Origin of the sequence: Flavobacterium aureirubrum (genome assembly GCF_038739835.1) — a bacterium.
Taxonomy (GTDB): Bacteria; Bacteroidota; Bacteroidia; order Flavobacteriales; family Flavobacteriaceae; genus Flavobacterium; species Flavobacterium aureirubrum.
Genome location: NZ_JBCGDO010000001.1, coordinates 1 through 230,686 on the forward strand (window position 1 = coordinate 1; position 230,686 = coordinate 230,686).

196 protein-coding genes, 3 tRNA genes and 1 pseudogene are annotated in these 230,686 nt (G+C 33.4%); 83 read left to right on the forward strand and 117 right to left on the reverse strand.

The annotated features are described in order from the left end of the window. Window positions 1-312: 312 nt before the first annotated feature. The 9 genes from WFZ85_RS00005 to WFZ85_RS00045 all read right to left on the reverse strand — a co-directional run bounded on the left by WFZ85_RS00005 (window position 313) and on the right by WFZ85_RS00045 (window position 11,079). Window positions 313-1,341: an FISUMP domain-containing protein gene (locus WFZ85_RS00005; protein WP_342694235.1), complete on the reverse strand. Its 1,029-nt coding sequence runs from the start codon at window positions 1,339-1,341 to the stop codon at window positions 313-315. Between the two features lie 105 nt (window positions 1,342-1,446). Beyond that, entirely contained in the window at window positions 1,447-1,677 is a 231-nt protein-coding gene (locus WFZ85_RS00010) for a hypothetical protein (protein ID WP_342694236.1), read from the reverse strand. A gap of 23 nt (window positions 1,678-1,700) precedes the next feature. After that, window positions 1,701-2,192 carry an arabinofuranosidase catalytic domain-containing protein gene (locus WFZ85_RS00015; RefSeq protein ID WP_342694237.1) on the reverse strand — a complete coding sequence of 164 codons (492 nt, stop codon included), beginning with the start codon at window positions 2,190-2,192 and terminating at the stop codon, window positions 1,701-1,703. Between the two features lie 331 nt (window positions 2,193-2,523). Then, window positions 2,524-4,359 (reverse strand): M61 family metallopeptidase, encoded by a 1,836-nt coding sequence (locus tag WFZ85_RS00020; protein WP_342694238.1) that lies wholly within the window; start codon window positions 4,357-4,359, stop codon window positions 2,524-2,526. Window positions 4,360-4,556: 197 nt separating this feature from the next. Continuing rightward, window positions 4,557-4,970: a hypothetical protein gene (locus tag WFZ85_RS00025; protein WP_342694239.1), complete on the reverse strand. Its 414-nt coding sequence runs from the start codon at window positions 4,968-4,970 to the stop codon at window positions 4,557-4,559. 19 nt (window positions 4,971-4,989) lie between these two features. Next, window positions 4,990-7,350, reverse strand: a complete 2,361-nt coding sequence (locus WFZ85_RS00030) for an alpha/beta fold hydrolase (RefSeq protein WP_342694240.1) — start codon at window positions 7,348-7,350, stop codon at window positions 4,990-4,992. Window positions 7,351-7,396: 46 nt separating this feature from the next. Beyond that, the gene (locus WFZ85_RS00035; RefSeq protein ID WP_342694241.1) at window positions 7,397-8,254 is read right to left on the reverse strand and encodes a helix-turn-helix domain-containing protein; all 858 of its coding nucleotides are present in this window, start codon (window positions 8,252-8,254) and stop codon (window positions 7,397-7,399) included. Window positions 8,255-8,653: 399 nt separating this feature from the next. Continuing rightward, window positions 8,654-10,216: an ABC transporter permease gene (locus tag WFZ85_RS00040; RefSeq protein ID WP_342694242.1), complete on the reverse strand. Its 1,563-nt coding sequence runs from the start codon at window positions 10,214-10,216 to the stop codon at window positions 8,654-8,656. Next, the gene (locus WFZ85_RS00045; RefSeq protein WP_342694243.1) at window positions 10,213-11,079 is read right to left on the reverse strand and encodes an ABC transporter ATP-binding protein; all 867 of its coding nucleotides are present in this window, start codon (window positions 11,077-11,079) and stop codon (window positions 10,213-10,215) included. The genes WFZ85_RS00040 and WFZ85_RS00045 overlap by 4 nt, the downstream gene beginning before the upstream one ends. 277 nt (window positions 11,080-11,356) lie before the next feature. Between WFZ85_RS00045 and WFZ85_RS00050 the strand changes: the two genes are divergently transcribed. The 4 genes from WFZ85_RS00050 (at window position 11,357) to WFZ85_RS00065 (ending at window position 16,473) form a co-directional block, all read left to right on the forward strand. Beyond that, window positions 11,357-13,486 carry a tetratricopeptide repeat-containing sensor histidine kinase gene (locus WFZ85_RS00050; RefSeq protein WP_342694244.1) on the forward strand — a complete coding sequence of 710 codons (2,130 nt, stop codon included), beginning with the start codon at window positions 11,357-11,359 and terminating at the stop codon, window positions 13,484-13,486. A gap of 16 nt (window positions 13,487-13,502) precedes the next feature. After that, the gene (locus WFZ85_RS00055; RefSeq protein WP_287782704.1) at window positions 13,503-14,150 is read left to right on the forward strand and encodes a response regulator transcription factor; all 648 of its coding nucleotides are present in this window, start codon (window positions 13,503-13,505) and stop codon (window positions 14,148-14,150) included. Between the two features lie 150 nt (window positions 14,151-14,300). After that, the gene (locus tag WFZ85_RS00060; protein WP_342694245.1) at window positions 14,301-15,137 is read left to right on the forward strand and encodes a GEVED domain-containing protein; all 837 of its coding nucleotides are present in this window, start codon (window positions 14,301-14,303) and stop codon (window positions 15,135-15,137) included. A gap of 67 nt (window positions 15,138-15,204) precedes the next feature. Then, window positions 15,205-16,473 (forward strand): T9SS type A sorting domain-containing protein, encoded by a 1,269-nt coding sequence (locus WFZ85_RS00065; RefSeq protein ID WP_342694246.1) that lies wholly within the window; start codon window positions 15,205-15,207, stop codon window positions 16,471-16,473. Here WFZ85_RS00065 and WFZ85_RS00070 read toward each other — a convergent pair. From WFZ85_RS00070 to WFZ85_RS00120, 11 genes and pseudogenes are all read right to left on the reverse strand, one after another. Continuing rightward, window positions 16,470-17,123 (reverse strand): RteC domain-containing protein, encoded by a 654-nt coding sequence (locus tag WFZ85_RS00070; RefSeq protein WP_342694247.1) that lies wholly within the window; start codon window positions 17,121-17,123, stop codon window positions 16,470-16,472. The genes WFZ85_RS00065 and WFZ85_RS00070 overlap by 4 nt on opposite strands. A gap of 280 nt (window positions 17,124-17,403) precedes the next feature. Further along, window positions 17,404-17,568 carry a hypothetical protein gene (locus WFZ85_RS00075; protein WP_342694248.1) on the reverse strand — a complete coding sequence of 55 codons (165 nt, stop codon included), beginning with the start codon at window positions 17,566-17,568 and terminating at the stop codon, window positions 17,404-17,406. A 94-nt stretch (window positions 17,569-17,662) separates the two neighbouring features. After that, entirely contained in the window at window positions 17,663-18,991 is a 1,329-nt protein-coding gene (locus tag WFZ85_RS00080) for a cytochrome c (protein WP_342694249.1), read from the reverse strand. A gap of 6 nt (window positions 18,992-18,997) precedes the next feature. Next, window positions 18,998-20,485: a c-type cytochrome gene (locus WFZ85_RS00085; RefSeq protein ID WP_342694250.1), complete on the reverse strand. Its 1,488-nt coding sequence runs from the start codon at window positions 20,483-20,485 to the stop codon at window positions 18,998-19,000. Between the two features lie 160 nt (window positions 20,486-20,645). Beyond that, on the reverse strand, window positions 20,646-22,307 hold the full coding sequence (locus tag WFZ85_RS00090) for a GEVED domain-containing protein (protein WP_342694251.1): 1,662 nt from the start codon (window positions 22,305-22,307) through the stop codon (window positions 20,646-20,648). A 207-nt stretch (window positions 22,308-22,514) separates the two neighbouring features. Continuing rightward, window positions 22,515-22,793 (reverse strand): YHS domain-containing protein, encoded by a 279-nt coding sequence (locus WFZ85_RS00095; RefSeq protein ID WP_342694252.1) that lies wholly within the window; start codon window positions 22,791-22,793, stop codon window positions 22,515-22,517. A 450-nt stretch (window positions 22,794-23,243) separates the two neighbouring features. Beyond that, window positions 23,244-23,900 (reverse strand): annotated as a pseudogene (locus WFZ85_RS00100) (superoxide dismutase); the annotation flags it as partial. Between the two features lie 22 nt (window positions 23,901-23,922). Beyond that, window positions 23,923-24,789 (reverse strand): helix-turn-helix domain-containing protein, encoded by an 867-nt coding sequence (locus tag WFZ85_RS00105; protein WP_342694253.1) that lies wholly within the window; start codon window positions 24,787-24,789, stop codon window positions 23,923-23,925. Window positions 24,790-24,825: 36 nt separating this feature from the next. Continuing rightward, window positions 24,826-25,197, reverse strand: a complete 372-nt coding sequence (locus tag WFZ85_RS00110) for a hypothetical protein (protein ID WP_342694254.1) — start codon at window positions 25,195-25,197, stop codon at window positions 24,826-24,828. A gap of 5 nt (window positions 25,198-25,202) precedes the next feature. Next, complete coding sequence (locus tag WFZ85_RS00115) at window positions 25,203-25,802, reverse strand: SCO family protein (protein WP_342694255.1); 600 nt, start codon at window positions 25,800-25,802, stop codon at window positions 25,203-25,205. A 75-nt stretch (window positions 25,803-25,877) separates the two neighbouring features. Beyond that, on the reverse strand, window positions 25,878-27,125 hold the full coding sequence (locus WFZ85_RS00120; protein ID WP_342694256.1) for a site-specific integrase: 1,248 nt from the start codon (window positions 27,123-27,125) through the stop codon (window positions 25,878-25,880). A gap of 469 nt (window positions 27,126-27,594) precedes the next feature. Between WFZ85_RS00120 and WFZ85_RS00125 the strand changes: the two genes are divergently transcribed. The 12 genes from WFZ85_RS00125 to WFZ85_RS00180 all read left to right on the forward strand — a co-directional run bounded on the left by WFZ85_RS00125 (window position 27,595) and on the right by WFZ85_RS00180 (window position 39,832). Then, entirely contained in the window at window positions 27,595-28,827 is a 1,233-nt protein-coding gene (locus WFZ85_RS00125) for a tyrosine-type recombinase/integrase (protein WP_342694257.1), read from the forward strand. A gap of 51 nt (window positions 28,828-28,878) precedes the next feature. Then, window positions 28,879-30,093, forward strand: a complete 1,215-nt coding sequence (locus tag WFZ85_RS00130) for a hypothetical protein (protein ID WP_342694258.1) — start codon at window positions 28,879-28,881, stop codon at window positions 30,091-30,093. 101 nt (window positions 30,094-30,194) lie between these two features. Continuing rightward, complete coding sequence (locus tag WFZ85_RS00135) at window positions 30,195-30,482, forward strand: helix-turn-helix domain-containing protein (RefSeq protein ID WP_342694259.1); 288 nt, start codon at window positions 30,195-30,197, stop codon at window positions 30,480-30,482. A gap of 3 nt (window positions 30,483-30,485) precedes the next feature. Then, entirely contained in the window at window positions 30,486-30,761 is a 276-nt protein-coding gene (locus tag WFZ85_RS00140; protein ID WP_342694260.1) for a helix-turn-helix domain-containing protein, read from the forward strand. Window positions 30,762-30,763: 2 nt separating this feature from the next. Further along, on the forward strand, window positions 30,764-33,022 hold the full coding sequence (locus WFZ85_RS00145) for a DUF3987 domain-containing protein (RefSeq protein ID WP_342694261.1): 2,259 nt from the start codon (window positions 30,764-30,766) through the stop codon (window positions 33,020-33,022). 56 nt (window positions 33,023-33,078) lie between these two features. Beyond that, window positions 33,079-35,109: a site-specific DNA-methyltransferase gene (locus WFZ85_RS00150; protein ID WP_342694262.1), complete on the forward strand. Its 2,031-nt coding sequence runs from the start codon at window positions 33,079-33,081 to the stop codon at window positions 35,107-35,109. Between the two features lie 6 nt (window positions 35,110-35,115). Then, window positions 35,116-37,731, forward strand: a complete 2,616-nt coding sequence (locus tag WFZ85_RS00155; RefSeq protein ID WP_342694263.1) for a DEAD/DEAH box helicase family protein — start codon at window positions 35,116-35,118, stop codon at window positions 37,729-37,731. 2 nt (window positions 37,732-37,733) lie between these two features. Beyond that, window positions 37,734-37,940 carry a hypothetical protein gene (locus WFZ85_RS00160; RefSeq protein ID WP_342694264.1) on the forward strand — a complete coding sequence of 69 codons (207 nt, stop codon included), beginning with the start codon at window positions 37,734-37,736 and terminating at the stop codon, window positions 37,938-37,940. After that, window positions 37,937-38,401, forward strand: a complete 465-nt coding sequence (locus WFZ85_RS00165; RefSeq protein ID WP_342694265.1) for a thermonuclease family protein — start codon at window positions 37,937-37,939, stop codon at window positions 38,399-38,401. The genes WFZ85_RS00160 and WFZ85_RS00165 overlap by 4 nt, the downstream gene beginning before the upstream one ends. Window positions 38,402-38,490: 89 nt before the next feature. Continuing rightward, complete coding sequence (locus WFZ85_RS00170) at window positions 38,491-38,868, forward strand: hypothetical protein (RefSeq protein WP_342694266.1); 378 nt, start codon at window positions 38,491-38,493, stop codon at window positions 38,866-38,868. A gap of 19 nt (window positions 38,869-38,887) precedes the next feature. Beyond that, the gene (locus WFZ85_RS00175) at window positions 38,888-39,355 is read left to right on the forward strand and encodes a helix-turn-helix domain-containing protein (protein WP_342694267.1); all 468 of its coding nucleotides are present in this window, start codon (window positions 38,888-38,890) and stop codon (window positions 39,353-39,355) included. Window positions 39,356-39,361: 6 nt separating this feature from the next. Continuing rightward, window positions 39,362-39,832, forward strand: coding sequence for a hypothetical protein (locus tag WFZ85_RS00180; protein ID WP_342694268.1), 471 nt, complete (start codon window positions 39,362-39,364; stop codon window positions 39,830-39,832). Window positions 39,833-41,160: 1,328 nt separating this feature from the next. On the opposite strand, the gene WFZ85_RS00185 is transcribed toward WFZ85_RS00180, so the two are convergent. Then, window positions 41,161-41,964 carry a hypothetical protein gene (locus WFZ85_RS00185; protein ID WP_125012700.1) on the reverse strand — a complete coding sequence of 268 codons (804 nt, stop codon included), beginning with the start codon at window positions 41,962-41,964 and terminating at the stop codon, window positions 41,161-41,163. 93 nt (window positions 41,965-42,057) lie between these two features. On the opposite strand from WFZ85_RS00185, the gene WFZ85_RS00190 reads away from it, so the two are divergent. Continuing rightward, the gene (locus tag WFZ85_RS00190; RefSeq protein WP_342694269.1) at window positions 42,058-42,549 is read left to right on the forward strand and encodes a thermonuclease family protein; all 492 of its coding nucleotides are present in this window, start codon (window positions 42,058-42,060) and stop codon (window positions 42,547-42,549) included. Between the two features lie 84 nt (window positions 42,550-42,633). On the opposite strand, the gene WFZ85_RS00195 is transcribed toward WFZ85_RS00190, so the two are convergent. Continuing rightward, window positions 42,634-42,718 (reverse strand) — tRNA-Ser (locus tag WFZ85_RS00195). A 484-nt stretch (window positions 42,719-43,202) separates the two neighbouring features. Here WFZ85_RS00195 and katG point away from each other — a divergent pair. Both katG and hemN read left to right on the forward strand, forming a co-directional pair. Next, complete coding sequence (gene katG, locus WFZ85_RS00200; RefSeq protein ID WP_342694270.1) at window positions 43,203-45,452, forward strand: catalase/peroxidase HPI; 2,250 nt, start codon at window positions 43,203-43,205, stop codon at window positions 45,450-45,452. 139 nt (window positions 45,453-45,591) lie between these two features. Then, window positions 45,592-46,956 (forward strand): oxygen-independent coproporphyrinogen III oxidase, encoded by a 1,365-nt coding sequence (gene hemN / locus WFZ85_RS00205; RefSeq protein ID WP_342694271.1) that lies wholly within the window; start codon window positions 45,592-45,594, stop codon window positions 46,954-46,956. 78 nt (window positions 46,957-47,034) lie between these two features. Here the strand turns inward: hemN and WFZ85_RS00210 are convergent, their stop codons facing one another. The 8 genes from WFZ85_RS00210 to ccoS form a co-directional block, all read right to left on the reverse strand. Further along, window positions 47,035-47,262: a YdcH family protein gene (locus WFZ85_RS00210; protein WP_342694272.1), complete on the reverse strand. Its 228-nt coding sequence runs from the start codon at window positions 47,260-47,262 to the stop codon at window positions 47,035-47,037. Window positions 47,263-47,344: 82 nt separating this feature from the next. Beyond that, complete coding sequence (locus tag WFZ85_RS00215) at window positions 47,345-48,046, reverse strand: sulfite exporter TauE/SafE family protein (RefSeq protein ID WP_342694273.1); 702 nt, start codon at window positions 48,044-48,046, stop codon at window positions 47,345-47,347. 73 nt (window positions 48,047-48,119) lie between these two features. Further along, a complete protein-coding gene (locus WFZ85_RS00220) occupies window positions 48,120-48,569 on the reverse strand; it encodes a FixH family protein (RefSeq protein ID WP_342694274.1) in 450 nt (149 codons plus the stop codon). Window positions 48,570-48,754: 185 nt separating this feature from the next. Then, window positions 48,755-50,173, reverse strand: coding sequence for a cytochrome c oxidase accessory protein CcoG (gene ccoG, locus WFZ85_RS00225; protein ID WP_342694275.1), 1,419 nt, complete (start codon window positions 50,171-50,173; stop codon window positions 48,755-48,757). A 21-nt stretch (window positions 50,174-50,194) separates the two neighbouring features. Then, window positions 50,195-51,118, reverse strand: a complete 924-nt coding sequence (locus tag WFZ85_RS00230; protein WP_342694276.1) for a cbb3-type cytochrome c oxidase N-terminal domain-containing protein — start codon at window positions 51,116-51,118, stop codon at window positions 50,195-50,197. 16 nt (window positions 51,119-51,134) lie between these two features. Further along, window positions 51,135-51,302, reverse strand: coding sequence for a CcoQ/FixQ family Cbb3-type cytochrome c oxidase assembly chaperone (locus WFZ85_RS00235; protein WP_342694277.1), 168 nt, complete (start codon window positions 51,300-51,302; stop codon window positions 51,135-51,137). A gap of 10 nt (window positions 51,303-51,312) precedes the next feature. Further along, window positions 51,313-53,493 (reverse strand): cytochrome-c oxidase, cbb3-type subunit I, encoded by a 2,181-nt coding sequence (gene ccoN, locus WFZ85_RS00240; RefSeq protein WP_342694278.1) that lies wholly within the window; start codon window positions 53,491-53,493, stop codon window positions 51,313-51,315. A gap of 84 nt (window positions 53,494-53,577) precedes the next feature. Further along, window positions 53,578-53,787 (reverse strand): cbb3-type cytochrome oxidase assembly protein CcoS, encoded by a 210-nt coding sequence (gene ccoS, locus WFZ85_RS00245; protein WP_342694279.1) that lies wholly within the window; start codon window positions 53,785-53,787, stop codon window positions 53,578-53,580. Between the two features lie 703 nt (window positions 53,788-54,490). Here ccoS and WFZ85_RS00250 point away from each other — a divergent pair. Beyond that, window positions 54,491-55,219, forward strand: a complete 729-nt coding sequence (locus WFZ85_RS00250) for a DUF6261 family protein (protein ID WP_342694280.1) — start codon at window positions 54,491-54,493, stop codon at window positions 55,217-55,219. Between the two features lie 47 nt (window positions 55,220-55,266). On the opposite strand, the gene WFZ85_RS00255 is transcribed toward WFZ85_RS00250, so the two are convergent. Further along, window positions 55,267-57,666 carry a heavy metal translocating P-type ATPase metal-binding domain-containing protein gene (locus WFZ85_RS00255; RefSeq protein WP_342694281.1) on the reverse strand — a complete coding sequence of 800 codons (2,400 nt, stop codon included), beginning with the start codon at window positions 57,664-57,666 and terminating at the stop codon, window positions 55,267-55,269. Between the two features lie 93 nt (window positions 57,667-57,759). Between WFZ85_RS00255 and WFZ85_RS00260 the strand changes: the two genes are divergently transcribed. Next, window positions 57,760-58,440 (forward strand): Crp/Fnr family transcriptional regulator, encoded by a 681-nt coding sequence (locus tag WFZ85_RS00260; RefSeq protein ID WP_342694282.1) that lies wholly within the window; start codon window positions 57,760-57,762, stop codon window positions 58,438-58,440. Window positions 58,441-58,445: 5 nt separating this feature from the next. Here the strand turns inward: WFZ85_RS00260 and WFZ85_RS00265 are convergent, their stop codons facing one another. Together WFZ85_RS00265 and WFZ85_RS00270 are read right to left on the reverse strand one after the other, a co-directional pair. After that, window positions 58,446-58,859, reverse strand: coding sequence for a DUF6691 family protein (locus tag WFZ85_RS00265; protein WP_342694283.1), 414 nt, complete (start codon window positions 58,857-58,859; stop codon window positions 58,446-58,448). A gap of 3 nt (window positions 58,860-58,862) precedes the next feature. Beyond that, window positions 58,863-59,420: a YeeE/YedE family protein gene (locus WFZ85_RS00270; protein WP_342694284.1), complete on the reverse strand. Its 558-nt coding sequence runs from the start codon at window positions 59,418-59,420 to the stop codon at window positions 58,863-58,865. Between the two features lie 38 nt (window positions 59,421-59,458). Between WFZ85_RS00270 and WFZ85_RS00275 the strand changes: the two genes are divergently transcribed. The 3 genes from WFZ85_RS00275 to kdsA are packed head-to-tail and all read left to right on the forward strand — an operon-like array spanning window position 59,459 to window position 61,361. Next, window positions 59,459-59,995, forward strand: a complete 537-nt coding sequence (locus tag WFZ85_RS00275) for a DUF4199 domain-containing protein (protein WP_342694285.1) — start codon at window positions 59,459-59,461, stop codon at window positions 59,993-59,995. A gap of 39 nt (window positions 59,996-60,034) precedes the next feature. Continuing rightward, window positions 60,035-60,493, forward strand: coding sequence for a 2-dehydro-3-deoxyphosphooctonate aldolase (locus tag WFZ85_RS00280; RefSeq protein ID WP_342694286.1), 459 nt, complete (start codon window positions 60,035-60,037; stop codon window positions 60,491-60,493). A 49-nt stretch (window positions 60,494-60,542) separates the two neighbouring features. Then, window positions 60,543-61,361: a 3-deoxy-8-phosphooctulonate synthase gene (gene kdsA / locus WFZ85_RS00285; protein ID WP_342694287.1), complete on the forward strand. Its 819-nt coding sequence runs from the start codon at window positions 60,543-60,545 to the stop codon at window positions 61,359-61,361. A gap of 73 nt (window positions 61,362-61,434) precedes the next feature. Here the strand turns inward: kdsA and WFZ85_RS00290 are convergent, their stop codons facing one another. Continuing rightward, window positions 61,435-61,782, reverse strand: coding sequence for a DUF1801 domain-containing protein (locus WFZ85_RS00290; RefSeq protein ID WP_342694288.1), 348 nt, complete (start codon window positions 61,780-61,782; stop codon window positions 61,435-61,437). Between the two features lie 83 nt (window positions 61,783-61,865). Between WFZ85_RS00290 and WFZ85_RS00295 the strand changes: the two genes are divergently transcribed. From WFZ85_RS00295 to creD, 7 genes are read left to right on the forward strand one after another with little or no spacing between them, the layout of a single operon-like run. After that, window positions 61,866-62,489, forward strand: a complete 624-nt coding sequence (locus tag WFZ85_RS00295) for a hypothetical protein (protein ID WP_133532893.1) — start codon at window positions 61,866-61,868, stop codon at window positions 62,487-62,489. Window positions 62,490-62,493: 4 nt separating this feature from the next. Continuing rightward, on the forward strand, window positions 62,494-63,156 hold the full coding sequence (locus tag WFZ85_RS00300) for a YiiX family permuted papain-like enzyme (RefSeq protein ID WP_342694289.1): 663 nt from the start codon (window positions 62,494-62,496) through the stop codon (window positions 63,154-63,156). A gap of 3 nt (window positions 63,157-63,159) precedes the next feature. Continuing rightward, complete coding sequence (locus WFZ85_RS00305; protein ID WP_187658294.1) at window positions 63,160-63,456, forward strand: winged helix-turn-helix domain-containing protein; 297 nt, start codon at window positions 63,160-63,162, stop codon at window positions 63,454-63,456. 53 nt (window positions 63,457-63,509) lie between these two features. Next, window positions 63,510-63,965 (forward strand): Coq4 family protein, encoded by a 456-nt coding sequence (locus WFZ85_RS00310; RefSeq protein ID WP_342694290.1) that lies wholly within the window; start codon window positions 63,510-63,512, stop codon window positions 63,963-63,965. 1 nt (window position 63,966) lies between these two features. Continuing rightward, entirely contained in the window at window positions 63,967-64,617 is a 651-nt protein-coding gene (locus tag WFZ85_RS00315) for a DUF1361 domain-containing protein (RefSeq protein WP_342694291.1), read from the forward strand. A 7-nt stretch (window positions 64,618-64,624) separates the two neighbouring features. Further along, complete coding sequence (locus WFZ85_RS00320; protein WP_342694292.1) at window positions 64,625-64,936, forward strand: hypothetical protein; 312 nt, start codon at window positions 64,625-64,627, stop codon at window positions 64,934-64,936. A 21-nt stretch (window positions 64,937-64,957) separates the two neighbouring features. Beyond that, entirely contained in the window at window positions 64,958-66,313 is a 1,356-nt protein-coding gene (gene creD, locus WFZ85_RS00325) for a cell envelope integrity protein CreD (RefSeq protein WP_342694293.1), read from the forward strand. A 170-nt stretch (window positions 66,314-66,483) separates the two neighbouring features. On the opposite strand, the gene WFZ85_RS00330 is transcribed toward creD, so the two are convergent. From WFZ85_RS00330 to WFZ85_RS00360, 7 genes are all read right to left on the reverse strand, one after another. After that, window positions 66,484-67,494, reverse strand: a complete 1,011-nt coding sequence (locus WFZ85_RS00330) for an o-succinylbenzoate synthase (protein WP_413789723.1) — start codon at window positions 67,492-67,494, stop codon at window positions 66,484-66,486. A 31-nt stretch (window positions 67,495-67,525) separates the two neighbouring features. Continuing rightward, complete coding sequence (locus tag WFZ85_RS00335) at window positions 67,526-68,722, reverse strand: tetratricopeptide repeat protein (protein WP_342694294.1); 1,197 nt, start codon at window positions 68,720-68,722, stop codon at window positions 67,526-67,528. A gap of 78 nt (window positions 68,723-68,800) precedes the next feature. Continuing rightward, the gene (locus WFZ85_RS00340) at window positions 68,801-69,478 is read right to left on the reverse strand and encodes a metal-dependent hydrolase (RefSeq protein WP_342694295.1); all 678 of its coding nucleotides are present in this window, start codon (window positions 69,476-69,478) and stop codon (window positions 68,801-68,803) included. A gap of 18 nt (window positions 69,479-69,496) precedes the next feature. After that, window positions 69,497-70,420: a 1,4-dihydroxy-2-naphthoate octaprenyltransferase gene (menA, locus tag WFZ85_RS00345; protein ID WP_342694296.1), complete on the reverse strand. Its 924-nt coding sequence runs from the start codon at window positions 70,418-70,420 to the stop codon at window positions 69,497-69,499. Window positions 70,421-70,464: 44 nt separating this feature from the next. Further along, window positions 70,465-71,961: a PH domain-containing protein gene (locus tag WFZ85_RS00350; RefSeq protein WP_342694297.1), complete on the reverse strand. Its 1,497-nt coding sequence runs from the start codon at window positions 71,959-71,961 to the stop codon at window positions 70,465-70,467. Continuing rightward, the gene (locus WFZ85_RS00355; RefSeq protein ID WP_342694298.1) at window positions 71,958-72,473 is read right to left on the reverse strand and encodes a PH domain-containing protein; all 516 of its coding nucleotides are present in this window, start codon (window positions 72,471-72,473) and stop codon (window positions 71,958-71,960) included. The genes WFZ85_RS00350 and WFZ85_RS00355 overlap by 4 nt, the downstream gene beginning before the upstream one ends. 80 nt (window positions 72,474-72,553) lie before the next feature. Continuing rightward, entirely contained in the window at window positions 72,554-73,393 is an 840-nt protein-coding gene (locus WFZ85_RS00360) for a 1,4-dihydroxy-2-naphthoyl-CoA synthase (protein ID WP_342694299.1), read from the reverse strand. A 129-nt stretch (window positions 73,394-73,522) separates the two neighbouring features. On the opposite strand from WFZ85_RS00360, the gene WFZ85_RS00365 reads away from it, so the two are divergent. The 4 genes from WFZ85_RS00365 to WFZ85_RS00380 all read left to right on the forward strand — a co-directional run bounded on the left by WFZ85_RS00365 (window position 73,523) and on the right by WFZ85_RS00380 (window position 79,052). After that, window positions 73,523-74,665: a C1 family peptidase gene (locus WFZ85_RS00365; protein ID WP_342694300.1), complete on the forward strand. Its 1,143-nt coding sequence runs from the start codon at window positions 73,523-73,525 to the stop codon at window positions 74,663-74,665. Window positions 74,666-74,874: 209 nt separating this feature from the next. Further along, complete coding sequence (lipA, locus tag WFZ85_RS00370) at window positions 74,875-75,744, forward strand: lipoyl synthase (RefSeq protein ID WP_342694301.1); 870 nt, start codon at window positions 74,875-74,877, stop codon at window positions 75,742-75,744. Window positions 75,745-75,847: 103 nt separating this feature from the next. Next, window positions 75,848-76,843, forward strand: coding sequence for a type I glyceraldehyde-3-phosphate dehydrogenase (gene gap, locus WFZ85_RS00375; RefSeq protein WP_342694302.1), 996 nt, complete (start codon window positions 75,848-75,850; stop codon window positions 76,841-76,843). Window positions 76,844-76,946: 103 nt separating this feature from the next. Beyond that, window positions 76,947-79,052 carry a tetratricopeptide repeat-containing hybrid sensor histidine kinase/response regulator gene (locus WFZ85_RS00380; RefSeq protein ID WP_342694303.1) on the forward strand — a complete coding sequence of 702 codons (2,106 nt, stop codon included), beginning with the start codon at window positions 76,947-76,949 and terminating at the stop codon, window positions 79,050-79,052. Here WFZ85_RS00380 and WFZ85_RS00385 read toward each other — a convergent pair. Both WFZ85_RS00385 and lpxK read right to left on the reverse strand, forming a co-directional pair. Continuing rightward, window positions 79,049-79,861, reverse strand: coding sequence for a purine-nucleoside phosphorylase (locus WFZ85_RS00385; RefSeq protein ID WP_342694304.1), 813 nt, complete (start codon window positions 79,859-79,861; stop codon window positions 79,049-79,051). The two genes, WFZ85_RS00380 and WFZ85_RS00385, sit on opposite strands and share 4 nt — an antisense overlap. Then, entirely contained in the window at window positions 79,833-80,852 is a 1,020-nt protein-coding gene (gene lpxK / locus WFZ85_RS00390; protein ID WP_342694305.1) for a tetraacyldisaccharide 4'-kinase, read from the reverse strand. Before lpxK ends, WFZ85_RS00385 begins: the two co-directional genes overlap by 29 nt. A 117-nt stretch (window positions 80,853-80,969) precedes the next feature. Between lpxK and WFZ85_RS00395 the strand changes: the two genes are divergently transcribed. From WFZ85_RS00395 to WFZ85_RS00435, 9 genes are all read left to right on the forward strand, one after another. After that, window positions 80,970-81,533, forward strand: a complete 564-nt coding sequence (locus WFZ85_RS00395; RefSeq protein WP_342694306.1) for a hypothetical protein — start codon at window positions 80,970-80,972, stop codon at window positions 81,531-81,533. A 44-nt stretch (window positions 81,534-81,577) separates the two neighbouring features. After that, window positions 81,578-82,672 carry a Nif3-like dinuclear metal center hexameric protein gene (locus WFZ85_RS00400; protein ID WP_342694307.1) on the forward strand — a complete coding sequence of 365 codons (1,095 nt, stop codon included), beginning with the start codon at window positions 81,578-81,580 and terminating at the stop codon, window positions 82,670-82,672. A 3-nt stretch (window positions 82,673-82,675) separates the two neighbouring features. Beyond that, window positions 82,676-83,455, forward strand: coding sequence for a zinc ribbon domain-containing protein (locus WFZ85_RS00405; protein WP_342694308.1), 780 nt, complete (start codon window positions 82,676-82,678; stop codon window positions 83,453-83,455). Between the two features lie 31 nt (window positions 83,456-83,486). Next, window positions 83,487-84,335, forward strand: coding sequence for an alpha/beta hydrolase (locus tag WFZ85_RS00410; protein ID WP_342694309.1), 849 nt, complete (start codon window positions 83,487-83,489; stop codon window positions 84,333-84,335). Between the two features lie 160 nt (window positions 84,336-84,495). After that, window positions 84,496-87,120 carry a cyanophycin synthetase gene (gene cphA / locus WFZ85_RS00415; protein WP_342694310.1) on the forward strand — a complete coding sequence of 875 codons (2,625 nt, stop codon included), beginning with the start codon at window positions 84,496-84,498 and terminating at the stop codon, window positions 87,118-87,120. 288 nt (window positions 87,121-87,408) lie between these two features. Further along, window positions 87,409-88,467 (forward strand): glycosyltransferase family 9 protein, encoded by a 1,059-nt coding sequence (locus WFZ85_RS00420; protein ID WP_342694311.1) that lies wholly within the window; start codon window positions 87,409-87,411, stop codon window positions 88,465-88,467. An 87-nt stretch (window positions 88,468-88,554) separates the two neighbouring features. Continuing rightward, window positions 88,555-89,016 carry a DinB family protein gene (locus WFZ85_RS00425; protein WP_342694312.1) on the forward strand — a complete coding sequence of 154 codons (462 nt, stop codon included), beginning with the start codon at window positions 88,555-88,557 and terminating at the stop codon, window positions 89,014-89,016. Between the two features lie 58 nt (window positions 89,017-89,074). Then, window positions 89,075-91,207 carry a S9 family peptidase gene (locus WFZ85_RS00430; protein ID WP_342694313.1) on the forward strand — a complete coding sequence of 711 codons (2,133 nt, stop codon included), beginning with the start codon at window positions 89,075-89,077 and terminating at the stop codon, window positions 91,205-91,207. Between the two features lie 165 nt (window positions 91,208-91,372). Continuing rightward, window positions 91,373-91,933 carry a hypothetical protein gene (locus tag WFZ85_RS00435; RefSeq protein ID WP_342694314.1) on the forward strand — a complete coding sequence of 187 codons (561 nt, stop codon included), beginning with the start codon at window positions 91,373-91,375 and terminating at the stop codon, window positions 91,931-91,933. Window positions 91,934-91,967: 34 nt separating this feature from the next. Here the strand turns inward: WFZ85_RS00435 and WFZ85_RS00440 are convergent, their stop codons facing one another. The 6 genes from WFZ85_RS00440 to tgt all read right to left on the reverse strand — a co-directional run bounded on the left by WFZ85_RS00440 (window position 91,968) and on the right by tgt (window position 99,232). Further along, complete coding sequence (locus WFZ85_RS00440) at window positions 91,968-93,227, reverse strand: asparagine synthetase B (RefSeq protein ID WP_342694315.1); 1,260 nt, start codon at window positions 93,225-93,227, stop codon at window positions 91,968-91,970. Between the two features lie 77 nt (window positions 93,228-93,304). Beyond that, window positions 93,305-94,852: a replicative DNA helicase gene (gene dnaB / locus WFZ85_RS00445; protein WP_342694316.1), complete on the reverse strand. Its 1,548-nt coding sequence runs from the start codon at window positions 94,850-94,852 to the stop codon at window positions 93,305-93,307. Between the two features lie 141 nt (window positions 94,853-94,993). After that, window positions 94,994-95,947 carry an acetyl-CoA carboxylase carboxyltransferase subunit alpha gene (locus WFZ85_RS00450; protein WP_342694317.1) on the reverse strand — a complete coding sequence of 318 codons (954 nt, stop codon included), beginning with the start codon at window positions 95,945-95,947 and terminating at the stop codon, window positions 94,994-94,996. 105 nt (window positions 95,948-96,052) lie between these two features. Next, window positions 96,053-96,937, reverse strand: a complete 885-nt coding sequence (locus tag WFZ85_RS00455) for a DMT family transporter (protein WP_342694318.1) — start codon at window positions 96,935-96,937, stop codon at window positions 96,053-96,055. Then, a complete protein-coding gene (locus WFZ85_RS00460; RefSeq protein ID WP_342694319.1) occupies window positions 96,924-98,009 on the reverse strand; it encodes an LptF/LptG family permease in 1,086 nt (361 codons plus the stop codon). Before WFZ85_RS00460 ends, WFZ85_RS00455 begins: the two co-directional genes overlap by 14 nt. A 92-nt stretch (window positions 98,010-98,101) precedes the next feature. Next, a complete protein-coding gene (gene tgt, locus WFZ85_RS00465; RefSeq protein WP_342694320.1) occupies window positions 98,102-99,232 on the reverse strand; it encodes a tRNA guanosine(34) transglycosylase Tgt in 1,131 nt (376 codons plus the stop codon). Window positions 99,233-99,429: 197 nt separating this feature from the next. Here tgt and WFZ85_RS00470 point away from each other — a divergent pair, with 197 nt between their 5' ends. The 5 genes from WFZ85_RS00470 to WFZ85_RS00490 all read left to right on the forward strand — a co-directional run bounded on the left by WFZ85_RS00470 (window position 99,430) and on the right by WFZ85_RS00490 (window position 107,414). Continuing rightward, complete coding sequence (locus WFZ85_RS00470) at window positions 99,430-99,819, forward strand: hypothetical protein (RefSeq protein WP_342694321.1); 390 nt, start codon at window positions 99,430-99,432, stop codon at window positions 99,817-99,819. Window positions 99,820-99,898: 79 nt separating this feature from the next. Further along, a complete protein-coding gene (locus WFZ85_RS00475) occupies window positions 99,899-104,254 on the forward strand; it encodes a CusA/CzcA family heavy metal efflux RND transporter (protein WP_342694322.1) in 4,356 nt (1,451 codons plus the stop codon). Window position 104,255: 1 nt separating this feature from the next. After that, the gene (locus tag WFZ85_RS00480; RefSeq protein ID WP_342694323.1) at window positions 104,256-105,389 is read left to right on the forward strand and encodes an efflux RND transporter periplasmic adaptor subunit; all 1,134 of its coding nucleotides are present in this window, start codon (window positions 104,256-104,258) and stop codon (window positions 105,387-105,389) included. A gap of 172 nt (window positions 105,390-105,561) precedes the next feature. Next, on the forward strand, window positions 105,562-106,407 hold the full coding sequence (locus WFZ85_RS00485) for a transketolase (protein WP_342694324.1): 846 nt from the start codon (window positions 105,562-105,564) through the stop codon (window positions 106,405-106,407). Between the two features lie 53 nt (window positions 106,408-106,460). Beyond that, window positions 106,461-107,414, forward strand: a complete 954-nt coding sequence (locus WFZ85_RS00490; protein ID WP_342694325.1) for a transketolase family protein — start codon at window positions 106,461-106,463, stop codon at window positions 107,412-107,414. A gap of 96 nt (window positions 107,415-107,510) precedes the next feature. Here the strand turns inward: WFZ85_RS00490 and WFZ85_RS00495 are convergent, their stop codons facing one another. Continuing rightward, window positions 107,511-108,533, reverse strand: a complete 1,023-nt coding sequence (locus tag WFZ85_RS00495) for an FKBP-type peptidylprolyl isomerase (protein WP_342694326.1) — start codon at window positions 108,531-108,533, stop codon at window positions 107,511-107,513. 78 nt (window positions 108,534-108,611) lie between these two features. Here WFZ85_RS00495 and WFZ85_RS00500 point away from each other — a divergent pair, with 78 nt between their 5' ends. Beyond that, window positions 108,612-108,992 carry an RNA-binding S4 domain-containing protein gene (locus WFZ85_RS00500; protein WP_342694327.1) on the forward strand — a complete coding sequence of 127 codons (381 nt, stop codon included), beginning with the start codon at window positions 108,612-108,614 and terminating at the stop codon, window positions 108,990-108,992. Between the two features lie 49 nt (window positions 108,993-109,041). On the opposite strand, the gene rfbB is transcribed toward WFZ85_RS00500, so the two are convergent. From rfbB to recR, 7 genes are all read right to left on the reverse strand, one after another. Beyond that, the gene (gene rfbB / locus WFZ85_RS00505; protein ID WP_342694328.1) at window positions 109,042-110,088 is read right to left on the reverse strand and encodes a dTDP-glucose 4,6-dehydratase; all 1,047 of its coding nucleotides are present in this window, start codon (window positions 110,086-110,088) and stop codon (window positions 109,042-109,044) included. 138 nt (window positions 110,089-110,226) lie between these two features. After that, the gene (locus WFZ85_RS00510) at window positions 110,227-111,504 is read right to left on the reverse strand and encodes a nucleotide sugar dehydrogenase (protein ID WP_342694329.1); all 1,278 of its coding nucleotides are present in this window, start codon (window positions 111,502-111,504) and stop codon (window positions 110,227-110,229) included. 88 nt (window positions 111,505-111,592) lie between these two features. Next, on the reverse strand, window positions 111,593-112,984 hold the full coding sequence (locus WFZ85_RS00515; protein ID WP_342694634.1) for a nucleotide sugar dehydrogenase: 1,392 nt from the start codon (window positions 112,982-112,984) through the stop codon (window positions 111,593-111,595). A gap of 75 nt (window positions 112,985-113,059) precedes the next feature. Beyond that, entirely contained in the window at window positions 113,060-114,040 is a 981-nt protein-coding gene (locus WFZ85_RS00520; protein WP_342694330.1) for an SDR family oxidoreductase, read from the reverse strand. Then, window positions 114,037-116,511, reverse strand: coding sequence for a polysaccharide biosynthesis tyrosine autokinase (locus tag WFZ85_RS00525; protein ID WP_342694331.1), 2,475 nt, complete (start codon window positions 116,509-116,511; stop codon window positions 114,037-114,039). The genes WFZ85_RS00520 and WFZ85_RS00525 overlap by 4 nt, the downstream gene beginning before the upstream one ends. Before the next feature lie 9 nt (window positions 116,512-116,520). Then, window positions 116,521-117,309, reverse strand: coding sequence for a polysaccharide biosynthesis/export family protein (locus tag WFZ85_RS00530; RefSeq protein WP_342694332.1), 789 nt, complete (start codon window positions 117,307-117,309; stop codon window positions 116,521-116,523). Between the two features lie 74 nt (window positions 117,310-117,383). Next, the gene (gene recR, locus WFZ85_RS00535) at window positions 117,384-118,004 is read right to left on the reverse strand and encodes a recombination mediator RecR (RefSeq protein WP_342694333.1); all 621 of its coding nucleotides are present in this window, start codon (window positions 118,002-118,004) and stop codon (window positions 117,384-117,386) included. 167 nt (window positions 118,005-118,171) lie between these two features. On the opposite strand from recR, the gene WFZ85_RS00540 reads away from it, so the two are divergent. Next, the gene (locus WFZ85_RS00540; protein WP_342694334.1) at window positions 118,172-119,668 is read left to right on the forward strand and encodes a sodium:solute symporter; all 1,497 of its coding nucleotides are present in this window, start codon (window positions 118,172-118,174) and stop codon (window positions 119,666-119,668) included. Between the two features lie 19 nt (window positions 119,669-119,687). On the opposite strand, the gene WFZ85_RS00545 is transcribed toward WFZ85_RS00540, so the two are convergent. Beyond that, window positions 119,688-120,053: a CoA-binding protein gene (locus WFZ85_RS00545; RefSeq protein WP_342694335.1), complete on the reverse strand. Its 366-nt coding sequence runs from the start codon at window positions 120,051-120,053 to the stop codon at window positions 119,688-119,690. A gap of 156 nt (window positions 120,054-120,209) precedes the next feature. Between WFZ85_RS00545 and WFZ85_RS00550 the strand changes: the two genes are divergently transcribed. Further along, window positions 120,210-120,845: a MarC family NAAT transporter gene (locus WFZ85_RS00550; protein ID WP_342694336.1), complete on the forward strand. Its 636-nt coding sequence runs from the start codon at window positions 120,210-120,212 to the stop codon at window positions 120,843-120,845. 83 nt (window positions 120,846-120,928) lie between these two features. Here WFZ85_RS00550 and ctlX read toward each other — a convergent pair whose 3' ends face one another. The 13 genes from ctlX to sucC all read right to left on the reverse strand — a co-directional run bounded on the left by ctlX (window position 120,929) and on the right by sucC (window position 139,876). Beyond that, a complete protein-coding gene (ctlX, locus tag WFZ85_RS00555) occupies window positions 120,929-121,864 on the reverse strand; it encodes a citrulline utilization hydrolase CtlX (RefSeq protein WP_342694337.1) in 936 nt (311 codons plus the stop codon). 71 nt (window positions 121,865-121,935) lie between these two features. Next, window positions 121,936-122,850 carry a dimethylarginine dimethylaminohydrolase family protein gene (locus WFZ85_RS00560; protein ID WP_342694338.1) on the reverse strand — a complete coding sequence of 305 codons (915 nt, stop codon included), beginning with the start codon at window positions 122,848-122,850 and terminating at the stop codon, window positions 121,936-121,938. A gap of 81 nt (window positions 122,851-122,931) precedes the next feature. Then, entirely contained in the window at window positions 122,932-124,899 is a 1,968-nt protein-coding gene (locus WFZ85_RS00565) for a T9SS type A sorting domain-containing protein (RefSeq protein ID WP_342694339.1), read from the reverse strand. 1 nt (window position 124,900) lies between these two features. Further along, complete coding sequence (locus WFZ85_RS00570; protein WP_342694340.1) at window positions 124,901-127,156, reverse strand: beta strand repeat-containing protein; 2,256 nt, start codon at window positions 127,154-127,156, stop codon at window positions 124,901-124,903. A 470-nt stretch (window positions 127,157-127,626) separates the two neighbouring features. After that, window positions 127,627-128,904 carry a hypothetical protein gene (locus WFZ85_RS00575; RefSeq protein WP_342694341.1) on the reverse strand — a complete coding sequence of 426 codons (1,278 nt, stop codon included), beginning with the start codon at window positions 128,902-128,904 and terminating at the stop codon, window positions 127,627-127,629. Further along, window positions 128,901-129,821: a glycosyltransferase family 2 protein gene (locus tag WFZ85_RS00580; RefSeq protein ID WP_342694342.1), complete on the reverse strand. Its 921-nt coding sequence runs from the start codon at window positions 129,819-129,821 to the stop codon at window positions 128,901-128,903. The genes WFZ85_RS00575 and WFZ85_RS00580 overlap by 4 nt, the downstream gene beginning before the upstream one ends. After that, window positions 129,818-130,474 (reverse strand): acetyltransferase, encoded by a 657-nt coding sequence (locus WFZ85_RS00585; protein WP_342694343.1) that lies wholly within the window; start codon window positions 130,472-130,474, stop codon window positions 129,818-129,820. The genes WFZ85_RS00580 and WFZ85_RS00585 overlap by 4 nt, the downstream gene beginning before the upstream one ends. Beyond that, window positions 130,468-131,544: a DegT/DnrJ/EryC1/StrS family aminotransferase gene (locus WFZ85_RS00590; protein ID WP_342694344.1), complete on the reverse strand. Its 1,077-nt coding sequence runs from the start codon at window positions 131,542-131,544 to the stop codon at window positions 130,468-130,470. Before WFZ85_RS00590 ends, WFZ85_RS00585 begins: the two co-directional genes overlap by 7 nt. A gap of 120 nt (window positions 131,545-131,664) precedes the next feature. Continuing rightward, a complete protein-coding gene (locus WFZ85_RS00595; RefSeq protein WP_342694345.1) occupies window positions 131,665-132,948 on the reverse strand; it encodes a citrate synthase in 1,284 nt (427 codons plus the stop codon). 491 nt (window positions 132,949-133,439) lie between these two features. Continuing rightward, a complete protein-coding gene (locus tag WFZ85_RS00600; RefSeq protein WP_342694346.1) occupies window positions 133,440-135,539 on the reverse strand; it encodes a DUF7619 domain-containing protein in 2,100 nt (699 codons plus the stop codon). Window positions 135,540-135,641: 102 nt separating this feature from the next. Next, window positions 135,642-136,403: a LytR/AlgR family response regulator transcription factor gene (locus tag WFZ85_RS00605; RefSeq protein ID WP_342694347.1), complete on the reverse strand. Its 762-nt coding sequence runs from the start codon at window positions 136,401-136,403 to the stop codon at window positions 135,642-135,644. Window positions 136,404-136,478: 75 nt separating this feature from the next. Continuing rightward, entirely contained in the window at window positions 136,479-138,437 is a 1,959-nt protein-coding gene (locus tag WFZ85_RS00610) for a tetratricopeptide repeat-containing sensor histidine kinase (RefSeq protein ID WP_342694348.1), read from the reverse strand. Between the two features lie 245 nt (window positions 138,438-138,682). Then, the gene (gene sucC / locus WFZ85_RS00615; RefSeq protein ID WP_342694349.1) at window positions 138,683-139,876 is read right to left on the reverse strand and encodes an ADP-forming succinate--CoA ligase subunit beta; all 1,194 of its coding nucleotides are present in this window, start codon (window positions 139,874-139,876) and stop codon (window positions 138,683-138,685) included. 289 nt (window positions 139,877-140,165) lie between these two features. On the opposite strand from sucC, the gene lysA reads away from it, so the two are divergent. Continuing rightward, window positions 140,166-141,371 carry a diaminopimelate decarboxylase gene (gene lysA / locus WFZ85_RS00620; RefSeq protein WP_342694635.1) on the forward strand — a complete coding sequence of 402 codons (1,206 nt, stop codon included), beginning with the start codon at window positions 140,166-140,168 and terminating at the stop codon, window positions 141,369-141,371. A gap of 145 nt (window positions 141,372-141,516) precedes the next feature. Here the strand turns inward: lysA and WFZ85_RS00625 are convergent, their stop codons facing one another. Both WFZ85_RS00625 and WFZ85_RS00630 read right to left on the reverse strand, forming a co-directional pair. Beyond that, on the reverse strand, window positions 141,517-142,065 hold the full coding sequence (locus WFZ85_RS00625; RefSeq protein WP_342694350.1) for a hypothetical protein: 549 nt from the start codon (window positions 142,063-142,065) through the stop codon (window positions 141,517-141,519). Window positions 142,066-142,138: 73 nt separating this feature from the next. Further along, entirely contained in the window at window positions 142,139-142,540 is a 402-nt protein-coding gene (locus tag WFZ85_RS00630) for a TerB family tellurite resistance protein (protein WP_342694351.1), read from the reverse strand. Between the two features lie 111 nt (window positions 142,541-142,651). Here WFZ85_RS00630 and WFZ85_RS00635 point away from each other — a divergent pair, with 111 nt between their 5' ends. Together WFZ85_RS00635 and WFZ85_RS00640 are read left to right on the forward strand one after the other, a co-directional pair. Further along, window positions 142,652-143,152, forward strand: coding sequence for a hypothetical protein (locus tag WFZ85_RS00635; protein WP_342694352.1), 501 nt, complete (start codon window positions 142,652-142,654; stop codon window positions 143,150-143,152). A gap of 123 nt (window positions 143,153-143,275) precedes the next feature. Next, the gene (locus WFZ85_RS00640; RefSeq protein ID WP_342694353.1) at window positions 143,276-143,701 is read left to right on the forward strand and encodes a DUF1456 family protein; all 426 of its coding nucleotides are present in this window, start codon (window positions 143,276-143,278) and stop codon (window positions 143,699-143,701) included. Window positions 143,702-143,716: 15 nt separating this feature from the next. On the opposite strand, the gene WFZ85_RS00645 is transcribed toward WFZ85_RS00640, so the two are convergent. The 3 genes from WFZ85_RS00645 to argS all read right to left on the reverse strand — a co-directional run bounded on the left by WFZ85_RS00645 (window position 143,717) and on the right by argS (window position 147,875). Further along, entirely contained in the window at window positions 143,717-144,604 is an 888-nt protein-coding gene (locus WFZ85_RS00645; protein ID WP_342694354.1) for a bifunctional 5,10-methylenetetrahydrofolate dehydrogenase/5,10-methenyltetrahydrofolate cyclohydrolase, read from the reverse strand. Window positions 144,605-144,660: 56 nt separating this feature from the next. Then, window positions 144,661-145,998 carry a signal recognition particle protein gene (gene ffh / locus WFZ85_RS00650; protein ID WP_342694355.1) on the reverse strand — a complete coding sequence of 446 codons (1,338 nt, stop codon included), beginning with the start codon at window positions 145,996-145,998 and terminating at the stop codon, window positions 144,661-144,663. 98 nt (window positions 145,999-146,096) lie between these two features. Next, entirely contained in the window at window positions 146,097-147,875 is a 1,779-nt protein-coding gene (argS, locus tag WFZ85_RS00655; protein ID WP_342694356.1) for an arginine--tRNA ligase, read from the reverse strand. A gap of 200 nt (window positions 147,876-148,075) precedes the next feature. Between argS and WFZ85_RS00660 the strand changes: the two genes are divergently transcribed. After that, window positions 148,076-152,680, forward strand: coding sequence for a choice-of-anchor L domain-containing protein (locus WFZ85_RS00660; RefSeq protein WP_342694357.1), 4,605 nt, complete (start codon window positions 148,076-148,078; stop codon window positions 152,678-152,680). Window positions 152,681-152,772: 92 nt separating this feature from the next. On the opposite strand, the gene WFZ85_RS00665 is transcribed toward WFZ85_RS00660, so the two are convergent. From WFZ85_RS00665 to WFZ85_RS00680, 4 genes are all read right to left on the reverse strand, one after another. Continuing rightward, window positions 152,773-153,168, reverse strand: a complete 396-nt coding sequence (locus WFZ85_RS00665) for a response regulator (RefSeq protein WP_342694358.1) — start codon at window positions 153,166-153,168, stop codon at window positions 152,773-152,775. 62 nt (window positions 153,169-153,230) lie between these two features. Then, window positions 153,231-154,130: a site-specific tyrosine recombinase XerD gene (gene xerD / locus WFZ85_RS00670; protein WP_342694359.1), complete on the reverse strand. Its 900-nt coding sequence runs from the start codon at window positions 154,128-154,130 to the stop codon at window positions 153,231-153,233. 56 nt (window positions 154,131-154,186) lie between these two features. Next, window positions 154,187-154,516 (reverse strand): hypothetical protein, encoded by a 330-nt coding sequence (locus WFZ85_RS00675; protein WP_342694360.1) that lies wholly within the window; start codon window positions 154,514-154,516, stop codon window positions 154,187-154,189. Window positions 154,517-154,812: 296 nt separating this feature from the next. Continuing rightward, window positions 154,813-155,421 (reverse strand): porin family protein, encoded by a 609-nt coding sequence (locus WFZ85_RS00680; RefSeq protein WP_342694361.1) that lies wholly within the window; start codon window positions 155,419-155,421, stop codon window positions 154,813-154,815. 272 nt (window positions 155,422-155,693) lie between these two features. On the opposite strand from WFZ85_RS00680, the gene aroQ reads away from it, so the two are divergent. Beyond that, a complete protein-coding gene (aroQ, locus tag WFZ85_RS00685; RefSeq protein WP_342694362.1) occupies window positions 155,694-156,107 on the forward strand; it encodes a type II 3-dehydroquinate dehydratase in 414 nt (137 codons plus the stop codon). Window positions 156,108-156,868: 761 nt separating this feature from the next. Continuing rightward, window positions 156,869-159,325 carry a DUF5686 and carboxypeptidase regulatory-like domain-containing protein gene (locus WFZ85_RS00690; protein ID WP_342694363.1) on the forward strand — a complete coding sequence of 819 codons (2,457 nt, stop codon included), beginning with the start codon at window positions 156,869-156,871 and terminating at the stop codon, window positions 159,323-159,325. A 19-nt stretch (window positions 159,326-159,344) separates the two neighbouring features. Here WFZ85_RS00690 and WFZ85_RS00695 read toward each other — a convergent pair whose 3' ends face one another. From WFZ85_RS00695 to WFZ85_RS00710, 4 genes are all read right to left on the reverse strand, one after another. Further along, window positions 159,345-160,109, reverse strand: coding sequence for a sulfite exporter TauE/SafE family protein (locus WFZ85_RS00695; protein WP_342694364.1), 765 nt, complete (start codon window positions 160,107-160,109; stop codon window positions 159,345-159,347). A gap of 90 nt (window positions 160,110-160,199) precedes the next feature. Further along, the gene (gene murA / locus WFZ85_RS00700) at window positions 160,200-161,510 is read right to left on the reverse strand and encodes a UDP-N-acetylglucosamine 1-carboxyvinyltransferase (protein ID WP_342694365.1); all 1,311 of its coding nucleotides are present in this window, start codon (window positions 161,508-161,510) and stop codon (window positions 160,200-160,202) included. Window positions 161,511-161,579: 69 nt separating this feature from the next. Next, on the reverse strand, window positions 161,580-162,290 hold the full coding sequence (locus WFZ85_RS00705; RefSeq protein ID WP_342694366.1) for a DUF4290 domain-containing protein: 711 nt from the start codon (window positions 162,288-162,290) through the stop codon (window positions 161,580-161,582). Beyond that, window positions 162,290-162,574: a DUF493 family protein gene (locus WFZ85_RS00710; RefSeq protein WP_342694367.1), complete on the reverse strand. Its 285-nt coding sequence runs from the start codon at window positions 162,572-162,574 to the stop codon at window positions 162,290-162,292. Before WFZ85_RS00710 ends, WFZ85_RS00705 begins: the two co-directional genes overlap by 1 nt. 159 nt (window positions 162,575-162,733) lie before the next feature. Here WFZ85_RS00710 and WFZ85_RS00715 point away from each other — a divergent pair, with 159 nt between their 5' ends. The 5 genes from WFZ85_RS00715 to WFZ85_RS00735 all read left to right on the forward strand — a co-directional run bounded on the left by WFZ85_RS00715 (window position 162,734) and on the right by WFZ85_RS00735 (window position 167,388). Beyond that, the gene (locus WFZ85_RS00715) at window positions 162,734-163,270 is read left to right on the forward strand and encodes an AAA family ATPase (protein ID WP_342694368.1); all 537 of its coding nucleotides are present in this window, start codon (window positions 162,734-162,736) and stop codon (window positions 163,268-163,270) included. A gap of 124 nt (window positions 163,271-163,394) precedes the next feature. Further along, on the forward strand, window positions 163,395-165,287 hold the full coding sequence (locus WFZ85_RS00720; protein ID WP_342694369.1) for a RecQ family ATP-dependent DNA helicase: 1,893 nt from the start codon (window positions 163,395-163,397) through the stop codon (window positions 165,285-165,287). A 23-nt stretch (window positions 165,288-165,310) separates the two neighbouring features. Next, a complete protein-coding gene (gene fmt / locus WFZ85_RS00725) occupies window positions 165,311-166,258 on the forward strand; it encodes a methionyl-tRNA formyltransferase (protein WP_342694370.1) in 948 nt (315 codons plus the stop codon). Between the two features lie 177 nt (window positions 166,259-166,435). Continuing rightward, window positions 166,436-166,708, forward strand: a complete 273-nt coding sequence (locus WFZ85_RS00730; RefSeq protein ID WP_342694371.1) for an HU family DNA-binding protein — start codon at window positions 166,436-166,438, stop codon at window positions 166,706-166,708. A 119-nt stretch (window positions 166,709-166,827) separates the two neighbouring features. Next, on the forward strand, window positions 166,828-167,388 hold the full coding sequence (locus WFZ85_RS00735) for a YqgE/AlgH family protein (protein WP_342694372.1): 561 nt from the start codon (window positions 166,828-166,830) through the stop codon (window positions 167,386-167,388). Here the strand turns inward: WFZ85_RS00735 and WFZ85_RS00740 are convergent. Together WFZ85_RS00740 and WFZ85_RS00745 are read right to left on the reverse strand one after the other, a co-directional pair. Then, window positions 167,375-168,214: an aminotransferase class IV gene (locus tag WFZ85_RS00740; protein ID WP_342694373.1), complete on the reverse strand. Its 840-nt coding sequence runs from the start codon at window positions 168,212-168,214 to the stop codon at window positions 167,375-167,377. The two genes, WFZ85_RS00735 and WFZ85_RS00740, sit on opposite strands and share 14 nt — an antisense overlap. Before the next feature lie 59 nt (window positions 168,215-168,273). Beyond that, window positions 168,274-168,666, reverse strand: a complete 393-nt coding sequence (locus WFZ85_RS00745; RefSeq protein ID WP_342694374.1) for an START-like domain-containing protein — start codon at window positions 168,664-168,666, stop codon at window positions 168,274-168,276. A gap of 143 nt (window positions 168,667-168,809) precedes the next feature. Between WFZ85_RS00745 and WFZ85_RS00750 the strand changes: the two genes are divergently transcribed. The 3 genes from WFZ85_RS00750 to WFZ85_RS00760 all read left to right on the forward strand — a co-directional run bounded on the left by WFZ85_RS00750 (window position 168,810) and on the right by WFZ85_RS00760 (window position 178,227). Next, a tRNA-Met gene (locus tag WFZ85_RS00750) sits at window positions 168,810-168,883 on the forward strand. A gap of 630 nt (window positions 168,884-169,513) precedes the next feature. Next, window positions 169,514-169,948: an NHL repeat-containing protein gene (locus WFZ85_RS00755; protein ID WP_342694375.1), complete on the forward strand. Its 435-nt coding sequence runs from the start codon at window positions 169,514-169,516 to the stop codon at window positions 169,946-169,948. A 77-nt stretch (window positions 169,949-170,025) separates the two neighbouring features. Further along, entirely contained in the window at window positions 170,026-178,227 is an 8,202-nt protein-coding gene (locus WFZ85_RS00760) for a BspA family leucine-rich repeat surface protein (protein WP_342694376.1), read from the forward strand. A gap of 86 nt (window positions 178,228-178,313) precedes the next feature. Here the strand turns inward: WFZ85_RS00760 and hisS are convergent, their stop codons facing one another. Then, window positions 178,314-179,675 (reverse strand): histidine--tRNA ligase, encoded by a 1,362-nt coding sequence (gene hisS, locus WFZ85_RS00765; protein WP_342694377.1) that lies wholly within the window; start codon window positions 179,673-179,675, stop codon window positions 178,314-178,316. Window positions 179,676-179,826: 151 nt separating this feature from the next. Here hisS and WFZ85_RS00770 point away from each other — a divergent pair, with 151 nt between their 5' ends. Next, window positions 179,827-181,071: an ABC transporter permease gene (locus tag WFZ85_RS00770; RefSeq protein WP_342694378.1), complete on the forward strand. Its 1,245-nt coding sequence runs from the start codon at window positions 179,827-179,829 to the stop codon at window positions 181,069-181,071. A gap of 89 nt (window positions 181,072-181,160) precedes the next feature. On the opposite strand, the gene prmC is transcribed toward WFZ85_RS00770, so the two are convergent. Together prmC and WFZ85_RS00780 are read right to left on the reverse strand one after the other, a co-directional pair. Further along, entirely contained in the window at window positions 181,161-182,057 is an 897-nt protein-coding gene (prmC, locus tag WFZ85_RS00775; RefSeq protein ID WP_342694379.1) for a peptide chain release factor N(5)-glutamine methyltransferase, read from the reverse strand. Between the two features lie 14 nt (window positions 182,058-182,071). Next, window positions 182,072-182,569, reverse strand: coding sequence for a GNAT family N-acetyltransferase (locus WFZ85_RS00780; protein ID WP_342694380.1), 498 nt, complete (start codon window positions 182,567-182,569; stop codon window positions 182,072-182,074). A gap of 28 nt (window positions 182,570-182,597) precedes the next feature. On the opposite strand from WFZ85_RS00780, the gene ribD reads away from it, so the two are divergent. Genes ribD through WFZ85_RS00795 form a run of 3 tightly spaced genes read left to right on the forward strand, consistent with a single transcriptional unit; the run spans window position 182,598 to window position 184,889 of the window. Beyond that, window positions 182,598-183,638: a bifunctional diaminohydroxyphosphoribosylaminopyrimidine deaminase/5-amino-6-(5-phosphoribosylamino)uracil reductase RibD gene (gene ribD, locus WFZ85_RS00785; protein WP_342694381.1), complete on the forward strand. Its 1,041-nt coding sequence runs from the start codon at window positions 182,598-182,600 to the stop codon at window positions 183,636-183,638. Then, window positions 183,631-184,239, forward strand: a complete 609-nt coding sequence (locus tag WFZ85_RS00790; RefSeq protein WP_342694382.1) for an HAD family hydrolase — start codon at window positions 183,631-183,633, stop codon at window positions 184,237-184,239. Before ribD ends, WFZ85_RS00790 begins: the two co-directional genes overlap by 8 nt. A 47-nt stretch (window positions 184,240-184,286) precedes the next feature. Next, window positions 184,287-184,889, forward strand: a complete 603-nt coding sequence (locus tag WFZ85_RS00795) for an IMPACT family protein (RefSeq protein WP_342694383.1) — start codon at window positions 184,287-184,289, stop codon at window positions 184,887-184,889. Here the strand turns inward: WFZ85_RS00795 and WFZ85_RS00800 are convergent. Further along, on the reverse strand, window positions 184,886-185,293 hold the full coding sequence (locus tag WFZ85_RS00800) for an acyl-CoA thioesterase (protein WP_342694384.1): 408 nt from the start codon (window positions 185,291-185,293) through the stop codon (window positions 184,886-184,888). The two genes, WFZ85_RS00795 and WFZ85_RS00800, sit on opposite strands and share 4 nt — an antisense overlap. Window positions 185,294-185,478: 185 nt before the next feature. On the opposite strand from WFZ85_RS00800, the gene dnaA reads away from it, so the two are divergent. From dnaA to WFZ85_RS00815, 3 genes are read left to right on the forward strand one after another with little or no spacing between them, the layout of a single operon-like run. Next, window positions 185,479-186,906 carry a chromosomal replication initiator protein DnaA gene (dnaA, locus tag WFZ85_RS00805; protein WP_342694385.1) on the forward strand — a complete coding sequence of 476 codons (1,428 nt, stop codon included), beginning with the start codon at window positions 185,479-185,481 and terminating at the stop codon, window positions 186,904-186,906. Window positions 186,907-186,949: 43 nt separating this feature from the next. Further along, entirely contained in the window at window positions 186,950-187,417 is a 468-nt protein-coding gene (locus WFZ85_RS00810; protein ID WP_342694386.1) for a low molecular weight protein-tyrosine-phosphatase, read from the forward strand. 43 nt (window positions 187,418-187,460) lie between these two features. Then, window positions 187,461-188,183: an SAM-dependent methyltransferase gene (locus WFZ85_RS00815; RefSeq protein WP_342694387.1), complete on the forward strand. Its 723-nt coding sequence runs from the start codon at window positions 187,461-187,463 to the stop codon at window positions 188,181-188,183. Here the strand turns inward: WFZ85_RS00815 and WFZ85_RS00820 are convergent, their stop codons facing one another. The 4 genes from WFZ85_RS00820 to WFZ85_RS00835 form a co-directional block, all read right to left on the reverse strand. After that, a complete protein-coding gene (locus WFZ85_RS00820) occupies window positions 188,184-188,819 on the reverse strand; it encodes a peptidoglycan-binding protein LysM (protein WP_342694388.1) in 636 nt (211 codons plus the stop codon). A gap of 97 nt (window positions 188,820-188,916) precedes the next feature. Further along, window positions 188,917-189,828, reverse strand: coding sequence for a DUF2279 domain-containing protein (locus tag WFZ85_RS00825; RefSeq protein WP_342694389.1), 912 nt, complete (start codon window positions 189,826-189,828; stop codon window positions 188,917-188,919). A 3-nt stretch (window positions 189,829-189,831) separates the two neighbouring features. Continuing rightward, a complete protein-coding gene (gene mltG, locus WFZ85_RS00830) occupies window positions 189,832-190,866 on the reverse strand; it encodes an endolytic transglycosylase MltG (protein WP_413789719.1) in 1,035 nt (344 codons plus the stop codon). A 19-nt stretch (window positions 190,867-190,885) separates the two neighbouring features. Then, entirely contained in the window at window positions 190,886-191,413 is a 528-nt protein-coding gene (locus tag WFZ85_RS00835) for a GNAT family N-acetyltransferase (RefSeq protein ID WP_342694390.1), read from the reverse strand. Between the two features lie 374 nt (window positions 191,414-191,787). Between WFZ85_RS00835 and WFZ85_RS00840 the strand changes: the two genes are divergently transcribed. From WFZ85_RS00840 to WFZ85_RS00855, 4 genes are all read left to right on the forward strand, one after another. Further along, complete coding sequence (locus WFZ85_RS00840; RefSeq protein WP_342694391.1) at window positions 191,788-192,078, forward strand: hypothetical protein; 291 nt, start codon at window positions 191,788-191,790, stop codon at window positions 192,076-192,078. A gap of 70 nt (window positions 192,079-192,148) precedes the next feature. Next, window positions 192,149-192,919 carry a GLPGLI family protein gene (locus WFZ85_RS00845; RefSeq protein ID WP_342694392.1) on the forward strand — a complete coding sequence of 257 codons (771 nt, stop codon included), beginning with the start codon at window positions 192,149-192,151 and terminating at the stop codon, window positions 192,917-192,919. 14 nt (window positions 192,920-192,933) lie between these two features. Then, window positions 192,934-193,704: a GLPGLI family protein gene (locus WFZ85_RS00850; protein ID WP_342694393.1), complete on the forward strand. Its 771-nt coding sequence runs from the start codon at window positions 192,934-192,936 to the stop codon at window positions 193,702-193,704. Further along, window positions 193,701-196,325 (forward strand): peptidase associated/transthyretin-like domain-containing protein, encoded by a 2,625-nt coding sequence (locus WFZ85_RS00855; RefSeq protein WP_342694394.1) that lies wholly within the window; start codon window positions 193,701-193,703, stop codon window positions 196,323-196,325. Before WFZ85_RS00850 ends, WFZ85_RS00855 begins: the two co-directional genes overlap by 4 nt. On the opposite strand, the gene WFZ85_RS00860 is transcribed toward WFZ85_RS00855, so the two are convergent. Beyond that, window positions 196,315-196,683, reverse strand: a complete 369-nt coding sequence (locus WFZ85_RS00860; protein WP_342694395.1) for a helix-turn-helix domain-containing protein — start codon at window positions 196,681-196,683, stop codon at window positions 196,315-196,317. The two genes, WFZ85_RS00855 and WFZ85_RS00860, sit on opposite strands and share 11 nt — an antisense overlap. A gap of 47 nt (window positions 196,684-196,730) precedes the next feature. After that, window positions 196,731-197,513, reverse strand: coding sequence for a diaminopimelate epimerase (gene dapF, locus WFZ85_RS00865; protein ID WP_342694637.1), 783 nt, complete (start codon window positions 197,511-197,513; stop codon window positions 196,731-196,733). 131 nt (window positions 197,514-197,644) lie between these two features. On the opposite strand from dapF, the gene WFZ85_RS00870 reads away from it, so the two are divergent. From WFZ85_RS00870 to WFZ85_RS00880, 3 genes are all read left to right on the forward strand, one after another. Next, window positions 197,645-199,036, forward strand: a complete 1,392-nt coding sequence (locus WFZ85_RS00870; RefSeq protein WP_342694396.1) for a S1C family serine protease — start codon at window positions 197,645-197,647, stop codon at window positions 199,034-199,036. A gap of 148 nt (window positions 199,037-199,184) precedes the next feature. Beyond that, window positions 199,185-200,633 carry a glyceraldehyde-3-phosphate dehydrogenase gene (locus WFZ85_RS00875; protein ID WP_342694397.1) on the forward strand — a complete coding sequence of 483 codons (1,449 nt, stop codon included), beginning with the start codon at window positions 199,185-199,187 and terminating at the stop codon, window positions 200,631-200,633. Between the two features lie 147 nt (window positions 200,634-200,780). Continuing rightward, window positions 200,781-201,140 (forward strand): hypothetical protein, encoded by a 360-nt coding sequence (locus WFZ85_RS00880; RefSeq protein ID WP_342694398.1) that lies wholly within the window; start codon window positions 200,781-200,783, stop codon window positions 201,138-201,140. A 60-nt stretch (window positions 201,141-201,200) separates the two neighbouring features. On the opposite strand, the gene WFZ85_RS00885 is transcribed toward WFZ85_RS00880, so the two are convergent. The 7 genes from WFZ85_RS00885 to WFZ85_RS00915 form a co-directional block, all read right to left on the reverse strand. Further along, entirely contained in the window at window positions 201,201-203,465 is a 2,265-nt protein-coding gene (locus WFZ85_RS00885) for an aconitate hydratase (protein ID WP_342694399.1), read from the reverse strand. Window positions 203,466-203,634: 169 nt separating this feature from the next. Continuing rightward, window positions 203,635-204,747, reverse strand: coding sequence for an acyltransferase family protein (locus WFZ85_RS00890; protein ID WP_342694400.1), 1,113 nt, complete (start codon window positions 204,745-204,747; stop codon window positions 203,635-203,637). A gap of 52 nt (window positions 204,748-204,799) precedes the next feature. Further along, window positions 204,800-205,150 (reverse strand): hypothetical protein, encoded by a 351-nt coding sequence (locus WFZ85_RS00895; protein WP_342694401.1) that lies wholly within the window; start codon window positions 205,148-205,150, stop codon window positions 204,800-204,802. A gap of 45 nt (window positions 205,151-205,195) precedes the next feature. Next, complete coding sequence (locus tag WFZ85_RS00900) at window positions 205,196-206,149, reverse strand: AAA family ATPase (RefSeq protein WP_342694402.1); 954 nt, start codon at window positions 206,147-206,149, stop codon at window positions 205,196-205,198. Window positions 206,150-206,179: 30 nt separating this feature from the next. Continuing rightward, window positions 206,180-207,589, reverse strand: coding sequence for a peptidylprolyl isomerase (locus WFZ85_RS00905; RefSeq protein ID WP_342694403.1), 1,410 nt, complete (start codon window positions 207,587-207,589; stop codon window positions 206,180-206,182). After that, window positions 207,573-208,421: a hypothetical protein gene (locus WFZ85_RS00910; RefSeq protein ID WP_342694404.1), complete on the reverse strand. Its 849-nt coding sequence runs from the start codon at window positions 208,419-208,421 to the stop codon at window positions 207,573-207,575. Before WFZ85_RS00910 ends, WFZ85_RS00905 begins: the two co-directional genes overlap by 17 nt. A 1-nt stretch (window position 208,422) precedes the next feature. Then, window positions 208,423-210,393: a peptidylprolyl isomerase gene (locus WFZ85_RS00915; protein WP_342694405.1), complete on the reverse strand. Its 1,971-nt coding sequence runs from the start codon at window positions 210,391-210,393 to the stop codon at window positions 208,423-208,425. 254 nt (window positions 210,394-210,647) lie between these two features. Here WFZ85_RS00915 and WFZ85_RS00920 point away from each other — a divergent pair, with 254 nt between their 5' ends. Together WFZ85_RS00920 and WFZ85_RS00925 are read left to right on the forward strand one after the other, a co-directional pair. Further along, window positions 210,648-212,237 (forward strand): peptide chain release factor 3, encoded by a 1,590-nt coding sequence (locus WFZ85_RS00920; protein WP_342694638.1) that lies wholly within the window; start codon window positions 210,648-210,650, stop codon window positions 212,235-212,237. Between the two features lie 76 nt (window positions 212,238-212,313). Then, window positions 212,314-212,523 (forward strand): hypothetical protein, encoded by a 210-nt coding sequence (locus tag WFZ85_RS00925; protein WP_342694406.1) that lies wholly within the window; start codon window positions 212,314-212,316, stop codon window positions 212,521-212,523. A 151-nt stretch (window positions 212,524-212,674) separates the two neighbouring features. Here WFZ85_RS00925 and WFZ85_RS00930 read toward each other — a convergent pair whose 3' ends face one another. Then, window positions 212,675-215,005, reverse strand: coding sequence for a T9SS sorting signal type C domain-containing protein (locus WFZ85_RS00930; protein ID WP_342694407.1), 2,331 nt, complete (start codon window positions 215,003-215,005; stop codon window positions 212,675-212,677). Between the two features lie 37 nt (window positions 215,006-215,042). Between WFZ85_RS00930 and WFZ85_RS00935 the strand changes: the two genes are divergently transcribed. Further along, entirely contained in the window at window positions 215,043-215,375 is a 333-nt protein-coding gene (locus WFZ85_RS00935; RefSeq protein ID WP_342694408.1) for a hypothetical protein, read from the forward strand. On the opposite strand, the gene WFZ85_RS00940 is transcribed toward WFZ85_RS00935, so the two are convergent. From WFZ85_RS00940 to tuf, 13 genes are all read right to left on the reverse strand, one after another. Then, window positions 215,372-216,235 carry a hypothetical protein gene (locus WFZ85_RS00940; RefSeq protein WP_342694409.1) on the reverse strand — a complete coding sequence of 288 codons (864 nt, stop codon included), beginning with the start codon at window positions 216,233-216,235 and terminating at the stop codon, window positions 215,372-215,374. The two genes, WFZ85_RS00935 and WFZ85_RS00940, sit on opposite strands and share 4 nt — an antisense overlap. 159 nt (window positions 216,236-216,394) lie before the next feature. Beyond that, complete coding sequence (locus WFZ85_RS00945) at window positions 216,395-216,832, reverse strand: hypothetical protein (protein WP_342694410.1); 438 nt, start codon at window positions 216,830-216,832, stop codon at window positions 216,395-216,397. A gap of 429 nt (window positions 216,833-217,261) precedes the next feature. Next, window positions 217,262-217,573 (reverse strand): DUF3467 domain-containing protein, encoded by a 312-nt coding sequence (locus WFZ85_RS00950; RefSeq protein ID WP_342694411.1) that lies wholly within the window; start codon window positions 217,571-217,573, stop codon window positions 217,262-217,264. A 176-nt stretch (window positions 217,574-217,749) separates the two neighbouring features. Continuing rightward, window positions 217,750-222,060 carry a DNA-directed RNA polymerase subunit beta' gene (rpoC, locus tag WFZ85_RS00955; protein ID WP_342694412.1) on the reverse strand — a complete coding sequence of 1,437 codons (4,311 nt, stop codon included), beginning with the start codon at window positions 222,058-222,060 and terminating at the stop codon, window positions 217,750-217,752. Between the two features lie 277 nt (window positions 222,061-222,337). Further along, window positions 222,338-226,150, reverse strand: a complete 3,813-nt coding sequence (gene rpoB / locus WFZ85_RS00960) for a DNA-directed RNA polymerase subunit beta (RefSeq protein WP_342694413.1) — start codon at window positions 226,148-226,150, stop codon at window positions 222,338-222,340. A 268-nt stretch (window positions 226,151-226,418) separates the two neighbouring features. After that, window positions 226,419-226,793, reverse strand: coding sequence for a 50S ribosomal protein L7/L12 (gene rplL, locus WFZ85_RS00965; RefSeq protein ID WP_342694414.1), 375 nt, complete (start codon window positions 226,791-226,793; stop codon window positions 226,419-226,421). A gap of 53 nt (window positions 226,794-226,846) precedes the next feature. Next, window positions 226,847-227,347, reverse strand: a complete 501-nt coding sequence (gene rplJ, locus WFZ85_RS00970; RefSeq protein ID WP_342694415.1) for a 50S ribosomal protein L10 — start codon at window positions 227,345-227,347, stop codon at window positions 226,847-226,849. 23 nt (window positions 227,348-227,370) lie between these two features. After that, a complete protein-coding gene (gene rplA, locus WFZ85_RS00975) occupies window positions 227,371-228,060 on the reverse strand; it encodes a 50S ribosomal protein L1 (protein WP_342694416.1) in 690 nt (229 codons plus the stop codon). Between the two features lie 8 nt (window positions 228,061-228,068). Further along, entirely contained in the window at window positions 228,069-228,509 is a 441-nt protein-coding gene (gene rplK / locus WFZ85_RS00980) for a 50S ribosomal protein L11 (RefSeq protein WP_342694417.1), read from the reverse strand. Between the two features lie 64 nt (window positions 228,510-228,573). After that, window positions 228,574-229,125 (reverse strand): transcription termination/antitermination protein NusG, encoded by a 552-nt coding sequence (gene nusG, locus WFZ85_RS00985; RefSeq protein WP_342694418.1) that lies wholly within the window; start codon window positions 229,123-229,125, stop codon window positions 228,574-228,576. Between the two features lie 10 nt (window positions 229,126-229,135). After that, window positions 229,136-229,333, reverse strand: coding sequence for a preprotein translocase subunit SecE (gene secE, locus WFZ85_RS00990; RefSeq protein WP_342694419.1), 198 nt, complete (start codon window positions 229,331-229,333; stop codon window positions 229,136-229,138). 18 nt (window positions 229,334-229,351) lie between these two features. Next, window positions 229,352-229,422 (reverse strand) — tRNA-Trp (locus WFZ85_RS00995). A gap of 59 nt (window positions 229,423-229,481) precedes the next feature. Next, window positions 229,482-230,669, reverse strand: coding sequence for an elongation factor Tu (gene tuf / locus WFZ85_RS01000; protein ID WP_342694420.1), 1,188 nt, complete (start codon window positions 230,667-230,669; stop codon window positions 229,482-229,484). Window positions 230,670-230,686: the final 17 nt, after the last annotated feature.

The following is a 230,686-nucleotide window of genomic DNA, read 5'->3' on the forward strand; positions in this document are numbered from 1 at the left end:
TAATCGTTGTTACCGTTTTTCCTTATCGCTCACCACCAGATTGTTTCCAAAACTCGCAGCATAAGGTGGTTTAATGGCTACTCCTGAAAGTCGCCATTGAGAGACCTACTCTCATCTGTTTTAAAGCACCAACAATCTGTTGATTGTTGTTCAAGTCACACACGTTTTGCGGCTTTGCGAAGGCGGGGCTTTCGAAGCACCATCTGTCAAGCTACGATTAATGTTTATTCGGAGCTGAAAAGTTTCTGCCACCACGAACGCCCCGCTTTTGGCAAGGTGCTGTTATGGGATGGGCTATTCCATGAATGTCAATTATCTTTTGATTATTTTAGAAGCGCTCAAACTAGATGATGGAAAACTTAGAAAATACATTCCACTTGGAAGTTCAATAATTGATACAGTCATGTCTTCTGAAAGAATTCTACCTCTGAGCAACTGTCTCCCAGTAAAGTCGCTAATAACATACTCTTTGCCTATAATCAGTTTATCTGAGTTTATTTTTATGTACTCACCGGCAGGATTTGGATAAACATTAAATGTAGGAATATGAGTTTCGTTTATATTGAGCGTATTTAAATCTGTGACGCATCGGATGCACACGCCATAACCGGAGAAGTAGGAGTTTCTCACAGCCCAGACTTGGGGATAGGTCAGTTCCAGGAAGAAGCCCATGCCAGGGCCCACCTCTGTGGATAACCAGTAACCCGCCGCTGCATCGTAGCTCAAGGAGAATTGCCCCTGAGGGTTTCGGCCGCCATTAGGAATCGCTGAGAATCCGCTGCTGTTCGTGGCGCCGAAATTGGGCGACTGGTTGTACGCCAACCCTGCGGTCTTCAGCTGGCCACCGGCTGTGTTGGGCTGATTGCCGGGCTGCTGGGCGTTCGCATTGGGGTCCAGAAAGAAGATGAGGTCATATAGGTCCGTCAAGGAGGGAACGCGCCATCCTGAAGGACATGGGTTGCGCGGGTCGCGAGCCACATGGTGGTTATAGAGCTTCCCGTAAGGGCAATCAAAGGCGGTGTCGTTCAGGTAGGAACACATGCCCGGACCGGTTAGGGCGCTCCATGCATTCGAATCGCTCACCTGGGGTATCGCGTCGCCGTTCTGGAAGCGTGTCACCTTCAGGTTCTCAGCAAACCAGACTTTGTCGTCAATAACTATAGTTTTGTATGAATTTCCGTCTATATCAGATATCTGACCATAAGTCAAAGCACTGTTATGAACATTAGCTGCACCGCAAGTATGTTCAGAAGATTGGCAAAAAGCTGTAGAGTAGTTTGCCGACACGAGAATGGTAAGCACAAAGATTGAATTTCTGGATTTTTGATTTTCGCGTTTCATATGTTGGTGTTTTTGGTTGTTTGCAAATTTAAATTATGACATAAATTTCTGAAGTTGTTTTTTTCTTCTCGTTGACTAAAGTCAATAAATAATCGGCTTTCTCTATTATTGATTGTGAATGATTGAAATTCTACCTTTCACCCCACCCATAGTTAATTTTTTATGGTTTGCGCGAATTGATTTTAAGTCTGTAAAGGGAATTGTTTCTACTTGAGTTTTGATTTTGTTTGTGTTCAGTAAATCCAACAAAACATTAATATCCTCTTTAAACCAATACGGTTGTGCAACTTTGGCGCGTTTAATGTCATAGAATTTTGCTTTTTTATGAGTGAACAAAAAAAACACAGTTTTTAATACCATCAACAAACTAAGAAGTGTGATTTTGGGTGTGATTTTCTGAACGTTTTTGACTTTGGCAGAAAAACCAGTAAATCCAGTAGTTGGAAAGAAGTATGGGTTAAAAAACTTGAACCGGTAAAATAAACAGACGGAACTCCATTTTGTCGCTCAATCACCCCAGCATTGACAATTCTGGGTTGGCTTGCCAATGTACTTTGTGTAACATGTCGGTTAAACCCGCTCTGATCATACCAAGTCTGGACAAAGCCATTGCCGGAACCCACGAAAGCCAACAACGTAGTTTCATCAAGCAAACCAGCAGGTGTAAAACCAATATTTTGTGTAGTATTATCACTGCTTCGGCGCACCAATATGGCATTACCGGCATAAGCGCTACTTAATTTCCTTAAACTATAAGCTCCTCCAGAGGAAGCCACTGATGTCATCCCAACATTGTTGAGCGTGTTTTGAGCATACAAACCAAAGTTTAATCCTGATAAAAACAGAACCAAAAATTTAACTTAAAAATCAAACCAATTGGTCTAAGAAATAGGGAGTGTTACAAAATACCTAGTAATAGTTTTTTCATAAGTTTTGGGGCTTATTATTTAAGTAAAATGCTTGTTGAATTCTTTAAATTAACAGTCATTACTTTACTAAAATATATTATATGCAAAGTTGTAATATGATTTTACAACTTACCTGACACAAATGTGTCAGTACTAAAAACCCAAAAATTAAAACCACTAGTTAATTTCACGGCAGTAATTTCTCAATCAATAAATGCACAAGTGTAGAATGAATAAATTAAATTACAGTCTTAATAACAATCGTTCCACTACACTATCCTTTTAACCAAGCGTTCTTTAGCGTTTCTTTAGTGAGATCTGTTGCTTGATAGCCTTCAATATTCTCATAATAAAGCCCTACCTTACCGGTTAATAGCTGTTCTGTTCCTTCTCGTATTATCTTTACGGTAATGGCGTCTCCATCTTTCCACTCTTTACTTTTTATTGACAATTCAGAAATAGTAGTAGTGTCGTAATTTATTCCATTAAATGCTTTTATAATATCACCAGGTCTCAAATCCAATGCTTTCATGAACGCAGTTGTTTTACTGTTAGGGTTAATCATTATTTCATTTTTACTCTGATCAAGACTTAAGCTAAACTTAGCTTCAGGTACTTTAACCGATGTTCTAGTTACCCCTACTCTAGCAAAATAATCATCATAATTAATAGATTTAGAACCTGCCACATAATTAGCTAGAAAAGTGCCAACTTCCGGAAAGGTCAACGCAGTAATTTTATCAAAAAGTTCGTCATCAGTAAACGCTCTTTTACTTCCGTATGCAACAGATAGCTTTTTCATTAAGTCTAAAATACCATTTTTACCATTACTTTTATCCCTTATAATGAGGTCTAGACACATTGCAATTAAAGCCCCTTTTTCGTACACATTTGTATACTGGTCTTTATAAGGATCCTTCAAAACATTAGTACTCATAATTGTGAAAGGCAAAGTATCATTATAGGCTTTGGCATGTTCTATTTTATCATTGAGTCTTTTGTAAAAAGCATCTTCACTAATCAAACCTTGATTAACTTGAAATAAGTTCGCAAAATATTCCGTAACTCCCTCATACAACCACAAATGTTTAGACATTTTAGGGTTATTAAAATCAAAATCTTGAATCTCTTTAGAGTGAATAGTCAAGGGAGTCACGATATGGAAAAATTCATGAGAAATCACATCCTTTAAAGTTTCCACCAGTTGTTCTCGGCCTATAACTTCTGGCATAACCACTGTAGTTGCTGTTGGATGTTCCAAGGCTCCAAAACCTCTTGCGTCCGATTTACTCATATCGCACAAGTACAACAAAATACTGTACTTTTTTGTCGTATCAAACGAGCCTAAAAATGTTTTTTGAGCGGTCATTACAGCTTTAATTTCAGGCAAGATACTTTCGGCAGTTATTGTTCCGTTGGATGCATAGACTGATAGAAGGATCTGCATTCCATTTACAGTAAAAGAACTGTAGTTGGGTTTTGAATACATTATCGGATTTTCAACAAGTTCAGCATATCTCGATGTGTAAAAAACATCTTTAGTCTTGCTATCATCGGTATCTTGCATTGATGTTGCGCCCCATAACGCCTCAGGGTGTGTGATGGTAACTTGGTAAGGTGTTGATAATAAACCAGGAAAGTATCCAACAAAACCATGCGTGTTCACCATAAAGTTTTTCCCCTCCTCAATATTAGTGCCTGCTGGAGAAAAAACATCTCCCTTTCCATGCCCTTCTCCTTTCTCAATATCGTAAGTATCGTTTACTGCATATGTAATTTTTGTGAGCTTTCTAGCATTTACTATTTTCCATGAATTAACATCGCTCTTAGTAACATTCAGTTCGTTCCCTTTAGCATCGAAAGCCCTAAACCCCTCAATAAATTGACCATAATTATCTGCTGAATAAGTACCTGGTACAATTTTTGGCAGTTGATATAGGACTACGTTTGAGGTTATTTTCGGAGGGCATACTGTAACTATAACTTTATCCTCTTTAACATTTAACAAATCAATGGCCACTTTTACATTTGAACTTGTGTTCTTTAGTTGCGCATTTACAGAACTCATAATAGAGCAAAGTAATACTAGCGAATAAATTGATCTTTTCATAATTTTTTTTTCTAAGATTAGTAGTTTATTTTTTTTACTGTAAACTTTAAAATTGACCCTTCAACACATCCACCCCAATTGCGTACCCATAGGTTTTTCCAGTGGCATCTTTGTAAATTCTGATTTTATTGCAAGCCATTCCTAAATAAACCATCGCCCAGTTTTCTATGGGCGATGGTTTTTTTGTATCTTCAAAATTAAAAACTGATGCTTGTGCTAGTCACCGTTGCACTCTTCTGATTGTGGGTAGTTTCTGTATGAAACACAATAGTTCCCTTTTCTTCATTAATAAATATTTCATCAATTGGCTCATCTCCTTTTTTTAAAATACTTATTTCATTACCATCCTTATACTTGTAAACTATTTTTATAGCGGTAATTTCATTATTCGAATTCCGTTTTATTTTGGATGTATTTAACTGAATCTCATATTGCTTTTCTAAAATTTCAGTAATTCGTTTTATTTCAACATCAGTCGAAGATTTGTTGATTGAAAAATCTGCTAACTTGGCATTAACAGTTTCTTGCTTGTTGTTGTTTTCTTTTTGTTGCGCGTTAACAGAACTCATAATCGAGCAAAGTAGTACTAGCGAATAAATTGTTTTTTTCATGATTTTTTTTTTGTAAACTTTAAAATTCTCCCTTCAATACATCAACACCGATGGCATAACCATAAACTTTTCCATTAGCATCTTTGTAAATTCTGATTTTATTGCAAGCCATTCCTAAATTGACCTTAGTCCAAGTTTTTCCACCGTCTTTGGTTTCGTAGCCTGTATTCATGGTGCCTACAAAGCCGTGGTTTTCGTCTATAAAACCAATACCAAATTCTCTTGCTCCAGCATCTTCCACTAAGTTGATTTCATTCCAAGTTTCACCGCCATCAGTTGTTTTGGCAATGCGTTGTTGTTTTACGTTGGGATCGGGATTATAGGATTGTATAGTTACATAGCCAACCTCCATTGTTGGAAAAGAGGCCTTCCAAGTACCTTCAAATGGACGATTGGATTGATACACCTTTTTCCAGGTTTTTCCGCCATCGCTGGTTTTTAAAATTAAGGCGTTGGATTTTTCCATATCTTCATCTGAGGCAGCACAAACAAATCCGTTGTTTTTATCAAACATTTTGATATCAAAGAGCATTTTACAGTCGTTGTTCATGCTAATGGATGTCCAAGTGGCACCACCATCGTGTGATACCATCATATTAGCAGGAGAACCTACACGACCTACGGCATAAATATGTATTTTATAGTCTATTTTTCCGTGATTAATGTATTGTTCTTTAACAATATCAATGGCACAAAGTCCTTTAACATAAGGTCCTTTATAGTCAACCGGCTTCCAAGTTTTGCCACCATCTCTGGTTCCATATAATGGAATGGAGTCGGTAACATTAGGAAAATAATCTGTTCCAACCGTACCCGCAAAACCAACTAAACTATCCACAAAGGCAATGGTTCTAAAAAAAGTTCCTTTTTTTTCCAATTGTTTTTCCCAGGTTTCGCCGCCATTTTTTGTGTTATAAATGCTTCCGTAACCGTTTACATACCAACCTTCTTTTTCATTAATGAAAGTGATATCGTCTTGCTTGCCGGGATAGCGTTCCGTATTCAATTTTTTCCATCCTTTTTCGGGAAGTGTCGTTACATCTTTTTTGGAAAGTACTTCATTGCTCCATTTTACTGCCGAAAGACCTACTTCTTGATTGTATTCATCAAATAATTGTTGAATCTGACCATTTGAAAATTTGTTGTATGCTTCTTGCATTGTACCCGATTTTGCGAAATAATGATCCGTTGAAGGATAAGTCATTAACGTTGCATTACCTGGGTTGAAGAAATTAACGGTATTCACAATTTGCTGATGATCTGCTTTAGAAAATGCTTCAAAATCAGATTCACCAAATTGCACCAAGACTTTTGCAGTAGTATTTTTCCAATTTTCTAAATGAGGGTAATCCTGAATTTGTCTCCAGTACTCTGCATTCCTCGAATAAATTTTTCCTTTTCCATCGTATTGCCAAGTAGTTCTTAAAATACGATCTGCTGCAGGATCTTTAGCAATATCTTCCAGCTTTTCTTTTTTTACATAGAAGCGATAATTCAAATCATACTGAGCTATTACTGATTTTTCAACTTCTATTGGATTCATTCCTGCGAGAGCGTTCTGTACTCGATACATATCAAGCTGATATTCAAACCATGATCTGGCCGTAGTACCATAAACAACAACACCTGCTACTTGATTCTTAGCACTTAATGCAGGTGCAATAATTCCCCCCATCGAATGACCAACAATAATTATTTGATTAGAATCAACATACGGTAGTGATTTTAACTTTTTTAATGCGACTTCAAAATTTTCAACTTCATCCAATAAATCACAGGACTCGCAGGGTGGTGTGTCCTTGCTGTCGCCTAATCCGCTTTTCTCAACGCGGAGTGTCACATAACCGGCATCAACATAAGCATCCACTATACGCTTATAGGGGTGGTTATTTGGCAAATCATCGATACTATTACATGTATATCCCGGAATAAACAACATAGCAGGCATTTTACTCTTATTGAAGGGCTTGTTGATAATTATACGAAGCTGTCCTGATTTGTATGAAACTTCATCATAAATCACCGTGGAGTTATCATCTTTCTCATAAGGTCGGGCAATCACTTTTCCTTTCAAATTGAGTTTCTTCTTTCCTCGTAACACGGTAAGTTGAATTTCTTTTTCTGGCTCGAAGTCCAAAAAATGAGTAATGAATTCATCTACAGACAGAAAACTCTGGCTTCCAATCTTGAGAATAAGATCATTTTCTTGAAGCCTTAAGGCAACGCTTGTACCTCTTATGACTTGTAAAACTTTACAGCCGGAATTACCATTTTCAGAAACGTATTCAATTCGAGCACCCAATAGTGGTTTGCGCTCAAGTTGCGCACTTACATTCATAGAGATAACACCCAATAAAAGCAATAAAAAATTTCGAAACATGTGATTTTTTACTGCAAAGAAAGCAGGTGTTTTTATGACTAAATTGTCAAAAGTTGCTTTTTCTAATCAATCCAGGAGTTTGTCCGAATTGCTGTTTGAATGCTTTGGAAAAAGTTGGAACATCGGCAAAGCCATAGCTTATTGCTGTGAACAAAATTTCATTTCCTCTCAATAAATCCAATTTGGCGAGCTCAAGTCGTTTCCACTTTTGATATTGATATGGAGAAATGCCAAAAGCTGCTTTAAACACTCGAATAAAATGATATTTTGAAATTCCAATCTGCGAAGTAATAACTTCCAAAGAAAAATTCTCAGTTATATGTTGATCGATAAATGATTTAGCATCTAAAACTGTTCTCACAACTTCTTTGTTAGTTATAGTCTTTTTAAAATCCAACTTATTCAAATGATCAAATACAAAACGCTGATCTGAAATGATAGATTCTGCAAGGGTATAAAACAATTCGTTCTGCTGAAATTCGTTAATACATGTTCCCATTTTAATTTTTTGACTGACTTCATTTAGTCTAGGCCCGAGAAAAGTACTCTTAATATGGTAGCGATTGACCAAGAATTGATCAGAGAGCAAAAACTCAATTAAATCCGTTTCATTCAAGTCATGAAATTCAGCAACATCAGAGATAATCTTAGCGGAAATATCTATGCAAAGACCTTCAACAGCCTGCTTTTGATTGATGCATACTATCGATGAAGTATAATCATTACCGATTATATATTCTCCTTCTTTTACAGTGAATTTCTTATTATTCGCGTAGTAAGTTTCTTCACCTGATGAAACATACTTTATTCCTAATCCGGTAAAGGGCATTTCACCTTCAATTTTCGCAATTTTCGAAAACCGAACGGCATTTCCCTCGTTGTCTTTATATATAGTTTGATTCATTTCCGAATAACCTTCATTCTATTTGTATAAGTAAACTTAAGCGACGACTAATTCTACAATATCCAATCATGATTATAAAAACAAAATTGCTGCATAATACAATTGTAGTAATAGGATACTGGCGAAGATCTTTTAAGTAATATTGAATTCTCTTTCTTTGTTGAATACAATTGGCTGTTTAATATTTCATTTATCAGATAACTTTATTAATCACAATAATAGATTGCCAAACCTATATTGTTTACAATTATAATTTAAGAATTAAGCTAGTAACATTTACCTCCAAAAATATTACACCTTGAACGTCTCAACTTGGTATATAAAATTTAACATCCTTATTAACCTTCAATATAACCTATCAGATTATTTTCAAAACCAACAGAATTAACAACTAGGTTTCTAATTTCGTTTTAACTTAACACTCCTAATCCAAAAAGATGCAATTAAAAAAAAGAGAATCAATACTATCTGAAAAAAAATATATCGTTGTTGGTTAACTGCGTGAATTATAAAACTAGTATTGAGTCCTGTCGAAACTAGTACGTAAGTTATCAGTAAAAAAGAAAAATCAAAAAAACGCTTACCTCCAAAAAATATACCTGTAAAAACACTAAAAGAAACCAATAAAATAGCTGCTAATACCACATTAATGGCCTTTAAAAACTGCATAGAAATAACCAACCTAAACAGAATTGGTAAAGCTAGTAATACAGCTAAAGAAATTGCTGCGATTATCTGTGACACCAATAACCGTTGTAATGGTTTATAAGTACAGTATATAAAAGCATCTGTTCTAAAATCCCTCTCTTTTGTACAAAGATCAGCCCACCGGTTAACCTGCAAATACCAAAAAAGCGGCAGACCTATATGCAATGCACTTTCAAGAGGTAAAATAAATAATCCTATAAAACAACCTAAATTTAGGATCCAAAATCGGATAGGACCTTTTCTAATCAACATTAGAAACTCAAGTTTAATTAAGGGTAGTATACCAAAATCAATTTCGGATTTTATCATTTTATCCCAATATATCTTTCGTGCATGCGATTCAACTCTCGAAATTTTAGTTGAATGTCGACTTACTTTTTTTGAAGAAATAAACTTTGTATCGAAGCGATGAAAAATTATTGAACTCAGTTTAATCAACAATAAAGCCAAAAAAATCCATAAAAGTCGGGAGATGTAATAGTAACAACTTAAATCTGATCCATGAAATAGAAAATACCTCACATTTGAATGTTCGTTATAATTTATACCAACCGAAATTTCAGTAGAACCCGAAGGAAGAGTCTGCGGTACCACAGAAAGAATTTCATTCACCAGGAATTTTATCCCTAATGGATCAATCCAATCAAGATAACTTTCAGTTAATAAATTAGTGACACTTATCATTGCAACAAATACCATGAAGAAAACTAAATTCATGTAGTTTGTCCTTTGACCAAATTTTACTTCAAAAAAAACGGTAAGAGCAGATAAAAAAAAGATGCTTGGAATTGTTGTAAAAATATAAGGCGCTGCAAACTGAAAAAAATCAAAAGGATACGTATCAAACCTAAACAAGGAAAGACCCAACCCCATAAAAAAAATGATTGCAACTATAAAGAAAAGTAACAAAAAATGGCTTAATGCTTTCGCCAGTAAATAGAGAAAATTAGTGACTGAAGTGCTCGCAATAATTTGCCCCACACCAGTTTCCACATCACGTCTAATGCTATTATTAATTACATAAAAACCAATAAACCACAAAAAGAAGCTGGCCAATATCGCTGTCGAATGTCCTATCCAAGCCGCATTATTCAATCCGGTAAAGTCCCCTATTCGTATAGTGGTATAATTATCTTCTGGTAATGGTACAAATTTATATGCTGCAACCACACTAACTAAAGTCAGAATCATGAAGGTATTGCTCCTGAAACGCTGTACGAAATCAGCACGTACAATACTAAAAACTTGGCTCATAAGTACGAATTTGACAAATATAGAAAAGCATCTTCAAGCGTAGGTTCACATGAAATTGCATGAGTTAAAACGGTGTCTGATACAACTCGTACAAGTACTCCCTCTCTCTTCTGTATTGTACTAATTACTAAAAACTTATCTTTAAACGACTGCAAATTATCTTTCGAAACTTCCAGTTCAAAGACCTTATTTTTTACGGTATCAATAATTTCTGACTGAAAACCCTTTTGCACTAGTAATCCATTTTTCATTATGACAACCTCATCAGCAATCATTTCAATATCAGCTAAAATGTGAGAGGAAAGAATAACAATACGTTCATCAGAAAGCTGAGAAATAAGATTCCTAAACCGAACACGCTCTACTGGATCAAGTCCAACAGTGGGTTCATCAAAAATCAAAACTTTAGGATCATTTAGTAATACTTGTGCAATTCCAAGCCTCTGCTTCATTCCGCCTGAATAAGTGCTAATAGGTCTATTAGAAACATCCATAAGATTTACGCCTTCTAAGAGTTGAACAACCTTTGTTTGTAAACCTTTACCACCGATACCCTTCAAGGCAGCTATATATTTCAAAAATTCATACCCAGTTAAGTTAGGATAAACACCAAAATCTTGTGGCAAGTAACCCAACACTTTACGCATACTGTTCGGATACTTTAAAATATCTTTGCCATTCAGTTTTATTGTTCCAGATGTTGGATTTGAAACAGTGGCAATTATACGCATGAGTGTCGATTTTCCAGCGCCATTGGATCCAAGCAAACCTACAATACCATTTTCTAATGTCATTGAAAAATCAACCAAACCAAACTTATCTTTAGCGTATTGCTTTGTTACATTACTAATTTTGAGTTGCATGAAAAAGGAGGTTAATTTAAAATCAGTTCCTGAAAATATATGCTAGCAAAAATAAAAAGTCAACTAGCAACCACATGACACAATTGTGTCACTAAAAAAACCTATTGTTCTATACATTTGGAAACAATCGAATACTAAAATAAGGTTTGCTTTGTTAGTTTAAATAACTACTTTCTGCCGGTAGAAATAAACTAAAAAATTGATATTATACTGTTTTTAAAACAATTAACTCAATTTCAAAAAAAAAGTGAATTATAAAAGACAATAGTAACTAAATATGATGTACCCAAAACAATTTTTTTTTACAGTACTTTTTTTGGCTTTTAACATACCGTCATTTTACGCACAAACCAGTAAAATAGATAGTTTAAAAGGTGTTGCTCTAAAAACGACAAGTGATACATCAATCACTAAACTCTATATCGCCATCGGTGCCGAATTTGAAAAAAGTAATACCGATTCAACGTTTGCTTACTATACAAAGGCATTAAATAAGGCAAAAAAAGAGAACTTACAATTAGAGATTGCAGATGCCGATATTGTCTTAGCTAAGTATTTTGTCATGCATTTTAATGACTACAAAAAAGCTTATGTATTTACTACTGACGCTAAAAATATTTTAGAAAAGATCTTACAAAAAGAAAAATCAAAAAAAGAAATAAAAAAAATTCAAGAAAAATTGATTAGCGTATACAGTGGATTAAGCATTTATTATTCAAATACTGGTAATAATGATATGTCAACTTTTTATACTAAAAAAGGTCTAAGGTTAGCCAAAATCATAAATAATAAAAATCTTATTGCAAGATCTTTCTACAATTTAGGCATTCAATCGCTTAATACAAACAACTACACAGCCGCATTAAATTGGTTCTTATCGTCTTTAAAGATTAAAGAAAAAATCGATAGTAAAAATCTTCATGAAGTATACATTGGCTTGGGGGATGTTTATTCTAACTTAAAAAAATATTCAAAAGCAGTAGAATATTACTCAAAAGTTTTTACGCTACCAAATACAAACTATGATGCTAATGTTAGAAGTTATATCGCCACAGGAAACATTTATCTAAAACAAAATGAAACTGCAAAAGCATTAGCGTTTTTCACAAAAGCAGAAGTGTTGGTTGAAAAATATCATTTAAAAAGGTCTCAAGTGATGCTATACAATTCATTAGGCATCTATCATCAAATAATGGGTAATAATGATTTAGCACTTCAATATTTTTTTGAATTGCTCACAATTGGAGAACAAACTCAAAAAAAAGAAGTTATTGCAATTACAAAGCTCTCTATTGCTTCCATTTATGAGAAAAAAAATAACGACAAAATGGCCATTCAATTTGCCTCAAGCGCTTCTCAATTAGCAAAAGAAATTAGCAGATTTAATACCTATTGGGCATGTGAGCAATTGCTGAGTACTTTGTATGAAAAGCAAAAACTACATCAGTTGGCACTACATCACTATAAAAAATTTATAACCACAAGAGACAGCATCGAAAATAAAATAAATACTGAAAAAATTGTTAAAGCTGAAATGAACTATGAATTTGAAAAGAAAGAATTAATTGCAAAAGCAAAACAAGACAAAGCAAGAGCCGTTGCGCTACAAGAATTAAACAAACAAAAATTAATACGAAACAGCATTGCAGGATTTTCATTATTGATAGTTATATTATCTATAATAACAGTTCTCAACTACAAAAAAAGAGCCAAAATTAGTAAAGTTCTCGCCCAAAAATCAGAAGAATTATACCAGCAAAAAGCAGTAGAACTGATCAAAAACGAACAAGTAAAATCGATGCGCAATTACATCAAAGGGGAGGAAAACGAGAGAAGTAGGATTGCCTCTGAGTTGCACGATGGCATAGGAGGTTCACTCTCTGCTATTAAACTAAAATTAAGTAAAATTGCTGAAGAAGATAAAAATGAACAAATAGAAAAAGTTATAAAAAATGTAGATATATTGTATCACGATGTGCGATCCATATCCCACAACTTGATTACTCCACAACTCAAAGATTCTATTTTTATTGAAGTTATCAATAATTTAGTCAACGACATCAAGGAGGCTACCAGCTTTGTAATTACATTAGAATATTTAGAGGAAGATAAAATAAACCTATTATCAGAAGAAATTCAAGTAACCGTTTATAGAATGATCCAAGAATTGCTTAAAAATTCTATCGCTCATTCTAATGGAACAAAAATCGAAATTAACGTAACTAAATTTGAGCATGAGTTAAATTTAGTAATTGAAGATAATGGAGCTGGATTTGACACTTCGAAAAAAAAATTAGGTATCGGATTGCGAAATCTAGAGGCTAGAACAAAAGCATTAGGAGGAAAACTTATTATAGACTCCGTTATTGGTAGAGGCTCAGCATTTAATATCACAATACCTTGTTGATTAGTAAAGAAAGAAAATGAAGAAAATAAACATTGCCATAGTAGATGATCATTCCCTTTTTTTAGAGGGGCTATCTTCAATTTTAAAGGATGTAGACAATTTCAAAATTCTAATCACTGCCTCAAGTGCAAAAGAGTTATTAAATCAACCCAATTTAGCAACTATTGATGTTTTAATTAGTGATATCAGTATGCCGGAAATGGATGGCATAGCGTTAAGCCAAATTATAAAAAAACAGTTTCCAACTATAAAAATCCTTATTGTATCGATGCACGAAGAAACTCAAATTATTAAAGCATTGATTAAAATGAAGATTGATGGCTATCTTTTTAAAAACGCTGATAAAGAATTGTTAGTTAGCGCAATAACAAGTGTTGCTCAAGGAAATCTTTTTTTTAGCGAGGCGATTAAAAATAAACTCATCTTTACAAATGAAGAGGAAGATGAGTCATCTACGAAATCCATTTTACCAAAACTATCATCTCGTGAAAAGGAAATTTTAGAGCTAATTGCAAAAGGATTAACCATCAACCAAATTGCAGATACGCTGTTTATAAGTCACCATACAGTAGTAAGTCACAAACAAAAACTTTTTTATAAGTTTAATGTAGATAAGATAACTAGTCTTGTTAAGAAAGCGCTAGATTTAGAAATCATCAATTAGAATTCTACCATCCCTTTTTTATATGATTTTTTTAAAACCCATCAAAAAGGGGATGTTTTATTTGTTAGTTAAAAAGTAATTTCGAACATGCTATTTCAACATCAGTTTGTTTGAAATAAAAAACGCAAAAAACTAACTAACAAATAAAAAATGAAAAAAAATTTACTCTTAGCATTTGGGTTCTTAACCAGCATTACAAGTTTTGCACAATCAACGAACCCTGCGCCTTATTGCGCTGCCGGCTTTAAAAATGTCGCACCCTTTAACCTCCCCGACCGACTTATATCAAATGTTAGTTTCGGTACTCTTGCTAATAATTCAGGTAATACAAGATGGCCAGGAGCTGCTTATGTTTTTTACAATAACCTTGCGATACCAAATATTGTTAAAGGAAATACTACACCATTAACTGTGAATTATAATAATAACGCTACACACAGGGTTCTAGCCTTTATAGATCTCAATAAAGACAATGATTTTAATGATGTTGGTGAAACTGTCATGGATGCAATTTTCCCATTTAACACAGGCACAACTGTCAACGTTACCATTCCCAATACAGTAACTAACGGACAAACCAGGCTAAGAGTTCTTCTATATGTAGATGACTTATATACAGGGACAAACGGACCAAATGGACCTGTTACGCCATGCACCAATGTCACCATAAATGGCACCCCTGAAGTACTAGCCGTAGGAGAAACCGAGGATTATACGATAAACATTGTTTCAAATCTATCTTTGGACGATTTCAATCAAGACCAGTTTTCAATCTATCCTAATCCTTCACAAAATGTTGTAAATATTGAGTCTAAAAATAACTTAATCATTGAATCTATTAAAATAGTAGACCTTTCTGGAAAAATTATTATTGAAAAAAATCAATATACTAACCAAGTTGACATTGAAAATTTATCAAATGGTATGTACATTGTTGAAGTTGCCTCTGAAGGTAGAATTTATAAAAAGAAGCTCATCAAAAATTAGTAAAGTAAATCTATCGCCAATAGATTAAAATGCCCCTTTATCTATGCTATAATTCAATTTAAAAAAAATGAAAAAAAATGTTTCTAATTTAATTTTAAGTGTCGCGCTTTTATTGCTTTCAATCACTCAATTGCAAAGCCAAACAAAAAGAGTGCTGTTTATTGGAAATAGTTATACCTCTGTAAATAATTTACCCCAAACGATTGCCAGTGTGGCTTCATCTGTGGGAGATAATTTAATTTTTGATAGTAATACCCCCGGAGGATATCGATTTATGGATCATGCTACCAATCCCACTACATTACAAAAAATAGGAATTGGCAATTGGGACTATGTGGTTTTACAAGAGCAAAGTCAGTATCCTTCATTTCCAGATTGGCAAGTTGAACAAGAAGTTTACCCTTATGCGCAGTCTTTGAATAACGCTATACTGAATGCAAACCCATGTACTGAAACTATATTTTACATGACTTGGGGACGAAAAAATGGAGACGCACAAAACTGTCCTATCTTACCCGACGTTTGTACCTATTTAGGAATGGATAATCTGCTAAACGCAAGATATAGAACGATGGCACAAGACAACAATGCTATTGTTTCACCTGTTGGAGCCGTCTGGAGATATATTAGACAAAACTTCCCTTCAATTGAATTATATCAAGCCGACGAAAGCCATCCCTCTGTGGCAGGAACTTACGCAGCTGCATGTGCTTTCTATACCGTAATCTATAGGAAAGACCCTACGCTTATTACATTCAATTCCACGCTTTCAGCTACGGTAGCTCAAAATATTAAAAATGCGACTAAATTAGTAGTATACAACAACCTAGCTGAATGGCGCGTTGGCACGTATGATCCAGTCCCTCAGTTTAATTTTACGATTTCGGGAGGACAAGTTACCTTTAACAACACTTCTTTAAGAGCATCATCCTATATTTGGGATTTTGGAGATAGTACCTCATCTACTGAAAGTAATCCAACCCATACGTATGCAACTTCAGGTACTTTTGCTGTAAAATTAAGAGCATCCAAATGCGGAATAGAAAAAAACTTGATCCAAAATGTAACTATCTCACAACTAAATACTGAAATTCCAGCAAACAATGACGCAAATCTGTTTATTTATCCGAATCCAACAAAAGCAACACTAAATATCCAACTGGCAAATGACCTTACAATAAACAGCCTGAAAATCTATGATATTTTTGGAAAACTAATTATTGAAGAAACTCAAAGCTTCAATCAAATAAATGTTGAAAATTTCACTACAGGTGTTTATTTAATTGAAGTAGTTTCAGATGAAAAAATCTACAAGAATAAGTTTATTAAAATTTAACGATTAAAAGCATACAAAAGCTCTATTAATGAGACTTTAGAGCCTGTCCAAGTTTGTTTCACCTTGGGATTGACTTGTGATTTTTCTTTAGGTTCTTTATTTTCTAACATTAGCAGCTTATCTTCTATATAAACTTGGATTAAATCGTGTGCCATAATCTTGGCCACTTTAAAATCATGAGATGTTGAAAATGTGTGGTCTGCTTCAAAATAAAAACTATCTAGCGTTAATTTTATATCAAATTTTCCTCTAGTGAAATATTTACTATCCAAATAATTACTTCCTGTTCTATAGTATCTATAAAAATCTAAATTGCTGTCGAAATATCGTTTTAACTTTTCAAGTTCATGATTGAGATATTTTTTTAAAATGCGTTCTCCACCATGTGGTTTTTTGGTTTCAATTTTATAAATAGCATTGTAATAGATTAATTTTGAAGTGAATTTTGGCTTTTTATTTTTAAAGAAATCAATTTCAGTTTCTTGTGATATATTTTTTTCTTTTCCGAATATTGCTCTTAATTTTTCAATTGAATTTATAATTATGTTGATAGCACTTTCACTTCTTTGTATTGGATCATCTATTTCTAAATCTGTAAAATTTAATTGTTCGTTAAGGTCTGAAAGAAGTACGTTTATTTTATTTTTCAAATTTGATATTTTCTTGATTAGATTTATGTTTTCAAACATTCTATTTAATAAAAAAGCCCTTGATGCATATAAACATTAGGGCTTTCAAACTAACCAAATTCAAAAGAAAATAAATTTGTGTGTACTTTTTAACTATTATTACTTGAAAATTTGGCGTCTTATATTAAAATGAAATAGTTTTAGAGTGTCAGCAGCATCAAACTATTTCATACAGCTAATCCGAGCACTTATAGTTGTGCTTACTCATTACGACAAGAGTTGTTTCGGATTAGATGAAATTTTAATATAAACCTTTAATAAATTGATAATCTATTTCTAACGAATTATCAATGTTGTTAAGTTCTTTACTTTTTGTTAATTTCACGCTCATATTTTTTATTTTGATTAGAAAATAAATTGAAAAAAAGACAAAACTTAAAATCATAATTACTAAAACTTGTGTCATTTAATGAAATTTTTAATTGTTAATATTTAAATAAATAACTGCTAAAAAAACTGAATAAATCGCTATTGGAATGAAGTAAAATATTTTTGACATATTAATTTATATTTAAAATGTATTCTGAAAGTTGCTCTAATTCTGTTTGAGACAATTGTGGAAAACCAGGCATTTGTGGAGCATCAGCTCGTTTTTTACTGGGTGCTTTAATCCATTTTTGTAAATCAGCTTTGTTGGATTGGTAAATGGATGCCATCTCTGTAACTGGAGGACCCACTAATTTTACATCTTTTTTATGACAAGCCGCACAATATTGATTGAAAACACCTTTTCCTAAATCCGCATCCGTCTTAGGAGTTGCGGCTTCTTGTTGTTGCAAAACCAAAGATTGTTCGCGAGCTTCTTTACTTAATTTTTGAAATTCTGCGGTGTGAGCTGCTACTAATTCTTGATGTTTTTCTAACGAATTATGTCTGTACATTTGACGACTTCCGCCATAAAAAAACAAAAAACACAAAACTGCAATGGTTATCTTTTTAAAATGTAAATCGATAAATTTTCCTTCACTAACAACTGTTTTGTAACTGTACCACAATGCATAAGCTAACAGTAGTCCAGCACCAGCCATGACTGCAATAACAGCATAACTAATTCCTTTTGAAGGTAATGTAAATAATACAATGACTCCAAAAATAATTTGTAAACTTAAACCAACTGTAGCTATGGAATAGCCTATTTTTTTGATTGTATTTCTTGTGAAATTGGTATAAATTTCCTCAATTGGATATGATTTTCTTCCATTGTACCACACAATAAAAATTCCAGTTATTGCTAGACAAGCTCCTAAAAATTCAAAATAGCGAGGAAAAACATTTGGTAACATCAGCGCACTTAAAAATCCCTTCACAGTTCCCCATTTTTCGGGAAACATCATTAAGTTAACATTTGTTAAGAAAATAAGTGGAATAAATAAAAATATTGCTACAGCAAGCCCCATTATTCCAATATGCAACTTTCTGTTATGCTCAAAAGTTGACCAAGTATATTTGTGTAAGTAAGTTAGTAAAAAAGCAATAGTGACTAAAGGAATGATCATTATCCAAGCAAATCCTGTTAGTGCATTTGCCGAATAAAAGTAAATAGTGTAAAGTGTATTGATACTCAATAAGGGTGCTACGCCCATAACAACGGCAATACTTTTATTTACCGTAATCGTTTTGGCAATTTCATGAGCAAAAACATCATACTCTTTATTTTTTAACCCTTTGATTTGAGCCCAAAGAGTAATGATGCTTCCGCCAACCATTAAGTTGATAAAAATGATATGTAATAAAAATGAAATAACAAGCAGACTTACTAAAAGCCATTCTGGCAATGGTAAATCTAACGGTAAATCTTTTGGAACTGGGGTATTAATTTGTAATAACATAGAGTATTAGTTTTTTGCTAGCTTGGTGTCATTTTCTATTTTCTTCGCTTCATTTCTTTTGGAAACTTCAACTGCATTGTTTAGCGGGTTTACTTCAACACCAGCCGTTTGAACTCCTTCTAAACTTTCACCTGTTTGTTGTATTTGTTTAAAATAAGCAACCAATGCATCAAGTTCTTGTTCGTTTCCTGCATAAGGTGGCATATATGTTCTTCCATTATGCATGTTTGGTATGTATGCCTTCATGGAACCTTCGTCTAAAGGTTGTCCAATACCATACATTCGCTCAAAAACATATACAATTGAATTTACTCCTTGCGGATTTACCGTATGACAACGGCTGCACAAATTCATAAAAACATCTTTACCAGCTTGTACTTTATTTTCTTCCGTTATTTCGGTTACAGAGGTGTACGTTGCATATTTTAGAATTCCATCTCTTTTGTATAGTGGATAATCTTCTTCTCTCAATAAATTGGAATACATATAATTTCCAATGACATAAGGTTTACGAATAAATTCTCTAACTCGCTCGAAAATCCCCAAAAACCCGAAAACAAATAAACAAGGCACAATCACGTAAGCGAAGTTTATTTTTTTAGGTTTTAATAAAGCAAACCCAGCCAAAACAACTGAAAGTGAAGCTGCACCAATGATGAAATATTTTAGTAAATTGTAATATTCAGCAAAATCTTGTGAACCAATAGCGGTAGCCATGTTCTCTTTCATTGCTGATGGCATGACATTCCAGTAGTAAATGGCTCCGATGATTACTAAAGGTATCCAAGCTAAAATCCATTGGCCAGCAAATTTGATTGCTTTTGCACGCATTTCAGTTCCTCGCTTTGCAAAAATTGTTGTAAGTAACATGCCAAAAACTCCCGCTACTAGCATAGCCGTTGGCGTTCTAAATAGTAGTTGAGGCAAATAAATAGGATTTGTAAAACCGTTAAGTAATGTTTGTTCATTATTCCAATTTCCTGGATCCATCATAAAACCAAGTATAGCAACAATTATTGCCATGGTTATCCAAGAGAAAATACTCAAATACCAACCAAAATTAATATGACGAAGTTTTGCTTGTAGAGATGTATTTGAGTTTTTCCATGTTAGAAAATATATTAATATGAGTACAACTTCAGTAACAAAAACCAACCATTCTATAAACCAAGCCCAATAAAAAACGCGAATTAAACTACCAATTGATGCAGGGCTTACTAAAGCTACAGAGAACCAAATTCCAACTCCTGTCATCGCACCTATTGTAGTGGTGATAATAAAAGCAACTTTCATTTTTTTATACACTAAGTTGTCCCATTCGAGATTTGTAATTTGATTGGCAGAAGCCATAGAAACACCTTTTTGTTCGAGCCAAGTTATATAGGGTATAAAGCCAACAGCCAAACCATGATTGATAAAAACATGTAAAATCGCTATAACTGCAATTAAAAAGCGGTCGTTTAGCCAGTCTAAATGAAACATTGGGAAATCCATAATTAATCAATTTTTATTTTACAAATTTCCGTCACTAACACTTTAAATACTAAAAACAAAAAAGCAGGATGTTTTGAAAAACGTTCCTGCTTTGTTTTAAAAAAATGCTTTGTTTGTTGCTATTTACACTTTTTAATTTCGATTTTCAACACTAAAGTTTTTATTTTTTGATTATTTTTCTTTTGCTTTTTTGATCATCAATTGAAGTGACTTCAAGAATAAAAGTACCGTTTGATAAATTAGAAATATCCACTTTATTGGAAATTGTATTTAAAACCATTTGTCCCATCATATTGTAAACAGTTACGTTTTTAATTTCTGATAAAGATTCGATGTTTATGTAATCTGAGGTTGGATTTGGATAAACTTTTATTTTTGTATCAAAAGAATTATCGTTAACACCTAAACTATTATTAACTGTAAAAATGTAATCTCTTGTTTCGCCAGAGCCAAAGGATGTACATGCATTTGAACTATTAAAAGTACTTCCATAAGCTCTTGAGCGAATTCTCATTTTTACCAAACCCGAATTTGAAGTACTTGAAACTGTAAAACTAGTTGTATTTTGAGAATTCATATTGTTTACTAGTTGTGTAAATTCAGTATCTTCAAAAATGTTGTTTTGGTTGTAATCCATCCATAAACCTATAACTGCTTCTGATGAGGTGAACGTGTAAATATCATAAGCTTGACCAGCTTCTAGTGTTGTTGTTTGTGGATAGGCATGATAATATTCTGTTGGTTCAGTATAAGTATTGTGTTCGAATGTTGTTCCGTTGATTTTGAACGTTACAAAGGAAGGTTCTAAACCACCACCAAGATTGTTATTACATACAGGTGTAAAAGGAATTTTAGTGAATTTTTGAATTCTATGATTTGCCATATCAGTTACATATAAATCTCCGTTGGCAGAAATAAAGTTTCCTCTTGGACTTCTAAATTGATTTGAAGCACTACCGTTACCATTTCCACCAGCTACTACTGTTCCTTCTGACTCTCCTTCAACCCACATGTTTATTCTTCTTCCAGTATATTCTGAAATCATCATTCTTCCATTAGGCAACATAAAAATACCATTAGGAGCTCTAAGTTGATTTGGATTTGTTCCTGAACCATTTCCGCCAGCTACTGTTGTTGCATTAATGTTGCTAGGTGCAAATTTTTGAACTCTGTTGTTAACGTAATCAGTTACATATAGATTTTCATTTGCATCGACATAAATAGTTCCATTAACTGTTGGATTTGCTAATTGATCTGCAGCACTTCCATAAGTTCCAGCAGCAACTTGTGTCCCAGATGTTTCCCCTAAAATCCATTTTATAATTCGATTATTTCCTGCATCTACAATATAAAAAGCATTGTTTCTGAAATAAAATCCTCCTGGTTTGTTGAATTGGTTTAGAGCAGCACCTTCGCCATTTCCACCAGCAACCGTTGTTCCTGAAGTTGCACCAGCATCCCATTTTTGAATTCTATTATTGAATGAATCCATTACATAAATGTTTTGGTTTTCGTCAACCCAAACGCAAGTTGGTGTATTTAGTTGATTTGCATTTGCTCCAGCACCATTACCACCAGCAACTGTAACACCCTCTGTTTCTCCACTTGTCCATTTCTGAATTCGGTGATTTTGTGTGTCGGTAATGTATAGATTGTTGTTAGTATCAACTATAACCGAGTAAGGAAAATTTAATTGATTTGTACTGCTTCCTGGGCCATTTCCACCAGCAAAGGTTATACCATTTGTATTCCAATTAAATTCGGAATATTGAGCAAAACTAATTGAGGAGATTAAGAGCGTTAGAAAATAAAGTTTTTTCATTTTGTTTGTATTTTTATTTTTTTTGCAAAATTACCTTATTAATTAGCCACGCTTGTTTTGATAATCGCTCCTTATGTATTTCTTTTCAACTTTTTTATCTAAAACAAATAAGCAGGAAGTTTAGAAAAACGTTCCTGCTTGTTCTTATATAAGTGCTTTGCTTGTTGTTATTTACACTAAATTATTTCGTTTTTCAATCCTTATATTTTACTTTTTAGCTAAATACATTTCAGGATTTTTCAAAAACTCATCTTTACACATTTTAGCACAGAAACCATAAAGTTTTCCTTTATAATGTGTGGTATCGCTAACACCGTATTTAGTAATATCCATTTTACAATAAAAATCGATTTTGTTGTCGTATTTTAATTTGTTCAGTGGATTTTTAGGATCAATTACGCTAGTAGTTTCTTTCACTACGTTGGCTTCTTTTTTGTTGCAACTGAATGCAATTACAATTAACAACATATAGATTAGTTTTTTCATATGTAAATTTTATTTGTTATTGGTGCATATATATATCGCTATTTTCATAGGTGTTTGCAAGCAAACGACTTGTTTATGGCGATTTCATATTATATTTTTTTATTAATGATGGTCTTCGTTGCTACATAATCCGATAATTTCATGAAACACATCATGTAATTTTGACAATGCTTCTGTAAGTTCCTTGTCAGATTTTTTACTTTTAACTAATTTGTCTAGTTTTTTGCTATCGGTTTCTAGTTTCTTAACAGCAGCCACAACTTCTTTTGAATTAAACTCCGCAGGAATTATCGATTTTGCTAATAACTCGGCTTTTTGAACCATTTCTCCGCTACGTTCTTTAATTGGTTGCAAGTTGCCTTCTTCACTGGGATGAAAAGTTTGCGACATTACTTTATGAAAATCTTTCAAGGCTTGCCAATCATCAAATTTTCCTTTCTTTTTGATCGTTGCTGTTTTATAATAATTACTTACTTCGTTCCAGTTAATTACATTCCAAATAGCAGTTAAATAATCGTTACGTTTGTTCTGATATTTTAAATAATAGGCATGTTCCCAAACGTCAATTCCTAAAATTGGCATTCCTTTGTTTTCGACTATATCCATCAATGGGTTGTCTTGATTTGCTGTTGTGCTAATGGCCAATTTTCCTTCTTGACCTACATACAACCAAACCCAACCCGAACCAAAACGAGAAGTGGCAGCTGCATTCACTTTTTCTTTTAATGCTTCTACACTTCCAAAAGTTTCCTTAATTGCCTTTTCTAAATCGGCAGATGGTTTTGTGTTTTTTTCTGGAGTAAGAATTGACCAAAAGAATTCGTGGTTAAAATGTCCGCCTGCATTGTTTCTTATAGCTGGACTCAATTTAGAAATATTGGCAAAAATCTCTGTAATAGTCATTTTTTCAGCATCGGTTCCAATGACTGCAGTATTTAAGTTTTTCACATAAGCTGCATGATGTTTGCTGTAATGGATTTCCATTGTTTGTGCATCAATAAATGGTTCTAAAGCATTGTAATTATATGGCAATGGCTTTTGTGTAAACTGCGCTGATACTGAAACACAGATTAATAAGAGAACGGATAAAATTTGATTTTTTTTCATTGTTTTAAATGTTAATTGTTGTTTAATAACTTGCATTTTTTCTGAATTGTTCCGGTGTTGTAAATGTTTGCTTTTTGAAAAAGGTTATAAAATAGGATACATTTTCGAAACCTAGATCGTGCGCTATTTCATTTATTGATAGATTGGTGTAATGTAAAAGCCGCTGTGCCTCTATGGTTATTCTTTTCCTAACAATATCACCTGCTGTTTTACTTGCTTCGCTTTTGCAAATCTTGTTCAGATAGTTAGGTGTTACGTGTAACTTTTCGGCATAGAACGAAGGCATTTTATGTTCTTTAAAATGTTGTTCTACTAATCTTTCAAACTCTTTTACTTTTTCGTTTTTGCTATTGTGGGTTTTTGTAATTATTTGCGGATTGTAAATGCGTTCTAGTTGAACTAATAAAATGTTCAGATAGGAACGAAGTACTTTTGTCTTGTCTTTAAGTATCGCGTTATATTCATAATCAAACAATTCAAAAAATGTTTGTAAATGTTCTTTTTGAAACGAGTTTAAAGACATAAAAGGTTTGCAACCATTCTCAAAAAATGAAAAATCATTTAGTGAGTTATTGTTGTAACGCAACGAAAAAAATGTTTCGGTAAACGAAATTATCTTACCCGTTGCTTCAGGATGTAAATTTATTTTGGAAATACAATAGGGCTGAATAATAACAACTTTAGGGCAATTAAAATAAATTTTATAATTATCAATTTCAATTTCACCATCACAAGAATCTAAAAACAAAATAGAGTAAAAATTTTGTTTGTGTGACTCTTCAACAAATGGGAATTTAGAATTAAATCCTTTTAAGGAATCATAAAAGATATCATAATTACTTTTGCTAAAATCCACCAAATCGCATATCAAGACATAACTTGACTGCATAATGGTTAGTTTTAAATTAATAATTACTAGGAATTATTAAACTAACTCGGGTGGATTATATACACAAAAAAGGAAAGAAGTATAGTGACTGATTTGATATAAACTAGCTGTCTTGTTAGCAGTAGTTATTGTGATTTTAATTAAAGTGACTAAATCATAAGTCGGAGCAATGAAAACAGTGTCCTTTTCAGTAATTGTTATGTTTTTATTATTCTCATTTTGCTCTTTATTCAACTCTTTGGTAAGAAAACATTGTCCTTTACAAGTAGGTATTTTATCAAATCTGTTGATACAAATATTTTTAGCTATATAGTCTCTGTTAATATGGAAAGAGGATATTATCCAAAAACTTTTCGTAATTTGGAAAGTAAAAATAAAAAGTAAAAAAAGGACGATTACTTTTTTCATTTCATCTATTCTGTTAATAATAACTTGATGTCGTTAATTAATCGTTTTGTTTCATCAGGATTAGTACCATCGTACACACCTCTAATATGTTTTTTCATATCAACTAGCAGAAATCCTCCACCATGAACTAATCCACCGGGTTCTTTTTCATCTGGATAAGCTGTTGTAAAATAACTTTTTGTTGCAATAGTAAAAATGCTGTCTTTGTTTCCGGTAACAAAATGCCAATTTTCATTTAAACCTAATGATGTTTTAAACTCTTTTAACCTTTTAATACTATCTCTTTCGGGATCAATTGTGTGTGATAAAAAATTAACTTTTGGATTGTTTTTATAAATTTCATAAACTTTATTGAGTTCAAAATTCATTTTTGGACAAATTGTAGGGCAAGAAAGAAAAATAAAATCGGCAACGTAGATTTTATTTTCAAAAGTATTATTGGTTATAACAGAGCTGTCTTGATCTATGAATGAAAAGTATTTAATTTTAGGGTATAAGGTATCATTACCCTTAATAATCGGATTGCCTAAAAAAGGTAATCTTTTGGGTTTTTGAGAACAACCTATAGTTATTAATAAAAATAAAAACCAAATGCTTTTTTTCATTTGGCAAATATAAGCATTTGTGTAGTTTTATGCTATTTTGTTTTAAGTTCCTTGTTTTTATTAATAGTAAATGAACTAACTTGATTTAATTTGTTCATTTACTATTGATGGCAATGAAAATTTATTTTTTAAAATCTGCATATCCTCACTAACTTTTCTATCTAATACTTTTGCATAATGTTGAGTAGTTCTAAGGTTTTTGTGTCCAAGCATTTTACTCACACTTTCAATAGGAACTCCATTTGTAAGGGTTACGGTAGTAGCAAATGTATGTCGAGCAATATGAAAGGTTAGTTCTTTTTCGATTTCGCAAACTCCGGCTATTTCTTTTAAATACGCATTCATCTTTTGGTTGGATAGGATAGGTAGTAGTTTGTCTTCATTGATACATTGTGGATGATTTTCGTATTTATCAATAATCATTTGTGTAACTGGAAGGATAGGAATTTTGGAAGCACTCTCAGTTTTCTGTCTATGTGTGAAAATCCATTTCTCACCATCGATGCCGTAGTTTATATGAGACTTTGTTAAGTTTTTGACATCGATGTAAGCCAAGCCAGTAAAGCAGCTGAAAAGGAAGATATCGCGAACTAATGATAATCTTTCTGTTTTGAAATCTTTGTTGATTATATTTTGAATTTCTTCTTCAGATAAATAAACTCTTTCAACTTCTTTAACCTTCGATTTGTAATTTGCAAATGGGTTTTTATCAAGCCAGTCATTGGCCAGACAAAGTTTGATAATTTTGTTAAAGTTTTTTAGGTATTTGACTGCTGTGTTATTAGCACAGTTTCTGACACTTCGTAACCAAAACTCGTAATCGGTTATAAAAGCATGATCAATCTTTGTAATATCGATATCGGAAATATTGTATTTCCATTGCATGAATTCAATAGTATGTTTGAGTGAAGTAGTGTAGCGTTCTAATGTTCCAGGAGCATATTCTTTGCCAACCAATTCTTTGATTTTATTATTGTGGTCTTGGAAGATAGGAACGAGCATGCGCTTGGTTTCTGATAAACCAAATAATTCATTCTTTAGATTTTCTGAATTTAAACTGATGTCTTTTTTGAAAAGTTTCTTCTCTGCTTCTAAAACTTGATTTTTTAAATAATCCAGATGACTATTGATTGTTCTAGATTCTTCTGAGGAACCTTTTACTTTGTTGCCTTCTGAAGACCATTTATCAGGATTGATGTATTTGTTGGTACTAAACTCAAATCGTTTGGCATTGACTGTAACTCTGGTATAGATTGGACAAACTCCTAAATTGTTGGCTTTTGCTCTCTTGATGTAGAAGAGAATGGATACTGATGTGTTCATTGTTGGTGACCTTAAAGTTAGTATTAAATTTATTCGATTTAACAACTACACACAAGATGTACATTTTTTGAATATGCTATTGAACACCTTGTAGGAGCGGTGCTTTCGTTGCGAGGTGTCACTTAAAATTTAATTTTTTAGTGACACCTTGAAAGACACCTAAACTTTGAGATTTAATGAATAATTTGATATAGCCCTAAAAGTAAAAACCCACTAAATTGCTGAATTTAGTGGGTTTTAGTACCGTTTGTATTTCTACTTGCGGAGAAAGAGGGACTACAACTTTCCAAACTTCCAAAAATTAAAAATTCCTATTTATATACAAAAAGTCAATAAAATCAATACTTTACAAAGTTTTTTTAAATAAAAGGTATTGGATGATATTGGATAAATTAGGATAATTTTTGACAAATGTGGACTAAATGTGGACTAGATTTTGTATCTTTATGGAACATAAAAAGGCAAAAATATGGCATCTATTTATCTACTCCTTCAGAGCAAAAAAAGTCCTGCGGTAATTTACATTCGTTTACGTGATGGACGAACACTTGACATCAAAGCTAAAACAAATTATCATATCGACCCAATCAATTGGGATGATGCAGAACAGAGACCAACAAAGAAAGCTTTAAAAGATATTGATATTGCAAACCTGGATACAGATTTGTCTACATTAAAAAACGACCTATTAAAAGAGTACAACCGAAGCAAGGGTAACAAGGTTATAGATGCTCAATGGTTAAAAGATTTTATCAATCCACCACAGGAACAAGAAAAGCATCCAGATAAATTAGTAGATTATATTGATACATTCATTGAGTTTAAAAAAGCCGATGTAAAAAGCAGCACTATTACAAAGTGCAATGTTATTAAGCATTTGCTTATGCGTTATCAAGAACACACAAAATCAGTTTTATACATTCGTGATATTGATGCTAAATTCAAAATGGACTTTGAAAAATATTGCATTAGTGTTGGTTATGCACCAAACACAACAGCAAGAAACATTCGTTTTATAAAAACATTTTGTCGCCATGCAAAAGCTAACGGAGTAGAAACACATTATCAGCTTGATAGTATTAAAGCAAAATATCATAAAGTTGAAAATATCTATTTAGATGAAAAGGAAATTGCAGAAATAGAAAAACTAAAAAGTAAGGATCTAACCGATGGTTTAGAAAATGCACGTGATTGGTTATTGATAAGTTGTTATTGTGGGCAAAGGGTTTCCGATTTTTTACGTTTTGATAAATCGATGATTAGATACGAAAAGAACAAAGCAGGAGAATTAAAGCCATTAATCGAGTTTACACAGGTTAAAACAGATAAGATAATGACAATACCGCTTCATTCAAAAATCATTGAAATAATGAAGAAATACGATGGTAATTTTCCAAGAAAAATATCAGACCAGCGTTATAATGAGCATATCAAAAAAGTATGCGAGAAAGCAAAAATCAACACTCCTACTCACGGTACATTATTCGACCATGACAAAAAAGAAAAGGTTACAAAAGATTATCCAAAACATTTGTTGGTTTCTTCTCATATCGGAAGAAGAAGCTTTGCAACTAATAATTATGGTAAAATTCCGACCTCATTTTTAATGTACATTACAGGGCATACAACAGAAGCAATGTTTTTAACTTACATCGGTAAGAGTAACAAGGATATTGCAATGGAGTTAACAAATTACTTTTAATTTTTAAAGGTTTTTCATACTTTCACATTTTTTAAATAATTACGCAAACTGATGGGTAAGTTAAGCGATAAAGAACAAGAAGTTTTAGACTTCCTGTTGGATTTTGTAAACATGGAAATTTTCAGCATTGAGCAGCAAGAAAGAGACTTGGGCAGACTTGACTATTCTCTATGTTCTGATGATGCCGAAAAACAAACTATAACTACTAAAAAGGTTCAGAAATTCAAAAAAAGACTAAGTAAATGCAATCCAATCATTGCAGGTTATCTTAACGCTTTAACAACTCCCGACCCATTAAATACTGAGTTTGAAGAATTACGAGAAATCATCACTAAAAATTTTCTATTTACTGAATACTATGAGCTTTTTGAAGAATTAGTAAACAGTGATATTAAAGATTTTGAGCGTTATCAATTTGAAAGTGTTATTGAAAGTTTAGGTTATGATTACAAGCCTTTAAAAGACTTTGTTCAAGGGGTTTGTGATGTAAATAGTTATTTCACTTATAAATCATTCCTTGATATCCCAAACGATAGCGAATTGAATTATGATAAAGTAGTTAAGAAACTTAATGATGCTTTTTTCAAATTGGAAGCTTTCATGTCAGGCACAATAAACGATTACAAGCATTTTGATTTTAATACTGCTTTTACAGAGTTGTTTTATTTCACAAGAAAATCAGAAAATTACAATTATGAAAACTGTAAACGTGTTGGGCAATATTGGGGTCTAACAGAACAAATCAGAGTTGATTATGATAAAACAAACTTTGATAATGTAAAAGCTTACAACAATAAAGCGTTTTGCCATGATTGTGATGTAATAACTTCAATAGCTTGGGACAGAATTGAAGAATTTAATTCTTTTCAAACTCCAGATGAAGTTGAAGAACAAACAAGAAAAAAATCAATCTCTGATTTAATGAAACCTACAACCAAAAGCCCGGAAGTAGTAAAAGTTGAAAGTAGAGAAACGGAAACCAAATTTCCAAGTGAAGATAATCCATATCCTAGAATTTTCACAAGTGTTGATGCTTATATAAAATTCAAAAATCTTTATGATGAATTTGAAAAGTCCAACCAAAATTTAGCGAATTATAGCTTTGTATTTCATAGGATGAAAAAAGACCATCTTATTTACAAAGACTTAAAGCAATTAGAGTTTATTGATTTCTTATCCTCTTTTGAAATACATCTAGATAGGCTTAAACCAATTAGTCAATTAGGTAATAACGATTTGAGAGAAGGCATTTATAATAGAATTTAAAAGAGCTCAAAACAACCGTGTCATAAAACACACGATTTCATTCAATCCACAACACGACCTCGTACCAACCTTTGACTTGTTAATCTTAAATATAACAAGTCATGCAAAACAATGCAATTTTACTTCAAACCCTAACTGTTGAGCAACTTCAACAGCTAATTGGTACATCCGTTAGAAACGGAATTATTGAACTTCAAAAGGAACTTCAAACAAAAGACAATTCAGAAGAATTAATGACCAGAGAAGAAACCTGCCAATTTCTAAAAATTGATAGCAGCACTTTATGGGCATGGACAAACAATGGTAAAGTCAAGGCTTATGGCATAGGTGCAAGACGTTATTACAAAAAGACTGAAATAATGGAATGTTTAACCCTATTAAAAAAGTAAGCTATGAGAAATTACGAAGAAAGAATTGAAAACATTTTAAACAGGTTAGATACACAGATAACATTTGTTGTAGCCAAAATGAAAATGAATGAAAAGTTTGATCCCGAAGATGTTTTTTTTGATAACGGTGAATTTATGAAACTAATGAATATCAGTAAAAGAACAGCACAGGAATGGAGAAACAAGAAAATTATCGAGTTCTCTCAAGTAGGTAATAAAATCTATTACAGACTTTCAGATATCCAAAAATTACTAAATGATAACTATAATACTAAGTAACAATGGAACAGATAGCAAATAGTAAACTGATGGTTAGTGTTTATCAAGAGTTCAAATACAACTTAGGCGAAAGAAATCTTTTAGAAGTATTACAAGAAATAAAATCCGATAAATATCAAAGTGAAATTAATTCTATCCGATATGCTTTACATAAAGGAGACGAAAAAACAGCCGAAGAAATCAAAAGTAATTTATTAGGTTTTACAACTTCTGGAACATTTGGAGAAAGCAGAACAAAAGCAAATATAGTAACCTATTCACAAGTAGTATGTTTAGATTTTGATGATATACCATTAACTGAAATAAACAATCTTGTAACGCTTGTAAATGGCTGTAGATACACGTTTGCATCATTTATAAGTCCAAGTAACGAAGGTTTAAAAGTATTCATTAAAGTCAATTCAAATGCAGAGCAACACACAACAGTTTACAATCAAATCGCAAATTTTTATAAAGAATTATCAGGTTATGATTTTGATGCAAAATGTAAAGACATTACCCGATTGTGTTTTGTTTCTTGTGATACAGAATTATTTATAAATGAAAATGCAGTAATTTTTGAAGTAAAGGAAGAAATTAAACCATTAAAAACAGAACCACAAAAAGAAGTCAAACACGACCTTACGACTGATGAATTATTAGATAAATGCTTAAAGTTTACGGAGCAAAAAGAACAATATTACAACGGAAATAGAAACAATTTTATTTTCTTATTCTCTTGCAATGCTAATAAGTTTGGTATTTATGAAGATGATACATTGAACTATTGTATTAATAATTTTGATTTAGAAGAAAGAGAAATAAAAGCAACGGTAAACAGCACATATAAAAACCAAAGTGCAGACTTTGCAAAGTTTGCAAAGTTTGCAAACATGCAAAGTTCCAAAACAGATAGTGTTATAAATACTGACAATAATTTTGATGATTATGAAGATTGTCTAAAAGCAACTCCAACAATTCCACAATCGGTTTACGATAACCTACCACCTATTTTGTTTGAAAGCTGTCAAGCATTCACTCAAGAAAGAGAAAGAGATGTTTTTCTAACGGGTGCTTTAGCAATTATCTCAGGTTGCTTACCTAATGTATCAGGTTTGTATAGTGGTAGTATAGTTTATCCTAGTTTGTTTTCTTTCATATTAGCTCCAGCAGCTTCTGGTAAAGGTGCATTAAAATTTGCAAAAGCATTAGCCGATAAATACCATGATAAAACATTAGCTACTTCAATTGAGGATAAAAAGAGATATGATGAAAATTTAGCAGCTTATAAAATGCTAAAGTCAAAAGGGAAACTAGAACAAGGACAAGAAATGCCACAAGCTCCAAAATTCAAAGTAGTTTATATTCCAGCAAGTATAAGTAATGCAAAAATGATGAACCATTTAGAATGGAATGAAGGGAAAGGAATTATTTGTGAAACCGAAGCAGACACTATGGGACAAGCTTTTAAAAATGATTGGGGTGCGTATTCCGATTTGTTGAGAAAATGTTTTCATCACGAAAAAGTATCAAAAAGCGTTAAAACAGATGGTGAATATATAGAGGTCAATAATCCACAACTATCGGTAGCTTTATCAGGAACACCGAAACAAGTTTTTAATGTTATTTCATCAGCTGAAGATGGTTTGTTTAGTAGATTTATTTTCTATGTGTTCAAAACAGATGCAGTTTGGTTAGACCCATCACCAAAAGGAAATCCGGTAAACTTAACAGACTATTTTATTACACAATCTAAACTAGTTTTAAAGTTGGTAGAGTTTTACGAAAGAGAAGAATTGATTTTACATTTAACTGGTGAACAATGGGATAGATTTAACCCTATTTTCAGTTCGTTTTTAGAACAAATAAACACGTTTGTTAGTGAAGATGCTTTGAGTATAGTAAAGCGTTTAGGGTTGATATTATACCGTTTTTGTATGATTTTCACAGCTATAAGAAAGTTTGCAACAAATGATTATCACAAAGAAATCTATTGTTCAGATACTGATTTTGAAACAGCATTAACGTTAACTAAAACTTACATTCAACACAGCGTAATAATGTTTACTAATCTACCAAAGCAAGGAGAACAAGGACCATTCAAATCAGGAGAAAATAAAAAGAAGTTTTTTGATGCGTTACCTAATAAATTCCAAAGAAAAGAAGCAATTGAAATCGGTAAAAAGTTTGATATTGGAGAGCGTTCAGTGGGTAACTTTCTTAAATCGTGTTTGGGTAAATACTTAACACAACCTAAAACAGGGTTTTATGAGAAAGTTTAAATAACAAAAAATTCTTATTTTATTCTTACATTTAGCCTTTTAAAATTTTTTACAAAATGCAAAACTTACAAAACGAACTTATAGACCTATTAAAACACGAAGATAATCTTGTAATAGATGGTCATTTAAATAAAAATAAAATCGTTGAATTAGCTTTAAAAGTTGAACCTCAATTAATTTCTTTGTTAATCAAAAACGATACATTTAAAAAACATTTCTTTCAAGAAGTAGAAAGTGTATTAGTATTTGACAAAATCAAGTTCCAACGTTTTGTAAACAATAAATCTTTTCTTCCAGACAGTTATACCGCTTTTAAAAACAAAATTGGTTTAATTACTAATGATGATGATTTGGATAATTTCATTTCTACTTCAAATGAAGTTGTTTTAGCATGGCCTCACAAAGACTGTGTTTTAGAGGGTGGTCAAACTAAAGAAGACCAAAAAAGAAATGAAATCTTTTGGAATGAAACTCTTGCTCCCGACAGTGTAGATAGATTATTAGATGCTAAAGTATTAACCAATTTCAAAAAGTTTGATAAAGAAGGTGAACATAAAGTAACTGAATTAAAAGGCGATGAAAATCTTATCATTAAAGGCAATAATCTTTTAGCACTTGCATCACTTGTAAAAACTCATAGAGGTAAAATTAAATTAATTTATATTGACCCACCTTACAACACAGGATCTGATAGTTTTGGTTATAATGATAAATTTAATCACTCGACTTGGTTAACATTTATGAAAAATCGCTTAGTAATTGCTAAAAAATTATTAAAAGATAATGGTGTAATTTTTATTCAATGTGATGATAACGAACAAGCATATTTAAAAGTACTCTGTGATGAGGTATTTAGTAGAAATAATTTTGTAAAAACATTACATGTTCAAATGAGTAATGTTCAAGGTGAAAAAGTAAAAGCAGCAAAAGAAGGAAGGATAGTTAAAAATGGTGAATACATCCATATTTATTCAAATAATGGGGATAATAAAATTGGTTTGCAACCTTTATATGAACTTTCATCATATGATACTCATTATTCAATATTTATAAATGATGATGATACGGAGAGTAGTTTAACTGAATTTTGTTTAAGAAACGATGAAATAAAAAAGCTATTAATATATTCAGGGATTATTAAAGATAAAGGGGGTGATACTAAATTTACAATAAACCAAATTGCAATAGCTTATGAACAATTAGATGCATTCAGAACATTTATTCATAAATATGCGTCTAAAATCGTTCGTACAGATAGAATGGTAGCAATAGATGGTATAGACAAAACGAATTTACTTACTAATAAAGTTTATTACTATAAACATAAAAACGGCAAAGAATATTTATACGGCATTGATAATAACGGAGAACTTAAACAAAGATTTAGATTGTCAGAAAAATTAAAAGATTGTGATGACTATTATAGCACTAAAGGTTTATCAACATTGAGGGGTGACTGGTGGTCTGGTTTTCATATTGACTTAGGCAACATAAATAAGGAAAGTGTAGTACATTTAGATAATGGTCAAAAACCAGAACGACTTATTGAAAATATAATAAGGCTTACAACAATAGAAGATGACATAGTTTTAGACTTTCATTTAGGTAGTGGTACTACTGCTGCTGTTGCTCACAAGACAAAACGTAAATACATTGGTTTAGAACAAATTGATAATCAAATTGAATTAATTAAAAAAAGACTTAAAGATGTTATAAAAGGTGATGATAATAATATTTCCAAAAAATATAATTGGAAAGGTGGTGGTTCATTTGTTTATGCAGAACTAATGCAATACAATCAGAAATACATTGCTTTAATTGAAGTTGCAAAAACAAAAGAGCAATTAATCAATATTTGGAACGAAATGCAGGATACAGCATTTTTATCTTATCAATTCGACAAAAAAACGTTCAATGAAAGATTAGATGCATTTAAAACAGCACCTATCGAAGACATGAAGCAATATTTAATAGAGGTTTTAGATAAAAATCAGTTGTATGTTAATTATTCTGAAATTAATGATGATACCTTTAACGTAAGTCAAGAAGATAAAGAGTTAAACAAACAATTTTATTCTAAAAAGTAAACTGATATGTCATTATTCAACCAAGTAGATACATATCAACGTTTAGATAAAAGAATTGCTTCCAAAATTGAGGATGGCGATTTAGCAGTGGTATTATCTCCAATCATAAAAAATAATTTAAGGTTTGGTTCTCGTGAATATCAAACAGAAGCTTTCACAGCATTAGACTATTATTTAAATAATTCAAAATTAAGAGCAAGACCATCACAAGTATTATTTCACATGGCTACAGGAAGTGGTAAAACGCTTGTAATGGCTGGTGCTATGTTAGAATTATACAACATGGGTTATCGCAATTTTATCTTTTTTGTAAATACAGATACTATTATCCGTAAAACAAAAGAAAATTTTCTTAATCCAAAAAGCTCTAAATACCTTTTTAAGGAAGTAATTAATATCAATGGTGTAAATGTATCAATTGATGAAGTAGATAGTTTTGAGAGTACGAATGAAGATAATATTAGTATTTTATTTTCTACTATTCAAGGTTTGCATACCAAATTAAATAATCCAAGAGAAAACAGCATTACATTTGATGATTTTGTAAATAGAAAAGTAGTTTTAATTTCAGATGAAGCTCACCATATAAACGCTTTAACAAAAAAAACACTAACAGCACAAGAAAAAGAAATATCGGTTACTTGGGAAAACACAGTTGATAGAATATTTCATTCTAATCCTGATAATATAATGATGGAGTTTACAGCCACATTAGAATTGTCACACCCAAATATTGCAGCTAAATACAATAATAAATTATTATACGATTATCCTTTAGCAAAATTCAGAGAAGATAAATACTCTAAAGAAGTTAAAACAAATCAAGTAGATTTCGAACCTATTCAAAGAGCAATTGTTGCGTCAATAATAAGTCAATATAAAAAGAAAGTATTTGCTTCAAATGGTATTTTGGCAAAACCTGTTGTGATGCTAAAATCCAAAACCACAGCAGAAAGTGCTGTAATGGAGGAAAAATTTATTGAAGCAATTAAAAATCTGAATGAAGATAAATTAAAAAACATTATAAAATTAGATAATGAAGTATTAGTAGAAGCATTAAAGTATTTTGAAAGTTTAAATATTTCATATCAAAGTTTAATAGATGAATTAAAAGAAGATTTTTCGGCTGACAAAATTATTTCTGTTAATTCTAAAAACGATACAGACGAAAAGCAAATTACTATTAATAGTTTAGAGGACATTGATAACGAATTTAGAGCTGTATTTGCAGTTGATAAATTAAATGAAGGTTGGGATGTATTAAACTTATTTGATATTGTTCGTTTATATGATACTCGTGATGCTACAGGAAACAAACCAGGTAAAACAACAGTCCAAGAAGCCCAATTAATTGGTAGAGGTGCAAGATATTTTCCTTTTAAATTAGATGAAAATCAAGATTTAGATAAAAGAAAGTATGATGATGATATAACAAATACATTAAGAATTTGTGAAACATTACATTATCATTGTTCACATAATCCAAAATATATTTCAGAATTAAACCAAGCATTAAAACAAATTGGTTTATTCCCTGATGAAAAAGTAGAAGTTGATTTATATTTAAAAGACGAATTTAAAGAAACTAATTTTTATAAAAATGGCTTTATTCTTTTAAACAAGAAAGTTTTAAATAATCCTAAAACACTATTAGAATATCAAGAGCCGGATATTGTAAAAAGATATACTTATGCACTAAGAACAAACCGTTCAGCTGTTAATACTATATTTGATGAAGCAAGTATGAAAGCCAATCGTGTTGCAGCTAATTACATGAATACACATAAGTTTAATGTTTGGGATAAAACAATTCTATTAAAAGCATTAAATAAAATACCATTTTACAGATTTAATAATTTACAAAAGTTCTTTCCATCTATTAAATCAATGCTTGATTTTGTATCTAACGATAAATATCTAGGTGGTATTAGTGTTGATGTTACAGGATTAGAAAAAGACACCAAAGAATTAACAGCTTTTCAAAAGTTAGATATTGTTGTATATGTTGCCAATAAAATAGCAGATGAAATTTCAACCAAGTTTGGTGATTACAGAGGTACAAAATCATTCTATCGAGAACCTATTAGAAAACATTTTAGAAATAAAAAACTTTCATTCTCAGTTAATACAAGTCCAACAGCGGAAACAGGTAAACCAACAATGCGTCATGATATAGATCCTAAATTCTATGTTGATTTAAATAAAGCAAATTGGTATGCTTTTAACGAAAACTATGGTTCATCAGAAGAGAAGTTTTTAGTAAAATTCTTTGAAAGTCAAATTGAAGATTTAAAACAAAAGTATTCAGACATATATCTATTAAGAAACGAACGACACTTCAAACTTTATAGATTTAGTGATGGCAAAGCAACTGAACCAGACTTTGTTTTGTTTATGACAGAAAAGCTATCGGGCGAAGAAGTAATTTACCAATTATTTATTGAACCAAAAGGAGAACAATTACTATATACAGACCAATGGAAAGAAGATTTCTTAAAAGATATAGAAAACCATGCTGTTATTGAATTGTATCAAAATCAAAGCTATAAATTAATTGGTATGCCATTTTATAACAAGGAAAATAGAGAAGATATTTTTGAAGAACGTTTAAAAAACATATAATTATGAAAGAATATATTATTAAAGAAACAACTTTTTTAGATTTATTTTCTTTAGGAAGAACTTATTTATTTGTTGATTTTTTAGATAGTTTAAAAGAAGAAATCGAAAATAATAACATTGTAATTATAGAAAAATCGGATGGTGCTGAACGTATTATTATAAAGACATTAAAAGAATTAGAGGAATATAAAAAAATATTTTCATTATGATAAGATTGATTTCGTTTTTCCTTTTTATCTCTTTAACTACATTTAGTCAAACTACTTTCACTGCAAAAATTGTTGGTATAAAAGATGGTGATACAGTTGTAGTTTTAGACAGTTTGAATAATCAAACCACATTAAGGTTAGCAGAAGTAGATTGCCCAGAGAAAAGCCAACCATTCGGCACAAAAGCAAAGCAATTTACATCAGACCAAATCTATCTTAAAACAATAAAATATGTTGTTACAGATACAGATAGATATGGCAGAAGTATAGCAATGATATACTACGATACAGACAATAAATACTTATCAGCTGAAATCATAAAAGCAGGTATGGGTTGGCATTACAAAAGATATTCAACATCAAAAGAGTTAGCTTTACTAGAAGAGAATGCTAGAAAAAATAAAATAGGTTTATGGTTAGATAACAATCCAATAAATCCTTCAGAATGGCGTAATAATTAGTTATATTATTTTGTTTTCATTAAGTTTGAATGAAAATTAACATTTTTTTTTAATAATAAATCAAAAGTTTAGTTGGAACTAAACAAATTATGTCTAAATTTGCACTTCATAAAATAGAAACAATAAAAGGTAAACAGGTTTTTTCTCAATTAGAAATAAATGGGGTTAAACAGTTGGATGCTTTTGAAAAAGATTTAGCTGATACCACTTATGAAAGTGAGTTCAAACAATTGTTAACTTTAATGGAATATGTTGCAAATAATAAAACTTTACCAGATACTAAATTTAGAGACATAACACCAAAAAAAGAAAACGTTAGAGAGTACGAATTTAAATCTAAGCATCTACGAATTTATTCAATACAACAATTTGGTGGTAAAATAATTGTGTTAGGTGGTTATAAAAAAGACCAGAAAAAAGATATAAAAGCATTTCGTTCTATAAAAAAACAATTCTTAAGTATATAATTAATTAATTTATAATCAAATGAAAAGAGAAGAGCTTTTAAAAAGTAAAGAATATTGGATTACAAAAATTCAATTGGATTTATTTGAATTGATTAATAAATACATGAAAGAAAATAATTTAAATAAAACCCAACTAGCAACAAAATTAGGTGTTTCAAAAGGTTATATCACTCAAATTCTTAATGGTAATTTTGACCACAAAATAAGTAAGCTTATTGAATTATCACTTGCTTTTGATAGAGTTCCTGTACTTGAGTACGAAAAAATAAATGATTATTTATTTGATGATTATCATGGTTTACTTGATAAGCAAAGAAAACAAATACAAATTGTTATAGATTATTCTGATTTACATCTTTTCAAAGAGGGTGATTTTAAATCTTTTTCTAGGAAACATTTTTCAGATAAAACTAGAGTAAAGGACATTTCTGCGGATATTGATTTTAAATTCAATACTCCACTTAAAATAAATAATTGTATTAATTAATTGATTATGTCTAACATAGAATTTTCACTTCGCCTTAATAAAGTTAAAATAGACGAATTTAATTTTAAAGAACCTGATGATAGCTTCATAAATGATTTTAATGAAGAATTTTTAAAAATCGGTCTTGGTCTTAAAATAACTCACAATATAGATGAAGAAATAATAGGTATTCATCTTAATATTATATACGATTATATTAATGAAGATGAATATAAAATTAAGTTAATTGAATTTAAAGGTTTATTTGAATATAAAATTAACAATTTAAAGAATATTATCTCTGATAATAACAATGGCGGTGTCAATATCCCAAATGTTATATTGGAAACTATTATAGGTCTTTCTATTTCCTCATCTAGAGGAATTATAATTGCTAAAACAGCAGGTTCATTTTTAAACAAACTTTATTTACCATTATTTAATCCTAGTGATCTAGTTAAAAACCTTTTAAAGAATGACAATTTAGAAGAAAATTAATTAATCTGTGTTATTAATAGTTTTTATTAAAAACATAATTTTTTGTTATTGTATTTGTCGTAATTAAATTTCAGTTTGATTTATTATAAATTAACTACGAATATCTTTTTTTTTCTATTTATTTACTGTTTGTTTTTTGTAAACATTTATAATAATTACCTCATTCATCTGCACAAAAATCGCTCCTAGTCCAAGTATTCCTAGCATCAATTCTTTGTTTGCTTCATTTCGTTAATAATTAATAAGAAACCAATAAAAGAAATAGGAACGCTATCGCTGACGTATTTTCACCCACCCAGTCCAACGCTCTCCCACCGCTCAAGTGGTTTTCTCCCAACGCTCTAAGCACTTGTTTTTTCCCCAGCTGTGCAAAGCATTTTTTGCCTGTTTTATTTTCCCAAACCCATCGCACATAAAACAGGCAAAAAAAGCCCTGCACTTTCCCAACGCTCGAAAAACAAGAGCTTCCCAACGCTAAAAACCACTCCCAAGCTATTTTACATAATGAAGGCAACATTATAGTTCAAAAAAAAGCGTTAATATTTTTGATGTTTTTTTTTTAGAACTATAATTTCATTATGTAAAATATCCGCTCAGCCAACGCTCCCACCCAAAAGCGGTAAAGTATTTTCATTGTTTTTTGAAGATGCCATAACGTATCACAACAATATTAGTAGTAAATAGAAAATACCCATTTCAAAAGACAAATCAGGCATCCTCAAAAATCAAATTTGCCCACAAGAGTATAGTTTTTTATTTACCAGAACATTGGTAGTAAATTGTTTTTAAGTCGTCTTGATGCTATACAATGTCGTAGAACATTTCAATAAACAAACAAACCCAAATTTAAAAAGACCAATCTAGCATCAAGCCGTCAATAAAAACAATCAGAAAAACCCATAAAGCAAATAAAAAACTATACCCTTGTTTCGCTACTGCCAACGCACTAGGTAGAGTTCAGTTGGGGAAATCTCCCATTTCCCCAAACCCCTTAGGGTGCAATTTTTTTTAAAATAATGCCAGACGTTTTTCACTCCGATTGAAATTAAGCGGTAGGCATTATTTCAAAAAAAACAGCTCAAATTTTAACCAATCCGAATGTTGATTTTTGAATGGAAAGTTTCGGGCTTCCTTGCGATTGTGGAATGGATAAAAAAACGGTTGTTCTTTTTTTTCTTAATTCGTAGATATTCCGTACTTAAATGCACCGTAACTCCTATATGAGTGCGGATTATAGATAAATTAGTGCAAAATAAAAAACCCTCTCTTTCGAAAGGGTTTACTTTGCAACATTGCAGACTTTGCAAACTTGCAAACTGATGGTCTTTTTAGAATACTTCTTGAACTTTCATTGCGTTACCTGCATTGAATAAGTAGTAATTTCCTCCAACTTCTTGATAAAACTCAATTCCAACACAACCTAAAACAGCAATATTAGTTGTTAAGGTTGGAGAACCTGGCAAAGTTGCTGTAATATCAATTAATGAAGTAACAGCATTAACAGGAGTATAAGCAGAATAGGCGATATCTGATAACTCGTTTAATGTTGGTTCAGCAGGCTCATAAGCACTTGTAGCAGGATTATAAACAAAATCCGATACAGCAGCTAAGGCATTGATAATTCTAAAATGTGTTGCTCCTGATGGAACATTTAAAAAACTCATTGGATTAAAAGCTGGTAATGATAAAGTACTTTCATTTCTATCAACTGTTGCAGTTAATGTAAATGGAGCACTAAGAATACCATTAAAAGAAATGTTCTTATTAAAATCCAATCCTCTTAAATATTGAGGTTGTTGTGAAACCAAGACAGCTCTTTGTCCTCTAGCTTCTGAACCATCTTCAATATTTATTTTTTTCATAATAGCAGTTAATCTACCTGTAAATTGGCTATCAGTCATTTGTTTCATTAAAGCTGATAAAGCAATTCTAACAGATTTTCCTGCCATTGCACATGCTGCAAACTCAGACATGTTTTCACGAGTACGGACAAAACCCGGAGCGGTTTTTACTTGCTCTCCTGTTGGTCCACCTTTTAATCCTGCATAGTAACCAGTGTTACCTTTAATTTTGAAGTGACGAACTTCTCCTAACGTCCCGACATATTTAACATGTCCTTTTTGTTGAGCCATAAGCTTAAAAAAAATAATTATGTTTTGTGAAAAATTTCATTTAAATTTACAACATAAAGCACTGATTTACAACGTATTAAATAAAGTAAAATAATGCATTTTAACGCAAAAGAAACCACGATTAAAAAAAACCTTCTGAAAATTGTAAAGTTTGTTGATGGTGATGGAATTATTTTAGAAGATATTATTTCAAAAAAGGAATTTGAAGTTAGATTTTTAGGTATTGATGCACCCGAAATAAATTATTGTAATAAGATAAAACAAGATGAAAAAGAGTTGCAAGTTCCAGCTGCACTATTAATCAAATTAGGTTATTTATCATTTAACTTTTTAAAAGATCAAGTTAATTTAGGTGATTATTGCACATTAGTACAGGAACAAAATAATTTAGTTGATAAATACGGAAGACATTTAGGCTATCTTATTTTAAATGATGGTAGAGTTTTAAACGAAATTATGATAAAAGAAGGCTATGCAAAGCCATATAACGATGTTTTCTGTGAAATGCTTCCATTGTATCAAGAATGGAATTTACAAGCTAAAAACAGCTTAAAAGGCTTGTATTCTTTGGTAAATAGATTTTAAATTGATTGTGGACTAAATGTGGGCTAGGACTAGAAATAAAAAACCCTAACTAATTGATAATCAATTGTTAGGGTTTTAATTCTGCGGAGAAAGAGGGATTCGAACCCCCGGACCTGTTACAGTCAACAGTTTTCAAGACTGCCGCAATCGACCACTCTGCCATTTCTCCATCATGTGGTAACTACTTTCGTAATGCGGTTGCAAATATAACAACCTTTTTCTTTTTGCAAAAAGTTTTAATCAAAATAATTTTATAAAATAATATCGTTAAACTATTCAATTAATAATGCGTTAGTTAACTTTTGAATATGCAAAATTATAACTGATATAATTTTATTTGACTAACAAAAAAGTTCGAAACAATAATTTATTTGCTTAATAAAACAAGTGACTTGTAATTTTTCATCACTATTTCGAACAGAACAAACTCAAAATAAAGAAAAAATGTGCTCTATGTGTTAAACTAATTAAAATCGAATGTTCAATCATAATAATAGAATATCACTTAAGTTTCTATCAAAACAAAAAGTGAAATAATACAAAGATAAGAGATGTAAACGTATTGTATAGTTTTTATCTATTAAAAATAAAAATCCATACGTAAATTAATGGTACATTAGCAAAAGTTATAAAATTTTAAAATACATAAATTTATGGATAATAATAAAGAACAAAATCCCTCACAAAGTACAACTAGTTACAATGTCAATAGTGAGGCAAAATGCCCTTTTATGGGCGGTTCATTGAAGAAAAGTGCTGGTAATGGAACCAGAAATCAAGATTGGTGGCCAAACCAATTGAAATTAAATATTTTGCGTCAAAACTCATCTTTATCCAACCCAATGGGTGAAAAATTTGATTATGCAAAAGCATTTAATAGTTTAGATTTTAATGCTTTGAAAAAAGATATTAATGAACTTATGACAAATTCTCAAGATTGGTGGCCTGCAGACTATGGTAGTTATGCTGGATTTTTCATCCGTATGGCATGGCATAGCGCAGGAACTTATCGCATCGCTGATGGTCGTGGTGGTGCTGGCGCAGGCACTTTGCGTTTTGCTCCATTAAACAGTTGGCCTGATAATGCTAATTTAGATAAAGCGCGCTTGCTACTTTGGCCAATCAAACAAAAATATGGCCAAAAAATTTCATGGGCTGATTTAATGATATTAACTGGTAATGTTGCCCTTGAAAATTCAGGATTTAAAACTTTTGGATTTGCAGGAGGAAGAGCAGATGTTTGGGAACCAGAAGAAGATATTTATTGGGGAAGCGAAGGCAAATGGTTAGATGACCAGCGCTATTCAGGTAATCGAGAATTGGAAAATCCATTGGCTGCCGTTCAAATGGGATTGATTTATGTAAATCCTGAAGGACCAAATGGTAACCCTGACCCGCTTTTGGCTGCTCACGATATTCGTGAAACTTTTGGTCGCATGGCCATGAACGATGAAGAAACTGTTGCATTAATTGCCGGCGGACATACTTTAGGAAAAACTCATGGTGCTGCAGATCCAAGCCAATATGTTGGTCCAGAACCGGCTGGCGCACCTATTGAAGAACAAGGTTTAGGCTGGAAAAACTCCTTCGGAAAAGGACATAGCGGCGACACCATTACAAGTGGTTTAGAAGGCGCATGGACTACTACACCAACAAAGTGGAGTAATAATTATTTCGAGAACTTATTCGGTTTTGAGTGGGAATTAACCAAAAGTCCAGCTGGCGCACACCAATGGAAACCAAAAGGTGACGCTGGTAAAGGAATTGTTCCTGATGCTTTCGACTCATCAAAAAGTCACACACCTATCATGTTGACAACGGATCTTTCCTTACGATTTGATCCTATTTACGAAAAAATTTCAAGACGCTTTTTAGAAAATCCAGCTGAATTTGACGATGCTTTTGCAAGAGCATGGTTTAAATTAACGCACCGCGATATGGGACCAATTACCCGTTATTTAGGTCCAGAAGTACCAAAAGAAGAATTAATTTGGCAAGATCCAATTCCAGCAGTAACTCATAAATTAATTGATGCTACTGATATTGCTAATTTAAAGACCACTATCTTAAATTCTGGTTTATCTGTTTCTCAATTAGTAGGGACGGCTTGGGCTTCGGCGTCAACTTTCCGTGGTTCAGATAAACGTGGTGGAGCTAACGGCGGAAGAATTCGTCTTGCGCCACAAAAAAACTGGGATGTAAATAATCCTTCTCAATTAAGCACTGTTTTAGCTACTTTGGAAACAATTCAAAGTGATTTTAACAGAAATTTCACTGGAGAAAAACAAGTTTCAATTGCTGATTTAATTGTTTTAGCAGGTTGTGTTGGCGTTGAAAAAGCAGCAGCAAACGCTGGACATACTATTTCTGTGCCATTCACACCTGGTAGAGGCGATGCTTCACAAGAACAAACTGATGTAGAGTCTTTTGGAGTTTTAGAACCTCAAGCTGATGGTTTTAGAAACTATGTTAAAACACGTTATACCGTTTCAGCCGAAGAAATGTTGCTAGACAGAGCGCAATTGTTAACACTTACTGCTCCCGAAATGACAGTATTATTAGGTGGAATGAGAGTATTAAATACTAATTTTGATATGTCTAGACATGGCGTTTTCACAAAACGACCAGAAACGTTAACCAATGATTTCTTCACCAATTTGTTGGACTTAAGCACAACTTGGAAAGCAACAGATGATGCTCAAGAAACTTTTGAAGGTCGTGATAGAAATACTGGCGCTTTAAAATGGACTGGAACGCGTGCTGACCTAATCTTTGGTTCCAACACTGAGTTAAGAGCGTTGGCCGAAGTATATGCATCCACTGACGGACAAGAAAAATTTGTCGCTGATTTTGTTGCTGCATGGACTAAAGTTATGAATTTAGATCGTTTTGATTTGAACTAATCAATAGTATCATTTGAAATAGTTAAAGGTGGTCTTTCGAGAGCACCTTTTTTGTTATAATTACTTTTCTCTTTTATGATAATTATCATTTTAAATTAAAACCACTACTGCTAAATTTGACTTTTTGAAAATTGTAAATATGTCAATCTCATTAGTACAAAAATATAATGTAGCTGGCCCGAGATATACCAGTTATCCTACTGTGCCTTACTGGGACGAAACTAGTTTTAGTATCTATAATTGGGAAAAATCATTTTTACAGAGTTTTCAAGAAAGCAATCAAAGCGAAGGCATCAGTTTATATATTCATCTTCCTTTTTGTGAAAGTTTATGCACTTTTTGTGGTTGCCACAAGCGTATTACCAAGCGTCATGAAGTAGAACATCCTTATATCGAGGCTTTACTTAAAGAATGGAAACTGTATTGCGCTGCATTTCCCGAAACACCGATTATCAAAGAGATACATCTTGGTGGTGGAACACCTACTTTTTTTTCTGCTGAAAATTTAGCTACTTTAATTAATGGCATTTTCAAAACAGCTAAAAAATCATCAGCATATGAGTTTAGTTTTGAAGGACATCCCAATAATACTTCGCGAACTCATTTACAAACCCTCTATAATCTTGGCTTTAGACGCGTTAGTTTTGGTGTACAAGACTATTCTGAACAAGTACAAAATGCTATTCACAGAAAGCAATCTTTCCACGATGTAGCAAAAGTTACTTTTTGGGCAAAGGAAATTGGGTATACTTCTATTTCACACGATTTGATTTTTGGTTTACCATTTCAGACTTTAGAAAATGTGATCGATACTATTGAAAAAACCAAATCGTTATCACCTGATAGAATTGCATTTTATAGCTATGCGCATGTGCCTTGGATAAAAGGTAACGGTCAACGTGGTTTTAAAGATGAAGATGTTCCGAAAGACGATAAAAAAAGACAATTATATGAAGTGGGGAAAAAATTATTAGCTCAAAAAGGATATCAAGAAATTGGGATGGATCACTTTGCGCTACAAGATGACGCACTTTTTAAGGCTTTTAAAAATGGTGAATTGCATCGTAATTTCATGGGATATACTTCTTCTAAAACGCAACTCATGATAGGTTTGGGTGTTTCTTCCATCAGCGATAGTTGGTATGGATTTGCTCAAAACGAAAAAGAACTAGAAGCCTATTACGCAAGATTAGAGCAAAACGAATTACCCGTTTTTAGAGGTCATCTATTAACGGAGGAAGATTTAATCATCCGTAAACATATACTAAATTTAATGTGTCAGTTTAGCACCTCTTGGCATCATGCTAAAAACTATTTTACTGCTTTGCCCGATGTTTTAAACCAATTGACTGAAATGGAAAAAGACGGTTTACTTGTTATAAGTGAAAATTACCTTGTTATTACTGAAAAAGGAAAACCATTTATTCGCAATATCTGTATGGCTTTTGACTTGCGTTTAAAACAAAAAGCTCCAGAAACGAAGCTTTTTTCGATGACAGTTTAACCTATCTGTTTACTTGCAAAACAAAAACGAAAGTTGCATTTTTAATGTGGCTTGTTTTGTGAATGACAGCAATCCATTTCATTTTAAATAGGCGTAAAGTTCGTCTTTCATGAAGAGTAATTTAGCTTTTAGTTCATGCACAAAATTATCGTTTGCAATTTCTGAACCCATATTGATGCGATGAATTTGATGTTCTACTTCGTGATATTCGTCAAAAAGTTTTCTAAAAGCGGCATTTGAAACTTTTAGGTCGTGAATTTTATCTTGATATTCGGGAAATTCGTGTTTTAAATCGTGTTTATCCATTTTTTATAATTGTTTATGGTTATTCAAGAGTGTTTAAAATTGTTTAAGAGCGTTTATGGTTGTTTAAAATTGTTTAAAAATTTTATTTACAATGGGCAGTTGATTGAACGAATAAATTGGTAGTACTTGGAGAAACATAGGCTATATCTAATCCCAAACCGCGCATAACGAATAGAAATCCGATAATAATCGTAACAAGAGGAATTACTTTTTGTACTTTATTTCTAAAAGGAAAAGATAGAAAATTACTAATATACACTACCGCACTCATTAAAGGAATAGTTCCCAAACCAAAGAATAACATATAAGTCATACTTAACATCACATTTTGCATGGCAATAGCCCCAAATAATGCTACATAGACCATTCCGCAGGGCAAAAAACCATTGAGCAATCCTATGGTGAAAAGCGCATCGGGACTTTTGCGTTTGAATTGACTACCCAAACTTGTTTTGACTTTTGAAATCAAATTATAAATAGGTCTTGAAAAATTATATCTAGCAAAAACTTTCTCGGGCACAATGGCTAAAACAATCATGAAAACACCTACCACTATTGAAATTTGTTGTTGCATTCCAGCTACATACAAACCTCTTCCTAACAAACCGAATACTAATCCAAGTATAACATAGGAAGTTAATCGTCCTGCATGATAAAGTAGTATTTGAACCGTTTTCTTGGCTGGATTGTTTCTGTCCACAGGCAACATCATGGCAATAGGTCCACACATGCCAATGCAGTGTAAACTAGATAGTAATCCAAAAATGAGTGCGGTGTAGAGCATTAGATTTTAGATTTTAGATATTAGATATTGGATTTTTTATTTTGATATTTAATATCTAAAATTAGATATTCTATTATTGAAAATAAATTGATTCTTTATTCAAATAGGTTTTGCCCTCATAATTCCATTCTACAGCAATATCCCATAAACCGCCAACCAGATTGTTTTTAGGTATGAGCAAATCAGGACCGGAAAGTGAAATGGGTGTATCAAAATCCAGTTTTTGGTTTGACGGTCTATAAAGGGATACAGTTCCTTTAATTTTCTTAAAATCCAAATCATTTGGAAAAGTAATCTGAATACCTTTTTCAGTATTTTTTATAGCTACTTGTACTTTTAAGTTGTTAGCATTTTTAGTATTCTGCATGTCGCTTTCAACCTTAATTTCTTTTTTATAATATTCCTCTGTTACCAATTCGTTATCATATTTACTATCCGATTGTACTTTGAAAACAAAGTATAGAATAAAGCTCATAAACAATGCGAAGGCAATCACAATGCCTGTTCCCCAATTAATTTTCATTTTTCTATTTTTTTAGTCTTATTACAAAATTGAAACACATAGATGCATAGAAAAACAAAACTTAAAAGACGCTTTGCTCAATAAAGATTAACTAGCTATGTGAAAATAAAATTTCTATGCTACCTTTAAATAGCTACAATAATGCTATGTTTCTATGTGTTTAAAATTAAATAGTTTTTCATTTTTTAATCGAAACTCCTAGGTCCAAGGAAATTAGTCGTTTCGCTATCTATTAATGTATTGTCATTATAAATTTCAAGTAGCAATTTGGTTTTATCACTTTCTAAAACGGCTTGATCAATTTCAACAAACAAAGTTCCTTCTGTTATGCCTTCTTTGGGCACTTTGAAGTACTGTTTTCCAACCATTTTTATTACTCCTTTTGGAGAAACTAATTCGATGTGTACTTTTTCAAAATCAATGGACGTCTTATTTACAATCTTGTAGGTATAAACATTACTGATTTTGTCTCCGTCATGCTGAAACAATTCTCCTGGCAATCTTAAAACTGTTGCCTCTACTTCGTTTCTAAGGAAAAGCATTCCAATAAATACACCTGTTAAAATGGCTAAAATTGCGGCATAACCTTTCATTCGGGTTGTGAATTGAAAACGTTCTTTTTTAACAATTTCATCTTCGCTGGCATACCGTATCAAACCTTTGGGCAAACCTACATGCTCCATCATCGTGTCACACTCATCGATGCAAGCCGTGCAATTGATACATTCTAACTGCGTTCCGTTGCGAATATCAATTCCCGTGGGACAAACGTTTACACACAAACCACAATCTATACAATCCCCTTTGCCTGTGGCAGCTCTGTCTTCGTTTTTGTTAAATTTAGCTCTTCCTGTTTCCTTTTCGCCACGAACATGATCATAGGCAACATTAATTGATTTATTGTCTAATAAAACACCTTGCATTCTGCCATAAGGACAAGCGATAATACAAACTTGCTCTCTAAACCAGGCATAAATAAAATAAAATACCCCAGTAAAAATTAATAAAGCAATTAGCGTACTTGTATTACTAAAAGGACCTTCTTTTATCAGCAACAATAATTTATCGCTACTAATCAGATAAGCTAAAAAAACATTGGCAATACCAAAGGAAACTAGAAAAAAGATAAACCATTTGAGCAAACGCTTTCTGATTTTTTCTGCGTTCCATTCTTGTTTGGCTAACCGAATTTGTGCTCCTCTATCGCCATCAATCCAAAACTCGATACGACGAAAAACCATTTCCATAAAAATAGTTTGTGGACAAAACCAACCACAAAAAATACGTCCGAAAGCGACTGTAAACAACGCCAATCCTACTACTCCAATAATCATGATAATCACAAACAGGTGAAAATCTTGGGGCCAAAAAGGAAAACCAAAAATGGTAAAACGACGTTCTAACACATTGAACATCATAAACTGATGATGGTTTACTTTTATAAAGGGCGCAGAAATTAAGAATAGCAATAAAAAATAACTAAGCCATTTTCTGCGTTCATATAATATTCCTTTTGGAATTTTTGGAAATACCCAAGCTCTTTTTCCCGTTGCATCAATAGTACCTATACTATCTCTAAAACTATCATCATTGAAATCGGACATGTTTTCTATTTTTTAAACCTTTTATTTCGCGGCTATTTTTGTACTATCTACGGTAGCGATTGCCGCTTCCTTCCACTCTACTGCTTCTGGTTCTGTCGGTTTTGCATCTTTTGGATTTGTGCCTTGTAATGAAAGCACATAACTCGCTACTTTTTGAATATCTGATGGTTTTATAGAGGCTTTCCATGCCACCATTCCTTTGCCGTCTCGTCCACCTTCCATGATAGTGTTGAATACATTTTTAATTCCACCACCAAGAATCCAGTGTTTATCGGTAAGATTTGGTCCTATTTGTCCACCGCCATCAGCACGATGACACGCCACACAATTGGTAGTATAAAGCGTTTTTCCTTGTGCCAAGCTAGAAGCGTCTGTTAATAACGTTACTTTTTCTTTACTCATCATATCAGGTGCTGTTTTCAGGTACTCATCGACAGCGGCTTTTGCTACTTTCATTTCGGTTTCAAATTCTTGTTTTTGGTCATAATCGCCCATGACTTCAAAACGCACTAAATAGATACCTGCAAAAATAATGGTGCCATAAAAAAGGTAAACCCACCACGGTGGAAGCACGTTGTCTAACTCCCTAATGCCATCATAATTATGATCGAGCATGACGTCTGCTTCTTGCTCAATTGCTTTGGTGCGGGTTAATTTGCTTACCATATTTTTAAAGAACTTACTTTCTGTAAATGAAATTTCTTGTGCTTCTTCTAGTTGTTTCTTTTGCTCTTCTGTCAGCAAATGATAGGTAACATTATCCACTGCGTTTGCTACGATTTCGATAGCAATCAACAAGAAAAGAAATACAAGTAAAAACAAACCTATCATTGGGAATTTGATAAAGGCAGGTTGTTCGCCTGAGTCGATAAAATATTCCATGGCGCCAAAAACAAAGGCAAAAATCACGGGTACTCTAACATATACTGGAATTAATTTTTTCATATGTATCTACTTTTAATTATTCTTTAATTGGTAATTCACTCAACTCTTTGATGGTTTCTTTTTTATAGGTATAGACCCAAACAAACAAACCCACAAAAAAAGTAAAGAAAATCAACAAGGAAATGATGGGAAAAATGGCAACGCCATCTATAGTTTCTAAATTATGTTTGATAAATTTTAGCATGACTTCCTGTTTATTTGTTTTTTACTTTGATATCTGTTCCTAATCGTTGTAGATAACCTATCAACGCTACTATTTCTCTATCTTTCATCGGCACAAAAGCTTCCCCTTTTGCCGCTGCTTTTTTCTTACTATCGTCATAGGATTTTACAAAATCGGGGTCATTATACAGGTTTTTTTCAATGGTAGCCGCTTGCTTTTCGATACTTTGTTTGGCATTGGCAATTTCGGCATCAGTATAAGGAACACCTAGCGTTTGCATGGCTTTCATTTTGGCTTCTGTATCAGAATAATCCATAGGTTTATTAGCATACAACCATTTGTAACCCGGCATGATAGAACCTGGCGAAGTGCTCTGCGGATTCCACATGTGGTTAAAATGCCAGTTGTCATTGTATTTTCCTCCTTCGCGATGCAAATCGGGTCCTGTTCTTTTTGAACCCCAAAGAAAGGGATGATCATACACATATTCTCCTGATTTTGAGTATTCGCCATAGCGCACTACTTCGGAACGGAACGGTCTAATCATTTGGGAGTGACAACCTACACAGCCTTCACGGATGTATAAATCGCGACCTTCTAATTCTAACGGTGTATAAGGTTTCACTGCTGCGATAGTAGGAATATTGGATTTCACCATAATCGTAGGTACAATTTGAATAATTCCACCTATCAATATAGCGACCGTAGCCAATAAAGTCAATTGAATAGGACGTCTTTCTAACCAAGGGTGGAATTTTTCTCCTTTCAATCTTCCGGCTGCAATTTTAGTCAATTCAGGCGCTTCAGCTAGTTCATCTTCAATTGGGCTTCCCGCTTTTACGGTTTTCACAATATTATAAATCAATACAATCAGTCCTGTTAAATATAACGTTCCTCCGATGGCTCTCATCCAATACATCGGCATGATTTGGGTCACCGTTTCGAGGAAGTTACCATATTGTAAGGTGCCATCGGGCTTAAATTGTTTCCACATAGAAGCTTGTGTAAATCCGGCCACATACATAGGTAACGAATACAAAATGATACCTAATGTTCCAATCCAAAAGTGAAAATTGGCTAATTTTTCTGAATACAATTTGGTTTTCGTCATTCGTGGTATCAACCAATAAATCATCCCGAAGATTAAAAATCCGTTCCACGCCAATGCACCCACGTGAACGTGCGCAATAATCCAATCGGTAAAGTGCGCAATCGCATTCACATTTTTTAGCGAAAGCATTGGTCCTTCAAAAGTAGCCATACCATAACCTGTAATAGCTACTACATAAAATTTCAAAACCGAGTCCGTGCGCACTTTATCCCAAACACCACGCAAGGTCAACAATCCGTTAATCATTCCACCCCAAGATGGCGCAATCAACATGATGGAGAACACTACGCCAAGATTTTGAGCCCAATCGGGTAAGGAAGAATATAATAGATGGTGTGGTCCGGCCCAAATATAAATGAAGATTAAAGACCAAAAGTGAATGATGGATAATCGATAAGAATATACCGGACGATTTGCCGCTTTTGGCACAAAATAATACATCATCCCAAGGAAAGGTGTCGTCAAGAAAAAAGCCACGGCATTATGTCCATACCACCATTGCACCAACGCATCTTGCACGCCGGCATAAACCGAATAACTTTTTAGTGCAGAAACCGGCAATTCCAAACTATTAAAAATATGCAACACAGCCACCGTAATAAACGTAGCGATATAGAACCAAATGGCTACATAAAGATGGCGTTCTCTCCTTTTTAAGATAGTTCCAATCATGTTGATACCAAAAGCCACCCAAATCAAAGCGATAGCAATATCAATTGGCCATTCCAACTCGGCATATTCTTTTGAAGTAGAATAGCCTAATGGTAACGTTATTGCCGCAGCAACGATGATCAATTGCCATCCCCAAAAGTGAAGATTACTTAAAAAATCACTGAACATTCGCGCTTTCAGTAGCCGTTGTAAAGAGTAATAGACTCCGGCGAACATCGCGTTACCTACAAAGGCAAAAATAACGGCATTGGTATGTAAAGGTCGTAAACGTCCATAACTCAAATAGGATATTCCGTCAGTTAAATTAGGAAAGAGATACAAAGTAGCTAGTAAAAGCCCTACTAACATCCCTACTAAACCGAAGACTATCGTTGCGTAGATAAATTTCTTTACAATTTTGTTGTCGTAATAAAATTGTTGCATTTCCATTTTTAATTTATTTTGGTTTCTATTTTATGTTTAAAGTTTGCTTCGCCAATCGCCCTTTGCGCTCGTGTCACGTTTTGGTGATGTCTATTTTCTATTCTCTATATTCTTTTTTCTCTTCTCGCCGCTTTCCTCTTCCCTCTCCCCGCTTTTCACCAATTCATCATCAAAAAGCATTCTTACTGATGGCGTATAGTCGTCGTCATACTGACCGGTTTTTACGGCTCGTAAAAAAGCGTATAAAAACGCAATAGCGACGATAATACTGATGGAGATTAATAAATAAATGACACTCATACCTCTAATTGTGTGAGACAAAATTAGGAGTACGCCTCGGGGTAAAATATGATATTTGTCATGGTTGCGGAAAAAGATTCTTTTTTTACCAATGAGGAATCGGCGCAAATACAAAAAAACCATACCCTGAATCCGCAGGATTCAGCTCCAAGTCAATTGATTTCTACTCGAATCCGCAGGATTCAGCTCCAAGTCAATTGATTTCTACTCGAATCCGCAGGATTCAGCTCCAAGTCAATTGACTTCTACTCGAATCCGCAGGATTCAGCTCCAAGTCAATTGATTTCTACTCGAATCCGCAGGATTCAGCTCCAAGTCAATTGACTTCTACTCGAATCCGCAGGATTCAGCCTCAAGTCAATTGATTTCTACTCGAATCCGCAGGATTCAGCTCCAAAGCAATTGATTTCTACTCGAATCCGCAGGATTCAGCCCCAAATCAATTGATTTCTACTCGAATCCGCAGGATTCAGCTCCAAAGCAATTGACTTCTACTCGAATCCGCAGGATTCAGCTCCAAGTCAATTGATTTCTACTCGAATCCGCAGGATTCAGCCCCAAGTCAATTGATTTCTACTCGAATCCGCAGGATTCCGATGAAAAGCAAGTCTATTGGCACAAAATCTTAAAAAGTAGTTAAAATACTATCTATTTTATATCCATTTTTTTACTTTTAGGTCATTAATCATAAAATTTTAACGCTATGGTACTACAAAAATGCAACCTATCAAGATTGACCTTAATAGAAGGAGGTCAAATCGTTAAATCTACTTTAAAAGATTTAGAAACCAAGGGCATCGACCTCAACACCGATGTTAATGTGAAGGGCTACGCTAGTCAGCTCGTAGCGGAATTAGTTATTTATGACAAAGGACTATTGCAGACCCAAAAAAATGATGAAACCAGAGAGATTGAGCGATTAGATAGCCTTCGCGATACGGATTTGGCCATTTACAGACGAAAGTTTAGAGCTTTTTCTTTAACCAAAAATGCGCAAGAACGCGATGCGTATACCAAATTAAACAACCTTTGGTCGGTGTATAAAAATATTACCAAGCTCAACTATGAAGCGCAGAGCAATGCGGTTGATAATTTGGTACAAGATTTACGCAGTGCCAAATATTCGTCGTTGGTTACTTTTTTAGACCTTGATGATTATGTGGAAGAAATTAAAACCAGCAACGAAGCTTTTAAAGATAAATATTCCACCCGAAGCACAGAAGAGTCAGAGGAAGAAAAAATCAACATGAAACTGGTGCGCAAAAACACCATGACGTTGTATAACAACTTAATTAACTATGTACTCACGATGGCCAAAGTAGAGCCAGCACCGGCTACTTATTACACCCCGATGTTGAGCACGATTAACACCGTTAGAAAAAACTTTGCCGACATCATTGCGCGCCGCGACGGAGGCGAAGATAATGGCTAATCAGTAGCACAAGAAACCTCCAGCGATGGAGGTTTTTTTTATGGGGTTTAGTGGTATTTTCTTCGAGCAAAAAAGTTACTCATCAGCGTCACAAAACTTACAATGGTGATGGTGCTTAAAGGCATAATAATGGCGGCAACTATCGGCAACAAATTGCCCGAAACAGCATAAGCAAGTCCTACTATATTATAGACTAACGACAATATAAAACTCATATAAATAGTAAGCATTGCGTTTTTAGAATAGGCAAGAAAAAAACTGATTTTTTCAAATTGAGACGCGTCTAAGATACCATCGCAAGCGGGCGAAAAAACATTGACATTTTCTGATATTGAAATCCCCACATTGCTTTGTGCCAACGCTCCAGCATCGTTTAAACCATCACCAATCATCATGACATTGTTACCGTGGTCTTGTAATTGTTTAATAAAATCGAGTTTTTGTTCGGGTTTTTGATTGAAAACCAAAGAGGTGTTAGCAGGTAACATTTTCTCTAAAATTTTGCGTTCGCCATCGTTATCGCCTGATAAGACAACTAAATTATAGTGCGCAGCCAATTTTTCGAATAAGGTTTCTAATCCCTTTCGATACTGATTATTAAAAACATAACTTCCTTTGTATACGCCATTTATTTCGACATGGACTTTAGTTTTCTTATGGGTATTTTCACTCAGGTGTTTCAAAAATTGAGAAGACCCGAGTTTTACTTTTCCTTCTGTGAACTCCGCTTCAATTCCTTTTCCAAGGGTTTCTTCAAAATGAATGGGTGCTATTTTTTCGTGCACCGAAATAAATTCATACAATCGTCTACTCAACGGGTGATTGGAACCACGCAACGTGTTGAACAATAATTTTAATTCAAAATCATTCAGTGCTTCGCCTTCATAGGTTATGGATGTTTTTTTATTGGTGGTGATTGTACCTGTTTTATCAAAAACAATCGTATCTACTTTTGCCAATTGCTCAATTACGAGCGCATTTTTAAGGTATAATTTTCGGTTGCCCATAATGCGAAGTACATTGCCGAGTGTGAACGGAGCGGTTAAAGCCAATGCACAAGGACAAGCCACAATAAGAATAGCGGTAAAAACATTAAACGCTGTGGCAACATCAATAAAAACCCAGTATAAAAAAGAAACTACTGAAAGTCCCAGTAAAGCCGGCGTGAAATAACGACTGATTTTATCGGTGATGGATTTATGTTGTTGTTCTACTCGTTTCTGGAAAACATCATTGCTCCACAACTGAGTCAAATAACTATTGGAAACCGAAAAAAGCACTTCAATTTCAATGACTTTCCCTAGTTGTTTTCCTCCTGCAAAAATCTTGTCGCCCGATTTCTTACTAATTGGAACGGCTTCTCCGGTAACAAAACTGTAGTCAATGGTGGCGTTTTCAGAAATCATGATACCATCAACAGGAATAAGCTCTTGATTTCTGATGAGTAATCGATCGCCTTTTTTAATGTCGTATACTTGTACTGAAACTTCCGTTCCATTGGGTAAAACTTTCGTTATTGCAATGGGAAAATAGGATTTGTAATCCCGTTCAAAGGAGAGAAAATCGTAGGTTTTTTGCTGGAATAATTTTCCTAATAACATAAAGAAAATTAATCCACACATACTATCAAAAAAACCTTGTCCGTAGTTGAAAATGATATCTACCGTACTTCGAATAAACATCACAACAATACCCAGAGCAATTGGCACTTCGATGTTCAACATGCCCTGTTTGATACTTTTCCAAGCGGCAACATAATATCCGGAAGCGGAATAAATAAAAGCAGGCAAAGACAGTGCAAAAATCAGCCATCGAAAAAAATCGCGGTATTGCTCAATCCAAAACTCATTGACTTCAAAATATTCAGGGAACGACAGCAACATAATATTGCCAAAACAAAAGAAAGCAACACCAATCTTATAAATCAAAGAACGATCGACTTTCTTCTTGCCTTCATCAAAATTATCCAAACTAATATAGGGTTCGTAGCCAATCGAACAGAGCATTTCCACAATAGATTGTAGCGATGTTTTTTGTGGATTATAGGTTATTCGCACTTTTTTTTCAGGGAAATTTACTTGTGACGCACCAATTCCCGATTGAAGCTTTTGTAAATTTTCCAAAATCCAAATACACGAACTACAGTGAATATGAGGAATATATAGTGAAACAATATGTGTTTTATCTTCATTAAATTCTAAAAGTGTATCAACAATACTTTCATTGGCTAAAAAATCAAACTTTCCTTTTATGTCTTGAGGTGTTGCACCTGGCGAAGCTTGAAAATCGTAATAACACGTTAAATCATTTTGACTAAAAATTTCGTATACCGTTTTACAACCGTTGCAACAAAACTGCTTTTCATCAAAAAAAACTTCGTCTTTCTTAATGATATCGCTACCACAATGATAGCATTGAGATGCTTTTATATCCACTAATTTGCTCATTTTACCTTGTGCAAAAGTGCTATTATGAGCTTGATTAAAAAATGATAAATATCATACTTTTACATATATTTGTAGAAATAATTTCTAACTGCTATGGGCAAGTGTGAACAATGTATCGTAAGACAATTTAGCTCTTTAAAAGTGCTAACTAAAGACGAATTGCACAAAATGGCTGATTGTAAAACATCATACACCATAAAAAAAGGTCAGCCTATTTTTGAAGAAGGAGATATAACCAATGGGATTTATTGTATAAAAGAAGGCGTATGTAAACTTTCCAAATTAAGCTCCAATGGCAAGGACCAAATTGTGAAATTAGTGAAGTCGGGCGATTTACTGGGTCAGCGTTCTGTTATCAGTGAAGAACCTGCGAACTTGAGTGCGGTTGCCTTAGAAGACATGGAAGTTTGTTTTATTCCAAAAAATGAAGTCATCCAGTTTTTTACTGAAAACAATAAATTTTCTATGGATGTGATGAAAAACATTTGTGGTGATTTAAAAGAAGCCGATGATATCATGGTAGCCATGGCTCAAAAAAGCGTTAAAGAACGATTGGCAGGAACACTAATTTATTTAGAAGAAACTTTTGGCATCGAAAAAGATGGGTTGCTTCGCTTGCAATTATCTCGCGAGGAATTAGCAGGAATGATAGGAACTGCCACCGAAAGTTGCATCAGACTGCTTTCAGAATTTAACAAAAGTGGACTGATTCAATTAATTGGTAAAAAAATAAAAATTATAGACAAAATAAAGCTAAAGCGATTAGCAGAATAACCTAATTAATGCGGCAATTTATCTTTGATAACTCCATATAAAAACGTCCCGAAAATAGCACCTAGTAAAATTAGTCCCACACCAAAAAAGCCTGCACCTAAAAGTATAAAAATTGGCCCAGGACAAGCGCCAACCATAGCCCAACCCAATCCAAAAATTATACCTCCAACCCAATACCGAGTGTTTCCTTTTTCTTTATCTTGGATGTAAAAAAGATTGCCATTGAAATCTTTCCATTTTTTTCTTTTAATAAGCTGAATGCCTATCAATCCCGTAGCAATAGCGGTCATAATAATGCCATACATATGAAAGGATTGAAACTGAAACATTTCATAAATTCGGTACCAAGAAACTGCTTCTGCCTTGGTTAAAACCACTCCAAAAACAAAACCAACGATTATATATTTAATAAATTTCATAGACTAAAATAGTAAGGGTAAAATAAAATGTGACATGATTAAACCACCAATGAAGAAACCAAGAACCGCTTTCAACGATGGTAATTGTAAATTACTCATTCCGGCGATGGCATGACCCGAAGTGCAACCACCGGCATATCGCGAACCAAATCCTATAAGAATCCCACCAATTAGTAGCATAAAAATCATCTTGGGAGAGCCAACTATTTCATTGCCAAATAAAGTATCGGGCAACAACTTTCCGTTTGGAGCGTCAATACCTATCGTGGTTAGTTGTGCTATTGTTTTAGGATTTAAAGTTACGTTTGATGCATCACTTAAAAAATGAACCGCTACAAACCCGCCAATCATTGCCCCAAAAACAACCGCTAAATTCCAGCGTTGTGATTTCCAATCCCAGTCAAAAAAAGACACTTTCCTTCCAACGCCAGTCATGGAACAGAAAGAGCGAAGATTTGACGACATCCCAAAAACTTTTCCAAAATAATTTAAAGTCAACATAACCATTCCTATCAAAAATCCGGAAATTGACCAATGCCACGTTTGTGTTAAAAATTCCATATGTTTTTTTTTGCAAAAATAGAAATATAATATAGTTAATGAACATTCATATTTATGAGAAATATGGTAATTTTGAAAATCTTTTAAAATATTCAATGAAAAACAGTACTATCGAAATAAGATGGACCATTCGATTTCTTCTTCTAGTTTTAGCATGGGCAATTGGAGAAAAATATTTTGGATTGCATGATATTTATATCAAAGATTACGCGATATATAGCAGTCTTTTTGCATTTCCTGCTATTCTATTTTACTATTTGGCTTTAAAAGATAAGAAAAAATATTTCTATAATGGTGAGATGACATTTTCGCAAGGGTTTGTATCGAGCGTTATTTTATCGTTTTTAATTGCTATTTTAATGCCGGCAGCGCAGTTTGTAATTTACAAAAGCATTTCACCTGATTTTTTTACGACAATGATAGATTACAAGGTGAAAAATAAATACCTGAGTTTAGAAACCGCCAAAACTTTCTTCAATTTAAAAACCTATATGATTGAAGGCGCTTTTGGTGCTTTGTCTAAAGGAATCGTAACTGGAACTATTATTTCCTACTTTATTGGAACCAAAAAATAATGTAGCATGGTTATTGTAAAGTGTTTAAAAAATTAAATCATGGAAAAAAAATGTAATCTTGCTCTATTTGTGCTTCTAATTTCTTTTTTTTCATCTTGTGTAAGCACACGATCCACGTTAAAAAATGTAGATGACAATGCACCAATTCCTGTGCTAACAAAGAACAATACTTTTGTAATCACAGAATATAGTAAAGACAAAAAATATGGATATGACCCAGATTATCCTGTCAATGTTTTTTATAAAAATACAAAGAGTGAAAATCTAAATGCAGAACGTTTTTTAAATGCTTTAGCTGGACCAAAAGGAGAGAAAATCACTTTTACCAAAGTGGAAAGTTGTTGTCCTTTCCCCACAAAAAGTACTGAAATGGGCGCAGGATTTTTAGATGTATATGAATTGAAATGGGAAGGCCAAAAATCACCAATTCAACTTTACCTCAATATTTACGAAAAAGGCTACTTACAAGTACCCGTTGGTCTTTCAATTAAAAAATAAAGGCTAACTAAATTATTGTTAACTTTGCGCTTCTAAAATTTCATTTACTATGAACATCAATTCTATTCCACAAATTAAAAACACTAACAGTGGAAACTTCTTTGTACTTGCTGGACCTTGCGCTATTGAAGGTGAAGAAATGGCATTGAAAATTGCAGAAAAACTGGTAACAATTACTGATAAATTACAAATACCTTACGTTTTTAAAGGATCGTTTAAAAAAGCCAATCGCTCTAGAATTGATAGTTTTTCAGGTATTGGCGATGAGAAAGCATTAAAAATTCTTCGAAAAGTTTCAGAAACATTTCATATTCCTACTGTAACTGATATTCATACTAATGAAGATGCAGATAAAGCAGCACAATTTGTTGATATCTTACAAATCCCAGCCTTTTTAGTCCGTCAAACTGATTTAGTCGTTGCAGCAGCCAATACTGGGAAAGTAGTTAACCTTAAAAAAGGGCAATTCATGAGTCCAGAAAGCATGAAACATGCCGTTCAAAAAGTATTAGATTGCAAAAACCAAAACGTAATGGTAACTGATAGGGGAACGATGTTTGGCTATCAAGATATGATTGTTGATTTTCGTGGGATTCCAACCATGCAGCAATACGCTACTACCGTTTTAGATGTAACCCATTCTTTACAACAACCCAATCAAACTGCTGGTGTAACTGGCGGAAGACCTGACATGATTGAAACGATTGCCAAAGCAGGAATTGCTGTTGGTGTGGATGGTATTTTTATTGAAACTCATTTTGACCCAGCCAATGCAAAAAGTGATGGCGCCAACATGTTACATCTTGATTATTTTGAGGGATTAATGACACGTTTAGTGGCTATTAGAAAAACAATTAACCAATTTTAATTTTTTTTTAAATCAAAATCAATACTACATAAAAATAAGAAAATCTAAATGACAAATGGTAACGATTACCAAATCATAGTTTACTAGCTTCTTTCAAAACAGAAATTAATATTTCATTATCAATTTCCTCCAAATTAGAATAGCGTAATGATTTTACCATACTTCTACCATTATCAGCAACCAAGTGTTGCTGATTTTCTTTTAATTCAAATCCTTTCATAAATGCTACATCCACAAATTGCTTTTTGTGACTAGCATTTAAATAACAAAATGGTTTTTTATCTAGGTAGAAAAAAGGAATTTTCCATTTATATTCCAAAGTCGCCTCTGGAACAACTTGCTCCACTACTGCTAGTACATGCAATAAAATATCTCGGTATTTTTCTGGTTGGTTCAGTATATAAAGGTCTTGTGGCTTCACGATGATTTTTTTCAAAAATAATCGAAAAATTAGTTGGTCAATGAAAAAATTATCATTTACTTTGTTTTTCAAAGTACTTTAAAATGGAAAACGAAAAATACCTTAAAGACATTCAAGATATCAAACAAATGATGTCGCAATCTTCTCGCTTCATTTCATTAAGTGGATTATCGGGAATATTGGCTGGAATTTATTCCCTAATTGGCGCATGGTTAGCTTATAAAACCATTTACTTTGACACTTCGACTATGGGTTCATACAGAACGTTAATCATATCCTACGAAGCAGTGGTAAAATTATTCATCATTGCAGCTTCGGTAATTGTTTTATCAATTGTAACTGGATTGATTTTGAGTTTGAAGAAAGCAAAAAAAGCAAATGAAAGTTTGTGGAACCCAACATCAAAACGATTATTAATCAATTTTTTAATTCCATTATTGACTGGAGGATTTTTCATCATTTTCCTAATTGAAAAAGAAATTTTAAGTCTCGTTGCTCCGTTAATGCTGATTTTTTATGGAATGGCTTGTCTCAATGCTAGTAAATATACTCTTGGCGATGTTCGATATTTAGGAATAACATTAATCATTTTGGGATTATTATCAACTTGGTTTTTAGGTTATGGATTATTGTTTTGGGCATTAGGTTTTGGCGTTTGTCATGTTGTGTATGGCGCGTTGATGTATTTTAAATATGATAGAAATTGATTTTATGAAAAAGAAAATTGCACTCATCGCCACATTATCGATTGCTTTTTTTGTTTTTGCAAAAGTCAATTCAAATCAAGTTGAAAAAGCTTTTTCGACAATTAATAAAAAAATCGAACAATCAGTTCAAGATGGCGATATCATTTTTCAAACATCGCAATCAAAACAATGTGAAGCAGTTCGAATTGCAACCAATTCCAAGTTTTCTCATTGTGGAATTATTTATGAAATAAAGGGTGAGAAATATGTTTTTGAAGCTGTTCAACCTGTTAAAACTACTCTTTTGAGCGAATGGATTAAACATGGTGAAGGCAATAAATATTTAGTTAAGCGACTGAAAAATAGTTCTAAAATTTTAACTCCAGAAGTTATTTCTAAAATGAAAAACTACGGAAAACAGTTTGACAAAAAAGATTATGATTTATATTTCGAATGGACAGACGATAAAATCTATTGCTCCGAATTGGTATGGAAAATCTATAAAAACGGAGCTGGAATAGAACTATGTTCGTTGGAAAAATTGAAAAGCTTTAATTTAGCAGACGAAAAAGTAAAGAAAATTTTAAAAGAACGTTATGGAAATAAAATTCCATTAGAAGAAAAGGTTGTTGCACCATCACAATTGGTAAATTCCACTTTCTTAGAAACTATTATTGACACTTATTAAAAATTGAAAAACATCATCCAAAATATCAACAAAGCCTTTGATCATCGCATACGCCTTGGCATTATGTCGGTATTGATGGTGAATGAAAGTGCCGATTTTAATATGCTCAAAGAATTACTTGGCGTAACCGATGGCAATCTTGCCAGTCATACCAAAGCATTGGAAACAGAAAATTATATTATGATTGAAAAACAATTTATTGGTAAAAAACCAAACACACGTTATATCGCCACAACCGAAGGTAAAAAAGCGTTCAAAGAACATATTGAAGCGCTTGAAAAATTATTATCAAAAAACTAACGCTATTTTTTTATTCATTTACTTTGAAATTCAAAGTACTTTTAAAATTAATTATGAGAGATTTAATCATCGAAAAAATGTATGAATGGAGTAAAAAACCCTATCAAAAGTTCTTCAAAAAGAACGAACCCTGGAACATAACTCCAAAAGAATTGATTTTGCTTCCCAACGATAGTTTGGGTTTTCACATGGGTTGTTTTTTATTGAAATACAACTTTGAAATGCAACCCAAATTGGAAGACCACGATGTCATTCATGTGTTGACCAACACTGGAGTTTCGGTTATTGAAGAAATTGGAATGCAATATTATTTGCTAGGCAACGGCAAAAAAAGCGCTTATCTGTTTATGGTAATTTTTGTTGGAACGCTTTTCTACCCTAACCGACTGAAAACGTTTTACAACTATTACAAACGCGGTCAAAAGGCACATCAATTCTACCATTTGGCTTTTGAAAAAATGCTTTACAAATCGCTGAGAGAAATTCAATTCACCTTTAACATTCGATAATATGAACTTTGCTTTAAAACTGTATCATCAAGACAAAAAAGTAAATCAAACGCTTTTTCTGTACATCATTTATTGTCTTTCATTGCTTTTGATAAGAGCCAAAATTACCCAATCAGTTTATTTATTTTTCCTGATTTGGAATCTGTTTCTTGCTTTTGTTCCCTATGTTATGAGTTCTTATTTTCAATCATTGGATGCAAAAAATAATTCCAAATTAAAACGCTATGCTTTATTGATAATTTGGCTTTTGTTTATCCCAAATTCATTTTACATCATTACCGATTTGGTGCATTTGGACAATTCTGATGGCATAATTTTTTGGTTGGATTTAATCATTATCAGTTCGTATGCTTTGATTGGATTTGGATTGGGATTGCTTTCGCTTACTCATTTTGAAAAAACACTCCAAACGATTATTTCAAAAAAATATGCTTCTATAACACTTTTTTGTATTTCGTTTTTATGCGGTTTCGGAATTTATGTTGGACGAATTCTTCGCTACAACAGTTGGGATATCATTAGCAATCCGTTCGATTTAATCGTTGACCTTTTTACTGCGGCAACTTCTAAAACGTCGTTATTCTTCTCTATTCAGTTTGGAATTTTCATCTATTTCGCCTTTTTGATTAAAAAAAATATTACTTCTAAATAATTCACTCATGGAAACATTTTCACACGAAAATCAAAAATCTGCCGGATTTTCAACCTATTTAGCGATTAGTTCTTTTGGCATTGGAACGCTTTTATTCTTATTGCATTTTGCTATTCCCGAATATGGATTGCTCTATTTTATTGGCTATTTCTATTTACTTATTGCATTTTTAGTAAATCTGCTGGTCTTTCTGAATCTACTCTTTCTGTATTTCATCAAACCCAATGAACGCGAAGATTTAACCATCAAAATGCTGATTATGTTGGCTAATTTTCCAATCGCGCTTTTATACATCTACATAGTATTTCACAAATTTTAATCAATTATAAAACTCAACATCATGGAAAATCAAGAAATTCAAAACCAAGAACCAAAAACATTCTTTCAATCGACCACTGCCAAAATGATTATGGTAGGTTTTTTGACCTTAGTATTACTTATTCCGCTATTTTTTGTTCAGGATTTAATCGCAGAACGTTCTCAACGAAAAAACGAAGTCACACGAGAAGTTTCTAATCTTTGGGGAAGCGATATTCAATTTTATGGTCCGATTCTAAAAATCCCTTACACTTCGTATGAAAATTACAATGTTACCGATACCAAAACCGGCGCAACAACCATTCAGAAGAAGGTAACAACCAATTATGCCTACTTTTTTCCTAATGAGTTGACCAATTCATCCAAAGTTATGAAAAACGAGTCGTTGAAACGAGGCATTTTTAACCCAATTGTCTTTACGGCAAATATGAATTTTAAAGGTAATTTTACGTCGCCCGATTTTGCAAAGTTGAATATTGCTCCCGAAAATATTCTCTGGGATAAAGCTTCGATTATTGTAAAAACAACCAATTTAAAAAGTATCAAAAGTGAATTGAAAGTAGAACTAAACAGTCAAAAACTTTCGTTCGAACCTCAAAACAACTACAAAAACGATTATTGTTTGCTTTCAACATCGGTTTTTGATTATAAAAATTTGGCAACCAATGACAAAATCAATTTTAATTTCAACATTGTTTACAACGGAAGTAACAGCTTGAAATTTGTTCCAATTGGAAAAGTAACGAATGTTTCTATCGACTCTGATTGGCAATCGCCAAGTTTTGAAGGGACTTTTGCTTCAAACGACACAACAAAAAGCATTTCTGCGAAAGGTTTTCACGCCGATTGGAAAGTTTTAGACATCAACAGAACGTTTTCGCAGCAATACAGCAATGTTTTACCTGATTTGGATGATTATCTCTTTGGCGTAAAATTAATTGAAACAGTGGACGAATATCAGCAAAATGAGCGCGTTTCTAAGTATGGTTTCCTTGTTATTGGTTTAACGTTCTTGATTTTCTTCCTAATCCAGTCGATTAGCAAAATCACTATCCACATTTTTCAGTATTCCATGATTGGAATTGCATTGATTATGTTTTACACGCTTTTGATTTCAATTACAGAACACAGTAGTTTCAGTTTGGCATATGGAATTTCGGGAATTGCAGTTGTGGCTTTGATTACGCTGTATTCGGTCTCCATTCTAAAAAACAAAAAATTCCCGATGTTTATTGCCACATCGCTTTCGGTTTTATACGCTTTCATTTTTGTGATTATCCAAATGGAGGATTACGCTTTGCTTGCTGGAAGTATTGGTTTGTTCTTTATTTTGGCGGCTGTGATGTATTTTTCAAGAAAAATTGATTGGAGTAAGTAGTTGTAGCACAATGTTTCACAAAGTTCTCACAGAGTTACACAAAATATTCTGTGAGACTTTTTGTTTTTAAACCATATAAGGCCTTTAAGAAAATATAAGTTTAATTCCTTTGTGAGACTTCGTGAAAAAACTTTGTGAAACTCTGTGATACAAAAATGTGCTACAAAAAATCACAAATCAACTTTCCATTCCAATTCTGGTTTGTACCAAAGTTGTCCTTTTTCAACCACAAGCGGACAATCAAAATTATTGGTATATAAACTTCCTGTTCCTAAACCTTGAGGCATTTTATTATTTAACGTAAAAGTAAATTGTGCAATCGCATTCAAACCAATGTTGCTTTCCAAAGCTGAAGTAATCCACCAACCGATATTGTATTTTTCTGCCAACGAAATCCATTCCAAAGTACCACGAAATCCACCGATGAAACTTGGCTTTAAAATGATGTATTGTGGCATGATTTTTTGCAACAAATTTTCTTTTTCAGATGCCGAAAACACGCCAATTAGTTCTTCGTCCAAAGCTATAGGTAAATTCGTATTTTTACACAACACTGACATCGTGTCAGTGTGATTTTTTTGTATAGGTTGTTCAATGCTATGCAATTTAAAACCAGTTAATTGATTTATTTTAATTAAAGCTTCATTTTCAACAAAAGCACCATTAGCATCAACACGGATTTCTATCATATTCTCATCAAAATTTTGACGAATAAAGCGCAATAATTCCAATTCTTTGTCAAATTCTATCGCTCCGATTTTCATTTTTATACAGCCAAAACCTTGCGCAATCTTCTCCTCTATTTGCTGCTTCATGAACGCTTCATTTCCCATCCAAACCAATCCATTTATTACAATAGATTTTTCTCCAGAAACAAATTCGGAAGGAAATAATTCATACGGATTTTTGCTTTTCAAAGACAAAAAAGCGGTCTCTACTCCAAACTGTATTGACGGAAACTCGATCAATTCTTGCCATAATTTTTCCTCGCCAAGACGAATATTTTCGCATATCCATTGCAGTTTTTCTTCATAATCCAATCGGTCATCTGCCGAAAGTCCGCGGAGAATTCCACACTCACCTATTCCTTTTTTGCCGTTTTCTTCTAAAATAATGAACCAAGTTTCTTTTTCCGTCATCACGCCTCGCGACGTTCCTGAAGCTTGCTTAAACATCAGCATATGCTTTTTACAAGTTGCTTTCAACATAGTTTTATTCTAAAATTCGTAAAATTTTCTTGAAATCATCATTGGGAAAACCATTTTTCTTGAAGTTATCAAAATCTTCTTTTGTGGCTTGTGTCCAGCTTTTACTGGAACTTACGTTGTTTGAACGGTATTTTTTATGAATATCTTTCGCATCGCTTACTCGATCAGAAAATAAGTAAACATGCGCCAAACGCAATTGATGCTCGATATTTGCAGTATTTATTGAAATCGCTTTCTTAATTGCCACTTCCGCTTTTATATATTGCTTTGTCATCAAGTAAAAATCGCCTTGTAAACCATAATCCAAATCTGCTGCTCTGCCTTTTTGAATGATATCGTTTTCAATTAGCGACATTCCTTTTTCATATTCTTTTGCTAATAAAAACCGTTTGGCTTCAGCGCGAATTCCATCCAAATAACCGTTCATCAAACCTGATTTCTTTAAGCTTTCATCCATTACATCACTAAACGCTTTTGCTTTTTCTGCAGGAATTATTTCTTTGTAATCATTGAAATTGTATTTTGAAGTAAAAGTTTCCATAAAATAACCTAACAATTTCTCTTTTTGTTTTATAGATTTAAAAAATTCATTTTTTTCAATTTCTAAAAGCAATTCTTTTTTAGCCGCATTTGTCCAACCATTTTTGAATTTATAATCTACCCAAGGCACAACTTCAAAAACTATTTTTTGCTTCATAATCCAATTATCACTTTCAAAAACAAACCATAAATTTTGATTGCCACTTAAACATTTTGACTTCTCCGAAAGTAATTTCGCTTCTTTGTTCACAGGTTCGTTTTGAAACACACAAGCGTTTTTTAGCACAGTTGATTTCTCATATTCCAAAGCGTCTTTTTCATTGGTAAAAACAGCATATTTACATTTATCATCACCTGAAATTGTCGAAGCTAAAAAAACCGCTCCAGCCGAACCTTGGCTAATTCCTGTTGGATCTGGGATTGCTTTCAAAACTGAAACCAAACTCGAAGAAATCTTTTGATTGTCATCTAAAATCGAAATTCGATACACGACTTCCGTTGTTCCCAATGGAAAATCGGCGGTTTTAATCATTTTCTTTTTTCCAGCACTAAGCGTAATCGTTTCGTTTGTTGTTCGAATATTATCCCAATAACCGTCTTTGGATTGTGCTAAAACGAAAGTAGAAAACAGCGCAAACAATACATTTAATCTTGTGTTCATATTATGATTTTTATTTTCACTCAAAACAATAAGAGTGCCAAAAATTTGACACTCTTTGTTTTTTATTATTTATTTGATTTACAATTCAATACTTTGTCCTATTTCAAGTAACATTAAATCCTTTCCAGCATCGAAAAATTTCTTTTTCGCTTCATTGTGATCAACCATAATAAATCCAAAAGTATCAAAATGACAACCTAAAATCTTATCACATTCTACAAAATCGGAAGCTAAAATTGCGTCTTCCACATCCATTGTAAAGCAATTTCCAATTGGAAAAACAGCCAAATCTAGTTTGGTTCGCATTGGAATTAACTTCATATCCATTGTTAATGCAGTATCGCCCGAAACGTAAATATTTTTATGTTCGCCTTCAATTACAAAACCACCAGGATTTCCACCATATGTTCCGTCAGGAAAAGCACTAGAATGGATTGCAGAAACATATTTTACTTTTCCAAAATCAAACTGCCAACTTCCACCGTGGTTCATTGGATGGTATTGAAAACCTTTGTTTCCGTAATAGGTAGCGATTTCCCAATTAGAAACAATGACTGAACTATTGTTTTGAGCAATAGCTTCAACGTCTTGAATATGATCAAAATGAGCATGTGTAATCAGAATATAATCTGCTTTTAACGAATTGATATCGATATGCGCCGCTTTTTCATTGCCTGAGATAAACGGATCGATGATGATATTTTTTCCGCTTACTTCAATCCCGATGCAAGCATGACCGTAAAATGTAATTTTCATTTTTAATTTTATTTAGGTTTAAACGTAATTAACAATTATATCTGAAATAAAAAATATTAAAGATAAGGCCAAAAGAATGGATAAAATGAAAGTGCTGATGGCTAATTTTTTTAATTCTGGATCTAAAAGTCGAGGCGTTTTATTTTTATAAACTGTTATCAAATGACTAATCATTGGAAAATAAGCTACGACAAAAATATATTGGTCGAAGTGAAAATCATTTAAAACAGCAAAAATCAGTACTAAAATCATAGCCGAAATCACCAAAAAAAAGTGGTATTTCTTCGCCCATGTTCCGCCGTTTTTAACGACAATCGTATTTTTTCCCGCTTTTCTATCGCTTTCTTCGTCGCGCATATTGTTTAAATTCAACACACCTACACTCAAAAATCCTATAGAAATAGCTGGCAATAATAGTAACCAATCCAATGTTTTTGAAAACATAAAATAAACGCCAAATGTACTTACCATTCCGAAAAATATAAACACAAAAACATCGCCATAACCACGATAACCATAAGCACCTTTTCCGACGGTGTATCGAATTGCAGAAGCAATAGCCAAAATTCCTAGTACAAGAAAGATTAAAGAAAAAACCAAGTATTTTCCTTTGAAGGCAAAATAAATCAACAGAACGGCAAATAAAAACGTAATTAAGGATGTTATCACTATTGCTCGTTTCATTTCCGCAGGCGAAATTACACCGCTTTGAATGGCGCGTTTTGGTCCAACTCTATCGTCGTTATCTGTACCTTTTACTCCATCGCCATAATCATTGGCAAAATTGGACAGAATTTGCAATCCTAAGGTCGTTAATAATGCAAAAGCTACAATATTCCAATTGAACATTCCTTGTGACATGGCATAAAAACTTCCCACAATTATTCCCGATACTGATAATGGCAATGTTCTCACTCGCGCAGCTTCAACCCAATGTTTCATTTTTTAGATTCTTTTGATTTTTTCAAATTTATTGATTAGCAATACTAATTCCAATTACTCTCGTTTTTTTCAATTTGGTACAGCCAAAGATTGACATATTGATTGATTTTGTCAAATTTCCCCAGTTGAAAACTAATATTTCCTCCTGCAGTATGTATCGTTAGTGAACCAATATTTAAGTTTTTATGCCAAAACAATTGTGACGTTGTTATGGCTTGTATTTTTTCTATTTTAATAATTTCGTTGTCAACATCCCAAGCACCGCTTTGCATGATAATGTGCTTATCATTTATGAATAAACTATTATTTTTAAATCCAAAAAACAATCCGATGAATATAAAAACAGTGTAAACTATCGCAATACTTTTGTATTCAAAGAGGGAATTCACCAACCAATTTCCTACAGTTAAATAGGCAGTTAAAGGTAATACAATTAATATAAAGATTGAAAAGAGAAGTTTACGAAAATTTGGTTTTAATTTTTCTCCTTTTTCTGGGATTTCATTAAAAATCAATTGCAGGATTTCGTCACGTTCTATCTCATTACAACCCGGAATTTCAATGGTTGATTTGTCTTTTTTGCTTTCATCATTAATCGTTTGCTTGATTTTTATTTCAAGGATTTTTAGCTTTTTCTGGAAAAAATTTCGTGTAATCTTTACAATTTGAACTTTTTCAGGCTTTAAAATCGTGCTTTGTGTGGCAATTAAACCATAAGACATAACTAACGAACCTTTTTGCTTTGCGATTTTAAAACCATAATATTTCACCAAAGTTCTAACGATATTGATGATGAAAATCAGGGTAAACAATAGTACTATTGCCAGTAAAACCGAATAAACCTCCGTATTGCTTTGAATAAAATCCTTCACTTTGCTTCCATCAACATATTCTTCGGCACCAGCTTGGTTGAGATTTTCATAAATGGTGAAGAAAAAAGTCAACAACAAACCGATACTTTTGGCATAATTGGACGTAATTCCAACTTTCAGCAAACTGATTAAGTCAATTTTTAAAAACGGTTTGTTCTCCATTTCTTTTTCAACCTCAACTAAATCATCAACAACTTCAAATCGTTCATTATCCAAAAGTTTTGATTTCAAAGCCATTGCAACTTCTTTTGAAACGGCATTAATTACCGCTTCTTTTTCTTCGCTTCCAGCAGAATCTATGTTGACTTGATACACATCGACTATTCGATGAATGATGTTTTGCTTTAAATTTACCTGTTGGATTTTATGTAGTTGTATAACTGTTTTTGTTTTGTTCAAAATGCCGTGTTGTACGATAAATTCATTTTGTTCTTCATCAATATAAAAAGTAAAAGTTCGGTATTTCAAATAAGAAAAAACTCCGAAAACTAGTAAAATCAAAATAAAAATTGTAATTCCCCAAAAAACATCTGTCGTTCTACCTCTTAGAAAAAAAATGATGATCACAATCCACATCGCTTTTAAAAATTCGAAAAGCGAATTAGCAAACAATACAAGTAAACCCGTTTTGGATTGTCTTTGAGGAGTTGAAAATTCGGATTTTATCATAGTTGCTTTTGAATTTTACCCATTAGCAATTGTTTGATATCTTCAGCTTGCTCTTTTTTAATTCCAGGAATTGATACATCACTTGAATCGCCACCAGCAGTAAAGATTTCAACTCGTGCTAAATCAAAATAACGCGAAACAAAACCTTCGTGCAAAGCAACATGTTGAACTCGATTATAGGGAATAATCATCGTATTGGTAGCTAAAATTCCGCTTCTGTAGATTACATCGTGTTCTCTGAAGGCGAAACCTCTTTTTTGAAACGAAATGCGACACAAGAAAAATGTAAAACCCAAAAACAAAACATAAACCAATCCGAAAAGCCAAGCCATGGAATGAATTTCTTCAACAAAATAGACAATTACAGCTAAAGCAATTCCAATGATTAGAAAAGTTACCGCAATATTTAATAAAATTACGTTCCAATATTTTGGTTGCAATGCATTCAATTTTACCGCTTCATATCTAGGTAAAGCAGTAATATCAATTGGTTCATTGGTAAAGTTTTCCATTTTAAATATTAGATTTTAGATATAAAATATTAAATATATTGCGCTGAACTATATTTAGTATTTAAAATTTGATATTTAAATTATGGCAACCACTTTTTATCAAAGTTTGGTTTTCTTTTTTCTAAAAACGCATCTCTTCCTTCTTTAGCTTCGTCAGTCATGTAAGCTAAACGTGTTGCTTCGCCAGCAAAAACTTGTTGTCCAACCATTCCATCATCGGTTAAATTCATAGCGAATTTTAGCATTTTGATAGATGTTGGCGATTTTGCCAAAATCTCTTGCGCCCATTCATAAGCTGTATCTTCCAACTCAGCATGCGGAATAACGGCATTTACCATTCCCATTTCAAAAGCTTCTTGAGCGGAATAATTTCGTCCTAAAAAGAAAATTTCACGTGCTTTTTTCTGTCCGACCATTTTAGCTAAATATGCCGAACCATAACCGCCATCAAAACTTGTTACATCGGCATCGGTTTGCTTGAAAATAGCGTGTTCTTCGCTGGCTAAAGTCAAATCGCACACCACATGAAGCGAATGTCCGCCGCCAACTGCCCAACCTGGAACAACGGCTAACACAGCTTTTGGCATAAAACGAATTAATCGCTGCACATCCAAAATATTTAGTCTATGGTAACCATCATCGCCAACGTAGCCTTGATGTCCACGTGCTTTTTGATCGCCACCAGAACAAAACGACCAAATTCCGTCTTTGGAACTAGGACCTTCTGCAGAAAGCAAAACTACTCCAATGGAAGTATCTTCCTGAGCATCGTGAAAAGCTTGCAGTAATTCGGCAGTAGTTTTTGGTCGAAAAGCATTGCGAACATCCGGACGATTGAAAGCAATTCTCGCTACACCATTGCATTTTTTATAGGTGATGTCTTCAAATTCTTTGGCAATTTGCCATTGTATTTTACTCATAAAGAAGAATTTAAAACAGATAACTTTATTTTTAAGTAAAGAAAATAATCTGACAGTAGATTTATATTATTTTAGCGTAAAATTAACTTTTTTTTACTGCCAAACACAAATTAACCTTTTAAAAAACTTATGAATAAATTATCAATATGTGTGGTACTTTTTGTACTCAGTTACACTGGATTTTCACAATCCTATGATTTTCAAGTTATAAAAGAAATTGAGGCCTTGCCTGTAGTTTCTCAAGATAACACAGGTTCGTGTTGGAGTTTTTCGACCATTTCTTTTTTAGAGTCTGAAATGATTAGAATAACAGGAACTAAAACCGATCTTTCTGAGATGTATATAGTTCGCAGTACTTATCTTGATAAAGCAGAAAATTACGTAATGCGCCAAGGGAAAGCACAATTTGGTGAAGGTGGATTGAGTCACGATGTCATTAATAGTGCTCGAAAATATGGCATTGTTCCTTCTCCTAGCTACATGGGAAAGTCGACGCCTGAAATGAAATATAATCATTCAAAAATGATTTCAGAACTAGACAATATTGTGAAAAAAGCGGTAACCGAAACGCCAAAAAAATATCCAAACTGGAAAGCAGATTACGTTGCTGTTTTAGATACTTATATGGGAAAATTTGATGAAAATTCAAAAATCTATGTACCAAATGTAAAGATTGATGAACAAACTACAAACGAAAAATCGTTAACGCCTAAACAATTTTTAGCTACTACTAAATTGAATCTAGACGATTATATTACGATAACGTCTTTTACAAGCGAACCAGTTTATTCGAATTTTATTCTCAATATTCCCGATAATTTTGCCAACGGCAGTATGTATAATTTACCGCTCGATGAGTTTATAGAAAATATTGACCATGCACTCGATAAAGGTTTTACTTTAGTTTTAGATACTGATGTTAGTGAAATTACTTTTTCAAGTAAAAATGGCATTGCCGTTATTCCCGAGAACGATAATGATGCTGCTACAATCTTAAAAGAAATCAAAACCGAAAAGAAAATTACTCCTGAATACCGTCAGGCTGAATTTGAAAACTACAACACGCAAGACGACCATTTGATGCATATTGTAGGTAAAGTGGTTGACCAAAAAGGTAACCACTATTACAAAGTAAAAAATTCCTACGGAATACAGTCTGGGAGAAATGGCTTTGTTTACGTCAGTGTTCCCTATGTTCGGTTGAAAGCAATTTCGGTAATGTTGCATAAAAATGGCTTAATGAAGAAAACTAAAGATGCTTTAAAACTTTAAAGATTTTATTTTTCCTTTACGGTTGACAGCTTTAATTGTTTTATTCAAAAAATATAAATGTTGGAAATTTTTGATAGTCAGGTTAAAATTGTGTATTTTTTGTAATGTAATTACTATAAAAACTCCTTTAGTTTAGTTGAAAATTAGAGTTTCTATAACTATTGTTCTACGATTTACCTTTGTATATTTGCAATGCTAAAAATTTGAAAATGGAAACTGTTTTAGATAATAATTTGCCAATAGGCAAGCCAAAATGGTTGAAGGTAAAGTTACCTATTGGACAAAAATATACTGAACTTCGTGGGCTAGTTGACAAATATAAACTCAATACCATTTGCACCTCGGGCAGTTGCCCAAACATGGGAGAATGTTGGGGAGAAGGCACAGCAACGTTTATGATTTTGGGAAATATCTGTACACGTTCTTGTGGTTTTTGCGGCGTAAAAACAGGAAGACCAGAAACGGTAGATTGGGATGAACCCGAAAAAGTAGCGCGTTCCATTAAAATTATGAAAATCAAGCACGCGGTGATTACCAGTGTTGATAGAGATGATTTGAAAGATATGGGTTCAATTATTTGGTTCGAAACCGTGCAAGCCATCAGAAGAATGAATCCCGAAACCACATTAGAAACACTTATTCCTGATTTTCAAGGCATAGAAAGACACCTCGATAGAATTGTTGAAGCCAATCCTGAAGTGGTTTCACATAATGTTGAAACAGTACGAAGATTAACACGTGAAGTGCGAATTCAAGCAAAATATGATAAAAGTTTAGCCGTTTTGAAATACTTAAAACAGCAAGGTATTAAAAGAACGAAATCGGGCATTATGCTTGGACTTGGTGAAACCGAAGAAGAAGTAATTCAAACGATGCAAGATTTACGAGACAATAATGTCGATATCGTAACTATAGGACAATATCTTCAACCTAGCAAAAAACATTTACCGGTTAAAGAATTCATTCGTCCAGAACAATTTGAAAAATACGAAAAAATTGGAAAAGAAATGGGTTTCCGTCATGTAGAAAGCGGTGCATTAGTTCGTTCTTCTTATCATGCGGCGAAGCATATTTTATAATTTGTTTAAAAGTTTATAAAAGTTTAAAGTGGTTTTCTACTCAAAGCAACCAACCTTTTAAATAATCTTAAACAAAACTGAACAATTTTAAACAATTTTAAACTTGAAACAAAAAACTCGAATTGCTATTAATGGTTTTGGTCGCATCGGTAGAAATCTATTTCGATTGTTGCTCGATAATCCCGATATTGAAGTGGTTGCGATTAATGATATTGCAGATAATCGAACAATGGCACATTTGGTGAAATATGACAGTATTCACGGCGTGCTTCCTTTTGATGTTTCCTTCAACTGTACTTCTATTATTGTAAACGGAAAATCGTATGCTTTTTTTCATGAACAAGAAATAAGCAAACTACAATGGGAGAACATCGATTTTGTGATTGAAAGCACGGGGAAATTCAAAACATTTAAAGATATTAATCAACATATTCTAGCTGGAGCCAAAAAAGTAATCCTGTCTTCACCTTCTGAAGTTTCGGAAATTAAAACGGTTGTTCTTGGTGTTAACGAAAGTATTTTAGACGGAACAGAAACTATTGTTTCTAATGCTAGTTGCACTACCAATAATGCCGCACCAATGATTAAGGTTATTAACGAACTTTGTGGTATTGAGCAAGCGTATATTACCACTGTTCATTCCTACACTACAGACCAAAGTTTACACGATCAACCACATAAAGATTTACGTCGTGCCCGAGGTGCAAGCCAATCGATCGTTCCAACAACTACTGGTGCAGCAAAAGCACTCACAAAAATATTTCCTGAAATGGAAGGCAAAATCGGTGGAAGCGGAATTCGTGTTCCTGTTCCCGATGGTTCATTAACAGATATTACTTGCTATGTCAAAAAACAAGTTTCTATTGAACAAATAAATACTGCTTTTAAAAATGCTGCTTCAACTAATTTAAAAGGAATTTTAGCATATACCGAAGATCCAATAGTTTCTGTTGACATCATTGGAAATCAAAATTCTTGCCTTTTTGATGCGCAACTCACCTCGGTAATCGATAAAATGGTTAAAGTAGTGGGTTGGTATGACAATGAAATTGGATATTCTAGCCGAATAATTGATTTAATCCGATACATTTCAAAATAATTTTATAATTTAGGCATACTGAATATCACGATAAATTATTTTGAAAAATATTATTTTTTTATTCTTCCTGTTTCCTCTTCTTGTTTTTTCACAAAAAAAACTTGTGGTTAAAACAGACAGTACTGATTATTATATTGATTTAGTCAATTTTTCAAAAAAGGAAAACGCTTACAAAGATTGTTTAAATTATTCGCAAAAAGCGATAGACTTTGCCATTTTATCCAAAAATCCAGAAAAAATAGCAAAAAGCTATGCAACACTTGGCGAGACATTTCTTGAATTAAAAAAATATGATGATGCCATTGGTGCTTTCGAAAAAAGTATTGCCAGTTATGATAAGCTACCCCAATCTACTGAGCAAGCATACTGCAACTATTATATTGGTGTTTGCTACATGCAAAAATACAATTTCAAAACCGCTGAGACCTATTTTAACAAAGCATTTAAAATTTTTGACAGCTTAAAAATTCAAAATGCTATTGACCTACTGAACCTTCAAAAAGCCATAATCTACAAACAAAAAGGAGAGATTAATTTAGCCAATTCGATTTTTCTTGATTTAGTTTCAAGACAAGATTCCATAAATCAAGAAAGTGTTCAGTCAGAAGCTTATTATCAAATAGGCATTACAGAAATTGAAAATTACAGGTATAATTTGGCTATTAATTATCTAAAAAGAGCACTAAAAGCCAATAGAAATAATCTTGACCAAAAAGCAGCAATTGTATTAGCTTTAAGCGAAGCTTATGAAAAAAGTGGTGATATCAATAACTCCTTCATATTTTTAAAAAAACATCTTCAATTAAATGATAGTATACTCTATGATATTCATACAAAAATTGGTGTAAAAGATCTAAATTCCTTTAAAAATTCTGAAACGTTAAAACAAATCGAGCAACTTGATAAAGAAAAAAAATCATATGAAAAAGAACAAAAATTTTCGAAAATAGTACTCATTTTATCTATTTCGCTTGTTATTATTTTAACTTTTTTAAGCACCATTTTATATAAAAATAATATTATTAGAAGACGTTCAAACAAGTTACTTCAAGAAAAAAACTTAGAATTACAAATTGCAAAGGAGAATGCTGAAAAAGCTTCGAAAGCTAGAGCTGATTTTCTCTCTACAGTGAGTCATGAATTAAGAACACCGCTAAACGCCATAAATGGAATTACACACTTGTTACTTGAAGACAAACCGAAAAAGAGCCAACTTAGTTACTTGAATTCGTTGAAATTTTCTGGTAATTATTTGTTGAATTTTATAAATGAAATTCTTGAAATTAATCGAATTGACTCTAACAAAATTGAAATAGAATACATTGATTTTAATCTTAAGAAATTATTGCTTGATATTAAAAGTTCGATGAATGAAATTGCCACTAGTAATCAAAATAAATTTGTACTCGACTTCGACGAAAATATTCCAGAAACGCTCAAAGGCGATACTACAAAACTTTCTCAAATATTTATCAATTTAATTAACAATGCACTAAAGTTTACTAAAAACGGACAAGTAAAAGTTATCGCAAAACTGGTAGAATCTACAAGTGAATTCTCAAAAATAAGTTTCGCAATAAAAGATACCGGTATTGGGATTCCAAAAGAGAAACAAGAATCAATTTTTGATAGTTTTTCTCAAGGTTCGATTGAGATTAATAGAAAATATGGAGGAACTGGCCTTGGACTAACTATTGTAAAAAAACTAGTTGATTTATTGGACGGTGTTATTTGCCTTGAAAGCGAAATTGGTGTTGGTACAACTTTTTATGTAGAACTTAAACTTCTTAATAGTACTGAAAAGATAGTTACAGAAAAACCGGTTTACTACAGCGACGAAATATTGATAGGAAAAAAAATATTGGTAGTCGAAGACAATAAAATTAACCAAATGGTCACTAAAAAAATGCTAGAAAAAAAAGGTATTCTCTGCGAAATTATTGAAAGTGGTGAAGCCTCTATTGAGATATTAACTAAAGAAAACGACTATGATTTAGTACTAATGGATGTTCATTTACCAGGCATAAATGGAACAGATGCGACGGTAAAAATACGTGAATTTGATCAGAAAAAACCAATCATAGCTTTGACCGCTATTTCTCTTAACGAAAATAGAGAAACGCTATTGTCATTTGGCATGAATGATGTCATAACAAAGCCATTTGACCCTGATAATCTGTATCGCGCAATCGCTACAAATTTGCTTTAGTATTGAAGTATCAACTCTTTTATTAATTTTCTAACATGAGGTTCAGCGGCATTGGCAGCTTTCAGCACTTCTTCGTGTGAAATACTCTCTAAAAATTCCTCGCTACCAATATCTGTTATAACCGAAATACCAAAAGTCTCCAAGTCCATATGACGAGCCACTATCACCTCTGGAACTGTTGACATTCCCACACAATCAGCGCCTAGAACTTTCACCATTTTATACTCATGCAGTGTTTCAAAAGTTGGTCCTTGTAACCCTAAATAAACTCCATCAAAAACTTCGATGTTTGATTCTTTAGCTATTTCTTTTGCTTTTGATATCATTTTCAAACTGTAAGGTTCACTCATATTTACAAAACGAGGTCCAAATCGTTCCTCATTTTTTCCTCTCAACGGATGTTCAGGCATCATATTAACATGATCATTGATAATTACAATTGAACCTACTTTATAACTTGGATTTACGCCACCAGAAGCATTGGAAACAATTAATTTTGAAATACCTAAATATTTCATCACTCTTACCGGAAAAGTTACTTCTTGCATCGAATAACCTTCATAATAATGAAATCGGCCTTGCATAGCAACTACTTTTTTAGTTCCAATAGTTCCAAAAACCAATGCACCTTTGTGACCTGCAACAGTAGATGTAGGGAAATTAGGGATTTCATGATAAGGTAAAGTAAATTCAATTTCTAAATCATCCGTAAAACTTCCCAATCCTGAACCAAGAATTACGCCATATTCTGGTGTGAAATCAAACTTATTGTTTATATAGTTAACGGTTTCTTGAACTTGTTCCCACATAGTCTAAAATAGTTTTGTCAAAAATGGCTTGTTGATTTACAAACTTACTTTTGATAGGTAAATAATACAATTGTTCTGCTAAAATTTCAGTCTTCAAACGTACGAAATCCTTTTCGGTTGTAATAATGATTTTATCTTTAGCTTTATTTTTTAAAGTTAAAATATCGCTTTCGCTAAAATGATGATGATCGGGGAAAACCAATAGCTCATCATTTTTTGTTCTTAAATAATTAAAAAAAGGTTCAGGTTTTGCAATTCCAGCCAATAAAATTTTACTTTTATTATTTATGTCCAAAACTTCTAACGACTGATTTTGATTATAAACACTACTGTCATAATCAATGGAACTGAAGTAAATAGGTATATTCAAGCCAATACGCTCTTTAATTTTAAGCTGTTCATCATTTGAAATGGTTGGAGAACATTTGGTTACTACAATAACATTCGCTCTTTTTGCTCTGCTTTTATTTTCGCGTAAATTTCCTGTTGGTAACAAAAAATCATCGCAATACAAATCATCATAAGAAGTCAAAAGAATATAAAATCCCGCTTTAACCCTACGATGTTGGTAAGCATCATCAAGCAAAATAACCTCGGGTTTGTCCTTTAATCGCATTAAATTTTCAATGCCATTTTTTCTATCGGCATCAACAGCCACAATAATATCCTTGAACTTACTGTAATACTGAAAAGGTTCATCACCCAAAATGTCAGCATTTGAAGTAGCATTAGCTAAAATAAATCCTTTCGACTTTCTTTTATAACCTCTACTCAATGTTGCTACTTTATAGGTAGTAGATAATAGCCGAATGAGGTACTCAATTTGAGGTGTCTTTCCAGTACCACCAACACTCAAATTTCCCACTGCAATGACAGGAATATCGAAAGAATATGACTTAAAAACACCTATATCATAAAGGTAGTTTCTTAAAGAAGTAATTAAACCATAAAGAATGGCAAAAGGGAAAAGTAATTTTCGCAACAAAATCATAGTACGAATGTAGAAAATTTGACAGCAATAGAAGAATGAATTTTATAAAATTGATAAAAAGATTTTATCTTTGAAAATATTCTATTGATAATATAGAGATATGAAAAGTTCAAGACCATGAAATTACTCTATCTTTTAGTTTGTTTTTTTATTAGCCAACTAGCAGTATACGGACAAGAGACTGAAAATGCAGCGATACTCAAAGTTATTTTTTCAAAATATTATAAAAACGAAAAAGTAATTACTAAAGGACGACTCCAACTACTCAATTTTTATTGCAATAAAGCTCCAAACAATGAAGAAGTTCTCGAAGTTATTGCAGGAAATGAAATTTTAAAAAAAAATGCCGCCGAGATTAAATCTCAACTCGTTTATGGTAATAACGAAGATTGGTCAGCAGCTTATAATTTATTATTTGATAATCAAAATCAGTACCTAAAGAGTAAAGTCAACGACTGTCTATCGCTCGAAGCATTTCAGGAAATTTCAAAAAAATACGGCGAAAACAACCAACGTCTGCTTATTGTAAACAAACCGATTTATTTTGGTAAGGCCAATTTTTGTTTGGTTAAAGTGGCATTTTACAGAAATATCGAGCACAATAGCGGCCGTTTTTTATTGTTAGAAAAAGTCAACGGCGAATGGGTTATTAAAGCATATTTGAACGAATGGGCCACGTAAACAGTTTGTAGTCGCAGTATTTAGTATTCAGCAAAAAAATAAAAATGAAAATAAAAGAAATACTAACAATCTTAGAAGAAATGGCACCTTTGGCTTATGCCGAAGATTTTGACAACGTAGGTTTACTTCTTGGAAATCAAAATGATGAAGCTAAAGGAATTTTAGTTTGCCATGATGCTTTAGAAAATGTTGTTGACGAAGCCATAACCAAAAAATGTAACTTGATTGTATGCTTCCATCCTATTATCTTTTCGGGTTTGAAAAAAATAACAGGAAAAAATTATGTGGAACGTGCCGTTTCAAAAGCCATCAAAAATGACATTGCTATTTATGCAGTTCACACCGCTTTCGACAACCACAAACATGGCGTGAATAAGATTTTCTGCGATGCTTTAGGTTTAATTAATACTAAAATACTTGTTCCAAAACAGAATTTCATTCAAAAACTGATTACTTATACTATTCCAGAAAACGTAGAGGAATTACGTAATGCATTATTTGATGCTGGTGCAGGCAAAATTGGTAATTATGAAGATTGTAGTTTTAATTCCAAAGGCATTGGAACCTATATGGGCAACGAAGACAGCAATCCAGAAATTGGCGAAAGATTCGAATTTGTAGAAAGCGAAGAACTCAAAGTAGAGGTAACCTTTGAAAAACATTTGCAAAACAAAATTTTAAAAGCATTGTTTACAAACCATGTGTACGAAGAAGTAGCCTACGAAATTTATGAATTGCAAAATTCTCATCAAAATATTGGTCTCGGTATGATAGGAGAATTAGAAAAACCAATGAACGAAAATGAGTTTCTTTCGTTTGTGAAAAACAAAATGCAATGCGGAGGAATCCGTCATAGTGCTTTACTTGGTAAACCAATAAAGAAAGTAGCCGTTCTTGGCGGTTCAGGAAGCTTTGCTATTAATAATGCAAAACAAGCTAGTGCCGATATTTTCCTAACTGCTGATTTAAAGTACCATAACTTTTATGAAGCTGAAAACCAATTGATTTTAGCCGATATTGGCCACTTTGAGAGCGAAAGATTTATAAAAAATTATATTGTTGATTTTCTTATGAAAAAAATTCCTAATTTTGCAATCATTTTTTCGGAAGAAAATACAAATCCCGTTAAGTACTTATAAAATATGGCGACTACAAAAGAACTAAGTGTTGAAGACAAATTAAGAGCGATTTATGACCTACAAATCATAGACTCTAGAATTGATGAAATCAGAAACGTTAGAGGAGAATTACCTTTAGAAGTAGAAGATTTAGAGGATGAAGTTACTGGTTTAAGCACTCGTTTAGATAAATTAAAAAGCGATTTAGTTGTTATTGAAGATCAAATTAAAACCAAGAAAAGTGCTATTGAAGATCATCAAGCTGCAATAAAAAAATATACAGCACAACAAAAAGAAGTTCGTAACAACAGAGAATTTAATTCGTTAACCAAAGAGGTGGAATTTCAAGAATTAGAAATTCAACTAGCTGAAAAGCAAATTAAAGAATTAAAAGCAAGTATAGAACACAAAAAAGAGGTTATTGCAAATTCAAAAGATAAATTAGAACAAAAAACAACACATTTAAAGCATAAAAAAGCAGAATTAAACGATATCATGGCTGAAACTCAAAAAGAGGAAAGCTTTTTGATGCAAAAATCTGCAGAATATGAAGCTTTAATCGAAGAAAGACTATTGGCTGCTTACAAGAGAATACGCTCCAGTGTTCGTAACGGTTTGGCAGTAGTATCAATCGAGCGTGGCGCATCTGCAGGGTCATTCTTTACAATTCCACCGCAGATACAAGTAGAAATTGCGGCAAGAAAGAAAATCATCACCGACGAACATTCAGGAAGGATTTTAGTTGATGCAGCATTAGCAGAAGAAGAAAGAGAAAAAATGCAACAACTATTTGCTCATCTATAAAATCTAATCCCGAGTAATTCGGGATTTTTTTATGAAAAAAATTCAATATTTTATACTCACAAAATCCATCGGATTATACCTTAATAGTATAAGCTATTTTAATCCAGAGAAAGCAAAAAGCAAAGCCTATAAACTTTTCAGTCAACCCAGAAAAGGAAAACTGAAGCAGAATCATTTACCTAAAACTTTACAGAATGCAACCAAAGAAACTTTCAAATTTCAAAACGAAAGCTTTCAAACTTATAAATGGCAAGGTGATGACAGCAGCGTTCTTTTAATTCACGGTTGGGAAAGTAACTCCTCCAGATGGAAAAAATTATTGCCATTCCTAAAATCTACTGGTAAAACAATTTTTGCAATAGATGGTCCAGCACACGGTTTAAGCGGTGGAAAAGAATTTAATGCTCCAAAATATGCGGAATATATTCATGCTGTAATGCAAAAATACCCGTCAGAAATAGTAATTGGCCATTCCATTGGCGGTGCAGCGATTGCTTACTATCTTCATAAATATAAAAATTCTGCTATTCAAAAAGTAGTTTTACTTGGTTCACCATCCGATTTTAAAATTATTAGTAACAATTTTGTTTCGCTTTTAAGTTTGAATAAAAAAATCAAATCACTATTAGAACAGTATTATCAGGAAAAATTTGATATTCCTATTGACGATTTTGCTGGACATTTATTTGCTACCTATTTTTCACAAAAAGCCTTGATTGCTCATGATGAAGATGACAAAATTGTCTCTGTGAATGAAGGCCGCAAATATGCCTCAACATGGAAAAATGCCACTTATATAGAGACCAAAGGTCACGGCCATAGTTTACATGACAACGATTTATACAAAAGTATAGTTTCTTTTATTACCGACGGCAAATAACAAATTCCCTTTAGTTCATTAGTTATTACTGTTTTGGCAAGCCAACTTGAAAACAGTAGATTTCTTGCTTTATTTTTTTTTAAAAAAAGTAAGATAACAATAAAAAATTCCTATTTTTAACAAAATCATTGCATATTACTTTTAAAACATATTACTAGAAATGAAAATAGATAAAATCCAAGCGCTTCGTGGTCCAAATATTTGGAGTGTACAACGTAAAAAATTAATCCAAATGAGACTTGATTTGGAGGAAATGGAGCAATTTCCAACCAATAAAATAGAGGGTTTCCGCGAAAGAATAGAAGCGATGTTTCCCACTATGATTGAACATCGATGTTCAGAAGGAACGCGTGGTGGTTTCTTTTCTAGAATAGAACGTGGCACTTGGATGGGACATGTTATAGAACACATTGCGTTAGAGATTCAAACCTTAGCTGGAATGGAAACTGGTTTCGGACGAACTCGCGAAACTAAAACACCTGGTGTATACAATGTAGTTTTTAGTTATACAGAAGAAAATGTCGGATTATTTGCTGCCGAAAGCGCCGTTGCTATTGCTGAAGCTTTAATTGCCGGAACAGATTACGATGTGGAAGCCGATATTCAAAAAATGCGCGAAATTCGCGAACGCGTTCGACTCGGTCCTTCTACTGGCAGTATTGTTGAAGAAGCAGTTGCAAGAGATATTCCGTGGATTAGATTGGGTACAAATTCATTAGTTCAATTAGGATATGGTATCAATCAAATGCGCTTTCAAGCCACAATAACGTGTAAAACCAGCAGTATTGCAGTAGATATTGCTTGCAACAAAGAGCAAACAAAAAAAATGCTCGATGCCGCTTCTATTCCCGTGGCAAGTGGTGGTATTTGTGTTGATGAAGAAGATTTAGACGAGGTAATCCGAAAAATAGGTTATCCAATAGTAATAAAACCATTAGATGGAAATCATGGAAAAGGCGCATCGATTAATGTAAAAAATCGTGAAGATGCGGTTTCAGGTTTGGCTTATGCCAAGAAATACAGTCATCGTGTTATTGTTGAAAAATTTATCACAGGCTACGATTTTAGAGTTTTAGTAATTGATAATAAACTAGTTGCCGCTGCAAAACGAGAACCAGCTCACATAAAAGGAGATGGCGTTCAAACTATTCAGCAATTAATTGATGAAACCAATAAAGATCCGCGTCGTGGCTATGGTCATGAAAATGTTTTAACTCAAATAGATGTTGATAGAGACACGACTGATTTATTAGAAAAATTAAATTACACGCTAGAAACTGTTCCAAAAAAGGGAGAAGTCGTTTACTTAAAATCTACGGCTAACCTTAGTACAGGCGGAACATCAATAGATGTAACTGATATGATGCATCCCGAAAATATTTTCCTTTGTGAAAGAATTTCGAGAGTAATAGGATTGGATATTTGCGGTGTAGATATTATGGCCGAAAATTTAACCCAACCATTAAAAGAAAACGGTGGTTGTATTCTTGAAGTGAATGCTGCACCAGGTTTTAGAATGCACTTGGCACCATCAGAAGGTTTGCCGCGAAACGTAGCGTCACCTGTTATAGACATGTTGTATCCTCCGGGAAAACCAAGCCGTATTCCAATAATTGCAGTAACAGGAACAAACGGGAAAACTACCACAACTCGACTTTTGGCACATATTGTTAAAAATAACGGATACAAAGTGGGTTTTACAACGTCGGACGGCATTTATGTGCAAAACCACATGATGGAAAAAGGCGATACCACAGGACCAATTTCTGCGGAATATATTTTAAAAGATCCGACCGTTGAATTTGCTGTTTTAGAAACCGCTCGAGGCGGAATTTTACGTTCAGGATTAGGTTTTAGTCGCTGTGACATAGGTATTATTACTAACATACAAGAAGATCATTTAGGAATAAGTGATATTCATAATTTAGATGATTTAGCAAGAGTTAAAAGTACAGTAGTTAAAAGTATCAAGAAAGATGGCTGGGCAATTTTAAATGCCGAAGACGAACAATGTCTAAAGATTGCCAACGAATTAAGTTGCAACGTAGCTTACTTTAGTATGGATGAAAATAATGCAAAAGTAAAGCAGTTTTCAAAAGAAGGTAAAATCGTAGCTGTTTATGAAAATGGTTTCATTACTATAAAAAAAGGCGAGTGGAAAATAAGAGTAGAACGCGCTACACATGTTCCTTTAACGATGGGAGGAAAAGCAAAATTCATGATTGCCAATGTTTTAGCAGCAACACTAGCCAGTTATTTACAAGGATTTAAAACAGATGATATTAGTTTGTCATTGCAAACCTTTATTCCAAGTGCAGCACAAACGCCAGGAAGAATGAATGTTTTTGAGTTCAAAAAATTCAAAGTTTTAATAGACTTTGCCCATAATCCATCAGGATACAAAGGTGTTGAAGAATTTTTAAGCAGTGTTGAAGCAACTAAAAAGATTGGAATTATTGCTGGAGTTGGCGATCGTCGTGACGAAGATATTAAAGAATGTGCCACAATTGCTGCTCGAATGTTTGATCACATTATCATTCGTCAAGAAAAACATTTACGCGGTAGAACCGAAGAAGAAATCATTAGTTTAATAATGGAAGGCATTGCAGAAAGTGGCCGAACAGTTACACACGAAATTATCAAGAAAGAAGTTGAGGCTATTAAACATGCAATTAATAGCGCAGAAGAAGGTACATTCATAACCGCTCTGAGTGATGTTGTGACTAACGCTATCGATATTGTACAGGAATACTTAGACAAGGAAAATGAAGATGGAAACAACTAATTGAATTAAATGCTAATAACTTAAAATTATAATCCCTTTCTGAATTAAAAAGGGATTTAATTTTTTTTAACTTTTAGTTGAAACTATTATTCAATTAAACGCAAAAAAGAAACATTTTTAAAAAAAACAACTTGAAATTACTAATTTTGAAAGCAAAAAGGTTGTTTATGATAATAAAACGAGGTATTTTTGTAAAATTGAAATGATTTTATAACGAAAGTATTTTTGCATCAAGCATAACCGCTTAATAGGTACTGCAAAAACAACCAAAAAAACTAATAAGTATCGATGGATTTTTTAAAAAATATTAACATTTTTAGAAGGAATTTAACCATAAAGATAACGCAGAATATTGGTAACTCAAAAACAGCTAAGAATAAATACAAGTCCATCGATAGAAATGCTGTAAAAAGAGTACTAATTAGCAGACCAAATCATAGACTGGGAAATATGTTATTAATCACTCCGATGGTTCAAGAAGTGAAAAACATCTTTCCAAACTGTACCATTGACTTGTTCGTTAAAGGAACTGTTGCCAATGTTGTATTTGAGAATTACGAATACGTTAACGAAGTCATTTCTTTACCTAAAAAACACTTTAAACAACTAGGTCAGTATCTTTCAAGTTGGTTTTCATTGAAAAGAAAGAAGTACGATTTGGCTGTTAATTGTATCGAATATTCATCATCGGGAAGAATTTCAACTCAACTAGCTAATGCAGAAAATAAATTTTTTGGAGCCGAATTGCATGAATCGACAATCAATAGCTCCAAAGAAGATTTACATCATATTGCTAAAAACACGATTTATGGGCTAAGAAATTACCTGTCTAAATGCAACGTACAATTTGACTCTTTTGAAATCCCAAATCTAGATATCAAATTATCTCCAGAAGAAGTAAGCCAGGGAAAAAATAGTATTGACAATCTAGTAGAGAAAAATAAAAAAACAATAGCCATATTCACGTACGCAACCGGAAATAAATGCTATTCAACTGAATGGTGGTGTACCTTTTATGAAAGTTTAAAAAATACTTTTCCTAATCACAACATTATTGAAATTTTGCCGGTCGAAAATATATCTATGATTAATTTTCAAGCGCCATCATTTTACAGCAAAGACATAAGAGAAATAGCTTCTGTAATCGCAAATACAGAATGTTTTATTGGCGCAGATAGCGGAATGATGCATCTTGCCAGCGCGTCTTTAACAAAAACAATTGGACTTTTTGCATTCACTAATATTGCAACCTACAAACCTTACGGAAATGGAAGTTTTGCGATTGACACCAATGTAAATAGTATAGAAGATTGTGTTGCAACTGTTGCAAAGTCTTTAACTGTATAGTTTTAAGCAAGTCAAAAAAAATACTACGTATCATATAAGTTCGATTAAAATAATTTCATCATGGTAACTTTTTTATAAAAATAGTCAATGTCACATTTATTAAGCCTTATTCAATTATTAGAAAAACAAATTGAAAACCACCAAGCTGAAAATTTAAATGTTTCAAAATCAAACATTAGTTGGCACATTGACCATAGTTTATTGGTAATAAACGGTATCATTAATCAATTGAAAAAATCCAATCCAGAACTGTATAGAAAGCAATTTAATTGGAAACGCTTTTACATTCAATTGCGAGGCGAAATTCCAAGAGGAAAAGGAAAAGCACCCAAAGTTGTGCAACCTACAGAAGCAACCTCAGTAGAGAAATTGATGACACAACTTGACAACGCAAAAAAAAATGTATTCGAACTCGAACACCTTTCTCTCAATAATTACTTTTCGCATCCTTACTTTGGCGATTTAAATTTAAAATCAACTATTTGGTTTTTAAAACTTCATACCAATCATCATTTAAAAATCATAAATGATATCATCAATAAAAGTTAATCTTGTTTACTACATTATTCCTTTTTAATACATTTATGGCCAACTAAATATTCATTTTATGAACAAAAAAACGATACTTATTGTTAGTTTTCTTCTAGCAATTACTACTCAAGCCCAATTAAAAAAAATTACTCTTGAAGAATCAGTGCTTCAACAAGGAAGAAAATTTGGTGCTGACAAACTAACTGGTTTTCAATGGATACCAAATACCAACAAATATGTGTATTACACTGATGCTTGGACCAAAATGGTAACTGCAACACCTACCGATGCTAAAACTTCTGAATTAACAACCTTAACGGATATTAATGCAGCATTAGGAACGAAACTGAAAAACTTCTTTGGCGTTCAATGGATTGATACTAATACAATTTTAGTTACCGAAAACGTAAAATCATACAGCTACAATCTTCTGACAAAATCTGGAAAAAGCATTGTAGAATCTCCAGAAAAAGGCGAAAACCAAACTTTTGACAGTTCGTATAAAAATCTTGCGTTTACCGAAGGAAACAATCTATTTTTTGTAAACGATAAAAAAGAAAAAATAACAGTAACTAATAATTCCGATAAAAATATCGTTTCAGGACAATCGATTTCTAGAAATGAATTTGGAATTTCGGGTGGTATATTTTGGTCGCCAAAATCATCATTTTTAGCATTTTATCAAAAAGACGAAACCGATGTTGCCGATTATCCATTGTTAGACATCAACGAAACTCCAGGAAAATTAGTCAATATAAAATACCCAATGATTGGTCAAAAATCAGAGAAACCAAAGGTTGGAATCTACAATCTAGCGACAGGAAAAACGGTTTTTATTGCCCCAAAAAACAATCCAGAAGATTATCTTACCAACTTAGCGTTCACGCCTGACGAAAAATACGTCTTGATTGCTGAGTTAAATCGTGGTCAAAACGACATGAATTTGAACCTTTATGATACTGCCACAGGAAACTTTGTGAAAACACTTTTCAACGAAAAAAACTCAAAATGGGTTGAACCAGAACATGCTGCATTTTTTCCAAATAGCAAATCGAATAACTTCGTTTGGATTTCCGAAACAGATGGATTTAACAACCTTTACTACTATTCTATCGACGGAAAATTAATCAAACAATTGACTGATAATAAATTCCCAACTCGCGAAATCATTGGAGCCAATCCTGCTGGAACTGAAATTTATTTCAAAGCAACTGGCGAAAATGGCATCAACATGTTAGCCTACAAAGTCGATTTAAAAGGAAAACAAACCCTGATTACCAAAGACGAAGGCGTTCACAACGTTGTTATTTCTGCCGATGGAAATTGGTTTTTTGACGAATATTCCAATCATTCAACACCTTCAAAGTCATTGTTGTATGACAAAAATTTAAAAGCAAAAACGCTACTAGAAAGCAAAAACAAATACGAAGGTTACGAAATCGGAACTGCCGAAATCAAAACCATCAAAGCTGCAGACGGAACAACTGATTTGTACACACGTTTAATCAAACCAAGCAATTTCGACGCTACTAAAAAATACCCAGTTTTGGTTTACGTTTATGGCGGACCACATGCACAAATGATTACCAATTCTTATTTAGATGGTGCCAATCTTTGGATGTATTGGATGGCAGAACAAGGCTATTTGGTCTTCACCGTTGACAATCGCGGTTCAGACAATCGCGGATTTGCCTTTGAAAGCGTAATCCATGCCAAACTTGGAAATAACGAAATCGACGACCAAATGAAAGGTGTAGAATACTTAAAATCGTTGCCTTATGTTGACGAAAATCGTCTAGCGGTTCACGGTTGGAGTTACGGCGGATTTATGACAACGTCGCTAATGACGAGAAAACCCGACGCTTTTAAAGTTGGTGTTGCTGGCGGACCAGTTATCGATTGGAAATGGTATGAAGTGATGTATGGCGAACGCTATATGGATACGCCAGCCGAAAACCAAAAAGGATTTGACGAAGCCAACGTAACCAATTATGCCAAAGATTTGAAAGGAAAACTGCTTTTAATTCACGGAACAAACGACGATGTTGTGGTAGAACAACATAATTTAGCGTTGGTTAAAAAGTTTGTCGAAGTAGGCAAACAAGTTGATTATTTCCCTTATCCAATGCACAAACACAACGTTACTGGAAGAGATAGAGTACATTTAATCCAAAAAGTATTGAACTACGTGATAGAAAATAATAAGTAATTTTATTTGGAGCTATTTCCTGCTCCCGAAGTTTCGGGACGTTTCAATCTATTAAAAAAATGCCGTTTTTTAAACGGCATTTTTTTAAAAAGATTTCCACTACTATCAGGGCTAGAAACTCATATATTCGATAGATTTTACAAATTATTTTAAATACAATTATTGATGAAGACAAAACACTTCTTTATACTTTTTTTAATTCATTTGTTGAATATAAATTCATATTCTCAGAAAAGCTTTATTAGTTATGACAAAGTAAAAGTTGAAGACATAACTTCAATAGAAAAAAGTTTTTATTCAAAAACATATCAATCCAAACTTGAAACTGTAGAAGGAACAGAAGATACAATTATTCGATATGGAAAACCCAAATATTACAACCGTCAAGAAAACAAATCCTATGGTAAAATTCAAGTTACATACTATTATTTAGAAAAAGACAGTCTCGTTCGAAAAATAAGTTATTTATGGATTACTCCTAAAAATACCAAATTAGAGGATTACAGTAAAAAATTTGATAAAGTTGTTGAACAAATTTCATCTGATTTAGGAAAACCAAAACCAAATCAAGGTAAACTTACCAAAATTTATGAAGAAAATTTAGGTGAAAGACATGAACGAAGAGTAACTTGGAATTATAAAGATGCCGAAATAACCCTATTAATGATTTGGTCGAGAAATCATGGTGCAAATTTAAACATCGGTGTAAATTGGAAAAACAAATAATTTTATTGTAGCATAAATTATCTCAAAAAGTATTCTAAGTCTTCTGCGGTTTCTTTCTAGCAGCAGGAAACAACACATTATTCAAAATCAAACGAAATCCTGGAGAAGTTGGATGTAAGTCTAAAACCGTTGGCTCGTCACCGACTCTGTGTTGATAATCTTCGGGATCATGACCACCATAAAAAGTGAAAAATCCCTTTCCTTTTTGTCCGTGAATATAACGTGCTTCATCATTCAATTCATTTTTACCTAAAATCAAAACATTCGATTTTATTAAATTACTATCAAACGAAGTGGTTTGTCCCATAAATCCTTTTACTAACTGGGTATGATTTTGACATAACATGGTTGGAATTACGTCCCATTTTGCAGAAAATTCCATTAAAGTAAAATAATCTTTTTCAAAAGGAATTCTTCTTTTTTCAGTCATATCAATGTCTGAAAATTCATAACGATCAGGTCTTCTTTCTAAAATAAAATCCTTAAAGGCAAAGGTTTTGGAATAATCAATTTTAGATTGATAGTTTGGTTCGCTATCGTCTCCATCAAACATTGGCTCACAAATATCAATTCCTTCGGCAGAAAGCGCAATATCAAAACTATCAGTAGCTGAACACATTGCAAACATAAAACCTCCGCCAATTACAAAATCTCTAATCTTTTTTGCAACAGCTAATTTATCTTGCGATACTTTAGTGAAACCTAATTTAGCAGCTAAAGCTTCGGCTGCTGCTTTTTGTTCAATATACCAAGGTGCGTTTCTATAAGCACCATAAAATTTACCATATTGCCCAGTAAAATCTTCGTGATGCAAATGCAACCAATCATATAAAAGTAACTGATCACTCAAAACTTCTTCATCATAAACTACTTTAAAAGGAATTTCGGCATAAGTTAAAACCATGGTTACCGCATCATCCCAAGGTTGTTTTCCTGGTGGTGAATAGACCGCGATTTTTGGAGCTTTTTCTAAAACCACCGTTTCCATATTTTGTGAAGGGCTAGAAATATCGCTCAAAATAGATTGCATTTCAGCATCGGCTAAAACTTCAAAACTAACACCTCTAATTTGACATTCTTTTCTAATTTCTTGAACATCTGGCAACAAAAAAGAACCACCACGATAATTTAATAACCAACTGGCTTTATATTGTTTGTCTAAAGCCCAATAGGCAATGCCATATGCTTTGAGATGATTTTTCTGTGTAGTTTCATCCATTGGCAATAAAATGAAATTGGCCTTGGTAGAAAAAGTAATCAGAATAAAGAAAAGTAAAAGTGATTTTTTTAACATTTCATAAAAATATATACCCAAAGATACTAGTTTTACTGTGAAGAAAAACTTAAAAAAACCTCTGTTATCATTGTTTATTAAAACGGCACATCGCTGTCGTCATCGTTACTATTGATGTTGCTGCCAAAAGCTTCATTAGGTGAAGGCAAATTTTTAGTCATAAACGGATTGTCGTCATGATTCATCTTTGAAGGCAAATCGTCAAAACCGCCACCATATTCTTCAAGGTTATCAAATTTACCTAAATTTCCAATAAATTTCAATCTAACATTTTCGAGAGAACCATTTCTGTGCTTGGCAATAATAAACTCAGCTTGACCCGCAGTGGGCGATTGTTCTTCATCGTCCCATTCATCAATTTTGTAGTATTCTGGACGATAAATAAACGAAACGATATCAGCATCTTGTTCAATAGCTCCAGACTCACGAAGGTCAGAAAGTAACGGTCTTTTACTAGAACCACGGGTTTCTACAGCACGAGACAATTGTGACAAAGCAATTACCGGAACTTCGAGTTCTTTGGCTAGTGCCTTTAAATTTCGGGATATAGTGGAAATTTCTTGCTCTCGGTTTCCAACTCCTTTTCCGTTACTTCCACCAGCGGTCATTAATTGTAAATAATCAACAATAATTAGTTTTACCCCATGTTGTGATGACAATCGTCGTGCTTTAGCTCTTAAATCAAAAATGGAAAGCGATGGAGTATCATCTATATACAACGGTGCTTTTTCTAAATCTTTTACTTTAGTGGAAAGCTGTTCCCATTCGTGCTTTTCCAGTTTTCCTGTTCTTAATTTTTCTGATGACAAACCTGTTTCTGAAGAAATTAATCGGGTTATTAATTGTACGGATGACATTTCTAAGGAAAATAATGCCACAGGATGACCAAAATCGATAGCCATATTACGAGCCATTGACAGTACAAACGCCGTTTTACCCATACCAGGACGTGCGGCAATAATTATTAAATCTGATGGTTGCCAGCCGGAAGTAATTTTATCCAATTTATCAAAACCAGTAGCAATGCCACTCATTCCCTCTTTATTGGCAATGTCTTCAATTCGCTTCTTAGCCTGAATTACAAGACTTTGCGCTGTTTCGGAGCTGCGCTTTATATTTCCCTGTGTAACTTCATAAAGTTTGGTTTCGGCTTTGTCGAGTAAATCGAAAACATCTGTAGTTTCGTCATAAGACTCTTCAATAATTTCAGATGATATTTTAATGAGGCTTCGCTGAATGTATTTCTGTAAAATAATTCTCGAGTGAAACTCGATATGTGCTGAAGAGGATATCTTTTGGGTAAGTTGAATAAGATAAAAATCGCCTCCCGCTAAATCTAGTTTTGCCGACTTTTTTAATTGTGCGGATACTGTTAATAAGTCAATAGGTTGCGAATCTGTGAATAACTGGAAAATAGCTTCAAAAATATGTTTGTGGGCTTCTTTATAAAAGGCATCGGGTTGCAAAATATCAATTACTTCGTCCAATCCTTTTTTATCTATCATCATTGCACCTAGCACAGCTTCCTCAAGGTCGAGTGCTTGTGGTGGTAGTTTCCCTTTTTCTAGACTTATTATGGTAGTTTTATCTACTTTTATTGGTTTGATATTTTTGATATTTTCCATGTAACGAAAGTAACAATTTTGAAAAAATTAACTGCATTGAGTTATTCAGGACAACTGTTTATAAGTTTGTAATTTTTGTTAACAACCATAAAAAAACCGCCTCGTTATTAGCGAGACGGATTAATAGAATTCGGTAAGAAATTACTCTTTAAATTCGCCCATCTTGCTGTATTTGTCCATTCTTTGGGCTACTAATTCTTCTGTTGATAAATCTTTCAATTCATTATAGGCTTTCATGATATACTGTTGCACCGTTTTGAAAGTTGTTTCTTTATCATAGTGTGCGCCACCAAGTGGTTCAGGGATTACATCGTCTACTAATTTCTGCTTTTTCATATCAGTAGATGTCAGTTTTAATGCATCGGCCGCTTTTTCTTTATATTCCCAACTTTTCCATAAAATAGAGGAACAAGACTCAGGCGAAATTACAGAATACCATGTATTTTCCATCATTAAAACTCGATCTCCAACACCAATTCCCAATGCACCGCCAGAAGCACCTTCGCCAACGATGACACAAATGATAGGCACTTTGAGTCGGCACATTTCAAAAATATTCCTCGCTATTGCTTCTCCTTGTCCTCTTTCCTCTGCTTCTAATCCAGGAAAAGCGCCAGGTGTATCGATTAAAGTGACAACAGGAATATTAAATTTCTCTGCCATTTTCATTAATCGAAGTGCTTTTCTGTAACCTTCAGGGCTTGCCATACCAAAGTTACGCAATTGGCGCATTTTTGTATTAATTCCCTTCTGTTGTCCTATAAGCATAAACGATTGTCCTTCAATCTTACCCAATCCACCAACCATAGCTTTATCATCTTTGAAGCATCTATCGCCAAACATTTCAAGAAAAGTGCCTTTGGTTAAGTTTGTAATATGTTCTAGAGTGTAAGGTCTATTAGGATGGCGAGACAATTGAACACGTTGCCAAGCAGTAAGATTTTTATAAATTTTTCTTTTTGTTTCCTCTAATTTTTTTTCTATTTGCTTACAGGTTGATGAGACATCTACATTAGACTCTGCACCGATTATTTGGCATTTATCGAGTTGTTCTTCTAATTCTTTAATTGGAAGTTCAAAATCTAAATATTCCATAGGTTCGTTTGTTTTATTATATCGAGTAGCAAATATAAAATTTTATATCGTGATAAAAAGCACTCATTAGGGATTAGTTTTAAACAATAAATTGAGCGAGAGCATTTAATTTATTTTGATTTTTCTACTTTTTATGACTGCGTTTAAAAGTACTGTTAACACAATTATCAATGCACCGATATAAAATTCAAAACTCATTTTTTCTTTTTCTTGAAAAACTATAACCGCTAAAATAATCCCGTAGATAGGTTCTAAATTTATTGTAAGCATTACAGTATAAGGTGATAAAAACTTCATAATAGCAGTGGATGCGATAAATGCATAAGCGGTGCAAACCGAACTTAAAATAAGTAAATAAATTAAATCATTCATTGATAGTGAGAAGAAACTAGCTGAGAAACTATTGGTAAAAAGTAAAAATAAAGTAAAAAAGATGACTCCACCGCTCAATTCATAAAACGAAATAACTGTAGCTTCATGTGTTTTAACAAATTTACTATTTATGACTGCAAACAAAGCCGAGAGAAAAGCAGAAGTCAATGCGGTGATAATTCCCCAAAAATAATTTCCTTCTACTTTAAAAATGATATACAATCCAACAATGACCAGTAACCCAAAAAAAACTTCATAAAAGATAATTTTTTTTCCATACAAAATAGGTTCTAATAAAGAGGTGAAAAAAGCACCCGTTGACAGGCAAGCTAATGTAATAGAAATATTGGAAATTTTGATTGCACTAAAAAATGTAAACCAGTGTAGCGCAATAATAAGACCCGCGAATAAAAACTGCAACGCTGTTTTTGAAGCAACTTTCAAAGATTTTTCCTTGAAAAATAAATAGGTTGCTATAAATCCAACAGCAAATAACATTCTAAACCAAACCAAGGGTAACGCATCAAGAGTAATTAAAGCTCCCAAAACAGCAGTAAATCCCCAAATAAAAACAATTAAATGAAGATGAAGATAGCTCTTAATATTATCGCTTTGCATTGCGTAAAAGGTAAATGGCTAAAATTCCAAAAACGATATTAGGTGTCCAAACCGCCAGTAATGGTGGTGCAGTAGATTTTTCACCGAGAACACCAAAAATTTTATCTAAAAAAACAAAGGCAAAAGCTAGTACGATTCCAATAGCTAAATTAGTTCCCATTCCACCGCGCCTTTTCATAGATGAAACTGAGACTGCAATAATTGTTAAAATAAAAGCAGAAACTGGAATACTATATTTTTTATACAAAACAACTAAGTACACATTAATGTTTGAGGAACCACGTGATTTTTCTTTATCGATGAATTTATGTAGATCGTGCAATGGCAAGGTCTCAGCAATATAAATAACAGGAGTTAAATCTTCTAAATCAAAGTTGAAAATAGTGTCTTTAGACTCGCCTGTTTCAATAATATCGCCAAATTCGCCTACTTTTCTTTTGGTATAATTATATAATGTATAATTTTTTTGTTTTTCATTCCATTTAATACGATTGGCGATTAATTTGTATTTCAACTTATCGTTATCAAATTTCTCCATCGAAAAGTTAAATGCCATTTTCGAAACTTCATTAAAGCTTGTTACAAAAATATACTCATCTTTACTAATTTGTCGAAATACATCGGTGTTGTCTCTCATTTGATTTTGTCCACCACCCATTAGATAAGTATATCTAAAATTCTTATAGCCTGCACTGGCTCTTGGTACTAAAAAGATACTCATCACTAAAGCGAAAACAGATACTATTGTAGCACCAAGAATATAAGGTCGCAAAAATCGAGTGAATGAAATTCCAGAACTAAGAATAGCAATTATTTCGGTGTTATTGGCCAGTTTGGAAGTAAACCAAATTACAGAAAGAAAAAGAAAAATAGGAAATAATAAATTGGCAAAATAAATAGTGAAATCTAGATAATAACTTGCTATTTTATTAAATGGCACTTTATTTTCAATCATTCTGTTTACTTTTTCAGACACGTCAATCACAATGCCTATTGGAATAAACATCAGTAACATTACAATGAACGTACCTAAATAGCGCTTAAGAATGTATTTATCTATTATTTTTAACATTGGTTCAATTTGTTTAAAAATTGTTTAATGTTGTTTAAAATAGTTTAAGTTGTTTAACCAAACTGATTAAAACATTAAACCTCTAAACCCTTTTACAATCGTTGGCTCATATTTTTTACCATCATGTCCTTCCAAACTCTGAAATCTCCCGCTAAGATATGTTTTCTTGCCTCACGAACTAACCACATGTAGAAACCCAAATTATGTATCGTAGCAATTTGCTTTCCAAGAAACTCATTGGCTGCAAATAAATGACGAAGGTAGGCTTTAGTATATTCTGTATCTACAAAAGTGTGTCCCATTTCATCAATTGGCGAAAAATCATCTTCCCACTTTTTATTTTTGATATTTATAGTACCATTGGCGGTAAACAACATGCCATTACGCGCATTTCTGGTTGGCATCACACAGTCAAACATGTCTATTCCTAAGGCTATATTTTCCAAAATGTTAATAGGTGTTCCAACTCCCATCAAGTATCGTGGTTTATCTTCGGGCAAAATAGCCGTAACGACTTCGGTCATGGCATACATTTCTTCAGCTGGTTCACCAACTGACAAACCACCAATGGCATTACCTACTTGATTAGAATTGGCAATATATTCAGCAGATTGCCGTCGTAAATCTTTATAAGTACTTCCTTGAACTATTGGAAAAAAGGCTTGTGAATAACCATATTTAAAAGGCAACTTTTCCAAATGATTAATACAACGGTCTAACCATCGATGTGTCATGTGCATTGAACGTTGAGCATAGCGGTAATCACAAGGATAAGGTGTGCATTCATCAAACGCCATGATAACATCAGCACCAATTGTTCGTTGAATTTCCATGACATTTTCAGGAGTAAAAAAATGGTACGAACCATCAATATGCGATTTAAATTTTACGCCTTCTTCTTTAATTTTCCTATTTGCAGAAAGCGAATATACCTGATAACCACCACTATCCGTCAAAATATTTCTATCCCAGTTCATAAACTTATGCAATCCACCCGCTTTTTCGAGAATTTCAGTCTGTGGACGAAGGTATAAATGATAGGTGTTTCCTAGAATAATGTCAGGGTTAATTTCATCTCTCAATTCGCGTTGATGCACACCTTTTACAGAAGCAACTGTTCCCACAGGCATAAATATTGGAGTTTCAATCACACCATGATCGGTTGTAATGCTTCCAGCACGGGCACTTGAATTGGGGTCTTTGGCTAATAAGTCAAATTTCATTCTTTATTTTTAATGGTCAGCAAAGATAAAAGATTTAGGATTTGAGAATTAGCATTTAGGATTTTATTTAACAAGTTGTGCTTTCTGCTACTATTTATAGTCAATAAAAAGTAGCACATTAAGAGCAAAAAATAAAACCAATATTAAAAATTAAACAAAAAATATGTTAACTTTGATAACAGATTTTTTACACAAAAATGGTAAAACGAAGTCTAGCAGTTGTTTTTTTATCTCTCTATTTGTTTTCCACAACTGAATTTCATGAGTTGTTGAAACTTCCCATTTTGTTTGAACATTTCGAAAGCCACAAAAAAGAAACGCCAACCATTTCTTTTTGGGAGTTTTTGTGCATTCATTATGCCCACGGTCAAGTGCAAGACGATGATCATGATAAAGACATGCAACTGCCATATAAGTCACACGATAGTTCATGCAGCAATAATTTTATTTCAATACTACCCGATCAAAAAAATACCATCGTAAAAATCATCCCGAGTACAATTAAAAAAAATACCTCAAAATTTCGTGTTGTTTTTATTACCAACTGCTTCACGAACTCTATTTGGCAACCGCCAAAATCTTGTTAGTTTTTTTATGAAAAATCCGAAACTTTACTTGAGATAAGGATTTTAAGTTTTCTAGTAAAAATAATTAACATCTATATTTATGCTTAATAAAATTATAGCGTTCTCAATCAATAATAAACTGATTGTAGGACTTATGGTAGTTGCCTTGGTGGGTTATGGCATCTATCAAACCACTAAATTACCCATAGACGCTGTGCCCGATATCACTGATAATCAAGTACAAGTCATTACAATTGCGCCTTCATTTGGTGCGACCGACATTGAAAGATTGGTCACTTTCCCTATAGAACAAGCCAATAACAATATCTCGGGATTAAAAGAAATTAGAAGTTTTTCCCGATTTGGATTATCGCTAGTTACTATTGTTTTTGACGATGAAACAGATATTTATTGGGCAAGACAACAAGTTGCTGAACGTTTGCAAAAAGTACAGACTGAAATTCCACAAGGTATTGGTGTTCCTGAACTTGGACCTGTTTCTACTGGATTGGGAGAAATTTACCAATATGTAGTACGTCCCAAAAAAGGCTATGAAAAAAAATATGACGAAACCGAACTAAGAACCATTCAAGACTGGATTGTAAGAAGGCAATTACTTGGTGTAAAAGGTGTTGCAGAGGTAAGTAGTTTTGGTGGTAAATTAAAACAATATGAAATTGCTGTAAATCCCAATAAATTACAATCCTATGGATTAACGATTAGTGATGTATTTACTTCCGTTGAAAAAAACAACCAAAATACAGGCGGTTCTTATATCGAAAAAGGGGCAACTTCATTATTTATAAGAAGTGAAGGTCTAATTGGTACGGTAGACGATATTGAAAACATTGCTATAAAATCTACACCATCGGGAACACCATTATTTATAAGAGATGTAGCCGAAGTAAAATTAGGATTTGCCACCAGATATGGTGCGATGACTTATAATGATGAAGGTGAAGTTGCTGGCGCTGTGGTTATGATGCTGAAAGGTGCCAACAGTAGCGATGTGATAAAAAATGTGAAAGAACGTATTGCTCAAATTCAAAAAACATTACCCGACGGCGTAGTTATTGAACCCTTTTTAGACCGAACGAAAATGGTGAATAATGCTATTGGAACGGTTGAAAAAAACTTATTAGAAGGCGCGTTAATTGTAATTTTTGTATTAGTGCTTTTTCTTGGGAATTTAAGAGCCGGATTAATTGTTGCTTCCGTAATCCCGTTATCCATGCTATTTGCAATAATTCTGATGAATACTTTTGGCGTAAGTGGAAATTTGATGAGTTTAGGTGCGTTGGATTTTGGATTAATTGTTGATGGTGCTGTTATTATTGTAGAAGCGGTCATGCATCAATTAACGCATAGTAAGAAATTCAAAACGACTGAATTTTTATCGCAAAAGAAAATGGATAAAGAAGTAGAAAGTTCAGCAAGTAAAATGATGAATAGTGCTGTTTTTGGACAAATCATTATCTTAATAGTTTACCTTCCTATTTTTACTTTAGAAGGTATTGAAGGTAAAATGTTTAAACCTATGGCACAAACGGTTGCCTTTGCTTTACTTGGCGCTTTCCTTTTGTCCCTAACCTATATTCCGATGATGAGCGCTTTGTTCTTAAGTAAAAAAATAAAACACGAAGCCAATCTTTCTGACAGAATAATGATTAAAATTGAAATGCAATACCAGCACTTACTTCAAAAAGTACTGAACTTTCCACGAACGATTATTGCTTCTGTAGTCACTTTATTTGTATTGGCAGTAATAACGCTTGGTTTCCTCGGTGGCGAATTTATTCCTGCGTTGGAAGAAGGTGACTTTGCAGTAGATACACGTGTTTTAACTGGCAGTAATTTAACAACTACTATTGAAAGCACACAAAAAGCAGCGCACATCCTAAAAACGCAATTTCCCGAGGTCGAAAAAGTAGTTACCAAAATTGGAAGTGGCGAAGTTCCCACCGATCCTATGCCGATGGAAGCAAGTGACATGATGGTAATTATGAAAGATAAAAGCGAATGGACTTCAGCAGAAACCTTTGATGAGATGGCTGAAAAAATGGGGAAAGCACTCGAAGATGTTCCTGGTATAACGGCAGGTTTTCAATATCCAGTTCAGATGCGTTTTAACGAACTGATGACGGGTGCGCGGCAAGATGTTGTGTGTAAAATATTTGGAGAAAACCTAGATACATTAGCTGTTTACGCTCAAAAATTAGGGGAAATTGTTACAACGATTGAAGGAACACAAAATCTTTTTGTGGAACCAATTACAGGAATGCCTCAAATAGTTATCGAGTATAATCGACCCATCATTGCACAATACCATTTGAATATTGATGAAATAAATAAAGTGATCAATACCGCCTTTGCCGGACAAAGTACAGGATTGGTTTTTGAAGGTGAAAAACGTTTTGATTTGGTTGTGCGATTAAATACCGATCAACGCAAAGATATTGAAGACGTAAAAAATCTTCTAATTCCAACACCGCACGGAACACAAATTCCTCTATCGCAACTAGCAACTGTTGCCATAAAAAATGGACCCAATCAAATTCAAAGAGAGGATGCCAAACGCAGAATTGTTGTAGGGTTTAATGTGAGAGGAAGAGATGTACAAAGCATTGTAACCGAATTACAACAAAAAGCAGATGCATCAATACAATATCCTACGGGTTATTACACCACATATGGCGGTGCTTTTGAAAACTTAAACAAAGCCAAAGACCGATTGATGATTGCCGTACCCGTTTCGCTATTGCTTATATTTTTGCTGCTATTCTTTGCTTTCAATTCGGCAAAAAAAGGTTTGCTAATTTACTCTGCTATTCCACTATCGGCAATTGGAGGAATTTTCTTTTTAGCGTTGAGAGGAATGCCTTTTAGCATTAGTGCGGGTGTTGGATTTATAGCATTGTTTGGCGTTGCTGTTTTAAACGGAATTGTTTTGATAACTGAATTTAACCAATTAAAATCTGAAGGAATGACCGATTTACATAGAATTGTTCTCATGGGAACAAAGGTGCGTTTGCGTCCCGTGTTGATGACTGCTTTTGTAGCATCATTAGGATTTTTACCCATGGCACTCAGTAATGGTGCTGGTGCCGAAGTGCAACGTCCACTTGCCACGGTAGTTATTGGCGGATTATTGATAGCTACATTCCTAACCTTGTTTGTGCTACCCATTTTATATGTTACTTTTGAAAAAAGTATCAACTTCAATCCGTTCAAAAAAAATACAATTATTACCTTGTTAGTCTTGGTGTTTTCAGTGGTAAATTCCACAGCGCAAACACCAATTAACTTACAAACCTCCTATGAAATTGCATTGAAGAATAATGCTACTATCAAAAGTGAAAAACTGAAAGCCAATTACCATGAAAAGCTAATTAAGTCAGCAACCAATTTGCCTTCGACAAACATATTGGCTGATTATGGTCAAATAAATAGTATTTACAACGATAACCGTATTGGGATTTCGCAAACATTTAATTTTCCGACGGTTTACAACAGACAAAAGCGTTTATTAACCGAAGAATGGAAAACAGCCGCACTAAGCGTAACTTTGAAAGAGCTCGAATTAAAAAAAGCAGTTTCACAAACTTTTTATGCTATTGTGTATTTAAATGAAAAAGAAAAACTACTTCAAAAAAGTGACACGCTATTGGCAATATTTTTAAAAAAGGCGTTACTCCGATTTAATAAAGGAGAAAGCAATATTCTTGAAAAAACCACTGCGGAAACCCAACGCGGTAACATAAAATTACAATTAATTCAGTTACAGCAAGAAAAAGAGGTCATAAAAAGTCAATTTCAATTGCTTTTAAATTCAGAAACAGAGTATGAACCAAAAACGAAAGATTTAATTTTGACAGTAGACAAAACCATCGATAGTACTTTGGTAAATCAACATCCAAATCTGAAAGTTTTAGAGCAACAAAAAAAAGTAAGTTTGGTTACCTCAAAATTAGAAAAGTCAAAACTATTGCCCAGTATTATTCTCGGTTACAACAATGGATCCATCACTGGAACGGGTGCTGATAATATCTTTTATAATTCATCCGAAAGATTTCAATCGGCCCAATTGGGTTTGGGAATTCCGCTCTTTGGTGGTTCACAAAAAGCAAAAATAGCAGCTGCTAAAATAGCCGAAGATATCGCCGAAAATGAGTATCAAAAAGAAAAAGTAAACCTAGAAAAACAATATAAAAATGCCGTTTTCCAATTGACTTTAAATCAAGAAAAGCTCGATTATTTTGAAAAAACTGGACTTCCAAATGCTAAACTAATTATTGAAACTGCCAACAAACAATTTTATAACGGTGATATTAACTATCTCGATTGGGTTCTACTCACTAACCAAAGTATTGCCATTCAGAACGATTATATCAATGCATTAATCAGTCACAGCGAGTCGATTATACAACTCAATTACCTCACATCTAAACAACAATAAAATGCGACACATTCATACCATAGCGTTTCTATTCTTTATCGTATTAGGATGCAATTCCAAAAAAGAAAATCAAAATTCAGAAGATCAAAAAGTGAATTCCAACCTAGTAATCCTTTCTGACGCACAGTTAAAAAATGCTGCTATCAAAACTGGGAAACTTGAAAAAAGAAGTATCTCATCGACCTTAAAAGTAACCGGAATAATAGACGTTCCGCCACAAAACTTAGTTTCAGTGAGTATGCCGTTGGGTGGCTATTTAAAATCCACCAAACTTTTACCTGGTTTACATTTTATAAAAGGAGAAATCATTGCTACCATGGAAGACCAGCAATATGTGCAACTGCAACAAGAATATTTAACAACCAAATCGCGTTTGCATTTTGCTGAAAAAGAATACGAACGCCAAAAAGAGTTAAACCAAAGTCAGGCCAGCAGTGATAAAGTGTATCAAATGGCCGAGGCTGATTATAAAACCTTGAGAATTACCGCAAGTGCTTTGGCCGAAAAATTACGTTTAATAAATATTAATCCAAATACGCTTTCCGAAAAAAATATTTCGAAAAGTGTACCAATTTATGCACCCATAAACGGCTATGTTTCTAAAGTAAACGTGAATATTGGCAAATATGTAAATCCTTCGGACGTCCTTTTTGAATTAATCAATCCGTCCGACATACATTTAAATTTAAAAATTTTTGAAAAAGACATTACCAAATTATCCATTGGGCAAAAACTCGTGGCGTATACCAATAGCCAACCCGAAAAGAAACACGCATGCGAAATACTCTTGATTAGTAAAGACATTGCCTCAGAAGAACACTCAGCAGAAGTGCACTGCCATTTTGATAATTACGACAAAACATTGTTGCCAGGAATGTATATGAATGCCGAAATTGAATTGAAAAGCAGTGCTGTTTCAACCGTTCCCAGTGAAGCTATTGTAACTTATGAAGGCAAAGAATATCTCTTTGTTGTTAACAACAAAAATCAATTTCTAATGACTGCGGTGCAAACAGGCAACAGTGAGAATGGTTTTGTAGAAATTTTAGAAAGCGAAAAGTTGACCTCTAAATCTATTGCAATAAAAGGAGCATACACACTTTTAATGACGTTAAAAAACAAAGCTGAAGAATGAAATTGATGAAAACTGTAATTTAAAAATAGGACTATTTTCTAATTTATAATTCGGGTGCAATCAAAAATTATTCTAAAACAAGGACTAGTATTAATAACTTGTAATAAAATATTTTGTCCTACTTTGAAATTAGGATTACTTTTGACTTCGATTAATTATTTAACTATTTATAATGTCTAACACACAACATTTACACGATTTCACAACCCAAGTTCGAAGAGACATTCTTCGCATGGTACACGCTGTAAATTCAGGACATCCTGGAGGTTCTTTGGGCTGTGCTGAATTTTTTACAGTGCTTTATCAGCACGTTTTAAAAAGAAATCCCACTTTTAAGATGGATGGAAAAGGAGAGGATTTGTTTTTTCTTTCAAACGGTCACATTTCCCCTGTTTTCTATAGCGTTTTAGCTCGAAGCGGGTATTTCCCAGTTTCAGAATTAGCAACTTTTAGAAAGTTAAACTCTCGTTTGCAAGGTCATCCAACCACACATGACGGCTTACCAGGAGTACGAATGGCTGCAGGTTCACTAGGCCAAGGATTATCAGTGGCAATTGGTGCAGCACAAGCCAAAAAATTAAATAAGGATAACCATTTGGTTTATGCCTTAACGGGTGATGGCGAATTACAAGAAGGTCAAAACTGGGAAGCAATTATGTATGCTTCGGCTAAAAAAGTAGATAATCTTATTGCTACAGTTGATTTCAACGGACAACAAATTGATGGTGCTACCAATGATGTTTTGAATATGGGTAACCTGAAAGCCAAGTTTGAAGCCTTTGATTGGGATGTTTTGGAAGTAACTGAAGGCAACAATATCGAAGCCATTATTGCAGGATTAAATGAAGCAAAAAGCCGCACTGGAAAAGGAAAACCAGTTTGTATACTATTGCATACTGTGATGGGCAATGGTGTAGATTTTATGATGCATACCCACGCTTGGCACGGAAAAGCGCCCAATGATGAACAACTGGCTATTGGTTTGGCACAAAATGCTGAAACTTTAGGGGATTATTAAATTGTAAAATTAATGAAACAGCATCGCGAGATTCTGAAATAAATTCAGCATAAATGAAAAAATACAACAACACAGGCAGTAAAGATACCCGTTCAGGATTTGGTGCAGGAATGACCGAACTAGGACAAAAAAATGAAAATGTAGTCGCACTTTGTGCCGACTTAATTGGTTCATTAAAATTTGATGATTTTAAGAAAAACCATCCCGAGCGCTTTTTCCAAATTGGGATTGCAGAAGCCAATATGATTGGGATTGCAGCAGGTTTAACTATTGGTGGAAAAATTCCGTTTACGGGAACTTTTGCAAACTTCTCTACTGGAAGAGTTTACGACCAGATACGCCAATCAGTAGCTTATTCGGATAAAAATGTCAAGATTTGTGCGTCGCATGCTGGACTAACGTTGGGTGAAGATGGTGCAACACACCAAATATTAGAAGACATCGGTTTGATGAAAATGCTACCTGGAATGACAGTGATTAATACTTGCGATTACAATCAAACCAAAGCTGCCACGATTGCTTTAGCCGATCATCATGGTCCGGCTTATTTGCGTTTTGGTCGACCTGTAGTGCCTAATTTTACTCCTGCCGATGAACCTTTTTTGATAGGAAAAGCGATACTTTTAAATGAAGGAACTGATGTAACTATAGTTGCGACTGGTCACTTGGTGTGGGAAGCATTAGTAGCTGCAGAAGCTTTGGAAGCGAAAGGAATTTCCGCCGAAGTAATCAATATTCATACAATTAAACCGTTAGATGATGAAGCTATTTTAAAATCGGTGGCAAAAACAGGTTGCATAGTTACTGCCGAAGAACATAATATTTTAGGTGGTTTGGGCGAAAGTGTAGCGAGAGTATTGGCATTGAATAATCCAAAACCACAAGAGTTTGTTGCAGTCAACGATAGCTTTGGCGAAAGCGGAACTCCAGAACAATTGATGGAAAAATACAAGTTAAACTATCAAGCCATAGTGGAAGCTGTTGAAAAAGTGATGCACAGAAAATAATATTACAGCCAAATAAAAAACTGAAAAATTAAAAATGCCCTAAAAAGTTCTCAATACTTAGGGCATTTTTTAAGTTTATGATTTTCCGTATTTTGATTAATTACAAAGCGTGGAGAGATGTTTTTTCTTTCCATCGCTACAAGTGGGTATCAAATCAAATGCAAATGGATTGTTAGTTAACGGATTTCTAATTTCAATTCTAGTAGTAAAAAAATCACCATCATCATCAATATCTAAAAAGTCGGGAGTTCCATCTCCGTCAGTATCATCAGGATTCGTCTCACCATTAGCTAAAACTCGAACATAACCATCTGGAATGCCATTGGTAACAGTAACAGTTCCATCGCTATTTACCACTGAAGTTGAAATGTCTTCTTGATAGGAATACACTCCATCACCATCTTGATCGGTTCTTTGTATTTCATATAATTTGAAAGAAAAAATTAGTGGAGAATAAGAAGGAATTGATGAAGGAGATCCCGAATAATATGCCAACGCTGATGGTAAAAACATCACACCAGCTCCAAAGTCAAAATAAGAAAGCGTACCATCTGGGTTTGCTGCATAGGATCCTGTTTTAAAAAGAGGGAAAATTTCGCTCCAACGAGCAACTAATGAGCTTAAATTAAAATAAGTTTGAGCATCTATTGACTCTTCAAATTGTTTGGATTTTATGGTTTTAACTTCTTCTTCGTTTATTGTTTCAGTACTTGTAAAAATATACTCACCACGATAAGAGGTCAACACTTGGTCAACATTACAAGGTGACTTACTATTGGGGCCAGAACCTTGTCTTAATTTCAAGTAATATATTTTATAGACAATATTATTTTGAAGCACCAAACGGGTTTGTAACGGATATTGGGTTTGATTCCAAATAGAAGTTTGAGTTCCTCCTTCCGGAATTAAGGTATAGGTAACACTTTGATCATTGGTAGCACCAGGATTATTGATAACTTCCATATAGTGTGTCTGAAGATATTCCTCGATTACTGCTATATCTTTGGCATACTGCTCTGCATAATCTCTTAATGGTGGTATATTTGATTCTTCAGGTGTACAGGAAACTAAGACCATACATGAAATGAAAAGTACAACAATTTTATTAAAGATATTCATTTTTGTTAGAATTTTGAGCTCGCAAGATACAATATTGATTTATTTTTGTAAACAATTTAACGTTGATTTTGGAAAAAAATGAGAGTGGATAAATATTTATGGTGTGTTCGTTATTATAAAACCAGAAACATGGTTACCGAAGCTTGCAGAAAAAATCACATAACTGTAAATGGTCAAGTTGCTAAAGCATCGCGCGAAGTTTTTCCAACTGACAAAATTACTTTCCGAAAAGACCAAATTACCTATGAAATTACTGTTTTAGACATTCCAGACAATCGTGTGGGCGCAAAGTTGGTTGATATTTACAGAAAAGATAACACACCGCCAGAAACATTCGCTCACTTTGAAATGCTAAAACTTTCAAAAGAGCATTACAGAAAAACAGGCACAGGAAGACCAACAAAAAAAGACCGACGAGATTTAGACGATTTTGAGTTTGATGTTAACGATGTCGAATGAGCCAATTAAAAATGAAAAAATTGTAATCCCAAAATGTTAAGCAATATTTCTACGAATACTGCTTTTCGTAATATTTTGAATATTCGCCAGAGGTAACATTTTTTAACCATTCTTCATTAGCCAAAAACCAATCAATCGTTTGATTTAATCCTTCTTCAAACGTAACCGATGGTTTCCAACCTAGTTCTTTATTAATTTTAGAGGCATCAATTGCATAACGCAAATCATGACCAGGTCTGTCTTTTACGTGGGTAATCAACTTTTCCGACTCACCTGCTTCTCGTCCCAATTTACCATCCATTTGACGACATAGCAAACGCACTAAGTCAATATTTTGCCACTCATTAAATCCACCAATATTGTATGTTTCATGATTTTTTCCGTTGTGAAATACTAAATCTATAGCGATTGCATGGTCAATTACATACAACCAATCACGGGTGTATTTTCCGTCACCATAAACTGGCAAGGCTTTATTATTAATGATATTATTTATAAAGAGCGGAATTAATTTTTCGGGGAAATGGTTTGGTCCATAATTATTGGAACAATTTGTAATAACATAAGGCAGTCCGTATGTTTCTCCATAAGCTCTTACAAAATGGTCAGAACTTGCTTTTGACGCTGAATAGGGAGAATTTGGATCGTATGGCGTTGTTTCAGTAAAAAGACCTGTAGCGCCAAGACTACCATAAACCTCATCTGTCGAAACATGATAAAATCTTTTGTCATTAGCATCATTTGTCCAAATAGTTTTAGCTGCATTCAATAAATTCATTGTTCCAATGACATTGGTTTTCACAAAAGCCAAAGGATCAGTTATTGAGCGATCTACATGTGACTCGGCAGCTAAATGAATGACACCGTCAAATTGATGCTTTTCAAAGAGTTGATTGATAAAATCAGCATTAACAATATCACCTTTTATAAAAGTATAGTTTGATGATTTTTCTATATCAGCTATATTTTCTAGATTTCCTGCATAAGTCAAGGCATCCAAATTGAAAATATGATAATTAGCATAATTCTTTACAAACCGTCTCACAACATGCGAGCCGATAAATCCTGCACCACCAGTAATTAATATTTTTTTCATTTTTATAAAATGTTATCTTTTTAGAGATAATTATTATCGTTAGAATACTGTTTCTTTCGCTTTATATATTTTTTAGGTCGAAATAAATTAAGTCGTAAAAATTGAAAAATAAATTGTAGAATTTAAACAAAAACTTGTCTATAATCGTCCATCTGCTTTTTCTTTCAAAACTCCTTTAACGTCAAATACAACTCCATTATTTTTAGTTAGCTTTGCAATATCAATTTCGGAAAAAGCCGCATGAGCAACGCCTAAAACAACAGCATCAAAAGTATCGCTAGGTAGCATATTTATAGTCGTCAATTGATATTCGTGATTAACTTCGGCAGGTTTTGCCCACGGATCAAATATGGTAACTTTAATCCCATAATCTTCTAAAGCACGAACTACATCTACTATTTTTGTGTTGCGAACATCTGGACAATTTTCTTTAAATGTAATTCCAAGCATTAATAAAGATGCTCCATTTATAGTAACTCCCTTTTTTATCATGAGCTTCACAACTTGCGAAGCTACATATTCACCCATACTGTCGTTTAATCTTCTTCCTGCTAAAATAATCTCTGGATGATATCCTTTTTCTTGTGCTTTTTGCGCTAAATAATAAGGATCAACCCCAATGCAATGTCCACCAACTAATCCTGGTTTGAAGGGGAGAAAATTCCATTTTGTTCCAGCTGCTTCAAGAACGGCATGTGTATCGATTTCTAATAAATTAAAGATTTTAGCTAACTCATTTACAAACGCAATATTGATATCCCGTTGCGAATTTTCAATTACTTTGGCAGCTTCGGCAACTTTAATTGATGGTGCCAAATGTGTTCCGGCAGTTATAACCGATTTATATAAATCGTTCACTTTTTGGCCTATTTCAGGCGTTGAACCTGATGTAACTTTCAATATTTTTTCAACTGTGTGCTCTTTATCTCCAGGATTGATGCGCTCTGGTGAATAACCTGCAAAAAAATCAACATTGAATTTAAGTCCACTTATTTTTTCTAAAACCGGTATACATTCTTCCTCAGTCACACCAGGATAAACCGTTGATTCATAAATAACAATATCTCCCTTTTTCAAGACTTTACCCACAGTTTCACTAGATTTATAAAGAGGAGTTAAATCGGGGCGATTATTTTTATCAACAGGTGTTGGAACGGTAACAATATAATAATTACAAGTCGAAATATCATCCAAATTACTTGTACACAGCAAACCATTTGTTTCTGACATAGAGGATACTAAAACAGAATTTAACGTATTCTCATCAATTTCTAATGTTGAGTCTACACCTGAATTTAGTTCTTGAATTCTTCGTTGATTGATATCAAAACCAACAACAGGATACTTAGTAGCAAAAAGTCTCGCCAGCGGTAAACCAACATATCCTAATCCAATAACTGCAATTTTTATTTTCATTGTGTTGTAATTGTATAAATTAAATAAAATAAACGATTATGATTATCACTCAAAATTTAGATTTATAGAGTACTTTCAAGATTGTGTTTTAACTTCCTATAGATTGATAAACAAATCCAATATTTTTCAGTACTTCTCCATTCAATATATTTCTTCCATCAAAAACAAAGGCAGGCTTAAGCATACTGTCATATATTTTTTCCCAATCGTATTCCTTAAATTCATCCCATTCAGTCAATATTGCAATCGCATGGGCATTTTTACAAGCTTCATAGGGATTATTGTATGAAGTAATATGTTTTTCATTTTCATCTGATTTTCTTGTGTCAAGATAATCTAAGTCAGTCAAAACTTGTTTTTGAGATACTTTTGGATCATATAATGCGATATATGCTTGCTCGTTTATCAAATCGTCTGCAACATAAATTGCAGCGGACTCTCTGGTATCATTTGTATCTTTTTTAAATGCCCAACCTAAGAAAGTAATTTTTTTTCCTGAAACAGTGTTGTATAAAGTTTGTACAATATTTTTTGAAAAACGTCTTTTTTGATGATCGTTCATAATAATGACTTGCTCCCAATAATCAGCCACTTCATTTAATCCAAATGCTTTCGAAATATATACTAAATTCAAGATGTCTTTTTGAAAACAAGAACCACCAAACCCAACAGATGCTTTCAGAAATTTTGGGCCAATTCTACTATCCATTCCGATAGCTTTTGCAACTTCATTAACATTTGCTTCTGTTTTTTCACAGAGTTCAGAAATAGCATTTATAGAGGAAACACGTTGTGCTAAAAAAGCATTAGCTACTAATTTTGACAATTCTGAAGACCAAACATTGGTTGTTAAAATTCGTTCTCTTGGAACCCAATTAGCATAAACGTTTACTAAAGCTTCGATAGCTTTTTGACCTTCTTGCGATGAGTCACCTCCAATTAAAACACGATCTGGACTTAATAAATCTTCTACTGCAGTTCCTTCGGCTAAAAACTCTGGATTAGATAATATCTGAAACTTTGCACCGTTTCCAGTATTATCTAAAATACTTTTAAGCGCTTCAGCGGTTCTTACTGGCAATGTTGATTTTTCAACAATAATTTTATCAGTTTTGGCGACTTTTGCTATTTGTCTAGCGCACAATTCAATATGTTTTAAATCAGCAGCCATTCCTTTACCTGTTCCATACGTTTTGGTGGGTGTATTAACAGAAATAAAAATTAAATCAGCTTCATCTATAGCTTTATCCACATTGGTGGAAAAAAATAAATTTTTATTTCTTCTATTACCAACAATCTCGTTTAATCGTGGTTCGTAAATGGGAATATTGTTAACATCTTCATCGTTCCATGCAGCAATTCTTGCTTCGTTTAAATCGACTACAGTAATCTTTATATTAGTACATTTTTCAGCTATAACAGCCATTGTTGGACCTCCAACATATCCTGCTCCGATACAACAAATGTTTTTTACTTCCATTTCTAATAATTTATATTTCAATTCTTTTTAAAATCTATATTTAGTCTGACTGTCATTACAATTTAATGCAAATAATTATTTTAAATTTTCCCAATACCACTTGACAGCTTCTTTCAAACCCATGTCAAACGAGTAAGCAGGTTTATAATCTAGTAATAATTTTGCCTTTTCAATACTTGCTAACGAATGTGGAATATCACCCAATCGCTCTGGACCATGCAAAACTTCAACGAAAGATATTTTTTGATCAAATACAGATAAATACTGTTTTAATAAAAGTGCCATTTCGTTTAGCGTTGTTCTATCACCAAATGCTGTGTTGTAAACTGTGTTGATGGCGCTAACATTTTTGGTCAACATAGCTAATTCATTCATCTGAATGACATTATCTATATAGGTAAAATCTCTGGAATAATTTCCATTACCATTAATAACCGGACTTTCGTGGCGCATTAACTGCATAACAAATTTTGGAATTACGGCAGCATAAGCACCGTTCGGATCTTGACGCCGACCAAACACATTAAAATAACGCAATCCAATAGTTTCAAGTCCATATGTTTTACTAAAAATTTCGGCATATAATTCGTTCACATATTTAGTTATGGCATAGGGAGAAAGCGGTTTGCCTATACTATCCTCAACTTTTGGTAAACGCTCGGAATCTCCATACGTTGAAGAACTTGCTGCATAAATAAACCTTTTAACTCGCGCATCTCTGGCAGCAACTAGCATATTTAAAAATCCAGCAACATTCACCTCGTTTGTGGTAATAGGATCGTTTATAGATCTTGGTACTGATCCCAATGCGGCTTCATGTAATACGTAGTCCATATTTTGAACAGCCGTTTTACAGGTTTCTATATTTCTGATGTCACCTTCAATTAATCTAAAATTAGAATATTTCAAAAATGGGTCAATATTGTGCTTGTGACCTGTTGAAAAGTTATCCAAACAAACAACAAAATAATCTTTGTTTAAAAAATATTCGCACAGATTAGAACCAATAAATCCTGCACCGCCAGTAATCAAAATGGCTATTTTGTTATTTATCATTTTTTGAACAATTTTAACAATCTATATTGCCACTTAGCAAAAAATCCTGTTGGTTCATCATCTTCGTGGTAACCACTGCCTTGACCATAACCATATCCGTAGCTGTAACCGTAACCATAACCGTAACCTACTCCATACTTGGCTTTATTTTCATATCCGTTGAAAATGATACTTACATTGTTGAGTTCACCGCGTTTATTTCTGTTATTTAAGAGCGTCAACATTTCCTTTTTAGTAAAATTTTGACGAACTATATACAAAGTAACATCACAAAATTGAACCAATTCTAATGCATCAGATACCAATCCAACTGGTGGTGTATCTAGAATGATATAATCATATCTTTGCTTTAATTCTTGAATCATTTCTCGCATCGAGTCACCTAGGATCAACTCAGAAGGATTTGGCGGAATAGGACCAGATGTTATTACGTCAAGAAACGGAATGTGAGTATGCTGGATTACTTCATCTAAATTATTTTGACCAATTAAGTAATTAACAGCACCAATGTCATTTTGAATATTGAAATCATCAAATATTCTCGGCTTTCTTAAATCTAAACCAACAATCATTGTTTTTTTCTCACTTAACGCAAACACGGTTGCAATATTAATAGAACAAAATGTTTTTCCTTCACCACTGACTGAAGAAGTGAGCATCAATGTTTTTGAACCCTCAATACTTTGCTTTTTATACAAGAATTGTAAGGATGACCTTATGGCTCTAAACGACTCTGAAAGCGCAGATTTAGGTCTTTCGAAAACAGATAAATTTGTTTCAGAATGTTTAATACCTACAATACCTATAAGCGGTATTTGAGTAATACCAATAATATCTTCAATGTTTTGTATAGAGTTGCTTATGAAGAAAATAAAAAACACTATTACTAATGGCACAATTAATCCCATAAAAAAGGCCAAAACATAATTAACTCCTGTTTTTGGTCCTAGTAATCCACCACCTACATCTTTTGCTGGGTCAATAAATTTTATATCGGAAATATTTGCTGCTTTAACTATTGATGCCTCACTTCGTTTTTGAAGAAATGTATTGTAAATGTTGTCACTTAGGTTATATTTTCGTGATAATTTTAACCATTCTTGTTTATTTTCTGGAAGCTTATTTATTTCGCTTTCAAGAGTTTGTATTTTATTATTAGCTAAGTTTAAATCGTAATCAAGTGAAACTCTGTAGGAATTGGAGTTTTCTAATAAAACTCTTTTAACAGATTGTATTTCATTATCAATTCTTTCATAATAAACAACACCACCTTTTAAGGAATAATCTAGTTCTGATCTCTTAACTGATAGCTCTATTAGCTTGGCTACATTTGTATTGATATTAGGTTCTTCAATTCCTACAACAGTTGGTGCTGGTAATTTAGAAAAATCTACACTGTTTTTAAGATAACTTTTCAATGTGTTTAAATAGGCAATTTTTCGTTCAACAGCATCTTTTTGTCTGTCAAAATCTAGTAATTGCGCTTTAAAGGTCGAGCCACCTTCTTCAATGTCAATTATGTTATTATTTTTTCCAAAATCCTTCAAATCGTCACCTGAGTTTTTTAATTTTTCCTCCATGTCACGCAACGTTTCATCAATGAAAATGATAGTGTTTTCTGCAAACTTATTTTTTTCTTCCTTATTTCTCTGTATCAAGACCTCAACAGTAGCATTCAAAAAATCAACCATTCTTTCCTTATTTGTTCCTTCCATTCCTAATTTGAGAATAGAGGCTGCTTTTTCATCTATTCCCACCTTAATTGATTTATAGGAAGAAACGGTGTTATCGAAAGAATTAAATCGTATAAGGATTTCTTCGTCAAAATTTTCAGTGGAAAAATCAACCAAATCCAATTTCCAATGCAAAAATGGTAAGTTTATATCCTGTCCTACTTTAAAAACTTTTGAAAACTCAGTGCTTGGGGTCGAAACTGTTGACACTTCATTATTTACATATCTAATAACCTGTGCACTATTGCTTTGAAAAGGTATGGTAATTCTGTAGGTCGAGTTAGAAAGCATTTTTACTTTAATAAACTGACCATAAAGCTGATTTTCAGCATTGTTGATAACAATTTTAAATGGAACTTTACCATAAACATCTTGTAAAAAATACTTTGTCTGTTTTAGATAATCAGTATAAAACTGTAATTTATTAACTACTATTTCGTTGTGTGACCTCGATTTTAAAGTAGTAGCAATCATTTGAACTTTATCAGAAGTTCCACCCCAATTAAAAACTAGACTAGTATTTGCAGTAAACAGAGGATTGTTTTCCTCTTGTACTGCAATAGTAGTTTCTATTCCATAAATTTTTTGTTTTCTAACATTTACCTGATGAGCTATAGAAAAAGTAATAATCAGACCTACAACAAACCATTTCCAGTAACTTATTGTTTTGATCAAAAAACCTTTAAAATCAAAATTATTTTGTTTATCAAAAAAAGTAAAATCTTTTGTGTCTAACATGAAAGGGAATTATAGTTGGAGTAAAATTAATGAAGTTGTAACAAGCGAAAATAAAGTCAAAATGGTTGTTAGCGACTCAACACCTGTTTTTCCTGTTCCCCATGTTTTTTGCTTCAATGGTTTCACATAAATATTATCGTTGGGTTGTAGATAAAACACCTCTGAATTCACTGCATTACTATCCGTTAAATCTATACTAAAAGTTTCACTTCCTTGAGGATATGTTCGAATTACTTTGACATCTTTTCTATCGCCAACTACCGTTATATCACCTGCATTAGCAATGGCTTCAATAATATTTACTCGATCTTGATAAATAATTTTTGTACCTGTACTGGCTACTTCTCCAATTATAGAATATCTAAAACCGGCTAATTTAACTACCACAAAAATGCCTGCTTCTGTTTTGAAAAATTGTTCATATAGCATTTTTTCTATTTTAATTCTAACTTCTTCGGCAGTGTACCCCAGTACATTTATCTCTCCAAGAATAGGTAACCTAATATTACCGTGATCATCAACTGTATAACCATTGAAATAATTACCTTCGGCAGTAATATTTACCATTCCTTGATTAACAGTGCCGTTAAACATTTCTACTAATTTTGGGTCAATAGCTTTTATAGTGATACTTAGTATATCATTAGTTTGAAGTCGATAAGGTTTTTGTTTTGCAGCAGTTACGACTTCATTATTACTATTTCCTTTATCTTGCAGATAAATCAAATCTTTGGTAGGAACACAAGAGGTAAAAATTACACTTAGTAAAAAAAATATATAGATTCTAGATTTTCTCATTTTTTTAATAAAAAATTAGCAAACAAAGATAGTTTTTCAAATCTAAATACAAAAATGTAGTTTGCTATTATTTACTATATATTTTTTAAAGAATTTTCGAACGGAATTCGATTTACTATACTTCTACCCAAAGTAACTTCATCAGCATACTCTAATTCATCACCAACAGCTATTCCTCTTGCAATTGTTGATGTTTTTAAGTCAAAATCTTTGATTTGTTTAAAAATATAAAAATTTGTGGTGTCGCCTTCCATTGTTGAGCTTAATGCAAAAATAATTTCATCGATATGACCTAATTTGACTTTATTAACTAAGGAATTGATGTTTAGCTGGCTTGGACCAATGCCGTCGATAGGAGATATTTTTCCTCCTAAAACATGATAAATCCCTTTGTATTGATTAGTGTTTTCAATAGCCATAACGTCGCGAACATCCTCAACAACGCAAATTATTTTATGATTTCGTGAGGTATTTTTACAAATTTCACAAACAGCCTCATCAGAAATATTATGACAACTACTACAAAATTTTATTTCCTCACGCATAGTTGTTAAGGCATTTGATAAAAATTGTGTTTGCTCTGCTGGTTGCTTTAGTAAATGTAAAATCAGTCGTAACGCAGTTCGCTTACCTATTCCAGGTAATTGAGACATCTCGTTAACTGCTTTTTCGAGAAGTTTTGATGAAAATTCCATGACACAAAAATAGCATAAAAGAAAATAAAAGTTGGGTGAAAGAAAGTTGAAAATAAATTAAATGGTAAAAAAAAATAGTGGAATAAAATATTGATTAGCATCCCATTTTAATCCCTGATTTTATTCTATTTTCTTTTTGTATTTTGGTCGCTATTAAAATCAACTATATGACACCAACAACTATACTTATTATTATCATTTTATATTTTGGTATATTAATTTTAATTTCCAATGTGGTTAGTAAAAAAAACTCGGATAATGATAGTTTTTTTAAAGCTAATAAAAATTCCAAGTGGTATTTGGTTGCTTTCGGAATGATAGGCACGGCCTTATCGGGCGTCACATTTATTTCAGTTCCTGGTGAAGTAGGAAATCCTGATTTGCAGTTCAAATATTTTCAGTTTGTTATAGGAAATGCCATTGGTTTTATAATTATTGCTACAGTTCTACTGCCACTTTATTATCGAATGAATCTAACTTCAATTTACAGTTATATTGAACAAAGGTTGGGCATTGTTAGTTACAAAACGGCAGCGAGTATTTTTTTAATCAGTAGAACAATTGGCTCTGCTTTCAGACTGTATTTGGTGGTAATTGTGCTACAACGTTATGTTTTTGACGCATTTAATGTCCCGTTTGCATTAACTGTTTTAATTTCATTAGGGTTAATATTTGCCTACACTTATCGTGGTGGATTAAAAACAATAATCATAACAGATACTTTACAAACTTTCTTTTTAGTTTCTTCTGTTTTTTTGACGATTATTTTCATTTGTCAAAGTTTAGATTTTACTTTTATACAAGCCTTTGAGACAGTAAAGGAAAGCAACTATTCCAAAATTTTCTTTTTTGAAGACTATTTAAAAGGCAATTATTTTTGGAAACAAATTTTAGGTGGGATTTTTGTAACCATTGCCATGGTAGGTCTTGATCAAGACTTGATGCAGAAGAATTTAAGTTGTGCTACTATTGGCGAAGCTCAAAAAAACATGTTTACTTTCACGGGGATTTTTGTTGTAATCAATATTTTCTTTTTGAGTGTTGGTGCTTTACTTTATATGTTTGCCGAAAAAAATGGTATCCAAGTGCCAATGGTTGACGGCATTGCTCGCACCGATTTTTTATTTCCCGAAATTGCATTAAAATCGCTGGGAATTATTCCGGCAATAGTCTTTTTATTAGGATTAACGGCAGCAACTTTTGCTACTACAGACTCGGCATTGACCGCATTAACTACTTCGTTTTGCGTAGATTTTCTCGGTATGGATAAAACGGTAAACCAGAAAAAAACTACTAATGTTAGAACTAGACATTTTGTTCACTTAGGGTTTTCATTTCTAATGTTTTTAGTCATCATTATTTTTAATGCTGTAAATGATGCCTCGGTTGTGAAAATGATTTTTAAAATTGCATCCTATACTTATGGTCCACTTTTAGGATTATATGCTTTTGGTTTGTTTATGAAATCAAAAACAGTTCATGATAAGTTTGTACCGCTAATTTGCTTGATTTCGCCTGCAATTTGTTTTTTTATCAGTAAATATTCGGTGGAACTTTTGGGCAATTATACTTTAGATAACGAGTTAATTATTGTAAATGGTTTGATAACATTCGTCGGATTGCTCGCTATTAGTAAACCCGCCACAGAAAACACACGATATTAGTACTGAAGTTAATTCAGCATTAATATTGGTTTGTGGTCAATAAAACTAATGTACAAGCAATCTCAATTTTTATTCCATTGCTTTGCAACAATTGGTAGAACTCGGGATTTTCCGTTCCCGGATTGAAGATAACGCGTTTTGGTTTAGTTTCAATAATATAATTGTAGTATTCTCGCTGACGAACAGGATTCAAATACAAGGTTACAGTATCAATATTTTTTAGCGGAATAGTTTTGGTATGGATTTTTATTCCAGCCACATCGCCTTGATTTTGTCCAATTGCTAAAACAGAATGCCCTTTATCAACAAGCATATTTATGGCTTTGTTAGCATATCTTTCTGGTTTTGTAGTTGCACCAAGAACGAGCGTTTTTTTGTTTTTCATAAAATATGGGTGTTGTATTGTATTAATTATATTATTATAAAGACTGGTTTTTGAATAAGTAATTTGACGTTACAAATTTAATTATTTATGTGTGTAAATTAATACTGCTACTTTATTCTTTGTCTATCTTTGCTGCAGATTTTAACTTTAGCAAAGATGGAAATTTTTCTAAATACATTTTTTGTACTTCTTGGAGCTTTATTTTCGGTACTAAACCCAATAGGTGCGATACCAATTTTTGTGGGACTGACGCAAGATTATAATAAAACTGAACGTTCACGAGTTTCTCTAATGACTGCTATTAATGTCTGTCTTATTTTACTGATTTCCTTTTTTGTAGGTGAATATGTTTTAAAATTTTTCGGTATAACCATTTCGGCACTGCGGATTGCTGGTGGAATTTTGATTGCAAGTTCGGGTTTTGGTTTGCTTAATGCTAATCCAAAAAAAAGAAAAGGAATTAGCAAAAAAGTAGAAGAAGACTCGTTACATAGAAATTCTATTGCGTTAACACCTTTGGCAATGCCAATGTTAGCTGGTCCAGGTTCTATTTCTTTGTTGATTGCTTTTAATCAAGATCATAATAATACCTCAGAAATTTTAGCATCTTCATTATCAATACTTATTGTTTCTTTATTAATTTTTCTAATTCTTAGAAGTGCACATTATTTAGCCAAATACCTTGGTGCATCGGGAATTGTTGCCATTTCTAGAATTGTTGGCTTTTTGACTGTAGCTATTGGAATTCAGTATATTATTAGTGCAGTTTTAAGTATTATCAGAGGAATTTAAACTACTGATATATCTAAATAAAAATTCCAAATCCCAGCTATTATATTGGAATTTGGAATTTTTTCTTTTAAGGTTATTTCTAATTATTCTCTAGGTAGAAAAATCTCAGCCATCATGCATCTTGCACTTCCACCACCACACGCTTCAATTGTGTCAAGGCTTGAATGAATAATTTCAACATGTGCTTCCAATTGTCCTATTTGTTTTTTAGTCAACGATTTAAAAGCCGACTCGCTCATTACTAAATATCGTTTATCATTATTACCTTTCACTTCGAGCATATTACCTGCAAAATTATTTACCTGCTCTTCAGATATTAAAATAATTTCTTTGTCATCGCCTCGAAGACTATCCAAAACCATTTTGCGTTCTTTTTTATCATCGATACTATCTGCACAAATTACCGCAAATGTATCGCCTAAACACATCATGACATTGGTATGATAAATCAATTTTCGTTCGCCATTTACCGTTTGAAAGGCTTCAAAAATGACCGGTGTGTATTCAAAATCTTCACAGAACTCTATCATCAATTCTTCATCAGCCCGCGGCGACAGTGCGCAATACGCTTTATCATTTTCTCTATCTAATAGTAAACTACCTGTTCCTTCCAGAAAAAAACCATCTTCCTCTGCCGCTGTATAATCCATGATTTCATTGATAACAAAACCTTCGTCTTCTAGTATATCTAAAATATCTTCTCTTCTCTCGGCACGACGATTTTCTGCAAACATGGGATATAAAACAACATCTCCGTTTTCGTGAAAAGAAATCCAATTGTTTGGAAAAAGACTGTCAGGAGTATTTGGTTCGAGAGTATCATCAACCACAATAACGTTTACGCCTACTTTTCGGAGTTTTGCAACAAAAGTGTCAAACTCATGTTGTGCTTTTGCGTTTACTGTTTCAGGCGAAAGTCCATCAAGAACTTTTTGATAATAATTATTAACAGAAGTTTGTTCGTTCATGCGAAATGCCACAGGCCGAATCATTAAAATTGAGTTTGTTGTTTGTTTCATTTTATATATTTTGTTTACGATTTAGGTTTCATATTTTACAACTTTAAAACTGAAACTTGCAACACGATTATTTAATCTCTTATTAATGGCAATGTAGAACAGCGCAAAAGTCCTTCTTGTTTGGCAATTTCTGCATAAGGTATTTCCTCAACTATAAACCCGTTATCACGAAGCCACTTGTTTAAACGTGTGAAATTCTTTTCTGAAACGACTACATTTTCATCTATAGAAAACACATTGGAATTCATATGATACATCTCATCACGAGTAATATGAAATAGATTTTCTTTGCCAAAAAGTTTGACTAAAAAAACATAATCTGACTCTTCTCTAAAACCACTTTTATAAATGATCCCTTTATTTTTGCCAACAGGTTGAAAGCAACAATCGAGGTGCAATGCATTATCTCTTGCTTCTAGTTTAGATTTTACCAAATCAAACTCTTTGACTTTTTTATGTGGAAATAATTCTTTTATATATTGAACACCCAACATGTTTGTTCGAGCAGTAATATAATCTTTATAATCCGAGCCTTTATAGGTTCCAATAAAAATATAATCATTCCAAAGCATTACATCGCCGCCTTCAATATGCACTTCTTGTGGAGGACGAACTACTTTTGTTGGTTCAATTTGGTCAATTACATACTGAATTGCCTCTAATTCTCTTTCTCTATCTGGAAGAATATTGGCCTTGACAAATACGTCATCTATTACAAAACCAATATCTCGGGTAAATATTTGGTTATAGTTTTCAATCATTTCTGGACGAAAAACTTTAACATCATATTTTTGAAAAACTTGATTAAAAGCTTCCATTTCTGCAATCATATCAGACTCTATTGGATAAGTTCCGGCAAGAATATGTTCTAAAGATTTTGGATCATAGGCTTCTTCTGCGGATGGTGTTGGTCCGTTTTTTTCTGCCGAACCCAATACAACGGCTCTTAATCTTGAAGTTTCGTTTTTAATATTTAATTGTAGCATAAAGTCGCTTTTGGCTTTTGGCAAATATAAAAAAGCTTCTCAACTGGGAGAAGCTTTGTTTATAAGTATTTGATTTAAAAATCAATTCTTAATCAACTTTTCTGTTACTAATTGCCCGTATTCATCAGTAAGATTAATAATGTATATTCCATTAGCATATCTACTTATATCTAACTGCGCGGAATTTGTTCTATCAATACTGCTGTTCATAACGATTTTACCGTCGATTGTACTAATAGTAATCTTAGTAAAATTAGAGTCTTTCATTACAATTTGAATTGTACTGCTAGAAGGATTTGGGATTATTGCAAATCCATTGGCTATTTTGATTAAATTAACGGTTGCGTCTTCATCAATAGGCTGATTATTTGAAGGAGTTTGCTCTTCGGTTCTATAAATATAATTAGCAGAGCAACCTTCGGGATAAGCTGCAAATTGAGCGCCAAAAACAGCTTCAAAGCCAGGATTTAGTTCCACATAATTTGCTGCATGATACACTACTCCATTTGACAAAGCGTTATCACCAACAGAAACAATATTCGCGGCTTTTATCCAATCTGATCTTTCTCGCTGCTTTATTTCGGCAACTGCTAAATTAGTGAGATTGTCTGCTGGTGCAGTAAGTGTTAAAGTGGGAAAACAACAGTTATTAAAAGTAACATCTGGTCCTAAACTTGCTGAGGTATCTGTGATGGAATAAATGAATGTTCCTGCAGGACAATTGACATTGAAAGTCGCTCTGATGTTAAACTCGTAATCTCCTGTTGGTAAAGTGCCAAATATACTTGGAGATAATCCAAAACAAAAGGTATTTGAGGTTAATTGTGATGGTGAATTAATTGTACCGATAACAATATTATTTTGTAAAACATCAAGTGAAAGTGTATTCAATGAAGCATTAACAGGTGATTGATATGTGCCGCAAACTTCGATGGGTGTTGTACTTAAAACATCAGGACAATTAATATTAATTGGATCTAAACTTAGCGCTCCAAGTTGCGGTGCTGCACAAGTAAAACCACAAATATTATCAATGTATACGGTTCCAAAATGTGCGGACGGTTGACAATCGCTAACTGTAAATTCAATTCTTCCTGGCTGATTTAAAATATTAGAAACATTTAGTCTAGCACAAATCCAACCTGTATAAAGAATTCTTCTGGCATTACTAACTACCAAAGTATTAAATAGGCAGTTTTCAGGGTTTGCAATGATACAAATTTCATCAACAATATTATTAAATTGATCGTAAGCTCTTACTCTAAAAAAAGGCTGTATTGGTTGACCATGAGCAGGTTTATTATCCATTATCAACGAAAAATTAAAATCAATGGTTGACTGATTAATCACAGGAAAACTTCGGGACATAGTGGTAATATCAGAAGAACCGAAACCAGCTTGATTATTCAGTTTAATACATTTTGTATCACCGTTAGTGGCTAGTGTTGGCACATTTACACCAAAACTCGCCAAAACTGGATCAAATTGTTGATATCCAGCACTTGTATTATCAATTAATGTCACTGTCGAACTAAAATTATTGGTTATCGGTGTTATCGTATTTGTAACTGATTGCACAGTTGGTGTAGCGCATGATAAAAAAAATGCGGCGCCAGTTGCTGGTTGTGGATGCGGATCAGACCAAAAAGAATAACCTGCCGTATTACTTTCGAAATCGCCATTTACACATTGTTGCATTATAGAAATTGGTGCAGGTTTAGCGATGTAGTATTCTTTTTTATCTGGATTTTCGTAAAAGAATAATTTTCGAAGTTCCACTCTTTTTGCATTTATCAAGGCATTTTCTAATTGAGTAGCTGTAAATTCTTCTTCGCTTTTAAGATGGTTTATGACCTCGTCGCTAATTTCTTGTGATAATTTATAATTCTTAAAATTATCATTAACAAATTGGATTACTTCCTTTTCTATTTCTTGAGCCATCGAAATCCTCTTGTTTTCAGAAACTAAATAGTCACTATTTTGAGATGAAACAAGAGCGTAGCTCAAACAAAAAAAGCCAACTAAAACTATTTTAAATATCTTGTACATATCATTTAGTTTTTTCAATTAACAATTTCATTTGAACTTTTAATTCTTCAATTTCACTATTTTGCTTTTCTAAAACTTTGTTTTGTTCAATAATATATAATGTCAACTCTTCGATTTTTTCCATTTGTTTAGATTGCATTTCAGCGACATCGATTCCGTTTTTGGCTAAAACCTCGGCAGAGTCTATTCCAGGCAGATGCTTATTTGCAATAACGTATTGTTCTACTTCTTTTAATGGCATTAATTTATAATCGCTTGCAAAAACATAATCCGCCCAGTTTGCTGAACTTCTTAAAGCCACTTTTACTTTTTCTGTTAGAATTCCACCTTCAACAAATAACTTATAATTTCCAGTTGTATCAGGATAAACAGAAGTCGCACCCAAATATATTTTACCATTAGATGTGCTATTAGCCGTATTAAACCAAATATTACTATTACTCATGTCCACTACTCTATTGCCGCTTGTAGTTGTAGCTTGATTTATGACACCATTATTAGCATAAAGACTAGTGTCGTTTGCATTTACAACAAAGGGAGAAGCAGTTGAACCAGTTCCTGTTACAGTTACATTTGTTCCTGCAACAACGCTTGTTGTAGGAAACGAAAACGAACCTCCACCGTTTGAAAGTGTGACTGTATTCCCAGATTGCGAAATAGTTTGTGGAACTTGAGTAAATGTTGGAAGTGTAAATGATCCTCCGCCATTAGAAAGACTTATGACATTACCCGTTTGAGATATTGTTTGCGGAACATCAGTATAAGTTGGTAATACTACTGAATTTCCATTAGAAATAGATAGTGTATTTCCCGTTAATGTTAAGGATTGACCGTCAGTATCAGTAAATGTTGGTAGAGTAAATGAACCTCCTCCATTTGAAAGTGTGATTGTATTTTCAGATTGAGATATAGTTTGCGGAACATCTACATATGTTGGAAGTACGACTGAATTTCCGTTTGAAATTGATAATGTGTTACCATTTAATGTCAAGGATTGTGCGTCGGTATCAATAAAAGTAGGAATTGTAAAAGAACCACCACCATTTGAAAGAGTAACGGTATTGCCCAGTTGTGTTAAGGTTTGTGGTGCTTGTATCGGTAAATTTACAGCAGCGCTCACAACGCCATTTATGGAAGTTACTAATTGATTGTTTGAATTTATTGTATTAGTAATTGAATTAATAATACTGGTTGTTGAAACAATATTATTTACATTGCTTGTTAACAGATTTGCGCTAGAAGAAAGGATATTTGAACTAGTGGAATTCGGTAACTTTTGAAGGATTACATCTCCATTTTCATTTACACTCAAAAATTTATCAGAACCGTTTGATATTGTTGGACTAAAATTGCTATTTAAATTTGTAAATCGAAGGCCTGAATTACCGTTTACGCCATGAGTAATTTCAACTTTATTGTTTGGCAATGTAGTTCCTATTCCTACTCTTCCTTCAACCAATAGACCATTTGCTGGGGCAATTATATTTAAACCTGAATTAGTTGATGCGCCAGGCGTGTAATTTCTTCCAATGGCTACGCCGCCTTTAACATCAAGTCTGTTAGCTGGTATTACATTATTACCTAAACCAATTCCAGTATTACCATTATTGTGAATAAATAATCTTTGATTACCAGAACCATCGGCAATGATTATGGTTCTATCTGTATTGGTTCCTGCCTTTAACAAGTTTGATGGAAGTTTTTCTACCGCTACATTTCCCAGAAAAACATTAAAATTTCCATTAGTTAAGTTCGCTGCTGTTTGTGTTCCAATAAAAATGTTTGAATTTCCACTTTGTAAATGTCTTGGTGTAACAGCACCAATAGCAATATTGTCATTCCCAACATTAGTTAACAATGCGGCATAACCAATTGCTGTATTGTAGTTGCCCGTAACATTCGCCTCCAATGTTCTATGTCCAAGAGCAATATTTCCTGAACCGGAAATATTATTGAATAAGCTTCTTGTTCCAAAAGCACTATTTAAGCGTCCAACTCCGTTTTTTGTTAACGCTTCGTTACCAAAGGCAGAATTAAAACCTCCTGTAGAAACCTGTAAAGTCCCAATACCAAATGCATTATTGCTATTACTTGTATTATTTTGTAGCGCATTAATTCCAAATCCTGTATTGAAATTTCCCGTGTTATTAATTCCTGAACCAATACCTGAAAAAGTGTTGTTTGTTTGACCGTTTGTTATAAAAAACGTTCCAAAAAGTAATGCGGTTGTTAAAAGATAGTAATTTTTAATTTTCATAATAAAAAAATTTAAGGTTAATAAAACCAATTAAAACACGTTTTTTATGATTATGAAGGGTGTGGGTTGACAGGATGTTGACTATTTATAAATTCAAAAAAACCAACAATTCAAATGTAAATGTATTTTTTTTAAAAAATCCACTAAAAAACATATTTAATCGATAAAATACATGTTTTAGCAAATAATATAATCAATATTCTTACATTAAAAATTAAATTTAGGAGTTGTAAGATGGTGTATAAAAATAGTAAATGATTGAGTAAAGCGCTTTTTAAAGGAAACTCGAAAAAAAATTAGTCGAAAACTTACGAGCAGTAAGTAATTATACAATTTATTAAGAAAAAAATGTTATTGCTTATTAAGTAAGAGACAACTATTCAATTCGTCCGCTGATAGAAATCTATGTGAAGAAGATCATCACTGCAATCTAGAATGATTTCCGTAAAAAAGTTTAGATTTTATGCTCTTTATTTAGGGAGTAAATTCCTCTTCTCACCAAAAGTAGTAATGGCAAAAGCGAATAAAAAAATCAAAACTGGTCTTGTGGGAAACATATAGCGTTGTTCAGAATGAAAAACAAAAACATAAAGTAAACTCCAACCCCATAAAAATAAAAAAGGAGTAAATAATTTAAAATTTTTCCTCTTATATAATTGGTACATTGCGAATATTCCACAGAAAACTAAAATATAATTGATAACATTAATATAAACATGAACACCATATTTCACAACAAGATTTTTATCTGATTTTATCAAAGGCGAAATAATAAAACTTTGTGATTGAAAAAATTTCAATGAGTATTGTCGTAATGTCAATAACGGATTTTGAGCTATATCATTTTTTACCCATTTTATAAAATAAGCAGTTCTATCCAGATGATTGGCTTTACAAATAGAGTCTAATTCGCGCCTTTTTTTTATATTGTTCCAATAATCTTTTGACGCATATTCATCTGGACCATGCTGTGGCAACCAATTAAAGGGTTCATCTCTAAGTTCAAATCTTGACCAAAGAATTTGATTACCAAAAGCAATATTTTTAAATGAACCATCATTAGTACTAACACTTTTCTCAAAAGCTAGTAACGCTAATGAACTAACTGCAACAAACGATAAAATGGTAGCTTTAAATCTCCATTCTATCTTTTGAAGTAAAAAATAAATCAGAAAAACAGCTGTAAATGGCAATAAATTAGGACGAACACCAGTTAGCAACAACAACGAAAAGCTGAGTAAAATGATATTTCTATAATTCAAGTAACCCGAATTTATTCTTGTAATAGCAAAAACGAAAAGTGAAATTGAGAAAAAAGCTGCCGTTTCTGCTAAAATTCCCATTGCATAATAAACATGAATTGGAAATAAATTTAAAATTACTATCGTCCAAAATTTTGATTTAGAAGAAAAATGTAAAATATCAAAAGCTTTGAAGATGTATCTTATTGATAAGCATAGTATTATAATATTAAAGACAATGCCCAAATGATAAAAAACGGTTTCATTATGAAATACATAACCTAATGAATAAGGAAATAAATAATAAAATAAGGTCAAAATTCCTTTATCAACTCTGATGTTCCCTTCAAAACCGTTAATGATATAAGCTATTAAGTCCAATGTTCCCTGATGGTATTCTCCATCTCCAAAAGGTTTTGGTTTAAAGGGTAAAAAATAAAAAGCCAAGCAAACCAGTGCGGTTATAGTTACAGGATATTTTACAACAAAATCGATTACTTTCTTCATTCTTTTTCAAATCTGTCTTTTATGATATAAATTGGGCGTTTTCTTGTTTCATCATAAGTTCTCCAAACATATTCTCCAATAATCCCGAGCATCAACATTATTAATCCACCAATAATCAAAATTAAAATCATTATTGGTGCCCAACCGTCAAATGGTGTGTTATTCATAAATCGATTATAGGCGATAATTATGGCATAAACAAAACCAAATAATGAAAACATAATTCCCAATAATGACATCACTCGTATGGGTAAATAAGATGTGTTTAATAAACCATCAAGAAAATACTTTAACTTTTTTGACAATGTCCATTGTGACTTTCCGATTGTTCTTTTCAATCTATTGTAAGGAATAAAAGCTGTATTAAAACCAAGCCACAAGATATCTCCTTGAAAAAACCGGTTTCTTTCATCAATTTGGTTTAAAACAAAAAGCGCTTTTTTATCTATTAAAAGAAAATCAAATCCACCTTTAGGCATTTTTGAATTTACATACTTCATCAATTTGTAGAAAACCCACGAGGCTTTATTAGCAATAAAACTATCGTCTCTATCATTCCTATGGCAAATCACAATTTCATTTCCAGCTTTCCATTTAGAAATCATATCAGCGATAAGTTCGATCGGTTCTTGCAAATCGGCTGACATAGTTATCACTGCCTCTCCAGTTACTTCTTTCCATCCAGCAATCATAGCTGGTACTTGTCCGAAATTCCTAGAAAAAGAAAGGACTTTTACGTTTAAATCTTGATGGTGAAGATCAATTAATTCGTTTATTGAATTATCATCGGAACCATCGTTTACGAATATTAATTCATAATCAAATGGAACTGATTTTGAGAGATTGACTAATTTTTGATACGTTGGGACAATCGAACCTTCATTCCTAAAAACAGGAATTACAAATGATAATTTCATAGGTCTTCTTCAATTAAAGGTTCTAATTTTCTAACAACCTTTGCTGGTGAACCAAACGCAACAACATTGTCGGGAATATCTTTTGTTACGACAGAACCTGCGCCAATAATCACATTTTTTCCAATAGTAACATCTGGTAAAATGGTAACATTGGTACCAATATGGGTAAAAGAGCCAACTTTACATCTTCCTAAAAATATAGCACATGGCGACACTTCTACAAAATCGCTAAGTACACAATCGTGAGTTAAGATGACATTATAATAAATCATGCAACCTTTACCAATTGTTACACTATTTGAAAAAACTGCATTCATTAATATGTTACTTCCCTTTCCTATTTTGACTTCATAATTTCCTATTTGAGCCAAAGGACTAATTGTTGAAACATAATCACCACCAATATTGCTAAACTTTTTATACAATTTATACCTCAATCTAGGATTACCAATACCAATAGTAAACTGATTTCCGTTAGCTTTAAAATAGTCTTTAACTTGCTCTTCATTTTTTAAAATTGGAAATTTATTATAAAGTAAATCTCCAATGTCTTCATTTACGTCATCATAAAAAGCAATATTTTCAACATTTCCGTGCTGATGAAAAACTTCCAAAACTTCTTTGGCAAAACCTTTTGCGCCAACAATTAGCATAAATTCGAATTAATAATTTTACAAATTTTATCTAGCTCTGATTGACTTAAACCTACATAAAGAGGTAAACACAAAACGCTTTTAGAAATCTCTTCTGAAACTGGCATTGCTGACTTTTCTACAAATTGCAAATTATTTAATGAAGGATAAAAATACCTTCGAGGAAAAATTTGCATTTCGTTCAAGGCCTTTTGTACCTTGAGCAATTGAGTTTCGCTCTCGAAAATAACTGGATAGTAACTAAAATTCCATTTGGTTTTTTCTCTAATTTTTATGGTTCTAAGAATATCAAAATTCAAATTAGAATGATAAAATTCGGTTACTTTTTTTCTCTCAGAAATAATGTTGTCAATATGGGGAAAAACAGCTAATCCCATGGCAGCTTGTAATTCAGAGATTTTTCCGTTGATGCCTAATCCATGAAATGCCAATGGACCATCATGCCCAAAATTATGACTGTAATATATTTTATGCATTAGCGAGCTATCATTACAAAAAATGGCACCACCTTCGCCTGTGTGAAATAACTTTGTGGCATGAAAACTACAAGTACTAACATTTCCATAGTCAAAAATTGATTTTCCAGCATAATCAACCCCAAAACAATGTGCTGCGTCGTAAATAACTTTTAAATTGTATTGGCCTGCAATTTTTTCTAAACGTTCGACATGGCATGGATTTCCAAAAACATGAGTAGCCAATATGGCCGTTGTTTTATCAGTAATTGCGTCTTCAATTTTTGTTTCATCAATAGTGAGATACTCAGGGTTAATATCTACAAAAACTGGAGTACAATTTTCCCAAATTATGGAAGAAGTTGTAGCCACGTAACTGAAAGGTGTAGTTATTATTTCGCCGTGTTGCCCTAAAAGTTTTAATGCAATTTGTAGCGGTATCGTTCCATTGTTCAATATTAAAATCGACCTAACTTGTAGATATTCTTTTAGTTTAGTTTCGAGTTCTAGAACTAATTCTCCTCTATTTGTTAACCATTGATTAGTCCAAACTCTTTCTATTTGAGTATTAAAATCTTGAATTGGAGGAAAGAAAGTTTTGGTAACATTAATCATTGTATGATTTCTTATTTAGGTTTACAAATAAACGAATTATTACTTTTTAATCATAATTGTTGATTATAAAAGAAAAAGCTTCTCAACAAGGAGAAGCTTCTGAAATATTATTTATTTTATTTACCTCTTATCCATCGGGACAAAGTTTCTTAGAGGTTCACCAGTATAAACTTGTCTAGGTCTTCCTATTGGTTCTTTATTGATTCGCATTTCTTTCCATTGTGCTATCCAACCTGGTAAACGACCAATGGCAAACATTACAGTAAACATATCAGTTGGAATTCCTAAAGCACGATAAATAATTCCTGAATAGAAATCTACATTTGGGTATAGTTTTCTAGAAACAAAATAATCGTCTACTAATGCCGCTTCTTCTAATTGTTTTGCTATGTTTAGAATTGGATCGTCAACACCAAGAGTTCTTAAAACTTCATCGGCAGCTTTTTTGATTATTCTAGCTCTAGGGTCAAAGTTTTTATATACTCTGTGACCAAAACCCATTAATCGGAATGGATCATCTTTGTCTTTGGCTTTAGCCATATATTTTGCAGCGTCGCCACCGTCTTTTTGAATGTCTTCGAGCATTTCTAAAACGGCTTGGTTTGCACCACCATGCAATGGACCCCAAAGTGCAGAAACACCCGCAGAAATAGAGGCAAACAATCCAGCATGAGATGAACCAACTATTCTTACTGTTGATGTAGAACAATTTTGTTCGTGGTCAGCATGAAGAATGAATAATTTGTCTAATGCATCGACTACTACTTTGTTAGCACTGTATGGACCAGTTGGTAACTTAAACATTAATTGCATGAAGTTTTCTACATATCCTTGCGTGTTATCGTAATAATTCAAAGGATAACCCATCATTTTTCTGTAGGTCCAAGTGGCAATTACTAAGAATTTCCCCATGGTTTTACAAACCGCTTCATACATTTCTTTTTCATTTTCTACGTTAACCACTTTTGGATTAAAAGCAGTTAATGCCGATGTTAATGAAGATAAAACGCCCATTGGATGCGCTGTTTTTGGAAAACCATCAATGATATTTTTCATCTCTTCGTTTACCAAAGTATACTTACGAATGTCTGTTTCAAATTGCTCTAATTGCAATTTAGTTGGTAGTTCTCCAAAAATTACTAAGTAGGCCACTTCTAAAAATGCGGCTTGTTCCGCTAAATCTTCGATAGCATAACCTCTGTAACGCAGTATTCCTTCTTCACCATCTAAAAAAGTGATGTCACTTTTACATGACCCTGAGTTTTTGTAGCCTGGATCTAACGTTATTGCGCCAGTTAAAGCACGTAATTTTTCAATGTCGATAGCGGTTTCATTTTCACTTCCAACGATTATTGGAAATTCATATTTTTTGCCATCAAGTTCTAATACAGCGGTTTTTGACATAGTATAAAAAGGGAATAAATCTTAATAAAATCATTAATCCCACAAAATTAGGAAATTGAAGACGAAATAAAAAAGAATTTCTATAACGTTTTAGTTAATTTTTTTATAAAAAGTGGGTATTTCAGTTATAGCAGCTTTGTTTTATTTGCTATTACCTCAACTGTATAGCGTTTTACCCATACTAAATGGAGTTTTACCCCAACTGAATAAGGTTTCACCCTAACTTAATAGAGATTTACCCTAATTGTATATTAAATAACTTTAACTAAATTTAGTTTTATCCTAATTATATTTAGTTTTACCCTAACTAAATATTGTTTTACCCTAACTTTATATTTAATTACCCTATATAAATTTATTTTTCCCCTAATTATATTTAGCTTTAACCTAAGAGTATATGGTTTTACCCTAACTAAATGGTGTTTTGCCTTTTTTTATAGAATAAAATACTCACGATTTAAAGGTTGTGAGTTATTTACATAATTTACTATTTATTCTTTCAGTAACTTCTCTACTTTTATTCCTCTATCTGTGATTACTTTTAGGAAATAAATTCCTTTTGCTTTTGATGTAATATCAAGCGAAGTGGTGTTTTCTTCTATGATGTTGGTTTGTAGTATTCTGCCTTGTGTATCATATAATTGTATTGATTTGATATTGAAATTGGATTTAACATTGACTACTGCGTTGCTTGGATTTGGGCAGATTTTTACGCTATTATCTGTTTCAAAATCTGGATTGTTTAAAGCTTGAAAAACAGTTTCAGCATCATTGGTTAGTATTGGGAAGTTGTAATCAAAATAGATATTGGCTTTATTTTTAACTAAATCGCCTGTTTGTAAACTTGGTTTGGTTTTTACTTTTAACAACACATTTCCATGTCCGCCAGTTTCAAGAAAAATGCCTTGAAAAATAAATTCGATTGTATTTCCTCTTATTCTAGCATCGACAGCGTGAGAAGCATTTAGTAGCTGAAGTGTATTAATGTTGAATTCATCAGGATTGATTTCGGTTTTTACCACAATATTTTCGGCAGCAGCTGTTCCTGTGTTTTCAAAACGAATATTGTAGTGAAGATAGTTGCCTATTTCTGATGGTGAAACGATATCGCCTTCGAGACAGGTAATATCATTTGGATCATAGGAACCAACAACGATTTGGTTTAGCGTGAAGCTGTTATCGGTAATGTTTTCATCGTTATTTGAAACATTTATAATGGCTGAAAATGGTAAAACGTCATTTATATTAACCGGAATTTGGTCTGTTGGTGCGTTGATAGTAAATACAATTTCAAAACTTCGGCTTTCAAAAGGTAGTAACGATGCAACATTAAAAGCTAAAAACCCAGTGTTTTGGGCAACTACAGTTTGTGTGGATGATAAATAATCCATTAAATCGTCATTGAAAGTCAACGAAATTCCCGAATTCATAGCGGCAACAGTATTTCCTTTGTTTTTATACACAATTTTATACGTTGCATCAAAACTTGGTCGAGCAGGAATGGTTGGTACTATTACTACTTCAACGTCGTCGTGAATGCCAACTGGAGTTATACAGAAGTTTTGAGTGGTTGTATTGTTGTTATTGTTAACAAAGGCAACTGAAGCTGTTGCTGGAGAAACATTGAACCAAGTTGGGTTTTCGGTAGCAAGGGAAAGTTCGTGATTTCCTACTTGGGTATAAAAATTGTAAATGCCATTTATGTTGCTAAAGGTTGCGCTACTTTGTATTCCGTCTGTGATGTTTATTCTAACATTGGAAGAACCGCCGTCGTTGACATCACAACCATTAGTATTGACATCAAATAGTAGTGTGCCAGTGATTGTATTAAAATCTCCACCCGGTTTAAAAGAGCAATAGGAATTGACCACCACTCCAGTAAGTCCGTAAGTCGTTAAATAATTATTTACTGCTGCAAACTCATTATCATCAATACAAATATGCTGCAAATCTAGTAATGGTGAGGTAATAAAATAATTTGATATATTATTTGCAAACCCATTCTTTAAGTTGATGGTTTGAATAGGATTTCCCGAAAATTCGGCAGAACTAGAAGTAATAATCGCTCTTGATAAATCTAAATTAACGATTAGGTTGGATTGCGCAAACATGTCATTGAAATATACAACATTTGTAAAAATAAGATCTGTAATCAAGTTGTTATTACAGTAAAAAAAGACAAAATCTGTGGTTCCTGTAAAATCGATAAAAGGAATTAAATTATTAGAACAATCTAAACTATCTAAATTAGTACAATTAGTAATATTCAAATTTGAAATTTGGTTATTATTACAACGTAAAGTAATTAATTGGGTTTTACCTGAAACGTCCAGTTGTGTCAATTGATTTCCAGAGCATTCGAGAATTTGAATATTAGTAAAAGCCTCAATTCCTGTTAAATCTGAAATATTAGAATTAGAAACATTTAAACCATCAGCAGCAAGTGCTTCACTTTCTTGAATTTGACCATCGGAATTTATATCAACTCCTTGCTCAATTAACTTAGCTTTAAAATTCGCATCAGGAATATTTACAACTTGTGCGTTTGCAAGTCCTGTGATTAGTAGTAAAATGTAGAATAGCTTTTTCATGGAATGTATTTTTATTTTGACAATCTTTTAATATAAAATTACTGTAAACAATTTAAAGTATTATTTGTAAATGAGTAAACTCCTATTTCTATTTAGAATTCGCTACATCATCTTTAGTAACTCTTGCAATCGATCTTTCTTTCGTTGTGAAATAGGCAAATTACTATTGTCTGCCATGACTACATATCCGCCATCTTTTTTGATGTATGATTTTAGATAAGCAAGATTTATCAAGTGACTTTGATGAATGCGTTCAAAACCATGTTCTGTCAATAAATCTTCATATTCTTTCAACGTCTTTGAAATTAAAACTGGTTTGTTGTTTTTGATGTAAAACTTGGTGTAATTGTCTTCGCTTTCGCACCGAATAATATCGCTTACTTCAAAAAGGTGTATTCCATCAGAATTAGACAAGGCAATTCGCTTAAAATTGTCTACTTTTTTACGAATGTTTTCTAGTAACAAATCGATGTGTGCTGCATTATCATTTTTATCGATAACGATTTTTAGTTTGGCAATTACTTTTTGAAGTTCCTCGGGATCAACTGGTTTTAGCAGAAAATCCAAGGCACTAAAGCGAAATGCTTTAATAGCATATTGTTCGTGAGCGGTGATGAAAATAATTTGTGCAGTTATTTTCACACCGTTTTTATACACTTCCTCTAATAAATCAAAACCAGTTCCATCACCTAAATGGATATCTAGAAAAACAACCTGTGGCTGACTTTCTAAAAGAAGTTTACTTCCTGTTTTTGCGCTGTCTGCTTCGCCTATGATTGTAATATCAGGCGCAAAGCGAGAGAGCAAACTTTTCATTCCACGTCTTAAATTATCGTCGTCGTCTATTATAATTGCTGTTATCATATTTTTAGTTTTCAGACTCCGTTTTCAGTCTCAGCCAAGCATTATAAACTGCTAACTTTGATTGTAAACTGTAAATTATTTTATATACAAAATCGGTAAATTCAATACTACTTTTGTTCCTTTTATTTCGTTACCAGATTTCACTTCTTCGATAGTAAAATTGGTTTTTTGTTTGGTGGTTGATTCTATCATTTCTAAACGTTTTTTAGTAATATCCAATGCCATTGATTTATGAGCTACTACTGAATTTTGCTTTGTTGCTTTTGATTGTTCAAAACCAATTCCGTTATCTTCAACTATGCAAAGCAAATTTTGATTTTTTATTGTAAAACTAACCATGATATTTCCTATTTCTTTCTTTGGAATTACGCCATGAATGATGGCATTTTCTACAAAAGGCTGCAATAATAAAGGAGGCAAAGCCATATCGTCTTCAATAGCATCACTTTTATAAATAGAAAACGAAAATTTATTATTGAAACGCAATTGTTCCAGTTCCAAATAGTTTTGTAAACTTTCAATTTCTTTGTCAATTGGAATTAAACTTTCTTTGGAATATTCTAATGTTAATCGCATTAGTTTAGAAAACTTAGATAAGTATTTGATTGCTGAGTCAGTACCGTTTTGTATTATAAAACTGGATATTGAGCCCAAGCAATTGAAAACAAAATGAGGGTTCATTTGCAGGTGTAAGGCTTTTTGTTCGTATTCTGCTAGTTCTTTTTGTAGCGTTAAATTCTTTTTTAGTTGAATTCGGCTGTAGATTAAAAATCCAATGCCAAAGAGTAACAATCCGAAAATAGCAGCAAAAAACAATTCCATTTTGCTCTGCTTAGATTGTTCTTGAAGCAAAACTTCTTTCTTTTCAATTTCTTTTTGCTGTATCGCTTCGCGTTTTTCAAAATCGAACGTCAGTTCTTCTTCTACACTTTTTCGAATGCTTTTTTCACTAGTAAGACTGTCTTTAGCTACGCTATATGACTTATGATGTTGTAATGCGAGAGACAAATTATTTTGTTTGTAATAAATATCGCTTAAAAGTTTTTCTGAAATAACAATTTGTTCCCAAACTTTTAATTCTCTGGCAAATTCTAACGCAGTTTCTGCATCGTGTTTTGCCTCTTTTAATTGGTTTTGTTCTAAATTCAATTGGCTCAGGTAAGTATAGCTATCTGTACTTCCAAATTTGTCATTGATAGTTGAAAAACTATTTATGGCAGATTTCCAGCTATTTCTTGCTTTTTCTATTTCACCATTGGCTTTATGATACAATCCAACATTATTGTACCATTCACCCAATGATCTTGGGTTTGGATGTACGTCTAATTCTTTTTTTGCTTTAGTGTAATATTGATTTGCTTTTGCTAAATCGTTTAGATATAAATAGCTGTTTCCTATGTTGGTATAGGTAATTCCTAAATTGGTATCTTTTCTTTTTTCTTGAATTTTTTGTGCTTTGATAAAATACTCCAATGCCTTAAAATAAGATGATTGCGATTGATAAACCACACCAATGTTGTTATAAAGTTTAGCGCATTTTTCATCGTCTTTAATTTGTTCGTATATTTTTATTGATTTTAGATAGTATTGCAATGCTTTTCCATAATTGCTTTGCTCTGAAAAAACAACACCAATACTTCCTAATGCTTTGGCGTGTCCTTGTTTGTTTTCTAGTTTATCTTTTTCAGTTCTAGTTTCAAAAAGATATTGAGCATCCGAAAAATAGCGTAACGCTTTAGCATATTCTCCTAAAATAATATTAGCATTTCCTAAATTGAGCAATGCATTTCCTTCGGCTGTTGTAAAATTGATTTTTTTGGATAAATTCAAAGCATCAGTTGCATAATGAAGCATTAGTTTTGGATTGCTAGACTTATAAGTATCTGCAACAGCATTGAGTAGTTTTACTTTGCCTATATCATTTCTAGTTTTGGATAAAACTAAAAGTAAACTATCAATCTTTTGGTTTTGAGCACCAATAATTACTGCAGAAAACCAAAAAAAACAAATCAAAAAAATATATTTTTTTTTCATCAGAAATAGTTTAAGTACTATTTCTAACAAAAGTACTATTTCCTTTTAACCAAATAATAGTAAATGAGTATTTGAGTGTTTTGAATTAGAATTTGAAAAATACAACTAAAACGACATTTTTTATGCAGCAAAATAGTTCTTCTAGTCGTTTTAAAATTGGTATATCTGTTTAAATAAAAAAAATCCTGAGCAAAAGCTCAGGATTACATTAGTAAATATCTCAACTACATTAGTATAAATTTGATTTACGATAAGGCAACCTTAACTTGATCTGCCGCTTCTTGAAATTGAACCGCAGATAAAATTGGCATTCCAGAATTATCAATTAACTCTTTAGCAATTTCTGCATTTGTTCCTTGAAGACGAACTATAATGGGCACTTTAATGGCATCACCCATGTTTTTATAAGCATCTACAACTCCTTGAGCAACACGGTCGCAACGAACGATTCCTCCAAAAATATTAATCAAAATTGCTTTAACGTTAGTATCTTTTAAAATAATTCTAAAAGCCAATTCTACACGTTTTGCATCAGCAGTTCCACCAACATCAAGGAAGTTAGCTGGTTCAAAACCTGCATATTTAATTAAATCCATTGTTGCCATAGCTAAACCAGCTCCATTAACCATACAACCTACTGTTCCGTCAAGGTCAACATAGTTTAATCCTGCTTCTTTTGCTTCTACTTCAATTGGATTTTCTTCTCTAACATCGCGCATTTCTGCATACTTAACTTGACGATATAAAGCATTATCATCAATATTTACTTTAGCATCAACTGCCATGATTTTGTTATCTGATGTTTTCAAAACAGGATTAATTTCAAACATTGAAGCATCAGCACCAATATAAGCCGCATATAAAGCTTCAATAAATTTCACCATTTCTTTAAAAGCATTTCCCGAAAGGCCTAAGTTAAAAGCAATTCGTCTGGCTTGAAAACCTTGTAATCCTACTTGAGGATCGATTTCTTCTGTAAAAATTAAATGTGGTGTATGCTCTGCGACCTCTTCAATGTCCATTCCGCCTTCGGTAGAATACATAAACATGTTTCTTCCAGTTGCTCTATTTAATAAAACTGATACATAAAATTCAGATGTTTCACTCTCACCTGGATAATACACGTCCTCTGCAATCAAAACTTTATGAACTGTTTTGCCTTCTGGCGGAGTTTGTGGAGTAATCAATTGCATTCCGATAATTTGTTCCGAAATTTCAGTAACTTGTTCTAAGTTTTTAGCCAATTTTACACCACCACCTTTTCCTCTTCCACCAGCATGAATTTGGGCTTTGATGACATACCATTGCGTACCAGTTTCAATAGTTAATTGTTTTGCGGCAGCTACTGCTTCTACTGGATTATTTGCAACTATTCCACGTTGCACTCGAACTCCATATTTTGCTAGAATTTCTTTTCCTTGATATTCGTGTATATTCATTGTGAGGGATTTATTTATAGACCTATTATTAGGGTGAACAAAAGTAACACATTTGCATTAAATTCTAAAGCAAAAATATATCAATTTGACATATTTATCTCTGTTTTCACTCTAATTGAATTTGATTATATTCATCATTCTCCCAAAATATTGCAATAAAATTCAATGATGTAGAATGAAAACTAGCATATCAAAAAAAACAGGTATACATATATTAAAATTTCTTAATTATATCATCGGAGTTGGTTTGACTTTTACGATACTTTATATTTGTAAAAAAAATTCTATGATACAGTCTACCGATTTATTAAAACTTTCTGAAGAATTTGGCAATCCATTATATATCTACGATGCTACTAAAATTGAGCAACAATATCATCGCTTGACTGATGCATTTTCAAAAGTTCCGGCTTTACGCATTAATTATGCGATGAAAGCTTTGTCTAATATAACGATACTCCATTTACTTAAGAACTTAGGTTCGGGTTTAGACACAGTTTCATTGCAGGAAGTAGAACTTGGTTTACATGCAGGTTTTACTCCTGATAAAATAATCTTCACACCTAATGGTGTTTCTTTCGAGGAAATTGAAGAAGTAGCAAAATTGGGCGTGCAAATTAATATAGATAATCTTTCAGTATTAGAACACTTTGGCACAAAATATCCAAAAACACCTGTCTGTATAAGAATAAATCCTCATGTAATGGCTGGTGGAAATGAAAATATATCTGTAGGCCACATTGATAGTAAATTTGGGATTTCTATTTATCAAATACCTCATATTATTCGCATTGTTGAAAATACTAAAATGCATATCAATGGAATTCACATGCATACTGGCTCTGATATTCTTGATATTGAAGTGTTTTTATATGCTGCGGAAATATTATTTGACGCTGCAAAGAACTTTAAACAACTCGATTTTCTAGACTTTGGCTCAGGATTTAAAGTACCTTACAAAAAAGGTGATATTGAAACCAATATTGAAGAGCTGGGCAAAAAACTTTCAAAACGCTTTTTAGCTTTTGAAAAAGAATATGGTCGCAAATTGACATTAGCCTTTGAACCTGGAAAATTTTTAGTGAGCGAAGCGGGCTATTTTTTAGCAAAAGTGAATGTTATAAAACAAACAACCTCAACGGTTTTCGCAGGCATTGATAGTGGTTTTAATCATTTAATTCGTCCTATGTTTTATGGTTCGCAACATGTTATTGAAAATATTTCTAATCCTAAAGGGAAAGAACGATTTTATACTGTCGTAGGTTACATCTGTGAAACTGACACATTTGCTAACAACCGTAAAATTGCAGAAATTCATGAAGGCGATGTGCTGTGTTTCAGAAATGCTGGCGCATATTGTTTTTCAATGGCATCCAATTATAATTCGCGCTTTAAACCAGCAGAAGTACTTTGGAAAGACGGAAAAGGATATTTAATTCGAGAGCGAGAAACGATGGATGACATTCTTAAAAATCAAATTTTGCTTGACTTTTAACAGAAAATAACCATGCGTTTATGTCACAAAATCGTGATGTAGCTTCTAGTCAGTTGTTATGCAAGCGAACAGATTATTTTCTGTAAAAAAAAACGTTTTTCGTGAACACGTAAAAATAAAAACCAGCAATTGCGAAAATTAGCTATTATACCCAGTTATTCTTGTTGAACAATTCATGCAAATTTCTTTCATATTGTCCATCACATTCCACTTTTGTAATTTCGTGAATAGACAGCATCAACATTTTTCTGTCAAGGGAAGCATAAGTCCCATACTCTTTGATAATTAAAGTATCTGCATCCATTTCTATAATTTCGCCTATGATACACATTTCACTATCTACATCTTGTATGTAAAGAGTAACATAACCAAATTCATTCTGAATTGATTTTATTATATTTTGAATATTATCAATTTTTATTTTTCCAATATTCTCATTTGTTATTGCTTTAAGTGCAAATATTTCTGCAGTTTTAATGCTATTTCCTAACCATTTAATTCGAGAAATATTTTCCCTTTTTAGAACTGCAATTCCATCAGCTTCTCCAATGTCAGTAAATTGTTCGAGAATTAAAAACTCTTCATTGAAATCAAATATGAAACCATAAATTGACTCGTCATACCTATCAGTATATATGTCTGAAAAGATTTTTTCGGCTTTTAATTTTTCTATGTATTTTGTCTGAATGTTCATTTTCAAGATATACGTTTTATAAATAAGGTCTAACTACTTTATACCCGCAACAATTATGATTTACAACTCACTTTTAATTCAACTGCTCCTGAAAAACTTCCAGCAAAAAATCTGGTGAAATTATATTAGTTGGTGAACTTTCCATCGCTTTTAAAACTCTTTTTATTGCATGAGGGTTCAAACCCATGTTGATGCCAATTTCGTGAATTTTTATTTGCTCACGTTCATGTAAAACGCCATCACAATGCATCAGCAATGCTAATCGATAAAATTGCTGAATACGCTCAAATTCTGATTTTATGACCACTGGATAATTCTCTTGGTGAAACAAACTTTTAAAATCATCAGAAGTAACTTGAAGTTCGTCAGCAATCATCTTTAAAAACAAATACTCTCTTTCATGTAATGTGCCATCAACAACTGCAAATGCAATCATTTCTGTTAAAAGTGATAGTTTTTCTTCTTGTTTTTCCATCGAGTTTTTATTTTTTAGCTAATGTATTATTTTTTTTGGAAATGTGTAACCATTTAATTTTAACAATTCAATAAGGTATTTTTACATACTTTTGTTAAAAATATTAAAACGATGAAGACTTACAGCATACTTTTATTAGGATTAATTTTGAGCACGTTTACTGCAAAAGCCCAACAAATGGGTATGAATAATATGAATAACAGAGTTTTAAATCAAAATAATATGGTTCCAAACTCGACTCCTTCTGCTCCATCTGCTGCTGATATCGAAAAAAATAGAAATGAAAGAATTGAGGGTTTTATGGTTAAAATGAAATCTGAAGTTGCACTTGATGATTTACAATATATTGCTATTAAAAATGAAATACTTGCAACGAGCAAGCGAATGGATATTGTTATGAAAAGTGAAAATTCTGCAGAAGATAAAAATGAAGAATACAGAGCCATACAGGAAAAAACAGAAAAAACAATCAATAGCTACTTGAATACCGAACAAAAAGAAAAATACAAGGCATTTTTAGTAAAAAATAACTCCAAGAGCGACGACAAGGATAAAAAGAAAAAGAAGAACAAAGAAAAAAACAAAGAAGAATCTGGTACAGAAGCTAATTAATTGTAATAGGGCTATTTAATTTGTAATTTAGCGTTTTCTCCCAACTATCTATTTATTTTTTATCGGCTTATTGTTGCGCAAACCATGACAGTTGTCAGTAATTTATTAACCTAAGAATCTCCGATGAACAATAACGATATATTTAAAAAACTTAGAGTAGCATTACAACTACGTGATGACCAAATTGTAGAAATCATGCAATTAGTTGATTTTAGAATTTCGGCTGCCGAGTTGGGTGCCTTTTTTAGAAACGCTGATCATCCAAAGTACATGGAATGCGGCGATCAAGTATTACGTAACTTTTTAAATGGATTAGTCATTCATCTTCGTGGCACGAAAGAAAATCCGAAGAATGCTATGGAAGTAATCAAACAGAACAAAGCGGCTATTCAACCCAACACTATTGATAAACCAAAGGAAGAATTTAAGCCAAAATTAAAAACCGAATTCAAGAAAAAAACTTTTAATCCAAAAGACAAAAAACAAGCACCAAAAATTCAAATAGTTGAAAAAGTGCAATATAAAAACGGAAAAAACAAAAAATCCTGAGTACTCAGGATTTTTTTATTTCAATTTTAATCTTTTTTGCTCTCGTGCCAACAAAGTATTTTTCAGTAGCATGGCAATGGTCATTGGACCAACTCCACCGGGAACTGGAGTAATATATGATGCTTTTTTTGAAACGAATTCGTAATCTACATCACCAGTAATTTTATATCCTCGTGGATCAGTTTCATCAATAACACGAGTAATTCCTACATCAATTACTACGGCATCGTCTTTAATCATTTCTGCTTTCAAATAATTAGGAACGCCAAGTGCTGTGATGATGATGTCGGCTTGTGTGGTGATTTGGGCAATATTTTTAGTATAACTATGCGTTAAAGTTACAGTTGAATTTCCCGGAAATCCTTTTCGGCCCATTAATATACTCATAGGTCTTCCCACGATATGACTTCTGCCGATTACAACAGTATGTTTTCCTTGGGTTTCTACACCATATCTTTCTAATAATTCTAAAATTCCAAAAGGTGTCGCTGGAATGAAAGTGGTCATATCTAAAGCCATTTTCCCAAAATTTTCCGGATGAAATCCATCAACATCTTTACTCGGATCAATAGACATGATGATTTGTTGTGTATCAATTTGTTTTGGCAAAGGCAACTGAACTATAAAACCGTCAATATTATCATCTTCGTTGAGTTCTTTAATTTTTTTCAATAATTCAGTTTCCGATGTAGTATTTGGCATTTTAATTAAAGTAGACTCAAACCCTACTCTTTCACAAGATTTCACTTTACTGCCCACATAGGTTAAGCTTGCACCATCATTACCCACTATTATGGCTGCTAAATGCGGCACTTTTTCGCCATTAGCTTTCATTTTTAAAACTTCGGCTGCGATTTCGTTTTTAATATCTTCCGAGACTTTTTTACCATCTAAAATTTGCATATACTATTATTTTGTGTTGTTTTTATAAAAAAAGACGCTAAAACGCGTCTCTAATTTTAATTCATTCCTTTCATTCCACCCATCATCTTCATCATATTCTTTCCGCCTGGACCTTGCATCATTTTCATCATTTTACTCATTTGGTCAAATTGTTTCAACAACTGGTTTACTTCTTCAATTTTTCGTCCAGAGCCTTTGGCTATTCTGGTTTTTCTTTTCATATCCAAGATTGATGGCTTCGATCTCTCTTTTGGTGTCATCGAATGAATAATAGCTTCAACGTGTTTAAAAGCATCGTCCTCTATTTCTACATCTTTCAATGCTTTTCCAGCACCAGGTATCATTCCAACAAGATCTTTCATGTTACCCATTTTTTTAATTTGCTGAATCTGTGCTAAGAAATCGTCAAAACCAAACTCATTTTTAGCAATTTTCTTTTGAATTTTTCTCGCTTCCTCTTCATTGTATTGTTCTTGTGCTCTTTCTACAAGCGAGATTACGTCGCCCATTCCCAGAATTCGTTCTGCCATTCTCGAAGGATAAAAGACATCGATGGCTTCCATTTTCTCACCAGTTCCAATAAACTTAATAGGTTTATCAACTACAGATTTAATGGAAATTGCAGCACCACCACGTGTATCACCATCTAATTTAGTAAGGATAACTCCGTCAAAATTTAGTCTATCATTAAACGCTTTTGCGGTATTAACAGCATCTTGACCCGTCATAGAGTCAACCACGAAAAGTGTTTCTTGCGGTTTGATAGCCGCATGTACGTTAGCAATCTCATTCATCATTTCCTCGTCTATGGCTAAACGACCAGCAGTATCGACAATTACAACATTAAAACCATTGGATTTAGCATGCTGAATTGCATTTAGCGCAATTTGAACTGCATTTTTATTTTCAGGTTCAGAATAAACATCAACTCCAATTTGATTTCCAACAACATGCAACTGATTAATAGCTGCGGGACGATAAATATCACAGGCAACTAAAAGTGGCTTTTTACCTTTTTTGGTTTTCAAGTAATTGGCTAGTTTCCCAGAAAATGTTGTTTTTCCGGAACCTTGTAAACCTGACATTAAAATTACAGCAGGATGACCCGAAAGATTTATTCCTGTGGCTTCACCGCCCATTAATTCAGTTAATTCATCTTTTACCAGCTTTACTAAAAGTTGACCAGGTTGAAGTGTGGTCAATACATTTTGACCTATAGCTTTATCTTTTACTTTTGTTGTAAAATCTTTGGCAATTTTAAAATTTACATCGGCATCAAGTAGCGCACGACGAACTTCTTTCAAGGTTTCGGCCACATTGACTTCGGTAATTTTTCCGTGTCCTTTTAAGATATGGAATGCTTTATCTAGTTTTTCACTTAAATTATTGAACATAAGATGACATTGCTTTTAATGAAATGCAAATATAAGTCTTAGAATTTAAAATTCAGAAGACAGAAATAAGAAATTGATTCTTAAAACGATTAAAAAAACTACATCCTTTCTGGAACCTCTATTCCAAGTAATTTAAATCCTGATTTTACAGTTTCGCCCACTTTTTTGGAAAGTTGCACTCTAAATGTTTTCTTGGCGATGTCTTCTTCGCCAAAAATAGATACCGATTGATAAAAAGAATTATATTCTTTCACTAACTCATATATATAATTGGCAATTAAAGCTGGACTGTGATGCTGTGCCGCATTTTGAATTATTTCTGGATAAAGTTCTAGTTGTTTTATTAATTCTTTTTCTTTTGGATGCAGGTCAATTTCAGTTATTTTATGACTTAAATCAAAATCGGCTTTGCGCAAAATAGATTGTATTCGAGCATAAGTATATTGAATAAACGGACCAGTATTTCCCGCAAAATCTACCGACTCTTCTGGATTAAAGAGCATTGCTTTTTTTGGATCAACTTTCAACATAAAATATTTCAATGCGCCAAGCCCTATAATTTGATACAGTTTTTCTTTTTCATCTAAAGAATACCCGTCTAACTTCCCTAATTCTTCTGAAATTGATTTTGCTGTTGCGGTCATTTCTGCCATCAAATCATCAGCATCTACGACAGTGCCTTCTCTCGATTTCATTTTCCCCGAAGGCAGTTCAACCATTCCGTAGGATAAATGATAAAGATTTTCTGCCCAATCAAAGCCGAGTTTTTTCAAAATTAAAAATAAAACCTTAAAATGATAATCTTGCTCATTTCCAACAGTATACACCATTCCACTAACATCAGGATTATCTTTTACTCGTTGAATTGCTGTGCCAATGTCTTGCGTCATATAAACAGCAGTACCATCGGAACGTAACACAATTTTTCTATCCAATCCATCATCGGTTAAATCTATCCATACTGAACCATCGGGATCTTTTTCAAAAATTCCTTTTTCTAGTCCTAGTTGAACGACTTCTTTACCTAATAAATAAGTTTGGCTTTCATAATAAAAACTATCGAAATCAACACCAAGATTTTTATATGTTACAGCAAAACCATCATAAACCCATTGGTTCATTTCTTTCCATAACGAAACAACATCTGGTTTTCCAGCTTCCCAATCAAGAAGCATTTGTTGGGCTTCAAGAATTATTGGAGCTTGTTTTTTTGCTTCTTCTTCTGTTTTGCCTTGTGTAATTAGTTCGCTAATTTGTAATTTATATTCTTGATCAAATTTAACATAGAAATTCCCTACCAATTTATCGCCTTTTAGTCCACTGTTTTCAGGTGTTTGCCCGTTTCCAAATTTTTTCCATGCCAACATCGACTTACAGATGTGAATTCCTCTATCATTTATGATTTGAGTTTTATAAACTTTTTTCCCAGATGCTTTAATAATTTCAGCAACCGAATAGCCCAAAAGATTATTTCTTATATGACCAAGATGTAATGGTTTATTGGTATTTGGAGAAGAGTATTCCACCATAACCGCTTTTTGGTTTTTATCAATTGGAACAAAACCAAAGTTTATATCCTTATTCATTTGATTAAAATAATTCAGATAATAATCATCTGAAATTACGATATTCAAAAAACCTGAGACCACATTAAAACGAATAACTTCTTTAGTGTTTTCTATTAAATAATTGCCTATTCTAGTACCAATTTCAGCTGGATTGCCTTTAATAATTCTAACTAAAGGAAAGATTACTACAGTGATATCGCCTTCAAAATCCTTGCGCGTCATTTGAAATTCAATCCTATCCACATTGATTTCAAATATTTCTTTAATAGCGTTCTGAATTTGATTTTCTAATAGTTGCGAAAGACCCATGATTAATTATTTAGTCGCAAAGATAAACATAACGGCATAAATTATATGAATCGTGATGTTTTCTAAAAGATGAAAACAACAAAAATTTTATGTTTTATAAGAATAATACTTAAAATAATAGATAATTTATGTATTTCATCGATTATTTTTGCTTTTAAACGGTAAATTAATCCATATTTGTCTTGTCAAAATCCCAAGTCATGAAAAAATTATTACTATTTACGTCTCTCTTTTTAACTACAGTTGGTTTTTCTCAACCGATAACCGTTAACTCTTCAAATTACACTGTACCTCAATTGGTTAATAACGTTTTAATCAATTCCCCTTGTGTGTCGGCTACCAATGTTACTTGGAGCACAGGATCAAATTTTGGCTCTTCAAACGGAATTGGTTTTTTTCAAAACACTAATCCTAATTTTCCGATGCAAAGCGGTGTTGTTTTAAGTACAGGTAATGCGATTAATACACCTGGTCCAAATACTACGATTCTCAACGATGGATCAACATCATGGCCAGGAGATGCAGATTTGGAAGCAACTTTAGTGGCATCAGGCATTACTATGGTTTCTAAAAATGCTACTGTTTTAGAATTTAATTTTACCCCAATCTCGCCGAATTTTAGTTTTGACTTTATCTTTGCCTCTGAAGAATACGGGAATTTTCAATGTTTATTTTCAGATGCTTTTGCATTTTTACTAACCAATCTAAACACAGGTGTAACAACAAACCTTGCGGTAGTTCCTAATACTACTCTACCTATTTCCGTTGTTACTATTAGAGATAATCAATATAACTCTGCCTGCGGCTCTGTAAACGCTCAATTTTTTGGCAACTTTAATGGCGGTTCCAATGCTTTAAATTCTGCCACAAATTTTAATGGTCAAACTACTGTTTTAACTGCTGCATCTGTTTTAACTCCGGGTGTTCCTTATCATATTAAATTAGTCATTGCTGATAGAGTTGATCCACAATCTGACTCAGCAATTTTTATTTCTTCTGACAGCTTTAACATTGGCCAAGATGTTCTAGGTCTTGATTTAACTATTGCAACAAATTCTGCTTTGTGCTTTGGAACTACACAAACCTTAAATACGGGTTTAAATCCATCTAATTTTTCTTTTGTTTGGAGAAAAGATGGTGAAATTTTAGCGGGAGAAAATGGAGCAACTCTTACAGTTAGTCAAGCCGGAAATTATAGTGTAACTTATACAAATTTATTTAGTACATGTCTGCCGATTACTGACTCAATAGTAGTCGAATACTATCCTGAAATTACATCTCCAAATCCGACGCCAATATACCGCTGTGATAGTGGTGCAGCAACTTATACCTTCAATTTAGATTTAAATACATCAAGAGTTAAACAAGGCCTAAGTCCTCTAACAAGTGTTACATATTTTGCAACACAAGCCAATGCCGAAAACAATCAAAATCCGCTACCATTGCAATACAATAGTGCACCGGGTCAAACCGTGTTCGTTAGAATTCAATTGCCAAATAGTCCTTGTTTTATCGTAAAATCATTTCAATTATTGACTTCACCACCACCAGTTGCTAATCAAATTCCAAATTGGGTTAGATGTTCAACTTCGGCATTTAACAATACATCGTTTAACTTAACATTGCAATCAGCTGCTATATTGAATGGTCAGTCTAGCTCTATAAACATAGTAACTTATTACACCTCATTAAACAATGCTACTAATGCTATTAACCCGATAACATCCTTATTTTCTTCTGGTCAAACCATCTATGTTAGAGTACAAAATGTGACGGATCCAGCTTGCTTTAGCATAACTAGTTTTAATTTAATAGTAAATCCATTACCGTTGGTTGATAGACCAGAAAACGTTATTGTGTGTGAGAATTTTGTATTACCAGCACTTACGAACGGAAACTATTTCACCGCTACAAACGGAGCGGGCACACCAATGTTTGCTGGCGATATTTTAACTGAGTCGCAAACTGTATTCATCTTTAATCAACCTGGTGGACCAGGAACTTGTGCTGCCAATAGTTCTTTTTTAGTAACTATTATTGATGAAGATGAACTTACACCAGATGACGTAACCAACTGTGGAAATTATACATTGCCTTCCTTACAATATGGAAAATACTTCACCGCGCCAGGTGGTGGTGGCACAGAAATACCGGCCGGAACTATAATATCATCAAATCAATTAATTTATTTTTATTTTATATCTAATACCACGCCGCCATGTGCTGTTGACTCCAGTTTTAATGTGACTATTCTGTCAACGGTAGAAGTTGGTAACAGAAATGATGTTTTTGAATGCAACTCGTATACATTACCTGTCCTATCTGCAGGAAATTACTACACACAATCTGGTGGAAATGGTACTCAAATTCCTTCCGGAACTGTAATAACGTCTAGTCAAACATTGTATGTATATCTAGCTACAGAAGGTACAACTCCTTGTTCAGACGAAGATAGTTTCGAGGTAATTATTGGATTAAATCAACCGCCAAATATTGCGCAATGTAATAGCTACACATTACCGGCATTACCAATTGGAAATTATTTCACTGGACCGATGGGAACAGGCACACAAATTCCTGCAGGAACAGTCATAAACTCAAGTACTACTGTATATATTTATGCACCAACTGCAAGCAGCTCAGAGTCTAATTGTACCGATAACTTGTTTTTTACCATTTCAATTGCACAGCCGCAAATTGATGTTCTAACTGACATTTCAGTATGTGAAAGTTATACTTTACCTATTCTTGAAAACGGCGATTACTATACAGGAGCTGATGGCACTGGAACAATGCTCTCTGCTGGCGATTTAATAATTAATACGCAAACAATTTATATTTTCAAAAGACTCGATAGTACTTGTTTTAATCAAAATAGCTTTACAGTAACTGTTTTAGGAATTCCACAAATTGACTCTCGATCAGATATTGATATTTGTGACCAATATGTTTTAACACCGCTTACCATTGGACAGTACTACACTGAACCAAATGGCAATGGTACCTTATTGACTCCTGGAACAGTAATTACGTCATCACAAAGAATATATATATATGCGCTATCCAATACAACGCCGCCATGTGCTGCTCAAAATAGTTTCCAAATCAATATTTTTTCTACAACTGCCGATACTTTAGCAAATATCACCACTTGTGATAACTACACCTTACCGGCATTGACCCCAAACAACAAATATTACACCCAATCTGGTGGACCAAACGGTACTGGAACTGAAATTTTACCTGGAACAATAATAACTACAACTCAAACCATTTATATTTTTAAAGAATCTCAAATTAGAACTGCCTTTTCTTGTATTGATGAAAGCTCGTTTACAGTGACAATAAATTACACACCTGTTATTCCTACAATATTAGATGTTAACTTTTGTAATTCTTACACTTTAAGACCTTTATCTATTGGAAATTACTATACTGGTCCAAATGGTACAGGAACATTACTTCAAGCTGGTGATGTGATAACTACTACACAAACGCTATATGTATATGCTAACACAGGTACATCGCCTGATTGTTTCAGCCAAATAAGTTTTACGATAACTATTTTTAATGTAGATGAGTTTCCAAATGTTACGATATGCGAAAATTATACATTACCAGCAGTATCTGTGGGTCAATATTTCACAGGACCAAATGGCACAGGTGTTAACCTTAATGCTGGAGCAGTGATTACTTCATCACAAACCATCTATGTTTATGCGCTTTCGCCTCTTTTACCAAGATGTTCAGACGAAAGTTCGTTCCAAGTTACAATTATTGATACACCGGTTGCTAATCCAATTCCTGCTGCTTTAAGAACAATATGCGATGAAGACGGCACCAATGATGGCGTATTTGCTTTTAACCTAACAAATCTAACAAATACTGTTTTGGGTCAACAAACGGGTAGTGAATTCACAATAGCCTATTATGAAAACTTGGCCAATGCAACAAACCAGACTAATGCCATCACTTCAACTACGCTAACAACAGTTTTTGTTCGTGTTACTAATACTTTAGCACCAAGTTGCTTTGATATTAAACCCATTACAATCATTGTCAATAGATTACCTGAACCAACACCAGTTGACGGTATTATATGTATTGATAGTGAAACGGGAACATTATTAAATGCATATACAATCTTTAGCGGTTTAAGCACAGCTAACCATCAATTTGTTTGGACGAACGACGCCGGAGTAACCGTTGGTAACGGAAATTCTTATCAAGCCACTTTGCCTGGAGTATATACTTTGGTAGCTACAAATACTATCACGGGTTGTAGTTCAGAACCTATAGATGTGACTGTGAGTCCATCTGAACCAGCAATAGTAACTTATACAGTAAGCGATGATTTTGCAGAATCACAATCTATTACTGTGGTGGCAACCGGACAAGGAAATAATTTTGAATACCAATTAAATAATGGTCCATTCCAAGATAGTCCTGTTTTTGAAAACGTACCTTCTGGAGTTCACACTATAACAGTAAGAGATAAAAACGGTTGCGGTATAACTACTATTCAAGCCATAGTTATTAATTATCCGAAATTTTTCACACCTAATAGTGATGGATACAACGATACTTGGAACATTACTGATTTATCAAATCAACCTAGCGCGAGTATTTTAATTTACGATCGTTATGGCAAAATTTTAAAACAAATTAGACCAAGCAGCGCAGGATGGGATGGCACATATAACGGAAATCTAATGCCATCTGATGATTATTGGTTTAGTGTAACTTATAAAGACGAAAATCAGGTTGACAGAGAATTTAAAGCTCACTTTGCGATGAAAAGATAGTTGTTCAATTTATTTACCGACCAAAAAAAACTCTTCAAATAATTGAAGAGTTTTTTTTATAAAATAGAAAAGCGACCAGTTGTCGCCTTTCATTATATCGCAAATATCGATTTTATTGCATCGCTCGTCATAGGTTTCAGAACATAATTAGTTATTTCTTCATCAAAATCCTTCGCTCTGCTTCTATCGACTGTGTTATCTGAAGAAGTAATAACATAGATACTTATTTTATTTTTAATATTTTCTTTAAGTTTTTTATATTCTTCTAAAAATTGCCAACCGTCTAGAATTGGCATATTGATATCAAGAAGAATTAAATCGGGTGGATTTTCACCTTTGTGTAATTTATCCTTAATTCCGTCGAGCGCTTCTTGCCCATTTTCGTAGAAAAAAGGATTTACTTCTATGTTATTACTGGCTAATAATTTTTTGATGAGAAATTGATATATTTTGTCATCATCAACAACAAATACGTCGTTAAATTTCATAGTAAAAAAGATTTGAGGTTTATTGATTTTAACGGTGCAAACATAAGTAAAAAATCGACTAACTACGTTTTTCTCGGATGAAATGTATTAATTATTTGTGTTAAATGTTTTCTATCGAGATGCACATAAATTTCTGTGGTAGTAATGGACTCGTGTCCTAACATGATTTGAATTGACCTTAAATCGGCACCATTTTCTAGTAAATGCGTTGCAAAGGAATGGCGCAGTGTGTGTGGACTAATATTTTTTGTCAAATTGATTTTGACTGCCAATGACTTTATGATGGTAAAAATCATTGCACGCGTTAGCTGTTTACCTCTTCGATTTAAAAACAAAGTATCTTCATGACCTTTAACAATCTTTTGATGTAATCGCACTGTGTTTTTATACAATTCAATATAGTTTTGTGTTGACTTTGCCACGGGAACAAATCGCTGCTTGTTCCCTTTTCCTGTGATTTTTATAAATCCTTCATCAAAAAACAAATCTGAGATTTTTAGTGTAATTAATTCGGTTACTCGAAGGCCACAACTGTAAAGTGTTTCTAAAATCGCTCTATTACGTTCTCCTTCATCAGTAGAGAGATCGATAGCAGAAATTAAATTATCTATATCATCAACCGATAAAGTGTCGGGAAGTTTTCGCCCAATTCGCGGTGCTTCTATCAATTCCATCGGGTTATCGCTGCGATAATCTTCAAAAATAAGATAGGAAAAAAAACTTCTCAACCCCGAAATAATTCTGGATTGAGAACGAGCATTAACCTCTTTAGATATGGAATATATAAATTGTTGAATTACTTCTTCATTGATCTTTTCTGGCGAAATGGATATGGTATTTTGATTTAAAAAAAGACACAATCTTTCTAGGTCAAACGTATAATTGTCAACGGTATTTTTTGACAACCCACGTTCAATTTTCAAATAAGATTGAAAACTTTTGATATAGCTATTCCAATTCATTTAATGGTTGCAAACAGTAAGTTATAGTTAAGAACATCGCTAGTTTTCATAAAGCATTACTTGTTTTTTAGAATCTCTTTATAAATAACTATTTCCTTTTTCAAATCTTTTATTTCCTCTTCTTGCCGTTGAATTGTTTGCTGAAATGCGGTATGGTTTGCGTTTTGAACATTAGAAGGCAATTTTTCGATTAAATCGGCAAAGAGGTTGTGCTCAATGGCTATACTTATTTTCCAGATGATGCTAGTTTGCAGTGTTGGGCTAAAAAAATAGCCGTTCATAACGGGTTGTTTGACGTTTATTCGTCGGCATACTTCGGCGAAAGATAGTTTTTTTTCAAGGATTCTTTTTTTGACTAATTCACCCATGTGTGGTAGTGTGTTCATAGTTATAGTACTTATTACAAAGCTAAAATAAATTATTATTTTAATAATAAAAAATATTTTAACTCTAAATTAATTTAGTATTTATTTACATTAATTTATATTAACCCTAACTATCGTAATTATAACCCTAATTACATTAACAATAACCCTATTATTATTTAGCATAAAACTAACAAATTATACTTTACTACTAAACTATTTTATGATAAACCTAACTATAAAGTACTTCACCCTAAATAATAAGCATAAAAAAACCTCTCAGTTGAGAGGTTTTAAATAGTAAATTGTAGGATTTCTTACAGTTTGTATAACAAACCAAAACTGATAGCTGACATATCAAGACCTAATCCAAGCTCATTAGTTTTCTCAGCGCCATCTCCACCATTATCATTTGATGCATAACGGAATCCACCCCACTCAGCAGTAAGAGCAAAGTTATTAGAAACGAAATAGTTCAACCCAACTGGTATGTTAAATCCAATTTCATTTACAGTAGAATCAAATCCAGTAGCTTCAACTTTTACTGAACCATAAGAAACATTAGCACCTATAGAAAGTGAGAATTTAGTAGCTGGAGTAAAGAAGTATCTCGCTCCTGCACTAAATGCGAATCCAGATGCATCTACATTTAAAAAATCGCCATCACCAGTAACATCAACAAATTCAGAACCAGATGTGTACCCTAATGAACCTTCGATTGCAATGTTTTCAGTTAAAAAGTAACCTACACCTGGAGCTACTGTAAAGCTGTCAGTTTTAAAATCTCCAGTTTTTGAATTAGAGAAATTAGCTGTACCTGAAAGATACAAATCACCTTTTGCAAAACCTTCTGAAGAAGTTTTGTCTTGTGCGTTAGCAAAAGAAACTGCACATATTGCAGCAACTGTTAAAATAATTTTTTTCATTTTGTTTAATTTTAAAATTAGTAAGACAGATTTAGAAAATTCTTTTTTTACATCGATAGCCACATCAACAGTTATTAACAATGTTATTAACTGAATATTTAAACAAACAATTGATTTTCATTTATTTACAAAAAACTAATAGATACCAACAGTATGAGATTAAGAAAAAACAGCAGCAAATAATAAGAAAAAGACAAAATTTGGTCGAAAATATCAAGTAATTCTCATTAAAAATTTATCTGGTTTAGCTACTTTTACAAAAACAACTGCTAATGAATATCATCATTATTAACGGACCAAATCTTAATTTATTAGGTAAAAGAGAAACTGATGTTTATGGTACTACCTCTTTTGAATTATTTTTTGAGGAACTGAAGAAAAAATACCCTGCACTGAATTTGTCGTTTTTTCAAAGCAATATTGAAGGTGAGTTGATAGATAAAATCCAAGAAGTTGGTTTTACTTATGATGGCATAATTATTAACGCAGCTGCCTATACGCATACTTCTATTGGTATTGGCGATGCTTTAAAAGCGATTGCCACTCCTGTAATAGAAGTTCATATTTCCAACACCTTTTCGAGAGAAACTTTTCGTCATCAATCTTTTATTTCGCCAAATGCCAAAGGAATTATTATTGGTTTTGGATTGAAAAGTTATGAATTGGCGATACAATCGTTTTTATAGGTACACAGAGACACACAGAGAAAAAAAGAGATACACGAAGTTTTTTTTAGCGCTGTGAAAATCATAAAAAATGGCTGTGAACCTATGCGGAATTCATAAATAATTTCACAGAGCTACACGAAGAAAAAAAGAGATACACGAAGTTTTTTTTAGCGCTGTGAAACTCATAAAAAATGGCTGTGAACCTATGCGGAATTCATAAATAATTTCACAGAGCTACACGGAGAAAAAAAGAGATACACGAAGTTTTTTTTAGCGCTGTGAAACTCATAAAAAATGGCTGTGAACCTGTGCGGAATTCATAAATAATTTCACAGAGCTACACGGAGAAAAAAAGAGATACACGAAGTTTTTTTTAGCGCTGTGAAACTCATAAAAAATGGCTGTGAACCTGTGCGGAATTAATAAATAATTTCACAGAGCTACACGGAGAAAAAAAGAGATACACGAAGTTTTTTTTAGCGCTGTGAAACTCATAAAAAATGGCTGTGAACCTGTGCGGAATTAATAAATAATTTCACAGAGCTACACGGAGAAAAAAAGAGATACACGAAGTTTTTTTTAGCGCTGTGAAACTCATAAAAAATGGCTGTGAACCTGTGCGGAATTCATAAATAATTTCACAGAGCTACACGGAGAAAAGAATAGACTCGCTCAGAAAATTAAAACTATGTGAAGCTCATGAAAAATTTATGTTATTCTCTGTGTAACAAAAATTTCCATTGACCCACAAATAAAAAATACCTTTGTAACAAAAAACTATGAAAAAAATCACCTCAATCCTGTTTCTATTTTTATACTGTTATTCATTTTCTCAAATTAAAGGAACCGTTACTGATGATAAAGGAAATCCATTGGCGTTTGTTAATATTTTTGAAGAAAACACCTATAATGGAACGACTACAAACGAAAAAGGAAATTTTATTTTGAATGTAAAAACCGAAAATCCAACACTTGTTTTTCAATATTTAGGATATAAATCAGTAAAAAAATCACTTACAAAGAATCAATTTTCGGATAGTGTAGAAATAGTTTTAGTTGAGGAAAACATTACTCTTAATGAAGTTGTGATTAATAAAGGCGATAACCCCGCTAATGAAATCATTAGAAATGCGATTAGAAATAAAAAAAGTAATTCTGAAAAAGCGTCAAAGTTTACTGCCGATTTTTATTCCCGTGGAATATTCAGAGTGAAGAATTTACCAAAGAAAATTTTGGGGCAAAAGCTCGATTTTTTTGACGAAATTATTGACTCGACACGAAGCGGCATTTTATACTTATCTGAAACGGTTTCAAAAGTCACTTTTCAAAAACCCGACAAACTCAAAGAAGTTATTATAGCCTCCAAAGTAAGTGGAAACGACAATGGTTTCAGCTTTAACAGTGCCTCATCGGCAAACTTTGATTTTTATGACCCCTATCTTGAGTTTGATGCCAATATTATATCGCCTGTTGCTGACAATGCTTTTAATTATTACAAATACAAATTCGAAGGTTCATTTTTTAATGAAAACCGCCAGCAAATCAATAAAATAAAAATAATACCGCGTCGCGATACTGAACCAGTCATGTCAGGATATATTTATATTGTAGACGATTCCTATGCCATTTATGCCACTGATGTTACAATGACAGGAATACAAATGCAAAATCCTGCACTAAATTCTTTAACCTTGAAGCAAAATTTTAGTTACAATACCAATACAAAAGTATGGACTAAAAATACCCAAACTTTAGATTTTGATGCAGGAATGTTTGGCGTAAATATTTCGGGAGGCTTTACTTATGTATTTACCAACTTTGAATTTAAAGAAAAGTTTGAGAAAAAAACGTTTACGGCAGAGGTAATAAAGTTTGAAGAAAACGCCAATAAGAAAGAAGATTCTTTTTGGAACACCATCAGACCTGTCCCGCTAACAGAGGAAGAAACCACCGATTATGTTAAAAAGGATGCTTTACAAGAAAAGAAAAAATCGCAAGTATACTTAGACTCTATCGATAAGAAGAAAAATAAGTTTGGAGTTATGGATTTTTTAAGCGGGTACACCTATTCGAACTCGTTTAAAAAATGGTCTATTAATTATAATGGACCTCTTTTAAACACTAGTTTTAACACTGTTCAAGGATACAATACCAGTATGGGTTTATCGTATTTTAAAAATAACGAGGATAAAAAAACCTATTACCAGATTGGGTCTAACGTAGCTTATGGCTTTTCAGATGAAGTTTTTAGACCCACTGCCTATTTTTCGGCAAAACTAAACAACAAAACCAAAACCTTTGTTAGCGTTATTGGTGGAAATGTAGCCACTCAGTTCAACCCCGAAGAACCTATCTCTAAAATTGCAAATACAATTAGCTCGTTGCTTTTCAAAAATAATTTTATGAAATTGTATGAAAAGAATTTTATTACCGCTAATTTTTCTAGAGAAATGTTCAACGGTTTAAATATGACTTTTGCCCTTGAATATGCCGAACGAAAACCACTTTTTAATACAACAGATTTTGTAGTAATCAAAAACTCTAAATTATATACTTCAAACAATCCTTTGTTACCATTAGACGAAAGCAGCGCCGCGATTGACAGGCACAACTTAGTTAAACTGAATGTTAGCGGTCGAATTAAATTTGGCCAACAATACGTAACGCGTCCTGATGGAAAGTATAATCTTGGCAATGATAAATATCCAACGCTACTTTTAGGCTACGAAAAAGGGTTTGCTGCCAGCCAAGACAACTATAATTATGATAAAGTAACGGCGAGAATTATCCAAAATTTATCAATAGGAAACAAAGGAGAAACAGGAATTAATATCAGAGCAGGTAAATTTTTCAATGCCGAAGGAATTTCGTTTGTTGATTACAAGCACTTCAATGGCAATGAAACCAATGTTATGATTGGCTCTTCTTATATCAATTCGTTCTATTTATTGCCCTATTATCAATCAAGTACAAACGATAGTTATGTGGAAATGCATTTTGAACACGATGACAAAGGCTATATAATGAATAAAATTCCGTTAGTAAATAAATTAAAATCTAAATTGATGCTTGGGTTTAAAAATTTGGCTATTCCAGAAAGAAAGCCCTACCAAGAGTTTTCAGTAGGATTGAGCAATCTTGGTTTTGGAAAAGTTAGGATATTCCGAGTGGATTATGTTCGCACCTATCAAGGTGGTTATTTAGGAGACGGAGTAATGTTTGGAATTAATTTTTAATCGATAATAAATTACTGTTTTAAAAAAACACATCATACCCAAAACGAATTAACGTTAAGATTACCACAAAAAGGAAAAACTTTCTAATGAAAGTATTTCCTTTTTTTATCGCCAATTTTGCACCAATAAAACCACCAAGTGCGTTGCAAATTGCCATCGGGATAGCAATAGCCCAAATGATTTTGCCTTTTAAAATAAAAAGACAAATTGAACCAAAGTTAGTTGCCAAGTTAACCATTTTGGCATTTGCCGATGCGTGAAGAAAATCAAAACCCAAAACTGAAACGAACGCTAGGACGAGGAAACTTCCTGTTCCTGGACCAATAAATCCATCATAAAAACCAATGCAAACACTTATTATAACACCTAATAAAAGTTGCCTTTTAAGAGAATGTTCTTTAGCTTGATGAATTCCAAAATCTTTTTTAGTAAAGGTATAAATGGCAATAAATATCAAAACTACTAATAGCAATGGCTTCATAAAATCATTGTGTACCAATGTCAATAGATTTGAACCTAAAAAAGCAGAAAAAAAAGCGACAAGCGCCATAATAGAAAGCAATTTCCAGTTCATTTGTACTTTTTTTAAGTACTGATAAGCAGCAAAACTAGTTCCACTAAACGCTGGAATTTTCAGCGAACCAATAATAGTTGCTACGGATAGTTGTGGAAGTAAAATTATGGCGACTGGTGTTTGTATTAATCCGCCACCACCAACTATTGCATCTACAAATCCTGCGAAGAATGCTGCTATACAAAGCAAAATGATTATGTAAGTTTCCATAAAAAGTAAAAACCATTAAGAAATTAAGTTTCATTAAGTCGTTCTTAATTCTCTTACTACCTTAATGGTTTAAAATAAAATTCTATCGATTTATAATCTAACGATATTAGCACCAAGTGCACGAAGTCTTTCGTCAATTCGCTCATAACCTCTGTCAATTTGCTCAATATTTTGAATAGTAGAAGTTCCTTTGGCAGAAAGTGCGGCAATCAACAAAGAAATTCCGGCACGAATATCAGGCGACGACATTACAGTGGCTTTTAACTGTGATTGGAAATTATGACCCATAACTACGGCTCTGTGTGGATCACACAACATAATTTTTGCACCCATATCTATTAATTTATCCACAAAAAACAAACGGCTTTCAAACATTTTTTGATGAATTAAAACATCACCATTAGCTTGTGTGGCAACGACTAAAACAATACTCAACAAATCGGGCGTAAAACCTGGCCATGGTGCATCGGCAATGGTTAAAATTGAACCGTCGATATCAGTTTTAACAGTGTAACCTTTGGTATGAGCAGGAATATAGATGTCATCGCCTTTTTTCTCTAATGTAATTCCTAGTTTTCTAAACACATTTGGAATAACACCAAGGTTTTCCCATGACACATTTTTGATGGTAATTTCGCTTTTGGTCATGGCTGCCAATCCAATCCAAGAACCGATTTCAATCATATCAGGAAGGATTCTGTGTTCGCAACCTCCCAATTTTTCAACACCTTCTATAGTCAATAAATTAGAACCAACTCCTGTGATTTTTGCACCCATCGAGTTCAACATTTTACACAATTGTTGCAAATAGGGTTCACAAGCTGCATTGTAAACTGTAGTAATTCCTTCGGCTAAAACAGCAGCCATTACAATATTTGCTGTTCCTGTTACCGATGCTTCATCGAGTAACATGTGTGTACCTTTTAATCTACCTTTATTTTCTACGCCATAAAAATGGTCTTCTCTTTCATAACGAAACTTTGCACCCAAATTAATAAATCCTTCAAAATGGGTATCCAAACGACGTCTTCCTATTTTATCGCCACCAGGTTTTGGAATATATCCTTTTCCGAAGCGAGCCAAAAGTGGACCTACAATCATAATTGAACCTCTTAAACTTCCGCCTTCTTTTTTGAACGCTTCGGTTTCAAGATAACCTACATTTACCTCATCAGCTTGAAAAGTGATAGAACCTGGACCGTTCTTTTGGATTTTTACACCCAAATTTCCAAGAAGCGTTATCAATTTATTAACATCGATGATATCTGGAATATTACTGATTGTTACTTTTTCGGGTGTTAAAAGAACTGCACATAATATTTGTAATGCTTCATTTTTTGCTCCTTGAGGTGTGACATCACCTTTTAATTGAATACCTCCTTCAATTTTAAATGTTCCCATGTTTTAATAGTTATCAGTTGCCAGTTGCCAGTTGTCAGTAACTATATACTGATAACAGACGCCCGCTACTTATTTTGGATTATTATTATTTTTTATGAAAGGTTTTTTGCCGTTTTTATTGCTCTTGATTTTGGCATTTTGTGGTGGCAGATTTTTATTCGACATTTTTTTATTTGTTCGCATCAAATCATTGGTATTCAATAACTCTTCGTTGCTGCTTAATAAATTCAGTTTTCCGTCGGAAAGCTCATATAGATGTTCGAAAATTACGATGTCGGTTACGGTATCTTTGTTCCAACTCAGATACGATTTTTTCATGTGATTGGCGATTACTTTGACTAAGGCATTTTTCATTTCGCCATCTTCCCAACTGTTGGCAACATTGATCATGTATTTGATATTATTGCCATAAAATCGATATTTTGGATTTTTTTGAGGATATGCTAATCGTTCTGGTTTTAAAAAGATAACATCTTTCGTTGGGATAGGATAAGGTGAGTCTACATCCAATTTGAAATCAGACATTATAAAAAGCTGATCCCACAACTTGTGCTGAAAATCAAGTACATCTCTTAAATGCGGATTTAGACTTCCCATCACTTGAATAATGTATTTTGCAGCTTTATTGCGCTCTACTCGATCTTCAATTTGAGTAGCTTGAGTAATTAATTTTTGCAAATGACGACCATATTCTGGAATTATCAAATGTGGTCTTTCTGCATTATATTCAAGGAAATGAACCACATCATTTGCTTGTTCTTTTATATATTTTTCATCCATTATAATGATATTATTCCTTCAATATTTGAAACTTCGATATATTTTTCCACAACGCTTTCTGGACTCTCCATCATCACATTGATCGATACACTTGTATATTTTCCAGTTTTTGATTTATTTGTTTGTATTACGGCTCCAATATTATCAAAAGCATTTTCTACTTGTTCCACTTTTTTGGGATCAGTTGGAACAATGAATTTGAATAAATATTCTCCTGGCCAAGTGGACGTATTGTTCAACTCTTCGCGTAACCTGATATAAAACTCTTCTGTTTTCTTATCCATGTAAAATAAAATAAAAGCAAATATACAGTATTGGATTTAGATTTTAGAAGTTAGGAATATAGGAATTTTCAAAAATGGTATTTTCAATTAAATAAAAACAATAAAACACTTCCAATATTCTAATTTGTTTCAATAAATTTGCCCCTCATTTCAAAAATCTTGAAAAAAGAGCTCATAGTTATTACTGGTGGTCCAGGAACAGGAAAAACCACAATTATCGATGCACTCATCGAACAAGGTTATGCGTGTTTCCCTGAAATTTCTAGACAAATAACACTCGAAGCTAAAAAACAAGGTATTGAACAATTATTCCTCGAAAAACCGCTTCTATTTAGCGAATTATTACTCGAAGGAAGACGAAAACAATACCAATTAGCTATCGAAGATGCAGCTGACATTGTATTTCTTGATAGAGGAATTCCAGATATTTTGGCCTATATGCACTATATTGGCGATAGCTATCCTGCTTTTTTTGATGAAGCAAGTAAAAATCATCAATACTCAAAAATTTTTGTACTTCCACCATGGGAAGACATTTATGAAAGCGATGAAGCACGTTATGAAAATTTTGAGCAAGCCAAATTAATTTTTGATCATCTAAAAGAAACCTATCAGTACTATGGTTATGAAATGATTGAAGTACCGAGAGGTACTGTCGAAGAGCGTATTCAATTTATTCTAAATCAGCTTTTCTAAAAAGTTGCTGGTTGCAGATTTCGGGTGGCAAGTTTCGAGTTTCATTCTCTTTCCTCAATTTTCTTTTCTCTTTCCTCTACTTTCATAAAAAATAAGTAGTTTTGATGAACAAACAGTCAGCGCCTTGGATACCGCAATAGATATTCTTCAAAAATTTTGGAAACACAACACTTTCCGTTCGCCACAAGAAGAAATCATTGCTTCGGTATTGGATGGAAAAGACACTTTAGCACTGATGCCAACTGGCGGAGGAAAATCGATTTGTTTTCAGGTGCCAGCTATGATGCAAGATGGGATTTGTTTAGTCGTTTCTCCGTTAATTGCCTTGATGCGCGACCAAGTTCAAAATTTGCAAAACAAAGGCATCAAAGCTATTGCATTAACTGGAGGAATTCATCAGGATGAAATAATTGATTTATTGGATAATTGCCAGTTTGGCAATTACAAGTTCCTATATCTTTCTCCAGAACGGTTACAAAGCGATTGGATTTTAGAACGTATAAAAAATCTACCTATAAATCTCATCGCGATAGACGAAGCACATTGTGTTTCACAATGGGGACATGATTTTCGTCCTGCTTACTTGAAAATCGCTAAGCTTAAAGAATATTTCCCTACTATACCATTTCTTGCCTTAACTGCCTCGGCCACACCACGTGTGCAAGAAGACCTTATTATTCAATTGCAACTAAAAAATCCAGCGGTTTTTAAAAAATCATTCTATAGAGAAAATATTGCTTACATGGTTTTTGAAACCGAGGATAAACTTAACCTTTTAAGTCAAATAGTTGCAAAAAATAGGCAATCTTCTATAATTTATGTAACCAGTAGAAAGGCCTGTACTGAGACTGTTTATCAGCTTGAAAATTTAGGTTTCTCTGCGACTTTTTATCACGGTGGTTTATCATACAAAGACAAAGAAAGCCACATGAAATTATGGATGGAAGAAAAAGCACAAATAATGGTAGCTACCAATGCTTTTGGAATGGGAATAGACAAAGCTAATGTTAAAACCATTATTCACCTGCACTTACCTCAAAATCTAGAGAATTATTATCAAGAGTCAGGACGTGCTGGAAGGAATGGAGAAAAAGCATTCGCTGTAATACTAAACAACGCATCTGATATTTTACATGCAGAAGCACAGTTTATTAGTGTTTTGCCAGATAAAGCCTTCTTAAATATTGTGTTTTCTAAACTCTGCAATTATTTTCAGATTGCTTATGGAGAAGGTATTGATGAACAATTTAGTTTTAATCTGAATCAGTTTTGTGGTAAATATAAATTTCCCACCTTAAAAACTTATAATGCTTTACAATTTTTAGATAGACAAGGTGTAATAACCCTATCGCAGGAGTTTTCAGAAAAATTAAGCTTGCAATTTATTATTTCCTCTAAAGAGGTTATTAGGTACATGAGTTTAAATCCATCTGATGAAGGGATAATTTTGACAATTTTACGAACATATCCGGGAATATATGATTTACAAACAGCTGTAAATTTACAACTGATTACGAAAAAATCGAATTGCTCCGAAAATGTTGTTTTAGACCTTTTCCAAAAGTTAAAAGAAAAGAATATCATCGAAATGATATTGAAAACTAATGATGCTGTCATAACTTTTAATGAAATTAGAGAAGACGAACATACTATTAATAGAATAGCAAAGTATCTGGTAGCACAAAATAAATTAAAAACAGAACAACTTCAGGCTGTTTTACATTATTGTTCAGACCGTAAAACATGCAAAAACAAGCTATTGATGTCTTATTTTGGTGAAATACTGAGTAAAGACTGCGGTGTTTGTTCTTATTGTATTTCTAAAGAAAAAAAAACTAATAATTCAACTATAATTCAAAAAACAATTATTGAATTGCTTAAAAAACAAAATTTGAATTCGAGAGATATCCAAAAATTATCAAAACTTCCCACAGACGATGTTATCTTTGCGTTACAAGAGTTATTAGAAACTGACATCATTAGTATTAAATCGAATAACACATATTCTTTAAATTAAAGTAAAAAATCAAATTGGTATTTATGGAAAAGTTACGTATTGTTTTTATGGGAACACCCGAATTTGCAGTTGGAATTTTGGATAGCATCCTTAAAAACAATTACGAAGTAGTTGGTGTAATCACTGCTGCCGACAAACCTTCTGGCCGAGGTCAAAAAATTTCATTTTCAGCCGTGAAAGAATATGCGCTTGACCATAATCTAAAATTATTACAACCAACCAATCTTAAAGACGATGCATTTCTTTCTGAATTAAAAGATTTAAATGCCAATCTTCAAGTTGTAGTTGCTTTTAGAATGTTGCCCGAAGTAGTATGGCGAATGCCGAGATTGGGAACTTTTAACCTACATGCGTCATTACTTCCTAACTATCGCGGTGCTGCACCTATTAACTGGGCGATTATAAATGGAGAAACAAAAACTGGTGTCACTACTTTTTTTATTGACGATAAAATTGATACCGGAGCAATGATATTGAGTAAAAGCACAGCAATAAATATCGGCGAAAATGCAGGTGAACTTCGTGACCGATTAATGCTATTAGGCAGTGAAGCAGTGACAGAAACTTTGGCATTAATAGAAAAAGGAACAGTAAAAACAACCATTCAAATTGACAATGCAGAAATTAAAACAGCCTTTAAACTCAATCGTGAAAATTGTAAAGTAGATTGGAACAAATCACCAAAAGAAATTCACAATTTAATTCGTGGACTTTCTCCTTATCCTGGTGCTTGGTGCAATATAAAAGACAAAAACAATCTATGGAATGTGAAAATATATGAGGTTAAGATCGTCCTAGAACAACACGATTATACTATTGGTACAATTTTAACATCCAAAAAAGAAATCAAAGTAGCAGTAAGAGATGGATTTATTCAACTACTAGTATTGCAACTTCCAGGAAAGAAAAAAATGAACGCTGGAGAACTTTTAAATGGTGTAGTTTTTTCTGTAAATGCTGTTGCTGAATAAGGCTTTAAGACGTTTTCTCGGTTAAAAAGCGGGAGAAAATCATTGGCTTATCAACAAAAGACCTAAGTTATCAACAAATTTTTGAAAAAAAGCCGAAATCGCTTGTGTAGTAAGGAATTCCTATTAAATTTGTTACAATAAATTAAAATATTTAACCAACAATTAATAACTAACATTATGAACAAATCAGAATTAATCGATGCAATTGCAGCAGATGCTGGTATCACGAAAGCAGCTGCTAAGTTAGCTTTAGAATCATTTTTAGGAAATGTAGGTAGTACATTGAAAAAAGGTGGTAGAGTATCTTTAGTAGGTTTCGGTTCTTGGTCAGTTTCTAAAAGAGCTGCAAGAGACGGAAGAAATCCACAAACTGGTAAAACTATCAAAATTGCTGCTAAAAATGTAGTGAAATTTAAAGCTGGTGCTGAATTAGACGGAGCAGTTAACTAATTATTTAGGTTTTCCAAAATATAAAAGTCACATCACACCGATGTGACTTTTTTATTGTTGTTAATTTTTAATTTTTTTTAAAAACTTTTTTTTGTTATATTTAATAAAACTTTGATGTTATGATTACAGATGTATTAAAAAAAGGCAAACTACTAATTGCTGAACCATCAATAATTGGTGACCTATCATTCAACCGATCAGTAATATTGCTGGTAGATCACAATAGTGATGGATCAGTTGGTTTTATTTTAAACAAACCATTAAAATATACCATCAATGATTTACTTCCAGAAATAAATTCAAATTTTAAAATATATAATGGTGGTCCAGTCGAACAAGATAATTTATATTTTATCCATACAGTTCCTGCACTGATTAACAATAGTATTGAAATTTCCAATGGTCTTTTTTGGGGTGGTGACTTTGAAATAGTCAAAGAACTTATCAATAAAGGTGTCATATCAAAAAAAGAAATTCGCTTTTTCTTGGGTTACTCAGGTTGGGATGCTCATCAATTAGAAACCGAAAAGGAAGCAAACTCATGGATAGTAACAGACAACATCTATCATAACAAGATTTTGGGCAAAAATGCTGCTCAATTTTGGAAAAAAAGAATTTTAGAATTGGGTGGAGAATACTTGATTTGGTCCAATGCACCCGAAAACCCTATTTTGAATTAATTTGCATATTGAGCTTTTCTACTAATTGACTAGAGAACTGTGTTCCAAAATCTTTTTTTCTATATTTAGTAATTGGTTGAATTCCTACAATCACATTAGTGATAAATAATTCATCAGCTTTTTGCAAGTCAAAAGGTGAAATTTCTTTTTCAACTATTTCAACACCTTCGAGCTGCTTTACCAAACTCATGATTTGTTTTCTCATTATGCCATTTAAACAACCTTCAGAAATAGCTGGCGTAATGAGTTGACTACCCATCAACATGAAAAGATTTCCACTCACTGCTTCAATCACATTCTTTGACTCGTTAACTAGCAAACAGCTATCTAATTGATTTTCCTTTGCAAAAATACTCGCTGTTACTTGTATCATTTTATTAGTTGTCTTCAATGTAGAAAGCAATTGTTTGGTAACAACATAATCTTTATATAAATCAACTTCGAAGGTGGACTTCTCTATCTGATAATTTTTACTAGAAAGAGCCGAAGTTTGAATAACATAAGAAATAGAATTATCATTTGGCGAATAAAATCCACCTTCATTTCTAAACACGGTGAACCGCACTCTTGCTGAATGTTCTACTTTATTGATAGAAGCCAGTTTTACTATTTGTTCTTCAAGAAATTCCAAAGTAAACGACATTGGAATTTCCATTCTAATGATTCTCATCGATGCCATTAAACGAAAGTAATGGTCCTCGAAGAATAAAATTTTGCCGTCAACAATTTTTAAAGTTTCAAAAACTCCATCACCATATAAAAAAGAACGATTATTAACAGACAACTGTATATTAGAGTCTAAAATAACTCCATTAAAATTTATCATAAAAAAATCCCATCATGTTATTAGAACAAGACGGGACAAATTTAACTTTAAAAATTTATTTATATTGAACCTATTACATGTTTTAAATCAGAAACTTGATTTTCCCACAACAATTTTGACTCCTCGAGTTCATCTTCTAACGCGTAATCAACGACCATTAATGAAACGTCTTTAGTTATCTCATCTTCCAAAATTCTTAATTCAAAGTAGTATTCAGTATCTTTTTTTTCTTCGTCAACCCACTTGAATTTAACCTTTTCACCAGTTTTCTTAGATGCAAGCCTAGCATTTTCTTCATTGCCATCCCATATAAAAGTAAAAAATTCGCCTCTAGAATTAACATTATCAGCAAACCATTCCTGTAGACCTGAAGGTGTTGATATATATTGATACAACAACTGTGGCGATGAATTTAAAGGAAACTCTAATTCGTAACGTACTTTACTATCCATAATTCGAATAAATTTTTTGGAAATATATAGAATAAAAATCAAAAAAAATGGGTTTTTTAAAAATAAAAAAATTACTAATATAAGTTTGTTGCCCTAAATTTTAATTTTATATTTGCACCCGCATTGACGTTATGCATTGCCACGGCGAGGTAGCTCAGTCGGTTAGAGCGCAGGATTCATAACCCTGAGGTCGGGAGTTCAAATCTCCCTCTCGCTACTAAATCCCACCCATTTGAAATGGATGGGATTTTTTTATTAGAAATATGTTGTTTATAGTTTTTCTTCTGCGTAAAAAAATATGATAAAACGTATAAAAAATAAACTCCTTTAACAGTAAGAAGATTTTATAGTTGTATTAAATTAAACAAAGGTTGCACCATCGTTTACTGGTTTTGAAAAGTTATCTATATAGAAGTTTCCTATTCCAAAACAACTCTTGTAAAACGTGATAATTGTTTCAAACCAAAAAACGGAAGAAAATTTATCGCCTATTTAAAGAGTTTAAGATTAATATCTGTCCGCCATACTGGAGTTCAAATCTCCCTGTAGCGAAATAAATTAAAGGTTTGGACTCTTCCAAACCTTTTTTTGTTTGTAACATTTATTTCTGTTTTAAAATTTCAAAATAATTCAACTTTCGGTTTCTTTTTTCTAATAACAAAACTACAATAACAAAATATTATTGTAAGATATTTATTTATTTATTATATTAAAAAGTGCATTTCATCGATTTTTTTATACTTTTTATCGATTATATTTAAAAATATTCTAGTTTTGAATTGTCAAATAAAAAGAATGAAGTAGATACCACTTCATTTAAATAATAAATCATAATAACCCCAGAGTTATGAAACAATTATTACTTAAATCGAAAAAATCAAACTTGCCGTTTTCCTTAACAGAAAAAAAACAAGTTAAAAAAAGTACCATTTCTATCACAACAAATATGCTTAAGTGCCTGTTTGTAGTGTTATCACTAACTCCTTTTGCCGAAGTAAGCGCCCAATGCAGCATTGTAATCAGCAGTTCGCTCCCGATAAATTCAGTGGCAACAGTTAGAACACTTGCAGGCAGTGGCGTCGCAGGAAATACCAATGATACTAGATCCGATTCTTCATTTAGTTTCCCCTCAGTAATTACCACCAGTGCTTCAGGCAATGTATTTATACCTGATTTTGGTAATAATTTAATCTGTGTGATTACGTCAGTAGGGGTAGTGAGCACGCTAGCAGAAAGCCGCATGGCAGGGAATAGCAAGTACTACAGGGTTATCAATAAATAATTTATAAATAATTTATACTTATAGACTACCGCTGTCAAGTGGTCAACCAAGTGGTCAACTTTAAATAATCTACTATCATGTCAAATAAAAAACTTTCCCAAAAATTACTTACTTTTTTGCTAATCTTACTTCCATCCGTTTTATTTGCGCAGGGTGAATTTATCACCCGCTGGAATTTAGCTACAGTAGGTAGCGGTGCTACGCAATTAAGTATTGGTACTGCAACTAGTGGAACCGTAACTTACTACTGGCAACAAATCGGAGGTGCGGCATTAACAGGTTCGGGCACTTTCTCAGGAACTACTTTAACCATTACTGGTTTGCCTACAGGTGCTACCATACGTTTGGGTATTTACCCAACCAATTTTCAAAGAATAAACATCAACAATGGTGCTGATAGAAGCCGATTGTTGGATGTAGAACAATGGGGCACAACGGTATGGACCAGTATGGCAACCGCATTTTTTGGTTGTAATAACTTAAACATAACCGCTACAGATATTCCTGTTTTAACTTCGTGTACTAGCATGCAAACCATGTTTCAAGGTTGTACCGTCTTAAATGGTCCTACTAACATTAATTCTTGGAATACAGCTGCGGTAACGAATATGAGTTTTATGTTTAGAAATGCCACGAGCTTTAACCAAAACATTGGAAGTTGGAATACCGGGGCTGTTACTACCATGCAACATATGTTTTTAAGTGCAACTGCCTTCAACCAAAATATAAACAGTTGGAATACGGCGGCGGTAACCAATATGAATGGGATTTTTGCTGCAGCCACTAGCTTTAACCAAAACATTGGAAGCTGGAATACTGTCGCTGTTACTAATATGTCCTTTATGTTTCAACAAGCCACAGCCTTCAATCAAAACATCGGAAGCTGGAATACGGCGGCGGTAACCAATATGAATGGGATGTTTAGCTTTGCCACTAGCTTTAACCAAAATATTGGAAGCTGGAATACTGGAGCTGTTACTAATATGGCACAGATGTTTCAAAATGCCAACAGCTTTAATCAAAACATCGGAAGCTGGAATACGGCGGCGGTAACCCTTATGAGTGGGATGTTTCAAAATGCCAGCAGCTTCAATCAAAACATTGGAAACTGGAATACCGGCGCGGTAACCTTTATGAGTCAGATGTTTTCTGGTGCCACATCCTTCAATCAAAATATAGGCAATTGGAGATTGAATGCCACTGTTAATTTGACCTTTATGCTAGACAATTCCGGTATGGATTGTGCCAATTATGCTGCCACGCTTGTAGGGTGGAATGCCAATCCGACCACTCCTAACGGTAGAACACTGGGTGCTACTGGCAGAACCTATGGCGCGCAAGCTTCAGCAGCCAGAGCCAATTTGGTTTTAGCAACCGGCAGTGGCGGTAAAGGATGGACTATTATAGGTGATGCCCTAAGTGCCACCAATTGTGGTGCCTTTATCACCCGATGGAATTTAGCCACAACAGGTAGTGGTGCTACGCAATTAAGCATTGGTACTGCAACCAGTGGAACCGTAACTTACTACTGGCAACAAATCGGGGGTGCGGCATTAACAGGTTCGGGCACTTTCTCAGGAACTACTTTAACCATTACGGGTTTGCCTGCGGGTGCTACCATACGTTTGGGTATTTATCCAACCAATTTTCAAAGAATAAACATCAACAATGGTACAGATAGAAGCAGATTGTTGGATGTAGAACAATGGGGCACAACGGTATGGACCAGCATGCAATCCGCATTTTTTGGTTGCAATAACTTAAACATAACCGCTACGGACCTTCCTGTTTTAACTTCGTGTACCAGCATGGAATCCATGTTTCAAGGTTGTTCAACCTTAAATGGCCCTTCAAATATTAATTCCTGGAATACGGCAGCTGTTGTAAACATGAGTGGAATGTTTAGATTAGCAACAGCATTCAATCAAAACATCGGAAGCTGGAATACAGCGGCGGTAACCAATATGGGTTCGATGTTTCTGGATGCCAAAATCTTTAACCAAAACATTGGAAGCTGGAATACTGGAGTTGTTACTAATATGTCCTTTATGTTTCAACAAGCCACAGCCTTCAATCAAAACATCGGAAGCTGGAATACGGCGGCGGTAACAAATATGGGTGCGATGTTTATGGGTGCCACTAACTTTAACCAAAATATTGGAAGCTGGAATACGGCGGCGGTAACAAATATGAATGCGATGTTTCAAAATGCCAACAGCTTTAATCAAAATATCGGAAGCTGGAATACTGCTGCTGTAACTAATATGGGTGGGTTGTTTGCGAGTGCCATCAGCTTTAACCAAAACATTGGAAGTTGGAATACCGGGGCTGTTACTAGCATGCAACAGATGTTCAATGGTGCCACTGCATTTAATAATGGAGGAAGCAGTACTATCAATAACTGGAATACGGCTGCAGTAACTAACATGTTTCGGATGTTTGATTTAGCCACATCCTTCAATCAAAATATAGGCAACTGGAACTTGAATGCCACTGTTAATTTGGGCATCATGCTAAACAATTCCGGTATGGATTGTGCCAATTATGCTGCCACGCTTGTAGGCTGGAATGCCAATCCGATCACTCCTAACGGTAGAACACTTGGTGCTACTGGCAGAACCTATGGCCCGCAAGCCACGGCAGCCAGAGCCAATTTGGTTTTAGCAACCGGCAGTGGCGGTAAAGGATGGACCATTACAGGTGATACGCCTTTTGCTGTAGGAGCAGCAAGTTCTACACAAACCTTGTGCATCAATACTGTTTTAACAAACATAACGCATACCACCACTGGCGCTACTGGAATTGGTGCTGCAACCGGTTTGCCATCAGGTGTTACTGCTAGCTGGGCAGCTAATGTAATTACAATTAGCGGTACACCAACAGCATCGGGCACTTTCAACTACAGCATTCCTTTAACGGGCGGTTGTAGTTCGGTAAATGCAACAGGAACCATTACAGTTAATCCAACGAATACAGCGGGAGCAGCTTCAACAACACCTACAGTATGTATCAATACAGCTTTAACAAATATCACCCATACAACCACAGTGGCAACCGGTATTTCCAATGCGGGAGTAGCAGGAGCCAATGGATTACCTGCTGGCGTAAGTGCCTCATGGGCAAGTAATACCATTACCATCAGCGGTACACCAACAGCATCTGGCACTTTCAACTACAGCATTCCTTTAACGGGCGGTTGTAGTTCGGTAAATGCAACAGGTATCATTACAGTTAACCCCTTGTCTATACCAACCATTAGCGCCAGTGTTAGCACTACGCCCGCCTTAAGTCTTATATCCAGTAACGCAAATGTAGCATATGGTTTACGTAAACTACATTGTGCATATACAGGACCTGCCATTAGGGTAAGACGCAGTAGCGACAACACTACCCTCGATATCGGTTTTACAGTGAGTGGGAATTTGAATACAGTGGCATTAATGAATTTTGTGTCAACCGGCGATGGTTTCGTAGACACCTGGTATGACCAGAGCGGCAATTCGAAACACCTAAGTCAGTCCAATGCAATTAACCAACCTCAGATCGTTTCCGCAGGTGTGATATTGCTCCGTAACGGATTACCGACGGTGCGGTTCAACGGAAACCAGTCGCTGCGCCGTGTAGGGACAGTATCATCAGGCAGTAACCCCTTTAGTATTTTGGCATTAACAAGCAGATCGAACACTTTTGCAGAGGTTTTTGGTTGGGGCAATAACGCGTACAATGGTTGCCGTGTTGGTCTTTGGATCGATGCATCAGGACAAAATTCAATTGAAATGCTTTCGCGAGGTAAGTTTGGCAATACAACCACCGCCAGTGTGCTTGACCTGAAAACCTGGATCTATACTTCCGGTATGATTTCGACAGGATTGAATGCTTTTTACAACGGCTCTGTAACCCCAACCACGCTGGTTAGTGGAATAGATATTACCCCAAACGTTGTTGCTAACGGTGAAATTGCCATGGGTGTAGTACCCACTACCACCGCACATCCATTTAGTGGGGATGTATCGGAAATGATAGCGTTTGATTCAGCACTGAGTACAACGGAGCGACAGATTCTGGAATACCAGCAATCCCTCTATTATAATGTTACAGGTCCATCGGCTGTGGTGCGGGGTAGTACAACGCTTACCAGCACTGCTGCTAGCAGTTACTTGTGGAGTACTGGCGCTACCACACAATCAATCACCGTCAATACTTCCGGTACATACAGTGTTACTGTAACTGCTGCCAACGGATGCAGTGGTACTAGTGCTACTACTAGCGTAACGGTGCTTCCAGAATTTAGTGTGGGCACGGCCTCATCTACACCCACTTTGTGCATAAATACACCACTCACTGCCATTACACACACAACTGTAGCTACCGCAGGTATTGGAACACCAATCGGACTTCCTGCAGGAGTAACGGCATCGTGGGCTGCAAATACAATTACTATAAGCGGAACCCCCACAGCATCTGGAACTTTCAATTATAGTATCCCGCTTGCGGAAGGATGTGGTAGCGTTGCCGCTACCGGAACCATTATAGTTACTCCTACTAATGCAGCAGGAGCGGCTTCATCAACGCCAACGCTTTGTATCAATACTACTTTAACGAACATCACGCATACTACCGCAGGCGCTACAGGAATAGGAACTCCAACAGGTTTACCTGCCGGCGTAACGGCTGCTTGGGCAAGTAATACAATTACAATTTCAGGAACGCCAACGGCTTCTGGAACGTTCAACTACAGTATTCCTCTAACTGGTGGTTGTGGTGTGGTGAATGCAACTGGTATCATTACAGTTACCCCAGCCAATACACCGGGAGTGGCATCATCAACACCCACTGTGACCATCAATACTGCTTTAACCACTATTACACATGCTACAACTGGTGCTACAGGTATTGGTGCAGCAACAGGATTACCCACTGGTGTTACAGCAATATGGGCAAGTAATACTATTACGATTAGTGGTACGCCAACAGTATTAGGAATTTTCAATTATAGTATCCCTTTAATTGGTGGTTGTGGTACTGTTAATGCAACTGGTACCATAACGGTAACAAGAGATACCGATGGTGATGGTGTTGGAGATGCTGCCGATGGAGACGATGACAACGATGGAATTATTGATACCTTAGAATGCTGTATTGACTCAGATGGCGATGGCGTGATTGATACTCTTGATATTGATGCTGATAATGATGGAATTCCAGATATTGAAGAAGCAGGATTTAAGGCATACAGTAACGGAAAATCAACAATGGATAGAAGCAGTGCTACCACTTGGGTTGATGCTAATGCCAACGGAATTAATGATTATATTGATTCGATGATTACGGCAGGGACGTATCTTTTGCCAGACACAGACGGAATTGGAGTGCCTAACTTCTTAGATTTAGATAGCGATAACGACTCACTATTTGATGTAGATGAAGCCAACCTATTGAATGGCGACGGAGATAGTAATGGCGATGGAAATGGTGACGGATTGGATGGTGATGGAGATGGATTACTAAATGTTTATGATAACTTCGTATCGTTTGGAACAACAGCAAGAGCTTATGCACAAGATACCGATGGAAATGGAACTCCTGATTTTATGCAAATCGATTCAAATAGTGACGGCATAAAAGACATCGCCGAAACATTATACAGTGCATTGGATACCAATAATGACGGAAAAATAGATGGTACTGTTGATGTTGATAACGATGGTTTATTAGATACTTTCGACACCAATACCACGGTGAAAGGTTCTCCAAGAGATTTGAATAGAAAACTTTACTTAGACTTTGATGGACGAAACGACTACGGTCAGGATGCCACTGCCCTTGGGGTATTGGCCAACGAAACCATCATGGCTTGGATTAATTTGAATAGCGCTTTTTCTGCCACTGGAGTAATTGCGGGTCAACCTGGTTTCCAATTGAGAATCAACAGCAGTAGAAATCTAGAGGCGGTCGTAAATGGATCGACTGTAAGCTTTTCGACTACTATGATACCTTATTCTACGGCTGTATTGAACACCTCACAATGGTACCATGTAGGTGCCGTATATAATGGTTCAACAGTAAAATTATACCTCAACGGTGTAATGGTTGCCAGCGGTGCCGCTACCGGAAGTATTGCTTCTGCTGCCTTGACCTTAGGTAAAAACCCAATTGCTGACTCAAACTATTTCAGAGGGAAAATAGACGAGGTTAGAATATTTAATGTGGCTTTAACAGACTTACAATTCCAAAGAATGGTATATCAAGAAGTGCAAAATACTGGCTCGCAAGTACGTGGTACAATTGTTCCTAAAGACATTCAATCCCTACCTTACACCAGTATGTTAAGAAACTACAGAATGGATGCCTATAAAGATGATATCGTCGACGACTTTACAACCGCTACTGTTGATATAGGAACGGGAATGAAAATCTACAACCACAAAGCTATCAAAGTTCAAGAAGCTCCAATGCCTTTTGTTACGAGAACAACGGGGACTTTCGCTACTGCTGTAAACGATTCTTCAAAAGACATTCGTGGTATGGACGTATTGGATTATGATTATTCGATTGTTCAAGTAAAACATGACATCAGCGAGACTGCTAATGTAACTAACTTAGCGCTGTTTGTTGATCCTAACATAACCATTACAATGAACAACGATACGAAAATCCAGAATGATTGGTATTTAAAATTAGATGGAAAAATTGACTTAGTTGGAAAATCACAATTGGTTCAAACTACGAATAGCGATTTAGATGCTACAAGTGCTGGATTTGTAGAAAGAGACCAACAAGGAAATCGTAAAATATTTAACTATAACTATTGGTCATCGCCTGTAAGTTCAATTAACAACAGTACTGTTAATCATGGGTTTACTGTAAACGGAGTGATGAAAGATGGTACTACAGCTACACCACAAAACATAACTTGGACAAGCGGTATCAACGGTGCAGCTACTAGCCCAATCACATTGAGTAGCTACTGGATATTCAAATTCCAAAACTCAACTAATAGCTATGCTAATTGGTCTTCTGTGGGACAAAACGGAATCTTACTACCTGGACAAGGTTTTACTATGAAAGGAAGTGGCGTTGCAACTCCTAATCAAAACTATACTTTTGTTGGTAAACCAAATAACGGAACGATTACCTCAACAGTTGGGGCTAATAACTTAAACCTATGTGGTAACCCTTATCCTTCCGCAATCGATGCTGACCAATTTATTGATGACAATGTTGCTAGTATCAATGGTACTTTGTTCTTCTGGGAACACTTTGACACAAATTCTTCTCATAATACAATTGAGTATCAAGGTGGTTATGCGACTTATACAAAAGTAGGTGGAACAGCTCCAGTAGCTCCAATAGGAATAAGTGGTTTGGGATCAAGTAATAAAACTCCAAATAGATTCATTCCTGTGGGACAAGGTTTCTTTGTAACGGGTACACCAACAGGAGGAACAATTACATTTAATAATGGTCAAAGACTATTTGTAAAAGAAGATAATGAAAATTCATATTCATTGTTCAGAACTAATGCTAATCCTACTGTTTCCTCTAGTGCAGCAAACAATAATGCAAATGACAGTTTTACAACTGAAGAGTTTATGAAATTGAGATTGGGGTATACCTCCACTAACAGTTATCATAGACAAATATTGTTAGGATTTATGGATCAAAATGCAACAGCAGGATATGATGAAGGATATGACGGATTGAGCATCGAAACACTAACTAATGACATGTATTTCATTAACGGAACAAGAAAATTAAACATTAATGGTGATGGTTTCTTCAATGTAAACAACATATATCCAATTGGTGTTAAAAATGCAACTTCTGGTAATGTTACTTTCCAAGTTGATGGAAAGGAAAACTTTAGTGATGGCCAAGAAATTTATATACACGATAATGTGACTAATACATACAACAGTATCAAATCACAACCTTATCAGGTAAATCTTCCAGCAGGAATTTACGAAACTCGATTTACTTTGCGATTTACTAATGGATCTTCACTTGGCACAACTGACAATGAAGAAAACCAAGGAATTGCGGTGATACATTCACAATCAAATAATATGATTACTATCAAAAATGTGTTACAAGAAGTAACTGTAAAATCTGTTTCATTATTTAACTTATTAGGACAACAAGTAACTAATTGGAAAATTGACAACCAAAGCCAAGCCGATATTCAACTAAAAGTATCCGATGTAAGTACAGGAACGTATATCGTAAAAGTATTTACTGACGGTGGTGAAATCACGAAAAAAATCTTGGTTAAAAAATAATTCTATTTTGCTTTTTATTTGACACTAAACTGCATTTTAAAAAAAATCCCCACTCGGGGATTTTTTATTTTAAATCTTTTGTCAAACTAATCAGAGAGTTTATGAATGAGTTCCGTAATATTTAATTGCATTTGCTCTCCAGTTTGAATGTCTTTTAAGATAAAACTTGAACCAAGAATTTCTTTCACAACAAACGGAATTCCTCGTCGCTCTGCATGTTTAAATTGCTTATCAATCTTAGCGTTATCGGGATACATCTCTGCTTTGATGTTTTGATTTCGAAGTAATGTAATGGCTTTCATAACTTCAAAAGTTTGGCTTTCGCCAAAATTTAAAAACAATACTTTGGTAGCAATAGTAACCGTTTGTGGAAATAAATTCAATTCCTCTAAAACCAAATAAATTCTATCCAAACCAAAAGAAATCCCAACACCGCTCATGTTCTTTAAACCGAAAATTCCTGTCAAATCATCATAGCGACCGCCGCCGCCAATAGAACCCATAGCAACTGTAGCTGGAGGTGCTACTTCAAAAATAGCTCCGGTATAATAGTTTAATCCTCTCGCCAAAGTCACATCCAAATCTAAAATGGATTTTTTTAATCCCAGTTTAGCGATGTTATCGCAAATAAATTGCAGTTCACGTATTCCTTCCTTTCCTTCTTCAGAAGCAGAAAGTAAAGTTGAAAGTTTAGCTATTTTCTCATGAATTGTTCCTGTGAAATGAAACAAAGGTTGTACTTTTTCCAACGCTCCTTCGGAAATTCCTTTCTCTAGCATCTCTTTCTTCACGGCTTCCACTCCTATTTTGTCCAATTTGTCCAAAGCCACTGTAAAATCAATCAATTTATTCGATGCACCAATCACTTCTGCAATTCCAGATAAAATTTTTCGATTATTGATTTTGATGATAACACCTTCCAAACCTAGTGCTGTAAATACTGAATCGTATAATTGTACCAACTCTACTTCTTGCCATAAAGAGGTGGAACCTACCACATCGGCATCGCATTGATAAAACTCTCTGAACCTTCCTTTTTGTGGACGGTCAGCACGCCAAACAGGTTGAATTTGATAGCGTTTAAACGGAAATTCAATCTCACTTTGGTGCTGCACCACATAACGAGCAAAAGGAACGGTTAAGTCATAACGAAGGGCTTTCTCGGAGATTTTAGGAGTAAGCTGTTTGTAATTTTTGATTTGTAAATCCTCAGCAGAAACGCCATCCAAATAATCCCCCGAATTCAATATCTTAAAAATCAATCGATCACCTTCATCTCCATATTTTCCCATCAGCGTATCGGAGTTTTCAAACGAAGGGGTTTCTATGGGTTGGTAACCAAATTTCTCAAAATGATCTCTCATTACCGAAATAATATAATTTCGTTTAGCCACCTCAGCCGGTGAAAAATCGCGTGTGCCTTTGGGAATACTTGGTTTTTGTGCCATTTTAAATATTAGATTTTGATATTAGATTTTAAATATTTGATATTTAACATTTAAAATTCATTTTGCAAATATCTTATTTTTTAAAACTAATTTCTACAAGCAAGGCAATTTTCTTGTAACAAAAGGGTTAACTTCGTGACAAATTACTGTTATGATTGGATTATTTAGAGAAAATGTAAAAATCGCTTTGGGTTCTATTAGAACACAATTGCTGCGCACCGTGTTAACGGTAATAATTATTGCTATTGGTATTACTTCATTAGTAGGGATTTTAACCGTGGTTGCGGCTATCGATAATAACTTAAATTCTAGTTTTGCTTCCATGGGTTCTAATACCTTCAACATCAATCAATATGAAAATAGAAACAGAAGAAGTGGTGGTGATGAAGTTGAAAAGATTAATCCTATTATCTCCTATTTTGAAGCCAAGCGGTATAAAGAACTCTACAATTATCCTTTTACACAAACCTCCTTATCGTTTATTGCCACCTCAACGGCCGAAGTTAAATATGACAATCAAAAAACCGATCCCGAAATTACTGTAATTGGTGTAGATGAATTTTATATGCCCAACTCTGGTTTAGAAGCCACACAAGGGAGAAACTTTAATAGTTTTGACATCTCCAATAATGTATATAATTGTATTGTTGGTTCTGATTTTGTTTCCAAAGGATTGTTTAAAGATGTTAACCCAATTGGAAAAATGTTATCCATCCGCGGGGCAAAATTCAAGGTGATAGGTGTGTTAAAAGAAAGAGGTTCCACTTTTGGTAACAGTCAAGATTTGCGTGTTCTTATCCCTATTCAAGTAGCTCGGTCGTTATTTTCTGCGCCCAATATCAATTATTCTGTAAGTTCTATGATTGAAAAAACAGAATTGTTGGACGATGCGGTTGCCAATGCCACTAGCACGATGCGAAAAGTGAGAAAACTTAACCCAATTGAAGAGGACAATTTTGGTGTTTCGCGGAGCGATGATTTAATTAATCGAATTGCCAATCTAACGGGAGTTTTGAGTATTTCTGCCTGGGTAATGGGAATTATCACTATTCTAGGTTCGTCTATCGCTTTGATGAATATCATGGTAGTTTCCGTAACAGAACGCACACGTGAAATTGGGGTTCGAAAATCATTGGGTGCCACAAAAAAAACGATTGCTTTTCAATTCTTTATAGAAACATTGACCATTGGACAAATAGGAGGACTTTTCGGGATTGTATTTGGAATTCTTATTGGTTATCTTATTTGTTTGGCTGCAGGCTGGGATTTTGTAATTCCTTGGGGTGCCATCATGGCGGCTTTTATTACCAGTTTTATTGTGGCTATCATTTCTGGTTCCTATCCTGCCATCAAAGCCTCACAACTCGACCCTATTGAGGCGCTGCGGTATGAGTAAAAGTTGGAAGTTGGGAGTTTGAAGCATTTATTAAAACTCTGTGAGTCTCATTTTTCTCTTTGAATCTCTGTGAAATATAATCTTTGTGATTATATGTTACATTTTATCATTCTATCATTGCCATAAATATCTTTATGAAGTTCACAGTTTTTAAAACCATAACTTTCGACTAAAGCCAACGTTTCTTTTCCTAAATATTGATTAATTTCAAAGTACAGTTTCCCATTTGGTTTTAGGCTATTCTTCGCTAAATTGGCTATTTTTCTATAAAAAAGTAAGGCATCATTATCTTCAACAAATAGTGCCAAATGAGGTTCATATTCCAAAACATTAGGACTAATTTCTGTTTTTTCTAACATGCGAACATAAGGCGGATTAGAAACGATGATGTCGAAGGAAGTGGAAAGTGGAAAGTTAGGAGTGGAAAAGTTTTGTAGGTCGTAAACTTTTAAAATATCGGCTTGAATAAAATTGATTGTTACTTGGTTTGCAATAGCATTTTTTTTTGCCACTTCTAATGCTTTGTCGGAAATATCAATGGCGAACACTTCAGCATTTGGCAAAAACTTTTTCAATGCAATAGGAATACAACCCGAACCTGTTCCAATGTCGAGTATTTTCAATTTGGAATTAGGTGCCAAAGTGTATGGAAGCAACTCACAATCTTTAACAATTAACTCCACTAATTCTTCAGTCTCAGGTCGCGGAATTAATACATTTTCGTTAACTAAAAAAGGTAAACCGCAAAACTCAGTTGCACCTAATATGTATTGAATGGGTTTATAAACTTTTAGCTCTTCTACCACCTGTTCCCATTGTTGAATTTCGTTTTTTTCAATATAAAAATTAGGTTGTAACGCCAAATCTAAGCGCTTCATTTGATGCAAATTTTCTAAAGTCAAAAAAAAGAAACTATCTATTTCCTGTTCATCATAGAATGGAAGCAAATCTTTTTTGAAAATATTTTTAAATTCTTTGACAAACATTTTGAATCTCGAGTTTAAAAATTGGAGGCTAACTCTTTAATCATCCATGCCGGACAAGAAGTATGACCTGTATTCCCGATAGGATTTTCGAGGTATTCGAAACCCATCTTTTTATACAAATGTTGCGCAATGACCATTTCGCGGAGCGTTTCGAGATAACAGTGAGTATAGCCAAATTCGCTGGCTTTTTGCAAACATTTCTTAATTAATTGTTGCCCTAAACCTTTGCCTCGCGAACCGGTTAATAAATACATTTTTTGTAATTCGCATAACATAGACGTTGCATTTTCTAGTTGTGAAATCCCAGCACCACCGACGATTTTTTCATTTTCTTCGATGACAAAATAAACAGACTTGTCTTTATTATAGGTTTGAAACATAAAATCAAGTTGTGGATCTTCGAACGCGGTTCCTGTTTTTGGAAAATTATCTGAAATAAATACTTCACGAATTGCAGCAGCAATTTGTTGATTATCTTGTATTTGAATTTCTCTAATTTGGGCAACTGACATTGTAAAACTAATAGCTTATTTTTGCGAAGTGAAGATACATGAAAAATACATCAATCGCTGCATTGAACTTGCCAAAAATGGTTTAGGAACCACCTATCCTAATCCGTTGGTTGGGAGTGTGATTGTATATAACAACAGAATTATTGGTGAAGGTTGGCATCGGAAATCGGGCGAGCCACACGCCGAAGTAAACGCTATTAATAAAGTAAAAGACAAGTCACTTCTATCAAAAGCTACCATTTATGTATCATTAGAACCTTGCAGCCATTTTGGTAAAACGCCTCCATGTTGCGATTTAATTATCAAATACAAAATCCCAAATGTGGTGATTGGCACAATTGACCCCAACGAAAAGGTCGCTGGAAACGGCATTAAAAGATTAGTAGAAAACGGTATAAATGTAACGGTTGGCGTTTTGGAAAATGATTGCAACGAATTGAACAAACGATTTTTTACTTTTCACAAGAAAAAACGTCCCTACATTATATTAAAGTGGGCCGAAAGTTCAGACGGATTTATTGCACCATTATATAAAGAAAAAAAAGAACCAATATGGATATCTAATGAATTTTCTCGACAACTAGTGCACAAATGGAGAAGTGAAGAACAAGCCATTTTAGTGGGAACAAAAACAGTTCTCGATGACAATCCTAAATTAGATGTACGGGATTGGACTGGACAAAATCCGACACGAATAGTATTGGATAAATCAGGGAAAATTTCAAAAGATTTTTATGTAAACGACGGAAAAACAAGAACAATTTTCATCACTGAAATCGAAAATATGCCATCGAATGAGAATTGTATATATGAAAATGCTACCTTTGATAGTCGTCTTGCCAAAAATATAAGCGCAATTCTTTATAGAAATAACGTCCAATCGGTTATTATAGAAGGAGGAAAAATGACATTGGAAACTTTTATAAAAGACAACCTTTGGGATGAAGCGAGAATATTTGTTGGCAACAATATATTAAAGAACGGAACAAAATCACCTATTATATATATAGAAAACACTGTTGTTAAAATAAAAGAGAACCAACTTAAACTTTTTAGAAACCATGATTAACGCAATTATTTTTGATTTTGGTGATATTTTTATCAACCTAGAAAAAGAAACTCAAATCGATGAATTCAAAAAAATTGGATTGCATGGACCAAATGAGGAACTTGTAGCCTATAATGATCTATTTGAGAAAGGAAAAATTAGCGAAATCGACTTTATCAAAAGTTTTGAGAAATGTATTCCTAACGCCGGTATAGAAGATATTATTAAAGCTTGGAATGCAGTAATTGGCGATTTTCCACTCTATCGTTTAGAATTTTTACAAATGCTGGCTAGTAAATACCGTCTATTTCTTCTCACTAACACCGATTCTATTCACATAAGCCGATTTGAACACAAAGTAGGCATGTCATTCTACACGGATTTTTACCGTTGTTTCGAAAAAGTATATTATTCTTTCGAAATGGGCAGAAGAAAACCTGATCCCGAGATATTTAACATCATATTACGCAAACATGATTTATCGCCTAAAAAAACGCTTTTTGTAGACGATAAAAAAATAAATACAGATGCAGCAGCAAGTATTGGACTGCATGTTTGGAATTTACAGGTTGGTAAAGAGGATGTTGTAGATTTATTTGAACAAAAACACCTACCACTGTAATAAAATTCCAAAAATCAAACCACTACTTTTACACTTCAAATTAAGAAATGACAGACACTTATAAAACTATCGTTTCGCCTTCAAAAGGAGTACTTCTTAAAGAAAAAAACAGCAAATTTTTTGGTTATACCTTTCCAATTACAACAGAAGAAGATGTTAAAAAAAATCTAGAACTGTTAAAAGCAGAACATCCTGCAGCGGGACATTTCTGTTATGCTTTTCAATTAGGGACAACAAAAAAACATTATAGAACAAACGATGATGGCGAACCTAATAACTCTGCTGGATTGCCAATCTATGGACAAATTCAATCCTATGGTGTAACTAATACTCTAGTTGTTATTGTTCGGATTTATGGTGGAACAAAACTAGGCGTTGGCGGGCTAATTTCAGCCTACAAAACTGCGGCACAAATGGCATTAGAAAATAGCGATATAGTAGAAAGAACCATTGCTATTTATTTTCAAATTAATTTTGATTACAAAAACATGAATAAAGTGATGCGTATCATCAAAGAAAAAAATCTCGAAATTGTTTCGCAAAAAATGGACGAAACGTGTGAAATACTATTTTCTACAAGAAAAAAAAATGCCGAGATGATAGTCGACATTTTTGAAAATCTGTTTGAAATCGAAATAAAAAAGATTTAATTTTCCTCGCTGCGTAAAACCTCCAAAATATAGTTTGGAGGAGCAATAGGTTTTCCTGAATTTACAGCCACAAATACTAAAATAAATTGCGCAGTTGTTAACAACTCCCCATTTTCGTTATGGATTTCACAATCAAATTCAATCTTCACAGAACTTTGACTTTTAAACTTTGTAGTCACCGTAAGTAAATCATCATAACGAGCTGGTTTTTTGTAATTTATTGTCATAGAAACAATAGGAAGTGCAATACCACTTTCTTCAAGCGATTTGTATGAAACCCCTTTATTTCTAAGCCATTCCACACGTCCCATTTCAAAATAAGGTATATAATTACCATGATAAACGACACTCATTTGATCGGTTTCTGAATACCGAACTCTAACCTGTATTTGATGTTCTTTCATCTGATTTTTTTGCTTTTTATCTATTTTAAATGCTGTCCTTACAACAATATTTTTTAAAAATCAATGCCATTAAAATTTTTTTTAACAAATTTTATTCACATATTTGTTACCCCATTAAACGAGACAATTTTTGTTGTCTTTTATTAGAAAATAACCTAAACAAAACATTAATATTTAAACCAATTATGAATAAAACTGCGCAATCGGTATGGGAAAACTGTCTAGAATTTATAAAAGACAATATACAAGAGCAAGCTTTCAAAACTTGGTTCGAACCGATTAAATCAGTTGAACTTACTGATAACGCATTATATATTCAAGTTCCTAGTAAATTTTTCTATGAGTGGCTCGAAGAGCACTATGTAAAATTATTAAAAGTTGCCTTAACTAAAGAACTTGGAAAAAACGCAAAGTTACTCTATAAAATTAAAATGGAGAACACTTATGGTAATAAACAACCCTATACAGAACAATTGCCAAGTTCTCATAGAAGTCCACTAAAATCTCAGGAAGTTGATGCGCCTTTTAAAAATTTAAATCCAGAGCTTAAAAATCCTTTCGTAATTCCAGGAATTAGAAATTTAAAAATAGAGTCACAACTTAATCCTAATTACAGCTTTGATAATTTTCTTGAAGGCGACTCAAATAGATTGGCGCGTTCTGCTGGTATGGCTGTAGCAAATAAGCCAGGCGGAACTTCATTTAATCCATTATTAATTTTTGGAGGTGTTGGATTAGGAAAAACCCATTTGGCACACGCCATTGGAGTTGAAATCAAAGATAAATATCCTGAGAAAACGGTTTTATATATTTCCGCCGAAGTTTTTACACAACAATATATTGACTCTGTAAAGAAAAATAATAGAAACGATTTTATTCATTTCTACCAATTAATAGATGTATTAATAATTGATGACGTTCAATTCCTCTCGGGCAAATCAGGAACACAGGATGTATTCTTCCATATCTTCAATTACTTACATCAAAATGGCAAACAAGTAATTCTTACCTCTGATAAAGCACCTGTTGACATGCAAGATATCGAACAACGTTTGTTATCTCGTTTTAAATGGGGATTGTCGGCAGAATTGCATCAACCCGATTATGAAACTAGAATTTCTATCTTAAAAAATATTTTATATAGAGATGGAGTGGATATGCCAGATGACATCATTGAATATGTTGCTCGAAATATCAAATCAAACGTCAGAGAACTAGAAGGTGCAATTATTTCATTAATTGCACAATCGTCATTCAATAAAAAAGAAGTTACTCTTGATTTAGCAAAAAGTGTCGTTGAAAAATTTGTTAAAAACGTAAAACGAGAAATTTCTATAGATTATATTCAAAAAGTAGTTTCAGATTATTTCCAACTGGATATTGACACTTTACAATCAAAAACTAGAAAACGCCATGTAGTTCAAGCAAGACAATTAGCCATGTTTTTTGCTAAAAAATTCACTAAATCTTCATTGGCAAATATTGGTTCACAGATAGGTGATAGAGATCACGCTACAGTATTGCATGCCTGTAAAACAGTTGACAACCTTGTTTCAACTGACAAACAATTCAAAAAATTTGTAGACGACATTCATAAAAAACTATCACTATAGTTAGTGTTTTTTTGATTAAGTTTGTCCATTAAAAAACCCAAATATGCCGGTTAAAATTTTAATGGTTTGTCTTGGAAATATTTGTCGGTCGCCTTTAGCAGAAGGACTCTTAGCTTCAAAACTACCAAAAGATAAATTTATCGTAGACTCCGCTGGAACAGGAAATTATCATATTGGTAAGCAACCTGACCCACGCTCTATTCTAACAGCCAAAAAAAATGGCTTAGACATTTCAAATCAACGAGGAAGACAATTTACTTCAAAAGACTTTGACTATTTTGATTACATCTATGTCATGGATAGTTCCAATTATGATAACGTAGTAGAACTTGCAAAAAACGACACACAAAAAAACAAAGTTGAAATGATACTCAATCATTTGTTTCCTGGCGAAAATGTTGATGTTCCTGATCCTTATTATGGACTTCAAAATGGCTTTGATATGGTGTATGAAATGTTAGATGAAACCTGTGATATTATTGCTAAAAAACTGGTAGAGAAACACTCATAATTCTCAAACAGATTAGCGCCGACAATCAAAATACGCTCAGAAAATGAAACCCATAACACTCCGAGGAAAATTATACTTAATTCCGACAACTTTGGGTGAAATGAATCCTCATGATGTTTTGCCACAAACCGTAAAAAGAGCTATCGATTTTATAGACGACTATATTGTTGAAAACGAAAAGACTGCTCGAAAATTTATAAAATCTATTCATCCTGAAAAAGTTCAAGACAGTTTACGAATTTTGTTGCTAAACAAACGAACAGATAGTGCTGATTTCAAGTCCATGATTGCTCCGTGTTTAAATGGATTAAATATTGGGTTAATGAGCGAAGCAGGATGTCCTGGCGTTGCTGATCCTGGTGCCGTTATTGTAAAGATAGCCCACGAAAATGGAATACAAGTTATTCCATTAGTTGGTCCTTCTTCTATTCTTCTGGCGATGATGGGTTCTGGAATGAACGGACAGAGCTTTGCTTTTAATGGCTATTTACCAATAGACAAAGGAGATAAAAAAACGGCTTTAAAAAACTTTGAAAACCTATCAAATAGTAAAAATCAATCACAGATTTTTATTGAAACACCTTATCGAAATAATAAATTATTAGAGGATTTGTTGTCTATATTGCAACCCAACACGCATCTTTGTATTGCAACCGATATCACACTGCCAACTGAGTATATCAAAACATTACGCGTATCAGAGTGGAAAAAAATAAAGGTCGACTTACATAATCGACCTACTATTTTTATTATTCACAAAATGTAATTATTTTATTTTAGCATTTTTAATTGCTTCAATTCCTTGGGTTTCAAAACCTCCAAAATCTTGAAGGTACGTCTTAACCGAAGTTCCATATGCATCTTTCTTGGCTCTTTCCCCATCAGAATTTAAAAATTTTTTAACCGAACCAACACCACCAAGATGCGCCGCAGCCAAAATTCCTGACTCGGTAATTTTAACACCATCTACTACTTTTCCTTCAAAATACTGAATGTAATTTCGCAATTCGTATTTGTTTTTGGAAAGTAATACAACAAATGCTTTTTCTTGGAGTCTTGGATTATTTAGAAACCCAACACTGTCGTGAATTCCAATCGATTTTAAAGTTTCAATACCAAATTGGTATTTACCTAAATAACCGAGCGTATTAATTCTTTTATATTTTCCTTGTGACTCTTTGTGAGCAATAGCTTCTTTGTAGCCAATAAAGTATTTTCCTGTAAATGGAACTCTTAAGGTTACATAATCGATGATATTTTGAGAAGGAAAAACATATAATAGTTCTTCGTTTTCATCAACACGAAAATAGTGGTTGATTTGGGAGTTATAAGATTTAAAACCAGAGCTTAAAAAAGCTACAATTAGTAGGATGGATGTGTAAAAAATTCCTTTTTTTATCATTAAAATTTATTTCTCAAGCGCTGTCACCGACATGATATTTCCGGTTGCAAATATACAAATAAAATTATAAAATTGAATATCAAGCAGTTGAACTACTTTAAAAATAGATAAAATGAAACTTCGTGCCTCCGTTACTCCTTATTTCAAACGTTGGAGCAGGGATTTTAATAAAATTAAAAACTGTTAAAATAGTCTTAACAAAATGAGATTTTGTTTTAATTTTTGTCAAATCTAGGTCCAAACTAAGATAAAATTGACGGTATCTTTCGCGCTCTGGGAGAAAAACAGTGTTCACAAATTCATTCCTTCCCGTAATCATTCCTTCAGCACCATAACCAAAAGCAATATTAAACCATTTTGGGATTTTGGATGTCTTGGCAAAACTGTGAATATTTGCCGATAACCAATACGTTTGTCCGTTGTAATCTTTCAAAATTTGTTCTGAAATGGAACTTCCCAAAACCTGTGGTCGAGCTGATGCATAAGGTGTGGTATGAAAAGAGAATTTTGGAACTATACGTTGCTCTTTCCAAAGTAAATCTTGTGAAACGTATAAGGCAGTACCGGCAACATTGGCTGCAACATCACCAGCAGATGCGCCCCAATTATCTGAATAGCCATCAAAAACTTCAACCGCGGTTAAAAAAGCTAGTCCCAAAGTAGAACCATAAATTAATTGACTTTTTCTACTAGCACCAGACCATTTTAATATACTAGCACCATAACTTCCCAATTGATAAGAAGAAAACACATGACCCATTTTATCCATTTGCAACCATTCTGCATTATCGTTAACAAAATGAAAATCAGATCGAGGATAATCAGCATACCACAGTTGATTTAAACCAATCAAAGTTGCCGAACCTAATGCAACTTCTCCTACTACAATCGCCTGCAATCGTTTTGTATTTAAAGTATCGGATGGTTTAAAAAAACTTTCAAAAGAACTTTGCGACTGTAAGCAACTCGAATAGCATAAAAACAAAATGAAATAAAATGTCGTTTTCAAGCGTTATCTTTTTGTACCTTGTGCATTCAACCAGTCTGCATATTTCTTCGCATTTTTATTGTGTTGTTCGATAGTGGAGGCAAATTCGTGGTATCCAAATCGCTCAACGCTAGCACAAAAATAAATATATTGATGCTTTTCTGGTGACAAAACAGCATCAATGGCGTCTATATCAGGCATAGCAATTGGTCCTGGTGGTAATCCAATATTTTGATATGTGTTGTATGGCGATTGTACAAATAAATCATTGTACAAAACGCGCTTGATAATTTGGTCAAAATTATTATCTCGCAATTTTAAGGCATAAATCACTGTTGGATCTGCTTGTAATGGCATTCCTAATTGCAAACGGTTTAAATAAACTCCTGCAACAATTGGTCGCTCACTTTTTTTTACCGTTTCTTTGTGAACAATGGCAGCAAGTGTTATGACCTGCACAGGTGTTAAATTCAATGCTGCAGATTTTAAAAGACGCTCTTTAGTCCAAAAACGTTTGTACTCTTCTAACATTTTATTTCTAAATTTTTCCGCAGAAATATTCCAATACACTTCATAAGTATTTGGCAAAAACATGGCAAAAACGTTGTCACTGGTAAAGTCATTTTGATGTAAAAAAGCAGAGTCGCGAAATGTCGCCAATAATGATGATGTATCTGGCTCAATTTGTGCACTTAACCTTTCGCAAAAATCCTCAAGCCTTTCTTGATTGTTAAAAGCGAGTTTTACAGGAACATTACTGCGCATTGCGGCAACTAATTGAAAAGCACTCATTCCTTTTTTTAATAAAAATCTTCCTGGTTTAACATTTTCGGGATAGGAACGAAGTTTGGCAACCAATAAAAAATTATTCATGTTGGTAACAAGCGGACTAATAATTTTTTCAACATCTTCATAAGAAGTTCCTGTCGGAATTTGAACATAAACTTCTTCTTTTTCAAAACTTGTATTAGATGTAAAAAATTTTAAAAAGATAATTAAAAAGACAGCAATAAAAATTATGCCTAATGCTTTAAAAACAGTTATTTTATTAATCCTCAATGTGATAAATATTAAGAGGTTATTTATTTATTAATTGAACCAATACTTCATCATGAAAAGCATTGTGTGTATAATTCCAATCTTTTTTAACGCCTATTTTTTCAAATCCAAATGTAGTAAAAAGTGCTATACTTGGTAGATTTTTTGTGCCAATATTTGCAAACAATTGATGCAACTGCAAATGTTGAAAACTATAATTTATCAGTAATGTCAATGCTTCTTTCCCAAAACCAGAATTTCTGTTGGCTTCATTTTGAATGATTATACCAATACCTGCCCGACGATTTTTGGCATCAAAATCAAATAAATCAATTAATCCAATAGCTTCAAATGTGTTGTTTTTGCAAATAGCCAACCGCAATTGTTTGGTTTCATAAATATCTTGGTGGGCATTTTCAAGATATTGACGAATGAGAAATTTGCTATAAGGAGTTTGAGTAGTACTCACTTCCCAAATGTTTTCATCATTTTCTATAGCATAAATAAACTCTAAATCATCAGGTTCGAGAGCACGGAGAAAGATGTTATTTCCTTGTAATGTGATCATAAATAATTAAGAATATTGAGAAACGATTTTAGATTTCAGAATATAAGGGCTAATTCTATTCTTGTTGAACTTTTTTTTCTCAGTAAAACTACAAAAAAGAATTAATGTAATTAATCAACGAAATTATCACTAGAAAAAATTGTTTAATACAAAAATCCATTACAGACAAGCATTTACAAATGAGGAATATTATAGGGCTATTAAAGAAAAAAAAATGAAAATTATTAAAAGTTAAAATTTTCTTACTAAAAGTTAAAATGTTTTCATTAAAAAAGATTACTGCAATGATTAAATATGATTAACGTTGTAAAGCAGAATTAGTCGACATTTTTTGTGCATTTAATAATCAATTAACACTTTAAAACTTTAAAATTATGAAAAAAATCATTTTATTTGCTATGTTATTTATGGCTTCAATTAGTTTTGCGAATACTATTTCAGAGGAAAGAGTAAATCACATAACTACAACCACAGAAACTAAAGAAGTTTCAAACGATTCAAATTCAATAAAAACAATGGTTATTGAAAGTGCGGAGAATTATGAGTATTGTATAACTCATATACGTAAGATATTAGTTAGCAGCGAACCAGTGTTTGGGGGAACGATAGAAACATACGTGTATTTAACTTGGACTACCTGTTACGAAATTGGCACTACTAAGTAAATAATTATAGTAAAACTATGTCAACCCTTTAAACGTAGGGTTGACATAACTATTTAAACATTAACAGATAATGAAAAGATTCATATTTACTGCCGTTATATTTGTTGTAGGCAATTTTTTGTACTCTCAAAGTATTTATGTAGAATATCTTGAAACAAAAAAAATTAGTGAAGATTCTAAAATATTATTACCAAAAGGGATGTTTGCTGTTTCATCAAAGTCTTTTTTATATTTATTGGAATATAAAAATGGTGAGTCGCTTTATAAAAATCATCCGAAATCTTTAAATATAAAACCATACGACACTACTTATGTTGAAAATGGAATAGAAGTAAGTGAAAGATTATTTTACAATCAAGTTGAAAAAATAGTCTATAAAAATTATGCTGCTAACGAATTACGCTTTACACAACCAAAAGGAATAGATGAAATCGCTTATGTAAAAGACAAGTTGATTGATTGGAATTGGAAGATAGAAGAAGAAACAAAGATGATTAATAAATTTTTATGTAAAAAAGCAACAGCTTATGTAAGGGGATTGCATTTTACGGTTTGGTTTACCGAAGATATTCCTATAGATTGTGGACCTGAATATGTTAATGGGCTACCTGGTTTAATTATTTATGCAGAAAATGATTTTAGAAGGTTTGAAATGAATAAAATTATTTTTAATGCGGATGTAAAAATTGAAAAACCTAATTTTGATAATCAAAGAATTTACACTATGGATGAATTATATAAAACACCTTCTAGTAGCACTAAAAATCAAAATTCAGAAACTGAAGTAGTTCAGGAAGGAAATACAACCATAACAAAGAAAAAAATAATTATTAGAAATTAATTTTCATTTTTAAAATGAAAAAATTCATACTTACTGCTTTTATATTTTTTATATGCAACTTTTTGTACTCTCAAAGCGTTTACGTAGAATACCTTGAATCAAAAAAAATGAGTGAAAATTCAAGAAAAATGATGCCAAAAGGAATGTTTGCTATGTTCTCAAAGTCATATTTATATGTTTTGGAATTTAAAAATGGAGAATCAATTTACAAAAATCATCCAAAATCTTTAAACATAAAACCCCACGATACTACTTATATTGATGATGGAATAGAAAAAAAAGAAAATATATTTAATAATCAAGTTGAAAAAGTAATGTACAAAAATTATGCGACTAATGAATTGCTTTACACAAGTCCAAGAGGTAAAGATGAAGTTGCCTATGTAAAAGAAAAATTGATAGATTGGAATTGGACAATAACAAACGAAACAAAAACAATTAATCAATTTTTATGTAAAAAAGCAACTGCAACAGCAAGAGGAATTAATTTTACGGTATGGTTTACTGAGGACATTCCAATAGATGCTGGTCCTAAATTTTTAAATGGATTACCCGGTTTAATTATATATGGAGAAAATGGAAATACTATTTGGGAAATGAAAAGAATAATAAATAATGCAGATGTTAAAATAGAAAAACTCAATTTTGACAATCAAAAAACCTATACAACTGATGAATTAGAAAGAGAAATAATGGGTGGAAGAAAAAACAGTAATACAGAACCGATAATTACAACAAAAGGAAACACAACAACAACCAAAACAACGAAAGTAATAACAAATTGAAAGAAATAGAAAATAGAAGATTTTATTTGACCTGTATTTTTATAATTATAGGTCATTTTTTTTATGGGCAAAATGTAATTAATGGGACAATAATTGATAAAAATGATTTGCCAATAGCATTTGCAACAGTACAAATTTTAGATTCTAACAATAAAACAATTGAATATACAACATCTTCTGATAAAGGTGTTTTTGGCTTCAAAAAAGCACATCAAAATATAAAAAATATTAAAATAGCACACATCAGTTTTGAAACAAAATTTATTGAAATAGAATTAAACACTTTCATTTACAAAATTATATTAGTAGAAAAACAAAATATTTTAAAAGAAGTTGTAATTACGAATGAATTAGACGACTTAAAAGAAATAAATGATACGATAAAATACAACTTAAAAAAACTTTTAAATGGTTCAGAAATCAATTTAAAAGACATAGCAAAAAAGTTGCCTGGAATTACAGTAGATTCTAAAAATAAAATTTATTACAATGGAAAATTAATTAATGATATATTAATTGATGGTGATAAATTATTTGGTAAAAATCATCAGATACCATTAGAAAACATTAAATCTGAAATAGTAAAAGATATAGAAGTATTGAAAAACTTTCAAGACTTATCCTCTTTGAAAAACTTTGAAAATTCTAATCAAACTGCTTTAAATATTAAAATAAAAGATGAGTATAAAGGAGTTTTTAATCACGACCTAGAATTAGAAAATGGAATTTATGAGCGTTATAGATTGCATTCAAGCTCTTATAACTTTGGAAAGTCGAAAACACATATACTATCTGATGCAAATAATACTAATAAAACAATAATTCCTCTTGATGAGTATTTTCAATTACAAGATAAAATACAAAACAACATTAGCGCACAAGAGTCTAACACAAAAGTCTATGACAATTTGCCAACTTTTCTTTTTGCTGACGATAAAGTTATTTTCAAAAAAATACTAAACACAACTATTAACGGCAATATAAATGTTGGAAAAAATAAAAAAATTAATATTTTTTCAACCATTAATAATAATAATCAATTAGAAAATACCGAAATAACACAAAAAAAAATAGAGGATTTTAGTTTAATAAATAACAGAATTGTAAAAGATAAAAGCAATAGTTTGATAAATATAAATCTTGTCAATCTTGAAAATAAAATAAATGAAACTGCCTATTTAACGAGTTCATTATTTACATATTTTACAAAAAACAATACCAATGCTTTAATTTCTAATAATTCTACAAATGAATCAAGCACTATTAATCAAGAAAGAAAAAATGAAAATTTAAAATATGGTGGTAACCTTTATTATAAAAAATCTTTTGAAAAGAGTTTGTTAGAATTTAAGTTTTTAACTTATTTTGAAAAAAACGAGGACAACTTAGGGTTACTCACAAGCGAATCATTTTATGATTTAAATTTCAACAATGCTAGTGTACTACAAAAAAATGAATTTTTTAAGTACTATATAAACACCAATTTAAATTACACAAAAAATACAAAAAAAGGAAATTTTAATATTTATTATAATTTTAATTATGAATATTCAAATAACAATAACATTATTGACGATTCGAATCCTAATTACTTCTTTAAAAATAAGTTATCGTATAAGAACAATCATTTAGGAATTAATTATATAAATAATAAATTTTTGAAATCTACCATAAAATTTGGTTTGGAAACATTTCTTACTTTTCAAAGTTTCAATAATGACATCTATAATTTTAATGAAATATTACCTAATTTTTCAATATCAAAAAAAATAACTCCTAAACTATCTATAGGAATTGGATATAACAAAAATATTGAAATGCCACTATTAAGAAATATGAATAGAGGTTCTCTGATTGAAGATTATAGCTCCATATCGCTTTCAAACTTCATAAATCCTTTTTTAATTATAAAAAATAATTACAATTTTAATACATCTTACATGAATCCCATCAAAGGAATTTATTTTCACGGGAGTTTTGATTATTCTATTCAAAAAAGCAACATTGGTTTTGATATTTTTAATGAATTTAATTATAGTGTTAGAAAAAATATCATTGTTGAAGGGTTGAAAAATGTAAACTCTTTTATGTTTTTTGAAAAAAAATTTAAAAAAATCCCTTTAGACCTCAAACTTAATACATTTCATAATATTAGTAATCAGAAAGTTATGCTCAACAGCATTTCAAACGACATTAAAACTTCAACAACTAATATAAATGTTAGTATAAATAGTACTTTCAAAAAAAGTATCAATTTTGATATTGGCCTTGAAACAAATCTAAGAAACGTGCGTTCAAATTCAGGTGAGTCAGACATCAATCGATTTTCGCCTAATTTAAATTTGAATTTCAAAATTCACAAAGATTTGATTTTTGTCCCTTATTTAAAGTATCATCTATATAAGTCTACTATTCAAGAGGATAACAAAATTATTGATTTAGGTTTTAGAACAACTTTGAAAACAAACAAATTAAATTTTTTCATAAATGCAGAAAATTTAATTAATCTAAATAACAATTTTATAAGATCAAATGTTTCATCAAACAATTTTTTAATAAATGAAACAAACTTTTTCTCATTAGCAGGCTTTATAAATATAGGATTAAATTTTAAGATTTAATTTTAAGTAATTCTATAATAACATCTTTTTCTTTTAATCGCTGTTCATAAAGTTCAATAATTTTTAGATTTTGTTCTTTATTTTCTTGGTAAAAATTTTCTATTCTCTTGAGCGAACCTATGGCTGTTTCGTTATTTGTTTGATGTATTTCATTTTTAACTTCAATATCTAAAATTTGTGAAATACTAACATTTAGGATTTCCGAAATAGTATATAATCGGTCAATAGTGAGTTTTGTTTCTCCTTTTTCTATTTTAGAGTAAGATACAGAAGAAATATCTAATTTTATTCCCATGTATTCAAGTGAATACCCTATTTTTTCTCTAAATTCTTTGATATTTTTTAAATAGTTAGCCATAGTTATGAAATTTAAATTTTCATGAAATACAAACATAATACTTTTTATCAACAATCAATTTCTCCTTCAAAAACAAAAGTTGCTGGACCTTTTAAAAAAACGTTAGTATAACTATTCCCTTCTTTTACAAATGAAACTTCTAGTTTTCCTCCTTCAACATCTATATAAATATGATGTTCTTTTGTTTTCCCGAGAACATTCATCGCAATTGCTGCTGCTGTAGCACCTGTTCCACATGATAATGTTTCATCTTCCACACCACGTTCGTAAGTTCGCAAAGCAAAATGATTTTCTGAAATTTGTTGTACAAAATTGACGTTACTTCCTTCCTTATTATACAAATCAGAATAGCGAATTGCAGCGCCACTAGTTTTCACATCATAATTTTCTAAATTATCAACCATCAAAACATGATGTGGCGAACCGGTATTCAAGAAAACATAATCATCAGCTATTTTTACGTTGGAAACATTTTTCATCTGTAATGAAACAAGACCATTGTCAAGAATTGTAGCATGATGCAAACCGTCAACTGCTAAAAAAGTGGTGACTTCCTCTATTAAACCCACACTTTTTGCATAGGCAACCAAACATCTACCGCCATTACCACACATCGAACTCTCATTTCCATCGGAATTATAATATACCATTTTGAAATCAGTTTCAACATCATTTTCTAACAAAATCAAACCATCTGCGCCTATTCCGAAACGACGATCGCAAAGTTTTTCTATCAGTTTAAAATTGTTTTTTGGAAAACTATTTTGACGATTATCTATCATTACAAAATCGTTTCCTGTTCCTTGATATTTGGCAAAAGTCATGTTCATAGCTATTTGTACAGTCACAAATATAGCAAATATTAAGATTAACTTAAAAATTGTTAAACGAGCGTTAAAAGGCATTTACTCACAATGATAATGTTTTTAATTTTACTTTCAAATAAAAAATTTTAATAGTTATGAAACGACTTTTTAGTTTATTTATGATTTCTTTATTAAGTGGAGCGACTACTCTAGGCGCATACAAATTATTTTTTGAAGGAAATAGTGGTCACAATTCAATCGTTACATCTGCCCCAACTAATTACAACAGAACTATAGGAAACTATGGCGAAGCAATTGATTTTTCAGTTGCAGCCGAAAATGCTATTCATACAGTAGTTCATGTTAAAAATGTTTCCGTGAGAACAATTTACAATCCTATAATGGAATATTTTTATGGCTCACGTGGTACGCAGCAACAAGAACAAATTGGTACGGGTTCGGGTGTCATTATTTCAGAAGATGGATATATTGTAACTAATAATCATGTTATAAAAGATGCTACAGAACTAGAGGTAACTCTAAATAATAATAAGTCCTATAAAGCAAAACTTATAGGAACGGATTCCAAAATGGATATTGCTTTGCTAAAAATTGATGCTGACGAAAAACTACCTTATTCCACTTTTGCCGATTCGGATGCGGTGAAAGTTGGCGAATGGGTTTTGGCCGTTGGAAATCCTTATAATTTAAATTCGACAGTTACCGCTGGCATTGTTTCGGCAAAAGCTAGAAATCTTGATACTCGTGGAATTCAATCTTTTATTCAAACCGATGCTGCTGTAAATCCAGGCAATAGTGGTGGTGCTTTAGTAAATACCAGAGGAGAATTAATTGGTATTAACACTATGATTTCATCACCAACTGGAAGTTATGCTGGCTATTCATTTGCGGTTCCATCTAATATTACCCGAAAAATTATTGAAGATTTAATGGAGTTTGGCAATGTTCAACGAGGAATTTTGGGTGTTGAAGGTAGAGAATTGAATAGTAATTTTTCACAAGAAATTGGAATTAATGATACCGAAGGATTTTATGTTGATAACGTGACTAAAAACTCGGGAGCAGAAAAAGCTGGCTTGCAAAAAGGCGATATTATCAAAAAATTGGACAATCAAAAAGTAAATTCTTTTGCTGAACTATCAGGTTACATTAATTCAAAACGACCAAATGACAAAGTGCAAGTTACCTTTGTCCGCGATGGAAAAATAAAAGTAGTTCCAGTTACTTTAGTAAAAAAAGAATTATTCAATACTGAATTCAAAGGTTTGGAATTAGAAGATATTGAAGCAGCCGACAAAAAGAAATATCGAATTGATTATGGGGTTAAAATTAAAGATGTAACTAGCGATGCTTTGAAACCATATCAAGATCAACTTAAAGGAAACATTATTCTAAAAGTGGACAATCAAAAAGCTACCGACGTAGAAACAGTTTCCGCTTTCTTAAACAGAAAAGGCGAAGATCAAAGTGTTAACATTCAAATGATTAACCGATTGGGCCAAATGATGCAAATTATTATTCAATAAAAATTAGTATGAAAGGTTGAAAAACCAATCCATTTGTGGGTTGGTTTTTTTTGTTTACAAATTTTAACGAAATCGTTTTCGTTAGTAACTTGATTATACTATTTTTGCGCCAAAATATAATTCAGACAACTAAAACTATTTCATTTTTATGGGCAACAACACTTTATACGAAAAGGAATTATCATTTCAAGCCGACAGAAGAAAAGCTGCTGTGGAATTTATCAAAATCATTAGTGATTTATGGTACGACAAATCTATCGAGTTACTGTTTTTCAGAAATCAATTGATTGACAGAAATGTAAGTGACATTATGAACCTTCACGAATATGCCGGTGAATTCGTTCAAAAACCAATTAATGTTTTTGATACAGTGGAAATTGCACGAGCTATTGAAAATTTAGATTTGCCGCCATCACGAATTGACATTGGAAAATTAACTTATGAATACCATTTAGAAGATAATAAATATCATGATTGCAGAGCGTTTGTAATTGACAAACTTAAAAATGCAAAAAACACGAAAAACATCAAGCCAAAAGATGTAGTTTTATATGGTTTTGGTCGTATTGGCCGATTGTTGGCACGTGAAATGATGAGTAAAATAGGGAAAGGACAGCAATTACGTCTACGTGCTATTGTTACTCGTGATAAAAATGATGCTGTTTCTTTAGAAAAAAGAGCTTCGTTATTAAGACATGACTCAATTCATGGCGATTTCCAAGGAACCGTTGTGGCTGACACTCAAAATAATGCATTAATAATCAACGGAACCACTGTTCATATTATTACAGCAAATGCTCCAGAAGAAATTGATTATATAAAATATGGCATTGCAAATTGTTTGCTAATAGACAATACAGGTGCTTTTACCACCGAAGAAGCATTGAAGCGTCATTTAGTTTCAAAAGGTGTTGACAAAGTACTATTGACAGCGCCAGGGAGTGGAGTTCCTAATATTGTTTATGGTGTAAATCATAACGAATACAACCCTGATGAGGTGCCTATTTTTTCTGCAGCATCTTGTACAACTAACGCCATCACACCTATTTTAAAAGCTATTGAAGATACGCTCGGAGTTGTAAAAGGGCACTTAGAAACAATTCATGCTTATACTAACGACCAAAATTTAGTAGACAACATGCACAAAAAATACCGCCGAGGTCGCGCTGCCGCTTTGAATATGGTCATCACAGAAACAGGTGCAGGAAGCGCAGTAGCAAAAGCATTGCCAAGTTTAACAGGAAAATTAACATCAAATGCTATCCGAGTTCCGGTTCCAAACGGTTCGCTAGTGGTACTAAATTTAGAGGTAAGTAAGAAAACATCAGTGGAAGATATCAATGCTATTATGAGAAAATTTGCGTTGGAAGGTGAACTAGTAGAGCAAATAAAATATTCACTAAACAACGAATTAGTTTCATCAGATATTGTTGGAACCTCTGCACCAGCTATTTATGATAGTAACGCCACTATTGTTTCAAATGATGGTAACAATATTGTACTTTATGTTTGGTATGATAACGAATATGGATATAGTCATCAAGTAATTCGCTTAGCAAAATATATAGCAAAAGTGAGACGTTTTACCTATTATTAGTGTCTTTTTCGTTGCGAAAAATATCTTTTTTACCAGATGAATAGATTGAAAATCTTTTTAAATTGAGAAAATGAAATGTTAAAAAGTGCCTTTAATGAATAATAATCATTATTTTTCCCACTTGAAAGTAAAGAATTGTAGCAGTTTATGAAAAAAATTATTTTCAGTTTATCGGTGTTATCTTGTTTTGCATTTTCTAATGAAGGTCCAAAAGTGACAACTTATAGTTATGGTCATAATGGAATGGAATATGTTGCACGAAGTAAAAATGGGACTGTGATTATTAGTACATTCAATTCAAAAATTACAATAAGACAAGATATTGCTACAAAACTTTATAAAATGTACATCAATAATGAATTGGAAAATAAAAACAGAGTAACCATTTGCGGTTCTGATGCTGACGTTACTGGTAAATGCATCATTAAAAAAAAGGATAGCTTAACAACTGTTGATTTTTATTATGAAACGGTAGAATGGGTACTCGGGATTAAAAGAAATTTTTAAAAAGAATACAAAAAAAAGCTCAACTTAAGTTGAGCTTTTTCATATAATTTATTTTTTGTATCACGCTTTTCCAGCCGCAATCAAATTCAATGCTGAACCTGCCAAGAACCATCCTATTTGACTTTCGTTATAAGTGTGATTAGCTAATACAACATCTTTAGAGCCATCCTCATGAACAAACTCTAATTTCAACGGCTTTCCAGGTGCAAATTCAGTTAAATCTAAGAAATTAATAGTATCATTTTCTTGGATTTTATCATAATCAGCTTCGTTAGCAAACGTCAAGGCTAACATTCCTTGTTTTTTCAAATTGGTTTCGTGAATACGAGCAAATGATTTTACTAATACTGCTTTCACTCCCAAAAATCTTGGTTCCATAGCAGCATGTTCTCGTGAAGAACCTTCACCATAATTGTGATCGCCCACAACAATTGAGGCAACACCAGCCGCTTTGTACGCTCTTTGAACAGCAGGAACAGCGTCATAATTTCCAGTTAACTGGTTTTTTACTTTATTGGCTTCTTGATTAAAAGCATTCACAGCTCCAATCAACATATTATTTGAAATATTATCTAAGTGACCACGGAAACGCAACCAAGGTCCAGCCATAGAAATATGGTCTGTAGTACATTTACCAAATGCTTTGATTAATAACTTTGCACCAGTAATATTTTTTCCATCCCATGCATCAAACGGCGCTAGCAATTGTAATCTATCAGAAGTTGGTGAAACAGCTACTTGAATATTACTTCCATCTTCTGCTGGCGCTTGAAATCCTGCATCTTCAACGTCAAAACCTCTTTTTGGTAATTCATCACCAAAAGGAGCATTCAATTTTACAGCTTCACCTTTATCGTTTAGCAAAGTATCTGTAAGAGGATTAAAAGTTAAATCCCCAGAAATTGCCAAAGCAGCTACCATTTCAGGCGAAGTTACAAAAGCGTGTGTATTTGGATTTCCATCAGCGCGTTTAGAAAAGTTTCTATTAAACGAATGTACGATTGTATTTTTTTCTTGTTTGTCTGCTCCTGCTCTATCCCATTGACCTATACATGGTCCACAAGCATTAGTAAATACTTTGGTTCCCATTTTCTCAAACGTGGCAATGATACCATCTCTTTCAATGGTGTAACGGATTTGTTCAGAACCTGGATTGATACCAAACTCAGCTTTAGGAGTGATTCCGTGTGCAACAGCTTGCTCAACAATGGATGCAGCACGAGCCATATCTTCATAAGATGAATTGGTACAAGAACCTATTAATCCCCATTCTACTTTTAACGGCCAACCGTTTGCAACTGCTTCCTCCTTCATTTTTGAAACTGGTGTTCCTCTATCTGGAGTAAAAGGTCCGTTGATATGTGGCTCTAATTCAGAAAGATTAATTTCGATTAATTGATCAAAATATTGCTCTGGATTAGCATAAACCTCTGAGTCTGCTGTTAAATAATCCGCTACTTTATCCGCTGCGTCAACAACATCTTGACGACCAGTTGCAGCTAAATACCTGCGCATAGAATCATCATATCCAAAAGTAGAAGTCGTAGCCCCAATTTCTGCACCCATATTACAGATAGTTCCTTTTCCTGTACACGACATATTGATGGCACCTTCGCCAAAATATTCTACAATTGCTCCTGTTCCACCTTTTACGGTAAGAATATCGGCTACTTTTAGAATAACGTCTTTTGGGGCAGTCCAACCACTTAATTTTCCGGTCAACTTTACCCCTATCAACTTTGGAAACTTCAATTCCCATGACATACCGCTCATAACATCTACAGCGTCTGCACCTCCAACACCAATGGCTAACATTCCCAATCCACCTGCATTAACAGTATGAGAATCGGTTCCAATCATCATTCCACCTGGAAAAGCATAATTCTCTAATACAATTTGATGAATAATTCCTGAACCTGGTTTCCAAAATCCGATACCATATTTATTGGACACTGAAGAAAGGAAATCAAAAACTTCTTTAGATTGACTGTTGGCTAATTCTAAATCTTGTTTAGCTCCGTTTTTAGCCAAAATTAAGTGATCACAATGCACAGTTGTTGGCACAGCAACGGTCTTTTTACCTGCATGCATAAACTGCAACAACGCCATTTGTGCTGTTGCATCTTGGCAGGCTACTCTATCAGGGGCAAAATCTACATAATCTTTCCCACGAGTAAATGCTTGTGAAGGAGTTTCTTCCCATAAATGAGAATATAATATTTTTTCAGAAAGTGTTAAAGGTCGGCCCACAATTTCTCTCGCTTTATCTACTCGAGAGGCCATTGTGTCATACACTTTTTTAATCATTTCAATATCAAAAGCCATAATATAAAAAGGTTTATTTGTTTGAAATGCAAATTTACGAAATCGATGTACTTCAAAAAAGTTTTTGCACCAATAAGTTACATTATTTCAATATTTTAAGGAATTACAATTTTTGGCATAATAATTTTATTGAATTACTATTTTAGACGTCAAAAAATAATTAATCTGATTATTTATCGCGCAAATCCATCATTGGTTTTTCATAAAAACGGTACAATAGCGTGCTTAAAACTAGCGTTAATACTATATAAACTAAAGTGAAAAGGTATAATCCCACTCTATTTTGTAGGTCTACAGGAAAACCATATTTCATCACTTGTAGAATCACACTATAATGCAATAAATATATAGAATAAGAGATAATACTAATGTGGGAAATTGGTTTTGTAAGAACAGCTGGTGCTGCTTTCCATTCTGATAAATAAGGTAAAAAACAAGCCACGGCAACGGACAAAATGGGCAGATATAACACATTCCAAAACAAAGGTTGAGAAGCAATTAGCAAACCAAAATATCCCAAACTAAAAAACAGAAACAACAACAAGACTGTGCCTAAAACAAAGAAGATATATTTTGATTTTTGCCAAAATGACGAAAAATTAAGGAAGACCCAACTAAATAATACCCCAACGAAAATACTATCTAAACGATATAAAACAACCGCTTTTAGTGAAGCATTCCATTGGTCCAACGTAGTATTGTTAGTCGTATATTGATAGTAAAGTTTATTAAAAATAAAAAGTAGAATTAATAGTAGAATTGCCCAAAAAAAGAACTTTGACTTATTTTTTGGCTTAATAAAAATACCCAAAAACAGAATAAAAAAAGGCAAAACTACATAGGCAAACTCTTCTACCGATAAACTCCATGACTCTGTAAAAAAGGGTAACATGGTAATTTTAAAATTTTGTAAAAAGAAAAAATAACGCCATAAATGAGGCATTTCATATCCAATAATTCCTGCGATTAAAATATTAATAAGTAAAACAAGATAATAATTAGGAAGTGTCCTAAACCATCTTCTTTTCAAGAAATAGAAGACTGTAGCTAGAGAAAAATCTTCCTTAAGATACAGTTGATATAGAATTTTGCCAATAAGAAAACCACTCAACACAAAGAAAATTTCTACACCAAAGAAACCAAATAACTGTAACAGTTGATGAAAAAGACTGTCGTCTTGAGGGTAAATCCACAAACAATGGCCTGCTAAAACCATTGTAATGGCAATGGCTCTCATTAAATCGAGACCGAAAATTCTCGAATTTCCCTGATTAGCTAGCATATTTAAGTGCTTTTTTGAAAACACTAAAATAGGAAATATCAATTAGAATGAGCTAAAAAACTTTGGGAAGAAATTTGTAGAACATTGCAATAGCGGAACAAAACCCTAAAAAACATAAAAGCAATCCAAAAACAAGAAATTGAAACGCTTCAAAAGAAAGTGTATGAAAATCATTGAACTCAGAAAATACAGCCAAGACCATATATAATGAAAACAAAGAAATTAGTGAAGCCAATGAAAAACCAACATACTTATTTTGAATAAAAACTTGAAGCAATAACATAAGGAAGACGCAAAAAGCTATGGGATTGAAATAATCATTTCCGATAAAAATGTCTAATAACCAATATGCGCTTAATCCAATAAGGATAAATTCAGGTAAAATGAGTAAATATTTTTTCATAATCGTTCTCTTAATGTACAGATAACGAAAAAAAAGGTGAAATTATTATAATAACTTATCAATAATCATTTCTTCTGAAATACCTTCGGCATCAGCTTTATAGTTTTTGATAATTCTGTGACGTAAAATTCCGGTAGCCACTGCTTTGACATCTTCTATATCTGGAGAAAATTTTCCGTTGAACGCAGCATTGGCTTTAGCTGCCAATATTAAATTTTGTGAGGCTCTTGGACCTGCACCCCAATCGATGTAATTTTTGATATAATCGTTAGACAACGGATTGTTAGGTCTTGTTTTACTAACTAAAGTAACAGCATATTCAATAACATTATCAGCCACAGGAATACGGCGAATTAGATGTTGGAAATCGATGATTTCTTGCGCTGTAAACAATGGATTAATAACTGGCTTATCGTCAGAAGTAGTACTTTTTACAACTAGGACTTCTTCATCATAAGTAGGGTAATCCAATTTTATAGCAAACATGAAACGATCCAACTGTGCTTCAGGTAATGGATAAGTTCCTTCTTGCTCAATGGGGTTTTGAGTAGCTAAAACAAAATAGGGTAAATCTAATTTATAATTCTGACCTGCAATAGTTACCGCTCGTTCTTGCATCGCTTCGAGTAATGCAGCTTGTGTTTTAGGTGGCGTTCTATTAATTTCATCCGCCAAAATAATATTTGAAAAAATAGGTCCTTTGATAAATTTGAACTGTCGACTTTCGTCTAAAATTTCACTACCTAAAATATCTGAGGGCATCAAATCGGGCGTAAATTGAATACGTTTAAAATCCAATCCTAACGCTTGCGAAATAGTATTTACCATTAAAGTTTTGGCTAATCCGGGAACACCAATCAATAAGGCATGTCCACCCGAAAATATGCTAAGTAATATTTGGTCAACCACTTGGTCTTGACCCACAATTATCTTTGAAATCTCTTTCTTTAGTTCTAATCTCTTTTTTACTAAATCTTGAACAGCGGCTACATCAGACATTGTATGGAATATTTATATTAGGTATTTATTTTATTTTTTCAACCAATTATTGGTAAACAAACAATCTTGGTATTCTCCATTAATTTTAATATAGGTTTCTTTAATTTTCTCATCACTCCACTTGGCAATGGCTTTGATTTGTTTTTCTTTTAAGGCCAAATCTTTAATTTTAATATAATCCTTTGCATAGTCCGCTAAATGCTCATCTATTCTGTTAGTGACTGTAATAATTTTATATTTTTTCCCTGTTCTCGGGTCATCATCCAAAATAGGTGGTGTGATAGCATTATCTTTCAAATTTGATACTTCGCTATACAAGCTTGGATCCATTTTTGTCAACTCAAAGTGGGTATCCTGCGTTCTAGGATTAATTAATATTCCACCATTAGCTCGGGTTTCTTTTTCGTCAGACATGGTTCTTGCTGCTTCAGAAAATGAAATTTCGCCGCTTTCAATTTTTTTCTTGATAGTTATAATTTTTTCCTTTGCTTCTTTCAAGGCTTTATCAGATACTTTTGGCATCATTAAAATGTGCCTCAACTCTACCTCTTGTCCTTTAATTTTTTCTACCATGATAATGTGATAGCCATACTCTGTTTCGAAAGGTTCTGATATTTCTCCTTCTGCAAGACTAAAAGCAACATCTTTAAATTCCTTTACAAACTGTGTTTTCCTATTGATTTTATAATAACCACCGCTTGCTGCAGAACCTTTATCATCTGAATAAATCACGGCACGAGTCTTAAAACTGGAACCTGCCAAAACCTCCGCCTTAATTTCTTTTAATCGATTAACAACACGTTGCTTTTCTTCTTCGGTTACTTTGGGTGTAATTACGATTTGGGCTACTTCCATTTCAGCTCCAAAAACCGGTAAATCACTAAAAGGAATAGCTTTAAAGAAAGTACGTGTTTCCTCAGGGGTTATTTGAACAGCATCAGTAATTTTTTTCTGCATTTCGATCGTGAGTTTATTCATCTTGATGATTTCAAATAATTCATTTCTGAAATCTTCCTCATTACTTTTTTTGAAATAACTAATCACTTTTTCCATTGAACCCAGTTGCTCCACCATATAATTCAACTGATCATTCATTTTCTCCTTAATCTCTTCATCTCTAATAACGATACTATCTTGAATGGCTTGATGAGCATACAATTTATCTTCTAATAATTTCCCCAACATTTGACATCGTGTAATATCTTTTATGGATTGATTTTGACTTGATAATTCTAAAAAGGCTTTGTCAATATCAGAGTCTAGTATGATATAATCGCCAACAGTAGCAATAACTCCATCCACTTTAATTTTTTTTCCTGTCTTTACAGTATTGGCTTTGGTCTTTACCGAATCTTTGATGATTTCTTGCGCTTGTGTAAAATTTACAAAGCATAAAAGCAGCAGCGTAACCTGTGTAATTTTACTAAGGGTATATTTCATAGTCTTTATTTTTAATGGCATCATCTGTAATTTCTTTTTCAAACTTTTTAATCAATTCTAATTTTCTTTTGTTTACAATTACTTCCCGCAATGTTGGTTTTATGAATTCAAAAGGTGAAATTTGGTTTTTATCAATTACGTTCGTGATTTTAACCAAGTAAATATCATCTTGAACTGTCTTTTCAACCTTCTTCCCTGAACTAATAAATTCGTCTCGATTGTCTGGCGTTATGAAGGGTAACTTTGAATACACTTGGTTCATATCTACCCAAACCGTGTCGTTTAAAGCGTAACTCTTGAACTGAAGTGCATAGGTATCCCAAAACTTCTTGTCTTTTTTATTGTAATCAAAAAATTTACTTTTTATAGTTCCAAAACGGGGATTATTTTTTGCCAGATTAATGTATCTTAGTCTTACTAAAGTTCCGTTTGTTTTGAAATTTTCTTTGTTCTCGTCGTAATACTTTTTTAACTCTTCATTTGTAACCAAAGTATCTACGGTGTTCATAACCAAACCTTCCAAATAGGCTTTTGTGTACAAATCAATTTTGTATTGTTTGATTAGCGCATTGAACTCTCCTTTTTTAGCATCGCTTAAATTTCGTTCAGCTGCGTCAATCAGTAATTTTTGAGTTGCCCATCTGTTTATAAAATCACGAACAATCAGCAGACTGTCTTCTTTAGATGTTCCAGCAGGCACTAGAGTAGCAATATCATTTTGATACAAATAAGATTTCCCTACTCTGGCGATTGATGCCTTTTTTTGTTCTGGTTGAAAATAGGAACAAGAACAAAAAACGAAAACAATTAACAAACAACTTTTCCTCACCATTCTATGGTTTCAACTGCCTTTTCACACGTTCAAAAACATCCATATTGACTTTTACAGTATACTCCTTTTTTAGGTCGTCTACCCATCGTTGCTCTAAATATTGCTGGTAATCATTGGTGATTTTACCCTTGCATTCTTCAAAAGTTTTAACTCCAGCAGGAAGCACTTTCTCCACTTGAGTAATAAAATAGTACTCTCCTTCTTTGAAAATATCTGAAACACCAACCTCAAATTTCATTCCCTTGGGCAATGTATCGCTACCTTCTTCAAACAAACCTGATTTAACCATAATATTAACAACATTATCAACATTGAGTGTTTCTTTGATTTTCGCCAAATCAGTCTTTTTCTTAATTAAAGCAAGTGCTTTTTTCATTACATCCATTTTAGTAGAAGAGAAAATATTGGCCTCTACTCTATTTTTCCATAAATGTTCTGATTTATGTTCGTTATAAAAACTTTGCAACCCAATAGTGTCAGTTTTGGCACGTTCCCAAATTTCTTTTTCCATCAAGTCAAACAATAACAAACCGTCACGGTATTCTTCCATCACATTGGCAAAGTCAGGAAATTCAGTCTCTAAATTATCGTCGTAGAAAGCGGTTAATTGTTCGTCTAAAAATCGCTCATAGAGAGCATCCACTAGCTTTGGAACCGGCTTAATGGCAATCCCTGATTTTTGTTGTTTTTCTATATATTCTAAAAATGTTTTACCCTCAATTTTCTTGGTGCCGTTTATATTCAATAAAGTAGCTGTAAAATCTTTAGTATTAGCAGGTAAAACCCATTTGTTTTCATAAAAATCGTTAGTTACGAGCTTAGCCAACAACCCATATTGTTTTGAATCTCTTTTGTAGCTATATTTTTTTCTCAATTTTTCGTTTAAGGAGGTCACTAACTTTTTAGATCTTTCGTCTTTACCAATTTTAGTCTCCAATTCCACTTTCATTTCAGCCATAGTTTTAACTGGATGCTTTTCTATGAGCTTGACGATATGCCATCCAAACTGCGATTGAATGGGTTTTGAAATTTCGTTTGGAGTATTCAACGAGAAGGCTGCGTTTTCAAATTCTTCTGAACTCAATTGCCCCGAACCAAATTTATTCAAAACACCGCCTTTTGATGATGAAGACTTATCTTCTGAAAATTGCTGTGCTAAATCCTCAAATTTTTCTCCTTGCTGAATTTTTTTATAAATGTCGTTAATCGTGTTTTTTGCTTTCTCTTGGTCGGTGTCCTCTGGTTTTGGATTCAATATCATGATATGCGCCACAGTAATTTCGCCACGATTTTCTCTAACATCATCGACTTTTAAAATATGGTAGCCAAAACGAGTACGGGTAATTTTTGAGATTTGTCCTTTTGGCGTGTTATAGGCGGCATTTTCAAAAGCATAGACCATTCTGAAAGCGGTAAAATACCCCAAATTGCCTTTGTTTTCTTTGGCAGATGGATCTTCAGAATATTGCACCGCCAAATCCCCAAAATTATCTCCCGCTAAAGCTTTTTTTCTGATTTCTTCTATTTTTTTATATGCTTTTAAAGTGTCTTCTGGCGTTGCGTTTTCATCTGCTAGGATTAAAATATGCGAGGCTTTGACTTCCTTTTGTAAACGATTATAGCCTTCAGCAATCAGTGCTTCTGTGATTTTAGTATCGTTAAAATAATTTTTAGCAAGTTGCGAACGATAAGTTTTTAACTCATTTTGATACCTTGTGCTGTTCTCCAACCCTAATTTGTAGGCCTTGTTTACTTTTAGTTTGTAGCCAATAAAAAGTTCAAGATATTGTCCTAAATCTTTTTGTGACTCGTCTTTAACTAGGTCTAAATTCTTTTTATAAACCCTTGAAAATTCATCGGAGTAATAGGGCTTTTCATTGATAGTAAACAATACTTCTTTGGAATTATTTTGAGCACTAGTGGCGCTAGCAACTAAAATAAAAAGCGCGAAAAAAAACTGTTTTACACTCATAGTTTTATAAATTCAATTAAAAATTTAATACTTTATTATTCGTTTTGATATTCAATCAAAAATACTTTGGTTTATTAACTTTACAATCAACAAAAGTAACAATTCAAACACATTATGCAACTATCCAGTCTACTATTAACAAAATTTTATTAACACCACTTTAACGAGATTTCACTAATGAAAAATCAGAAATGGATTTGAATAGTGGATTATTAGGAATTAGTAGTATTTTTGCAAACTATTTAGTAAAAATCATGAGTTTTTTAAAAGAAATACAACGGCGACGTACCTTTGGCATTATCTCGCATCCTGATGCAGGTAAGACCACTTTGACTGAAAAATTATTACTTTTTGGTGGAGCTATTCAAGAAGCTGGCGCTGTTAAAAACAATAAAATTAAAAAAGGCGCTACGTCCGATTTTATGGAAATTGAACGTCAAAGAGGAATCTCCGTTTCTACTTCAGTATTAGCTTTCAACTACCGAGATAAAAAAATAAATATCCTTGATACTCCTGGTCACAAGGATTTTGCGGAAGATACTTTTAGAACATTAACCGCCGTTGATAGCGTTATCGTGGTGATAGACGTAGCTAAAGGTGTTGAAGAACAGACTGAAAAACTAGTTGCCGTTTGTAGAATGCGACATATCCCAATTATTGTTTTTATCAATAAATTGGATCGTGAAGGAAAAGATGCTTTTGACTTGATGGATGAAGTAGAGCAAAAACTGGGATTAAGTGTAACGCCTTTAAGTTTTCCCATTGGAATGGGCTATGATTTTCAAGGAATATATAATATTTGGGAAAAAAACATCAATTTATTTAGTGGCGACAGTCGTAAAAACATTGAAGATACCATTGCTTTTTCTGATATTGAAAGTCCAGAATTGGAAAAAATTATTGGCGAAAAACCCGCGATTAAACTGCGTGATGAGTTAGAATTAATTTCAGAGGTATATCCTCAGTTTGACCGTGAGCAATACCTTGCTGGCAATTTACAACCTGTTTTCTTTGGTTCAGCGCTGAATAATTTTGGTGTGAGAGAATTGTTAGATTGTTTTATCGAAATAGCGCCATCGCCAAAACCAAAAGAATCGGAAACAAGACTAGTAAAACCCGAAGAAGAAAAAATGGCGGGCTTTGTTTTTAAAATCCACGCCAATATGGACCCAAAACACCGAGACCGATTGGCTTTTGTAAAAATAGTTTCGGGCACTTTTGAAAGGAACAAACCCTATATGCATGTTCGATTAAATAAAAACCTAAAATTCTCCAGTCCAAATGCTTTTTTTGCAGAGAAAAAAGAAATCGTAGATATTTCGTATCCCGGCGATATAGTAGGATTACACGATACTGGGAACTTTAAAATTGGTGATACCTTGACTGAAGGCGAAATCATGAGTTTTAAAGGAATTCCAAGTTTTTCTCCAGAACATTTCAGGTATATTAACAATGCCGACCCTTTAAAAGCTAAACAATTAGATAAAGGTGTGGATCAGTTAATGGACGAAGGTGTGGCACAACTATTCACACTAGAAATGAACAACCGAAAAGTAATTGGAACAGTTGGCGCACTGCAATACGAAGTAATTCAGTACCGATTGGAACATGAATATGGAGCCAAGTGTAGTTATGAAATGTTTCCAGTCCACAAGGCTTGTTGGGTAAAACCCAATGACGCTAAAAGTGAGGAATTCAAAGAATTTAAACGTATAAAACAAAAATTCTTGGCACATGACAAGTACGGACAACTAGTATTTTTAGCCGACTCAGAATTCACTATTCAAATGACTCAAAGCAAGTTTCCGAATGTTAAATTGTTTTTCACCTCCGAATTTGATTAATTAAACAGAAAATCAAGCTAAAACTTTTCGTTTCAAAAAAGGATTGTTATATTTACGGCCTGAATATATTGTAGTTATGAAAAAAATTTTAAAAATATACCTATTTACCACTGTGTTATTGTCTGACTTTATTTTATTTGCTCAACCAGGTGACGATGATGGTGGTGGTGGATTAGAAGGCGATGACCCACAACCAGCGCCAATAAACGGCAAATTATTGCTTTTGGCTGCGATGGGTATATTGTTTGTTATATATACTTTCAAAAAAAATAGAAGAACCGTTTAGTTAAAAACATATCTTACACGAACCATTCCAATCCAAAGGGAATGGTTTTTTTATGACCTAATGTCTCCCAAAAAAAATACTCCCCAATTTCTTGAGGAGTATTCTATTTCTTGAATGAACTTCTATGCCTTAAATGGTAAAAATAGAAAACCTATCGTACCACTTTCTTAGTCACTACTACGCCATCTTCTGAAGTGATTTGAACTAACAATACTTCATTAGCCATTCCCACTGTCAAAGTAGTTTGAGATGCGTTGATATCTTTGCGTTCTAACAATAATCGTCCTCTGATATCAAATACTTTTACCGATGCCATAACTACATTGCCCGAATTGATGACAAAATCATTCACTTCGTTTTTGTAAACAATCACTTGGTTGGCATTGAAAGTTGGATTATCTGTGTTAAGTGCTGATTGATACACCACTTCAAAACGGTTATTGAATGTTCCAGCTTGTGAGGTGAAAGTGTAGTTACTTGCGGTTAAATCATGAACCGTTGTGGTCAAGTTATCCTTCAAATAAATAGGTTGCGTTCCTGCTGAAAATCCTCCAGCGGTATGGTCAATCGAAATCGTATAGTTACCCGCCGTGACCGCTTTATAAGATAATGGTACAATATCGCTTGCATCAAAATCAGGTCTTCCTTGGATAGCATATTCCTCTGTTCCTATCAAACTGGTTAAATAAAACTCATTGTTGATATTGGCTCCGTCTATTCCTCTATCAAAGCCAAGCGTTCCTTCTGAACTATATCCAACTGCCATTTGGCTAAACACTCCAGTTGCGTCGGTTAAATTCAACCAATACAAGCCATTGTTTACCGACTCGATAGTATCAGCGTTTCTAAAGAATTGGTCTGCATTAGAACTTCTTCTCATGCTATTTGTAAAACTTAAGTTTGTACTACTTGTTGCTTCTACAATAAATCCTTGTCCTACATTAATAACCCAGTTTTGTTCTTGTGAACCACCAGTAGGAAAGAATCCTGTTCCGGTATCTCCACCAGCCGCACCATTGGCTACATAAGCTGTTTTAGTCAGTGTAGCATAAGAAGTTGCCGCATTATCATTTGTCTTTCTCCAAAAATATAATGTACCAGAAATTGCTGCATTATCATCGATAAAATTATGCACATTAATTCTTGATGGATAGGGGTTTCCAACAGCATTAAATCCTGTTGTCATTGCAAAGGTTAAATTACCATTATTTGGAATTCCAGTAAACTGACCGTTCCAAACTGCAGGAGCAGTTGGATGATTCCATGGCATTCTTATAAGATATCCTTTTGCAGTGGCAAACTGAACATTATTACTATCCGTTCCATTTACTCCATTTGCATCTAATCCTGTAATTGCAAAACCTAAACTATTACTATAAACATTTGTAGCAGTTAAATATTGATAAAAACGAGTTGAGAAAGTTAATGGTGAAAAGGCGTACAATCCTTGCCCAGTTACTGGCGATGACCACAAAGTATAATCCAATCGTTTTAATGCAGAAGAATTTCGTTGCACTACTATATTTCCAGAGTTGGTGAGTGTATTGTTTTGTAATAAGTTCGAATTATTGTTAAAAGTAAACGTACTTCCTGCGTCAACCGTTACTCTTCCTTCTAAGGTAACATTAAACCCAGAAGCGACAGTCACAGAAGCGTTATTAGTTAATCGTAATGAACAACCTGCAAAATTAGCGCCTATAGTTCCTGTACCACCATCAAAAATTACTGACTTACTTGCCGTCGGTGTTCCATTTGACCATGTTGCTCCACCATCGGTAGAGGTTGTTGTATCAATGGTTACTACTGCCGAACCACTGTTTCCTGTTCCGACACAACCATTAGCATCTGTTACTGACGTTATAGTATACGTTGTGGTACTTGTTGGTGCTACCGAAATGTTAGTACCACTTATATAGCTACTAGCCGTTCCTCCAGTATATACCACCGTGAAAGGCGATGTTCCACCTGTAATAGCCACTGCAATATTGGTTGGACTTCCAGAACAAATGGCAGCAGACCCAGAAATTACTGATGCGGTTGGTCTTGAGTTAACCGCCACACTCGCAGTGGTTGTACTGGCTGTACAGCCATAAATATTAGTTGCGGTGACCGCATAAGTTGTTGCCACTATAGGAAAAACACCTGTTGGATTTTGTATAGAAGAAGTAAATCCGGATGGTGTAGAGGTCCATGAATACGTTAACGGGCAAGTTCTAGAATCAAAAGTTATTCCCCAGGAGTTAATAGTCCCAAAGTCATCTGCTGCATCATCAACTACTCTTAATGTCCAAGTACCTGTCGCCGCTCCTGTTAGTACAGAAAATGCTTGCTCAGGGGCAAAAGTTCCATTGATGGTAGAGTCACCTGTTGGTAAAGCTGCCCCAGCTGTTTGAAATGTTGCTGTGTAATTATTCCCATTACCACCATTGTCTGTACTCAATTCAATTTGAGAACCATTTGGAGCAATTAAAAAGATATCCAAATCGGCATTCCAAGTGTGCGTAATATTAACTGATACTGTGGCAATAGCACTTGCAGTTGCACAAGTAGTTGGAATAGTTATGGTTGAACTTATACCGTTTGTATCATTATCCGGAATAGCTAAAGCTGGTGAAGTGGTACGTGAAATCGCATCAACAGGAGTATTATCTCCACTAGACGTTAGATTTACAGAGCTTCCTATACAAATAACACTATTACGAGCAACAGCAGTAACATTTGTTGGTTTAGGACTAATTATAAGACTATTAGCACTTGTAAAAGTTCCTGCACTTGTTACAACGGATACCGAACCAGTAGTATTAGAAGTAGATAATGTTGCCGAAATTAAGGTGGCAGAATTTACAGTTTAGCTCGCCACATTCACTCCATTCACTCTCACAGCAGTAACACCAGTGAATCCTAAACCTGTTATTGTAATTGTTTCTCCTTCACATACCGCTGATGGTGAAAAATCACCTACACGTGTTTGTATTGGCACTAATTCTCCTGTAGATAATAATATAGCTGGAAAATTAGTACTTCCGTCAAAAAACTGTATTTGGTTTAACTGACTGTTTGTTAACGCCGTATTTGTACTTCCAACAAAAAGCTTTGGATTTGTCCCGGAAGCAGCAGTGCCATTGTAGCCTCCCACCCAACCGGTTATAGTCAGCATTTTATTGGATGTCCATGATGCTGCATTACTGTTGGCAAATGTTAACGTATGATTACCTGTTCCTAAAATAATATTTGAATTTTCACTCAAGGTTAAAACACCTACTGTATCCGAAAAACCAGCTGTTGCACCAGATCTGTATGTACCGCCGTTTAAATTAATGGGAGAAGTATTGCTGATTCTGTTGGCTGCATTAGGCACTAACACCGTTGTTCCTTCAATAGAAAGATTATTTGTTACAGTGATATTTGCATTCAATGTTTTCGTACCACTGTTAGAAGTAGTTAAATTATTGTAGGTGTAGGCACCTACATTTTGTGCACCACTACCATTATAATTAACGGTTCCAGCTGATGGAACTAATGAACCACCTGACATTGTTCCGGTGCCACCTATGTTTAACACTCCGGCACCACTAAATCGGATGGCATTTCTTGCCGCATTCCCGTTCATTGTAATATTTCCGGTCACATTTACTGTACCGGTTGAAATTGTAATTTCTGAATCAATAGCATCATCAGACGTTGTAGCAATTGTAACAGAGGTACAAGTCAAACTTCCACTTCCTACATTAACAATCTTATCATCGCCACCAGCACCCGCTCCTGTTCCTGCATTAATAGTTATAGCACCATTAACGGTTAAAGAATTTGAACCACTAATGATAAGTGTGCTATCCTCGTTTCCTCCTGCAATAGTTAATACAGCACAAACTTAATTAAGATTAACCGTAACATCATCATTGTTATCAATAATTACGGTATCAACGGGACTTGGTGGACCGGAAATTATTCGATAAGCTTGTGATGTTTGGTTGCTTCCGGCATTAGTAGTTAACGTTAAACTAGTATTGCTATTGATAGCTGCGACAGTTCCAATAGCATTACCGTTTGTTCTTTGAATTACAGAACCAACCGTCAACTCAGTTAAAAATAGAGTACCACTTCCTGTTACAGTTGTTGAACCTGTTGAACATGAAATCGTACCAGATCTTGTGATGTTAATATTGACCCAAGTGGCATCGGCATTCCAGTTGCCATTGGCACCACTAGTGACCGTACCAGATTGTGCCAAAGCTAAATTGGATAGAAAAAAACAAAACAGTATAAAAACCGTTGATCCTAATTTCGAATTGCGTAGTAGTGTATTCATATGAAGATTTTGTGTTTTATTGTATTATAAATCATTCCGTTGCGAATGTAAAAAATAAACATCATTGCGTAACAATAAATCTGTTTAAAGACATAAAATAACGATAAAAATGAATATTTTATTATAACTTATAACTGTCAGACTGTATTTCACTGGTATACACGATATTTAACCATACAAATAAAGTAAAACTAAAAGTAGTAACCTAATTTTTTGTCGTTAAAATACGTTTTTCATCGATGAAAAGCATAATTAAAATAAAATTTGTAATATTTGAAGTGAATATTTTATAGCATTTTGATGAAGTTTTTAATAGCGAAAAGACTTGTTTAAAAGAAATTAGTTTTAAATTTTTTATCGGTTAGAATGATTACAATAAAAAAAACTCTCGAGTGATTGAAAGGTTTTCTTTGTCATAACAAACTTTTATTACGCTTGCCCAGCCGGACCAAAATTCAGCGGAATTTGAGGTTGCTCTGTGTCTTTTATCTCGCCATTAACTTGTTCAAATCGGTGAATATTTTCACCTAGTGCTTTCAGAAAACGTTTGGCATGTTGAGGCGTTAATACTATTCTTGATTTCACTTTTGCTTTTGGTGTTCCAGGCATAATGGTTACAAAATCAACTACAAACTCTGAAGCTGAATGGTTAATAATTGCCAAATTAGAATAAATACCTTCCGCTGTTTTTTCATCGAGTTCGATGTTGATTTGTCCTGGTTGTGGAGTGTTATCGCTCATTTGATATGAAATTTTAAATATTAGATTTTAGATATTGAATTTGTCATTGAAATTGCAATTGACTTTTGCCATTAAAAAAAGCCACTAATTAAAAATTCACATGAAATTTAAAACTAGTGGCTTTTATTTATCGCTAACCCTGTTTCCTCTCCATTGAAGAGGGTTAGGGTGAGACTTTAATAGATATACTCTTCTTTACTAGCCATAATCTCATTGTAGTCTTCCTTAGAACCTACAATAGTGTGGTCATAATCTCTCATACCGGTTCCTGCTGGAATTCTATGACCAACGATTACATTTTCTTTAAGACCTTCAAGTGTATCTACTTTACCAGCTACTGCTGCTTCGTTTAACACTTTAGTCGTCTCTTGGAACGATGCCGCAGAGATAAATGATTTGGTTTGTAACGACGCTCTCGTAATACCTTGTAATACAGGTGTTGCCGTAGCAGTAATGACGTCGCGAGCCACCACTTGATTTTTATCATTACGTTTCAATAACGAGTTTTCATCACGTAATTCACGTGGAGAAATGATCTGTCCTGGTTTTAACACTTCAGAATCTCCTGCATCTTCTACCACTTTCATCCCGTATAATTTATCATTCTCAACGATGAAATCAGCCGTGTGTATCAATTGCTCTTCTAAAAATAACGTATCTCCTGGATCTTCTACTCTTACTTTTCGCATCATTTGACGTATTACTACTTCAAAGTGTTTGTCATTTATTTTTACTCCTTGCAAACGATACACCTCTTGAATTTCGTTTACTAAATACTGTTGAACTGCAGATGGTCCTTGAATTCTCAAAATATCATCTGGGGTGATAGCACCATCAGATAAAGGCACACCGGCTTTAACGTAGTCATTTTCTTGAACTAGGATTTGACTAGATAATTTTACAAGGTATTTCTTAATTTCACCAAATTTAGATTCAATGATAATCTCACGGTTTCCTCTTTTGATTTTACCAAAAGTGACAACACCGTCAATCTCAGAAACTACAGCTGGATTAGAAGGATTACGAGCTTCTAACAACTCCGTAATTCGTGGTAAACCTCCCGTAATATCACTAGCTTTCGAAGAACGACGAGGAATTTTCACTAGGATTTTACCTGCTTTAATTTTCTCTCCATCTTCTACCATCAAGTGAGCTCCAACTGGTAAGTTATAAGAACGGATTAATTCACCATCCTTTCCATAAACCAATAAGGTTGGGATTAATTTCTTATTTCTTCCTTCTGAAATTACTTTTTCTTGGAAACCAGTTTGCTCATCAATCTCTACTTGGAAAGATTGTCCTTGTTCTAAATCTTCGTAAGCAATTTTTCCTGTAAATTCAGAAACAATTACACCATTATATGGATCCCACTTACAAATAGCAGCACCTTTTTCTACCACGTCACCATCTTTCACATTAATGATAGAACCATAAGGAATATTGTGCGTACTAAGTAAAATGCCAGTTTTAACATCTACTAATTTTAATTCAGTTGAACGAGAAACAACGATATCTACCTTATTACCATCTGAATCTTCGCCTATAACAGTTTTTAAATCTTCGATTTCTAATTTTCCACCAAAACGAGCCACAATAGTAGACACCTCAGAAACACCACCTGCAACTCCACCAACGTGGAATGTACGCAATGTTAACTGTGTACCTGGTTCACCAATAGATTGTGCTGCGATAACTCCGACAGCTTCTCCTTTTTGGGTCATTTTTCCAGTAGCTAAGTTTCTTCCATAACATTTTGCACAAATACCTTTGGTAGCTTCACAAACTAAAGGTGAGCGAACTTCCACTTTTTCAATTGGAGACTCTTCTATAGCTTTAACAACTGCTTCAGTAATTTGCTCACCTGAATGAATCAGTATCTCATTATCCAAAGGATTAACGACATCATGTAAAGCAACACGTCCTAGTATTCTTTCACCTAAGGTTTCAACAACTTCTTCATTTTTCTTCAACGCAGAAACCTCAATTCCTCTTAATGTTCCACAGTCTACAGAATTAACAATAACGTCTTGCGAAACGTCGTGCAATCTTCTAGTTAAGTATCCCGCGTCGGCCGTTTTCAAAGCAGTATCAGCAAGTCCTTTACGCGCACCGTGCGTAGAAATAAAGTATTCTAAGATAGAAAGACCTTCTTTAAAGTTAGAAAGAATTGGGTTTTCAATAATTTCACCACCACCAGCAGTTGATTTTTTAGGCTTGGCCATCAAACCACGCATACCAGTTAATTGACGAATTTGTTCTTTAGAACCACGCGCTCCAGAATCAAGCATCATATACACCGAGTTGAACCCTTGTTGGTCTTCTCGAATGTTTTTCATGGCCAACTCAGTCAGCTGTGCATTAGCAGAAGTCCAAATATCGATAACTTGGTTGTAACGTTCGTTATTGGTAATAAGACCCATGTTATAGTTCAAGGATATTCCTTCAACTTGTTCTCTTGCATCGGCAATCAATTTATCTTTTTGCTCTGGAATTCTGATATCACCTAATGAGAAAGATAATCCACCCTTGAAGGCAAATTTATATCCCATATCTTTCATGTTATCAAGGAACGCAGCCGTTGTTGGAACATCAGTCACAGCAAGGATTTTTCCAATAATATCACGTAAAGATTTTTTAGTTAATACTTCATTGATATAACCAGCGGCTTGCGGTACTACTTCGTTAAATAATACTCTACCAGCAGTAGTTTGAATGATTTTATATACTAATTCTCCATTTTCATTAAAATCCTTAGCTCTGATTTTAACACGAGCATTCAACTCAAGTCTTCCTTCATTCAAAGCAATATTACATTCTTCTGCAGAGTAAAAAGTTAATCCTTCGCCCAAAATTTTATGATCCGGAGTTGACAAACGTTCTTTAGTCATGTAGTAAAGACCCAAAACCATGTCTTGAGAAGGTACCGTAATTGGCGCTCCATTCGCTGGATTCAAAATATTGTGCGAGGCCAACATTAATAATTGAGCTTCCAGAATAGCTTCTGGTCCAAGTGGCAAGTGAACCGCCATTTGGTCACCATCAAAATCCGCGTTGAACGCCGTACACACTAATGGGTGTAATTGGATAGCTTTCCCTTCAATTAATTTGGGTTGGAAAGCTTGTATACCCAAACGGTGTAACGTAGGAGCACGGTTTAGTAATACTGGATGACCTTTGATTACATTCTCTAATATATCCCAAACTACTGGCTCTTTTTTGTCAATGATTTTCTTAGCTGATTTTACTGTTTTAACAATTCCTCTTTCGATTAATTTTCGAATAACGAATGGTTTGTATAGTTCAGCAGCCATATCTTTTGGCAAACCACATTCAAACAATTTCATTTCTGGTCCAACAACAATTACCGAACGAGCCGAATAATCCACACGTTTTCCTAACAAGTTTTGACGGAAACGACCTTGCTTTCCTTTCAATGAGTCAGAAAGTGATTTTAATGGTCTGTTTGATTCTGTTTTAACAGCAGAAGCCTTACGTGTGTTGTCAAATAATGAATCTACTGACTCTTGCAACATACGTTTTTCATTTCTCAAGATAACTTCAGGAGCTTTAATCTCCATCAATCTCTTCAAACGGTTATTTCTGATGATAACTCTGCGGTATAAATCATTCAAATCAGAAGTGGCAAAACGACCACCATCTAATGGTACCAATGGACGTAATTCTGGCGGAATAACTGGTATTACTTTCAAAATCATCCATTCAGGACGATTTTCTCTATTTTTGTTAGAATCACGGAAAGACTCAACAACTTGAAGTCTTTTTAATGCCTCTGTTTTGCGTTGTTTAGACGTTTCATTATTTGCAGCATGACGCAATTCGTATGAAAGAGCATTCAAATCAGTTCTAGCTAGCAAGTCCATGATACACTCAGCACCCATTTTAGCGATGAATTTATTTGGATCATTATCATCTAAATACTGATTTTCCATTGGAAGCGTATCTAAAATATTTAGATATTCCTCTTCAGTTAAAAAGTCTAAGCGGTGTAATGATTCGCCTTCTGAATTCACAGCAATACCAGCTTGGATTACCACATATCTTTCGTAATAGATAATCATGTCTAATTTCTTAGATGGCAAACCTAGGATATAACCTATTTTGTTTGGAAGCGAACGGAAATACCAAATATGTGCAATAGGCACAACAAGGTTGATATGTCCTACTCTATCACGACGTACTTTTTTCTCGGTAACTTCAACACCACAACGATCACAAACGATTCCTTTGTAACGAATTCTTTTGTATTTTCCACAAGCACATTCGAAATCCTTAACAGGACCAAAAATTCTCTCGCAGAAAAGTCCGTCACGCTCTGGCTTGTGAGTTCTATAATTTATAGTTTCTGGTTTTAAAACTTCACCTCTTGACTCAGCCAAGATTGATTCTGGAGAAGCTAAACCGATTGAAATTCTATCAAATCTCTTGATAACATTTCTTGCATCCTTATTATTTCTATTATTCATCATAGTTTTTACTATTGATTTATTTCTACTAATTGAACTTAGATTTATGGTTTTTGCTTTTCTAAAAAAACTAAACCATTAAGTTACTACCTCGAATTACTTCTCAAAACTTCAAATCTCTTTCACTTTGAAGTGCTAGTTATACAATTTAGTACAGTATAAAAAATCGGAACGGTTTACGGGTATAAATCTTTAAAAACTTGTTTTTGAAAAAGTAACAATATTCAGTCACAGTTTTCAGTTATTTTACTTTAAACTGCGACTGTGACTGGTTACTAATTTATTCTTCTAAACGAATGTCTAATCCAAGACCTTTCAATTCATGCATCAATACATTGAATGATTCTGGTAATCCTGGCTCTGGCATAGTTTCACCCTTAACGATTGCTTCGTAAGTTTTAGCTCTACCAATAACGTCATCCGATTTCACGGTCAAAATTTCTCTAAGCGTGCTCGATGCGCCATAAGCTTCAAGTGCCCAAACCTCCATTTCTCCAAAACGTTGACCTCCAAATTGCGCTTTTCCTCCAAGAGGTTGTTGCGTAATCAAAGAGTATGGTCCAATAGAACGTGCGTGCATTTTATCATCAACCATATGTCCAAGTTTCAACATATAGATAACTCCAACAGTTGCTGGTTGATGGAAACGTTCGCCAGTACCACCATCATACAAATAAGTATGACCAAAACGTGGAATTCCTGCTTCATCAGTCAATTCATTAATTTGATCTAAAGTAGCACCATCAAAAATTGGTGTGGCATACTTTCTACCTAATTTCTGACCTGCCCAACCTAGAACAGTTTCATAAATCTGACCGATGTTCATACGAGAAGGTACACCAAGTGGATTTAATACAATATCCACTGGAGTTCCATCTTCTAAGAATGGCATATCTTCATGACGAACGATACGCGCAACGATACCTTTATTACCGTGACGACCCGCCATTTTATCACCTACTTTTAACTTACGTTTTTTAGCGATGTATACTTTTGCCAATTTCAAGATACCTGCTGGTAACTCATCTCCAACAGTGATTGTGAATTTCTCTCTACGTAATGCACCTTGAAGGTCATTCAATTTGATTTTGTAGTTATGAATCAAGTCATTCACCAAAGTATTAGTTTCTTCATCAGCAACCCATTGTCCTTTTGTTAAATGAGCAAAGTCATCAACAGCGTTCAACATTTTCTGAGAGTATTTTTTACCTTTTGGCAATACTTCTTCACCCAGGTCATTCATAACACCTTGCGATGTTTTTCCGTTAACTATAGCAGTAAGTTTCTCTACTAATTTGTCTTTTAAATCAGCATATTTAGTTTCGAATTCCATTTCTAAAGCCGTCAAATCGTCTTTATCTTTGGTACGTTTCTTTTTATCTTTTACCGCTCTAGCGAATAATTTTTTATCTAAAACAACACCATGTAAAGAAGGAGACGCTTTTAATGAAGCATCTTTTACATCACCTGCTTTATCACCGAAAATTGCTCTCAATAATTTCTCTTCTGGAGTTGGATCTGATTCTCCTTTTGGAGTAATTTTTCCAATTAAAATGTCGCCAGGTTTCACTTCGGCACCAATTCTAATCATTCCATTTTCATCCAAGTCTTTAGTTGCTTCTTCCGAAACGTTAGGAATATCATTAGTTAACTCTTCGTTACCTAATTTAGTATCTCTAACTTCCAGTGAATAATCATCAACGTGGATAGACGTGAAAATATCATCACGAACTACTTTTTCAGAAATTACAATCGCATCCTCAAAGTTATACCCTTTCCAAGGCATAAAAGCAACTTTTAGGTTTCTACCTAAAGCCAACTCTCCGTTTTGTGTTGCATATCCTTCACAAAGTACTTGTCCAAGTTTCACTCTGTCACCTTTTCTTACTATGGGTTTCAAGTTGATAGACGTACTTTGATTCGTTTTTCTGAATTTGATTAATTGATATGTCTTCTCATCTGGGTCAAAACTTACCATTCTTTCTGCTTCAGTTCTATCATATTTGATGGTAATCATGTTAGCATCAACATATTCAACAGTTCCGTCACCTTCAGCATTAATCAAAACTCTTGAATCCGATGCTACTTGACGCTCTAAACCAGTTCCAACAATTGGCGCTTCAGGACGTAACAGTGGTACAGCCTGACGCATCATGTTTGATCCCATCAACGCTCTATTCGCATCATCATGCTCCAAGAACGGAATTAAAGAGGCCGAAATCGATGCAATTTGATTTGGAGCAACGTCTGTATAATGAACTTGACTTGGATCAACTACCGGGAAATCACCTTCTTCACGAGCAATAACTTTATCAGCAGTAATTTTTCCTTTAGCATCCATTTGAATGTTAGCCTGAGCAATCATTTTTCCTTCTTCTTCCTCAGCGCTCAAGTATATAGGAGTAGCATTTAAATCTACAACACCATTAGTAACTTTACGATATGGAGTTTCGATGAAGCCCATTCCGTTAACTTTAGCGTATACACCAAGTGACGAAATCAATCCAATATTTGGTCCTTCCGGAGTTTCAATTGGACAAAGTCTTCCGTAGTGCGTATAGTGAACGTCACGCACCTCAAACCCTGCTCTTTCTCTTGAAAGTCCACCTGGTCCAAGGGCAGATAATCTTCTTTTGTGCGTAATCTCAGCCAATGGATTGGTTTGATCCATAAATTGAGACAATTGGTTTGTACCAAAGAAAGAGTTGATAACCGATGATAATGTTTTAGCATTAATCAAGTCGATTGGTGTAAACACCTCGTTATCTCTAACGTTCATTCTCTCACGAATGGTTCTAGCCATACGAGCTAAACCAACCCCGAATTGTTGAGATAATTGTTCTCCAACAGTTCTAACACGTCGGTTTGACAAGTGATCAATATCATCAATCTCAGCTTTAGAGTTGATTAATTCAATCAAATATTTTACAATAGTAATGATATCTTCTTTGGTCAAGACTTGCTTTTCCATTGGGATATCCAAACCAAGTTTTTTGTTCATTCTATAACGACCAACTTCACCTAAGTTGTATCGTTGGTCAGAGAAGAACAATTTATCTATAATGCCACGAGCAGTTTCTTCATCAGGCGGTTCTGCATTACGCAATTGTCTGTAGATGTGCTCAACGGCTTCTTTTTCAGAGTTGGTTGGATCTTTTTGTAACGTATTGTGAATGATGGCATAATCACCTTGATTAGCATCTTCTTTGTGCAACAAAATAGATTTTACATTGGAATCGATGATTTCCTCCACATTATCTTTGTCGATAATAGTATCTCTATCGAGGATGATTTCGTTACGTTCAATAGAAACAACTTCACCAGTATCTTCATCTACGAAATCTTCATGCCAAGTGTTCAATACTCTTGCAGCTAATCGTCTTCCAATATACTTTTTAAGTCCTGTTTTAGATACTTTAATTTCCTCGGCAAGGTCAAAAATCTCAAGGATATCCTTGTCTCTTTCGAAACCAATCGCACGGAATAAAGTAGTTACAGGTAATTTTTTCTTTCTATCGATATAAGCATACATTACGCTATTAATATCGGTAGCAAATTCTATCCAAGAACCTTTGAAAGGAATTACTCTGGCAGAATACAATTTAGTACCATTGGCATGGAACGATTGACCAAAGAATACTCCTGGCGAACGATGCAATTGAGAAACTACCACACGCTCAGCGCCATTGATAACAAAAGTACCGCTAGGAGTCATGTAAGGAATAGTACCAAGATAAACATCTTGAACAATAGTTTCAAAATCTTCGTGTTCAGGATCTGTACAATATAGTTTTAATCTCGCTTTTAAAGGCACGCTATAAGTCAAACCTCTTTCTATACACTCTTGAATAGTGTAACGTGGTGGATCAACGAAATAATCGATAAACTCTAATACAAAGTTATTTCTTGTATCGGTAATTGGAAAATTTTCCATGAAGGTATTGTATAATCCTTCGTTGCCTCTCTCATCTGATTTCGTTTCCAATTGGAAGAAATCTTTAAAAGATTTTACCTGAACATCCAAAAAATCTGGATATTGTGGTATGTTTTTAGTAGAGGCAAAATTCAATCTTTCAGTCTGATTTGTTATCATCAATGGACAAAATTTTGATTAAAAAAAAGTAATTTTTTGTGTGAAACACTGTTTAGTTTATACTTTCTTTTTATAGTCAATACATCTTTAAAAATTATTCAAATTTGTTCTTTGGCAAATTTTCTTTCTTCGTATTGATTAAAAACTTTTTCGTATTTAAACTTATTATGATAATAAAACTATATATAATTTTATTATACGAAAAATGGTTTAGGTCTCTGAGTGCTTAAACTCAAGACCTAAACCTAGTTCTAAAACTGGAGTTGGGTTATTTTAACTCAACTACAGCTCCAGCTTCTTCTAAAGATTTTTTCAAACCTTCAGCTTCTGCTTTTGTAACTCCTTCTTTGATGTTTGATGGTGCACCGTCAACTAAATCTTTAGCTTCTTTTAAGCCAAGACCAGTTAATTCTTTTACTGCTTTTACAACAGCTAATTTAGAAGCTCCAGCTTCTTTCAATACTACTGTGAATTCAGTTTGCTCTTCAGCAGCTTCACCAGCACCAGCACCACCAGCAGCAACTACTACAGCTGCAGCAGCTGGTTCGATACCATACTCATCTTTTAATATTGTAGCTAAATCGTTAACTTCTTTTACAGTAAGGTTAACTAATTGTTCTGCGAATTGTTTCAAATCTGCCATTTTTTCTATCGTTTAAAATGTTCTTTAATTATTATTTTTTTAGTCTGCTCTAATTATTCTGCTGTTTCGCCTTTTTTCTCTGCATTGTTTAATAAAGCAGAAATAATACGTTGAGCAGGAGATTGAAGTAATCCGATGATTTCTCCAATAACTTCTTCTTTAGATTTCAATGATGCCAAACTATCCAAAAGATTGTCTCCGATGTAAATTTCACCATTGATATATGCTCCTTTGAAAGCAGGCTTTTCTGATTTTTTTCTAAAGTCCTTAATGATTTTGGCAGGTTGATTTGCAATGTCTGCAATAAAAATGGAAGAGTTTCCTTTTAATACAGATGATAAATCACCATAATCATTACTTGAAGCTTCCATTGCTTTTTCAAGCAAGGTGTTTTTAACCACTTCTAATTTAATTCCAGCTTTGTAACAAGCTCTTCTTAAGTTGGAAGTTGTTTCAGCATCTAACCCAGAGGTATCAGCAATATATACAATATTACTTTCAGCCAACTTTGCAGTTAAATCTTCTATCGCGATTGATTTTTCTTCTCTTGTCATAATAAAATTTGTTTAACTACCAATTATACTGCTTTAGGATCTAAAGCAATAGCAGGACTCATAGTACTAGACAAGTGAATAGACTTGATGTAAGTACCTTTGGCTGCAGTTGGTTTCAATTTAAGTAATGTTTGAATAATTTCATGGGCATTGTCTACAATTTTATCAGCTTCAAAAGAAATTCTTCCGATACCAGCATGAACAATACCTGTCTTGTCTACTTTAAAGTCGATTTTACCCGCTTTAACTTCTGCCACAGCCTTACCAATTTCCATGGTTACTGTACCAGTTTTCGGGTTTGGCATTAAACCTCTCGGACCTAACACACGGCCTAACGGACCTAATTTACCCATGATAGCAGGCATAGTGATGATAACATCAACATCGGTCCAACCATCTTTAATTTTTTGAAGGTAATCGTCCAATCCTACATAGTCAGCGCCAGCAGCTTTCGCTTCTGCTTCTTTATCTGGAGTTACTAAAGCTAAAACCTTAGTATCTTTTCCAGTACCATGTGGTAGTGTTACAACACCTCTTACCATTTGATTTGCTTTTCTTGGATCAACTCCTAAACGAACAGCAATATCTACTGACTCATCAAATTTTGCAGAAGCAACCACTTTCAATAAAGACGAAGCGTCTTTCAATGAATATAATTTGTTCTTTTCAATTTTTGAAGCAGCCTCTTTTTGTTTTTTTGTCAATTTTGCCATTTCTTACCTTATTTTAGAGGAGAATCTCCAGTTACAGTTATACCCATAGATCTAGCTGTTCCAGCAATCATGCTCATTGCAGATTCTATCGTGAATGCATTTAAATCGACCATCTTGTCTTCAGCGATTGCTTTAATTTGATCCCAAGTTACTTTTGCAACTTTTTTTCTATTAGGCTCGCCTGAACCAGATTTTAATTTAGCAGCATCCAATAATTGAATTGCAGCAGGTGGAGTTTTAACAACAAAATCGAATGATTTGTCTTTGTACACGGTGATTTGTACCGGTAACACTTTGCCAGGTTGATCTTGGGTTCTAGCATTAAATTGCTTACAGAATTCCATGATGTTAACACCAGCAGCTCCCAGAGCAGGTCCAACCGGTGGCGATGGGTTCGCAGCACCTCCCTTAACTTGTAGTTTAACTACCTTACTAATCTCTTTAGCCATTGTTTTTAAAAATTTGCAATAATCAGTGGAAGCAGACTATTGCGGTTTATAATAGTGTAACAAATTATACTTTTTCAACTTGCATAAAAGCTAATTCTAACGGTGTTTTTCTTCCGAAAATTTTCACCATCACTTCTAGCTTACGCTTTTCTTCGTTGATTTTCTCAATAGTTCCATTGAAACCATTAAAAGGTCCATCAACAACTTTTATTGTTTCTCCAATTATGTAAGGAATGTTTTGTGTGTCTGTATTTACAGCCAACTCATCCACTTTACCTAACATTCTATTTACTTCAGATAACCGTAAAGGAACAGGATCGCCACCTTTTACTTCTCCTAAAAAACCAATAACACTTGTGATTGATTTAATGATATGAGGTATCTCCCCAGTCAAATTAGCTTCAATCATAACATAACCTGGAAAATACACTTTATCCTTAGCTATCTTCTTTCCATCCCTAACCTGAACCACCTTTTCGGTTGGTACAAGAACTTGTGAAATATAATCAGCTAATCCAAGACGATTAATTTCGGTTTCGATATAAGCTTTAACCTTATTTTCTTGACCGCTAACAGCTCTAACGACATACCATTTTTTAACATTATTATCAGCCATTTCAAAGAATTTATGGTTTTAACCAATTAAAAAATCCTGCAATTGATTTGGCGAAAAGCTCATCAACGCCCCACGTTGCCAAGGCGAAAATTATCGAAAAAACAGCTACTGTAATTGTGAGTTTTTGCACTTCGGCCCACTCAGGCCAAGTTACATTTGATTTCAATTCCTCAAATGCATCTGATATATAATTAACAATTTTTGCCATTGTAAATAGTTTGTTTTGCACGGGCGGGAGGATTCGAACCACCATCAACGGTTTTGGAGACCGCTATTCTACCCTTGAACTACGCCCGTATCATTAAAAACCAGTGTCGTTAAAAAACGACACTGGAATATTTATTTCCCGCAAAGGATTAATCTAAAATTTCAGTAACCTGACCTGCACCAACTGTTCTACCACCTTCACGGATAGCGAAACGTAATCCAATATTTAATGCGATTGCACTTAATAAAGATACTTCAATTGTTAAGTTGTCTCCTGGCATAACCATTTCAACACCTGTAGGTAAAGTAATAACTCCAGTTACGTCAGTTGTACGTACATAAAACTGTGGACGGTAGTTATTGTGAAATGGAGTGTGACGACCACCTTCTTCTTTTTTCAAGATATAAACCTCAGCCTTGAATTTAGCGTGCGGCTTTACAGATCCTGGCTTACAAATAACCATTCCTCTTTTGATATCTTCTTTAGCAACACCTCTTAATAAGATACCTGCATTATCTCCAGCCTCACCTCTATCTAAGATTTGACGGAACATTTCAATACCTGTAACTGTAGAAGTTAATTTCTCAGCGCCCATACCAATGATTTCAACTGGATCTCCTGTATTACAAATACCTGTTTCGATACGACCTGTAGCAACAGTTCCACGACCAGTAATTGTAAATACGTCTTCAACTGGCATCAAGAAAGGCTTTGCAACATCTCTTTCTGGCTCCTGAATCCAATTATCAACAGCTTCCATCAATTCAAGAATTTTTGGCGTCCAAGCTGGGTCATTATTTAATCCTCCTAAAGCTGAACCTTGAACTACAGGGCTATTATCACCATCATAATCGTAGAATGATAATAAGTCTCTGATTTCCATTTCAACTAATTCTAATAATTCTGCATCATCAACCATATCCACTTTGTTCATGAATACAACGATTCTAGGAATACCTACCTGGCGACCTAGAAGGATGTGCTCACGTGTTTGTGGCATTGGACCATCAGTGGCAGCTACAACTAAGATAGCACCATCCATTTGAGCAGCACCTGTAACCATGTTTTTTACGTAATCAGCGTGACCTGGACAGTCAACGTGTGCGTAGTGACGATTAGCAGTTTCATACTCAACGTGCGATGTATTAATAGTAATACCTCTTTCTTTTTCTTCTGGAGCATTATCAATTTGATCAAATGATTTTGCTTGACAGTAACCTGCATCAGATAACACCTTAGTGATTGCTGCAGTTAAAGTTGTTTTTCCGTGATCCACGTGCCCAATCGTTCCAATGTTTAAATGGGGCTTGTTACGGTTAAAATTTTCTTTTGCCATTTTAATTAATTTTTAAT

Bases quoted from the DNA above. Each gene is read 5' to 3' on its own strand.
- WFZ85_RS00600 (WP_342694346.1), bottom strand. From the start codon at position 135,539: ATGAAAAAGCTATTCTACATTTTACTACTAATCACAGGACTTGCAAAC.
- WFZ85_RS00710 (WP_342694367.1), bottom strand. From the start codon at position 162,574: ATGGATAAGAAAACAGAAGAGTTTTATATCAGGTTACGCGAAGAGTTG.
- WFZ85_RS00175 (WP_342694267.1), top strand. From the start codon at position 38,888: ATGAAAAGAGAAGAGCTTTTAAAAAGTAAAGAATATTGGATTACAAAA.
- menA (WP_342694296.1), bottom strand. From the start codon at position 70,420: ATGAAACATTGGGTTGAAGCTGCGCGAGTGAGAACATTGCCATTATCA.
- WFZ85_RS00870 (WP_342694396.1), top strand. From the start codon at position 197,645: ATGAAACGACTTTTTAGTTTATTTATGATTTCTTTATTAAGTGGAGCG.
- ffh (WP_342694355.1), bottom strand. From the start codon at position 145,998: ATGTTCAATAATTTAAGTGAAAAACTAGATAAAGCATTCCATATCTTA.
- WFZ85_RS00115 (WP_342694255.1), bottom strand. From the start codon at position 25,802: ATGAAAAAAAGCATTTGGTTTTTATTTTTATTAATAACTATAGGTTGT.
- WFZ85_RS00350 (WP_342694297.1), bottom strand. From the start codon at position 71,961: ATGATAAAATCCGAATTTTCAACTCCTCAAAGACAATCCAAAACGGGT.
- recR (WP_342694333.1), bottom strand. From the start codon at position 118,004: ATGGAATTTTCATCAAAACTTCTCGAAAAAGCAGTTAACGAGATGTCT.
- WFZ85_RS00280 (WP_342694286.1), top strand. From the start codon at position 60,035: ATGGAAAAAAAATGTAATCTTGCTCTATTTGTGCTTCTAATTTCTTTT.
- WFZ85_RS00525 (WP_342694331.1), bottom strand. From the start codon at position 116,511: ATGTTAGACACAAAAGATTTTACTTTTTTTGATAAACAAAATAATTTT.
- WFZ85_RS00095 (WP_342694252.1), bottom strand. From the start codon at position 22,793: ATGAAAAAACTAATCTATATGTTGTTAATTGTAATTGCATTCAGTTGC.
- WFZ85_RS00220 (WP_342694274.1), bottom strand. From the start codon at position 48,569: ATGAAAATTAATTGGGGAACAGGCATTGTGATTGCCTTCGCATTGTTT.
- WFZ85_RS00560 (WP_342694338.1), bottom strand. From the start codon at position 122,850: ATGCTACAATTAAATATTAAAAACGAAACTTCAAGATTAAGAGCCGTT.
- WFZ85_RS00385 (WP_342694304.1), bottom strand. From the start codon at position 79,861: ATGTGGGAACAAGTTCAAGAAACCGTTAACTATATAAACAATAAGTTT.
- WFZ85_RS00900 (WP_342694402.1), bottom strand. From the start codon at position 206,149: ATGTCTGATGTAGCCGCTGTTCAAGATTTAGTAAAAAAGAGATTAGAA.
- WFZ85_RS00760 (WP_342694376.1), top strand. From the start codon at position 170,026: ATGTCAAATAAAAAACTTTCCCAAAAATTACTTACTTTTTTGCTAATC.
- WFZ85_RS00090 (WP_342694251.1), bottom strand. From the start codon at position 22,307: ATGAAAAAACTTTATTTTCTAACGCTCTTAATCTCCTCAATTAGTTTT.
- WFZ85_RS00310 (WP_342694290.1), top strand. From the start codon at position 63,510: ATGAGAGATTTAATCATCGAAAAAATGTATGAATGGAGTAAAAAACCC.
- WFZ85_RS00500 (WP_342694327.1), top strand. From the start codon at position 108,612: ATGAGAGTGGATAAATATTTATGGTGTGTTCGTTATTATAAAACCAGA.
- WFZ85_RS00530 (WP_342694332.1), bottom strand. From the start codon at position 117,309: ATGAGAAAATCTAGAATCTATATATTTTTTTTACTAAGTGTAATTTTT.
- ccoN (WP_342694278.1), bottom strand. From the start codon at position 53,493: ATGGAAATGCAACAATTTTATTACGACAACAAAATTGTAAAGAAATTT.
- WFZ85_RS00020 (WP_342694238.1), bottom strand. From the start codon at position 4,359: ATGAAAAGATCAATTTATTCGCTAGTATTACTTTGCTCTATTATGAGT.
- WFZ85_RS00735 (WP_342694372.1), top strand. From the start codon at position 166,828: ATGATTACAGATGTATTAAAAAAAGGCAAACTACTAATTGCTGAACCA.
- rplL (WP_342694414.1), bottom strand. From the start codon at position 226,793: ATGGCAGATTTGAAACAATTCGCAGAACAATTAGTTAACCTTACTGTA.
- dapF (WP_342694637.1), bottom strand. From the start codon at position 197,513: ATGAACATGACTTTTGCCAAATATCAAGGAACAGGAAACGATTTTGTA.
- WFZ85_RS00635 (WP_342694352.1), top strand. From the start codon at position 142,652: ATGAAGACTTACAGCATACTTTTATTAGGATTAATTTTGAGCACGTTT.
- WFZ85_RS00890 (WP_342694400.1), bottom strand. From the start codon at position 204,747: ATGCTAGCTAATCAGGGAAATTCGAGAATTTTCGGTCTCGATTTAATG.
- WFZ85_RS00640 (WP_342694353.1), top strand. From the start codon at position 143,276: ATGAACAATAACGATATATTTAAAAAACTTAGAGTAGCATTACAACTA.
- WFZ85_RS00550 (WP_342694336.1), top strand. From the start codon at position 120,210: ATGGAAATTTTTCTAAATACATTTTTTGTACTTCTTGGAGCTTTATTT.
- WFZ85_RS00190 (WP_342694269.1), top strand. From the start codon at position 42,058: ATGCATTTTAACGCAAAAGAAACCACGATTAAAAAAAACCTTCTGAAA.
- WFZ85_RS00470 (WP_342694321.1), top strand. From the start codon at position 99,430: ATGGTAAAACGAAGTCTAGCAGTTGTTTTTTTATCTCTCTATTTGTTT.
- kdsA (WP_342694287.1), top strand. From the start codon at position 60,543: ATGAACATCAATTCTATTCCACAAATTAAAAACACTAACAGTGGAAAC.
- WFZ85_RS00330 (WP_413789723.1), bottom strand. From the start codon at position 67,494: ATGCTGATGTTTAAGCAAGCTTCAGGAACGTCGCGAGGCGTGATGACG.
- WFZ85_RS00520 (WP_342694330.1), bottom strand. From the start codon at position 114,040: ATGATAAATAACAAAATAGCCATTTTGATTACTGGCGGTGCAGGATTT.
- WFZ85_RS00885 (WP_342694399.1), bottom strand. From the start codon at position 203,465: ATGGCTTTTGATATTGAAATGATTAAAAAAGTGTATGACACAATGGCC.
- WFZ85_RS00455 (WP_342694318.1), bottom strand. From the start codon at position 96,937: ATGCAAAGCGATAATATTAAGAGCTATCTTCATCTTCATTTAATTGTT.
- WFZ85_RS00270 (WP_342694284.1), bottom strand. From the start codon at position 59,420: ATGGAATTTTTAACACAAACGTGGCATTGGTCAATTTCCGGATTTTTG.
- WFZ85_RS00210 (WP_342694272.1), bottom strand. From the start codon at position 47,262: ATGGATAAACACGATTTAAAACACGAATTTCCCGAATATCAAGATAAA.
- WFZ85_RS00425 (WP_342694312.1), top strand. From the start codon at position 88,555: ATGTCACATTTATTAAGCCTTATTCAATTATTAGAAAAACAAATTGAA.
- WFZ85_RS00130 (WP_342694258.1), top strand. From the start codon at position 28,879: ATGGGTAAGTTAAGCGATAAAGAACAAGAAGTTTTAGACTTCCTGTTG.
- WFZ85_RS00450 (WP_342694317.1), bottom strand. From the start codon at position 95,947: ATGGAATATTTAGATTTTGAACTTCCAATTAAAGAATTAGAAGAACAA.
- WFZ85_RS00815 (WP_342694387.1), top strand. From the start codon at position 187,461: ATGAAACCCATAACACTCCGAGGAAAATTATACTTAATTCCGACAACT.
- dnaA (WP_342694385.1), top strand. From the start codon at position 185,479: ATGAATAAAACTGCGCAATCGGTATGGGAAAACTGTCTAGAATTTATA.
- WFZ85_RS00150 (WP_342694262.1), top strand. From the start codon at position 33,079: ATGCAAAACTTACAAAACGAACTTATAGACCTATTAAAACACGAAGAT.
- rplJ (WP_342694415.1), bottom strand. From the start codon at position 227,347: ATGACAAGAGAAGAAAAATCAATCGCGATAGAAGATTTAACTGCAAAG.
- lpxK (WP_342694305.1), bottom strand. From the start codon at position 80,852: ATGATTTTGTTGCGAAAATTACTTTTCCCTTTTGCCATTCTTTATGGT.
- WFZ85_RS00435 (WP_342694314.1), top strand. From the start codon at position 91,373: ATGAAGACAAAACACTTCTTTATACTTTTTTTAATTCATTTGTTGAAT.
- tuf (WP_342694420.1), bottom strand. From the start codon at position 230,669: ATGGCAAAAGAAAATTTTAACCGTAACAAGCCCCATTTAAACATTGGA.
- cphA (WP_342694310.1), top strand. From the start codon at position 84,496: ATGAAAATAGATAAAATCCAAGCGCTTCGTGGTCCAAATATTTGGAGT.
- WFZ85_RS00515 (WP_342694634.1), bottom strand. From the start codon at position 112,984: ATGGAAGTAAAAAACATTTGTTGTATCGGAGCAGGATATGTTGGAGGT.
- WFZ85_RS00235 (WP_342694277.1), bottom strand. From the start codon at position 51,302: ATGCTAAAATTTATCAAACATAATTTAGAAACTATAGATGGCGTTGCC.
- WFZ85_RS00230 (WP_342694276.1), bottom strand. From the start codon at position 51,118: ATGAAAAAATTAATTCCAGTATATGTTAGAGTACCCGTGATTTTTGCC.
- WFZ85_RS00910 (WP_342694404.1), bottom strand. From the start codon at position 208,421: ATGGTGAGGAAAAGTTGTTTGTTAATTGTTTTCGTTTTTTGTTCTTGT.
- WFZ85_RS00005 (WP_342694235.1), bottom strand. From the start codon at position 1,341: ATGAAACGCGAAAATCAAAAATCCAGAAATTCAATCTTTGTGCTTACC.
- WFZ85_RS00790 (WP_342694382.1), top strand. From the start codon at position 183,631: ATGATTAACGCAATTATTTTTGATTTTGGTGATATTTTTATCAACCTA.
- WFZ85_RS00355 (WP_342694298.1), bottom strand. From the start codon at position 72,473: ATGGAAAACTTTACCAATGAACCAATTGATATTACTGCTTTACCTAGA.
- WFZ85_RS00695 (WP_342694364.1), bottom strand. From the start codon at position 160,109: ATGGAAACTTACATAATCATTTTGCTTTGTATAGCAGCATTCTTCGCA.
- WFZ85_RS00155 (WP_342694263.1), top strand. From the start codon at position 35,116: ATGTCATTATTCAACCAAGTAGATACATATCAACGTTTAGATAAAAGA.
- rpoC (WP_342694412.1), bottom strand. From the start codon at position 222,060: ATGATGAATAATAGAAATAATAAGGATGCAAGAAATGTTATCAAGAGA.
- WFZ85_RS00590 (WP_342694344.1), bottom strand. From the start codon at position 131,544: ATGATTAATGTTACCAAAACTTTCTTTCCTCCAATTCAAGATTTTAAT.
- WFZ85_RS00340 (WP_342694295.1), bottom strand. From the start codon at position 69,478: ATGAAAATTACATTTTACGGTCATGCTTGCATCGGGATTGAAGTAAGC.
- WFZ85_RS00895 (WP_342694401.1), bottom strand. From the start codon at position 205,150: ATGAAAAAATATTTACTCATTTTACCTGAATTTATCCTTATTGGATTA.
- WFZ85_RS00460 (WP_342694319.1), bottom strand. From the start codon at position 98,009: ATGTTAAAAATAATAGATAAATACATTCTTAAGCGCTATTTAGGTACG.
- WFZ85_RS00360 (WP_342694299.1), bottom strand. From the start codon at position 73,393: ATGAGTAAAATACAATGGCAAATTGCCAAAGAATTTGAAGACATCACC.
- dnaB (WP_342694316.1), bottom strand. From the start codon at position 94,852: ATGGAAAATATCAAAAATATCAAACCAATAAAAGTAGATAAAACTACC.
- WFZ85_RS00320 (WP_342694292.1), top strand. From the start codon at position 64,625: ATGGAAACATTTTCACACGAAAATCAAAAATCTGCCGGATTTTCAACC.
- WFZ85_RS00135 (WP_342694259.1), top strand. From the start codon at position 30,195: ATGCAAAACAATGCAATTTTACTTCAAACCCTAACTGTTGAGCAACTT.
- WFZ85_RS00410 (WP_342694309.1), top strand. From the start codon at position 83,487: ATGAAAAAAATTCAATATTTTATACTCACAAAATCCATCGGATTATAC.
- WFZ85_RS00365 (WP_342694300.1), top strand. From the start codon at position 73,523: ATGAATAAATTATCAATATGTGTGGTACTTTTTGTACTCAGTTACACT.
- WFZ85_RS00275 (WP_342694285.1), top strand. From the start codon at position 59,459: ATGAACATTCATATTTATGAGAAATATGGTAATTTTGAAAATCTTTTA.
- WFZ85_RS00440 (WP_342694315.1), bottom strand. From the start codon at position 93,227: ATGTTAAAAAAATCACTTTTACTTTTCTTTATTCTGATTACTTTTTCT.
- WFZ85_RS00265 (WP_342694283.1), bottom strand. From the start codon at position 58,859: ATGAAATTTATTAAATATATAATCGTTGGTTTTGTTTTTGGAGTGGTT.
- WFZ85_RS00840 (WP_342694391.1), top strand. From the start codon at position 191,788: ATGAAAAAAATCATTTTATTTGCTATGTTATTTATGGCTTCAATTAGT.
- katG (WP_342694270.1), top strand. From the start codon at position 43,203: ATGGATAATAATAAAGAACAAAATCCCTCACAAAGTACAACTAGTTAC.
- WFZ85_RS00745 (WP_342694374.1), bottom strand. From the start codon at position 168,666: ATGGATAGTAAAGTACGTTACGAATTAGAGTTTCCTTTAAATTCATCG.
- WFZ85_RS00810 (WP_342694386.1), top strand. From the start codon at position 186,950: ATGCCGGTTAAAATTTTAATGGTTTGTCTTGGAAATATTTGTCGGTCG.
- WFZ85_RS00260 (WP_342694282.1), top strand. From the start codon at position 57,760: ATGGGCAAGTGTGAACAATGTATCGTAAGACAATTTAGCTCTTTAAAA.
- WFZ85_RS00295 (WP_133532893.1), top strand. From the start codon at position 61,866: ATGGAAAACGAAAAATACCTTAAAGACATTCAAGATATCAAACAAATG.
- WFZ85_RS00755 (WP_342694375.1), top strand. From the start codon at position 169,514: ATGAAACAATTATTACTTAAATCGAAAAAATCAAACTTGCCGTTTTCC.
- WFZ85_RS00770 (WP_342694378.1), top strand. From the start codon at position 179,827: ATGATTGGATTATTTAGAGAAAATGTAAAAATCGCTTTGGGTTCTATT.
- rplA (WP_342694416.1), bottom strand. From the start codon at position 228,060: ATGGCAAAATTGACAAAAAAACAAAAAGAGGCTGCTTCAAAAATTGAA.
- WFZ85_RS00690 (WP_342694363.1), top strand. From the start codon at position 156,869: ATGAAAAAAATCACCTCAATCCTGTTTCTATTTTTATACTGTTATTCA.
- WFZ85_RS00045 (WP_342694243.1), bottom strand. From the start codon at position 11,079: ATGCAACTCAAAATTAGTAATGTAACAAAGCAATACGCTAAAGATAAG.
- WFZ85_RS00915 (WP_342694405.1), bottom strand. From the start codon at position 210,393: ATGAGTGTAAAACAGTTTTTTTTCGCGCTTTTTATTTTAGTTGCTAGC.
- WFZ85_RS00705 (WP_342694366.1), bottom strand. From the start codon at position 162,290: ATGGATGAAAAATATATAAAAGAACAAGCAAATGATGTGGTTCATTTC.
- WFZ85_RS00145 (WP_342694261.1), top strand. From the start codon at position 30,764: ATGGAACAGATAGCAAATAGTAAACTGATGGTTAGTGTTTATCAAGAG.
- WFZ85_RS00565 (WP_342694339.1), bottom strand. From the start codon at position 124,899: ATGTACAAGATATTTAAAATAGTTTTAGTTGGCTTTTTTTGTTTGAGC.
- WFZ85_RS00060 (WP_342694245.1), top strand. From the start codon at position 14,301: ATGAAAAAAAATTTACTCTTAGCATTTGGGTTCTTAACCAGCATTACA.
- WFZ85_RS00485 (WP_342694324.1), top strand. From the start codon at position 105,562: ATGTCTAACACACAACATTTACACGATTTCACAACCCAAGTTCGAAGA.
- WFZ85_RS00625 (WP_342694350.1), bottom strand. From the start codon at position 142,065: ATGAACATTCAGACAAAATACATAGAAAAATTAAAAGCCGAAAAAATC.
- WFZ85_RS00055 (WP_287782704.1), top strand. From the start codon at position 13,503: ATGAAGAAAATAAACATTGCCATAGTAGATGATCATTCCCTTTTTTTA.
- hemN (WP_342694271.1), top strand. From the start codon at position 45,592: ATGTCAATCTCATTAGTACAAAAATATAATGTAGCTGGCCCGAGATAT.
- WFZ85_RS00300 (WP_342694289.1), top strand. From the start codon at position 62,494: ATGAAAAAGAAAATTGCACTCATCGCCACATTATCGATTGCTTTTTTT.
- WFZ85_RS00645 (WP_342694354.1), bottom strand. From the start codon at position 144,604: ATGCAAATTTTAGATGGTAAAAAAGTCTCGGAAGATATTAAAAACGAA.
- nusG (WP_342694418.1), bottom strand. From the start codon at position 229,125: ATGGCTGATAATAATGTTAAAAAATGGTATGTCGTTAGAGCTGTTAGC.
- WFZ85_RS00085 (WP_342694250.1), bottom strand. From the start codon at position 20,485: ATGGATTTCCCAATGTTTCATTTAGACTGGCTAAACGACCGCTTTTTA.
- WFZ85_RS00730 (WP_342694371.1), top strand. From the start codon at position 166,436: ATGAACAAATCAGAATTAATCGATGCAATTGCAGCAGATGCTGGTATC.
- ccoS (WP_342694279.1), bottom strand. From the start codon at position 53,787: ATGAGTGTCATTTATTTATTAATCTCCATCAGTATTATCGTCGCTATT.
- WFZ85_RS00315 (WP_342694291.1), top strand. From the start codon at position 63,967: ATGAACTTTGCTTTAAAACTGTATCATCAAGACAAAAAAGTAAATCAA.
- creD (WP_342694293.1), top strand. From the start codon at position 64,958: ATGGAAAATCAAGAAATTCAAAACCAAGAACCAAAAACATTCTTTCAA.
- WFZ85_RS00570 (WP_342694340.1), bottom strand. From the start codon at position 127,156: ATGAAAATTAAAAATTACTATCTTTTAACAACCGCATTACTTTTTGGA.
- WFZ85_RS00495 (WP_342694326.1), bottom strand. From the start codon at position 108,533: ATGAATATCTTTAATAAAATTGTTGTACTTTTCATTTCATGTATGGTC.
- WFZ85_RS00835 (WP_342694390.1), bottom strand. From the start codon at position 191,413: ATGATCACATTACAAGGAAATAACATCTTTCTCCGTGCTCTCGAACCT.
- WFZ85_RS00950 (WP_342694411.1), bottom strand. From the start codon at position 217,573: ATGAGCGATAACACTCCACAACCAGGACAAATCAACATCGAACTCGAT.
- WFZ85_RS00075 (WP_342694248.1), bottom strand. From the start codon at position 17,568: ATGACACAAGTTTTAGTAATTATGATTTTAAGTTTTGTCTTTTTTTCA.
- murA (WP_342694365.1), bottom strand. From the start codon at position 161,510: ATGGGAACATTTAAAATTGAAGGAGGTATTCAATTAAAAGGTGATGTC.
- WFZ85_RS00395 (WP_342694306.1), top strand. From the start codon at position 80,970: ATGAAATTACTCTATCTTTTAGTTTGTTTTTTTATTAGCCAACTAGCA.
- WFZ85_RS00545 (WP_342694335.1), bottom strand. From the start codon at position 120,053: ATGAAAAACAAAAAAACGCTCGTTCTTGGTGCAACTACAAAACCAGAA.
- WFZ85_RS00845 (WP_342694392.1), top strand. From the start codon at position 192,149: ATGAAAAGATTCATATTTACTGCCGTTATATTTGTTGTAGGCAATTTT.
- WFZ85_RS00050 (WP_342694244.1), top strand. From the start codon at position 11,357: ATGATGTACCCAAAACAATTTTTTTTTACAGTACTTTTTTTGGCTTTT.
- WFZ85_RS00120 (WP_342694256.1), bottom strand. From the start codon at position 27,125: ATGAACACATCAGTATCCATTCTCTTCTACATCAAGAGAGCAAAAGCC.
- WFZ85_RS00610 (WP_342694348.1), bottom strand. From the start codon at position 138,437: ATGAAAAAAAAATATATTTTTTTGATTTGTTTTTTTTGGTTTTCTGCA.
- WFZ85_RS00430 (WP_342694313.1), top strand. From the start codon at position 89,075: ATGAACAAAAAAACGATACTTATTGTTAGTTTTCTTCTAGCAATTACT.
- WFZ85_RS00105 (WP_342694253.1), bottom strand. From the start codon at position 24,789: ATGCAGTCAAGTTATGTCTTGATATGCGATTTGGTGGATTTTAGCAAA.
- WFZ85_RS00035 (WP_342694241.1), bottom strand. From the start codon at position 8,254: ATGAATCAAACTATATATAAAGACAACGAGGGAAATGCCGTTCGGTTT.
- WFZ85_RS00475 (WP_342694322.1), top strand. From the start codon at position 99,899: ATGCTTAATAAAATTATAGCGTTCTCAATCAATAATAAACTGATTGTA.
- fmt (WP_342694370.1), top strand. From the start codon at position 165,311: ATGGAAAAGTTACGTATTGTTTTTATGGGAACACCCGAATTTGCAGTT.
- ccoG (WP_342694275.1), bottom strand. From the start codon at position 50,173: ATGTCCGATTTCAATGATGATAGTTTTAGAGATAGTATAGGTACTATT.
- WFZ85_RS00400 (WP_342694307.1), top strand. From the start codon at position 81,578: ATGAAAATAAAAGAAATACTAACAATCTTAGAAGAAATGGCACCTTTG.
- WFZ85_RS00165 (WP_342694265.1), top strand. From the start codon at position 37,937: ATGATAAGATTGATTTCGTTTTTCCTTTTTATCTCTTTAACTACATTT.
- WFZ85_RS00875 (WP_342694397.1), top strand. From the start codon at position 199,185: ATGGGCAACAACACTTTATACGAAAAGGAATTATCATTTCAAGCCGAC.
- WFZ85_RS00575 (WP_342694341.1), bottom strand. From the start codon at position 128,904: ATGAAGAAAGTAATCGATTTTGTTGTAAAATATCCTGTAACTATAACC.
- WFZ85_RS00585 (WP_342694343.1), bottom strand. From the start codon at position 130,474: ATGCTAATTGTTGGCGCAAAAGGTTTTGCCAAAGAAGTTTTGGAAGTT.
- WFZ85_RS00255 (WP_342694281.1), bottom strand. From the start codon at position 57,666: ATGAGCAAATTAGTGGATATAAAAGCATCTCAATGCTATCATTGTGGT.
- WFZ85_RS00680 (WP_342694361.1), bottom strand. From the start codon at position 155,421: ATGAAAAAAATTATTTTAACAGTTGCTGCAATATGTGCAGTTTCTTTT.
- prmC (WP_342694379.1), bottom strand. From the start codon at position 182,057: ATGTTTGTCAAAGAATTTAAAAATATTTTCAAAAAAGATTTGCTTCCA.
- rplK (WP_342694417.1), bottom strand. From the start codon at position 228,509: ATGGCTAAAGAGATTAGTAAGGTAGTTAAACTACAAGTTAAGGGAGGT.
- WFZ85_RS00490 (WP_342694325.1), top strand. From the start codon at position 106,461: ATGAAAAAATACAACAACACAGGCAGTAAAGATACCCGTTCAGGATTT.
- WFZ85_RS00405 (WP_342694308.1), top strand. From the start codon at position 82,676: ATGGCGACTACAAAAGAACTAAGTGTTGAAGACAAATTAAGAGCGATT.
- WFZ85_RS00030 (WP_342694240.1), bottom strand. From the start codon at position 7,350: ATGTTTCGAAATTTTTTATTGCTTTTATTGGGTGTTATCTCTATGAAT.
- rfbB (WP_342694328.1), bottom strand. From the start codon at position 110,088: ATGAAAAAAATATTAATTACTGGTGGTGCAGGATTTATCGGCTCGCAT.
- WFZ85_RS00850 (WP_342694393.1), top strand. From the start codon at position 192,934: ATGAAAAAATTCATACTTACTGCTTTTATATTTTTTATATGCAACTTT.
- secE (WP_342694419.1), bottom strand. From the start codon at position 229,333: ATGGCAAAAATTGTTAATTATATATCAGATGCATTTGAGGAATTGAAA.
- WFZ85_RS00140 (WP_342694260.1), top strand. From the start codon at position 30,486: ATGAGAAATTACGAAGAAAGAATTGAAAACATTTTAAACAGGTTAGAT.
- tgt (WP_342694320.1), bottom strand. From the start codon at position 99,232: ATGAAATTTGACTTATTAGCCAAAGACCCCAATTCAAGTGCCCGTGCT.
- WFZ85_RS00665 (WP_342694358.1), bottom strand. From the start codon at position 153,168: ATGAAATTTAACGACGTATTTGTTGTTGATGATGACAAAATATATCAA.
- aroQ (WP_342694362.1), top strand. From the start codon at position 155,694: ATGAATATCATCATTATTAACGGACCAAATCTTAATTTATTAGGTAAA.
- WFZ85_RS00480 (WP_342694323.1), top strand. From the start codon at position 104,256: ATGCGACACATTCATACCATAGCGTTTCTATTCTTTATCGTATTAGGA.
- hisS (WP_342694377.1), bottom strand. From the start codon at position 179,675: ATGGCACAAAAACCAAGTATTCCCAAAGGCACACGCGATTTTTCACCG.
- WFZ85_RS00880 (WP_342694398.1), top strand. From the start codon at position 200,781: ATGAAAAAAATTATTTTCAGTTTATCGGTGTTATCTTGTTTTGCATTT.
- WFZ85_RS00125 (WP_342694257.1), top strand. From the start codon at position 27,595: ATGGCATCTATTTATCTACTCCTTCAGAGCAAAAAAAGTCCTGCGGTA.
- WFZ85_RS00110 (WP_342694254.1), bottom strand. From the start codon at position 25,197: ATGAAAAAAGTAATCGTCCTTTTTTTACTTTTTATTTTTACTTTCCAA.
- WFZ85_RS00925 (WP_342694406.1), top strand. From the start codon at position 212,314: ATGAAAAAAATTTTAAAAATATACCTATTTACCACTGTGTTATTGTCT.
- sucC (WP_342694349.1), bottom strand. From the start codon at position 139,876: ATGAATATACACGAATATCAAGGAAAAGAAATTCTAGCAAAATATGGA.
- WFZ85_RS00860 (WP_342694395.1), bottom strand. From the start codon at position 196,683: ATGGCTAACTATTTAAAAAATATCAAAGAATTTAGAGAAAAAATAGGG.
- WFZ85_RS00630 (WP_342694351.1), bottom strand. From the start codon at position 142,540: ATGGAAAAACAAGAAGAAAAACTATCACTTTTAACAGAAATGATTGCA.
- WFZ85_RS00420 (WP_342694311.1), top strand. From the start codon at position 87,409: ATGGATTTTTTAAAAAATATTAACATTTTTAGAAGGAATTTAACCATA.
- ctlX (WP_342694337.1), bottom strand. From the start codon at position 121,864: ATGAAACAAACAACAAACTCAATTTTAATGATTCGGCCTGTGGCATTT.
- WFZ85_RS00800 (WP_342694384.1), bottom strand. From the start codon at position 185,293: ATGAAAGAACATCAAATACAGGTTAGAGTTCGGTATTCAGAAACCGAT.
- xerD (WP_342694359.1), bottom strand. From the start codon at position 154,130: ATGAATTGGAATAGCTATATCAAAAGTTTTCAATCTTATTTGAAAATT.
- WFZ85_RS00675 (WP_342694360.1), bottom strand. From the start codon at position 154,516: ATGAACACACTACCACACATGGGTGAATTAGTCAAAAAAAGAATCCTT.
- WFZ85_RS00215 (WP_342694273.1), bottom strand. From the start codon at position 48,046: ATGCTCTACACCGCACTCATTTTTGGATTACTATCTAGTTTACACTGC.
- WFZ85_RS00820 (WP_342694388.1), bottom strand. From the start codon at position 188,819: ATGATAAAAAAAGGAATTTTTTACACATCCATCCTACTAATTGTAGCT.
- WFZ85_RS00510 (WP_342694329.1), bottom strand. From the start codon at position 111,504: ATGAAAATAAAAATTGCAGTTATTGGATTAGGATATGTTGGTTTACCG.
- lipA (WP_342694301.1), top strand. From the start codon at position 74,875: ATGGAAACTGTTTTAGATAATAATTTGCCAATAGGCAAGCCAAAATGG.
- WFZ85_RS00080 (WP_342694249.1), bottom strand. From the start codon at position 18,991: ATGTTATTACAAATTAATACCCCAGTTCCAAAAGATTTACCGTTAGAT.
- WFZ85_RS00945 (WP_342694410.1), bottom strand. From the start codon at position 216,832: ATGAATACACTACTACGCAATTCGAAATTAGGATCAACGGTTTTTATA.
- WFZ85_RS00905 (WP_342694403.1), bottom strand. From the start codon at position 207,589: ATGAAATATACCCTTAGTAAAATTACACAGGTTACGCTGCTGCTTTTA.
- WFZ85_RS00180 (WP_342694268.1), top strand. From the start codon at position 39,362: ATGTCTAACATAGAATTTTCACTTCGCCTTAATAAAGTTAAAATAGAC.
- WFZ85_RS00780 (WP_342694380.1), bottom strand. From the start codon at position 182,569: ATGTCAGTTGCCCAAATTAGAGAAATTCAAATACAAGATAATCAACAA.
- WFZ85_RS00185 (WP_125012700.1), bottom strand. From the start codon at position 41,964: ATGGCTCAACAAAAAGGACATGTTAAATATGTCGGGACGTTAGGAGAA.
- WFZ85_RS00025 (WP_342694239.1), bottom strand. From the start codon at position 4,970: ATGAAAAAAACAATTTATTCGCTAGTACTACTTTGCTCGATTATGAGT.
- WFZ85_RS00660 (WP_342694357.1), top strand. From the start codon at position 148,076: ATGAAAAAATTATTACTATTTACGTCTCTCTTTTTAACTACAGTTGGT.
- WFZ85_RS00795 (WP_342694383.1), top strand. From the start codon at position 184,287: ATGACAGACACTTATAAAACTATCGTTTCGCCTTCAAAAGGAGTACTT.
- WFZ85_RS00040 (WP_342694242.1), bottom strand. From the start codon at position 10,216: ATGAGCCAAGTTTTTAGTATTGTACGTGCTGATTTCGTACAGCGTTTC.
- WFZ85_RS00170 (WP_342694266.1), top strand. From the start codon at position 38,491: ATGTCTAAATTTGCACTTCATAAAATAGAAACAATAAAAGGTAAACAG.
- WFZ85_RS00605 (WP_342694347.1), bottom strand. From the start codon at position 136,403: ATGATAACAGCAATTATAATAGACGACGACGATAATTTAAGACGTGGA.
- WFZ85_RS00580 (WP_342694342.1), bottom strand. From the start codon at position 129,821: ATGAAATTATCATTTGTAATTCCTGTTTTTAGGAATGAAGGTTCGATT.
- WFZ85_RS00065 (WP_342694246.1), top strand. From the start codon at position 15,205: ATGAAAAAAAATGTTTCTAATTTAATTTTAAGTGTCGCGCTTTTATTG.
- WFZ85_RS00740 (WP_342694373.1), bottom strand. From the start codon at position 168,214: ATGATAAATTTTAATGGAGTTATTTTAGACTCTAATATACAGTTGTCT.
- argS (WP_342694356.1), bottom strand. From the start codon at position 147,875: ATGGGTCTTTCGCAACTATTAGAAAATCAAATTCAGAACGCTATTAAA.
- WFZ85_RS00250 (WP_342694280.1), top strand. From the start codon at position 54,491: ATGGTACTACAAAAATGCAACCTATCAAGATTGACCTTAATAGAAGGA.
- WFZ85_RS00540 (WP_342694334.1), top strand. From the start codon at position 118,172: ATGACACCAACAACTATACTTATTATTATCATTTTATATTTTGGTATA.
- WFZ85_RS00160 (WP_342694264.1), top strand. From the start codon at position 37,734: ATGAAAGAATATATTATTAAAGAAACAACTTTTTTAGATTTATTTTCT.
- WFZ85_RS00595 (WP_342694345.1), bottom strand. From the start codon at position 132,948: ATGTCAAAAACCGCTGTATTAGAACTTGATGGCAAAAAATATGAATTT.
- WFZ85_RS00920 (WP_342694638.1), top strand. From the start codon at position 210,648: ATGAGTTTTTTAAAAGAAATACAACGGCGACGTACCTTTGGCATTATC.
- rpoB (WP_342694413.1), bottom strand. From the start codon at position 226,150: ATGATAACAAATCAGACTGAAAGATTGAATTTTGCCTCTACTAAAAAC.
- WFZ85_RS00335 (WP_342694294.1), bottom strand. From the start codon at position 68,722: ATGAACACAAGATTAAATGTATTGTTTGCGCTGTTTTCTACTTTCGTT.